Below are 222,794 nucleotides of genomic sequence, written 5' to 3' on the forward strand. Positions count from 1 at the left end.
TTGACTAAGGGTTCCTGGGTCAAGCTGATCTGCCCAGGGTAAGTCGGGACCTAAGGCGAGGCCGACAGGCGTAGTCGATGGATAACCGGTTGATATTCCGGTACCCGCTGTGAAGCGTCAAACATTGAATCAGGCGATGCTAAGTCCGTGAAGCCGTTCCGGACCCTTCGGGGAAAGGAAAGTGGTGGAGCCGACGGACCAGACTTGTAGTAGGTGAGTGATGGGGTGACGCAGGAAGGTAGTCCAGCCCGGGCGGTGGTTGTCCCGGGGTAAGGGTGTAGGCCGTGTGATAGGTAAATCCGTCACACATTAAGGCTGAGACCTGATGCCGAGCCGATTGTGGTGAAGTGGATGATCCTATGCTGTCGAGAAAAGCCTCTAGCGAGTTTCATGGCGGCCCGTACCCTAAACCGACTCAGGTGGTCAGGTAGAGAATACCGAGGCGTTCGGGTGAACTATGGTTAAGGAACTCGGCAAAATGCCCCCGTAACTTCGGGAGAAGGGGGCCATCACTGGTGAGGAGACTTGCTCTCCGAGCTGGGGGTGGCCGCAGAGACCAGCGAGAAGCGACTGTTTACTAAAAACACAGGTCCGTGCGAAGCCGTAAGGCGATGTATACGGACTGACGCCTGCCCGGTGCTGGAACGTTAAGGGGACCGGTTAGTGCACTTTCGGGTGTGCGAAGCTGAGAACTTAAGCGCCAGTAAACGGCGGTGGTAACTATAACCATCCTAAGGTAGCGAAATTCCTTGTCGGGTAAGTTCCGACCTGCACGAATGGCGTAACGACTTCTCGACTGTCTCAACCATAGGCCCGGTGAAATTGCACTACGAGTAAAGATGCTCGTTTCGCGCAGCAGGACGGAAAGACCCCGGGACCTTTACTACAGTTTGATATTGGTGTTCGGTTCGGCTTGTGTAGGATAGGTGGGAGACTTTGAAGCGGCCACGCCAGTGGTTGTGGAGTCGTCGTTGAAATACCACTCTGGTCGTGCTGGATGTCTAACCTGGGTCCGTGATCCGGATCAGGGACAGTGTCTGATGGGTAGTTTAACTGGGGCGGTTGCCTCCTAAAGAGTAACGGAGGCGCCCAAAGGTTCCCTCAGCCTGGTTGGTAATCAGGTGTTGAGTGTAAGTGCACAAGGGAGCTTGACTGTGAGACCGACGGGTCGAGCAGGGACGAAAGTCGGGACTAGTGATCCGGCGGTGGCTTGTGGAAGCGCCGTCGCTCAACGGATAAAAGGTACCCCGGGGATAACAGGCTGATCTTCCCCAAGAGTCCATATCGACGGGATGGTTTGGCACCTCGATGTCGGCTCGTCGCATCCTGGGGCTGGAGTCGGTCCCAAGGGTTGGGCTGTTCGCCCATTAAAGCGGTACGCGAGCTGGGTTTAGAACGTCGTGAGACAGTTCGGTCCCTATCCGCTGTGCGCGTAGGAATATTGAGAAGGGCTGTCCCTAGTACGAGAGGACCGGGACGGACGAACCTCTGGTGTGCCAGTTGTCCTGCCAAGGGCATGGCTGGTTGGCTACGTTCGGAAAGGATAACCGCTGAAAGCATCTAAGCGGGAAGCCTGCTTCGAGATGAGTATTCCCACCCCCTTGAGGGGTTAAGGCTCCCAGTAGACGACTGGGTTGATAGGCCAGATCTGGAAGCCCGGTAACGGGTGGAGGTGACTGGTACTAATAGGCCGAGGGCTTGTCCTCAGTTGCTCGCGTCCACTGTGTTGGTTCTGAAACCACGAACAACCCCACGTTTGTCACAGAGCGTGGTGCGGTTGACAGTTTCATAGTGTTTCGGTGGTCATAGCGTGAGGGAAACGCCCGGTTACATTCCGAACCCGGAAGCTAAGCCTCACAGCGCCGATGGTACTGCAGGGGGGACCCTGTGGGAGAGTAGGACGCCGCCGAACTATTTTTGAAGAAAACCCCCGTAACGGATGAGAATCCTGTTACGGGGGTTTTCTGCGTTGTGTTCCAAGCGTTGTGCGGCAATTCTTGTTGCACCCCTCTGCACGGCCCCAAGAGTGCTGAGGGTAAGGTCAGGGGGCATCGTCGGCTCATTTCCCCACAGGAGGCCCCCGGGTGGAGGTCCAGGAGACCCGTGTCCAGACGGACCGGGTGCTCACCATCCCGAACATCCTCAGCATGGCGCGTCTCCTTGGCGTACCCCTGTTCCTGTGGCTCATCCTCAGGCCCGAGTTCGGCGGGCCCAAAAGCGACGGCTGGGCCCTTCTGGTCCTGATGCTCAGCGGTGTCAGTGACTATCTAGACGGGAAGCTCGCCCGGCGCTGGAATCAGATCAGCAACCTCGGCCGGCTCCTCGACCCGGCGGCCGACCGGCTCTACATTCTGTCCACGCTCGTCGGACTCACCTGGCGCGAGATTCTGCCGATCTGGTTGACGGCCGTACTGCTTGCCCGAGAGCTGGTTCTCCTGGTGATGGTGGGTATCCTCCGCCGGCACGGCTATCCTCCGCCGCAGGTGAACTTCCTCGGCAAGGCCGCCACGTTCAACCTCATGTATGCGTTCCCCCTGTTGCTCCTCAGTGACGGAAGTGGCTGGATCAACACGCTCGCTGCTATTTTCGGATGGGCGTTCGCAGGATGGGGTACAACGCTCTACTGGTGGGCAGGAATCCTCTACGTAGTACAGGTCCGCCGACTGGTCAGGGCGGACTCCAAGGCCGATTGAGCTCGCCCATGTGGCGGTATTCGAGGCCAGGTCGGCCCGCACTCTGAGATCTGCGGGTCCATCCGGACGGGCGAAGTCGGCTAGACAGTCGTCTCTTCAAGGAGGACGCTTCCGACATGAAGGCCGTCGTAATGGCTGGAGGCGAAGGCACGCGCCTTCGCCCCATGACCTCGAGTATGCCCAAGCCGCTCCTGCCGGTAGTGAACCGGCCGATCATGGAGCATGTGCTGCGGTTGCTCAAGCGGCATGGGCTCACCGAGACCGTCGTCACCGTGCAGTTCCTGGCATCACTCGTCAGGAACTACTTCGGGGACGGCGAAGAGCTCGGAATGGAGCTCACCTATGCCAATGAGGAGAAGCCACTCGGCACAGCCGGCAGTGTGAAGAACGCAGAGGAAGCACTCAAGGACGACGCTTTCGTTGTGATCTCCGGTGACGCTCTGACCGATTTCGACCTCACTGACCTCATCAATTTCCACAAGGAAAAGGGTGCGCTGGTCACGGTCTGCCTGACCCGTGTTCCCAACCCCCTTGAATTCGGCATCACCATCGTCGATGAACAGGGAAAGGTCGAGCGTTTCCTCGAGAAGCCCACCTGGGGCCAGGTTTTCTCCGACACCGTGAACACGGGCATCTATGTCATGGAGCCCGAGGTATTCGACTACGTCGAGGCCGATGTGTCGGTCGACTGGTCCGGTGACGTCTTCCCGCAGCTCATGAAGGAAGGCAAGCCGGTCTACGGCTATATCGCCGAGGGCTACTGGGAGGACGTCGGCACGCACGAGAGCTACGTCAAGGCGCAGGCCGACGTGCTCGAGGGCAAGGTCGACGTAGAGATCGACGGATTCGAGATCTCGCCCGGCGTATGGGTCGCAGAGGGTGCCGAGGTTCATCCGGATGCCGTGCTTCGCGGTCCGCTGTACATCGGCGACTACGCCAAGGTCGAAGCCGACGTCGAGCTGCGCGAGCACACCGTGATCGGCTCGAACGTCGTCGTGAAGAGCGGGGCCTTTCTGCACAAGGCCGTTGTCCACGACAACGTGTACATCGGACAGCACAGCAATCTGCGCGGCTGCGTCATCGGCAAGAACACCGACATCATGCGGGCCGCCCGCGTCGAGGACGGCGCCGTCATCGGCGACGAGTGCCTGGTCGGTGAGGAATCGATTATCCAGGGCAACGTCCGGGTCTATCCGTTCAAGACCATCGAGGCCGGCGCCTTCGTCAACACCTCGGTGATCTGGGAGTCCAGGGGCCAGGCGCATCTCTTCGGCGCCCGTGGCGTCTCCGGCATCATCAACGTGGAGATCACCCCGGAACTCGCCGTAAGGCTCGCGGGAGCGTACGCCACGACGCTCAAGAAGGGCTCGACCGTCACCACGGCCCGTGACCACTCGCGAGGTGCCCGAGCCCTGAAGCGCGCGGTCATCTCCGCGTTGCAGGCCAGCGCCATCGACGTACGCGACCTGGAGAACGTGCCGCTGCCAGTCGCCCGGCAGCAGACCGCGCGGGGCAGCGCCGGCGGGATCATGATCCGTACGACGCCCGGAGTGCCTGACTCCGTCGACATCATGTTCTTCGACGAGCGGGGAGCGGACCTCTCGCAGGCCAGCCAGCGGAAGCTGGACCGGGTGTACGCGCGGCAGGAGTACCGGCGGGCGTTCCCCGGCGAGATCGGCGATCTGCACTTCCCGTCGAGCGTCTTCGACTCGTACACAGGTTCCCTGTTGCGGAATGTCGACACGACGGGGATCGCGGAGGCGGGGCTCAAGGTCGTCGTCGACGCTTCGAACGGCAGTGCCGGTTTGGTGCTGCCCAGCCTGCTCGGGCGGCTCGGTGTCGACTCGCTGACCATCAACCCGGGGCTCGATGAGTCCCGGCCGACCGAGACGCGGGACGCGCGCCGCTCCGGGCTGGTGCGCCTCGGGGAGATCGTGGCGTCCGCGCGGGCCGCGTTCGGCGTCCGGTTCGACCCGGTCGGCGAGCGGCTGTCGCTGGTGGACGAGAAGGGCCGCATCGTCGAGGACGACCGTGCGCTTCTGGTCATGCTGGACCTGGTGGCCGCCGAGCGGCGCAGCGGCCGGGTCGCGCTGCCGGTGACCACGACGCGTATCGCCGAGCAAGTGGCCGCGTACCACGGGACGCAGGTGGAGTGGACGACCACGTCGCCGGACGACCTCACTCGGGTCGGGCGGGACGAGGGGACCATCTTCGGTGGTGACGGTCGCGGCGGGTTCATCATTCCGGAGTTCAGCTCCGTCTTCGACGGCGCGGCCGCGTTTGTCCGGCTGATCGGGCTCGTGGCGCGGACGCAGCTGACCTTGAGCCAGATCGACGCGCGGATCCCGCGGGCGCATGTACTCAAGCGGGACCTCGCGACTCCGTGGGCGGTGAAGGGGCTCGTGATGCGGCGGGTCGTCGAGGAGGCCGGCGACCGGTCCGTCGACACGACCGACGGCGTGCGGGTCGTCGAGGCGGACGGGCGCTGGGTGATGGTGCTGCCCGACCCGGCCGAGGCCGTCACCCATCTGTGGGCCGAGGGGCCCGACGACGCGTCGGCACAGCAGCTGCTCGACGAGTGGGCGGCAGTCGTGGACAGCGCCGGTCGCTGAGCCGCCGAGCGGGCCGGTCGTCCCCTGTCACAGGCGTCGACCGGCCCGCCGGTGGGGCCATTCGGAGGTAGAGGCCACCACGTGCGACGATGTGCGGCATGCCGCAGCAGCCCCCCGATCGGAGCAGTCCCTCACGCCCCGTGAGCCCCAGACGTCCCGACGCCTCCATGTCGCTGCTGACGAACGTGATGGACCACAGCCTCGACGACGGATACGCGGAGGCGGCGGCCCGTAGGAAGGCCGAGGGCAGCGGTGGCATGCCGCGTACCCTGCGGGCCAAGCTCGGGCTCGCGGCGGGGCTCGTCCTCGCGGCGCTCGTGGTGACGGTGGGGGCGGCGCAGGCGCGGGTCGCGGCACCGGTCGTGGCAAAGGAGCGCGAGGAGCTGATCGCCCGTATCGACCGGGAGACGGACGCCGCGGACAAGCTCGAGCGCAAGGTGGACACGCTCCGCAACGACGTGAGCGACCGCCAGCGTGAGGCGCTGAAGAAACACGGCGGCGACAAAGGCGAGTTGGTCGGTCTGCTCTCCGGCGCCACGGCGGTGCACGGGCCGGGAGTGAAGCTGGTCGTCGACGACGCCAAGGAAGCCGACCAGGGCGGCGGAGGGCCGCGCGAGAGCACCGGGTTCTCGGACACGGGGCGGGTGCGCGACCGGGACATGCAGCGGGTGGTCAACGGGCTCTGGCAGTCCGGTGCCGAGGCCGTAGCCATCAACGGACAGCGGCTGACGGCCCTGTCCGCGATCCGCGCGGCGGGTGACGCGATACTGGTCGACAACAGACCGCTCGTGCCGCCGTACACGGTGCTCGCGGTGGGGGACGGCCAGCGGCTGAGTACCCGGTTCCAGAACAGCCCTGACGGCCTGTACCTGCACGCGCTGCAGGAGAACTTCGGGATCCGGACCAGCATTTCCGCTCAGGACGACGTCCGCCTGCCCGCAGCGCCGAGCGTGACCGTACGTACAGCACAGCCGAGAACAGAGAAGGGCACATCGTGATCGCCGTACTGGGCCTCGTCGTGGGAGTCGTGGTCGGACTGTTCGTCCGTCCCGAGGTTCCGGCGGTGGTCGAGCCCTACCTTCCGATCGCCGTGGTGGCGGCCCTCGACGCGGTGTTCGGCGGCCTGCGGGCGATGCTCGACGGGATCTTCGACGACAAGGTCTTCGTCGTGTCGTTCCTGTCGAACGTCGTCGTGGCGGCCCTGATCGTGTTCCTGGGCGACAAGCTGGGGGTGGGCGCGCAGCTGTCCACCGGCGTCGTCGTGGTGCTCGGTATCCGCATCTTCTCCAACGCGGCCGCCATCCGGCGGCACATCTTCCGGGCGTGAGGCCGATGTCCGAGGACGAGAACAAGAACAAGGACAACGAGCAGCACCGCCTGCGCAAGGAACTGCCGGACGAGGTCGCTCCCGAAGCGGCGGACGGCGGGGACGGCAGGGACGACGCGGAAGTGTCGGCCGCGGAGACGAAGAACCCGTCGCTGACCGGACGTCAGCGGCTGGCCAAGGGGCTGTGGCCGCCGCGGGTCTCCCGTGCGCAACTCATCGTCGCCGTCCTGCTGTTCGTGCTCGGCCTGGGGCTGGCCATCCAGGTGCGGTCCAACAGCGACAGCAGCGCGCTGCGCGGCGCACGTCAGGAAGATCTCGTACGCATCCTCGATGAACTGGATGACCGTACTCAGCGTCTGGGAGATGAGAAGCAGCGTCTCGAGGGGCAGCGCACCGAGCTGGAGAACAGCTCGGACCAGGCCGAGGAGGCCCGCAAGCAGACGGTCGAGAGGGAACGGCAACTCGGCATTCTGGCGGGCACCGTGGCGGCGCAGGGCCCCGGGATCACGCTGACGATCACCGACAAGAAGGGCGCGGTGCAGGCGGACATGCTGCTCGATGCGATCCAGGAGCTACGCGCGGCGGGCGCCGAGGCGATCCAGGTGAACGACGTCCGGGTCGTGGCCGACACGTATTTGACGGATGCGAGCGGCGGGAAGGTGAGTGTGGACGGTCACAAGATCGGCGAGCCTTTCGTCTTCAAGGTCATCGGCAAGCCGCAGGACCTGGAGCCGGCGCTCAATATCCCTGGTGGGGTGGTTCAGACTCTGGAGAAGGAGCAGGCCACCGTTACCGTGACACAGGCGCAGAAGATCGTCGTGGACGCCTTGCGACCGGCGAAGCGGCCTGACTACGCTCAGTCGTCGTCCCAGTGAGGTGGGGGCGAATGGGGGCGGTCCGGCCAGGGCATGAGGTTGCGGGGGGTCGGCGCACCGTAAGCGGGGTGCGTGGTGGAAACTGTTTGGCGGATACGGACGTTGTGAGGATGTCTGTGTCGCCGATGTATGGCGGTGTGTGCAATCAGGGTTCGTCCTGCCCCACGGGCGGGTCTGTTTCGGTCAAGGGGAATCGCCCGTGAAGTTGTTTGCGAAGTTGTTCGGCAAGAGCGCACGTGAGGACAGCGGCAATGCCAATGCCACTGCCCGCCATCGTGCACCGCGCACCCAGGACGCGGAGGTGCAGGGGGCGGAGCGCCCGCTGTTCCGTGATCAGGTCGGTCCTCAGGGCGGTGACATTTCGGGCGGACAGGGCGCGTCGTCTGTTGACCCTGCCGCGTCCGGCCGCATAGGTTTCGGAGAACCGTCAACCTCAAGTGCGGGTGGAGGGTTTACCCCCGATCCGTATGCGTCCCATGCCCCCGCGGGGCAGCCGCGGCAGGAGGATCCGTCCATGTCGGCACTGGTGTGTACGAGGTGCGGGAACCGTAACGCCGAGGCGAGCCGGTTCTGCTCCAACTGCGGTGCGCCCCTGCGCGCCGGAGCCGAGCGTCCGTCCGAGACGACCTCGACGATTTCCATTTCGGGCCTTGAGGCCTACGACGCCGAAGTCACCGGTCAGACGCTGTCGCCGGCGCTCTCCCCGGAGGCGCAGGCCGCCGTCGACGCCCTGCCGCTCGGCTCGGCGCTCCTGGTGGTGCGACGCGGTCCGAACTCGGGCAGCCGCTTCCTCCTCGACGGCGAACTGACCACGGCGGGGCGGCACCCGCAGAGCGACATCTTCCTTGACGACGTGACTGTTTCGCGCCGTCACGTGGAGTTCCGTCGCGGGGCCGACGGCGCCTTCACCGTCAGTGACGTGGGCAGCCTCAACGGCACGTACGTCAATCGGGAGCGGATCGACGCGGTCACGCTGTCGAACGGCGACGAGGTGCAGATCGGCAAGTACCGGCTGGTCTTCTACGCGAGCCAGCGGGGCATCTGACCTGTCAGGAAGGTCCATGCTTCAAACACCGAAGGGCGGTGCCGGTCACGGCATCGCCCTCACGGACAGTCGGCTGATGAGCATCGGCACCGTGCTGAACGTGCTACGCGACGAGTTCCCCGAAGTCACCATCTCCAAGATCAGGTTCCTGGAGTCGGAGGGGCTGATCGAGCCGCAGCGAACCCCCTCGGGGTATCGCAAGTTCAGCCCGGACGACGTCGAGCGACTTGCCCATGTACTGCGCATGCAGCGGGACCACTACCTGCCTCTGAAGGTCATCAAGGAACAGCTCGACGCCCTGGAGCGGGGAGAAGCGATCACGCTGCCCTCTACGGGGCGGCCGGGCGACAGCGAGGACGGCCGGGCCCCAGAGGGCGGCGAAGGGCCGACAGCGGCCCGTGTGGGCCGTGACGAGCTCCTTGCCGCCGCCGGCATCGAGTCCCCCGAGCTCGACGAGTGGGAGTCGTACGGCCTCATCGCGCCGCTGCCCGAGGGCGGATACGACGCGGAAGCGGTCACGGTCGCCGAGCTGGTCATGGAACTGGGCCGTTTCGGGATCGAGCCGCGGCATCTGCGGGCGATGAAGGCCGCTGCCGACCGGGAGGCCGGTCTGGTCGAACAGGTCGTCGCGCCACTGCGACGGCATCGCAATCCCCAGACCAGGGCTCACGCCCAGGCCCGCGCGAAGGAGCTGGCGGGGCTGACCGTGAAGCTTCACGGGGCGCTCGTGCAGACCGCGCTCGGCGTGCGTCTGCCCTGATCCGAGGGGTGCTCGCGCGGTGTGCGTCCGGCGATCGAAGAGTGCCCGACTACCCAAACCTGCCGGGCACGTCCTAGGGTTGCTGTGTGAACGAGCTCGACGTCGTAGGTGTCCGGGTCGAAATGCCCTCCAACCAACCGATCGTGCTCCTGCGTGAAGTGGGAGGCGACCGCTACCTCCCCATCTGGATCGGACCGGGGGAGGCGACGGCCATCGCCTTCGCACAGCAGGGCATGGCCCCCGCACGCCCGCTGACGCACGACCTTTTCAAGGACGTGCTGGAGGCGGTCGGGCAGGAGCTCACGGAAGTACGCATCACGGACCTGCGCGAAGGCGTCTTCTACGCGGAACTGGTGTTCTCGAGCGGTGTCGAGGTCAGTGCCCGCCCGTCGGACGCCATAGCGCTCGCGCTGCGCACCGGTACGCCGATCTACGGCAGTGACGGTGTGCTCGATGACGCCGGGATCGCGATCCCGGACGAGCAGGAGGACGAGGTGGAGAAGTTCCGCGAATTCCTCGACCAGATCTCGCCCGAGGATTTCGGGACCAACAGTCAGTGACGCGAGCGGCCGCCGGAAGGCGGCCGCTGCCGCGCCGGGGGCCCGGCCGGACCATTCGGCTAGCCTTTCCCCGCGGTGAGGTACGGGAAACCACTCGTAGGGTGATTATCACTCGGCGTGCCGAGTGTGGCGATCGTTGACGCACCCCTGGTGACTGCCTACCGTCGAGAAGGCAGGTCAAAGAGGAGGTCGGCGTGAGAAGCAGCGGCGACGGTACGGCTGGGGGCGTCGGACACAGTCCGGCGGAGAGCGGCCCGTACTCGCTTCACGGCCACGCGGCCGGTCATATTCCGCGTCGGCCGACGGTGTTGCCGGTGGTCGCTCAGGGGGATGACGACGCGACGCCCGAGCAGGTCGGATACCGGGGACCCACCGCGTGTGCGGCGGCCGGTATCACCTATCGACAGCTGGACTACTGGGCGAGGACCGGTCTGGTCGAGCCGAGTGTGCGCCCCGCCCACGGGTCGGGGACCCAGCGGCTCTACAGCTTCAGGGACGTCGTCGTCCTGAAGATCGTGAAGAGATTCCTGGACACCGGTGTCTCACTGCAGAACATCCGCACCGCGGTGCAGCACCTGCGGGAGCGCGGCTTCGGCGATCTGGAGCGGCTGACCCTCATGAGCGACGGCGCCACCGTCTACGAGTGCAGCTCGCCGACGGAGGTCCACGATCTGCTCCAGGGCGGTCAGGGCATCTTCGGTATCGCGGTCGGCGTGGTGTGGCGGGACGTCGAGAGCGCCCTGTCGCAGCTGCACGGGGAGCGCATCGACACCGGTGAGACGCTCCACGGGAACAACCCCGCTGACGAGCTCGCGAGACGGCGCAACCGCGCGGTGTGAGCTGGGTCGATGCGTCCGGCGGGGCATTGTCAGTGCCGTAGGGCAGCATCGGACATGTGAGAACCGCGCCCACGATCCTGCATCTCGACATGGATGCCTTCTACGCCTCGGCGGAGCAGGCATCGAAGCCGAGCCTGCGCGGGAAAGCCGTGGTCGTGGGAGGGATCGGGCCTCGTGGGGTGGTGGCCACCGCCTCGTACGAGGCCCGGGTGTTCGGGGTGCACTCGGCGATGCCGATCGGCCAGGCGCGCAGGCTCGCTCCCAATGCCGCGTATCTCGTACCGCGCTTCCAGCTGTACCGCGAGGTCAGCGAGCAGGTGATGGGGCTGCTCCGGGAGCTGTCGCCGTTGGTGGAGCCGCTGAGCCTCGACGAGGCGTTCGTCGATCTGGAGGCCGGTGAGGCGGCCTGGGACGCCGCGTCGGCGCGGCTGGTCGGTGAGCGGCTGCGGGAGGACATCAGGGCCGTGACCGGCCTGACCGGCTCTGTCGGGATCGCGGCGTCGAAGATGCTGGCGAAGATCGCCTCCGAGGAGGCCAAGCCGGACGGTCTGTTCCTGATCGTGCCCGGCACCGAGCGCGCCATGCTCGGGCCCATGTCCGTGCGCACGCTGCCCGGCGTGGGGCCGGCGACCGGGGACCATCTGAGACGCGCCGGGATCACCACGGTCGAGGAGATCGCGGAGGCGGGCGAGGACGAGCTCGTACGGCTGCTGGGGAAGTCGCACGGGGCGTCGCTGTACGCCATGGCTCTCGCGCACGACGACCGGCCCGTGGTGGCCGAGCGGGACGCCAAGTCGGTGTCGGTCGAGGACACGTACGACGTGGACATCCACGACCGGGTGCGGGTGCGGACCGAGGTACAGCGGCTTGCGGAGCGGTGCGTGCAGCGGTTGCGGGGGGCGGAGCGGTCGGGACGGACCGTGGTCCTCAAGGTGCGGCGCTACGACTTCTCCACGCTGACGAGATCCGAGACCCTGCGCGGGCCCACCGACGACCCCGCGGTGGTGCGGGAGGCGGCGGCGCGGCTCCTGGAGTCCGTGGACACGACGGGCGGGGTGCGGCTGCTGGGCGTGGGAGTGACGGGTCTGGCCGACTACACGCAGGAGGATCTGTTCGCGCAGGCGCGGGCGCAGGCCGAGGCCGAGGCGCACGCGGCCGGGGGTGAGGGGGAGACGGAAGGGGTGGATGGTGCGGGGGATGAGGGCCGGGTGGCTGCCGAAGAGGTCGTCGAGGCCGCGGACCGGCGCTGGGTGGCCGGGCACGACGTGCGACACGAGGAGTTCGGGCACGGGTGGGTGCAGGGGAGCGGGCTCGGGCGGGTGACGGTGCGCTTCGAGACGCCGTACTCGGAGCCTGGGCGGGTGCGTACGTTCCGGACCGACGACCCCGCGCTCGTCCCCGCGGAGCCGCTGCCGCTGGTGGCGGAGGGCGACGTGAGGCGGGTTGAGGCAAGGGAGCAGGGTGCCGGGTCAGGTGTCGTCTGAGGTGCCGGCGATCTTGCCGAAGTTGCGGTCCTGAGGGGGCTCGGGGTCGTCCGGGCCCGTGATGTCGAGCCCGTAGTGGTGGTAGAGCTGGAGCTCCTGTTCGGGGGAGAGGTGACGGCCGACCCCGAAGTCGGGGGCGTCCTTGATCAAGGAGCGTTCGAAGGGGATGCGCAGGGTGCCCTCCACCAGCTCGCTCGGCTCCAGGGGGACGAAGGCGTCCCGGCTGAACAGGCCTGTGCGTATGGCCGCCCACTCCGGGACCCCGGTCGCGTCGTCGAGGTAGACCTCGTCGACAGTCCCGATTTTGGCTCCGTTGCGGTCGAACGCCTTGCGGCCGATCAGGTTTCGCGGATCGACATCGGTCTGCACGGGGCCCTCCAGCTGATCGCAACTCATCCGTAAGCACTACCAAAGTGCACATTGGTGACGGCGGCCACTCGAAGCCGGGGGCATTGTTGCCGCTGGTAGGCTGGCCATGGCTGCTGACCCCGTGCGGGAGAGTCCTCCGGATGACACCGGAGGCGCCGAAGGAGCAACTCCTCCCCGGAATCTCTCAGGCCCCTGTACCGCACGGACGAGGTCACTCTGGAAAGCAGGGCGGGCGTTCAGGCCTCCGCTCTCACCGACGGTGAAAGTCGGCATGCCCTTCGTGATGTGGGCACGCCGGTGAAGCTCTCAGGTTGAGATGACAGAGGGGGAGGCCGTCCGGGCACCCGCGCCGTGGTGCCCCTCGCAGGTCGTAGTGACCAGGAGGCCTCCGCAATGACCGCCAACCGTATTCCGCTTTCCCAGCTGGAGCAGGGAATCCCCTTCGAGCAGCGCCATATCGGTCCGGATGAAGCCGCGCAGGCCAAGATGCTCGCGCAGGTCGGGTACGGCTCGCTCGACGAGCTGACGGCGGCCGCGGTCCCGGACGTGATCAAGAGCGCTGAGGCGCTCGATCTTCCCGGGGCCCGCACCGAGGCCGAGGTGCTTGCCGAACTCCGCTCCCTCGCGGACCGCAACCAGGTCCTCGACTCGATGGTCGGACTCGGCTACTACGGCACGTTCACGCCGCCCGTCATCCTGCGCAACGTCATGGAGAACCCGGCCTGGTACACGGCGTACACGCCCTACCAGCCGGAGATCTCGCAGGGCCGGCTCGAGGCACTGCTCAACTTCCAGACGATGGTCGCCGAGCTGACCGGCCTGCCGACCTCGGGCGCCTCGCTGCTCGACGAGGGCACGGCCGCGGCCGAGGCCATGGCGCTGTCGCGGCGCATCGGCAAGGTCAAGAACGGCGCCTTCGTGGTCGACGCGGACGCGCTGCCGCAGACCATCGCCGTGATCCAGACGCGCGCGGAGCCGACCGGTGTCGAGGTCGTCGTCGCCGACCTCTCCGAGGGCATCCCGGCCGAGGTCGCCGAGCGCGGCGTCGTCGGCGTCCTGATCCAGTACCCCGGCGCCTCCGGAGCTGTCCGCGACATCAAGCCGGTCATAGAGCAGGCTCACGAGCTGGGTGCCGTCGTCACGGTCGCTGCCGATCTGCTCGCCCTCACGCTGCTGACCTCGCCCGGCGAGCTCGGCGCCGACATCGCCGTCGGTACCACGCAGCGCTTCGGCGTCCCGATGGGCTTCGGCGGGCCGCACGCCGGCTACATGGCGGTCCGCGAGAAGTTCGCGCGCAGCCTGCCCGGCCGCCTCGTGGGCGTCTCCGTCGACGCCGACGGCAACAAGGCGTACCGCCTCGCGCTGCAGACCCGTGAGCAGCACATCCGGCGCGAGAAGGCCACCAGCAACATCTGTACCGCTCAGGTGCTGCTCGCCGTCATGGCCGGCATGTACGCCGTGTACCACGGACCCGACGGACTCAAGGGCATCGCGCGGCGCACCCACCGGTACGCGACGCTGCTCGCCGAGGGCCTCAAGGCCGGCGGTGTCGAGGTCGTGCACGGCGCGTACTTCGACACCCTGACCGTGAAGGCCGCCGGGCGTGCCGCCGACATCGTCAGCGCCGCGCGCGAGGGTGGCGTCAACCTCCACCTGGTGGACGCCGACCACGTGTCGATCTCGTGTGACGAGACCACGACGCGTACCCAACTGGGCGCCGTCTGGACCGCGTTCGGTGTCGAGGCCGATGTCGACGCGCTCGACGCGGCCGCCGAGGACACGCTGCCCGCGGGCCTCCTGCGCGGGGACAGCTACCTGACGCACCCCGTGTTCCACGCGCACCGCTCCGAGACCTCGATGCTGCGCTACCTGCGCAAGCTGGCCGACCGGGACTACGCGCTCGACCGCGGCATGATCCCGCTGGGCTCCTGCACGATGAAGCTCAACGCGACGACGGAGATGGAGCCGGTCACCTGGCCCGAGTTCGGCCAGCTGCACCCCTTCGCGCCTGCCGAGCAGGCGCAGGGCTACCTCACGCTCATCCGTGAGCTGGAGGAGCGCCTCGCGGAGGTCACCGGCTACGACAAGGTGTCGCTCCAGCCGAACGCCGGTTCGCAGGGCGAGCTGGCCGGTCTCCTCGCCGTCCGCGGCTACCACCGCGCCAACGGCGACGACCAGCGCACCATCTGCCTCATCCCGTCGTCCGCGCACGGCACCAACGCCGCGAGCGCCGTGATGGCCGGCATGAAGGTCGTCGTCGTGAAGACGGCCGACGACGGCGAGATCGACATCGCCGACCTGCGCGCCAAGATCGAGCAGTACGCCGACGAGCTCGCCGTCCTGATGATCACCTACCCGTCGACGCACGGTGTGTTCGAGGAGCACGTTGCCGACATCTGCGCGCAGGTGCACGACGCCGGCGGCCAGGTCTACGTCGACGGCGCCAACCTGAACGCCCTGGTGGGCCTCGCCAAGCCGGGCCACTTCGGGGGCGACGTCTCGCATCTCAACCTGCACAAGACGTTCTGCATCCCGCACGGCGGCGGCGGTCCGGGCGTCGGCCCGGTCGGCGTCCGCGCGCACCTCGCGCCGTACCTGCCCAACCACCCGATGCAGCCCGCCGCCGGACCCGCGACCGGCGTCGGCCCGATCTCCGCGGCGCCGTGGGGCTCCGCGGGCATCCTGCCGATCTCGTGGGCGTATGTGCGTCTCATGGGCGGCGAGGGCCTCAAGCGGGCCACGCAGGTCGCGGTGCTGAGCGCCAACTACATCGCCAAGCGTCTCGAGCCGCACTTCCCGGTGCTGTACACGGGCCCCGGCGGCCTCGTCGCGCACGAGTGCATCATCGATCTGCGCCCGATCTCGAAGGCGACCGGCGTCAGCGTCGACGACATCGCCAAGCGGCTCATCGACTACGGGTTCCACGCGCCGACCATGTCGTTCCCGGTTGCCGGGACGCTGATGATCGAGCCGACCGAGAGCGAGGACCTGGCCGAGCTCGACCGGTTCTGCGAGGCGATGATCGCCATTCGCGGAGAGATCGAGAAGGTCGGTTCGGGCCGGTGGCCCGCCGAGGACAACCCGCTGCGCAACGCGCCGCACACCGCGGCCGCGCTCGGCGGCGAGTGGGAGCACGCGTACAGCCGCGAGGTGGCGGTCTTCCCCGCCGGTGTCGTGGCCGCCGACAAGTACTGGCCGCCGGTCCGCCGCATCGACCAGGCGTACGGCGACCGGAATCTCGTCTGCTCGTGCCCGCCCATGGACGCGTACGAGGACTGATACTCGCGCTGACATGCGTCAGGGCCGGTTCCGGGGTTTCCCGGGGCCGGCCCTTTCGTACGGGGGACGCCGTGGGCGTCCGGATCCGCTCAGGCCGCGGTCACGACGTGCACGGGGCGGTGCGGAGCGATGATCTGGCCGTTGGGCAGCAACTCACCGGTGTCCTCGAAGAGCAGGACGCCGTTGCAGAGCAGACTCCAGCCCTGTTCGGGGTGGTGGGCCACAGGGAGCGCGGCCTCCCGGTCGGCGGAGTCTGCGGACGGGCACGGTGGCTGGTGCTGGCACATGGATGGGATCTTTCCCTGTGAAGTGATGTCGGTGATGGGTGTGATGTCGCTGTCTGTCCTGCGGCTCGAATCGTTGTTCATGGCCGCCCCCCGTTTGTCGGTCGGTCCGGAACCCAGTGTTGCCCCACGGGCGTCAATCCGCAGGTATTTCGTCGCAGCGGTCCTCACTGGATGAGGACGCGTCACCCGTGCGGACGGTTCACCCCAACTGCACTGTCCCTTCGGGTGGTTCGGGGTGGCCTGACCGGGCTAGTCCGGAAGGGCGGGCCAGGGCACGGCTGCGCCCCGCGACCGGTCGGCATCGGTAGCGGGGCGCGGGCGCGTGAGGCGGCCCGGTCGCGTCAGGCGGGTGAGCCCAGAAGTGGCGCGGGGGTCAGTCGATGGGTGAGGACGGGCAGCAGTTCGGCGACCCGGTGTGGGCGGTGGGCGGCGATGCCGGGCGGCGCGGGCGCGAGCGGGACCAGGAGGTCACTGGCCGCGGGATGCCCCGTGGAGGCGTCGGCGTTGCAGTCCCCGTGCAGCCACAGGGTGAGCATGTACAGCTCCGGGACCGAGAGCAGACGCGGCTGGTAGGCCGCGGGCAGGGACTCGGCCTGGCGTAGCGCGCGTTCGGTGGCCGCGACGTACGGGCCCTCGAAGAAGTGCGAGAACGCCCAGCCGTCTGCGGTCAGCATCGTGTCGGCGGCGGCCACCGCGCGCTCCCCGCAGCGGATCAGAAACCGCCAGCCGGCGAGTCGGGTCGGCGAGGGGCCCGCGCTGCCCGTGACCCGGTCCAGTACGTGGACGGGCAACGGTAGTTCGGGGCTCGCCGGCCCTTGGGCGGAGCGCAGGGAGGGGGTGCGGGCCTCGCGGACTGCGGTGGGGGAACCGAGGGCCGTGAGGACGGTGCGCAGGGCGGGCGCGGGAGCCGGAGGGACATGCAGCGGCATGGTGGGTCGCCTCTCATTCGACAGGCACGGTGGATCGAGGGCGTGGCGGGACGAGCGGACGGCGCTGTCTGCTGACCGGGCCAGAGGGGGCGGGGGCAGGTACCGCGAGCGCCAACTCTCTGCCTCGTTCGCGGAGTTTATACGACGCGTGTTCACGCGGTGTTTCGGCTAGCCGTCTCGAAAATGCTCGGCAAGGCGTTATTCGGTCGGCGAGATGAGGGGAATCTCCCGATTTCCAGCGGAGCCGGGTCCGTGACCTCGTAATCTTCACGGCGAGCGGACGGCCGATTCTCGTCGGTGTTTATCACCAGGCTAGATGGAACCAGCGCTTCGACATGCTGCATGCCTCGTGAATGTGCCCCGTGACAACTGCTGCGAGCCTACTCGCCCGCGACGGAGAGCGGGGCGTTATCGATCACATTGCCTGGGCATCATCCACCGTGACACAGCGGCCGGGTGGCCGGGTCGACCATGCGAGGAGGGACGCTTCCATGGGGGAGAAGGTCGTGGCGGGCGCGTTCGACCTGTCCGATCGACGGCACTACCGCAGGAAGCTGCAGCAGTGTCTGGTGGGGCTCGAGAGGCTCCTGGAGGAGCAGCGGTTCGATCGCCCGAAGAATCTGATGGGCCTGGAGATCGAGTTGAATCTCGCAGGGGCCGACGGCATGCCGAAAATGATGAATGCGCAAGTTCTCGAGCGCATCGCGAGCCGTGATTTCCAGACCGAACTCGGAATGTTCAATCTGGAAGTGAACATTGCCCCCCATCGATTGGAAGGCCGGGTTCTCGACCGGCTCGCCGAGGAGCTCAGAACCGGCCTCGCCTATGCCCACCGGAAAGCGAACGAGGTGGACGCCGGGATCGTGATGATCGGCATTCTCCCGACGCTCGCGCCCGATGATCTCGTCTCCGCGAACCTGTCCGACGTGGACCGTTACAGCCTTCTCAACGACCAGATGGTGGCCGCGCGCGGCGAGGACTTCGTGGTCGACATCGACGGGGTGGAGCACCTGCGCTGCAGCTCGGGGTCCATAGTGACCGAAGCGGCGTGCACCTCCGTGCAGTTGCACCTCCAGGTCACGCCCGCCCGCTTCGCCGACGTGTGGAACGCCGCGCAGGCGGTCGCTGCCGTACAGGTCGCGGTCGGCGCCAACTCGCCGTTCCTGTTCGGACATGAGCTGTGGCGCGAATCGCGGCCGCCCCTGTTCCAGCAGTCGACCGACACCCGTCCGCCCGAGCTCCAGGCCCAAGGGGTGCGACCGCGCACCTGGTTCGGCGAGCGCTGGATCAGCAGCGCGTACGACCTCTTCGAGGAGAACCTGCGCTACTTCCCGCCTCTGCTGCCCCTGTGCGACGACGAGGAGCCGCTGCGCGTCATCGACGACGGCGGAGTCCCGGCACTCGGCGAACTCGTCCTGCACAACGGCACCGTCTACCGCTGGAACCGGCCCGTGTACGGGATAGCCGACGGCAAGCCGCACCTGCGCGTGGAGAACCGCGTCCTGCCCGCGGGCCCCACCGTCACCGACGTCATCGCGAACGTCGCGTTCTACTACGGCGTCGTACGCGCCCTCGCCGAGGACGCCCGCCCCGTCTGGACCCGTCTGCCCTTCGACGCGGCGGCCCGCAACTTCGACGAGGCGTGCCGGTACGGGATCGAGGCGAGCCTGGACTGGCCGCGCCGGGGCCGTTTCGGCGGGGTCGAGAAGGTGCCCGTCGTGACGCTCGTACGGGACGAGCTGCTGCCGCTGGCCGCCGCCGGGCTCGACGCCTGGGGGGTCGAGGCGGCCGACCGTGACTTCTACCTCGGGGTGATCGAGGAGCGCTGCCGGCGGCGGGTCAACGGGGCGTCGTGGCAGGCGGCCACGTTCCACCGCGCGCTGGAGAGCGGCCTGGAGCGCGACGCGGCGCTCGCGGCGACCACCCGGCGCTACTGCGAGCTGATGCACGCCGGGGACCCGGTGCACACGTGGCTGGTGGGGCTCCCGGCACCGGCGGTGCAACTGGGCTGATGGGCATGTCGGTTGAGCCCGGTCAGCCCTTGGCGCCCGCCTCCACGATCGCCTTGAGGATCACCGCGTGGATCTGGGCCGGGTCGCTGACCTGGTGACCGGAGCCGCCGGTGGCCCCGGCGATCTGCTCGACCTCGTCCTTGTCGGCGTCCGGGCCGACCGCGATGGCGATGAGCGGCACCGGGTGCTGAGGGTCGGCGAGACTCTGGAGCCGCGAGACGAGATGGCTGCGCGAGATGGAGCCGAGGTCCTGGTTCGCGCCGTCGGTCACGACCACGAGGGCGTTGAACTTGCCGCTCCGGTAGGACGACGTCGCCTCCTCGTAGGCCGCGAGCGTCGTGTCGTAAAGACCCGTGGCGCCGCCCGGAACAGGCTGGAGACCGCTGAACGCCTCGGACAGCCTGTCGCGCTGGGTGCCGCCGCCCTTGCGGTCGCCGAGGCGCTCGGTGGGGACGAGCTTGCGGTAGTCGCGGTTCCCGTCGAGGAGCGTGGCGAACTCCCACAGGCCGATCTCGTCCTCGGGCGTGAACGTGGCGAGCGCCTGGAGCATCGACGCCTTCGTGACCTCCATACGGGACTGGTTGCGGCCCGGCACGTAGTTCGCCATGGAGGCGGAGGCGTCCACGACCACGGTGATCCGGGCACTCTGCACCGTGATCGTCCACACGCCGAGGGTTTCCTGGAGCTCCTTGTCCGTCGGCGGCTCGGAGTCCGACGTCGCGTACGGCTGCGGGCTGCGGCCGCCCGCCCCGGCGACCACGGCGTCCGAGGGCTCCTCGTCGTCCGTCCGGAAGCCGTGCCTGTCCAGGATCCGGATGCCGGCGTCCTCGCCGAGCAGGGTCATGAAGCGGATGGCGGCCCGCCGCTCGTCCGTCGACTTGTCGCCTTCATCGACCAGGGCGAACGGGAAGTCGAGCTGCGGCGAGCCGTCCTTCGGGTAGAAGAGGTCGAGCCCGTCCTTGTCGCCGGCGGTCGCGTTGTACCGGAAGGAGGACTGCTCGGAGAGGAACAGCGCCTGGTTGCGGCGCGGATTGCCCTGCTCGGTGCCGGAGGAGTCGCGCGCCAGGGTGTCGGTCAGCCGGCCGTCGCTGTCGGTGGTGCGCTGCGAGAGCGCCTTGGCCATGGCGGCGGCCTGGGTGTCGCCCTCCGACCCGGACTTCTTGGTGGAGGCGCCCAGCTGGGTCAGGGCGAGGAGACCGGTCGCGCTGCGCGCGGGGTCGGCGGTCCCGAGCCGCAGCTTGTCGCCCTCCATGGCCGCGCCGGTCAACTGCGCCCAGGTGTAATGCTTCGCGGGCCAGCCCATGCTCTTCGCGGCCGACGGCACCATGCTGATGCCGATGGGGGAGGAGGCTATGTTGCCCATCGCCGTGACCGGGGTGGCGTTCCCGCCGAGGCCGGCGCGCTGGATCCACAGACTCGAATCCGGCACCCACGCCTCGTAGTCTCCTGCGCCCTTCCCGCCCTTCCGCAGGGAATCGGCGATCTTGTACGAGTCGCCCGCCTGCACGCGGGTGTCGAGGCACTGCCCGTCGGAGGTCAGATGCTTCTTGCGGGCGAGGTCCGCGGCGTCGCGCAGCGCGGGGGCGACATCGGGCGAGGCAGCGATGTCGAGGTGGACCGTCTTGCCGTCGCAGGCCCCGCCGAAGGAGAGCAGGCCGCTCCTGGCCGCGAGAGCCGTGCCCCCGGCGACCACCAGGACCAGCGCCGTCGCGATGGCCACGGTCCGGCCGCGCGTGCGAGGGCGGGGGCCGACCGCGTCCGTCCCATACTCGTCGGGCAAGCTGTGACGTCCCATGCGGTGGTGCCCTTCCTTCGGTCTGGCCCGACGGAAGGGGAGAGGTACACCAAAGAACGGCCTTCGTCCCCCCGGCCTGTCGCGCGCGATCTTCGTACCTGTATTCGAGACCCTAGCGGGGCTAGGTGGGGGATGAGGCGGGATTACTCAACTGGAGGCAGGTGTGCAGGCGGAGGCGGGTGCGGTGGCCGATTCTTTTCCGAACGAGCGGCTTTCGCGACGGATTCTTCGGAACGAGACACTGCTCGTCCTGGCGCTCTCGCTCGGTGCGAGCGGAGTGTCCGCGCTGATCAGCTTTGTCGGATCGGTCACCAAACCGGGGGGCCTGAAGGACCAGGCGGCGACCCTGAACGCCTCGGCGGCTCCCGGGCGGCCGTGGCTTGATCTGGCGTGGCAGTTGTTCGGGATCGCGAGCGCGCTCGTGCCGGTCGCGCTCGTCGCGCATCTGCTGCTGCGCGAGGGCGCCGGGATGCGGACGATCGGCTTCGACCGTACGAGACCGTTCTTCGACGCGACCCGTGGCGCGGTGATCGCGGCGGTCATCGGCAGCACGGGTATCGCCTTCTACCTGGCGGCCCGTGGCCTCGGCTTCAACCTCACGGTGGTGCCGGAGGCGCTGCCCGACGTGTGGTGGAAGTATCCGGTCCTGGTCCTCTCGGCGATCCAGAACTCCGTCCTGGAGGAGGTGATCGTCGTCGGCTATCTGCTGCGCAGGCTGGGGCAGTTGGGCTGGACGCCCGGCACGGCGATCGTGGCCAGCTCGGTGCTGCGCGGCTCGTACCACCTCTACCAGGGCATCGGCGGCTTCTTCGGGAACCTCGCGATGGGCCTGGTCTTCGCGTATCTGTACCGGCGGTGGGGGCGGGTCGGGCCGCTGGTGGTGGCGCACTCGCTGCTCGACATCGGCGCGTTCGTCGGATACGCGCTGCTCGCGGGGAAGGTCGGGTGGCTGCCCACGGCGTGAGGCCGGGGCGGGTGCCGGATGCAGGGGGCGTACGAGATCTTCGTACGCCCCCTGCGGCGTGCCAGGGCCTTTCCTTCGGATCGGGGGAGAGGCCCTAGGCGAGCAGGTCTCCCTCGATGACCGTGACGGCGCTGCCGGTCAGCAGGGTGCGGGCGCCGCGCAGTTCGGTGCGGACGAAGCCCGTGCGGGCGGAGGCCTGGAGGCCGGTGAGTTCGGCGCGGCCGAGGCGCGGGGACCAGAACGGCGCGAGGGCCGTGTGGGCGCTGCCGGTGACCGGGTCCTCGTCGATGCCGACGCGGGGGAAGAAGCAGCGGGAGACGAAGTCGTAGGCGCCGTCGGGGTTCGCGGCGCGGGCGGTGGCGATGACGCCGCGCTCGGAACAGGCGGCGAGGGCCTTGAGGTCGGGTGCGAGGGCATGCACCGTCCTCTCGTCGGCGAGCTCGACGAGCAGGTCTCCCACCTGGCGGCCCGTGTCGTGGACGGAGAGCGGCTCGGCGCCCAGGGCGGCCGCGACCCCTTCGGGGCTTTCGATACGAGTCAGGGGCGCGGTCGGGAAGTCGAGCGAGATCGTGCCGTCCTCGTGCGGGGTCGCGACGAGCACGCCGCTGCGAGTGGCGAAGCGGACCGGGCCGTCGGCCGCGCCGGTGCTGTGCAGCACGTGCGCGGTGGCCAGGGTGGCGTGGCCGCACATGTCGACCTCGGTGGAGGGGGTGAACCAGCGCAGCGCCCAGCTGGCGGTGCCGCCGGCGGGCAGCGGGTGGGCGAAGGCCGTCTCGGCGTGGTTGACCTCAGTGGCGATGTCCTGGAGTCGGGCGTCGTCGGGGAAGTCGTCGAGGAGCAGTACGCCGGCCGGATTGCCGGCGAAGGGGCGGTCGGTGAAGGCGTCCACGATTCGAATGCGCATGGGCTGACGCTACGGGGACGGCGAACGTGCAGGCCAAGGCCAATTCGGGAGAGCTGGACCGGCACAGGGTTGTCAGCCGAACAGTTCCGATATATCGTTGACGCATCGCGACCGATCAACGATGGAAGGAATGATTGCGATGCGTTCCCATGGCTACGAGCATGAACACGGACACGGACATGGACAGTGCGGGCCCGGCCATCCCGGTCGGGGCGGCTTCGAAGGGCGGCGCGCCGCCTTCGGCCCCTTCGGGCCGGGCTTCGGCCCGGGACCCTGGGGCGGCGGCGGGCGCGGCGGCCGGGGCGGACCTCGTGGAAGGGCACGGCGCGGCGACGTACGCGCGTCGATCCTGGCCCTCCTGAAGGACCGTCCGATGCACGGCTACGAGATGATCCAGGAGATCGCCGAGCGCAGCGGCGGGGCGTGGAAGCCCAGCCCGGGTTCGGTGTACCCGACCCTTCAGCTGCTCGAGGACGAGGGCCTGATCGCCAGCGAGAGCGAGGGCGGCAAGAAGCTGTTCGCGCTCACCGAGTCGGGCCGTTCCGCGGCCGACGAGGGGCCCGACGCCCCGTGGGAAGAGGCCGGGCGCGGGGTCGACTGGGACAGCCTGAACGAGATCCGGCAGGCCGGCTTCGGTCTGATGGAGGCGTTCGGGCAGGTCTGGAAGACCGGCAGCAAGGAGCAGCGCGAGAAGGCGCTGACCGTCATCAATGACGCCCGCAAGAAGCTGTACCTGATCCTCGCCGACGAGGACTGAGATCCGCCGGGGGGATTCCCCGTACCGACAGATGAAGGCGCCCCGCACCGAGCGTGCGGGGCGCCTTTCACGTGTTCGCGCGCGCGTCGGGCCGGCTCAGGCGACGAGACCGGCCAGTTTGCGCAGTGACTCGTTGAGCGCGGCCGTCGCCGAGTCCTTGAGCTTGCCCGCCATCAGGGACACTGCGGCGCCGGTGAACTCGCCGTCGATGCGGACCGTCGTGCCGTCGCCGTCCGCGGTCAGGGTGTAGCGCGTGCCGACGGTGACGCCCATCGGACCCTTGCCCTTGATGGCGAGGGTGCGGGTGGTCTCCAGGTCCTCGACGGTCCAGGTCACCTCCGCCGGGAAGCCCATGAGCTTCATGTTCTCCTCGAAGGTGCCGCCCACTTCGAGCGCCGTCGGGGCGCCCTTCGGGAAGCTCGTGTGCGTGGCGTTCCACTCCCCGTACGCGGTGAAGTCGGTGAGCTGGGCCCAGACCTTCTCCGCGGGTGCCCCTATCCGTGCTTCCGCGCTGACTTCGGCCATGCGACCACCCCTTCTCGACGAGAGCTGCGGCGGGCGCAGCCGTGGTGTCGCGGAAAGTAGCCGCAGGACCGCGAACATTCAATACTGATGAACTGTCAGAAGTGGGGAGAGGGTGGGCCGTCGTCAGCCGATCCTTTCGATGACCGCGGCGTCGAAGAGGTCCGATGCGCGCGGGAACGGTCCCTCGTCGTGGCAGTGCCAGGCGTCCCAGAACAGGTCGGCGAGCAGTGCGTCGTCGGGTGCGTACACCCGATACACGTACTGTCTGCCGTCGATCGCTGGCAGGGCCACGAGCCAGCACCTGCTCTTCATACTTGTGAAGGACGAGTTCCGGTATGTCTGCGGTTGCGTGAGTGGCGCTGTGCAAGGCGGCGCGCGCCCCGCCGGGTAAAAAAGGCGCGATCTCATCCGTAAGGAGGAGAACCCGCTCATGCGTGCCCACCTTGTGTCGGACGTGGAAATGCTTCCCGCCGGGGATGCCCGGCCGGACAGGGGCTGATGAGGTGGGAGATGTGCAAAGCCCTACCCCGTCCGAGGCCGCGGCAAGCGGCCACAGCCGTGCAGATGTTGACGCCAGGCTCAGTCCCGAGCTCGCCTCGGTGGTGGCCGGCGCTCGCCGCAGAGCCGTCCGCGACGGGGACCGTCAGATCGACACCGCGCACCTCCTGCACTCGCTCCTCGAGACCGACCCGCAGGTGCGCGAGGCCTTCGACGGCGGCCCGCAGCTGGCCCGCCTCCTCGGCTATCTCGTGCAGCGGAGCATCGGCTACGGCCTCCAGTGGCAGGGCACCGTCGAGGACTCGGGGGCCGTGCCCGTCGTGACGGGGCTCGGCTGGTCGCCCGCCGCGGCCGCCGCGATGGAGGCCGCGCTCGACCGCGCCGAGCGCCGCGGCGACCCGCGTGCGCGCGGCGTCGACCTCCTCACCTCGCTCGCTGCGGACCGGGAGTGCCGCGCGGTCGAGGTGCTCGGGCGGGCCGGGGTCGATGCGGAGAGCCTGCGGCGGCATGTCGAGGCCGAGTGCTGAGGCGGGCGGTTTGGGGCTGAGGCCTGGCTTTGTGTTGAGGCTTGGTTCTGTTCGGGGGTGCGGCTCTTGAGGCCGTGCCCTCCAGTTCGTCCTGCCCGGCGCGTCCGGCACGTGAGACAGGGGTCATTGGGGATGACGGTCATGACGCCGGCTGTCATGATGTGCCGGTGCATGCGTCTCAGGGACTTCAGGTGAACCGCGGGCGAGGTGTCGGACTGGGGCTCGCCCTTGTCTCGGCGCTCGCCTTCGGCGGTTCGGGTGTGGCGGCCAAGCCGCTGATCGAGGCGGGTCTCGACCCGCTCCACGTGGTGTGGCTGCGCGTCGCCGGCGCCGCGCTCGTCATGCTGCCCGTCGCCTGGCGACACCGCTCCCTGGTCGTCCGGCGGCCCGCGCTGCTCGCCGGTTTCGGCCTGCTCGCCGTCGCCGGTGTACAGGCCTGCTACTTCGCCGCGATCTCTCGTATCCCCGTCGGCGTCGCGCTCCTCATCGAGTACCTCGCCCCCGCGCTGGTTCTGGGCTGGGTGCGTTTCGTGCAGCGCAGGCCCGTGACGCGCGCCGCCGCGCTCGGCGTGGTCCTCGCCGTAGGCGGTCTCGCCTGCGTCGTCGAGGTGTGGGCGGGCCTGAGCGTCGACCTGATCGGCCTGCTGCTCGCCCTCGCCGCCGCCTGCTGCCAGGTCGGCTACTTCGTCCTGTCCGACCAGGGCAGCGACGCGGGCGACCGGGCGCCGGATCCGCTCGGCGTGATCGCGTACGGGCTGCTCGTCGGCGCCCTCGTCCTGACCGCCGTGGCGCGCCCCTGGGGTATGGACTGGTCCGTGCTCGGCGGCAGCGCCTCGATGAACGGCACCTCCGTGCCCGCGTGGCTGCTGCTCTGCTGGATCGTCCTGATCGCCACGGTCATCGCCTACGTCACCGGAGTCCTCTCCGTGCGCCGGCTCTCGCCCCAGGTGGCCGGCGTCGTGGCCTGCCTGGAAGCGGTCATCGCGACCGTGCTGGCCTGGGTGCTCCTGGGTGAGCACCTGTCGGCACCGCAGATCGTCGGCGGCGCGGTCGTCCTGGTCGGGGCGTTCATCGCGCAGTCCTCGGCCCCGGCGAAGCCCGAGGTGGTGGCCGTGGCCGGTGGGGCCGCCCCGAACGAGGCGTCCCCGCAGTCGCCGGACAAGACGTTGTCCGGTCGCGGCAGCGCGAAGTAGGGTGTTGATCATGCATTCACGCGCACTCGTGCTTCCGCCCCCGGCCGCGTAACGCGGGCGGTGGCCGTCCGGAGCATTGCGCTCCGGCGACCCATCTGACGAAGATCCGGCTCGGGACGACCCGAGCGGCTCACGGCTGCCCGCAGACGACAGTCCGTGTCCCTGCCCCGCCCCCATTCATGGGGCGCGGAGGCCATTCTTCGTGGAGAACCACGTGTCGCACACTGTCGCGGCTGACTCAGCCGACACCTCGTCCCGTACGTCGCCCGCCGGGGCAGCACCGCTGTTGCCCGTCGGGCGCGGACTCCTCTACCTCGTTGTCGCCGGCGTCGCCTGGGGCACCGCCGGCGCGGCCGCCTCGCTGGTCTTCCGGGCCAGCGACCTCGGCCCCGCCGCCCTGTCGTTCTGGCGCTGCGTGGGCGGCCTCGCACTGCTGCTCGTGGCGCGGGCCCTGCGACCGCGCAGGACCCGGCCCGTGGCGGAACCGCGCCTGCGCAGGGCGGTGCGGATCGCCGTCACCGGGATCGCCCTGAGCGTCTTCCAGACCGCGTACTTCGCGGGGGTCCAGGCGACCGGACTCGCCGTCGCCACCGTGGTCACCCTGGGCGCGGGACCCGTACTCATCGCCCTCGGCGCGCGCCTGATCATGGGCGAACGCCTCGGCGGCGGCGGGCTGCTGGCCGTCCTGGGCGCGCTCGCGGGCCTTACTGTCCTCGTGCTCGGCGGCGGGGGCGCGGCCGTGCGTCCCGCCGGGGTCGCCTGGGCCCTGGTCTCCGCGGCCGGATACGCCGTGATGACCCTCGTGACGCGGTGGTTCGGGCGGGACGGCCGGTCGGGCGATCAACTCGACACGTCCGTCCTGACGTTCGCCGTCGCCGCGGTGAGCCTCCTGCCGCTCGGTGCGCTGGAGGGGCTGGTGCCGCACACCTCCCAGCCGCTCCAGGTCCTGGGGATGCTGGTCTACATCGCGTCAGTACCCACTGCGCTCGCCTACGCCCTGTACTTCTCGGGCGCCGCGGTCGTCAGGTCCGCGACCGTCTCGGTGATCATGCTGCTAGAACCGGTGAGCGCCGCCGTCATCGCGGTCGCGCTGCTCGGTGAGCGGCTGACCGCGCCGACGGTGGCGGGCACGGTCCTGATGCTGGCCGCGGTGACGGGGCTCGCCGTGGCCGAGGCGCGGGCGAGGTAGCCGGACCCGGGCGCCCCGGTGCGCGTGCCGACGCCCACCGGGGAAGGCTCGCCCTGACCGCCGTAGGAGTGTCCTACAGACCCGCCAGGTAGTCCGGCACGGCGATTCCCGGGGCGAGGTCGTCGGCCGGGATCGGTGCGCCGTGGCCCTTGGTGAGCGGGACGACGCCGGTCCAGTACGGCAGGCCGAGGTCCTCCTCGTCGTCGTTGGGGCCGCCGGCGCGGACCCGCGCGGAGACCTCCGCGAGGTCGAGGCGCAGGACGGACGTCGCCGCGAGTTCCTTGTCGTTCCCGGGGCGCGAGTCCTGGGCGCGGCCCGGCACCACGTGGTCGACGATCGCGTCGAGCGCCGTGCGCTTCTCGTCGCGGTCGGTCACCTGGTGGGCGAGGCCGTGCACCACCACGGAGCGGTAGTTGAGGGAGTGGTGGAAGGCGGAGCGCGCGAGTACCAGACCGTCGACGTGGGTGACCGTCAGGCAGACCTGCAGACCGGGGTCGGCCGCACCCGCCATGCGCTGGACGCGCGCGCCCGTCGAACCGTGCACGTAGAGCGTCTCGCCGACGCGGCCGTACAGGGTCGGCAGCACGACGGGGGAGCCGTCGCGGACGAACCCGAGATGGCAGATGTACGCCTCGTCGAGTATCGAGTGGACCAGCTCACGGTCGTAGTACGTCCGCTCGCGCATGCGGGCCGGGACGGTGCGGTCGGTCGCCGGGTAGGGGGCGGAGGCGTCCCCGGAAGCGACGGTGCCGGGCTCGGATGCCACGCTCATTGCAAACTCCATTGCACTAGTGCATAATATGCTTTGTGCTAGGAGAGTATCCGATCGAAGGACGGCGCGCAGCAGAGATTGCGGCCAGCGTGGAGCGCGCGGTGGGCAAGGGTGACCTGCAGCCGGATCAACTTCTGCCGCCCATGAGGGAGTTGGCCCAGCATCTCGGGGTCAATCCCAATACGGTCGCGGCCGCCTATCGCACGCTCCGCGAGCGCGGAGTGATCGAGACCGCGGGGCGCCGCGGCAGCCGCGTACGGTCCAAGCCGGCCACGACGGCCCGCGAGCTGATCCGCGTCGACGTACCGGCCGGGGTGCGCGACGTCTCGAACGGCAATCCCGACACGGGCCTGCTGCCCCCGCTCGCCGAGGCGTTCGCCTGGGCGGCCGCGCAGGGCGACAAGGCGCCCGTCCTCTACGGGGACGGGCCCCTCGAGCCGGAGTTGGCCCGCCACGCGCGCGTGGCCTTCGACGAGGACGGGGTCCCCGAGGGGCCTGTCGCCGTCGCCTCGGGCTCCCTCGACGCCATCGAGCGGGTGCTTGCCGCACACCTGAAGCCCGGCGACGCCGTCGCCGTCGAGGATCCGGGCTGGGGCAGCATGCTCGACCTGGTCCCGGCGCTCGGGCTGCGCGTGGTGCCCGTCGGCGTGGACGACGACGGGCCGCTGCCCGACGCGGTGGAGCGGGCCCTGGGCGCGGGTGCGCGGGCCCTGGTGATCACCGACCGGGCCCAGAACCCCACCGGCGCCGCCGTCACGGCCCCACGCGCGCGTGCCCTGCGCAAGGTCCTGGCGGCCCACAAGGACGTACTGCTCATCGAGGACGACCACGGACACGGGATCGTCGACCTGCCGCTGCATCCGCTCGCCGGTGTGACGCGGCACTGGGCGTTCGTCCGTTCCGCAGCCAAGGCGTACGGGCCCGACCTGCGCATCGCCGTGCTGACGGGTGACGCCGTCACGGTCGACCGGGTCCAAGGGCGCCAGCGCCTCGGTCCCGGCTGGGTGAGCCGCATCCTGCAGCGGGCCGTCGCGCGGCTGTGGACCGAGGGGGCGGTGGACACCGGAACCGTCGCCGCGTCCTACGGGCGCCGGCGCGACGCGCTCATCGCGGCCCTCGCCGAGCGCGGGGTCGAGGCGCACGGGCGCAGCGGCCTGAACGTGTGGGTACCCGTGCCGGACGAGACGGGAGCGGTCGCGCGGCTGCTGCACGCCGGGTGGGCCGTCGCGCCCGGGGCGCGCTTCCGGATGGGGGCGGCGCCCGGGGTGCGGATCACGGTGTCGACGCTCGGCGCGGACGACATCGGCCCGGTGGCCGACGCCGTCGCGTCCGCCACCGGGCCGGCCCCCGCGCGCCGTTACGGCTGAGCGCTGCGCCGAGGGGTTCGCGCCCTGGACTGTGTGAGTGCCGCGCCCGCCAGCACGATCACCGCGCCGATCGGGGTGGACCAGGTCAGGGACTCGCCGAGCAGGGCGACCCCCGCGGCCGTCGCGATCACCGGGATGAAATACGTGACCATCTGCGCCGTGGTCGGACCGACCTCCGCCACCAGGCCGTACTGGATGAGGAACGCGAGGCCGGTGCCGAGTGCGCCCAGGGCGACGATCGCGAGCAGGGGCACGACCGGGAGGTGGGCCGGGAGCGTGGTGAACAGCGGGGTGACGACGGCCAGTTGGACCGTGGCCATCAGGAGCTGCGCTCCCGAGAGCGACAGGTTCGAGTGGCCGGTCCCGGCCAGCGTACGGCGCAGATAGATCCAGCCGACCGGGTAGCTCAGCGAGGCGAGCAGCGCCATCGCCGTGCCGGCCAGGTCCAGGCCGTGGAAGCCCTGCCACACGCCGAGGACCGTGAGCACCCCGAGGAAGCCGATGCCGAGCCCCGCGACCCGGCGGCGCGTCGGCCGGTCCTCGGAGAGCGCCACCAGAGACAGGGCCATGCCCCACAGCGGTGACGTCGCGTTGCAGATACCGGCCAGCGTCGACGGGATCGTCTGCTCGGAGAACGCGAACAGCGAGAACGGCAGGGAGTTGAGCAGCAGCGCCGCCACCGCGATGTGCCCCCACGTCCGCAGGCCCCTCGGCAGCCGCTCACGCTTCACGGCCATGGCCACGGCGAGCACCGCCGTACCGAACGCCAGCCGCCCCAGCGTCACCTGGAACGGCGCGTAGCCCTCGGTGCCGACCTTGATGAGGAGAAAGCTGAAGCCCCAGATCAGCGACAGGACACCGAAGCGGACGCGCCAGTCGAGAGCGCGGCGGGGGCGGGCGGAGGCAGGGGACCCGGTAGGGATCTCGGAAGGCGAGGAGGCAGGGTTGTCGGCAGAGATCTCGGAAGGCGCGGGGGCCGGAGTCGCAGGGGGCGACGAGGAGGCGACGGTGCTCATGGGCATAACGATGCCGCCCCACAACCTCTTAGCACAAGCGAGACTTGTTCCCTGGTATCGCTTAGCATCACTTACATGTTGAACCTGGAGCGCCTGCGCACCCTCGACGCACTCGCCCGCCACGGGTCCGTCAGCGGCGCCGCGGCAGGGCTGCACGTCACGACGTCCGCCGTCTCGCAGCAGATGGCCAAGCTGGAGCGCGAGGTCGGGCAGCAGCTCCTCGCCAAGAACGGCAGGGGAGTGCGGCTCACCGACGCCGGGCGGCTGCTCGCCGAGCACGCCGGGCGGATCCTGTCCCAGGTCGAGCTCGCGCAGTCCGACCTGGAGGCGCACCGCGGGCAGGTCGTGGGGGAGCTGCGGATCTCCGCGTTCCCGACCGCCGCCCGCGGTCTCTTCCCGCGCGCCCTCGCGGCTCTGCGCGCGGAGCACCCGGGCCTGCGGCTGCGCTCGCAGGAGCTGGAGCCCGAGCTGGGGGTTGCCGGGGTCGTGCGCGGCGACCTCGACCTGGCAGTCGTGCTCGACTGGTACAACAAGCCGATGCCGCTCCCCGACGGTCTCGTCAAGGCGGCGATCCTCGACGACCCCGCCGATGTCGCGATGCCGGCGGACCACCCCCTCGCAGGCCGCCGCGAGGTGGGTCTGGAGGACTTCGCCGACGACGAGTGGATCACGTGGGGCGAGGGCGAGTTCTGCCACGAGTGGCTGCTCTTCACGCTGCGCGCCAAGGGCGTCGAGCCCCGCATCGGCCATCGCGCCGCCGAGACCCACACCCAGCTCGGCCTCGTCGCCGCCGGGCTCGGTGTGTGCGTGGCGCCGCTCCTCGGGCGCGATCCGGTGCCGGACGGGGTGGTGACCGTGCCGGTGCGCCGGCGCGTACGCCGGCACGTCTACGTCGTGTGGCGGGCCGACGCGGACCGGCGGCCGTCGATCAGGGCGGCGGTGAGGGCGCTCCGGAGCGTGGGGGCGAGTCTGGGCGGGGACGTCGCCCCAGGGGGTGGCTCCCAAGAGATGGCTCCCCAGGAGACGGCCCCCCAAGCGTGAGCTAGAGCGACGCCAGCTTCCTGAAGTCCCACGACGCGATCTTGTCGGGCGTGAGCCGGGCCCAGGCGTGCCGGCCGTCGTGCGCCATCTCGTCCATCGCGAAGTTCTTGCGGGCGAACAGCCGCTCGGGGACGTCCAGTTCGGGCACGGCCTCGCCGGTGCGCGGGCTCTCCCCGACGAACTCCACCATGCCCGACAGCTCGGCGCCGCGCAGCTCCCCGTACTCCTCGCCCGCGTCGATCACGACGGCGATGCGGGGGTCCTTGAGCAGGTCGGCCCAGCGGCGGCTGCGCGTGATCGAGTACAGCCACAGGCAGGCGCCGTCCCAGACGAACCACAGGGTGCTGACGTGCGGGGAGCCGTCGGGCGAGACGGTGGCGACGCGGCACGTGCGCTGGGACCCCAGGAACTCGTCCAGCTCGGCCGGCGTCATCATGATCTTGCGGCCCCGACGCTGTGTGACGGCCATGCGTACTCCCCTTCGAGGGCTTCTTGCTGACGATGTGTCAGATCAGAAGCATGCGGTGTCTTCCCCCGTGGCGCAATGGTGGCTAATCTCTCGCCGCTCAGGACGCCTGCGACAGGGGGACCCCGTGCCGTCGTACGAAGAGCTCGCCGAACTGCTCGATCCGGCCACCGCGGTACTGCTGACCGTGGAGTGCCAGCAGGGGGTCGTCGGCCCTGACAGCGCCCTGCCCGAACTCGCCGAGGAGGCCAGGTCGTCCGGGGCGCTCGGCAATGTGGCGCGACTTGTCGCAGGTGCGCACGAGAGCGGCGTACAGGTGCTGCACGCCGTGGCGGAGCGGCGGCCCGACGGACGCGGCGCCAACCACAACGGACGCCTGTTCCGCGCCGCCGCGCGCCTGCCCGTGCAGCAGATCTCCGGCACCGTTGCGGTCAGGATCGCGCCGCCCGTCGAGGTGGCGGACGAGGACATCGTCGTACGCCGGCTGCACGGCCTCTCGCCCATCGCGGGCACCGACGTGGACGCCCTGCTGCGCAACCTCGGCTGCCGGACGCTGATCGTCACCGGCGTCTCGGCGAACGTCGCCATACCGAACGCCGTCTTCGACGCGGTGAACCGCGGCTACACCGTCGCCGTGCCCGCCGACGCGATCGCGGGGGTGCCGTCCGACTACACCCCCGCGATGATCCGCAACACGCTCGCCCTCGTTGCCACCGTGACGTCCACACAGGACGTGCTCACCTGCTGGAAGCGCCCGCGCCGAGGCCGCTGACCCGCGTCGCTACGCGAGCGTGATCGAGTCGCCCGAGACGGTGATCTCCTTGGCGGCCAGCGGCTGCGCGGCGGGCGGGTGCTTCACGCTGCCGTCCTCGATGGAGAACTTGCTGCCGTGGCACGGGCAGTTGATGGTGCCGCCCTCGATCGCGGTGACCGGGCACTGCTTGTGGGTGCAGATGTTCGTGAAGGCCTTGAACTCGCCCTTCTTCGGCTGCGTGACCACCACGCCCGCGTCACCGAAGATCTTTCCGCCGCCGACCGGGATGTCGGCGGTCTTGGCGAGTTCCTTCCCTGCCCCGTCCTTGGCCGCGCCGTCGTTGGCCGCGTTCCCCGCCGGCTCGGAGGACGACGAATCGTCCGAGCTCCCGCACGCGGTGAGCGCGGCGGCGATACCGGCGGCTCCCACGGCCGCGACGACGGTACGGCGGGTCGGGGCGGATACGGACTCGTGCGAAGCGGTCATTACTGGTGTTTCCCTTCGGTTCGAGGGGGGTGGCCCTCACTCGTACGGGCCGCGGGACCGGAATGTTCAACACCGGACGGACTTTCGTACGGCGATGATGCGTCGCCTAACCTGGGGCAATGCTCACCGAAGTCACGGCGACCCGCTATGTCACCCCCATGAGGGAAGGCGGATCACTTCCCGGGCTCGTCGAGGCCGACGATCTCGCCCCGTACGTCATGAAGTTCACCGGCGCGGGACAGGGCCGCAAAACGCTTGTCGCGGAGGTGATCTGCGGAGGGCTCGCGCGGCGGCTCGGATTCCGGGTGCCGGGGCTCGTGCGGATCGGACTCGACCCCGTGATCGGCCTCGGCGAGCCCGACCAGGAGGTGCAGGGCCTCCTCAAGTCGAGCGGTGGCGTGAACCTCGGCATGCGGTACCTCTCCGGTGCGCTCGGCTTCGACCCCCTCGCCTACGAGGTGGATCCCGTGGAGGCGGGGCGCGTCGTCTGGTTCGACGCCCTGATCAACAACGTCGACCGGTCCTGGCGCAACCCCAACATGCTGGTCTGGCACGGCGACCTGTGGCTCATCGACCACGGCGCGAGCATGATCTGGCACCACAACTGGCGCGGCGCGGAGGCCGCGGCGGCCCGCCCGTACGACGCCTCCGACCACGCCCTCGCCCCCTTCGCGCCCGATGTCGCGGCGGCCGCGGCGGAGCTCGCGCCGCGGCTCACCGAGGAACTGCTCGCCGAGGTCACCGCCGACGTCCCCGACGCCTGGCTCGCCGACGAGCCTGGCTTCGACGACCCCGACGCGGTGCGGCGCGCGTACGCCGCCGTGCTGCTGCCCCGCGCGGCCACCGTCCACGAACGCATCGGCCTGCCCGAGCGGGATCCCGACCGCGTCCCGCGCACCTCGGGCTGGCTGACCGGCACGGCGAGTGTGAAGGGCGGCACCCGGTGACCGCGACCAGCCGAGACGTCTTCGAATACGCGCTGCTGCGCGTCGTCCCGCGCGTCGAGCGCGGCGAGCAGATCAACGCCGGCGTGGTCGTCTACTGCCGCGCCAAGTCCTACGTCCGCGCGCTCACGCACCTCGACGAGGCGAAGCTGCGCGCCCTCGACCCCGAGGCGGACGTGACCGGCGTCCGCGCGTCGCTCGCCGCCGTCGAACGGCACTGCCGAGGCGGCGGCGACGCGGGCCAGGCGGCGGACGACGACGCGGGCCGGCGCTTCCGGTGGCTGGTCGCGCCGCGCTCCACGGTCGTGCAGCCCGGACCCGTGCACACCGGTCTCACCGAGGACCCCGAGGCAGAGGTCGACAGGCTTCTCGACCTCCTGGTGAGGTGACCTCGCGGTGGCCCCTTCGCGGTGAGTGATCAGTCGCACCCGGTGGGTACGTTGACACCGGGTGCCAGGACTTCTAGCGTCACGTCCACAGGGTACTAAGCGGTCGCTCACCGAGTTGGGACGTGAGGGCCGCACTCTAGGGCGAGGAGACCGAAGAGCATGTCCACCACTGAGCAGCGCGTCGCGATCGTCACCGGTGCCGCACGCGGCATCGGCGCCGCTACCGCCGTACGTCTGGCCGCCGAGGGTCGCGCCGTAGCCGTGATCGACCTCGACGAGGCCGCCTGCAAGGACACCGTCGAGAAGATCACCAACGCCGGTGGCAAGGCCCTCGCGGTCGGCTGCGACGTCGCCGACGAGGCGCAGGTCGAGGCCGCCGTCGCGCGCATCGCCGAGGAGCTCGGCGCGCCGACGATCCTCGTCAACAACGCGGGTGTGCTCCGCGACAACCTGCTGTTCAAGATGAGCGCCCTGGACTGGGACACCGTCATGAACGTGCACTTGCGCGGCGCGTTCCTGATGTCGAAGGCCGTCCAGAAGCACATGGTGGACGCCAAGTTCGGCCGCATCGTCAACCTGTCCTCGTCGTCGGCGCTCGGCAACCGCGGCCAGGTCAACTACTCGGCGGCCAAGGCCGGCCTCCAGGGCTTCACCAAGACCCTCGCCAAGGAGCTCGGCAAGTTCGGCGTCACCGCGAACGCCGTCGCCCCCGGCTTCATCGTCACCGAGATGACGGCCGCCACCGCCGCCCGTGTCGGCATGGGCTTCGAGGAGTTCCAGGCCGCCGCCGCCACGCAGATCCCGGTCCAGCGCGTGGGCAAGCCCGACGACATCGCCAACGCCATCGCCTTCTTCACCGGCGAGGCGGCCGGATTCGTCTCCGGCCAGGTCATGTACGTCGCCGGCGGACCGCTCAACTAGGGCCGGGGGAAACGGACATGACTTCATCCCAGCTCCCTGAGCTCTCCGGCAAGGTCGCCCTCGTCACCGGCGGGAGCCGCGGCATCGGCTACGGCGTCGCCGAGGCGCTCGTCGCCCGCGGTGACCGCGTGTGCATCACCGGACGCGGCGAGGACGCCCTCAAGGAGGCCGTCGAGAAGCTCGGCGCCGACCGGGCCATGTACGTCGCCGGCAAGGCCCACGACGAGGCGCACCAGGCCGCCGCCGTCGAGCGCACCATGGAGGCCTTCGGCCGCGTCGACTTCCTGGTCAACAACGCCGGTACGAACCCGGTGTTCGGCCCCATCGCCGAGCTCGACCTGAACGTGGCGCGCAAGGTCTTCGAGACCAACGTCGTCTCCGCGCTCGGCTTCGCCCAGCAGACGTGGAAGGCGTGGCAGGGCGAGAACGGCGGGGCGATCGTCAACATCGCCTCCGTCGCGGGCCTCGCCCCGTCTCCGTTCATCGGCGCGTACGGCATCAGCAAGGCGGCGATGATCAACCTGACCGTCCAGCTCGCGCACGAGTTCGCGCCCAAGGTGCGGGTCAACGCGATCGCCCCGGCGGTGGTCAAGACGAAGTTCGCGCAGGCCCTCTACGAGGGGCGCGAGGAGGAGGCCGCGGCCGCCTACCCGCTGGCCCGGCTCGGCGTGCCGGAGGACATCGGCGGCGCCGCCGCGTTCCTGACCTCGCAGCAGTCCGACTGGATCACCGGCCAGACCCTCGTGGTCGACGGCGGAATCTTCCTCAATGCGGGCGTCAGCTGACAAAGCCTCCGCGAGGCCGTTTCGGACCAAGCTCGCTTAACTGAAGTTCCCCGCGTACGTCGCGTACGTACGCATCAAGTGCCCTGCCGGAGTGCCCCATTGGCCCGGCGGGGCACTGCGGTATGGTCTCCCGACCTGTGGCATGGCCGATCGAGGAGCGCGCGCGTGTTCAACCGGATCCAGGGCCCCCGTCAGCTGGCGGCGATAACGTGCATATCGCTCCTTGCCGGATGTGGACTGATGTCCTCCGGAGAGTCGGACGACACCGACCCCATCGTCGTGGGGACCACCAGCGCGCCGAGCACCCTCGACCCGGCCGCGTCCTGGGACGGTTCCTGGGAGCTGTTCAGGAACGTCTACCAGACCCTCGTCAGCTTCCCCTCCGGTGCCTCCGAGCCCAAGCCCGACGCCGCCGAGCGCTGCGAGTTCACCGACCCCTCCAACAGCGTCTACCACTGCAAGCTGCGCGAGGGCATGCAGTTCTCGAACGGCGACAAGCTCGACGCGGCGGCCGTCAAGTACTCCTTCGACCGCATCAGAAGGATCAACGTCAAGGGCGGCCCCGAGGGGCTCCTCGGCAGCCTGAAATCGGTCGATGTCAAGGGCGACCGTGACATCACGTTCACATTGAACAAGCCCGACGCGACCTTCCCCTTCGTGCTCGCGACACCGGCGATGTCCATCGTCGACCCCGCCGAGTACCCGGCCGACGCGGTCCGCGACGACGGCAAGATCGCCGGCTCGGGGCCGTACGCACTCGACGCGTACACCGACGGCGAGAAGGCGGAGCTCGTCAAGAACGACCACTACGACGGGTTCGCCGAGCGCAAGAACAGCGCCGTCACCATCCGCTACTTCAAGGACTCCGCCTCGATGGTCGGCGCCCTGCGCGCCAAGAAGATCGACGCCACGTACCGCGGGCTCGCCGCGTCGGACGTCGTGGGGCTCCAGGGCAAGCAGACCAAGGACGGCATCCAGCTCGTCGAGGGCGCGGGCATGGAGATCAGCTACCTGGTGTTCAACCCCAAGGACCCCTGGGCGCGCAAGTCCGCCGTCCGCAAGGCCGTCGCCCAGGTCGTCGACCGCGGCGCGATCGCCCACAAGATCTACCAGGACACCGTCGAACCGCTCTACTCGATGGTCCCGAGGGGCCTGACCGGGCACACCACCGGCTTCTTCGACGACTTCGGCGACCCGAACGCGGCCAAGGCCAAGAACATCCTCACCCGGGCGGGCATCACGGACCGGGTCCCGCTCACCCTCTGGTACACCACCGACCGCTACGGGTCCGCGACCGGCGCCGAGTTCACCGAGCTCAAGCGGCAACTGGACGCGTCCGGACTGTTCGACGTCACCATCAAGGGACGCCCCTGGAAGACGTTCGAGGCCGGATACCGCAAGGGCGAGTACCCCGCCTTCGGTCGCGGCTGGTTCCCCGACTTCCCGGACGCGGACAACTTCATCGCGCCCTTCGTCGGCGAGCAGAACGCGCTGGGAACGCCCTACGCGTCCAAGGAGATCACCGACGACCTGCTGCCGCAGTCGCGTCGCGAGAGCGACCGCGCCGCCGTGGTGGGCCAGTTCAAGCGCGCTCAGCAGATACTCGTCGACGACGCCCGGCTGCTGCCGCTGTGGCAGGGCAAGCAGTACATCGCGGCCAGCGAGGAGATCTCGGGCGGCGAGCGGGCCCTCGACCCGTCGACGATCATGATGATGTGGGAGCTGCAGCGCAAGACCAGCTGGTAGGCGGGCCGCCGGGGCCCGTTGTCAGTGGCCGCGGGTAGGTTCTGGGGTGTGCAGCGGCCGTGCCTCGTACGGCCGTGAAGTGACCGTACCCCGGAGGTTGTTGACGTGACCGACACCGCGATGCTGCCCGAGTCCTGGCGCGGCGTCCTCGGCGAGGAGCTGCAGAAGCCCTACTTCAAGGAGCTCACCGAGTTCGTCGAGGAGGAGCGCGCGAAGGGTCCCGTCTACCCGCCGCGCGAGGAGGTCTTCGCGGCGCTCGACGCGACCCCGTACGACCGGGTCAAGGTCCTTGTCCTCGGCCAGGACCCGTACCACGGGGAGGGGCAGGGGCACGGTCTGTGCTTCTCCGTGCGGCCCGGCGTGAAGACGCCGCCCTCCCTGCGGAACATCTACAAGGAGATGAAGGAGGAGCTCGGCCACCCGGTCCCGGACAACGGGTATCTGATGCCGTGGGCCGAGCAGGGCGTCCTCCTGCTGAACGCGGTGCTCACGGTGCGGGCCGGCGAGGCCAACTCGCACAAGGGCAAGGGCTGGGAGAAGTTCACCGACGCGGTGATCCGCGCGGTGGCCGACCGGCCCGACCCTGCCGTGTTCGTCCTGTGGGGGAACTACGCGCAGAAGAAGCTCCCCCTCATCGACGAGGAGCGCCACGTCGTGGTGAAGGGCGCGCACCCCTCGCCGCTCTCCGCGAAGAAGTTCTTCGGCTCGCATCCCTTCACGCAGATCGACAAGGCGGTGGCCGCGCAGGGTCACACGCCGATCGACTGGCGGATTCCGGACCTGGGCTGACGTCCACGGGTGCGTGTCCCTCCGGGTGCCGTGACCGCCCGGCCCCCGGAGGGACCCCCGCCCGCGCCTGACGGGGATTGTCAGCGGCTGGCGATAGCGTCGGAATCGTTATCGGCTTGGACGATCGGCATACGAGCGTGGAGGACCTGTGGCTGAGCAGCGGGAGCAGGCGGCGGACGACGCCATGATGGCCCGGATCGGGCAGGTGATCATCCTCCATCACGCCGGTGACCGCGAGGAGGCCAGGGACCGGTACCTCGGCCTGTGGGCGGAGATCGGGGAGGACGGCGACCCCCTCCACCGCTGCACGCTCGCGCACTACATGGCGGACGCCCAGGACGACCCGGACCACGAGCTGGCGTGGGACCTGCGGGCCCTGTCCGCCGCCGAGGGCCTGACCGAGGCGCGGCTCGCCCGCCACGAGCAGTCGCTCGCGGTCCGCGCGCTCTACCCTTCGCTGCACCTCAACCTGGCGGCGGACTATGTGAAGCTCGGCCGCCCCGACGCGGCCCGCAGCCATCTGACACAGGCGCGCGCCGTGGTGGGCGCGCTCGGGGACGACGGTTACGGGGACGGTGTGCGGGCGGCCATCGCCCGCCTGGAACAGCGGGTCGCGGCGATGCCGCCCGGCGCGGACGAGGGTCCGGGTCGGGGTTCCGCGGGGGGCGAGCCGCTGGGGCCGCCCAGACGGAGCTCGTAGACGGTCACCCCCTCGCCGGGCCCCTCTGCCTGATGCACGGCCCGCCCCGCCCGCCGTCGCGCCTCATCCCCGTACCACCCCCGCCCGCCTCACCTCCCGTACGTCTCCCGGCAGATGCGGGCCTCGGGGCTGTCCGGGTTCCACTTGCCGTACTGATTGCCCAGGGCGCACACATCGCCCGGGACGCCCGGCGCCGCGGGGGCCGCCGTGTGCGGGTGGCGCGGCGCAGGTGCCGCGGGGCGCGCCGCGTGGTCGGGGCCCGACCGACGGGGTGCCTCCTGGCGTGGCGGCTGGGGCGGGCGCGGCGCACGGGTCGGCCCGGGGGAGGGCGAGTGGGCCGGTGGCGTACGGCCCATCCGGTCCAGCGCCTCCCGCGCCGGCGCCTGCACGACCTGGGGCTCCGCCCGGCCGTCGGGGCGGGGCGCAGCCGGAGCGGCCGGTGCGCTGGGGGACACGGCCGGAGGCTCCGGCTGCCGTACGCTCACGCAACCGGACACCGCTGCGGCCGTGGCCGCCACCGTGAGCAGAAGCGCTGCTGAGGTCGTCGATCGATGCACCTGCGCAACTCTGGCGGCTACGGACTCTCGTGGCGCGCCCGTCGGCCGATGATGCCCCGCACGGGTGACGCGCAGGTCAGGACGGGGACGCGGCGAGCATCCCGCGCAGCAGCTCCCCGAATCCCTCCCGAAGGTCCGCCAGGTCCGGGACCGACGCGTGGAATGCCCCGGCCACGCACGAGAACATGATCCCCTCGGACCAGGCCACCAGCGACAGTGTGTGCCGCTCCGGATCCCGGGACCCCGCGGCGCGCAGCAGCGCGGTGAGCGGTTCGTGGAACTGCCGTCCCGTCGCGTCGAAGAATGCCCTCAGCTCGGGCCGTCGCGTCGCCTCAAGTGCCAACTCGTAACGGCAGATCAGCAGTTGAGGGTGGTTCATCAGATAGCGGTGCAGCGCGAGCGCCATGCCGTCGACGAGCGAGTGGATCCCGCCGGCCGGATCGGACAGCTCGTCCACGGCGAGCACCCGCGACTCGCGCACGGCGAGGCGCCGCACCGTCGCCTCCAGGAGGGCGAGCCGGGTCCGTGCGTAGTTCGACGTCGACCCCTGCGGCAGGCCCGCCGCCTCGTCGACCGCTCGGTGCGTCAGGCCCCGCATCCCGCGCTCGGCGAGCAGATCGAGTGCGGCGTCGGCGATGACTTCGGCGCGAGGTGCGCCGGCGGCGCTCGTGGGGCTGGTGCGTGCGGACATGGTCCCAACCTACCGCTGGAACTACAGATGTAGTACCGTCGAGAACGGGCTCACTACAGGTGTAGTGAGCCCGATGGGACGAGCCGGCGTTGTGAGACGTAAGGAGCGCGAAGCCATGACTGCCGAATCGATGGAATCAACGGTTCCCACCGAACTGGCCGACTCGACGGGCAAGGCACCGGCGCGAGCAAGAGCGCATGGCGCCGCCGGCCGCGGGCGGCGGCCCCGCGCGGTCGTCGTGGGCGGCGGCATCGGCGGCCTCACCGCCGCCGTCGCGCTCGGCCTGCGCGGATGGCACGTCACCGTCCTGGAGCGGGCCGCCGAACTGAAGCCCGTCGGGTCGGGGATCTCCCTCGCCCCCAACTCGCAGCGGGCCCTCGACGTCATCGGCCTCGGCGAGGAGATCCGGTGCCTGGCCGCGTGGGAGGGCGAGGGCGGCCTGCGCACCCCGAGCGGGCGCTGGCTCTCGCGCTCCGACGCGAAGGCCGCCGCCGAGCGCTTCGGCGGCTCCCTCGTGCTCCTGCACCGCGCGACCCTGATCGACAAGCTGGCGTCCCGTCTCCCCGACGGAGTCGTACGCACCGCGTCCGCCGCGGCGCTCGCCGACCCCGGCGTCGAGGACGACCCGGCCCGCCCCGCCCGCGTGACCACTCCGGAAGGCGAATTCGAGGCCGAACTCGTCGTCGGTGCCGACGGCATCAGGTCCGTTGTGCGCAGCGCCCTGTTCCCCGCCCACCCGGGCGCGGTCTACGCCGGGTTCACCACCTGGCGCCTCCTCGTCCCGCCCCTCGGCAGGCCCTTCGCTCAGCACGAGACCTGGGGACGCGGCCGGATCTGGGGCACGCACCCCTTCGCGGACGGCACGGTCTACGCCTACGGTGCAGCCGTCGCCCCCGCCGGCCACCACGCCCCCGACGGCGAGAAGGCCGAGCTGCTGCGCCGCTTCGGCGACTGGCACGACCCGATCCCGGCGATCATCGACGCGGCCGCGCCCGACGAGATCCTGCGCCACGACGTCCACCACATCACCGAACCCCTGCCGGCCTTCCACCGCGGCCGGGTCGCGCTCCTCGGCGACGCGGCCCACGCCATGCCCCCGACCCTCGGCCAGGGCGGCAACCAGGCCATCGAGGACGCCGTCGTGCTCGCCCACCACGCCGACCCCGAGCACCCCGACTCCCTCGGCCTCGCCGCGTACACCGCCGCACGCAGGCCCCGTACGACCGCCATCGCCCGCAAGGCCGTCGGCCTGGGCCGGGTGAACATGCTCAGCAACCGGCCCGCGACGGCGCTGCGCAACATCCTCATCGCCGCTCTCGACAAGACCGGACCCGCCGTCATGCTGCGCGGATTCGACGAGATCGCGGACTGGCGGCCCCCGCAGCGGCCGTATGCTGCCCAGACACAGAGGGCCTAGTCGGACACAGGCGGCCCGGGGCGAGGGAGAAGACGGACGTGAAGGTCGGCTGCATCGGACTCGGAGACATCGCGCAGAAGGCGTATCTGCCGGTGCTCACCACCTTGCCGGGGGTTGAGCTGCATCTGCAGACCCGCACACCCGCGACGCTCCGACTGGTCGGGGACACGCACCACATCCCCGCCGAGCGTCGGCACACCGACCTGGACGCGCTGCTCGCGCAGGGGCTCGACGCGGCGTTCGTGCACGCGCCGACCGCCGTCCACCCCGAGATCGTGACGCGGCTGCTCGAAGCGGGGGTCGCCACCTATGTCGACAAGCCGCTGGCCTACGAACTCGCCGACTCGCAGGGCCTCGTGCGGCTGGCCGAGGAGCGCGGCGTCAGTCTCACCGTCGGCTTCAACCGCCGTCACGCGCCCGGTTACACGCAGTGCGCCGAACACCCCCGCGAGCTGATCCTGATGCAGAAGAACCGGATCGGGCTGCCCGAGGACCCGCGCACGCTCGTCCTCGACGACTTCATCCACGTCGTCGACACCCTGCGCTACCTCGTGCCCGGGCCCATCGACGACGTGTCGGTGCGCGCCCGGGTCGAGGACGGCCTGCTGCACCACGTGGTGCTCCAGCTCGGCGGGGACGGGTTCACGGCGATCGGCGTCATGAACCGGCTCAGCGGCTCGACCGAGGAGATCCTCGAGGTCTCCGGGCAGGACACCAAGCGCCAGGTCGTCAACCTCGCCGAAGTCATCGACCACAAGGGCCAGCCGACCGTGCGCCGCCGTGGCGACTGGGTATCGGTGGCCCGCCAGCGCGGCATCGAGCAGGTGGTCCTCGGCTTCCTCGACGGTGTGCGCGCGGGCAAGGTCCTCAGTGCCAAGGACGCGCTGGAGACGCATGTGCTGTGCGAGCAGGTCGTACGTGAGGTGCAGCGGTTCGCCGCCTGAACTGGCGGACGGCCTCCGACGCGCCCAGCAGGGCGAGCACGGTGACGGCCGCGTGCACCGGCCAGTCCCCGAACCGCACGTACAGCGTCGTGCCGTGCGCCGTCGGCACCTCGTAGACGCGGGCCGCGCTCGCCGACGTGCCGAGCCACGGACCGACGCGTGAACCGTCGGGGCCGTACACGGCCGACACCCCGGTCAGGGTCGCGTGCACCATCGGACGGCCCGTCTCGGCGGCCCGTACGGCCGCGAGCGACGCGTGCTGCTCGGGGGCCCAGCTGTGCTGGAACGTGGACGTGGAGGACTGCGCGAGCAGCACCTGCGCCCCGTCGCGCGTGAGCCGCCGTGTCATGTCGGGGAACGCCGACTCGAAGCACACGAGAGGGCCGATCCGCAGGTCGCTGTCCCGCGCGGACCGCGTGTCCATCACGACCTGCCGGGTCCCGCTCACCCGGTCCTCGCCCGCGGCCTTGCCGACCGACGTGGCCCAGCCGAGCAGGGCGCGCGCCGGGATGTACTCGCCGAAGGGGACGAGCCGCATCTTGTCGTAGCGCTGCCCCGTGAGGCCGTCCGGGCCCACCAGGACCGAGCTCTTGAAGATGCCGGGGGCGCCGCCGGGGGAGACGCGGCGCGCGTCCACGTTCACCAGGATGTCCGCGCCCACCTCGCGCGAGAGCGCCGCGATCCGGCGCGCCAGGTCCGGCCGCTGCGAGAAGTCGAAGCCGACGCTGCTCTCGCCCCAGACCACCAGGTCGACACCCCGCCCGGCCAGGCCGCGGGTCAGCTCCTCCTCCCGGTCGAAGCGCTTCTCGCCGCTGTCGGCGCCGCCTATGGGGCCCGGCTGGACGACGGCGACCCTGACCGGGCCGTCCGGCTCGGGCCGCGGGGCCCAGGCCCAGGAGACCGTCGTCACCGTGGCCGTCACCAGAAGCCCCGCCACCGCGGGCGTACGGGCGCTGCGCGCCACGAGGAGGACGGTGATCGCAGTGTTCACCGTTACGACGAGCAGGCTGACCAGCCACACCCCGCCCACCGACGCGACGCGCAGGGCGGGCTGCACCTGCCACTGGCTCGACCCGATGAGCCCCCACGGGCCGCCCAACCCCTGCCAGGACCTGACCAGTTCGACCATCAGCCACGCCGAAGGCACCGCGACCAGGGCGGCGGCCGCCTGCCCACGCGTGGGCGTGCCGCCGAGCAGCCGCCGCAGCAGCCTGCCCCAGGGCGCCCACAGCGCACCGAGCAGCGCCGCGATCACGACGGTGAACACATGCAGACTCGGCAGCAGCCAGTGGTGCACCGACAGCATGAACCCGAGTCCGCCGAGCCAGCCGTCGAGGGCCGCGCGGCGCGGCGTGGGGGCCGAGCGGGCCAGCAGCATCCACGGCACCAGCGCGACGTACGCCAGCCACCACAGCGACGGAGCCGGGAACGCGAGGGCGGGCAGCGCGCCCGCCGAAACGGCGGCGACACCACGCCACCAGGGGGACGCCGCGAGGCGGGGAGCGATGCCCTGCCACGACGCGGCGGGCGCCGTCCACGACGCCGGAACCGCCGACACCGGCCACGCCTGCGTCGTACTTGACGAGCGCGACCGACCATCCCCGCCCGACCCGTCCATGCGTCGCCTCCCTCGTCGTCCGACGCCCGGTACGTGCCTTCAGTGTGCGCGCCGGGGACGATCTTTGACAGTGGGCATCGGGGGCGGTCGCGTCAGCGCGTGGTGGCCGCCGCGGTGCCCTCCGTGCGGCGCCACTTCTCGTGCACCGTCACCCCACCCAGCCGCCAGCCGGAGCGCGTCCGCACGAGGGCGAAGGCGTAGCGGCCGCCGCACACGAAGTCGGGCGCGCCGGAGGGAGTGTCGGAGGGAGCCTTCGAGGGCGCATCGGCGGCGGTACCTGCGCCGTCACCGGCGAACCGCATCGGGTTGATGTAGTCGGCCTGCACGTCGGCCGTGTCGCCGGTGTCGTTGTCGAGGCGCCCGAAGCGCAGGCGCCGGTTGACGATCAGGTGCTGGCGCATCGGGAACAGCTCCATCGTCCGCGTCAGCCACTCGGTGATCTCGGCCGCGGTGCCCTCGATGCCGCCGGCCCGCCGGTAGTCGGCGCGCCCGTCCGGACTGAAGAGTCCGCGGTACGCCGTCCAGTCCCCGTCGTCCACGGACACCGCGTAGTCGGTGATCAGCTCCTCGATGGCGAGTCGGTCCATCACGGTGGCGAGTTCTACGCGCTGTGTCATTGAGTCAGTCTTGAGCACCGGAACCGCAGATCCAAGGGGCGCGACGGGGGAGACCGCGACAGTGATCATTGGTACCTTCTCGCCATGTCCTCAGAGAGCGCCTCACAGACCGCCGCCGACGACCTCGCGCACTCCGTGCGGCTCGCGCTGGACACCTTCGGCGGGGCGCCGGCCGCCGACTGGAGCGTCAGGGCCGGCTCGCTGGAGTGGGACTGCTGGGAGACGGCCGAGCATCTGGCCGACGACCTGTTCGCGTACGCGGCCCAACTCGGTCCGTCGAAGCCGCCGTTGGACACCGAGGTGCCGTTCGTCTGGACGCGCCGCAGTCCGGGCGGCCCCGCGAACGTCATCTTCGCGAACCGCGACGCAGGCCCCGCGGGACTGCTCCAGGTGATCGACGCGAGCGGCGCCCTGCTGGTCGCGATGGTGCGGACGGCCGCGCCCGAGACCCGCGCCCACCATGTGTTCGGCCTCTCGGACCCCGTGGGCTTCGGCGCGATGGGCGTCGTGGAGACCCTCGTCCACACGCAGGACATCGCCGAGGGCCTCGGCCTCGACTGGGCCCCGCCGGCCGGCCTATGTGCCAGGGCACTCGCCCGGCTGTTCCCCGACGCGCCGCAGGGCGACGACCCCTGGCGTACGTTGCTGTGGGCGACGGGGCGTGGTGAGCTGCCCGGCGTGGAGCGGCTCACGTCCTGGCGCTGGAACGCCGAAGTCCGTTGACAGGCAGATCGACAAGGCCGACCGGACTCAGTATTGACGGGGTGTCAGGCCGCGGCCTGGACGACCTCTGTACGGACCGCGATCGCCCACTCGGTGACGAGCCGTGCGTACTGAGCGCGCTGCTCGGTGGAGAGCCGGCCACCCGCGCGCAACCACAACCCGCGGATCTGCTCGTTGACTTCCTCGGCAGACCGCGCGGAACCCGAACACTCAAGCGGCATGCGGTAAGGCTAGGGTGCGTGCCGCCCACTGGGAACCCTAAGCGACGGAACATATTCGCCAAGTGATCGTAAACATCGATCAGTTGGCTGGCAGTCCCTGGCAAGGGCCGTCGGGGAGGGGCCGATCGTGCTCGGACCGGTCGGCGAAAAACCAGGTGGCAGCGTCGCGTCCCGTCACTACAGTTGCGGCATGCCCAGGTGCGAAGGAGCGGGTTACTTCCACTGTTAATGGGGTGGTCGCGGGTTCGAGTCCCGTCGTCGGCTTCGGGCCGGCGTAGCTCAGTCGGCAGAGCACCTTGTACCTGCACCGATCTTGATCTCTGGGCAGCACACGTCACGCACCTCCCGGTGCGCGGGCCCGCGGCTACTTCTTCTCATGAACGCACGCCGCGGGCCGACTTGATCTCGGGAGGCACCCAGCAGGGCCGCGCCCCGATTCGGCGTGCCCGCACGCGGTGCTTCCCCTCCGCAGAGAGGGGCCGCCTCATGGCACGCTTCAACACCCGCGGCACCCGCCCGGTGGGCCGGTCGCCGATCGCCACCGTGACGGGCGAGAGGGCGCGCACGCACGAGGGCGCGACCGGATACCTGCGCGACGCGCGCAGCGAACTTTTCCTGCTCTCCGTCTCGAACCTCGTCGCCACGAGCGCCTTCTACGAGTCCGCGGACGACCGCGACGACCGGTACAGCACCCTCGTACGGCAGCTCGCCGTCGAGGACCCGGAGTGGACCGCGGGCCTGCTCGGCTGGCTGCGCGGCGAGGGGAACATGCGGACCGCCGCGCTCGTCGGCGCCGCCGAGTTCGTCAAGGCCCGCATCGACGCGGGCGAGCCCGGCCACTCCCGTCAGGTCGTCGACAGCGTCCTCCAGCGCGCCGACGAGCCGGGCGAGCTGCTCGGCTACTGGACCTCGCGGTACGGGCGGCGCCTGCCGAAGCCGGTGAAGCGCGGCATCGCCGACGCCGTCCAGCGGCTCTACAACGAGCGCTCGCTCCTCAAGTACGACACCGACTCCAAGGGTTACCGGTTCGGTGACGTCCTCAATCTCGCGCACCCGGCGCCCGCCGCCGACAAGCCGTGGCAGGGCGACCTTTTCCAGCACGCCCTCGACCGCCGGCACGGCAACGCCGAGGAGATCCCGGAGCGGCTGCGTACCCTGCGCGCCCGCGAGCGGCTGATGCGCGTACCGGTGGAGGAGCGCCACGCGCTGCTCACCACGGACGCCGGCCGGCTCGCCGAGGCGGCCATGACCTGGGAGTCCCTGGCGGGGTGGCTGCAGCGGCCGATGGACGCGGCGGCGTGGGAGGCGGTCATCCCGTCCATGGGGCTGATGGCTCTCGCGCGGAACCTGCGCAACTTCGACGAGGCCGGTGTCTCGGACGAGGTCGCGGAGCGGGTGGCGGCGCGGTTCGCCGACCCGGAGGAGGTGCGCCGCTCGCGCATGTTCCCGTTCCGCTTCTGGGCCGCGTACAAGCACGCCCCGTCGCTGCGCTGGGGGCACGCTCTGGAGCGGGCGCTCGCGCACTCGCTGGCCGGTGTGCCCGCGCTGCCCGGCCGTTCGCTGATCCTGGTGGACCGGTCGCCGTCGATGTTTCCCGGCTGCGCATGGTCGACGCCGCACCGCTCGGACATCCCGCTCGCCGAGCAGGCGGCGGTGTTCGGAGCCGCGCTCGCGATGCGCGCGGAGCTGCCGACGCTCGTCGAGTTCGGGATGGAGAGCCGGCGTCTGGACTTCCGGAGGGGCGGCAGTGTGCTGCGGCTCGTCGAGAGGTTCGGGCAGATCTCAGGCACCGACATCCCGACCGCGGTGAAGAAGCACTTCTCCGGGCACGACCGTGTCGTCGTCGTCACCGACGAGCAGACCCGGCCCGGCTGGTTCCCGTCGAACGCCGAGGGCTTCGGCGGCATGGCCGAGACCGAGATCGACGCGCTCGTGCCGAGGGACGTGCCGGTCCACATGTGGAACATGGCCGGGTACAAGGTGGGCGCGACCCCTTCGGGCGGCGCGAACCGGCACGCGTTCGGCGGCCTCACGGACCAGGCGTTCCGCCTGATCCCGCTCGTCGAGCGGGGCGGCGACGCGCGCTGGCCGTGGGAGGCGCGGCCGAGGTAGGGAAGTGGCCCGGGGGTTGGCCCGTCCGGTGGAAGCCGGGCCGGTCAGCCCGCCGACTCCCCGGCGTGCGGGCTCAGGACACCCGCCGTCACCAGCGCGATCAGCACGATGCCGAGCAGGATCCGGTAGTAGACGAACGGCATGAAGCTCTTGGTCGAGATGAACTTCATGAACCAGGCGATGACCACGTACCCGACGCCGAAGGCGATGATCGTCGCGAAGACGGTCGGGCCCCAGGAGACGGACCCGTCGGCGCCGGCGTCCTTCAGCTCGAAGACCCCGGAGGCCAGGACCGCGGGGATCGCGAGGAGGAACGAGTAACGGGCCGCGGCCTCACGGGTGTACCCCATGAGGAGACCGCCGCTGATGGTCGCGCCGGAGCGCGAGACTCCGGGGATCAGGGCCATGGCCTGGCAGACGCCGTAGATCAGACCGTCCTTGACGCTCAGGTCCTTGAGGCCCTTGCGCTCCCGCACCGCTCGGTGCTTGCCGCCGACCTCGTCGCGCGCGGCGAGACGGTCCGCGATGCCGAGGACGATGCCCATCACGATGAGGGTCGTCGCGGTCAGCCGCAGATCGCGGAACGGGCCCTCGATCTGGTCCTTGAACGCGACACCGAGCACGCCGATCGGAATCGATCCCACGATCACGAGCCAGCCCATCTGCGCGTCGTGGTCGCTGCGCAGCGCCTTGTTCGTGAGGGAGCGGAACCACGCGGAGATGATCCGCGCGATGTCCTTGCGGAAGTAGATCACCACCGCCGTCTCCGTACCGAGCTGGGTGATCGCCGTGAACGCGGCTCCCGGGTCGTGCCAGCCCGCGAAGGCCGCGGTCAGCCGCAGATGCGCGCTCGACGAGATGGGCAGGAACTCGGTCAGCCCCTGGACGAGTCCGAGGATGAATGATTCGAACCAAGACATGAAGTTACGCGATCCAAGTGCTGACGTGAGCTGACCGCAGACGCGCAGGCCAGAGGCGGACACGGAGAAAGGAAGGACGGACGGGCGAGGCCGTACTGGTCAAGGGGTACGGAAATGGAAGGGCGCCCGCCGTGGGGCAGCGTAGCGCCCTTGTATGAAGAGACGACGACAGGGCCTCTCCACTCGGGGCGGCAGCTACGCCGCGGCCGGTCCCGCCTTGGTCCAGCCCGGGGCCTGCGGATGTGCGCTCAGGTCCTCGTGGCGGACGGCGTCGCCGCACGCGGCGCAGGTCACTACGGCGACCAGTTCGTTGCCGCAGGCGTGCTCGATCACCATCGGGCGGTCGCCGTCGTCGCGCAGATGGCGGTCGCCCCACGCCATGAGGGTCATGAGGGCCGGCTCCAGTTCGAGCCCCGCGGCGGTGGGCCGGTACTCGAAGCGCTGCGGGCGCTCCTGGTAGGCGACCTTCTTCAGGATTCCCGCGTCGACGAGACGGCGCAGACGCGTCGCGAGGATGTCGCGCGGCGCCCCGATGTTGCGCACCAGCTGGTCGAAGCGTCCGTTGCCGAGGCACACCTCGCGCAGGACCAGGAGCGAGTACTTCTCGCCGACCACGGCCAGCGTGTCGGCGATCGAGCAGGGGCGCGGGTCCTTGGCGGCGGGCATGCGCACCAGTGTAATCGAGGGTTTGCTTTTCCAACCTACGGGGTTATGGTGAGTTCAGTTTTCCTACTCACTGGTAATCGGCGCCGGGCGCCGACCCGTCGGCCAAGGAGGCCCGCACCATGCGTGACGCAGTCATCGTCGAAGCCGTACGCACCCCCGTCGGCAAGGGCAAGCCGAACGGGACGCTCGCACATGTCCACCCCGTCGAACTCCTCGCCCACACCCTGCGCACCCTCGTCGGGCGCGCCGGGATCGATCCCGCGCAGATCGACGACGTCATCGGCGGCACCGTCGACCAGGTCGCCGAGCAGGCCATGAACACCACCCGGTACGCCGTCCTGTCGGCGGGCTTCCCGGAGTCCGTGCCCGCCACGACCGTCGACCGCCAGTGCGGCTCGTCCCAGCAGGCCGTGCACTTCGCCGCGCAGGGCGTCATCTCCGGCGCCTACGACATGGTCATCGCCGGTGGCGTGGAGTCCATGAGCCGCGTACCGATGGGGTCGAACGTGACCGAGGGTGCCGACCCGTTCGGTCCCGGCGTCGCCGAGCGCTACCCGGAAGGTCTGGTCCCGCAGGGCATCAGCGCCGAGCTGATCGCCGCCAAGTGGTCACTGTCCCGCGAGACGATGGACGCCTACGCCGTCGAGTCGCACCGCAAGGCCGCCCAGGCCTGGGCGAACGGGCTCTTCGACGCCGAGGTCGCGCCCCTCGAAGGCATCACCCGCGACGAGTCCGTGCGCCCCGGCACCACCGCCGAGATCCTCGCCGGGCTCAAGCCCGCCTACTACGACCCGCACCTCGGCGAGCGCTTCCCGCAGATCGACTGGTCGGTGACCGCGGGCAACGCGAGCCCCATCAACGACGGGGCCTCCGCCGTCCTCATCACCACGAGCGAGAACGCAGCCCGGCTCGGCCTGCGCCCGCTCGCGCGTCTCCACAGCTTCGCCGTCACCGGCTCGGACCCGCTCCTGATGCTCACCGGCGTCATCCCCGCCACCGAGAAGGTGCTGCGCAAGGCGGGTCTCGAGCTGGGCGACATCGACCTGTTCGAGGTCAACGAAGCGTTCGCGGCCGTCGTCCTCGCCTGGCTCCAGGAGACCGGCGCCGACCCGGCGAAGCTGAACGTGCACGGCGGCGCCATCGCGCTCGGCCACCCGCTCGGCGCGAGCGGCACCCGTCTGATGACCACCCTGGTCCACGCGATGCGCGCCCGCGGCGCACGCTACGCACTCCAGACCATGTGCGAGGCGGGCGGGCTCGCCAACGCGACCGTCCTGGAAGCGCTCTGAATCTCTCCAGGGGCGCGTCAGCAGGGGAGCCGGTGGGCTTCCAGGGGTGTGTCAGCCGCGGAGGCGGTCGCGCTTGCACCACGCGACCACCGCACCCGCGAGGCCGGTCAGCGCGATGAAACCCATCGCGATCAGGAACGCGGGCGACGTCGGCGTCGAGGCCCTGGCCCCGGCGACGACGTAGGCCGCCGTGTTCGGGACCGAGCCGATCGCCGTGGCGAGAAGGAAGGGCGCCCAGCGCATGCGCGAGATCGCGGCGCAGTAGTTGGCCGCCCAGAACGGCACCCCCGGAAACGTCCGTGCCGCCAGCATCGACCGGAAGCCGTGCCGGCTGAGCTGCCCGTCGGCCGCCTTCAGCCAGCGGCCGCGAACGAGGGGCCGCAGCGCCTCCTGGCCGAGCACCCGGCCGAGCCCGAACGCCACCCCGGCGCCGAGCACCGTCCCACCGAGCGCCGCCAGAGTGCCGAGCTGCGAACCGAACAGCGCGCCCGCCGCGAGGTTGAGCAGCGGCCGGGGAACGAAGGCCACCGTGCACAGGCCGTACGCGACACCGAACAGGACGACCGCGGCGGCGCCGCTCATCCGGGGCGGCCAGCCGTCCGCGAGCAGTCTCTGCGGCTGGAAGAGCAACACCATCGCCCCGCCCGCGGCGAGCAGCACCACCAGGAGCGACAGCCGAGACCATGGAGACAGCAGAACTCTCGTGCAGCGCAGGACAAGGCCCGCCGGCCGGGCGGCGGCGAGTCCCTCGGGACGTGTCGCAACGGTGTCGGGCATCCGGGGAGACTAACCGACCGATATGTATGTGCGCCGTAGGGTTGTGTCGCATGACCGTCACAGTCCCGCGCAGCGCGCCGGCCGACACTCTGCTGGAGCGGCTCACCTCCGTGTACCCCACGGCGGCCGACCCCGAGCGGGCCGGGCAGATGCGCGCGTACATGAAGGACGTGGCCCCGTTTCTCGGTCTCACCACCCCCGTCCGCCGTGCGCTCTCACGCACCGTCCTGGCCGGGACCCCGCGCCCGAACGAGGCCGACTGCACCGCGCTCGCGCTGCGCTGCTGGGAGCTGCCCGAGCGCGAGTACGCGTACTTCGCGGTCGACTACCTGCGCCGCTACGTGGGCCGCTGTTCGTCCGGCTTCCTGCCCGTCGCCCGGCACCTGGTGTCAACGGTCCCGTGGTGGGACACCGTCGACCTGCTCGCCGCGCACGTCGTCGGCGCGCTCGTCGCGGCCGACCCGCGCCTTGAGAAGGACATGGACGCGTGGATCGAGGACGACGACCTGTGGATCGCCCGCACCGCGCTCCTGCACCAGCTCCGCCGCAAGGAGACGACCGACACGGAGCGCCTCTTCGGCTACTGCCTGCGCCAGGCCCCGCACCCCGACTTCTTCATCCGCAAGGCCATCGGCTGGTGCCTGCGTGAGTACGCGAAGACCGACCCCGATGCCGTACGTTCCTTCGTCGCCGCCCATCGGGACCGGCTCGCGCCTCTGTCCGTGCGTGAGGCCCTGAAGAACATCGGCCCCTGAACTCCCTTACGCCCCACGGGAGACAGGGCCGAGCGGCCCGCCGGAAAACCATTCGACCTGCGCCGTTCGGTAGGCAATGATCGGCGTCATGTTCCGGCACGCCTTCCCCGCAGCCACGTCCGCAGTCGCGGACGCTGCGAAGGCTGCCGTCTTCCTGGCCGCCGCAGCAGACGGCGCCCGAAGCTGACCCTCTCCGGACATTCCGGCGGACCCCGCAGGGGGAGGGTCGGTAGGACTCCGGGGTCCCCGCCTCATCAAGGAGGCCATCACACCCTGTTCCGTCGAGGAACACGTTCCGGGAGGAACCACCCAGTCATGCCCAAGACGGCATACGTGCGCACCAAGCCGCACCTCAACATCGGCACCATGGGCCACGTCGACCACGGCAAGACGACCCTCACCGCCGCCATCACCAAGGTCCTCGCCGAGCGCGGCGCCGGCACGTTCGTGCCCTTCGACCGCATCGACCGCGCCCCGGAGGAGGCCGCCCGCGGCATCACCATCAACATCGCGCACGTCGAGTACGAGACCGACACCCGCCACTACGCGCACGTCGACATGCCCGGCCACGCCGACTACGTCAAGAACATGGTCACCGGGGCCGCGCAGCTCGACGGGGCGATCCTCGTCGTCTCCGCGCTCGACGGGGTCATGCCGCAGACCGCCGAGCACGTCCTGCTCGCCCGCCAGGTCGGCGTCGACCACATCGTCGTCGCGCTGAACAAGGCGGACGCGGGGGACGAGGAGCTCACCGACCTCGTCGAGCTGGAGGTCCGCGAGCTGCTCTCCGCGCACGGGTACGGCGGCGACTCGGTCCCCGTGGTGCGGGTCTCCGGGCTCAAGGCCCTTGAGGGTGAGCCCCGTTGGACCGGGGCGATCGACGCGCTGCTCGACGCCGTGGACACGTATGTGCCCATGCCCGAGCGGTACGTGGACGCGCCGTTCCTGTTGTCGGTGGAGAACGTGCTCACCATCACCGGGCGCGGCACGGTCGTCACCGGGGCCGTCGAGCGCGGCAGGGTGCGTGTCGGCGACCGTGTCGAGATCTTCGGCGCGGACACCGACGCGGCGGCGACCGTGGTCACCGGCCTGGAGACCTTCGGCAAGCCCATGGAGGAGGCGCAGGCAGGGGACAACGTGGCGCTGCTGCTGCGCGGCGTGCCCCGCGACGGGGTCCGCCGCGGTGACGTCGTCGCGGCCCCCGCCAGCGTCAGCCCGAGCCGCCGCTTCACGGCCCAGGTGTACGTACTCTCGGCGGCCGAGGGCGGCCGGACGACACCGGTCGCCACCGGCTACCGGCCGCAGTTCTACCTGCGGACCGCGGACGTCGTCGGAGACGTCGACCTCGGCGAGACCGCCGTCGCCCGGCCCGGGGACACCGTCATGATGACGGTCGAGCTCGGCCGCGACATGCCCCTCGAGGCGGGGCTCGGCTTCGCGATCCGCGAGGGCGGGCGCACCGTCGGCGCGGGCACCGTCAGCTCCGTCGGCTGAACCGCACCGCCCGCCTCCCGCACCCCGCGGGAGGCGGGCGGTCGCACGTCGTCCACACTGGACGCCGGCGCCGGCAAGGAGGTCTCACGTGGCGGGCAGGGCACTCGTACTCGGGGGCGGCGGCCTCTCCGGCATCGGCTGGATCTGTGGAATCCTCCACGGCCTCGCCGAAGCAGGTGCTGATCTGTGGGACGCCGACACCGTGATCGGCACCTCCGCGGGCTCCGTCGTCGGCGCCCAGCTCACCTCCGGCAGACTCACCCCCGCCGAGCTGTACGAGCGCCAACTCGCCGCGCCCGTAGGGGAGATCCCCGGACATCTGAGTCCGGCCGCCACCCTCCGCCACGCCCGCGCCGCGCTCACCTCCCGTACCCCCGAGGACTTCGGCCGCAAGGCGGGGCACATCGCGCTGGCCGCCGACACCCCGGACGAGGCGACGCGCCGCGCGGTCATCGCGGGGCGGCTCGTCTCGCACAGCTGGCCCGAGCGGCCGTTCCTGGTGACGGCGGTACGGGCGACGACCGGCGAGTTCCGTGTCCTGGACCGGGGCAGCGGCGTCGGCCTGGTCGACGCCGTCGCGGCCAGCTGCGCCGTGCCGGGCGTCTGGCCGCCGGTCACGTTCGAGGACAGCCGCTGGATCGACGGCGGCGTCCGCTCCCCGGCCAACGCGCACCTCGCCGAAGGTCACGACCGCGTCGTGATCATCGCCCCGGTCGCAGCGGGCGGCGGCACCCTCGAATCGGCCCGCGCCCAGGCGGAACGCCTCACCGCGGGCGGGGCGAGGGTCACCCTCATCACCCCGAACCGCACCACCAGAAAGGCGATGGGCCACAACAGCCTCGACCCGACCCACCGTGCTCCCTCGGCCCGAGCCGGCCGGGATCAGGCGACGACGCATGTGGCGGGGGTGGCGGAGGTGTGGGGCTGAGGAAGGCGGTGGCGAATGTTGTGCGGCGTCCGATGCCCCGGCCGCCCGGCACAATGGACAGCGTGGATGAGCCGATACCCGTGACCAGGACCGTCGATCATGGCACCGCCAAGCTGATGCCCGACGTGGACCGGCGTCGGGCCTGGCTGCTCACGGTCGGCGGGGCGCCGCAGTCATACGTCGATCTGGACGCGCCGGAACACCTCGAATTCGAGTACGCGCGCCGGCTCGGCCATGTCCTCGACTGTGCGGACGAGCCCGGAAAGCCCCTCGACGTGCTGCATCTCGGGGGTGGCGCGCTGACCCTGCCGCGCTATGCGGCGGCGACGCGGCCCGGCTCACGTCAGGACGTGGTCGAGGCGGACCGCGGGCTGCTCGCCCTGGTCGCCGAGCATCTGCCCGTCCCCGACGGCGCCGGGATCACCGTCCACGGGGCCGACGCCCGCACCTGGCTGGAGTCGGCCGACGCCGACAGCGCCGACGTGCTCGTGGCGGACGTCTTCGGCGGCTCCCGCGTCCCGGCCCACCTGACCACCGTGGCGTACGCAGAGGCCGCCGAGCGGGTCCTGCGTCCCACGGGCGTCTACGCGGCGAACCTCGCCGACGGCACCCCCTTCGCCTTCCTCCGCTCCCAACTCGCCACGTTCTCAGCGGTGTTCGAGCATCTCGCGCTGATAGCGGAGCCCGCCGTGCTGCGCGGCAGGCGCTTCGGGAACACCGTCCTCGTGGCCTCCCACGAGGAACTCGACATCGCGGCGCTCGCCCGGCGCGCCGCGGCCGACGCGTTCCCGGCCCGCGTCGAGCACGGCCCTCAGCTGCGCCGCTTCACCGGCAGCGCGAAGCCCGTACGGGACGAGGACGCGGTGCCCTCACCCGAGCCGCCCGGCGGCTCCTTCGGGATCGGCTGAGACGGGCTCCGGCGTCGCGGGCTGCTGGTCGGCATCGGAGCGGCGCGTCAGCTGCCGTACCTCCGGCACGAACAGGACCGCGCCTGTCGCCACGACCACGAGCGCCGCACAGCCCCACAGCGCCGGGGACAGGCCGAAGGCGGCCTCCGCCGGACCCGCGAGCGCCGTGGCGACCGGCACCATCGCGACGGAGCCGAACCAGTCGTACGCGGAGACCCGGGACAGCTTGTCCTCCGGGATCTCCTGGTGCAGCGCCGTCATCCAGGAGACGCTGAACACCTCGATCGTCACACCGCTCACGAACATCACGCAGACGAGCACGGCGAGCGGCACAGGCACCGCGAGCGCCGCCGAGGGCAGCGCCAGCGGGAACACACACAGGGTCCCGGCGAGCAGCAGCCGCCGCGGCTTCCACCGCATCATCAGGAACGCCCCGGCGACGGTTCCGACGCCGAACGCGCCGAGGGCGAGTCCCCAGGGGCCCGGTCCGCCGAGGGAGTCGCGCGCGACGAGCGGGCCGAAGACCGCGTCGGCGGCGCCGACCACCGCGACCACGACGGAGAACTGCGCGACGACGCTCCACAGCCACGGCCGGCCGATGAACTCCTGCCAGCCGTCGCGCATATCGGCGAGGAGGCCCCCGCCGGGCTCGCGCGGCGCGATATGGCTGACGTCGAGGAACGAGCGCAGCGCCCCCGCGACGGCGAACGCCACCGCGTCCACGGCGAGCACCCAGCCGGGCCCGATGGCCGCGACCATCGCGCCGCCGAGCGCCGCGCCGCCCACGGCCGCGCCGGACATGGCCATCCGGAAGAGGGCGAAGGCGCGGCTGGCCTGGTCCCGGTCGACCGACGACATCAGCATGCCTTCGGCGGCGGGGTTGAAGAAGGCCTGCCCGGTGCCGCCCAGCGCGCTGAGCAGCATCATCTGCCAGAGCTCGGGCTTTCCGGTCAGGACGAGCAGCGCGAAGGCGCCCTGGGAGAGGAAGTTGAGCGCGTTGGCCGCGACCATCACGTGGTGTCGCGGCAGCCGGTCGGCGACGGCTCCGCCGACGAGCAGGAACAGGACGAGCGTCAGGGTGCGTGACGCGGCGACGAGGCCGACGTCCCCTCCGTCGCCCCCCGTCTCGAGCACCGCGAACGCGGACGCGATCAGCGCGCCGTTGCTGCCGAGGGTCGTCACGAACGCCGCCACCGCCAGCAGGCTGTAGTTGCGGCCCGCCCACGCGGGTCGGCGGGGTCTGAGCGGGGAGGCGGCGGGAGAGTTCACTGAGGGACTATCGCCGCAGCGGGTCCGACTTGCCAAACGAGATTCTTTCGGCCTCGCCGAATGTGATTGTTACTGGCGCGTCACCCCGATAGATTGATCATGAATTTCGTGGCATGTTCATGATAAATCTGACCCGGGAACCTAGTGGTTCTCGAGGAAAGGGATGAAATGCGGAAGTACTTCTCGTCTCTGCTGGCCGCGGCCGCGCTCGCCGGCGCCGCCGCACTCCCCGTCGTGACGGCGACGCCCGCTTCGGCGGCCGCGACCACGTGTGCGCCGGCCAGCCACGACTACACGGTCGCCGAGGAGAAGGTGCCGGTCCACTCCTCGATCTCCGCGAACGCGGCCGTGATCGGCTACGTGTACAAGAACAACTCGGTGCACGCCTACTGGGCCTGCACCAACAGCTCCGGCAACCCGTGGGTGTGTATCGGCAGTTGCAAGGTGACCGAGGACGCGATCTCCGGCCGGTGGGTCTACCGGAACTACCTGCGCTGATCGCATCGCGCCGCTGACAGCGTCCGGCCTGCCCTTCACCGGGCGGTCCGGACGCCGTGCTGTGTGCGGCTCAGTCCACGCTGGGGTCGCCCTGGAGGCGGACGGTGCTGAGGATCTTCTGCACCGTGGCGTCCGGGACCTCGTCCTTCACGCCCGTGGCGCCGTAGAACGTCCAGGAGACGAAGTCGCCCTGGGAGTTCTTGAAGGCGAACACGGTGGCCTTGCCGTCCGTGTCGCACTTGCCGGTCTTCGGTACGCCGGACGATGTAGTGGTCGCCACGCTGCCCTTGACGCCGGAAGCGGTCGTGAAGTCCTTCGGCTTACCGATCTTCAGGAGCTTCTTCGACGAGTCCTTCTGGTCGGTGTAGCCGCCGAACACCCACCACGCCGAGTCGTTGCGCGCGACGTCCTGGGTGTTCTTGGCGCCGTTCTGCCCCTTGGTGCCCGCCCCGGCGAGGGCGCTGCTGTCCTCAGTGCCGTCCTTGTCGTCGTCGGACGTGCACCACTTCTCCTTGAGGAACGCCGGTGCGGACATCGTGATGAGGGGCTTGGCGCCCTCGTCCTTCGCGTCGTCGAAGCCGGTGATCAGGCCGTCCGACTTGACGACCCAGTCGGCCGGTACGTCGAACGCGGTCCCGTACTTGGGGTTCACGACGACCTGCCAGCCCTCGATGGTGGCCTTCGGCGCGTTCGACGGGTCGCGCGGGTTCGCGGTTTCGCTCGCGTCGGCGCTGGGGTCCTTGGAGGCCGACTTCGTGGGGGACTTGGACGGCTTGGGGTCCGCCTTGTCCTCCTTGTCACCACCGAGAACGAGGAACCCGGTCACGCCCGCGGCGACCACGACGGCCGCGGCCGCGACGATCGCGGTGATCTTCGTCTTGTTGCCGCCGCCGTTGCCGCTCGGCGGCTGGGGAGCGCCGAGCGGGACGGTGGGAGCGCCCCACTGCCCGGGAGGCTGCTGCCCGGGCTGCTGCTGGTACGGATTGGGCTGCTGCTGGTAGCCCGGCTGCTGATAGGGGTTGGGCTGCTGCTGGTACCCCGGCTGCTGGTACGGATTCTGGTCCTGCGGGTTCTGCTCGCCCCCGGGCGGCTGCTGTCCTGGCCACATGGCGCACAACAATAGAGGTCCTGGCAGCCGCCGGCACCGTCGCCCTGTACCGGACGTGCAACGGTTCGCCGGCGGCCTCGTCACCGCGCCGCGTGTCAGGAGTCGCTGACGTCCACGAGCCGCACGGTGCTGAGGATCTTCCTGACCGTGGCGTCGGGTACTTCGCCCTTGACGCCCGTGGGCCCGAAGAACGACCAGGACGCGAAGTCGCCGTCGGCGTCCTTGAAGGCGAACACGGCGGCCTTGCCGTCGGAGGAGCACTTGCCGTGCTTCTTCTGCTTGACGCCCGTCGAAGAGGCGGTCACCAGGCTGCCGTTGAGGCCGGACGCGGTGGTGTACGACTCCGCCGGCTTCGTGGTGATGCTCTTCTTGTCGGGCTGCGAGTACGCGCCGTAGACCCACATCGTGGCGTCCTTGCTGGCGGCTTCCTCAGTGCTCTTGGCGCCGTTGTTGCCTCGCGACCCGGTCGCGCCGAGCGAGGACTCCTCCTCGTTGCCGTCCTTGTCGTCGTCGGAGACGCACCACTTCTCTTCGAGGAAGGCCGGGTTGCTCATGGCGATGAGCGGCTTCTCGCGCGGGTCGCCGTCCTTGGATACCCAGTTGACCCAGCCGTTCGACTTCACCAGCCAGGTGGAGGGAACGTCGAACGCCAGGCCGTGGTCGGTGTTCACCACGGTCTTCCAGCCACGCACGGTGGGCTCGACACCGCCGCCCGCGCGCGGGTTGCCGGTCGCGCTCGGCGCGGCCGCCGAGGACTTCGTGGGGCCCGGTCCGGCGTTGTCGTCCTTCTTGTCCTTGTCGCCGCCGAGGACGAGGACCCCGGTGACCACGGACGCGACGACGACCGCGGCGGCGGCCACCACGGCGATGAGAGCCGTCCGTCTGCGCTTCGGGGGTTCGGGTGACGGCTGGGGTGAACCGGCGGGCATCGTGGGCGCGTTCCAGACCTGCTGTCCGGGCGGCTGCGGATACGGGTTGGGCTGCTGGTACGGATTCGGTTGGCGGCCCTGCGGGTTCTGCTCGCCCCCGGGACCCTGCTCTCCTGGCCACATGGCGAGCAACCATAGAGCCACCGCCGGACCGAGGATGGCCAAGGTCGCTACTCGCGGGTAACATCACGCCGCATGAGCGCAGAACAGATGTCGATCGGCGAGATGCTCGCCGCCACCGTGCCGATGGCCAGGACCCTGAACATCGAATTCCTCGAGACCACCCCGGAGAAGGCCGTGGTGGCCCTGCCGGACCAGAACGAGTACCACAACCACGTCGGCGGCCCGCACGCCGGAGCGATGTTCACGCTCGGCGAGTCCGCGAGCGGCGCGATCGTCCTTGCCGCCTTCGGGGACCAGCTGTCGCGGGCGGTGCCGCTCGCCGTGCGCGCCGACATCGCGTACAAGAAGCTCGCCATGGGCCCCGTCACGGCGACGGCCACGCTCGGCCGCCCGGCCGCCGACGTGGTCGCCGAGCTCGACGCGGGGGAGCGCCCCGAGTTCCCGGTGACGGTCGCGATCCAGCGCGCCGACGGTGCGATCACGGGTGAGATGACAGTCGTCTGGACGCTGCGCCCCAACAGCTGAGCCGGACATCTCCGTTTCCCTTGACCGGGTAGGCTGCCCGGCGTGCGCACGCGGGGGAGTGCACGCCGGGCACACGCCCACCGACACGGGAGGAATCGGCGTTGCACGTCCAGGAGTGGCTCGACACGGTACCGGCGGTCGCCATCTATGCCCTGGTGGCCGGGGTCATCGGCCTCGAGAGCCTGGGCATCCCGCTGCCGGGAGAGATCGTCCTGGTCTCGGCGGCGCTGCTGTCCTCCCAGCACGGTGACGTCAACCCGATCATCCTGGGCGCCTGCGCCAGCGCGGGAGCCGTCATCGGCGACTCCATCGGATACGCCATCGGCCGCAAGGGCGGACGCCCCCTGCTGGCCTGGCTCGGCAAGAAGTTCCCGCGGCACTTCGGCGAGGCCCATGTCGCGACCGCCGAGCGCTCCTTCGAGAAGTGGGGCATGTGGGCGGTCTTCTTCGGCCGCTTCGTCGCCCTGCTGCGCATCTTCGCGGGCCCGCTCGCGGGTGTGCTGCACATGCCGTACTGGAAGTTCCTCATCGCGAACTTCCTCGGCGGTGTCATCTGGGCCGGCGGCACGACCGCCGTCATCTACTACATCGGCGTGGTCGCCGAGGACTGGCTCAAGCGGTTCTCGTACTACGGGCTCGGCGCGGCCGTGCTGATCGGCGTGGCCTCCATGCTGATCGTCAGGCGCAAGGCGAAGAAGACGGCGGCCGAGGCAGAGCCGGTCCCGGCCGCCGACTGACCAGGCCGGTCAGCTGTCCTCGTGCGCCGCGCGGTGGGCCTTCGCCAGCTCCACGTAGAGCGTGCCGTTCAGGGTGATGCCGGCCCGCTCCTCTTCGGTCAGCGGGCGCTTCACCTTGGCGGGGACGCCGGCTACGAGTGAGCCCGGCGGGACCTGCATTCCCTGCGGGACGAGGGCCTGGGCGGCGACCAGGGAACCGGCGCCGATCACCGCGCCGTTGAGGACCGTGGCGCCCATGCCGACGAGGCAGTCGTCCTCGACGGTGCAGCCGTGCAGGACCGCGTTGTGCCCGACGGAGACCCGCTCGCCGACCGTCACCGGGAAGCCGGGGTCGACATGCACCGTGCAGTTGTCCTGGATGTTGCTGTCGGCGCCGAGCACGATCGGGCCGCAGTCCGCGCGCAGCACCGCGCCGTACCAGACACTCGCCCCGGCGTGCAGGGTGACCTCGCCGATCACGACCGAGGTCGGCGCGGCGAACGCCTCCTCATCAAGCTCCGGATCCTTGCCGCCGATCCCGGTGATGAGTGCCTGCTGGCCCATCGCTCTGTCTCCTCTTCGGTCTTCCGTACAGCCTGTGCCGCGCCAGAGCGAACCGTACGGGACGGCCCCGAGCGGGTGCCGCGTGGGGCGAAGATCACAGGCCAGGGCTCTGCGCGGTGGCGTACGTCTGAGTAACGTGAGGCTGTGCCGAAGAACTGGAACGCGTTCTCATCCCGCGACTTCACCGGACGCCTCGCCCATCGCGCGGTGCAGGCGGGCTGGCGCCTGGCGCAGCGCGCGGGCGCGGTGACCGCGGCGCATCCCGGCCGCTACCGATTCGGGTCCCTCGGCCACGGCACCAAGCTGGCCTTCCCGCAGGGCACGGTCTTCGGCGAGCCCTGGATCCACCTCGGCGCGCACTGCATCATCGCTGAACAGGTCACCCTCACCGCGGGCCTGATGCCCGACCTCGACCTCGGCTCCGAGCCGATCCTGCGCCTGGGTGACGGCGTCGTCCTCGGCCGCGGCAGCCATGTCATCGCCGACACGACGGTGACGATCGGCAGCGACTGCTACTTCGGGCCGTACGTCTACGTGACCTCGACCAACCACTCGTACGACGACCCGCACCAGCCCATCGGCAAGCAGTGGCCGCGCATGGAGCCGGTGGAGATCGGGCCCGGCTGCTGGATCGGCACCGGCGCGGTGATCCTGCCCGGCGCGCGGATCGGCCGGAACGTCGTGGTCGCCGCCGGTGCCGTCGTGCGTGGCGAGGTGCCGGACCACGCGGTCGTGGCCGGGGCGCCCGCCCGGGTCGTCCGGAGCTGGGACGAGGAGAACGGGTGGCAGCCGCCGCTGCGCACGCCCGCCCCCGCCCCGATCCCCGAAGGCGTCACCCCCGAACAACTCCTCGCGCTCGCCGACCTGGAAGAGCTCGAAGAGGGCGTACAGCAGCCGGGCGCGAGCGCCTAGGGCCTTTCGTTCGGATCAGGCCCTAACCCGTCGCCAGCAGCACCGTGCCCACCAGTGCGAGGCCCGCCCCCGCGGCCTGTACCCCGCGCAGCCGCTCGCCGAGGAAACCGCGCGCGGCCAGCGCCGTCACCACGGGGTAGAGCGAGGCGAGCACGGCGGCCACGGTGACCGGGCCCTGCTGCGCGGCCATCGCGTACGTGCCGTTGGCCGCCACGTCGGCGAGGCCCACGAACGCCAGCGCCGGGAGCGCCGACCGGACGACCTTCATCCCGCCGTCCTCGGGAAGCGCCCGGCCGCCGCGCCGCACGGACACGTACAGGGCCGTGCCGCCCGCCGCCACATTCGTCACCCGCTGCACGAAGAGCGCCAGGAAGAGTCCCGTCACGGTGGTCGAGGCCTCCGCGATCAGGGCCATCACCGCGCCGAAGCCGAACGCCGCGAGCAGCGTGAGCAGGACGGCCTGGCGCTGTACGGGCGCGCCCCTGAACTGCGGACCGCCGGCCAGGATCACCCCTGCGACGGCCACGCCGATGCCCGCGAACTGGAGCAGCCCGGGACGCTCGCCGAGCACCAGGCCGACGGCCACGGGGACGGTGACGCCGAGCGAGCCGAGCGGCGAGACGACACCCATCGGGCCGAGGGCGAGGGCCTTGTAGAAGGCGAGCATGGCGACCGGGCCGACGAGACCGGCCGCGACCGCGAACCACAGCTGCGGACCCGCTTCGCTCCAGGCGCCGGTCGCGGCCACGATCGCGCCGAGCACCGTGACGGCGATGCCCTGCGAGACCACCACGACCGTGAGCGCCGGCGTTCGCCGGGTGAGGAGCCCTCCGCCGAAGTCGGCCAGGCCCCACATGAGGCTGGTGGCCAGGGCGAAGAGTGCTGTCATGGTCTGCCTCGCAGTACAGTGTGGTGAACATCGGTGAATGCTTTGTTGCACCACAGGTTAGTTCAATGAATTGAACTCTGTCATCCAGAATATTGGACGGAATGTGTCGGACCTCGATCTGCTGACCCAGTCCCTCGGCCGCAACGTCAAGCGCTGGCGCACCGAGCGGGGCTTCACCCTCGACGGTCTCGCCACCCGCGCCGGAGTCAGCCGCGGCATGCTCATCCAGATCGAGCAGGCCCGCACCAACCCCAGCATCGGCACCGTCGTCAAGATCGGTGACGCGCTCGGCATCAGCATCACCACCCTGCTCGACTACGAGCAGGGCCCGAAGGTCCGCATCGTCCCGCCCGAGCAGGCCGTACGCCTGTGGAGCACGGAAGGCGGCAGCTACAACCGCCTGCTCGCCGGGACCGAGGCCCCCGGCCCCCTGGAGATGTGGGACTGGCGCCTGGAGCCGGGCGACGGCAGCGGCTCCGACCCCCACCCCGCGGGCACGGTCGAGCTGCTCCATGTGACGGCCGGCGAGCTGACCCTGGTCGTGGACGGCGCCGAGTACCGCGTGCCCGCCGGATCCAGCGTCTCGTTCGAGGCCGACTCCTCGCACACGTACCGCAACGACGGCACCGAGGCGATGGAGATGACCATGGCCGTATCGGTGCCGCCCGTACGCTGAGACGCCCGACTCACCCGCCCCGGACGGCTGTTAGCGTGCCGACATGCGCGCACCCATCGGAAATTTCGACCGCGTCCGCCCCGCTCCCGAAGCGCTCGACCTGCTCACGGACCCGGTGGCCGACGCCGTACGCAACTGGCACGGCACGGTCCCGGCGGAGCAGCTGATCCATGTCGACACGGAGCCCGAGTGGGCGGACACGGCCACGTTCGTCGAGCACTACGGCCCCGAGCTGCTCCAGGACTCCGCGAACTGCGTCGTCGTCGCGGGCAAGCGCGGCGGTGAGACGACGCTCGCCGCCTGCCTGGTCCTCTCCGGCACCCGGGTCGACGTCAATGGCGTCGTACGGCGTCAACTGGGCGCCCGTAAGGCATCGTTCGCCCCGATGGAGACGGCCACCGGGGCCACCGGCATGGAGTACGGCGGCATCACCCCGATCGGGCTGCCCGCCGACTGGCCGCTCCTCGTGGACGCGGCGGTCGTCGACCGACCGCACGTCCTGATCGGCAGCGGGACGCGCCGCGGCAAGCTCATCGTGCCCGGCAAGGCGTTCCTCGACCTGCCCGGCGCGGTCGTCCTCGAAGGGCTCGGCGTGAACTGATCCGCCCGCCGGTGAACGAACCCGGAGGCCGCCGCGTCTGAGGAGCGGCTCCGCGCAGCGGCGCGGGGCAGGGCTGGAGAAGCGGGTGGGGCGAGGAATGAGAATCCGGACGGCGGCCGTGCTGGTGGCGGCGTTGGTGTCGCTGGTGTCCGTGGCGGCCTGCGACACGGGCACGCCGGTCCCCGAGGGCCTGGTGGTGACCGGATCCTCGCCGGCCGCCCCCTACCGCGGTCCGCTCAAGGCGAAGGCGCCCGACATCGACGGTGACGAGGACAACGTCCAGGGCGGGGGCGCCTCCGTCCTCGCCCTCGAATGCGCGGGCAAGCCGTACCAGGGCGGCAGCGGGGACGACGGCTGGGGCACGTCGGACGGCGCGGACTCGCCGGACCAGGCCCTGAGCGCGCTCGTGGCCGACGAGTTCTCCCGGTCCCTGCCGCGCCGCGGCTATCGCGTCGAGCGGGAGGCGGGCCGTCGCGTCCTGTACTCGTACGACGTCGGCGGCCGCACCCGCGTGGCCGTGATCGTCGCCAAGGACCTGCCGCGCAGGCCGGGTTGGGGTCTGGAGACGTATGCCCAGTGCGATCCGTCCGAGTTCGCCCGTCGGGACCGCGCGCACCTCGACATCCGGGTGTGGGCGGACCGCAAGGGGCGACCGGCCCCCGCGTCCGAGATCTTCAGCACGGCCGGCCCCGAGCACTGCGACTGGCAGTCGGCGGAGTTCCTCCACCTCGGAGACCGCCAGTACCTGCGGGACCCCGAACACTCGCTGCCCCGCGAGCTCCTGCACTCCTCGTACGGGCCGAAGACGCGGCTGCCCGAGGGGGCCATGGACACCGGATACCGCGACGGCCGGCGCCAACTGTGGCTCTCCGCCGACAAGTTGGACGCGTATGTGCGCACCGGGAGCGTTGTGGAGCGGTGGCCCGGGGCGATCGAGCCGATCGCGTGCAGGTGAGGACGGGGACGCTCAGGCCGGAGCGCCTCAGCCCAGGCGCGGGATCTCGATCGCCGGGCACGTGTCCATGACCATCGCGAGACCCGCCTCGCGCGTGCGGTCGTACGCCGCCTCGTCGATCACCCCGAGCTGGAACCAGACCGCTTCCGCGCCGATCGCGCGGGCCTCGTCGGCCACCTGGCCCGCGAGGTGGGAGTTGACGAAGACGTCGACCACGTCGACCTTGAACGGGATCTCGTCGAGGGACGCGTAGCCCTGCTCGCCGTGCACCGTTCCGGCCTTCGGGTGGACCGGGACGACGCGCTTGCCGAAGCGCTGGAGGACCTCGGCGACGCCGTACGCGGCGCGCGCCCTGTTCGAGGAGAGGCCCACGACCGCCCAGGTGTCACCGAGCTCCGTGAGGATCCTGCGGACCGTCTCCTGATCGCCGTACATGCGCTGCCTCCTGGGGTCGACGGGCGTTCTCCGGAGTCAACAGGGCGGTGCCCTGCGGGATTCCCCCCGGACAAGGTCAGAGGAACGTGGCCGCGTGCAGGATGCGGATCATGGTCACCGCCGAATTCGCCGACGACATCGCCGACGCGGCTGTGCCTGCGGCCGCCGCCCAGGCCGCGAGACCGATCCCCGTGCCGACCGGTGGCCAGCTGTGCGCCGTAGGGGCCGGGCGCAGGAGGGCCGCGACACGGCGGGGAACCGGGCCAGGCGCCGCGAGGCCCGCAAGGGTGGGGGCCGGCGCGGCGCGCGGGACGAGAGCGGCCTTGCCGATCGCGCGGGCCACCACGCGGCGGTCGTGCACGGAGCGCGCCGCGTCCTCGTCGGCCCACCGTTCCGTCGAGTACGCCACCGCCGTGCGCAGCGGCAGAAGGAACGGATTGGCCCGCGCCGCCAGGTGCGCCACCAGCAGATGGCGATGGTGCCGGGCCGCCAGATGGGCCCGCTCGTGCGCGAACAGCGCCCTGCGCTCAGGTCCGGTGAGGACGGCGAGCAGCCCGGTCGTGACGACCACCCGATCGCGGTCGCCGCCGGGCAGCGCGTACGCGTACGGCTCCGTGTCCGGCACGACCGCGACGCCCGGCGCGCGAAGGCCGGCGAGCGCCCGCCTGGCCCGGCGCCGCACCAAGTGGTGCCGGACGACGACCCGCGTACAGACCACGAGCACGGCGGCGAGGGCGGGGATCGCGGCCCTGCCCGCCACCTCGTCGTACGGCACGGCCGCCCGCACCTCGGGGTCCGACCAGCCGTCGGGGAGCGGATTCCCGGGCAGTTGGGCCGTGCCGACGACCATGAGGAGCGCCAGGCACAGCGTGCTGCACGAGGCCATGACTCCCGTGACGGCCGTCAGGAGACGGGTCGCGGTGCGCGGGTGGAGATGCTGCTCGGCCAGGCGCGCCACGGGCCACGCCGTCAGTGGCAGCACCAGCGGCAGGAAGACGAAGACGCCCATCGCCCGGCTCAGCCTTCGCCTTCGCCGGGGCCGGGGGCTGCGTCCGGCCGTTCCGCCTGTTCGAGGAGGTCCCGCAGGAGTTGTTCGTCGCCCGGCGGCAGCGCGGTGACGAAGCGCGCGAGGACCGCCTCGCGGTTCGTCTCGCCGTCGAGCACCTTGCGCATCCGCAGGGCGGCGAGCCCCGCCCCGTCGGCGGCCGGTGTCCACAGGAAGGAGCGGCCGTCGCGGACGCGGGTCACCGCGCTCTTCGCGAGGAGGCGCGTCAGGATCGTCACCACGGTCGTGTAGGCGAGGTCGCCGCCGATCCGCTCCTGGACCCACGCCGCCGGCACGGGGCCCGGCGCTTCGCACAGCGCCGTGAGGACCTGGGCCTCCAGCTCGCCCTGGCCCCGGCGCCGCGGCCGCCGGCCGTCGTGTCCGTCCCGCGTCATGTCCCCTCGCCCTCCGTCCCGGCCGTCCCCCGCATGCGGGCGCCACATCCTATTCCGGAGTGCCGCGCGCGCAGGTCAGCCCACGTGGACGCGGGGCCGCAGGGCGGGGTCGGGCTCGGCGCGGCGCAGCACCTCGCGGGTGACCGGCGCGACCTCGCCGTCGCCGAACACCAGGAAGCGCAGCAGATGGCTGACGGGGTGCCCCTCGGTCCAGTTGAAGTACGCGTGCGGCATCTCGCCCGTGCGGGTCCGCAGGCTCATCAGCACGGCCGCGATGGTGTTCGGCACGCCCGCGCCCTGGACGCGCAGGCGGCGTACGCCGTGCTTCTCGTCCCCATGGACCTCCACCGGCGCGGTGAAGTCCGACGAGTCGTGGACGAAGACCTCGAGGAACAGGACGGGCCGCCCGTCCGGGATGTGGGTCTGCTCGCGCTGGCTGTACTCCTTGGCGCGGTACTCGGCCTTCGAGTGCTCGTCGGGCTCGTTCGCGATGATCCGGAGCGGGCCGTGCCCCGCGGCCTCGTCGATGATCCGCGCCGCCGTCGCGTCGAACGTGACGTCGCCCGCCCGCAGTTCGAACGCGCGGTGCACGCGCGACGCGAACGAGGTGAGGAGGATGCCGACGATGAAGAGGAGGGCGATCTTGATGCCGTCGGGCCGCTCGATGACGTTCGTGACGAGCGTGTACCCGAATACGGCGGTGATCGCCCCGAAGCCGATGGTCGCGGCCCGGCGCCCGCGCGAGCGCACCGCGACCGTCGAGGCGAACGACGCCGACAGCATCAGGACGAGGACACCGGTCGCGTACGCGCCGCTCTGGTCGTCGACGTTCGCGTTGAACCAGAGCGTGATGAAGACCGCGATCGCCATGAAGAGGAGCACCAGCGGGCGGACGGCGCGCGTCCACTCCGGGGCCATGCCGTAGCGCGGCAGATAGCGCGGCACGAGGTTGAGGAGCCCCGCGAGTGCGGAGGCGCCGGCGAACCACAGGATGGCGATCGTGGAGACGTCGTACACCGTGCCGAAGCCCTCGCCCAGGTACTGGTGCGCGAGGAACGCGAGGGCGCGGCCGTTGGCCGGGCCGCCGCTCTCGAACGCGGACTGGGGGATGAGGATCGTCGTCGCGAGACTGGAGAGCAGCAGGAAACCGCTCATGATCAGCGCGGCCGTGGTGAGCAGCTTGCGGGTGTCCCGCACCCGTCCCGCGGGCCGCTCGTAGGTGTCCGTGGCATCGCCGCGTACCTGCGGCATCACGGCGACGCCCGTCTCGAAGCCGGACATGCCGAGCGCCAGCTTCGGGAAGACGAGGAGCGCCACGCCGATCATCGCGACGGGCGAGGAGTGCGCGGCGGTCATGGCGTCCCACCAGTTGCCGATCTTCACCGGCTCGGTCAGGACGTGCCAGGCGGCGGTCATGAGTACGACCACGTTCAGCATGAGATAGAGGGCGACGAGCACGACCGCCACCCGTATCGCCTCACGGAATCCCTTGAGGAACACCGCGCCGAGGCCCGCCACCAGGAACAGCGTGATCCAGGTGTTCGCGCCGTCGAGCGAGGCGGGCGCGAAGGGGTTCTCGACGACGTGCGCCGCGGCGTCCGCCGCCGACAGCGTGATCGTGATCATGAAGTCCGTGGCGGCGAACCCGAGCAGCACCAGGACGAACAGCTTCCCCGCCCACCACGGAAGGAGCCGTTCCAGCATCGCGATGGAACCCTCGCCGTGCGGGGACTCCTTGGCGACGCGGCGGTAGACCGGCAGCGCGCCGCCGAGCGTGAGCGCGATCAGGACCAGGGTGGCCAGCGGGGAGAGCAGTCCCGCGGCGAGGGCGGCGATGCCCGGCTGGTAGCCGAGGGTCGAGAAGTAGTCCACGCCCGTCAGGCACATCACCCGCCACCAGGTGTGGCCCTTGTGCTCGGCCGGCGGCGTGCCGTGCGGTCCCGGATGCCGGGCCGTCGTCTCGCTCAGACCCTCGAGGAGCCAGGACCGCCATCGCGGGGACGGCGGCCGGACGGCCGTGCTTTCGGCGCGTTCGGCCTGCGTGCCGGTCATGGGCGGAACTGCTTTCTGTCGTGCCGGTACGGACCCTGGGCGTGCATCCCGCAGGAAGCCGCAGGACAGAACGTCCCGCGACCGCTGCGACGACGAGCGAGTATTCACCACCGCGTGACCCGGGCGACGGGCGGGGGCGAACGAACCCCGGCACGCGGCATACGCTGGCCGGATGCAGGACGAGTACCGCACCGTGGCCCGTGAGGGCGTGCACGAGACCGAGATCAACCGTTCCCGGTTCCTGTGCGCGCTCGCGCCCGCGGCCACCGAACGCGAGGCCCAGGACTTCGTCGCGCGCATCCGCAAGGAGCACCCCACCGCGTCCCACAACTGCTACGCGTACGTCATCGGCGCCGACGCCTCCGTGCAGAAGGCGAGCGACGACGGCGAACCGGGCGGCACGGCGGGTGTCCCCATGCTCCAGATGCTCACGCGCCGCGAGATGCGGTACGTCGTCGCCGTCGTGACCCGCTACTACGGAGGCGTGAAGCTCGGCGCGGGCGGCCTCATCCGCGCCTACGGAGGAGCGGTCGGCGAGGCGCTCGACGCGCTGGGCACTCTCACCCGCCGCCGCTTCCGGCTCGCCACCGTCACCGTCGACCACCAGCGCGCCGGCAAGGTGCAGAACGATCTGCGGTCCACGGGACGTGAGGTGCGTGACGTCCATTACGGGGAGGCGGTCACGATCGAGATCGGTCTGCCGGACGCCGACGTGGACACGTTCCGCGCATGGCTGGCCGATGTCACCGCCGGCACCGCGGAGTTCGAGCTGGGGGGAGAGGCGTACGGGGACGCGTGACCGGCACCGGCGGGCGGGACGCGTGCGGGGCGGAGCAGGTGCCGATACGCGAGTAGCCGCCCGTGATGTCCGACCCGCCCGTTAGTCTCGGGGATCATGAGGCTGCTGCACACTTCCGACTGGCATCTCGGCCGGGCGTTCCACCGGGTGAACATGCTCGGCGCCCAGGCCGAGTTCATCGGTCACCTCGTCGCGACCGTCCGTGAGCGGGACGTCGACGCGGTGGTCGTGTCGGGCGACGTGTACGACCGCGCGGTGCCGCCTCTCGCCGCGGTCGAGCTGTTCGACGACGCCCTGCACCGCCTCGCCGAGCAGGGCATCCCCACGGTGATGATCTCCGGGAACCATGACTCGGCGCGCCGCCTCGGCGTCGGCGCCGGGCTCATCGGCCGCGCCGGCATCCACCTGCGCACCGACCCCGGCGCCTGCGCGACCCCTGTCCTGATCCCCGACGCCTCGGGTGACGTGGCCTTGTACGGACTGCCCTATCTCGAACCGGCGCTGGTGAAGGACGAGTTCGCGGTGTCGAAGCCGGGCCACGAGGCCGTCCTGGCCGCCGCCATGGACCGGGTGCGGGCCGATCTCGCCGAGCGCCCGGCAGGAACCCGGTCCGTCGTTCTCGCGCACGCCTTCGTCACCGGCGGCGAGGCCAGCGACAGCGAGCGCGACATCACTGTCGGCGGAGTCGCCGCCGTCCCCTCCGGTGTCTTCGACGGCGTCGACTATGTGGCGCTCGGCCATCTGCACGGCAGCCAGGTCATCTCCGAGCGCGTGCGCTACTCCGGCTCGCCGCTCCCGTACTCCTTCTCCGAGGCCGACCACCGCAAGAGCATGTGGCTCGTCGACCTGGACGCGGACGGCTTCGCGTCCGCCGAGCGCGTCGACTGCCCGGTCCCCAGGCCGCTCGCCCGGATCCGCGGGGACCTCGCGGACCTGCTCACGCGCCCGGACCTCGCCACGCACGAGGAGGCATGGGTCGAGGCCACCCTCACCGACCCGGTCAGGCCCGACGACCCCATGGCCCGCCTCACCGAGCGGTTCCCGCACACCCTCAGCCTCACCTTCGACCCGCAGCGCGCCCCCGAGGACCCCGACGTCTCGTACGCGCAGCGGCTCAAGGGGCGCGACGACCAGCAGATCGCGGAGGACTTCGTTTCCCACGTGCGCGGCGCCGGACCCGACGAGCGCGAGCGCGCCGTCCTGCGCGAGGCGCTCGACGCCGTACGCATCGACGACACCCGGCGCGAGGTCGCCCGATGAGGCTCCACCGACTGCGGATCACCGCCTTCGGACCCTTCGGCGCAAGCCAGGAAGTCGACTTCGACGACCTGTCGTCGGCGGGCCTCTTCCTGCTCCACGGCCCGACGGGCGCCGGGAAGACCTCCGTCCTCGACGCCGTCTGCTACGCCCTGTACGGCTCGGTGCCCGGCGCCCGGCAGGGCGGCGGCCAGGGCACGTCCCTGCGCAGCGACCACGCCGCGCCCGGTACGCGCACCGAGGTCGCCCTCGACCTCACCGTCGCGGGCCGCCGCCTGGAGCTGACCCGGCAGCCCCCGTGGGAGCGTCCCAAGAAGCGTGGCACGGGCACCACCACGGACAAGGCCCAGAGCTGGCTGCGCGAGTACGACGCCACGGCGGGCACCTGGAAGGACCTCAGCCGCTCCCACCAGGAGATCGGCGAGGAGATCAGCCAGCTCCTCGGCATGAGCAAGGAACAGTTCTGCCAGGTCGTCCTGCTGCCGCAGGGGGACTTCGCGCGGTTCCTGCGGGCCGACGCCGAAGCCCGCGGCAAGCTCCTCGGCCGGCTCTTCGACACCCGGCGCTTCGCCGCGGCCGAGCAGCGGCTCGCCGAGCGGCGCCGCGCCGCCGAGAGCGAAGTGCGCGCGGCGGACGCCGAGTTGCTCGCCGACGCCCACCGTATGCAGCAGGCCGCAGGGAACATAGTCGAACTGCCCGCCACCGACGCCGCGCCCGGCGACCCCGGGCTCGCCGACTCCGTCCTCACCTGGGCCGCCGTCGCCCGCTCCACCACCCGCGAGCGGCTCACCGTCGCGCACCTCGCGCTGACCGCCGCCGACGCGGCCCGCACCGAGGCGCAGCGCGACCTGGCCGGCGTACAGGAAGTGCAGCGGCTGCAGCGGCGGTTCGAGGAGGCGCGGGAGCGGGCCGCTCGGCTCGACGAGCGTGCCGACGAACACCGGCGGGTCCAGGAGCGCATGGCGTGGGGCCGCAAGGCCGAGGCCGTCGCCCCCGCACTCGCGCTGCGCGAGGCCGCGGAAACCGAACACCGCAGGGCCACGAGCGAGGACACACGCGCGCGTGCCGCGCTGCCCGAGTCGTACGACGGCGCCGGCGCGGCGGGCCTCGCGACCGCCGCGCGGAAGGCGGCCGAGGAGCTGGGCGGCCTGGAGTCCGCCCGGCGCGCCGAGCTGCGCCTGACGGAACTCGCCGGGCAGCGCCACGGACTCGACCGCGAGGAGCGCGCCGACGACGAACTGCTCCAGGACGCGGCGAGCTGGCTCGACGGCTGGGACAGCGCCCGGGCCGCGCTCCAGGAAGCCGTCGAGTCCGCGCAGGACGCCGCGACGCGCGCCGAACACCTGGTGGGTCAACTGGAGCCCGCGCAGCAGAAGCTGGAGTCCGCCCGGCGCCGCGACCGGCTCACCGGCGAGGCCGCCGACGCCCGGACCCGCACCCTGCGCGCCCGCGAGGAAGCCGCGGCCGCCCATGAGCACTGGCTCGGCCTCAAGGAACAGCGGCTGAACGGGATCGCGGCCGAGCTGGCCGCGCAGCTCGTCCCCGGCGAGAGCTGCGCGGTGTGCGGGTCCACCGACCACCCCGACCCCATGCGCAAGACCGCGGAGCACGTGGGCCGCGACGCCGAGGAGTCCGCCCTCGCCGCGTACCGCCGCGCGGACGACGCGCGCACCGCGCAGGAGAGCCGGCTCGCCGCAGTGCGCGAGTCGCTCGCCGCCGCGACGGCCGCCGCCGGAGAGGCATCCGCCCTGGAACTCGCCGATGCGGCCGACGAGTTGCGCGCGCGACACGCCGAGGCGCGCGGCCTCGCCTCCGGGCTGCACGCCGCGCGTGAGGCCCTCGGTCAGGCGGAGGGCGAGCACGACCGCAGACTCGCCGCGCAGCAGGAAGCCGCACGTCGCGCCGTCGCCCGCGCCACCCTGCGCGAGAGTGTCGACCGCGAACAGGGCGTCCTGGAGCGTGAGTTGGCCCAGGCGCGCGGGTCGGAGGCCAGTGTGGGTGCGCGCGCCGTGCAGCTGGAACGCCTCGCCGCGCAGCTCACGGCCGCCGCGGACGCCGCCCGGGGCGCCGACGAGGCCGCCAAACGGCTCAAGGACGCGGACGCGCGACTCGCCGACGCGGCCTTCCGCGCCGGGTTCGACACGCCGGAGGCCGCCGGCGCCGCCCTCCTGGACGACGCCCAGCATCGGGAGCTGCAACACCGGCTCGACGCCCGCCAGTCCGAGGAGGCCGCGGTGCGCGCCGTACTCGCCGAGGACGACACCGCGGCGGCGGCCCGGCAGGCGCCCGCCGATGTGGCCGCGGCGCTGTATGCCGCCGAGGCGGCCGACCGACGGGTGCGCGAGGCGGCCTCCGCGCGCGACGACGCGGCCCGCCGCTGCACCGAGATCGACCGGCTCTCGGCCCGCTGCGCCACGGCGGTGCGACGGCTCGCACCGCTGCGCGCCGCGTACGACCGCGTGGCGCGCATGGCAGGCCTCGCGGCTGGGACGTCCGCGGACAACGAGCGCAAGATGCGCCTGGAGTCCTATGTGCTCGCGGCCCGGCTCGAACAGGTCGCGGCCGCCGCGACCGCGCGGCTGGCCCGCATGTCGTCGGGCCGCTACACGCTCGTGCACTCCGACGGCCGTTCGGGGCGCGGCCGTTCGGGCCTCGGCCTGCATGTCGTCGACGCATGGACGGGGCGCGAACGGGACACCGCGACACTCTCCGGCGGCGAGACGTTCTTCGCGTCGCTCGCCCTCGCCCTCGGCCTCGCGGACGTCGTCACGGACGAGGCGGGCGGCGTCCGCCTCGACACACTCTTCATCGACGAGGGCTTCGGCAGCCTCGACGACCAGACCCTGGACGAGGTGCTCGACGTCCTGGACTCCCTGCGCGAGCGGGACCGCAGCGTCGGCATCGTCAGCCACGTCGCCGACCTGCGGCGCCGGGTGCACGCGCAGCTGGAGATCGTGAAGGGGCGGTCGGGTTCGGTCGTACGGCAGCGGACCTGAGCCACTTTCGGCGGCGGGTCAGTGGCCGAGCGGCCGCCGGGGCAGTGGGGACGAGTAGACCACGCTGGTCGTCACCGAGCCGAGCGCGCCGATCCTGCCGGAGACCTCCTCCAGGTGCTTCATCGAGCGGGCCGCGACCTTGATGACGAAGCAGTCGTCGCCGGTGACGTGGTGCGCCTCCAGGATCTCCGGCGTCACCTCGACGAGGTCGTGGAACGGCTTGTAGTGCCCGTTCGGATAGCGCAGCCGTACGAACGCCAGGATGGGCAGGCCGATCCGCTCGGGGACGACCACCGCCGCGTACCCCGCGATCACCCCGGCCTCCTCGAGGCGCTTCACCCGCTCGGTGACGGCGCTCGCGGACATGGAGACGGCCCGGGCGAGCTCGGCGTAGCTCGCCCGGCCCTCGCGCTGGAGGACGTCGAGGATGCGCCAGTCGGTGGCGTCGGGGGTGTACGGGGATTCACCGGTCATGCGGCAGGAATAGCAGGGACATCCCCGGCAGATCAAGGGTGATGCCGGGGATCGTCACTTCAGGAAGATCGTCAGGGACCATAGATTTCTGGTCGAGGGCGGCACGGTCGTGCGGCCCGCAGCGATCCGCCCGGGAGGCCGACATCATGACCGCGACCACCACCGTCACCCCCAACTCCGTGCTCCGTGTGCCCCCGGCGTCCCCCGCCGCAGCCGCCGCACACTTCGGCGCGAGCCTCGCCTTCCACGCCGATGTGTCCGACGTCGCCTCGGCGCTCGCCGCGGACGGGGACCCGGGCTTCGTCGTCATCGACACCCGCTCCACCGCCTCGTGGGACCAGGGGCACGTACCCGGCGCGGTCCACCTGCCCACCGCGCTCATCGCCGAGCAGGCCGAACAGCTCCTCGACAGGTCCGTGCCCGTCGTCACGTACTGCTGGGGCCCGGGCTGCAACGGCGCCACGCGCGCCGCTCTCGCCCTCGCCGAACTCGGCTTCCAGGTCAAGGAGATGCTCGGCGGCTTCGAGTACTGGGCGCGGGAGGGCTTCGCCTACGAGACGTGGGAGGGGCCCGCGCAGCGCGACGCCGACCCGCTGACGGCGCCGGTGGACTCGGACGACTGCGGCTGCTGAGCGAGCGCCGGGACGGATGTGCGGGCGGCAGCCGCCAAGTGCCGCCGCCCGCAGTCGGGTTACAGCTGGGACAGCTCGTCCACCAGGTCGTCCAGGCCGAGCGATCCCTGCGAGAGAGCCGCCATGTGCCAGGCCTTCGCGTCGAACGCGTCCCCGTGCCTCGCCTGCGCGCCCGCGCGGCCGAGCAGCCACGCGCGCTCGCCCAGCTTGTAGCCGATCGCCTGCCCGGGGATGGACAGATAGCGGGTCAGCTCGCTCTCCACGAAGTCCGCGGGCCGGCTGCTGTGCGCGCCGAAGAACTCCTGCGCGAGGGCGGGCGTCCATCGCTCGCCCGGGTGGAACGGCGAGTCCGCCGGGATCTCCAGCTCCAGATGCATGCCGATGTCGACGATGACGCGGGTCGCGCGCATCATCTGCGCGTCCAGATATCCGAGCCGCCGCTCGGCGTCCGTGAGGAAGCCCAGCTCGTCCATCAGACGCTCCGCGTACAGCGCCCACCCCTCGGCGTTGGCGCTCACCATGCCGACGCTCGCCTGGTAGCGGGAGAGGCTGTCCGCGACGTGCGTCCACTGCGCGATCTGGAGATGGTGACCGGGTACGCCCTCGTGGTACCAGGTGGAGACCAGGTCGTAGACGGGGAACCGGGTCTGGCCCATCGTCGGCAGCCAGGTGCGCCCCGGCCGCGTGAAGTCCTCCGACGGCGCCGTGTAGTAGGGCGCCGCGGCGCTGCCCGCCGGGGCGATCATGGACTCCACCTTCCGTACCCGCTCCGCGAGTTCGAAGTGCGTGCCGTCGAGGGCCTCGATCGCCTCGTCCATCACGCCCTGGAGCCAGCGCTGCACCTCCTCCACGCCCTCGATGTGCGTGCCGTGCTCGTCGAGGTGCGCGAGCGCCACCCACGGCGTCGCGGCACCGGGCAGGATCTTCTCCGCCTCGGTCCTCATCTCGCCGAGCAGGCGGTGGTACTCCGCCCAGCCGTACGCGTACGCCTCGTCGAGGTCGAGGTCCGTGCCGTTGTAGTAGCGCGACCAGCGGGCGTACCGCTCGCGGCCCACCGTGTCGGGCGAGCCCTCGATCGCGGGCGCGTACACGTCGCGCATCCAGTCGCGCAGCTCGACCACCGCGGCCGTCGCGGCGCTGCCGGCCTCGTCGAGCTCGGCGCGCAGCGCGTCGGGCCCGTCCGCGGTGAAGTCCTCGAACCAGCCGCGCCCTTCGCCCGCCCACTCGGTGAGCTGCCCGATGAACGTGGCGGTCGGCCGCGGTCCGCCGTGGAGCTTCTTCTCCAGGCCCAGCGACAGCGTCTCGCGGTACCCGGCGAGCGCCCCGGGCACGGCGCGCAGCCGCTCCGCGACGGCCGCCCAGTCCGCGTCCGTCGCGGTCGGCGTGAGGGTGAACACCTCCCGCATGTTGTGGACGGGCCCGCCCAGATTGGTGACGGCCCGCAGGTTCTCCTCGGCGTCGTGCACGGCGATCTCGGCCGTGAGCCGCTCCCGCAGGAGCCGGCCGCAGCGGCGCTCGGCCGCGCTGTCGGCCCCGGGCCTGCGCTCGGCCTCGTCGAGCCGCGCGAGGGTGGCCCGCGCGAGATCGGCGAGGGCCTCCTGGCCGGCCGGTGAGAGGTCGGGCAGCTTGCTGTGGCTCTCGGGCACGCCGAGGTAGGTGCCGGTGACGGGGTCGAGGGCGATGAGATCGTCGACGTAGGTGTCGGCGACTTCGCGCGGGAGCGGTCCGGTGACGGCTGCTGCTGTGGCTGACGAATCTGACATGCCGCCATCGTCGTACGGGGTGGGCGGCCGCGTCATCAAGATTCACCGACGGCGTCGGCGGAGGGGGGCAGCAGCGGGCCGCACTCCCACTGCTGGAAGATCAGCCGCGTCTCGACGCGCGCCACCTCGCGGTGCGCCGTGAACTCGTCGAGTACCAGCCGCTGGAGGTCGGCGGTGTCGCGCACGGCGACATGCACCAAGTAGTCGTCGGGACCCGTCAGATGGAAGACGGACCGCGCTTCCGGCAGCGCCCGGATCCGTTCCACGAACGGGCCGACCAGCTCGCGCCGGTGCGGTCGCACCTGCACCGAGAGCAGCGCCTGGAGCCCGCGGCCCAGCTTCGCCGGGTCGAGGCGCAGCTGATGCCCGAGGATCACGCCGGACCGGCGCAGCCGCGTCACGCGGTCGAGGCAGGTGGACGGCGCGACGCCGACCTGCTCGGCGAGGTCCCGGTAGGTGACGCGGGCATCGTTCTGGAGGAGGCGCAGTATGTGCAGATCGACCGGATCAAGTACGACGGAATCAGCCATTGGCCGAACGTAGCACGGGGTTTGTCCGACGAACCCCGGCCGTTGTTCAGGCTGTCGCCCATGGACAACGACCTGTATGCAGGGATGCGCCCGGGCCCCGCCCACGGGCGGGCCCTGGCCACCGAAGCCGTGCACGCCGGCCGCGACGACCTCGCGGGTCTCGGTCTGCACGCCCCGCCCATCGACCTGTCCACCACGTACCCGTCGTACGACAGCCGCGGCGAGGCCGCCCGCATCGACGCGTTCGCGGCGGACGGCGTCGTCGACGAGGGCCCGCCGGTGTACGCACGGCTCGGCAATCCGACCGTAGGCCGCTTCGAGACCGCGCTCGCCCGGCTCGAAGGCACCGAGAGCGCGGTCGCCTTCGCGAGCGGCATGGCGGCCCTGACCGCGGTGCTGCTCGTACGCAGCGGCGCCGGGCTGCGCCATGTCGTCGCCGTCCGGCCGCTGTACGGATGCAGCGACCACCTGCTCACCGCGGGGGCGCTCGGCACCGAGGTGACCTGGGTGGACCCGGCGGGCATCGCGGACGCGATCCGGCCCGACACCGGGCTCGTGATGGTGGAGTCACCCGCCAATCCGACGCTCGCCGAGCTCGATCTGCGGGCCGTGGCCCACTCGTGCGGAACGGTGCCGCTCCTTGCCGACAACACCTTCGCCACGCCGGTCCTCCAGCGGCCCGTCGAGCACGGCGCGCGGCTGGTGCTGCACAGCGCGACCAAGTTCCTCGGCGGGCACGGGGACGTCATGGGCGGCGTCGTGGCCTGCGACGAGGCGTTCGCCCGGCAGCTGCGCCAGGTGCGGTTCGCGACGGGCGGCGTGCTGCATCCGCTCGCCGGATATCTGCTCCTGCGCGGCCTCGCGACGCTGCCGGTGCGCGTCCGGGCGGCGTCGGCGACGGCGGCCGAACTGGCGGCGCGCCTGTCCGGTGACCCGCGGATCGCGCGTGTGCACTATCCGCGGATCGGCGGCGCGATGGTCGCCTTCGAGACCGTGGGCGACCCGCACGAGGTGATCCGCACGGTCCGCCTGGTCACGCCCGCCGTCAGCCTCGGCAGCGTCGACTCGCTCATCCAGCACCCGGCGTCCATCAGCCACCGCATCGTCGACGCAGGCGACCGCAGGTCGGCGGGCGTGAGCGACCGGCTGCTGCGGCTTTCGGTGGGTCTTGAGGACGTCGAGGACCTGTGGGCGGACCTGGATCAGGCACTGGGGGAGCCGGGCGCTGTCACGGGGCGTGCGGCCGAGGCGTGCCTACGGGTGCCGGAGTGACGTAGAGGAGCTTGCCCGGACCGGAGAGAAGCAGGAGGGGACCGGTCCGGGCCGGACAGACGCAGGAGCGGACCGGTCCGGGCCGGCTCGCGCGGAGCCGGTCCCGGCCGGTCCGGACCTCAGCGCCGGTCCGGACCTCAGTGCCGGTCGGCCGGCTCGTACGCCGCGCGGGGCCCCTCGTACGGCAGCCGCGACCTGACCGCAGTCGTCTCCAAGCGCGCCGTGATCACCAGCGTGCCCTCCTCGATCTGGTAGTCGAGGGGCAGTCCGAGGCCGCGCATCGCCGCGACCATCCCGGTGTTGGACGCCTGCGTGACCGCGTACACGCTCTCGCAGCCCGCCTCGACCGCCATCGCCACGAGGCGGCCGAGCAGCTCGGTGCCGATGCCGCGGCGCTGCCAGTCGTCCTCGACGAGCAGCGCGATCTCCGTCTCGTCGCCGTCCCACAGCAGATGCCCGAGGGCGACGATGCGGCCCGACGCGGTCTGCGCGGCGAGCGTGCGGCCGAAGCGGGGGCTGAGCAGGTGGTTGAGGTAGCGGTCCGCGTCGCCGACGGGCCCGTGGTAGCGCTTGCTCAGCGTCGCGCGGGAGCACCGCTCCTGCATCTCCTTGGCCGCCTCCACGTCGTCCGAGTCGGCCCGGCGCACGGTGATCGCCTTGCCCTCGGGGAGCGTCAGGACGTCCTGGCTGCGTGGGATGCGCGGGCCGAGCCGCGCATCGAGCTCGACCAGGGCGCGGGCGCGCGCGAACTCGGTGGGCGTGAACGGCAGATAGGGCCGCTCCACGGTGATCACGCCGCCTTCGGGGGCCCGGAGCCGGATCACGGTCCCTTCGAGCGCCCCCTCCACGGGCGCGCTCTCGGTCCTTCGGCCGCCCATCGTCGTGGCCGGGAGCGACCTGATGGTGCACCGGCCGAGCAACTGGCGTAGGGCGAGAGGGAGTTCAGCTGCGTCCAGGGCCGTGCGCGTGGCGAGACCGAGGATGCGGGTGGGCGCGTCCACGAGGTCGTGGGCGTCGGCCCGCTCGATCCAGGTGCCGGAGCCGCCGGCCAGGGACACGTTCCGGGTGAGTTCGGCGGCGGGCAGGTCCTGCGGCGCGCGCAGCAGGAACTCGTCCACGGTGCCCTCACCCAGGGGGTGCGTCTGGAGGCTCAGGATGTCGACCCGCAGCGGGGCGAGCGCCGTGCACAGCGCCGCGAGCGACCCCGGCTCGTCACGGACCGTCGTCCGCATGCGCCACAGCGCGGTGGCCGTGGCCTCGTTCGTCGCCTGCGGGGCGGCGCCCGCGGGGACCTCTGTGTCGGGCTGTTCCGACTGCCCGGCGTGCTCCGTGGGGAGCCGCCGGGCGTCGGTATCGCCTGTCGGGGGTGCGTGGTTGTGGCGGCGTGCCCACCATGTGTGGAATCCGGCCGTGGCGAGGAGCGCGACCGCCGAGATGGCGAGCAGCGCGGGGCCGTCGGGGCCGTGACCGACGAGGTTCGCCACGGCGTCCGCGACGGCCACGGCCGTGAACAGGGCGGCGAGCTCGACGACGTCGCGCCGCCAGTGGTGGACAGGGCGGCCGTTTTTGGCCCGCCTCACATCAGACATGTCTGGACTCATGCAGCCACTGTGAAGGAACCGTGTTGCGTGATCACGAACGCTTTGTGACCGATGGGTAAAGACTGCTTATGTCCTCTTTGGCTGCCTTGGTCCCCTACTGGCCGACCCGCCCCGGCTGGAGCACCTTGGAGAACAGCACGTCGCCGCCCTGCTGCCGCAGCCGTACCGTCAGCTCGCCGCTGCCGCCGTCGATGTCGACCTCGCCGAAGTACTGAGGGGTCTCCATCGGGGACGTGTTGGCCCGGTCCGGCGCCTTGACGAAGCTCTGCTCGGGGCCGAAGGTGCCGTCCAGCTTCACCGCCTGGAAACCGCCCGCCGCCAGCGGGCCGGAGACGAACTCCCAGAACGGCTCGAAGTCCTGGAACGCGGCGCGCGACGGGTCGTAGTGCTGCGCCGACGTGTAGTGCACGTCCGCCGTGAGCCACAGCGTGCCCGTGATCCGGTCGTGCTTGATGTGGCGCAGCAGCTCGGCGATCTGCAGCTCGCGGCCGAGCGGCGCTCCCGGATCGCCCTGCGCGACGGCCTCGTAGTTCACCTTGCCGTCGGCCACGACCAGGCCGAGCGGCATGTCGGAGGCGATCACCTTCCAGACGGCCCGTGACCGGGACAGCTCACGCTTCAGCCAGGCCAGCTGCCGCGCGCCGAGGATCCCGGTCGCGTCGTCGGGCTGCCGGCCCGGGGAGTTGGCGTTGCGGTACGAGCGCATGTCGAGCACGAACACATCGAGCAGGGGCCCCTGCCGCAGGACCCGGTACACGCGCCCCTCGTCGTCGCCCGGCGCCAGGGTGGAGACAGGGAAGTACTCGCTGAACGCCCGCAGGGACCGCGCGGCGAGGACGTTCGTGTCCTTCTCCGTGTAGCGGGCGTCGTCCAGGATCTGGCCCGGGTACCAGTTGTTGTGGACCTCGTGGTCGTCCCACTGGACGATCGACGGCACCTGCGCGTTGAAGCGTCGCACGTTCTCGTCGAGGAGGTTGTAGCGGAACGCGCCGCGGAACTCGGCCAGCGTCTCGGCGACCTTGGACTTCTCCTCCGTCGTGACGTTCCGCCACACCCGGCCGTCGGGCAGCGTGACGCTGGGCAGGATCGGGCCGTCGGCGTAGATGTTGTCGCCGCTGCACAGGAAGAAGTCCGGGTTGAGGGCGCGCATGTCCTCGTACACGCGATAACCGCCGATGTCCGGGTTGATGCCCCAGCCCTGGCCCGCGATGTCGCCCGACCACAGGAAGCGCACCCCGTCGCGGCGGCCCACGGGGGTGGTGCGGAAGGTGCCGGTGACGGGTTCGCCCGTGCGGCGGGGGTCGTCGGGGTCGGCGAGCACCACGCGGTAGTGGATCTGCTCGCCCGGCGGCAGGCCGCGCAGGCGGGTGGTGCCCGTGAAGTCCGTGCCCGCGCCGATCAGCGGCCCGTGCCACCTGGTGGACCGGCGGAACGACTCCGTCGCGGAGGTCTCCACGATCATGCGGGCGGGCCGGTCGGAGCGCGTCCAGATCAGCCCCGAGTGCGCGCCGACGTCCCCTGCCTGAACACCCCACGCCGCCTTCGGGCGACCCGACAGCGCGAAGGCCGGGGCTGCGGCCGAGCCCACGGCGGGCAGCGCCAGGGCGGCCGAAGCGGCGAGCGAGCCGCGCAGCACCCCGCGGCGGCCGGGCAGAGAACTCGGCGGACGGTGTGACATGAATACGCCTCCAGAAACGGGTTCCGACAGTGCGGTGCCACCACTGCGGGGGCGCCGCGGCGAAGCCACACCTACGGGCTCACCACGGCGCACACGCGAACCCCAAGTGAACAACTGCCCCTGGGGATCGGGGAACCCGGCGCGCTGCGTCGCCTCACATGCCCACGCCGCTGCTCACGCGCGCGTGGCCCTCTCATGAGCCGCGCGCGCCAGGAGACGTACGCCTTCCGCGATCCGGGCCGGCGGCAGATGCGCGTACCCGAGGACCAGCCGCACTCCGCCGTCGCCGCTGTCCGAGGTGCCGTAGTGGCTCAGCGGGCGGACGGTGACCCCGGCCGCCGAGGCCCGTTCGAGGAGCGCCTTCTGCGACCCGTAGCGCTCGGGGAGACAGGCGATGACGTGCAGCCCGGCGGCGATCCCCGTCACCTGAGTGCCCGGCAGATGTTCGTGGAGCGCGGCCACCAGGGTGTCGCGCCGCTCTCGATAGGTGCGCTGGCAGCGCCTCAACTGGCGGTCGTAGTCGCCGCGCTCGATGAAACGGGCCAGGAGAGCCTGGTCGAGGGCGGGGTTGCCGAGGTCCATGTAGCGCTTGCGCTCGACGACCTCGTCGGTCAGACCCGCGGGCACGACCATCCAGCCGAGCCGCAGCCCCGGGGCGAGCGACTTGCTCACCGAGCCCGTGTACGCGACATGCTCCGGGTCGAGCCCCTGGAGCGCTCCTACGGGTGCGCGGTCGTAACGGAAGTCGCCGTCGTAGTCGTCCTCGATGACGAGGCCGTCCACCGACCGTGCCCAGTCGAGGAGTTGAGTGCGGCGCGCCGGTGAGCAGGCGATGCCGGAGGGGAACTGGTGGGACGGCGTGGTCACCACGGAGCGCACCCCCGCGTCCCGCAGCGGCCCGATGGCCGGCCCCTCGCCGTCCAGGGGCAGCGGGGTCGTGCCGACGCCGGCCGAGGCGAACAGTGAACCGAGATCGGGGCTCCCCGGGTCCTCGACGCCCACCGAGCGCTCCCCGCGCGCGTGCAGCACGAATCCGAGCAGCGTCACCGCCTGGGCCACCCCGGAGCAGACGATGATCCGCTCCGGATCGGCGACCACGCCCCGCCGCCGCGCGAGGAGTTCCGCCAGCGCGGTACGCAGCCGGGGGATGCCCCGCGGATCCGGGTAGCCCAGCATGTGGTGCGGCAGTTCGGCCAGCACCCCGCGCTGCGCCGCCGCCCACGCGGCCCTCGGGAACAGCGACAGATCGGGGCTGCCCGCCACGAAGTCGGCGCGCGTGCCCGGCGGACGGGGCGCCAGGTCCCTCACTCCGGCCGCCGCCGCGGCGCGCACCGCCCCGCCCACCCAGGTCCCCGCGCCGCGCCCGCTGCGCAGATACCCCTCGGCGGTCAACTGCTCGTACGCCTCGGTGATCAGCCCGCGCGAGACGCCCAGATCCGCCGCGAGATCGCGGCTCGACGGCATCCGTGTCCCGGGCGCGAGCCGCCCCGACCTGACGGCGTCCCGCAGTGCGGCCTGGAGACCGCGGCCACGCGCGCGTGCGGGCGCCGATGCGGCGGGAAGCAGTAACTCCCAGGCAGCGGACGATGGTTGGCCGCCACCGTCCGCCGTACGCGGATTGGTCCCCGATGACGTCATGAACGTGGACCTTAATCCGGGCCGCCGCCTTCCCTAGCGTCAGGGCCATGAACGCGCACTCGATCCGAGGGGCCCTGCCGGCCGCCCTCGCCTGCGTCCTCGTCGGCGCCTCCTTCACCGCCAACAGCGTCCTCGGGGACTACCCCTACGCAGGCGGCCAGTTCGTCCGGTACGCCCTCGCCTGCCTGCTTCTGCTGCCGCTCCTCGGCCGGGGCGGCACGGCGCCGCTGCGCCACCTCACCGGCCGCCGATGGGGGCGTCTCGCCCTGCTTGCGGCCGTCGGGATGGTCGGCTTCAACCTCGCGGTGCTCGCCGCCGAGCGCAGCGCCGAACCGGCCGTCCCCGGAGTCTTCGTCGGATGCGCCCCGGTCGTCGTGGCAGTGCTCGTACCCGTGCTCGCGGGCCGTCGGCCCCAACGGGCCGTCCTCTACGGGGCGTTGCTGGTCGCCGTCGGCGCGTTCACCGTCCAGGGCTGGGGGCGCACGGACACGGCCGGCCTCCTGTTCTCCGTAGGAGCCCTCATCGGGGAGGTCGGTTTCGCCGTCCTCGCGGTGCCGGTGCTGCGGCCCCTCGGCCCGAAGCTGCTGTCCTGCACGGTCTGCGGCGTCGCCGCCCTGGAGTCGGCCCTCGTCGGCGCGGTGCTCGACGGCACGCACATGCTCCGCGTACCCGATGCCACCGAGGCGACGGCCCTGCTGTGGCAGGCCGCCGTCGTCACGGTGATCGGCTTCGTGTGCTGGTACATCGGCATGCAGCGCATCGGCGCCGAGCGCGCCACCCTGTTCTCCGGGCTCATCCCTGTGGCGGCGGCGTGCACCGCGCCGGTCGTCGGCACCGGGACGTACGGCGTCGCGCAGGCCGTCGGCAGCGCCCTCGTCGGCTCCGGAGTGGCGCTGGGCTCCGGCGTGTTCGGCGCGCGGTCAGCGGCTGGTGTCCAGGATGACGCGGGAGACGAGCGCCGGGTCGTCGCTCATGGGGACGTGACCGCAGCCGGGCAGCCGCACGAGGCGGGCTCCGGGAACGGCGTGCTTGGCCCTGATGCCCTGGCGGCGCAGGAGCAGCCGGTCGCGGGTGCCCCAGGCGACGGTCACCGGGATGTCCGGCACGTCGTCCGTGAACTGCACGTCCAGGCCCGCGGCGAGGGTCTGCGCGAACCCGGGGGCGTGGCGCAGGGCCAGGGTCTCCGCGACGACCGCATCGGGTGAACGGCGGCCGGGGCGGGCGTAGATGGTGCTCGTCAGGGCCGCCCGGCCCGCGGCCGACCGGGACAGCCGCTCGATCGCGGGAACGGGCAGCGTCCGCGCCCCCTGCCGCATCGCGCGCAGCGTGCCGAACGCGTAGCGGCGCTCGGCCTGCGACCAGAACCCGCCGGGCGACAGCGCGGTGACCGACCGCACGAGCTTCTCGCGGCCGAGCTCCAGGGCCAGCAGACCGCCCAGGGAATTGCCCGCCACGTGCGGCCGCTCGATGCCGAGGGCCGCGCAGAGCGAGCCGAGCGTCGCCGCCACCGTCGGCAGGTCGTAGGGGACGCCGTCGGGCAGCGCGGGAGAGGCGCCGAAGCCCGGCAGGTCGATGGCGATCACGTCGCGTTCGGCGGCCAGGACCGGGATCACGGGGGCCCAGGCCTGCCAGTGGTGGCCGATCCCGTGCAGGAGAAGCAGGGGCTCCCCGGTGCCCACGCGTTCGTACGCGACGGTCACCTCGCGGGGGCCATCGGGGGTTTCGATGCTGAAGGACACCTCTGTGGCCATGTCGCTCCCTGTCCCCGACGCCGGCGCGACGGTTCCTTAGACTGCTTGTCAGCAACAATTACCGCTCAGTAGCTCCCAGTTCAAGGGGGACGGGGGAGCGAAGCCCGACGCGGAGCCGTTTGTGGTCACCGACGCACCGATTCCACCTGGACACGTGCCGCCGCGTCCGTTGGGATGGAGGGGTGGCAACCGACACCGTGATTGAGGTCTTCGAAGAACACCGGCCGGTCCTGATGGGGGTCGCCTATCGCATGCTGGGCCGCGTGGCCGACGCCGAGGACGTCGTCCAGGACGCCTGGCTGCGCTGGGCGCAGGCCGACCGCGACGAGGTGCGCGAACCACGCGCCTATCTCGTCCGCGTCGCCACCCGCCTGGCCATCGACCGGCTGCGGCAGGCGCAGACCCGGCGCGAGGCGTACGTGGGTCCCTGGCTGCCGGAGCCGCTGGTCACCGACTTCGGGCCGACCGCGCCCGACACCGCGGAGGCGGCCGTACTCGCCGAGTCGGTGTCGCTCGCCGTCCTCGTCGTCCTGGAGTCCCTCTCGCCTCTGGAGCGCGCCGTGTTCGTGCTCCGCGAGGCGTTCGGGTTCCCGTTCGCCGAGATCGCCACCACGCTCGAGCGCAGCGAGTCCGCCGTGCGCCAGCTCGCGGGACGTGCCCGCAAGCACGTGGACGAGCGCCGGCCGCGCTTCGACGTCGACCCCGTCGAGCAGCGCGACCTCACCGAGCGCTTCCTCGCTGCCGCGACGGGCGGGGACCTGGAGGGCCTGATGGCGCTCCTCGCGCCCGACGCCCGCCTCGTCGGCGACAGCGGCGGCAAGTCCAAGGCGCCGCTGCGCGTCATCGAGTCCGCCGACAAGGTGGGCCGCTTCCTGCTCGGCGTCGCCAAGGGCGGCGGCACCGGATTCACCTTCCGGATCGTCGAGCTCAACGGAGGTCCGGCCGTGCTCGTCCTCGTCGACGGCAAGCCGGACAGTGTCTTCCAGGTGGATGTCGCCGACGGCCAGGTGCAGTGCGTCTACATCGCGCGCAACCCGGACAAGCTCGTGTCGCTCGCCTGACGTCCCCTCCGCGCCGTCCGCCGTCACCGAGAGCCCCCGCCGACCGGGTGGGGGCTCTCGTCGTTTCGCGAACGTGGCGTGAACGCTCTGCGGACCGCCATGAACGCTCTGTGGCAGAGCACCCGCGGGCCACGGAGCGGACCAAGGATTGGTCTTGACCAAGTCGGAGGGCGGGCCTACCCTCGCAGAGATAGTGCAGGAACCTTTAATAAACAAGGGCGCTAAACGCAGCAGGGACACGGCGATTGCGGAGGACAGGGTGGGGACCACGCAGTTGGAAACGGCGCCGGAGCCGAAGTACTGGCACCTCAAGACCGTGCTGACCGAGGCACTCGACTCCGAGTTCGCCGTGGGAGAGATCCTGCCGAACGAGCGGGACCTCGCGGCCCGCTTCGGAGTCGCCCGTGCCACGCTCAGGCAGGCGCTCGAACAGCTCGAACTCGAAGGCAGGCTCCAGCGCCGCCGTGGCGTGGGCACCACCGTCGCGCCGCCCCGTGTGGGCGTGGCGGTCGACTCGTCCGACGACCAGGAGTGGCCCGGCGACGCCGACGGCGATGCCTGGCAGGCTGTCGACAGCGAGCTCGCGGTGCCGCCGGCGGCCGTGGCCCGCATCCTCGGCACCGCGCCCGACGAGCGCGTCCACCGGGTGCGCCGTACGCGCGTGTCGCACGGCCAGCCCGTCGCTGCCGAGCTGCTGTACGTACCGTCGTCGTCCGTGCCCGAACTCTCCGCCATAGACGCCCCGTCGGGGCCCTCACGCGCGCGTTCCGTGCTGCGTGAGCTGCGGCGGCTCGGGCTCGAAGGCCAGGACCGCGCCGTCGAGCTGGGCTCGGCCCGTGCCGACGACGCGAAGGAGCTCGACCGGCTGCCGGGTGCGCCCGTTCTCGTCGTCACGACCCGGTTCTTCAGCGAGGGCGAGACGGCCGCGGTCTCCGTGGCCACCTACCGCGCCGACACCTGCCGCCTCACCTTCGGCGACTCGGGCGGTGTCGAGATCCACCACGGCCCGGACCGACGCGCCTCCTGACTCGCGCACGCTGCAATCCGGGCGCCGCACTCCGCGCACGCCGAGCGCGCCGCAATCCGTATAGGCCCACCGTGATCTTTCACGGTGGGCCCTCGGTGTCTGGTGCGTTTCCGGCTAGCGGCGCGCCGTGACCGTTCCCTCGACGGCGAACAGCTGTTCCTCGACATGATCCAGCGCGAGCCGCAACGCCCCGGTCGCGACCGCCGCCTCGCCCAGAACGGACAGGGCCACGCGCGGCGGCCGCAGGCAGTAGCGGGCCAACTCCCGGCGCAGCGGCTCCAGTACGCCGTCCAGGCCGGCCGCCCAGCCGCCCACGACGACCAGTTCCGGATCGAGGGCGAGCACCAGCGCCGCCACGTCGTGCACCAGCCGCTGGAGGAACCGGTCGACGGCCGCGCCCGCCCGCTCGTCGCCCTGGCGCGCGAGAGCGAAGACCTGCGCCACGGCCTGCTCGTCGAGCGGGTGCAGAGGCTCGTCCGTCGTCGAGAGCAACGTCTCGGGACGCACCTCGCGCCCCAGGAGATGCAGCGCCCCGATCTCCCCGGCCGCGCCGCCGTACCCGCGGTGCAGCCGGCCACCGATCAGTGCGCCCGCGCCCGGGCTGAGCCCCGCCAGCACGAACACGATGTCGTCGGACTCGGTCGCCGCGCCCTTCCAGTGCTCGGCCACCGCCGCCGCGTTCGCGTCGTTCTCCACGAGGACCGGGCACTTGAAGGAGCGCCGCAGCCGTTCGCCCAGCTGAAGCCCCGTCCACTCCGGCAGGGCGGTGCCGAGGCGCACGGTGCCGTCGGCCTCCACGATGCCGGGGCTGCCCACGCCGACCGCCCGCAGCGAGTTACGGGCGACGCCCGCGCGGCGCAGCAGGTCCGCGACCGCGGTCCGCAGCCGCTCGATGCGCTCGTCGGCCGGAGCGGTCTCGTCGACGTCCTTCGCGGCCGTGCCGAGCACCTTGCCGTCCAGGTCCGACAGGACCGCGGCCACGCGGTGCGGGCCGATCTCCAGACCGAGCAGATGCCCCGCCTCGGCCCGGAAGCGGAACCGGCGCGCGGGCCGCCCCTGGCGCCGCGTCCCGCTGTCGTCGACGGCCGTCTCCACGACGAGCCCCGCCGCGATGAGCCCCTCGACGACGCCCTCGACCGTGGGCCGGGACAGCCCGGTGACCCGGGTGATCTCGGTGAGCGTCGCAAGATCCGTGGCGCGCAGGGCATGCAGCACCACCGCGGAGTTGATCCGCCGTAGCAGAGAGGGGTCCCCGCCGGTCAGCCGCCCCAACGTCCGTCCTCCCAGCTCGCGCGCGTGTTGGGCGGATCGTACTCGCCGCGGCGGACACCGGCGAGCGCGGGTGCACTTCTGTGTCCCGGGACGCTCAGCCGGGCGGGATGAAGGGGCGCTCAGCCGGGCGAGACGAAACCGGATTCGTAGGCGGCGATGACGGCCTGCGTCCGGTCCCGCGCCCCGAGCTTGGCGAGGACGGCGCTCACATGCGACTTGACCGTCTCCGTGCCCACGACGAGGTGGCCGGCGATCTCGGAGTTGGACAGGCCCCGAGTCATGAGGCGCAGTACGTCCGCCTCCCGCTCCGTGAGCGCCGCGCGGTCCATCGCTTCCCGCGCCGACGTGTTGCCGTACTCGGCCGCGAGGCGCCGCACGGCCGCGGGAAACAGCAGCGAATCGCCCTCGGCCACGAGTCGGACCGCGTTCACGATCTCGGCCGGCCGCGAACGCTTCAACAGGAACCCGTCGGCGCCCGCCCGCAGCGCCCCGTACACGTACTCGTCGTTCTCGAACGTCGTGATCACGAGGATCTTGGGCGGTTCGGACACACTGCGCAGCACTGCGCGCGTGGCCTCGATGCCGTCCAGGAGAGGCATGCGCACATCCATGGCGACCACGTCCGGACGCAGCTGCCGGACGAGCGGGATCACGGCGGCGCCGTCGGCCGCCTCGCCCACGACCTCGATGTCCGGCTGCGCCGAAAGCACGGCGCGCAACCCCGCGCGGACCAGCGGTTCATCGTCGACAAGGAGCACGGTGAGCGGCATCCGGACAGCCTAGGGGAGCGGTCGGGGCATACGTGGGGACGGGTTCAGCCGAGCGGTAGCTCGACGTGCACCCGCCACTGCCCCTCGTCGGGACCCGTCCGCGCCCGTCCGCCGAGAAGCGCCGCCCTCTCGCGGATCCCCCGCAAACCGCTGCCGGTCCCGCTGCTCTGGCCGTTCACCGGCGCGCCCACGGGAAGCGGATTGCGTACGTCGAGCCACAGGCGGGCGTCGTCGACCGTGACGGCGACCCGGATCGGAACGGCCCCCGAGTGGCGCAGGACGTTCGTCAGCGCCTCCTGAAGGATGCGGTAGCCCTCTCTGGAGACGGGACCGGGCACCGTGTCCAGCGCGCCGAGTACCTCCGCGTCGACCTCGGCTCCCGAGGCGCGCGCCGAGTCCAGAAGACGGTCCGCCTCCGTGAGCGTGGGACGGCGGCTCGCGGGCTGCTCCGACTCGCGCAGCACCAACAGGACCCGCTCCAGGTCCTCCAGGGCCGTCCTGCCCGTCTCCTCGATGGCGTCCAGGGCGCGGTCGGTGAACGCCGGATCGGCGGCGGCTCGCGCCGCGCCGGCCTGCACGACGGCGACGGTCAGCGCGTGCCCGATGGAGTCGTGGAGTTCGCGGGCGATGCGATTGCGTTCGAGCAGCTGCTCGGTGCGCTCCTCCAGGGCGGCCAGGCGCTCCGCCGCGGACGGCCCGAGCAGACCGAGGGCGGCCGAGGCCATCAGGCGCCCTGCGAGCGCGACCACTCCCACAAGCACCAGCGGCGGCACCGGCACGAGCAGCGCATACGCCCAGCCGTGCCCCGGTACGGGGATGAGGGACTCTGCCTCGGCGGGGCCGCCCGACGTGGCGTCGACCAGTTCCAGGGCGAGAGCCATGAACTGGCCGGTCACGAACGCGACCGCGCAGCCGGCCCACAGACGCAGCACCAACCACACCGCGGTCCTGCCCCGGTCGCGCCACGACGCCGACGGCGCCACGGACACCCCCGCCTCCCGTGGACCCGAACCGTCCTCCACGCGCGCGTGCGCACCGGGAAACAGCATCAGGCGGGCCTGGAGACCCTCGGCCCTGCGCACCACGGGGATCACGGCGGCCGCCATGAGGAGCGGCACCGGAATCAACAGCATCAGGGCCCACTGCCCGTACCCCGGCCGGGTGAGCCCCGGGTACACCGACCCGCACACCAGGGCGATGATCGCGCCGACGAGCAGATGCAGCCAGCGGGTGTACGTGACCGCGCGGGTCAGCGGCGCGAGGAGGCGGGACATGCCGCCATCGTGCCAGCGGTGCGGGCGCGAACGGCTCCCCCTCATGGGGGAGACGCTCTCCACGCCCGGGGGAGGACCCGGCGGGGGCGCGGCCGCAAGGCTGGAGCCATGACCAGCATCGACGTCCAAGAGCTCACCAAGGAGTACGGCACGACCCGCGCGGTGGACCGCCTGACGTTCAGCGTCGGGCCCGGCCGGGTCACCGGATTCCTCGGCCCGAACGGCGCCGGGAAGTCCACCACCATGCGCCTCGTCCTCGGCCTCGACCGGCCGACCTCGGGCACCGCCACCGTCGGCGGCCGCCCCTACAGGGCGCTCGACGAACCCCTGCGCGAGGTCGGCGCCCTCCTCGACGCACAGGCCGCACACGGCTCACGTACCGCCCGCGATCACCTCCGCGTCCTCGCCGCCGCCAACCGCATCCCGGTGCGCCGGGTCGACGAGGTCATGGAGCTCGCCGGGATCGCGGCCGTCGCCGGGCGCCGGATCAAGACGTTCTCGCTGGGCATGCGCCAGCGCCTCGGCATCGCAGCCGCACTCCTGGGCGACCCGCAGGTCGTGATGCTCGACGAACCGTCCAACGGCCTGGACCCCGAAGGCATCATCTGGATCCGCGAACTGATGCGTGGCCTCGCCCGCGAGGGCCGCACAGTCCTCGTCTCCAGCCACCTCATGAACGAGACCGCCACGTTCGCCGACCACCTCGTCGTCCTCGGGCGGGGCAGGCTGCTCGCCGACACCCCGATGCAGGACTTCATCGACGCGCACAGCGAGCGGCGCGCCCGTGTCCGCACCACCGACCCCGCGAGCCTGCACACCGCACTGCGCCGCAAGGGACTCGAAGCCGTGGCCACCGGCGACGGCCGCTGGACCGTCGCAGGGGCGCGCGCAGAGGAGATCGGCGCGCTCGCCGCCACCGACGGCATCCCCGTCCTCGAACTCGCCGACGAATCAGCCTCCTTGGAGCAGGCCTACCTCGCCCTCACCGCGGACGCCGCCGAGTTCGCGTCCGCCACAACCCCCCTCCAGGAGGCCTGACGATGTCGACCACCGCCGTACTGCGTTCCGAATGGATCAAGGTGAGGTCGGTGCGCGCCAGCGCCGGCTCACTCCTCGCGGTCTTCGTCGTGACCGTAGCCATCAACGTCCTGGCCACCGCGGCGGTCGGCCGGGCGGAGGCGGACAACGAGGGAGCCGACCTCCTCTTCGGGGCCTTCCACGCACTCAACTTCGGCCAGATCGCGGCCATCGCCTTCGGCACGACCGCCGTGTCCTCGGAGTATCTCAACGGCGCCCTGCGCGTCTCCCTCGCCGCGGTCCCCAACAGGAATCTGCTCTACGCGGCGAAGATGACGGTCGTCGGTGCCCTCGCCGTTGTCGCGGGCCAGCTCACCTCGTTCGTCACGTTCCTCTCCGGGCAGGCGTTCATGGGGTCCTACGCCCTCGGGCTCGGCGATCCGGGCGCGCTGCGCGCCTGCGTCGGAGGCGGCCTCTATCTTGCGCTGATGGCCCTGTTCGCGGCCGGTCTCACCGTCGTCCTGCGCAGCGCGGTCGCGGTCCTGAGCCTGCTCATCCCCTTCATCCTGATCGTGTCCTTCGTCGTGGGCGACATGGCCGCCTCCGTCGCCGATTTCCTGCCGGACCACGCCGGACAACAGGTCCTGCACCAGGACCCGGCCGGCACGCTCGGGCCGTGGACGGGGCTCGCCGTCACCGCCGCGTGGGCGGCGGCCGCGCTCCTCGCCGGCTGGTGGGCGCTGCGCCGCAGGGACGCGTAACGGCAGGGACTCGTAACCGCCGGACGCCCCGCCAAATGTCAGTGGTGGCCGCTTTACTGGGCGTCATGAGCACCGCACAGCATCTCGCGACGATCGACCTGCTGCGCTCCCGTGAGTTCCCCGCGGAGCACGGCAGATCGGACGCGGGCTCCGGCGGACCGGGTTACCACATCGCGGAGTTGGCGACGTGCGACGAACTCCGGGAGCCGGCTCCCGAGGGCGCCGCTCAGGACCAGTGGGTCGCCGACCGGGACGGGCTCTCGTCGGTGCTCACCGAGCGCTGGGGGGAGCCGCAGTGGTTCAGCCTGTGGAGCGTCAGCCTGCGCGCGGTCGAGGGCGGGGAGCACATACCGGAGCCCTGGGCCGCGCTCAGCGCGTATGTTCCGGACGTCCAGTTGTGGCAGGCCGACGGGCGGTGGATCGTGCTGGGCATCCCGCTCGGCGCGGAGGACCTGCCCTTCCGGCTCGTCGCCGCCGTCACGGACGTGGACCCGCCCTGACGACGCGCCTGGTCCCCGTATGCGGGAACTCCCGTGCCACCATGGGATCTTGGCAGCGGATCATGGCACGACCGAGGCGAGGGAGAGCACGTGAGCGAGCAGAGCGGGCACGAGCCGGGGGAGCGGACCGCGAGCCACATCGCGCACAACGCCCGCGTGTGGAACTACTGGCTCGGCGGCAAGGACCACTACGAGGTGGACCAGCGGGTCGGCGACCAGGTCACCTCCATGTACCCCAGCATCGGCGAAGTGGCGCGCGCCGACCGGGCCTTCCTCGGCCGCGCCGTGACCTACCTCGCCGGCCGGGCAGGCATCCGCCAGTACCTCGACATCGGCACGGGCCTGCCCACCGCCGAGAACACTCACGAGGTCGCCCAGCGCATCGCCCCCGACTCCCGCGTCGTCTACGTCGACAACGACCCGATCGTGCTCACGCACGCCCGCGCGCTCCTCACCAGCACGGACGAGGGCGCCACCAGCTATGTGGACGCGGACGCGCATGACCCCGCGGCCATCCTCCGCGCCGCCTCCGGCACCCTCGACCTGGGCCGGCCGGTCGCGGTCATGATGCTCGGCATCCTGAACTTCATCCTCGACACCGCCGAGGCCACGTCCATCGTGCGCCACCTCGTGGACGCGGTCCCCTCCGGCAGTTATCTCGTGGTCACGCACCCCACGCTGGAACTGGGCGGGGAGGGGAACGAGGAGGCGATGCGCTTCTGGAACGAGAACGCGACACCGCCGATCACCGCCCGCGGCCGGGCCGAGGTCGAGGGCTTCCTCGACGGACTCGACATCCTGGAGCCAGGCCTCGTCTCCTGCGCGCGCTGGCGGACGGACGGCGCCGACGAGGGGCCGATCGTCGCCCAGTTCGGCGTCCTGGCCCGCAAGCCCTGACGCACGCCACCGCGCAACCCGTCACGCGCCGCGTCAGCCGGGGAGCCCCGCGCCGTCGTCCCCCGAGGCGGCGGCGCGCAGCCGCCCGTACTCCTCGGCCATCGTCGCCGCCGTCCAATGCGCGTTCAGACCACTGGGGTTGGGCAGCGCCCACACCCGGGTTCCGCCGATCGTCCGCTCCTGCGGTCCGATCTTCGCCTTCGGCTCCCCGAAGGCGGACCGGTACGCCGTCACGCCCACGACCGCGAGCCAGCGCGGCCGCAGCCGCTCCACCTTGGCGGTGAGCAGACGGCCGCCGTCGCGGTACTCCTGCCCGCTCAGCTCGTCCGCCCGCGCCGTGGCCCGCGCGACGACGTTCGTGATCCCGAGCCCGTACGACAGGAGTTCCTCCTGCTCGGCGGGGGCCAGCTGCCGGGGCGTGAACCCGGACAGGTGGAGCACCGGCCAGAAGCGGTTGCCCGGACGCGCGAAGTGGTGGCCCGTCGCGGCCGTCATCAGGCCCGGGTTGATCCCGCAGAAAAGCACGGAGAGGCCGCTCGCGACCACATCGGGGACGATGCGGTCGCGAGCGGCCTCCAGGTCCGCGGGGGTCAGCCGGGTCAGAGGATCGCTCCGGGCGCGTAGCCGGCGGCCTCCGGGTGCTGCTTGGCGATCTCCTCGATGCGCGCGACGACGGTCGCGACCTGGTCGCTCGCCGCGCCCGTGAACGACAGCTTGTCGGCCATCAGCTCGTCGAGCCCGGCGCGGTCCAGCGGGATCCGCGAGTCCGCGGCGAGCTTGTCGAGCAGCTCGTTGCGCTCGGCGCCCTGCTCGCGCATGGCCAGCGCCGACGCGACGGCGTTCTCCTTGATGGCCTCGTGGGCCTCCTCGCGGCCGACGCCCGCCCGCACCGACGCCATCAGGACCTTCGTCGTGGCGAGGAACGGCAGGTAGCGGTCCAGCTCGCGGGCGACGACGGCCGGGAACGCGCCGAACTCGTCGAGCACCGTCAGGAACGTCTCCAGGAGACCGTCGAGCGCGAAGAACGCGTCCGGCAGCGCGACGCGGCGCACCACGGAACAGGACACGTCGCCCTCGTTCCACTGGTCGCCCGCCAGCTCACCGGTCATCGACGCGTAGCCGCGCAGGATGACCATGAGGCCGTTGACGCGCTCGCAGGAGCGGGTGTTCATCTTGTGCGGCATCGCGGACGAGCCGACCTGGCCCGGCTTGAAGCCCTCGGTGACGAGCTCGTGCCCGGCCATCAGACGGATCGTCTTGGCGGTCGAGGACGGCGCGGCCGCGAGCTGCACGAGCGCGGTGACGACCTCGTAGTCGAGGGAGCGCGGGTAGACCTGGCCGACCGAGGTGAACGCCTGCGAGAAGCCCAGGTGGCCCGCGATGCGCTGCTCCAGCTCGTCGAGCTTCGCCGCGTCGCCGCCGAGCAGGTCCAGCATGTCCTGCGCGGTGCCGACGGGGCCCTTGATGCCGCGCAGCGGGTAGCGGGAGAGCAGCTCCTCGACCCGGGCGTACGCGACGAGCAGCTCGTCGGCGGCGGTCGCGAAGCGCTTGCCGAGGGTCGTGGCCTGCGCCGCGACGTTGTGCGAGCGGCCGGCGATCACCAGCTCGCCGTACTCACCGGCCAGCTTGCCGAGGCGCGCGAGGACGGCGACGGCGCGGTCGCGGACCAGTTCGAGGGAGAGCCGGATCTGGAGCTGCTCGACGTTCTCCGTCAGGTCGCGGGACGTCATGCCCTTGTGGACCTGCTCGTGGCCGGCGAGGGCGTTGAACTCCTCGATGCGGGCCTTCACGTCGTGGCGCGTGACCTTCTCGCGCTCGGCGATGGAGGCCAGGTCGACCTGGTCGAGGACGCGCTCGTAGTCGGCGAGAGCGGCGTCCGGCACCTCGATCCCGAGGTCCTTCTGCGCGCGCAGCACGGCGAGCCAGAGCTGACGCTCCAGCTTCACCTTCTGCTCGGGGGACCAGAGAGTGGCGAGCTCGGCGGAGGCGTAGCGTCCGGCGAGAACATTCGGGATACGGGGCTTTGCAGGCGCAGCAGTCACGTGCACGGAGTTTACCGGGCGTCCATACAAGCTCCGAACCATCCATGTGGTGTAGGAACGTACAGGTCAGAGACTTCTTGGCCGTTCTCGTCACGTCACGTTGGTGAGACGGGCGTGAGACGCGTGTGAGACGGGCGGGTGAGCGGTCAGCTCAGGAGCAGGTGCTGCGCTCATCTCGGTGGGTGCGGCATTCCGATGCTTTCGAGTACGCGGAGTAGTGACGTCGTTATGGGATGCGGAGTGCCCCGGCAGGACTCCCGCGACGCCGTCGTACTGGCGGCCGGAGCTGACCCGACGCCCCTTCGAGAGCTGCGGCCGGGATCAGTGTCGGCGCCATCGCCCCACGCCGAGCTGCCCGGCTCCGCATCCGCTTCCCCCCAGCTCACCGTCCGCGCGCTGCGCGGCAACCTCGACACCAGGATCAAACCGCTGGACCAGGGCGACGAAGGACTCGATGCCCTGGCCCTTCCCCGCGGCGTCCTCATGCCTGCCACCGGCGCCGGATTCGTGATCGTCGAACATCGCGCCGACGACCCGATCGCCTGCTCAAGCCAATCGACGACCCAGCCGCCCAGCGCCTGCTGCGCGTCGAGAGGGGCGTCCTTGCCGCGTACGACGAGGCCGGTTCCCAAGTGCAGGTCACAGCAGCGGTGTTCGGCCCGGCACGCGGGCCCGCTGTGAACGTGAGGGCTAGAGCGTGTTGTGAAAGTGCTGGTCCACAGCGTCTCGTTGAGGACTGTGACCAGCACGGTCGCTTCTGTGGCAGCAGCTGGCTGGTCAGCGCACCAGCAGGTCGATTACGCCCGTCAGATCCTCCTCGCCGCTGTCCTCGGCCAGGCGGCGGCACATTGACTCGAAGTAGGGGCTGGGCAGTTGCGGGCTGACACCCTGCACCCCGGCGGTGCTCAGGAAGGTCGGCGTGCCAGCCACCTGCATGGCGAGGTTGGAGACGGTGCCCTTGGCGTAGTCGCCGCTCCGCAGATGATCGGCGGTCTGGTGAACTGCCGGGGCCATCGCGACGAGCCAGTCGGCAGCAGCGGGGCGAGCGACGCGGGGTCGATGTCCTCCTTGCGGATCAGGGCGAAGGGGTGCGCGGCCCCGGCGAACATCCCGTACATGGCGCTGAGCAGGGCTACGTCGTGCAGGGCCGCGAAGCCCGCGTCCTCGTTGTCGGTGCCGCGGAATCGTGCATGTCGGAACGGTACGACGCTCAGCCGTGGCGGCGAGGCCGCCTACCTGGCCAGGCCCGCGTCATCCGGCCAGCCGTAGGCGGTGCGCGGCGGCGGATCGGGTACGGCGCCCACCGCCGCCAGGTCCCGGTCGGCGGCGTGCATCAGCTGACCGGCCAGGTCGCGCATCGCCCGGCTCGCCGCGAGCTCGTCCCCTATCGCGGGGATTTCCACGTCCTGGGGATTGCAGCGCGCCTTGCCGCGTCCGACCATCTGCGTCTTCCCGTTGGCGAGCACTGCCCGGGCTCTGGTAATGCCGTCCTCCTCGGTCAGGTAGACGCCGACCTTCCACTCTTCGGCGTGTGTCATGACGTGCCTCCTCAGGCTCCGGTCTCTCTGATTCCAGCAGTTTCCAGAATCCCTCCGTGCGGGCTCATTCGGCGATTTCATCACGTTCTGTTATGGATATACCCATTTCTCGCGGGTAGGGGTCGAGCATGGCCATGCTCGTCGGAACCTCGGGGTGGCAGTACGAGGACTGGCGCGGCGCTCTCTACCCGCCCGGCCTGCCGCAGCGGTTGTGGCTGGAGGAGTACGCCCGGCGATTCGCGACCGTCGAGAACAACAACGCCTTCTACCGGCTTCCGACGAAGGAGATCTTCGGGTCTTGGCGGGAGCGGACGCCTGAGGGGTTCGTCATGGCGGTCAAGGCCAGCCGCTATCTGACCCATATGAAGCGGCTGCGCGACCCCGAGGAGCCGGTGCACCGTCTGCTGGACCGTGCCGAGGGCCTTGGTGACCGCCTGGGGCCCGTACTGCTGCAATTGCCGCCCCACCTCCGGGAGGACGTCGGGGCGCTGGATGCCTGCCTGGGCTGCTTTTCAAGCACGGTTCGGGTAGCTGTTGAACTGCGGCACACCTCGTGGTGGGACGCGGGGCGGGAGCTTCGGGCGGTACTCGAGCGGCACGGCAGCGCGCTGTGCTGGGCGGACCGGGGATCACGGCCGGTGACGCCGCTGTGGCGTACCGCGTCCTGGGGGTACGTGCGCTTCCACGGCGGCATCGCCCAGCCGCCGCCCCGCTATGGCCGGCAGGCGTTGAAGTCCTGGGCCGGACGCATCGCCGACGCCTGGTCGGACCAGGACGACGTGTACGTGTACTTCAACAACGACCTGGGCGGTGCGGCCGTCGTCGACGCTATGAGGTTCGCCCGGGCCGCGGCCACGCTGGGCCGGACGGTGAGCCGGACGCCGTCGTCCCTCACGGGCTTATGCCGACCGGGCGCCGTTTTGGACGGGTGACCCGTCGACGCCGAGGGTGAGGATGCCGTCCGGGTCGTACGCGATGCGCGAGCCGAAGCCGCGACTGATCCGGCCCAGGCGGTCCTGAAGCCACTGGCAGTCCTTCGCCGACGCCCTCCGAAGCCGCATCCGCCGGGTCTGGAAGGGCGTGATGCGTAGTTCGCGGAGTCTGCCGGTGCACGGCTCCAGCGAGGGGGAGTAGAGCAGCCGCAGGTCGTAGCGGTAGTTCTCGTAGCCGGAGATGCCCTAACGTCGGCCAGGCCAACTACTCCTCCGCCAAGATGGGCATCATCGGCCTGACCAAGTCCCTCGCCAAGGAGTGGGGCCGCTACAACGTCAACGTGAACGCGGTCGCGTACGGCCTGATCCGCACCCGCCTCACCGAGGCGCCGGCCGGCGGCGAGGCCAGCATCGACATCCAGGGCCGCAAGCTGCCCGTGGGCGTCAACCCGGACCTGCTCGCCCAGCTGGAGCGGGGCATCCCGCTCGGCCGCGCGGGCACCCCCGAGGAGGCGGCCGGCGCCGTCTTCATGTTCTGCCTGCCCGAGGCCAACTACGTGAGCGGTGAGGTCATCACCTGCGGAGGCGGTTGGTAGCGGACGGGCCAGTGGGTGACAGGGCTGCCGTTTCCCCCGGCGGCGCCCTGTCACCGGACCACATATCACCGGAAGACCCGTCGAAAGACTCGTGCACCGCCATCACGCCCGCCTCACACTGCCGACGCCCTGTTCCGGCCGGCCGCGTTCGACGAGGCGCTCGCCGAGGGAGGATCGAGGCCACGCTCGGGCCGCATGCCGAGTGAGCTGCCCTATCGCCTCTGACCTGCACTGGTACGTGCGCCGGTAGAACAGCCAACGGATCCCGTCGGCGAATCGTGCGGGCCGGCGCCAGGGCCCCAAGCGTCGGAAGCGACGAGGGCGGGGCGGGCGGCGCGCGCCGCCCGCCGTCCCGGCGGGTCAGGAGCGCGGAGCCTCGTACGGCAGCAGTTCAGGCCGCTTCGCCGGGCGCCCGTCGCCGGAGGAGCGGCCCGTCAGGCGGCGGCCGATCCAGGGGACCAGGTGCTGCTTGGCGAAGCGGGCGTCGGCGACGCGGCGTGCGCCCCAGCCCGGCGGCACGGTCGGCGCGAGCACGGCCTGCCAGTCGTCCTCGGGCTCGTGGCCGAGCGCCTGCCAGACGGCCTCGGCGACCCGGCGGTGCCCTTCGGGTGTCAGGTGCAGCCGGTCCACGTCCCACATGCGGGGGTCACCGAGGACGGGCGGCCCGTACAGGTCGACGACCACCGCGCCGTGCCGCGCCGCGAGGTCGTCGATGCAGGCGAACAGCTCCTCCATGCGGGGCCGGAAGCGCTCCATCACGGGCCCGTTGCGGCCGGGGCTGCGCATCAGGACGAGCCGCTCGCAGGCCGGCGCCAGCTTCTCGACGGCCTCTTCGAGGAGCCCGCGTACCCGGCCCATGTCGACCTTGGGGCGCAGGGTGTCGTTGAGCCCGCCCACCAGCGTGATGACGTCGGCGCCCATCGCGGCCGCGACGTCCACCTGCTCGTCGACGATCTGGCCGATGAGCTTGCCGCGCACGGCGAGGTTCGCGTAGCGGAAGCCGGGGGTGCGGGCCGCCATCCGGCCGGCCAGTACGTCGGCCCAGCCTCGGTAGGAGCCGTCGGGCAGCAGGTCGGACATGCCCTCGGTGAACGAGTCACCGACCGTGACGAGGCTGCTGTAACTGATGTGGTTGGCATTTTTCTGCATGGCGGAAGCGATGGTAACCCGGGCCATGGGACGGCCGACGAGGCGCCGTGTGCCCGACGTCGGGCACACGGCGTCGAGATCACGCGGGCTGGCCGAACAGCTCCCGCAGGACGTCCTCCATCGTCACCAGACCCGCGAGCCGCCCGTCCGAGCCGAGGACCGCCGCCACATGCGTACGGCTGCTGCGCATCGCCGAAAGGACGTCGTCGAGCGGCGTCGTCTCGCGGACGCGCGCGATCGACCGCATGTCCGGAATCCGGAACGGCAGATCACGCGGCGACGCGTCCAGGGCGTCCTTCACATGCAGATAGGCGACGATGCGGCGGTTGTCGTCGACCACGGGGAAGCGCGAGAACCCTGACTGGGCCGACAGCTGCTCGAGCTGCTCGGGCGTGACGCCCACATGCGCGTAGACCACCCGCTCCAGCGGCAGGACGACGTCCCTGACCGGGCGGCGGCCCAGTTCGAGCGCGTCGCGCAGGCGCTCCTGGGCGCGGTCGTCGATCAGTCCCGCGTCGCCCGAGTCCTTGACGAGACGGGCCAGCTCGTCGTCCGAGAACGTCGCGGACACCTCGTCCTTGACGTCGACACGCAACAGCTTGAGCAGCCCGTTCGCGAAGGCGTTGACCGTGAAGATCACCGGACGCAGCGCCTTCGCGAGGGTCACGAGCGGCGGGCCGAGCAGCAGCGCGCTGCGCACCGGTTCGGCGAGCGCGACATTCTTCGGGATCATCTCGCCGAGCAGCATGTGCAGATACGTGGCCACCGTCAGCGCGATCACGAACGAGATCGGGTGGACCAGGCCGTGCGGCACGCCGACCGCGTCGAACAGCGGCTCGAGAAGATGGGCGATGGCGGGTTCGGCGACGATGCCGAGCACCAGGGTGCACAGCGTGATGCCGAGCTGCGCCGCGGCCAGCAGCGCCGACACGTGCTGAAGGCCCCACATGACGCTCTTCGCCCGCCGGTCGCCCTCGTCGGCGCGCGGTTCGATCTGGCTGCGGCGTACGGAGATCAGGGCGAACTCGGCGCCCACGAAGAAGGCGTTGACGACCAGCGTCGCCAGACCGATCAGGAGCTGGATCGCGGTCATCGGTCCCCCTCCGGGGCGTCGTCGGACTGCCCGGTCATGGGCGCGTGCAGCAGGACGCGGGCCGCGCGGTGACCCGCGGCGTCCACGACGTCGAGCCGCCATCCGGCCACCTCGACGCTGTCGCCGACGGCCGGGATCCGGCCGAGCTCGGTCGCGACCAGGCCGGCGAGCGTCTCGTAGGGGCCGTGGGGGACGCGCAGTCCGACCCGCTGGAGCTGGTCGGTGCGGGCGGCGCCGTCGGCCGAGTAGAGGCCGCGGCCCTCGTCGTCGTTGCCGGCCGGCGCGAGGTCCGGCGTTTCGTGCGGATCGTGCTCGTCCCGCACCTCGCCGACGACCTCCTCGACGATGTCCTCGACGGTCGCGACGCCCGCGGTGCCGCCGTACTCGTCGATGACGACGGCCATCGTGCGCTTCCCGGAGAGCCGGTCGAGGAGCCGGTCGACGGTCAGGGTCTCGGGTACGAGGAGCGGCTCGCGCATGAGATCGGACACGGAACGGCGGCCGCGGAGTTCGGCGGGCACGGCCAGGACGTCCTTGATGTGTGCGACGCCGACGACCGAGTCGAGATTGCCGCGGTAGACGGGGAACCGGGACAGGCCCGTGGCCCGCGTCGCGTTCGCCACGTCCTCGCAGGTGGCCTGCGCGTCGAGCGCCACGACCTGGACGCGCGGCGTCATCACGTTCTCGGCGGTCAGGTCCGCGAGGTTCAGGGTCCGCATGAACAGCTCGGCGGTGTCCGCCTCGAGGGCGCCCTCCTTGGCGGAGTGGCGGGCCAGGGCCACCAGTTCCTGCGGTCCGCGCGCGGAGGCCAGCTCCTCTGCGGGCTCGATGCCGAAGCGGCGCACAGCCCGGTTCGCGGTGTTGTTCAGGTGCGTGATGAAGGGGCGGAACGCGGCGCTGAACAAGCGCTGCGGCGTCGCGACGCGCTTGGCGACGGCCAGCGGCGACGAGATCGCCCAGTTCTTCGGGACGAGCTCGCCGACGACCATCAGAAAGACCGTGGACAGTGCCGTGCCGATGACCAGGGCCAGGGAGGAGGCGGCGGAGCGGGAGAGCCCCAGACTCTCCAGGGGGCCCGCGATCAGCTTGGCGACGGACGGCTGGGCGAGCATGCCGACGACCAGATTGGTCACGGTGATGCCGAGCTGGGCGCCGGAGAGCTGGAAGGTGAGGTTCCGTACGGCCTTGAGGGCGCCGGCGGCGCCGCGCTCGCCGCGCTCGACCGCGCGCTCGAGGCCGGAACGCTCGACCGTGGTGAGGGAGAACTCGGCCGCGACGAACGCACCGCAGGCCAGCGAGAGCAGCACCGCCACGGCGAGCAGAAGCACTTCGGTCATCGGGTCACCTCCGTCCCATGATCGGGCAGGGCGGTGGGTATCGCGCGATGTCGCAGGCGCCGGGTACTGGGAGGCTCGCCCATGGGCGGACGCTCACACCTTTCAGGAGAAGAAGCAGAACAACAAACAGGACAAGTGGAGCAACCATGGTAAAGGATCGGCAAAGCCGGTGCGGCCGGGACGCCGTCGGCCCGGCCGCACCGGCTGGGTGTCCGTCCGGAAGATGTCAGCCCGGACCGTGTCTGTCCGGACCGTGTCTGTTCGGAAGGCGCCCGTCCGGCAGGTGTCCGTCCGGAGTGTCAGCCCGGTATGGATCAGTCCGTGAGGTGCTTGACCCAGCGGGTCCACTGCGGCTCCGGCGCGTAACCCCCGGCACGCCACGCGTGCTGCGCGCGCTCGTTGCGGTCCAGGACCATCGCGTCGCCCCGCCGCCCACCGAGCCGTACGAACCTTTCCTCCGCGGCCGCCAGCAGCGCCGACCCCACGCCCTGCCGCCGCGCGTCCGGCTGCACCGCGAGGCGGTACAGATGGCAGCGCCACCCGTCGAAGCCGGCGATGACGGTCCCCACCAGCTCCCCGTCACGCTCGGCGAGCAGCAGGGACTCGGGGTCGCGGGCGACGAGCCGCTCCACGCCCGCGCGGTCGTCACTGATGCTCGTGCCCTCGGCGGCCACCTTCCAGAAGGCGAGCGCGGCATCGAGGTCGTCGGGCGTCGCGGCCCGTATCCGAAGATCACTCATGGGTCCGATCCCACCACCGAGCGGCCGGGCCCGTGCGCCATTTCAGGATGCGGACCGCCTCACCCCTTTCGCAGCTCCTCGATGACCGGACCGAACGCCTCCATGTACGGCTCCAGGACCGTGAGGTACGTGAACCCGTAGCGGTCGCGCTGCGCGCGCACCTGGTCGGCGATCTCGCGGACCGTGCCGACGAGCAGCAACGGAAGCTCCAGCGCCTCGTCCTGTGTGAACTGCGGGATGTGTTCGAGGACCGGTCGGATCGCGGCCCGCCGGTCGTCGGTCACCGTGACCATCTGGATCAGCAGATTGAGCTCGGCGGGCTCCGCGCGACCCGCCGCGAAACGGTGGTAGGCGGCGACGCGCTCGTCCAGTTCCCCGGGGGCGAGGTGCTGGAGCTTCCCGCTCGGGTCGCCGGGGACGGAGCGCGCCCCGGTGAACGCCGCGATTTCCGCGTGCTCGGCCGTCAGCTTAAGGAGCCGGTCGCCGTTGCCGCCGATCAGCAGCGGCGGGCGGGGGCGCTGCGCCGGCCGCGGCTGATGCTCGTCCGACCCGAGCAGCCGGTCCAGCTCCTCGACGACGCGCCGCAGCCGGTCCACGCGCTCACCGGGCGAACCCCACGGCAGCCCGGCGGCTTCGTGCTCCGCCTGTACGTAGCCTGCGCCCAGGCCGAGTTCGAGCCTGCCGCCGGTGAGCGCGTCCGTGGTCGCCACCTCCCGGGCGAGGAGCACCGGGTTCCAGAAGCCGGCGTTGAGGACGAACGTGCCCACACGCGGGCGCTCGGTCGCCTCGGCGGCAGCGACCAGGGAGGGGAACGGCGAGGGCACGCCCAGATGGTCGGCGACGAGGATCACGTCGTAGTCGAGTTCCTCGGCTCTGCGGCAGCGCTTGCGCCACTCGTCGCCGGTCGCGGGGGTGACCATGTTGACGCCGAACCGGAACGCGCGACTCATGAACTCTCCTCACCCTCGGGCGAGTTGAACCAGCGGGAGTCGAACTCGGGCGAGATGACGACGGACGAGCTGAACGGCCGGGAGACCGCATGGCGAGTACATCATTCGTGCGCGATGGCCGCCAGCACGTTCATGCGCGAGGCGCGCAGCGCGGGAAGGAGCGCCGCCGCGAGTCCCACGACGACCGAGCCGACCACGACCGCGACGATCGTCCCCCACGGGATGGCGAGCGCCTCCATGCCCTGGAGCGCCAGGACCTCGTGGATCGCGAGGCCCCACACGACGCCGAGCGTGAGCCCGAGCACCGCGCCGAACACGGCGATCACCACGGACTCCAGGCGGATCATCCTCCGCAGCTGACGCCGGGAGAGCCCGATGGCGCGGAGCAGACCGATCTCCCGTGTCCGCTCCACGACCGACAGGGCGAGGGTGTTGACGACGCCCAGGACGGCGATCACGATCGCGAGCCCGACCAGCGCGTACACCAGGTACAGCAGCACCGCGATCTGGTCGTGCACGAGCTTCTTGTAGTCGGCCAGGTCGCGCACCTGTACCTGTGGGTACGGATCGAGGGCCTTCTCCAGACGGGCGCGCAGCACGTCCGCGCCCGTGCCGGGGGAGGCGTTCACGTACACCGCCGAGTCCTGGCCGTCGGGCAGGAACTTCTCCAGCGTCCCCATCCCCATGAACAGGCCGCCGGACATGCCGAATCCGTCCCCGCTGCCCTGGTCGGTGAGGGCCGCGACGGTGAGCCGGTCCGTGCGCCCGCCGGGCAGATCCACCGGCACCACCGTGCCCACGCGCGCGTGGTGCTCCTTGGCGAACTCCGCGTCCATCGCGACCTTCCCGGGCGCGAGCGCCGCCGCCGAGTCGCCCTGGGAGTACGTGACGTGCGCGACATCGTCGAGCTGTGCCTCGTAGCCGGCTGCGGTCGTCTTCACGCGTTTGCCGTCCGGCAGGCGCACCGCGAGCGGCACGAACCGCTGGCGCACCACGAGCCCCGCACCTTCCGTGGCGCGGATTCGGTCGGTCACTTCTTTGGGGAAGGGCATGAAGTTGGAATTCTGGACTGTGAAGTCGGCGCCGAGGGTCTTGTCGATCTGCTCGTCGAACGACTTGCTCATCGACGCGCTCGCCACGGACATGCTCGCCACCAGGGCGAGCCCCACCATCAGTGCGGCAGCCGTGGCCCCGGTGCGCCGCGGGTTGCGCAGCGCGTTGCGCTGGCTCAGCCGTCCCACCGAGCCGAACACGGCGGGGAAGGCGCCGCCCAGGACGCGGATCACGGGACGTACGAGCAAAGGGCCCGCGATCACGGTGGCCAGCAGCGTCAGGACGATGCCGACGACGAGGAGCAGCGAGGCGCTCGCCGTCTTCGTGGCCGCGGCGCACCCCACGAGAGCAGCCGCCCCCGCCACGCCGACTGCGGTCCCCGCCACGGCGCGCACCCGCAGCGGCCGCCCCGCACCCGCGATCTCGGCGTCCGCGAGCGCCGCCATGGGGGAGACCCGGGACGCCCGCCGCGACGGCAGATACGCGGCCACGAACGTGACCCCGACCCCGACCGCGAAGGCCGCGACGGGTGTCCCCCAGCCGATCACCATCTCGGTCGACTTCAGGTTCATCCCGAACGCGCTCATGAGTTTGATGAGGCCGAGCGCCAGCCCGATGCCCGCCGCCAGGCCGAGCACCGAGCCCACCAGGCCGAGCAGCACCGCCTCCGTCAGGACGGAGCGCCGCACCTGCCGCCGGTCGGCCCCGAGTGCACGGAGCAGTCCCAGCTCGCGGGTGCGCTGCGCGATCAGCATCGAGAACGTGTTCACGATCAGGAAGATCCCGACCAGGACAGCGATCCCGGCGAAGCCGAGCATCACGTACTTGATCACGTCGAGGAACGAGCCGAGGTCCGCCGCGTCCGACGTGGCCTGTTCGCCGGCGGTCTTCAAGTCGTAGCCGGAACCGAGCTGTTGGGCGATGCGTTGCTTCAGGGCGGCGTCGCTCACCCCGGGGGCCGCGTCCACGGAGATGCTCGTCGCGCGGTCCGTACTGCCGAGCAGCTTCGCCTGCGCCGCCGCCGTGTCGAGGAAGACGAGCGCGGCGCCGGGGTTGGTGGTGCGGAAGGTCGCGATGCCCACGATCCGCACGGTGAAGGAGCCCGGCTGTGCGAGGACGGTGAGCGAGTCGCCGATGCGGATGTGCTTCTTGTCGGCGGTGTCGGCGTCGAGCAGCGCCTCGCCACTGCCGCGCGGGGCGTGCCCCGAGGTCAGGCGGACCGGACTGCGGTCCGTCACATACCAGTTGGTGGCGATGGTGGGGGCGCCGCTGGTCGGGCCGACCGATTTGTTCTTGTCGTCCACGACGGTGATGTTCTCGGCGGCGGCGTCGATCCTTGCCGCGGCGACGCCGTCGATGGACCTGATCTGCCGGGCGAGGCGGGCCGGGACGGTCTCGACCGCCCCGGTCGGCACCGACTCGCCGAGGGAGTCCTGCTTCGGATTCACCTGGACGTCGGCGGACGTGGACGCGAACAGCCGGTCGAAGGTGCGGGTCACCGTGTCCGAGAAGACCAGGCTGCCCGCCACGAACGCCACCGAGAGGACGATGGCAAGCCCCGACAGGACCAGTCGGCCCTTGTGCGCGAGGAAACTCCTGAGCGTCGCCTTAAGCACAACGGCCTCTCTATGGCTGGGAGTTGTGGGGGTTTCCCCCGGTGAACAGTCGCATGCGCTCCAGGACCGCCTCCGCCGTGGGCTGTGGCATCTCGTCCACGAGGCGGCCGTCACCGAGGAAGAGCACCAGGTCGGAGTGGCCCGCCGCGCCGGGGTCGTGCGTCACCATCACGACGGTCTGCCCGAGGTCGTCCACCGCCTCGCGCAGGAACCCGAGGACCTCCAGGCCCGCGCGCGAGTCCAGATTCCCCGTCGGCTCGTCCGCGAAGATCAGTTCCGGCCGCGACGCGAGGGCTCTGGCGCAGGCCACTCGCTGCTGCTGCCCTCCGGAGAGCTGCGCGGGACGGTGCTTGAGCCGGTCGCCGAGGCCCAGCGTGTCGATGACCTGCTTCAGCCACTCCGCGTCCGGGGTGCGGCCCGCGATGTCCATCGGCAGCGTGATGTTCTCCGCCGCGTTCAGCGTCGGAATGAGGTTGAACGACTGGAACATGAAGCCGATCCGGTCGCGCCGCAGCTGCGTCAGCTCCTTGTCGCGCAGGCCCGTGATCTCGGTGCCCCCGAGCCACACCTGACCCGCGGAGACCGAGTCGAGCCCGGCCAGGCAGTGCATCAGCGTGGACTTGCCCGACCCCGAGGGGCCCATGACTGCGGTGAACCGGCCGCGCGCGATGTCCACGTCGACCGAGTCGAGCGCGAGGACCGCGGTCTCCCCGGACCCGTACGCCTTGGTCAGGCCGCGGGCGCGCGCGGCGACGTCGCCCGCCTCCGCCAGGCCGTAGGGCTGTTCTGCTGCCGCTGTGGACAAGGCCGCCTCCTGGATCCCGCCGTCGTCCTGGCCGTCACGACTCCCGTGTCGCGTACGAGGGTAGTGGGGTGCGTCACACCTGCGGTATCCCTCCGAGGTCGGGCTCCCGATACGCGTGTAAGGGGCACCTTCGCCGTCTCCTTGCCGGTGCTAGCACGTCGGCGCTAGCGTGAAGTCATGGCGAAGACTCAGCTGAACGTACGGGTGGACGAGGACACCGCCCGAGCCGCGCGTGAGCGTGCGCTCGCACGCGGCGTGAGCGTGAACAGGTACATCGAGGAGCTGGTCAGACAGGACGCGGGCGAGCTCGGCCGGACGTTCGTCGAGGCAGCCGCCGACTTCATGAAGCAGTACGAATCCGTGTTCGCCGAGGAATTCGGCGCGGAGCGCGAAGGCCGACGCTGAGCCCTTGAGCGAATCGAAGAACGTGCGTATCGACCTGGCCTGGCTTCTCATGATCGCCGAACAGAAGACCCCCGGAGACCCTCAGGTGACCGACTGGGGCGCGCTCGTCGCCGCCGTCAGCCGGCACGAGGCGGAGATCTTCGGGACCGCCGTCTACGACAGCCCGCACGCGCGGGCCGCGTCACTGCTCCAGCTGCTCCTCCACGTCCCGGCCCTCGAACGCTCGAACGCCATGTTCGCGTCGGCCGTCGCGTACGCCTATCTCGTCGCCAGCGGCCTCAAGGTCGCCACGTCGCCCGACCAGGTCAGGGAACTGGCCCGCCTGGTCAAGGACGGCGGGGCGACCGTGCACGACATCGCGGAGGAACTCCGCAGATGGACCCTGTGAGCCGCTAGGGCTACCCGGCGACGCTCGCGGCGAAGGCCGTCGTGTCCCACGTTCCGTCCAGCTCCGGTGCCAGCCAACTCGGCGCGGATGTACGGAAGTCGGGGTGTGTGCCTGCCCCTTCGGGGATCGCGCCGAGGAGCTTCGTCCCCGAGACCTCAGGGAAGTCCGCGAGATTGCAGCGGGCCGCGAGGTCGGGGTGCTCCGGCCAGCTGCCGACGACGACGCCGAGCGGCGTCAGGTCACGGGCGCGCAGTGCCTCCGTCGTCAGGGCCGTCGAGTTGAGCGTGCCGAGCCCCGCCGCCGCGACGACGAGAACCGGCGCTCCGAGCTGCCTGGCCGCGTCGGCGAGGGTGCCCCCGTCCGCGTCGAAGCGCACGAGCAGGCCGCCCGCGCCCTCGACCAGGACGAGGTCGTGCTCCGCGGCCAGCTTCGCCGCCGCGTCGGCCACCTCGTGCGGGCGCACCGGGGGGAGGCCGGCGCGCAGCGCGGCCGTCGCAGGCGCCAACGGCTCGGGGTACCGCGCCAGTTCGACGGCCGTCACCCCGCCGCCCACCAGGCGCTTCACCTCGTCCGCGTCCCCGCACTCGCCGGGACCGACCCCGGTCTGAGCCGGCTTCAGGACGGCCACCGACCGCCCCGCGGCCAGCGCGGCGGCCGCCACGGCCGCCGTCGTGACCGTCTTGCCGATCTCGGTTCCGGTCCCCGTGACCACCAGTACCGTCATGCTGTTCAGCCCTCCCGCGCCGCCGCGCACACCGCGCGGCCGATCCGTGCCAGATCCTCGTCCCCCGTGATGTACGGGGGCATCGTGTACACGAGGTCGCGGAACGGCCGCAGCCACACGCCCTCGCGCACCGCCGCCCGAGTGGCGGCCGCCATGTCGATCTCGTGGTCCAGCTGTACGACGCCGATCGCGCCGAGCACGCGCACGTCGCGCACCCCGGGCAGCTCCGAGGCCGCGGCGAGCGACTCCCGCAGACCCGACTCGATCCGCTTGACCTCCGTGGCCCAGTCCTGCCCGAGCAGGAGGTCGATCGAGGCACAGGCCACCGCGGCGGCGAGGGGGTTCCCCATGAACGTGGGCCCGTGCGCGAGCACCGGCACCTCGCCGCGCGAGATCCCGTCCGCCACGCGCGCTGTGCACAGCGTCGCCGCCAGTGTCATATAGCCGCCGGTCAGGGCCTTGCCGACACACATCACATCGGGCGTCACCGAAGCGTGCTCCGCGGCGAACAGCGCCCCGGTCCGCCCGAACCCGGTGGCGATCTCGTCGAACACGAGGAGCACGTCGTGCGCGTCGCAGGCCTCGCGCAGGACCCGCAGATACGCGGGGGAGTGGAACCGCATCCCGCCCGCGCCCTGCACCACGGGTTCCACGATCACGGCGGCCAGCTCATGGGCGTGACGCCCGATCAGCTCGTGCAGATGATCCGCGTAGGCCTCCTCGTACGCGGCCGGCGGGGCGTCGGCGAACACGTGCTGCGGCAGCGCGCCCGACCACAGCTCGTGCATACCGCCCTCGGGGTCGCAGACCGCCATCGGCTGCCAGGTGTCGCCGTGGTAGCCACCACGCCAGGTCAGCAGGCGGCGCTTCTCCGGCTTCCCGAGGGAACGCCAGTGCTGGAGGCACATCTTGATCGCGACTTCGACGGACACGGAGCCCGAGTCGGCGAGGAACACATGCTCCAGACCTTCGGGCGACATGTCGACAAGGCGTTTCGCGAGGCCGACGGCGGGCTCGTGCGTGAGCCCGCCGAACATGACGTGGCTCATCCTGCCGAGCTGGTCGCGCACCGCCTCGTTGAGCACAGGGTGGTTGTAGCCGTGGACAGCCGACCACCAGGACGACATCCCGTCGACCAGCTCGGCACCTTCACCGACCCCACCGCCCCCGCCGGCGAGCCGGAGTCGCACCCCGGCCGCCGACTCGACGACGAGCGGCTCCTGCCGCCCCGGCATCGGACCGTACGGATGCCAGACGTGCCGCCGGTCGAGGTCGAGCAGCTCCGCCACGGGCAGCCCCGACACCGGCAGTCCCGGCCCCTCAGGCATTGGGCGCGAGATCCGTACCGGCACCCCGGCGGCGTACGGCGACGAGGTCCGTACGCGCCTCGGGGACCTCGGCGACCAGGGACTCCGCAGCGTCTTCGTGCGAGCCGCAGCCCCCTTCCTCATGGGAGCCGCAGCCCCCGCCGGAACCGCAGGCCGAACCCGCGCCGGAACCGCAGGCCGCCGCAGCCTCGGAACCGCACGGCCCGCCCCGGTGCTCGGGCAGCGTCACCTGATCGGTGCCCTCGACCTCGAACCCGGCGTCCGTGATCATGTCCAGGTCCGCCTTGCCCGCCTGGCCCTCACTCGTCAAGTAGTCGCCGAGGAAGATGGAGTTGGCGAGGTGGAGCGCCAGCGGCTGCATCGAGCGCAGGTGCACCTCGCGCCCGCCCGCGATCCGCACCTCGACGTCGGGGCAGACGAAGCGGACCATCGCGAGGATCCGCAGGCAGCGCTGCGGCGTCAGGTTCCACTCCTTGGCGAGGGGCGTGCCCTCGAAGGGGATGAGGAAGTTGACCGGCACCGAGTCCGGGTCGAGTTCGCGCAGGGAGTAGACGACGTCGACCAGGTCCTCGTCGCTCTCGCCCATGCCCGCGATGAGACCGGAGCAGGCGGACAGACCGGCCGCGTGGGCCTTCTGCACCGTGTCGACGCGGTCCGCATAGGTGTGCGTCGTCGTGATGTCGCCGTACGTGCCCTCGGAGGTGTTGAGGTTGTGGTTGTACGCGTCGGCCCCCGCGCCGCGCAGCCGCTCGGCCTGGCCCTCGGACAGCAGACCGAGGCAGGCGCACACCTCGACGCCCTCGTTCTGCTCCTTGATCGCGCCGATGGTCTCCGACACGCGGTCGACGTCCCGGTCCGTCGGGCCGCGCCCGGACGCCACCAGACAGACCCGCTTCGCGCCGCCCGCGACACCGGCGGCCGCGGCCTTCGACGCCTCGTCGGGCTTCAGCCACGTGTACTTGAGGATCTCCGCCTTGGACCCGAGCCGCTGCGAGCAGTACGAGCAGTCCTCGGGGCACAGGCCCGACTTGAGGTTGACCAGATAGTTGAGTTTCACCCGCCGGCCGAACCACTGGCGCCGCACCTTGCCGGCCGCGGCCACCACATCGAGCAGTTCGTCGTCGGAAGTCGCCAGAACGGCGAGCGCTTCTTCGCGGCTCGGCAGCTCGCGCCGCAGCCCCTTGTCCACCAGCGTGTTCAGCAGGTCCATGGCCCGATCCTGACCTACGTCCCCTGCTCAGGCCAAGGAGGCTTCGGACAACTCTGCCGGTTCGGCGTGTGGGTATTGCCACATCCTGGGTGGCTGGATGTCCCGCTAGTGTCTGTGCACTGCCTACAAAGACGCAGCGGGCACGGGACAGCACACCCCGCTCGAGAACCGGCCGCGACACGGCCGTCGGAGGGACTCACATGGCGGGATCGCCGTTCGGCTGGATCGACGAGCAGGAGCGCGTGCGCCGCGGCGCCGGACTGGTCCGCACGCTGCGTCCCCGCCCCGCTGAGAACCCGCTCCTCGATCTCGCGAGCAACGACTACCTCGGCCTCACCCGCCACCCCGAGATCACCGGGGGAGCGGCGGACGCGGCGCTGCGCTGGGGTGGCGGCGCCACCGGCTCCCGGCTCGTCACGGGCACCACGGAACTGCACACCGAACTCGAGCGCGAACTGGCCGCGTTCTGCGGCTTCGAGGCGGCACTCGTCCTGTCGTCCGGCTACGCGGCCAACCTCGCCGCCGTGACCGCGCTCGCCCCGCACGGCTCCCTGATCGTCTCGGACGCGAGCAATCACGCCTCCCTCATCGACGGCTGTCGGCTCGCCCGCGGCGCCACGCAGGTCGTCCCGCACGCCGACCCGGGCGCCGTCCGTAAGGCCCTCGACACGCATCAGGGGCAGGCGGTCGTCGTCTCCGACTCCGTCTTCTCGGTGGACGGCGACGCCGCTCCACTGGCTGAACTGGCAGGAGTGGCAAGGGAGTTCGGGGCCGGCCTGATCGTCGACGACGCACACGGACTCGGCGTGCTCGGTGACGGCGGCAGGGGCGCGCCGCAGGCGGCGGGGCTCTCGGGCGCCGACGACACCGTCGTCACCGTCACCCTCTCCAAGTCGTTCGGCAGCCAGGGCGGCGCCGTCCTCGGTCCCGCCCGGGTGATCGACCATCTAGTCAACACCGCACGGACGTTCATCTTCGACACGGGCCTCGCGCCCGCGGCGGCCGGCGCCGCACTCGCGGCCCTGCGCCTGCTGCGCCGCGAGCCCGAGCGCGCCGACCGGGCGCGCGCCGTGGCCTCCTCGCTGCACGAACTCCTCACTGCCGAGGGGCTCCAGGCCGTTCGACCGGACGCCGCCGTCGTCTCCGTGCGCGCGCCGTCCCCCGAAGAGGCCGTGCGCTGGGCGGCCGACTGCCGCGAAGCCGGCCTCGCCGTCGGCTGCTTCCGGCCGCCGTCCGTGCCGGACGGCATTTCACGGCTGCGGCTGACCGCCCGCGCCGACCTGACCGACGATCAAATCGCCGAGGCCGTACGGGTGATCAGCCGCAACGCTCCCGACTCGGCGTTCACCGCAAGGAGCTGAGGAACCCCTCCCAGGCGGAGGGCGAGAACAGCAGGGCGGGTCCGGCCGTGCGCTTGGAATCGCGCACCGCGAGGAGTCCGGCCGAAGGGCCGTGGTGCAGCGGAGCCGTCTCGACGCAGTTGTTCATTCCGGTGCTTCGGCTGCTTCGCCGCCATGACGCGTCGTGCAGAGAGGTGCTGGGAACCGCGGCGGATGGTACGTACCGAGGCAGAGCTGACATGGTGCCTCCTTACGTGCGTTCACTGTCCGGTGGGGGGTGCGCTCCGGCGATCCCGGTGATGAAATCCAGTGAGTCCCCGGGCGAAAGGGCGTGGATCCGAAGGGCGTCGAAGGCGTCCGTGTACGCCTTGAGGTCTTCTTTCCGCTCGAGGTAGAGGCTACTCGTCAAATGGTCGAGAACTACTACGTCCAGATCAGAAGTGTTCGGAAATGAGAACACAACGAAAGGGCCGGTTAGTCCGACATGCTCCCCCGCGGTGAACGGCAATACCTGTAGCCGCACATGGGGAAGCTTCGCCACGGCGGCGAGATGACGCAGCTGCTCCGCCATCACCCGGGGACCGCCCACCGGCCGCCGCAGCACCGCCTCGTCGAGTACCGCGCTGAGCCGCAGCGGCGACGCCGAACGCAGCACGTCCTGTCGGGCGATCCGCACCTCGACCAGGGCGTCGACCTGCCCGTCCGGCAGCCCGTCGAGCGCGGCCCTGGTTACCGCACGCGCGTAGTCGGGCGTCTGGAGAAGGCCCGGCACGACGGACGTCTCGACCGTCCTGACCCGGCACGCCTGCGACTCCAGGCTGATGAAGTCCCGGTAGGCGGGCGGCAGAAGGCCCCGGTAGGCGTGCCACCAGTGCTGGCCGCCGTCGTCCCCCGACCCGGCCAGCGCGACCAGTAGGTCCCGTATGCCGGGGTCCGTGACCTCGAACGCGTCGAGCAGGAGGCGTACGTCCGACGCTTTCACGCCGCTGCGGCCGGTCTCGATACGGCTCACTTTCGACTGGTGCCAGCCGACGAGCCGGGCCGTCTCGCCACTGGTGAACCCCGCGCGGGCGCGCAGCGCGCGCAGCTCCGCGCCGAGCCTGCGGCGGCGCACCGCCGGACCGTGTTTCATTCTGTCTCCTCGGACCTGCGGCCCGGCTCCTTCCGGCCCGGCGGATCGTGTTCCGAGCCGACGGTAGAGGAAGCCGGCGGCGTACGCCCAAATGCGGTCCACCAACGCAGAGTTCACCGCTTCGAGCGACAGATATATGCATATCTCGGGGGATCGGCTCCACTGGAGGAGCGGGAGTGGCAGTCTGGCGCGAAGCACCAGTCCGGGGGTCGCCTCGAGTCATCCGCCATGTGTCGGATTCAGGCCCCGGCGAAAAAAGGGACGACGTCGCCATGGCAGATCACCAGGAAGCATCCGTCACTCTGCCGAGCGATCCTGCCTCGGTCTCGTCGGCCCGCACATATGTCGGTGACGTACTCGCCGAATGGGGCATGCCGCGGGACGCGGAAACAGCCGACACGGTCCGGCTCATCGTCTCCGAACTCGCCACGAACGCCGTGATGCACACCCGCGGGCAGTCGCCGGTCTTCACCGTCGACGTGCAGCTGGAGCGCGACGAACACCTGCGCATCGGCGTCACGGACAGCCACCCGTGCTACCCGAAGCGGCTCCCGGCCGCCGTCCAGCAGGACAACGGGCGCGGCATGGTGATCATCCGCTGTCTGACCTCCGAGTGCGGCGGAAGCCTGTCGGTCAGGCCCACCCCCGAGGGCGGCAAGACCGTGTGGATCGCCCTGCCGTGGACGGTCCCCGTCCAGTCGGTGTGAAGGCCGGCTGCGGTGGCGCGGCTACGGGGACGGGGTGCCCGTCTTCTCCTGCGCCCGCGTGAGTGAGCGCCGCACCAGACGCGGCAGCACGCCCCACAGGCCCGCACAGACCGCGAACGTGCCCGCCCCGGCCGCGATGCCCGCCGCCCGCCCCGCGGTGACGTCCACGACGAGCAGCACGGACCCGGCCAGGGCGAGCATCAGAACGCCCAGGCCGACCGCGGCGAGCCGCGAGGACATCTGCACGATCTGCGGTTTGGCACCCCGCCCGAAGAGCGCGCGGTGCAGCGCCGCGGGCGCCGTGAACAGCGCGGCGGCGAGCACCGCGAGCAGCAGCGTCGCGATGTACGTCGCGCGCTGCACGCCGTCCAGTGCCGGGAACCTTGGAGTGAACGCCAGCGTCAGCAGGAACGCGAAGAGGATCTGCACGCCCGTCTGGGTGACTCTCAGCTCCTGGAGCAGCTCGCCGAAGTTCCGGTCCGCGCGCTCCAGCGGCGTCTCGTGCCGGTCCCGCCCCACGCTCCTGGGACCTGAGTTGCGTGGGGCATCCTCGTCGCCGGCCGGTCGGTCCTCGTCCATACGACCACGAGTACCCCATCGCGCGGTTCCGAGACGGCCGGGGAGGGCGCGTGCACCCGGTAACGCCTGACGGGCCGCCAGGGCCCCAGGAGCCCGTCAGGTGGCGCTACCGCACGCGCCCGTACCAGACGCTCTTCGTCCAGATCCGCTGGAGCCGCACCACGTCACCGGTCTTCGGCGAGTGCCAGATCCTTCCCTTCCCGGCGTAGATGCCGACGTGGTAGACGCCGCGGCCCGAATGGAAGAAGACCAGGTCACCGCGTTTGCGATGGGACGCGGAGACATGGCGGGTCTTGTTGTACTGCTGGGCGGCGGTACGGGGCAGCTTCTTGCCCACTCGCTTGAACGAGTAGACCGTCAGGCCCGAGCAGTCGAACCTGTGCGGTCCTGAGGCGCCCCACTGGTAGGGGCTTCCCTTCCTTGATGCCGCGATCTGGAGAGCCTTCGTCGCAGGTGGCGAGGCCTCCGCTTCGGGCGTGGCTCCTGGGACCAGCAGGCTGCCGCCCGCTACGGCGAGCGTGAGGGCCGAGGCGGTGCCGGCCCGGGTCAGCAGCGACGGGACACGATTGAGCGCAGTCATGCGCAACCCTTCGTCAGCCGCCTGTGAAGGATGACCTGTCGGATTCGGGCTGGCGAAGTTGCCCGGCCGCGAAGTGCGGCTTCACCCCAAGGGCCGGCCCGGAAAACAGCTCCGGCGGCCCGTCGTGCCTGGGTCCTCCACTCCTGCCGATCCACTTCTGTCGACCTGGCATCCGTACGGCGGCAGGACTCGGCGTCCGCACGGACCGCCCCGCCGCGGCGGCGGGGGCTTGTCGTCGGAAGGGATCTTCACGCACAAACACCGCGAACGCAGAGCGGAATCGGCGTTGTGTGAGTGTCCTCACGAGTGATCCAATCGGGTGGACAGCACACTTCTCCACCCCGGTGCGGGGGTCCCAACGAGCCCCGCACCAGCAGCGGAAGGCGGAATTCCCGACTTCGCGTAGGCGTTCCGCGCAACTTTTCCGGTTCGCATGTGCGAGTACCGGCTACGCCGTATGTGGGTACCTCTTCTGGTCCGTTTCGACCCCGGCCCGGACGGTTCGGATCGATCGCTTCGGTCTTGAACGGACCGTCAATTGACCGACTCCGGCGGCACTGTGACCCGTTGTGTCCTCCTTTCTCCGTCCAGGAGCCGCAAAGCCCGAGCCAGCGTCGTCGCGTGGAGCTCGGCCTCGCCCCGCTGATGCATGAGCGTCAGGGCGTCCCTGAGCGCCGTCGCCCCGCCGACGAGTGCTTGCGCGGCCCGGAGTCCGCCATACGTGTGGTCGCTCCTGGCCGGGTTGATCCTTCCGAGCAGGTCGACCACTTCCAGATAGCGGTCGAGGAGTTCGCACTCGGCGCGCGTCAGCGCGGGCAGCGGGGGCAGCTCGGGCGGCAGCATCGCCGGGTCACCTGGCGCCGTGGCCCGAGCCGGACGGCTTGCGGTTCTCGATGACCCGGTCCACGAGCCCGTACTCCACGGCGTCCTGGGCCTGAAGGATCTTGTCCCGCTCGATGTCGGCGGCGATGCGCTCTCGGCTCTGCCCGGTGTGCCGCGCGAGCAGTTCCTCCAGCTGGGCGCGCATGCGCACCAGTTCACGGGCCTGGATCTCCAGGTCGGTCGGCTGGCCCTGCGCGGGCTCGGTCAGCCCCGGCTGTTGGATCACCACGCGCGCGCCGGGCAGCATGGCCCGCTTCCCCGGCGTCCCGGCGGCCAGGAGTACGGCGGCGGCGGAGGCGGCCTGCCCGAGGCACACGGTCTCGACCTCGCAGCTGACGAACTTGATCGTGTCGTAGATCGCCGTCATGGCGCTGAACGAGCCGCCGGGGGAGTTGATGTACAGCGAGATGTCCCGGTCCGGCGCGGCGTACTCGAGGTGGATGAACTGCGCCATCACATCGTTCGCGGAGGTGTCGTCGATCGGTGTCCCCAGGAAGACGATCCGCTCCTCCAAAAGCTTGGAGTACGGATCGAGCGGTCCCTGTCCGGCCGAGGTGCGCTCGGTGAACTCGGGCAGGACGTAGCGGGCGGAAGGTCGGTTCATGGCACATGCCTCCGTGAGCGCGGAACTCTGTCGCTGCTTCTGTAAAAAATGTACAGGACGTACGGATGGCTGAGTAGGACCAAGGCTCCGAGAAACGCGAAGAAGGGGGCCGGCCCGCGCCCGATGCACGTGGCCGACCCCCTCTCCGTGCTTCTGGGGCGTGGCTACCGGTCGCCGTCGTCCGTCCTGGACAGGCGCAGCGCGAGGTGTTGCAGGAGGTCGGCGCTCTTGATGTCGGTCCTGCCCGAGTCATGCACCTCGGCGAGCTCGGAGAAGAGGAAAGCGAACGCGCCCACCAGGGAGATCGTCACCGGCATCAGCGCCGCGATGGTCGCCTCCGCGGCCTCCTCCACGCTCGATTCCGCCGGGATCTCGATGGAGGGGAACGCCTCTGTCACCAGGCGCCCGAGCTGGGCGTCCTCGGTCTCGATGTCGGGCTCGGCATCCTTGCTGAGCCTGCGCACCATTTCCTGGGTCTCGGTCAGGACGCCGATTGCGCGCAGGATGATCTCGCTCTGTTCCATGCGCGGAGCCTAGGCGGACGGTGCCCCGCCGCGGGCGCTGTTCCGGGCGGGGCTTCGTCGGATCCGCGCAAGCAGCCATGCAGCACGAACAGTTGACACGTCGACGTTACGCGCGGCCACTGACAACGGCGGCGCCCCGAACCGTCCCGCCCGAACCGCCGCCCCACCTGCGGGTTGCCGTGCCGTCACGGACCGTGTCCGCGCAGGGGGTCCGGTCTAAGCTGGAGGACATGGCCTACGAGATTCCGGTGACGCAAGCCCGCGCTGAGCTCGCCGATCTGATCAACCGCGTCGTGTACGGCGGTGAACGCGTCGTCGTGACCCGGCACGGCAAGCCGCTCGTCGCGCTGGTCTCCGCCGCCGATCTCGAGCGCCTCGAGGCCCTGGGGGAATCGGGGGACGAGCAGGTGATCAGCTCCGTCTCCGGCATCGGCTCGACCTCGTCCGCCGGCGGCGACCGCCACCGCTTCGGCATCGCCGCGGAGCACCGGGGACCGGAGGTCAGGTAAGTCGGCGGATCCGGCAGCTCCGGCAGATCTAGCCGGTCCGCCACGTCCAGTACGTCTCCGCCGGCCTCAAGAGGCGCCCGGATCAAGTGACTTGGGTGACTGTCCCGGGCAGGGAAAGGCCGTGCGCCCCCGTCCGCTACAGCGGGGACACACGGCTGTCATGAGGGCGCGCGGCGTCAGCCGACCGCCACCGCCTCCCGCGCCGCGGGCTCCCCGGCCCCTTCGCCGGCGCCCCGCTTCTTGCGCAGCCCGCCCAGCAGTACGCAGGCGAGCCCGAGCCCTGCCCAGGCCGCCAGCGTGATCGCGGGCGTCATGGCCCGCGCCCCGTCGAAGTACGAGACCGAGCGCAGCAGCGTTCCCCCCGCGCCCGGCGGCAGGAGCTGGCCGATGCGGCCGACCGGTTCGGGCAGTAGCTGCGGCGCCGACGACACCCCCGAGAACGGGTTGCCGAGCAGCACCATCAGGAGTGAGCCCACCCCGATCCCCGCCGGGCCGAACAGCGCGGAAAGTCCGGCCACGGTGCCGCCCACGGCCAGCGCCGACAGGCCCAACACCCCGGCTTCCGCCCACCAGTTGCCCGTAAGCACCCCGAGCCAGCTGTGCGTGAGCGCCGCCGCCACGACGCCTACGAGCGAGGACGCCACCACGAGCGCACCCGCCGCCCGCCACCCGCGCAGCCCGAGCAGCGTCACCACGGCGCCGCCGGCCACACCCGCGATCGCCAGCGGCAGCACGCTCGAACTCAGCACCGCCCCACGCGGATCCCCGGCCGGCGCGGCGACCACGTCGACCGTCGGCACCCGCGTGCCCTTCGGCGCCTCGGCGGTCACGGCCTGCTGGAGCAGCTGCGCGACGACGGGGCTCGCCGCCGTCGCGGTGAGGAGCTTCGGGCCCTGGGGCGTCGCCGCCACCGCTCCGTAGACGGTCCGGTCCGTGATCGCCGCGCGCGCCGCCGCCTCGTCGGCGTACCGGTGAATCTCGAACGCGCCTTTGTGGGACCGCAGTTGCTGCTCGACGGGTGCTGTGGCGGCCGCCGGTCCCGCGACGCCGAGCGGGAGGTCGCGGGGCGCGGTTCTGGCCCCGGGCCAGGCGAACGCCCACAGCGCGAGTGCGACGAGCATCGGCACGAGCAGGGCGACCGCGGCCATCCTGCGCGCCGGAGACGGCGGGGCCGGGGTGGCGGTCGGGCTGGACATGGCTTCCTCCGGGAAGAGCGGGAGCTTATAGCGAAGGATCGTTCGTTTTACTGACGGCCACTGTCCCGGCGTGGCCGTCCCTTGTCAAGAATGAATGTTCGTTTTACTTTGTGACCATGGCTCGTGTATCCCAGGAACATCTGGACGCCCGTCGTCGGCAGATCCTCGACGGTGCGACCCTCTGCTTCGCGCTCAACGGCTTCCACGCCACGTCCATGCAGGACGTGCTGAAGTCGGTCAATCTCTCCGCGGGCGCGGTGTACCGCTACTTCAGCGGCAAGGAGGAGCTGATCGGGGCCATCGTCACCGAGGTGCTCGACGAGATACGGGGTGTCTTCGAGTCGGCCGGCGCCGAGAGTCCGCCCGCGCCGCCGGACGTGCTGGTGGGGAGGGTTCTGGGCAGGATCCTCGGGATGCGGCCGGGGCTCACGCACGAGGGTGTGTCCGTCTTCCCGCGGCTGATGGTCCAGGTGTGGACGGAGACCCTGCGCAACGACGAGCTCTCCCGGGTGATGCGCGAGGCGTACGTCGGCGTGCGCGCGGCCTGGGTGAAGATTGTCGAGGGGTATCAGGCCGCTGGGATGATGCGCGCCGACATCCCCGCCGACGACGTCGCCCGGGTCATGATCGCCACGGCGCAGGGATTCGCCGCGCAGCAGGCCCTGTTCGGGGAAGTTCACGTCCCTGTCGAAACTTTGCAGAACGGCCTGCGGGCCCTGATGAGTATGGGCGCGGCCAGCTGACGGTCATGGGCGGGTCAAAGGGTGGTTAACCTCGTTGAAACTCCCCCCGATTAGCCTGCACCGCACGTCACCAGGGGCTTTTGTAACCGGGATGCACAAGATCGTGTGCATTGCTTGTATGTTACATCTATACCCGCCGCGGTGGCCGCGGCAGCCGGATCCCGCACGGTCCGGAGTGAAGGACTGTGAGGTGAGCTGTGCAACTGACCCCGCACGAGCAGGAACGACTGCTCATTCATGTGGCAGCCGACGTGGCCGAGAAGCGTCGGAGCCGGGGTCTGAAACTCAATCATCCCGAGGCGATCGCTCTTGTCACGTCGCACATTCTCGAAGGTGCACGTGACGGCCGGACCGTAGCCGAACTCATGTCGTCCGGCCGCAAGGTGCTCACGCGCGACGACGTGATGGAGGGCATCCCCGAGATGATCCACGACGTGCAGGTCGAGGCGACCTTCCCCGACGGCACCAAGCTCGTCACCGTCCACGATCCCATCGTCTGACGGGGGGAGCGCTTCCATGATTCCCGGAGAGATCCTCTTCGCGGACGAGCCCGTCGTGTTCAACGAGGGCCGCGAGGTCACCCGTCTGACCGTGCTCAACGCCGCCGACCGGCCCGTCCAGGTCGGCTCCCACTACCACTTCGCCGAGGCCAATCCCGGTCTGGAGTTCGACCGTGCCGCAGCGCACGGTCTGCGACTCAACGTCGCCGCAGGGACCGCCGTGCGCTTCGAGCCCGGAATCCCTGTCGACGTCGAACTCGTGCCTCTGGCCGGCCGGCGCATCGTGCCGGGTCTGCGGGGCCAGACCGGAGGTGCCCTCGATGGCTGAACTCTCCCGCGCCGCCTATGCCGACCTGTTCGGCCCCACCACCGGCGACCGCATCCGCCTCGCGGACACCGACCTGCTGATCGAGATCGAGGAGGACCGCTCCGGCGGCCCCGGCCTCTCCGGTGACGAGTCCGTGTTCGGCGGCGGCAAGGTGATCCGCGAGTCCATGGGCCAGTCACGCGCTACGCGCGCAGACGGCGCCCCCGACACCGTCATCACCGGCGCCGTGATCGTCGACCACTGGGGCATCGTCAAGGCCGACATCGGCATCCGGGACGGCCGGATCGCCGCGATCGGCAAGTCCGGCAACCCCGACACGATGGACGGCGTCCACCCCGACCTCGTCATCGGCCCCGAGACCGAGATCCTCGCCGGCAACGGCAAGATCGTCACCGCGGGCGCCATCGACACCCACATCCACTTCATCTCGCCGACCATCGTCGACGAGGCGCTCGCCTCCGGTGTCACCACGCTGATCGGCGGCGGCACCGGCCCGGCGGAGGGCTCCAAGGCGACCACGATCACCCCTGGTTCGTGGCACCTTGCCCGCATGTTCGAGGCGATGGAGTCGAGCCCGGTCAACATCGGCTTCCTCGGCAAGGGCAACACCACGTCCGCCGAGTCCATGTACGCCCAACTGCGCGGCGGCGCCGTCAGCTTCAAGATCCACGAGGACTGGGGCGCGACTCCCGCCGTCATCGACGCCTGCCTGAACGTCTGTGAGGACACCGGCGCGCAGCTCGCCGTCCACACGGACACCCTGAACGAGGCGGGCTTCGTGGACGCCACCTTCGACGCCGTGGCCGGCCGCACCCTGCACGCTTTCCACGTCGAGGGCGCCGGCGGCGGGCACGCGCCCGACATGATCACGGCCGTCTCGCTGCCCAACATGCTGCCGAGCTCGACCAACCCGACGCGGCCGCACACCGTCAACACCGTCGAGGAACACCTCGACATGCTGATGGTCTGCCACCACCTCAACCCGGCCGTCCCCGAGGACCTGGCCTTCGCCGAGTCCCGGATCCGGCCCACCACCATCGCGGCCGAGGACATCCTCCACGACATCGGCGCCATCTCGATCATGTCCTCGGACTCCCAGGCGATGGGCCGCATCGGCGAGGTCGTCCTGCGGACCTGGCAGACCGCGCACGTCATGAAGCGCCGCCGCGGCCTCCTGCCCGGCGACACCCGCGCCGACAACCTGCGCGCCCGTCGCTATGTCGCCAAGTACACGATCAACGCGGCCGTCGCACAGGGCATCGACCACGAGATCGGCTCCGTCGAGTCCGGCAAGCTCGCCGACCTGGTGCTCTGGGACCCCCGGTTCTTCGGCGTCAAGCCGCAGCTCGTCATCAAGGGCGGCCAGATCGCGTACGCTCAAATGGGTGACGCCAACGCGTCCATCCCCACGCCGCAGCCCGTCCTGCCCCGCCCCATGTTCGGTGCCCACGGCAGGGCCCCCGCCTCGAACTCGTTCTTCTACGTGACGCAGACCGCCCTCGACGACGGGCTGCCCGAACGCCTCGGCCTGGACAGGAAGTTCGTGCCGATCCGCTCGACGCGGGGACGCACGAAGGCGGACATGCGGGAGAACGACGCGCTGCCGCGGGTCGAGGTCGCCCCCGACAGCTTCGCCGTCACCATCGACGGCGAACTCGTCGAACCCGCACCCGCCGCCGAACTGCCGCTCGCCCAGCGGTACTTCCTGTTCTGACGGGCCGAGAAGAAGAGATATGACACGAGCCGCACTCCTCGTCCTGGCCGACGGCCGCTTCCCCGCCGGTGGGCATGCCCACTCCGGCGGGGCGGAGGCCGCCGTCAAGGCGGGACGCATCACGGGCGCGGCGAGCCTGGAGGACTTCTGCCGGGGCCGTCTGCACACCACGGGACTGGTGTCGGCGTCCCTGGCGGCGGCCGCCGCGCTCGGCCTCGATCCGGTCACCCTGGATGAGGCCGCCGACGCCCGTACACCGTCACCCGCCCTGCGCACCGCGGCGCGCAGGCTCGGCAGGCAGCTCATGCGCGCCGCGCGCGCGGCCTGGCCGCATCCCGAACTCGACACGCTCGCCCGTCGGTTCCCCAAGGGGGCCCATCAGCCGGTGGTCCTCGGCCTCACCGCCCGGGCCGCGGGCCTCGGAGCCGCCGACGCCGCCTACTGCTCCGCGTACGAGAGCGTCAGCGGGCCCGCCACCGCGACGGTCCGGCTGCTCAGCCTCGACCCCTTCGACGCGACGGCGGGGCTCGCGCGCCTCGCGGACGACATCGACCGTGTCGCGACGGCGGCCGCCGAGGCTGCGGCACGAGCCGTCACCGAAGGGGCGGATTCCTTGCCCGCGGCGTCCGCGCCGCTGCTGGAGGTGGGGGCCGAGGCCCACGCGGCCTGGGCTGTGCGCCTGTTCGCGTCCTAGGACGCGACGCGGCGGACACGCCTCAGGGCGCCCTGCCTCCCCACTGAACGATCGGAGTAACACCATGCACCTCGACCACTCACATGACGGCCCCGCCGCGGTCAGCGCCGACGCCCGCCGTCCCGACGGCACCCGCCGCGCCGTTCGTATCGGCCTCGGCGGCCCCGTCGGATCCGGCAAGACCGCCACCGTCGCGGCGCTCTGCCGCGCGCTGCGCGACGAGCTGTCCCTCGCCGTCGTGACGAACGACATCTACACGCGCGAGGACGCCGAGTTCCTGCTCCGCGAGGCCGTGCTGCCGCCCGAGCGCATCACCGCCGTGGAGACGGGCGCCTGCCCGCACACCGCCATCCGCGACGACATCTCCGCCAACCTGGAGGCCGTGGAGGACCTGGAGGACGAGATCGGGCCGCTCGACCTGATCCTCGTCGAGTCCGGCGGCGACAACCTCACGGCCACGTTCTCGCGCGGCCTCGTCGACGCGCAGATCTTCGTCATCGACGTCGCCGGCGGCGACGACATCCCGCGCAAGGGCGGCCCGGGCGTCACCACCGCCGACCTGCTCGTCATCAACAAGACGGACCTCGCCCCGTACGTCGGCTCCGACCTCGCCAGGATGTCCGCCGACGCCAAGGCGCAGCGCGCCGAACTCCCTGTCGTCCTCCAGTCCCTGCGCTCCGACGACGGTGTGCGCGAGGTCGCCGACTGGGTGCGCGGACAGTTCGCCGAGTGGACGGCATGACCGCAGGCGTACGCTCCACGGCCCGCATCACGGCGAGTGACGACGGCCGGGGCGGCACCAGTCTGCCCGTCCTCGACGCAGAGGGCTCCCTGGCCCTGCGCCGCATCCGCTCGACCGGTCCTGACGCGCGCGTCATGCTCGTCGGCGCCATGAGCGGGCCGCTCGGCGGCGACCACATGAGTGTCGAGGCGCATGTGACGGCAGGTGCCCGCCTGCGCATCGGGTCCGTCGCCGCGACGATCGCCCTGCCCGGCCAGGCCAAGGGCGAGGCGCGCTACGACGTCCGCCTCAGGGTCGACGACGGGGCCGAACTGCACTGGCTGCCCGAGCAGTTGATCTCCGCGTGCGAGAGTGACCTGCGGGTCACCACGCGGGCCGAACTCGCTCCGGGCGCCCGGCTCGTGCTGCGTGAGGAACAGGTGCTCGGCCGCACCGCCGAGGAGCCCGGCCGGCTCACCAGCCGGCTCACCGTCCACCGCGCGGGCCGCCCCCTGCTCGACCAGGAGCTGTCCTGCGGCCCCGGCGCGCCTGGCGGCTGGGACGGCCCCGCCGTACTCGCGGGACATCGGGCGCTCGGCCAACTCGTGGTCGTAAGGCCCGAGTTCGAGAAAGACAGGCCGTCGCCCGCGCTGCTCGGCGAGAATGCCGCGCTGACGCCGCTCGCGGGGCCCGCCGTCCTGGTCACGGCCCTCGCGTCCGACGCGCTGCGGCTGCGCGGAACGCTCGACGAGGCCCTGCGCCGCCTGTCCTGAGCGACGGCCCAAGGGGCCCGGCCGGTCCGAACCAAACGACCGTACGGGCCCATTCCGCTCACCGGGACGAGTTATACCGTTTATCGGATTGGTAAAGAACGTCAACTGTCCCTGTTGTCAGGGGCGGTGCAGGCGCAAGGATCCCCGTACTGATCGAGAACCCGATCGAAGTAATGATCGAATCGATGTACGGAGGACTCAGTTGAGACGGACTCGACTTACCAGTCGAAGCAGCCGGACGGCGGTGATCGGCTCCGCCGGAACCCTGGTGGCGGCGACCCTGATTGCGGGAGCCATGGCGGCGCCCGTCGCCAGCGCGGACTCCCGGAGCGGCCAGGACCGTGAAGCCCGTGGTGCGGCCGTCGCGGCGGCCCGTGCCGCCAAGGCCGGCATCGACTGGAAGGACTGCCCCGCCGACTGGGGCATAGCCAAGCCCATCCAGTGCGGCTGGGTGACGGTGCCGCTCGACTACGCGAAGCCGTACGGCAAGCAGATCAAGCTCGCCGTCGACCGCATAGGCTCCACCGGCACCAAGGACGAGCGCCAGGGCGCCCTCGTCTACAACCCGGGCGGCCCCGGCGGCTCCGGCATGCGCTTCCCGACGCGGGTGACCACCAAGAACCCGCTCTGGACGAAGACTTCGAAGGCGTACGACTTCGTGGGCTTCGACCCGCGCGGCGTCGGCCACTCCGCGCCGATCTCCTGCATCGACCCGCAGGAGTTCGTGAAGGCCCCCAAGGCCGACCCGGTCCCCGACTCCGATGCCGACAAGCTCGGCCAGCGCAAGCTCGCCAAGGAGTACGCGGACGGCTGCGCCGAGCGCAGCGGCGACATGCTGCCGCAGATGACCACGCCGAACACCGCGCGCGACCTCGACGTCATCCGCGCCGCCCTCGGCGAGAAGAAGCTCAACTACCTGGGCGTCTCCTACGGCACGTACCTGGGCGCCGTCTACGGCACGCTCTTCCCGGGCCACGTCCGCCGCATGGTCGTCGACAGCGTCGTCGACCCGTCGCGCGACAACATCTGGTACGAGGCCAACCTCGGCCAGGACGTCGCCTTCCAGGGCCGCTGGAACGACTGGACCTCGTGGGTGGCCAAGAACGACGCCTCCTTCCACCTCGGAGACACGCAGGCCAAGGTCGAGGCCCAGTGGCTGAAGCTGCGCGCCGCCGCCAAGAAGAACCCCATCGGTGGCGTCGTCGGCCCCGCCGAGCTGATCGCCTTCTTCCAGAGCGCCCCGTACTACGACTCGTCGTGGGTGCCGGTCGCGCAGGTGTGGAGCAAGTACGTCGCCGGCGACACCCAGGCGCTCGTCGACGCCGCGGCCCCCGACATGTCGGACACCGCGGGCAACGCCGCGTCGGAGAACGGCAACGCGGTCTACACCGCCGTCGAGTGCGCCGACGCCAAGTGGCCCACCAGCTGGAAGAAGTGGGACCGCGACAACACGCGTCTGAACAAGGACTACCCGTTCATGACGTGGGCGAACGCGTGGATGAACCTGCCGTGCGCCACCTGGCCCACCAAGCAGCAGACCCCCGTGAACGTGAAGACCGGCAAGGGCCTGCCCGCCGTTCTGATCGTCCAGTCCACCCGTGACGCGGCCACCCCCTACAAGGGTGCCGTCGAGCTGCACCAGCGCTTCAAGGGCTCGCGCCTGATCACCGAGAAGGACGCGGGCTCCCACGGTGTCACCGGCCTGACCAACCCGTGCATCAACGACCGGGTCGACACCTACCTGCTCACCGGCAAGACGGACAGCAAGGATGTGACGTGCGCCCCGCACGCCACGCCCAAGCCGTAACCACCGTCACGCGGTGAACATGTGATGGCCCGGCCTCCCCAAAGAGGCCGGGCCATCGTCGTGCCGTCGCTGCCGGGCGCTCGATCCGGCCCGGGCTCAGCTCAGCGGCATCCGCGGGAACTTGCGGGCCTTGTCCTTGGCCGCTTCGGCCTCGGCCTTGACGTCGGCCGCGTACTTGTCGACGTACTCCTGGCCGGACAGGCCGAGGATCGCGTAGATGATCTCGTCGGTGACCGCGCGGAGGATCGCCTTCTCGCCGTCCATGCCGGCGTAGCGCGAGAAGTCCAGGGGCTCGCCGAAGCGGATCGTCACGCGGTGGAGGTTCGGGATGACCTGGCCGGGCGGCTGCGCCTCGAACGTGCCGATCATCGCGCAGGGGATCACCGGGACCTGCCCCTTGAGTGCCATCGCTGCCACGCCGACCTTGCCCTTGTAGAGCCGCCCGTCGTGCGAGCGCGTGCCCTCCGGGTAGATGCCGAGCAGCTCGCCCTTGCTCAGCACGCCGAGGCCCTCGCGGATCGCTGCCTGGCCCGCCGCTTTGCCGGAGCGGTCCACGGGGATCTGTCCGGCGCTGCGGAAGAACGCGGCGGTCAGCCGGCCCCTGATGCCGGGCCCCGTGAAGTACTCCGCCTTCGCCAGGAACGTGATGCGCCGCTTCAGGATGGCCGGCATCAGGAAGTGGTCCGAGAACGACAGGTGATTGCCCGCGACGATCGCCGCGCCCGACTCCGGCACATGGTCGAGCCCCTCGATCCGGGGCCGGAACACCAGCCGCAGCAGTGGGCCCAGAATCACGTACTTGAGCAGTCGGTAGAACATGCTGGGCCGCCTTCCCCGTGGATCCAGATGCGTGCGCACAGTAACCAATCGTCGGCCCGCGCGCGAGAGCCCGTTCGGACCTCGCCGGGTCTCCGACCGGGGGACCGCACGGCGCGTCCGCTTGGCGGCCGCCCGGCACAGGGAGTCCCCTGGCCTCCGTTCGTCCCGCACCTTCACCGGAGGTCCCGTGATGCGTCCGCTCGTTCTCGCCGCCGCAGCCCTCACCGCCCTCGCCGCGGCCGGCCCCGCCCGCGCCACCGCCACCGACCCGCCGGCGCCCCAGGGGGTCTTCCTCACCGTCTCCGGGAATCAGGGTTCATGGATGCGCGGTGAGCTGCTGCGCTGCGAGCCGGGGGCGTCCGGGCACCATCCCCACGCGTCAGAGGCGTGCGCCGCACTCGACGGGGCGCAGGGGAATCTGGACGCGCTGCACCCGGCCCCGGAGATGTGCACCCAGGTCTACGCCCCGGTCACCGTGAGCGCGAGCGGCACATACCGCGGCAAGAAGATCACCTGGGAGAAGACCTTCGCCAACGCCTGCACGATGAACGCGTCGACCGGGTCCGTCTTCCGCTTCTGACGCGCGGGACCCGCTCTCGCGGCACCGGGCCATGCGTCAGGTGCTGCGCGACGCGGCCATCCCGAGGGTGAGCAGACCGAGCACGACCCAGCCGAACCACAGCCACCCGTTGCTCCCGAGCGCCACCGTGTAGGCCGTCACCGCGACGAGGGCGCCGACGGTGAGCACCCCCATCGTCTTCATCGATCCGGGCATGGCCCGCCTCCTCCCGGTAACCCGGACGGCGCAGCGCCCGGACCACGGCTGAACACCATGGTCACCCCTCAGGGGCGCCGGGCGCTACCGGCCGCGCGTGTTCAGTGAGGCGAGATACGCGTTGTACGCGACAAGCTCCTGGTCACCGTCGCGGTCCGCGGCCCGGTCCTTGCGGCGCGCCTGCCGGTCCTCGGACTTCTTCCACTGGAAGAGCAGCGCGAGCAGCACGAGCACCGAGGGCACCTCGCTGAACGCCCAGGCGATACCGCCCGCTGCCGTCTGGTCCGCCAGCGCGTCGATCCCGAGCGAGGCCGGCGGGTGCTCGTACGTGCCGATCATCGGCCCGGACGCCATCATCAGCGCGATGCCGAAGAACGCGTGGAAGGGCATGCCCGCGAAGAGCTCCAGCATCCGCATCACATAGCCGGGGCGGTGCGGGCCCGGGTCCACGCCCATGATCGGCCAGAAGAAGACCAGGCCGACGGCGAGGAAGTGCACCATCATGCCGATGTGCCCGACCTTCGAACCCATGAGAGTGTCGAAGATCGGCGTGAAGTAGAGCGCGTACAGGCTCGCGATGAACAGCGGGATCGTGAACGCGGGATGCGTGACGATCCGCATGTACCGGCTGTGCAGCAGCATCAGGAGCAGCTCGCGCGGCCCCTTCGAGCCGCGCCGCGCCACCGGCATCGCCCGCAGGGCGAGCGTGATCGGCGCGCCCATCAGGAGCAGGATCGGCGAGAGCATGCTGATCACCATGTGCTGCACCATGTGCACGGAGAACATGACCATGCCGTAGTCGTTCAGCTTGGTGCACATCACCAGCATCACGGTCAGCACGCCGATGACGAACGACAGCGTGCGGCCCACCTGCCAGCTGTCACCGCGCCGCGCGAGCCGCACGACACCCCAGCCGTACAGGCCGAGCGCCACCAGGCACCCGATCAGGAAGAAGGGGTCCGCCGACCATGCGAGGCCTCGCCCCAGCGTGAACGGCGGCAGATCCATGTTCATGCCGTGCCCGCTGTGATCCATCCGCCGGCTCCTGATTGGTACTGGTTATGGGCTGTCTGTCCGCACCAGAGTAGAACTGCCCCCGGTCGCGGTCGCGACCGGGGGCAGACTCTTCAGGAGCGAACTACAGAACGCACTCCGCCTCGGCGTACCGCTCCTGCGGAACCGTCTTCAGCGTCTCGACGGCCTCGGCGAGCGACACCATCACGATGTCCGTGCCGCGCAGCGCCGTCATCATGCCGAACTCGCCGCGGTGCACGGCCTCGACGGCGTGCCAGCCGAAGCGCGTGGCGAGCACACGGTCGTACGCGGTGGGGGTGCCGCCGCGCTGCACGTGACCGAGGATCACCGGGCGGGCCTCCTTGCCGAGGCGCTGCTCCAGCTCGCCGGAGAGCCGCGTCGCGATGCCCGCGAAGCGCTCGTGGCCGTACATGTCCTTGACGCCCTCGTCGAACTCCATGGAGCCGGGGGCGGGCTTGGCGCCCTCGGCGGCCACGACGATGGCGAACTTCTTGCCCGCGGAGAACCGCTCGCCGACCTTCGCGGCCAGCTCCTCGATGTCGAAGGGGCGCTCCGGCACGACGATGGCGTGGGCGCCCGCGGCCATGCCCGAGTGCAGCGCGATCCAGCCGGTGTGACGGCCCATGACCTCGACGATCAGGACGCGCTGGTGGGACTCGGCGGTCGTCTTGAGACGGTCGAGCGCCTCGGTCGCGACGCCGACGGCCGTGTCGAAGCCGAAGGTGACGTCCGTGACGGCGATGTCGTTGTCGATCGTCTTCGGCACGCCGACGATCGGGAGGCCGCTGTCGGACAGGAGGCGGGCCGCCTTCAGCGTGCCCTCTCCGCCGATCGGGATGATCGCGTCAAGACCCAGATCCGCGACATGGCCCTTGGCCCGCTCCACGCCGTCGCGCAGATGCGCGGGCTGGACCCGCGACGAGCCGAGGATCGTGCCGCCGCGGGCGAGGATGCCGCCCACCGCGTCCAGGTCGAGCTTGCGGTAGTCGCACTCCAGCAGGCCCTTCCAGCCGTCGTGGAAGCCGATGACCTCGTCGCCGTGGTCGACGACGGCACGGTGCACGACCGAACGAATCACGGCGTTCAGGCCGGGGCAGTCTCCGCCGGAGGTGAGGACACCAATACGCATAGCCCGAGAACCTTTGCAAAGTGGGCCGATGACCGGACCACTTTGTCCGGCTGGATCCCCGCCACCCTACCGGCGGGAGGGGGCGGGGCCGCACCTGACGTCCGCCTGCTGGACTGACCCGCTCACTTGTGCGGGACAGTGATCAGGCGGGCTGCTGAGCCGACGCGATCCGCTCGTTGCGCAGCGCCTCGTACCAGCGGTCGTCGACCGGCGGCAGCGCGTTGACATCGAGGGCCAGCTTCAGGAGCAGGTCCGCGATCAGCGGGTTGCGGGCGAGGACGGGGCCGTGCATGTACGTGCCGAACACGGTGTCGTTGAACGCGCCCTCCGTGCCGTCACCCGTGCCGTTGCCCTTGCCGATCTGCACGCGCGCGAAGGGCCGCGCCGACGGGCCGAGGTGCGTGATGCCCTGGTGGTTCTCGAAGCCCGTCAGCGGGGGGAGCCCCAACTGCGGGTCGATGTCGCCCAGTACGTCGCCGACGCACCGCTCGCCCTCACCGCGCGTGGACACCACGTCGAGCAGGCCGAGGCCCTGCTCGCGCTCGCCCAGGTCGTTGATGAACTCGTGGCCGAGGATCTGGTAACCGGCGCAGACCGAGAAGACGATCGCGCCGTTGGCCACGGCGCGCTGGAGACCGCCGTCACGCCGAAGCCGCTCCGCGGCGAGACGCTGCGGCCGGTCCTCACCCCCGCCGATCAGATAGATGTCGCCGGAGGTGGGCACCGGCTGGTCGCTGCGCACGTCGAGCCGGTGCACGTCGAGGCGGCGCTGGCGGGCGCGGCGCTCCACGACGAGGGCGTTGCCCTGGTCGCCGTACGTGCTCAGGAGGTCGGGGTAGACCCAGACCAGACGAAGGCCGTTGTCGCTCATGCTCATGAATCCTCTGCGGGGTCTCAGTTGCCGACGCGGCGGCGGACGTCCTGGAACGCGGTGTAGTTGGCGATCAGTTCGATCCGCCCTGGCGGGGCGGACTGCACCGCCTCGTCGACGCTCTCGCAGACCCGGAAGTCCAGGCCGGCGACCTCGAGCCGCACGGCGAGGTCGAGCCTGCGGTCGCCGATCACGAAGATCGGGTGACCGGCCAGACGTGTGTAGTCGACGTCCCACAGCCAGGAGGTGTCGGTGCCGTCGGCGCCGCGCGCGTTGACCGAAAGGATCACCGGGGTCGGCGGCGGGTCGATCAGGGAAAACGTTTCGAGCCAGCCCGCCGGGTTCTTCGCGAGCAGCAGACGCAGGTCGCGGCCGAGGAACTGCACGACGTCGTAGCGTCCCGCGACCGCCTGCACCTGGTACATGCGCTCGAGGGCCACCTGGGGCGGCACGCCGAAGCACGCGGCGACGGCGGCCGACGAGGTCGCGTTCGCCTTGTTGGCGCGGCCGGGGAGCTGGAGGTGGATCGGCCAGGCCGAGCCGTGCGGGTCGAGGACGTAGTCGCCCTGGAGCGCCCAGCTGGGCGTCGGACGGCGGAAGCCGCACTCGCCGCAGTACCAGTCGTCGCCGGGGCGCTGCATCACGCCGCCGCACGACGGGCAGGACCACGCGTCGTCCTTCCACTCCTGGCCGGCGGCGACCCACACCACGTTCGGCGAGGAGGACGCGGCCCAGACGACCAGCGGGTCGTCCGCGTTCGCGATCACGATCGCCTTCGAACCGGCCAGGCCCTCACGCCACTTCTCGGCGAGCATGCGGGTCTCGGCGGCGCGGTCGAGCTGGTCGCGCGAGAGGTTGAGCAGCGCGATCGCCTTGGGGGCGGTGTCGCGGGCGACACCCGCCAGATACTTCTCGTCGACCTCGATCACGCCGAACTTCGCGTCCGAGCCGCCGGCGAGTGCCGAGGTGATGCCCGCGGGCATGTTCGCGCCGAGCGCGTTCGACACGACGGGGCCGGCGGCGCGCAGGGCCTCCGCGATCAGCCGCGTGGTGGTGGTCTTGCCGTTCGTCGCCGAGACGAGCACCACATCCAGATGCTGCGCAAGCCGCCCGAGCAGCTCGGGGTCGAGCCTGAGCGCGACCTTGCCGCCGATCACCGATCCGCTGCCGCGGCCCGCCGCGCGGGACACCGCCGCGGCCGCCTTGCCCGCCGTGACGGCCAGCTTGGCCCGCGGAGTCAGCGGCTCCGAGTTGCCTGACATCGTTCTGGATCCTCCTTGCGTACGGCGCCGCGCCTGCCCCCGGCATCGCTTGGTGGAGTCAGCCTATCGAGATCCACCTTTGAGCCCGAACCGCGGCACCACCCCGGATCCGGGGCTCGCCCTGACCGTACCCTTACGGCCATGCGACACGGCTCGATCCCGGGCGCCTCCGGGCGCGTACGACCCCTGACCCTGCTCGGTGATCCCGTGCTGCACACGCCCTGCGAGGAGGTGACAGATTTCGGGCCCTCGCTCGGCCGCCTAGTGGAGGACCTGTTCGCGACGATGTACGCCGCCCAGGGCGTGGGCCTCGCGGCGAATCAGATCGGCGAGTCCGCGCGGGTATTCGTGTACGACTGCCCCGACGACGAGGACGTCCGTCACCTCGGGCACATCGTGAACCCGCGCCTCGTCGACGCGGACGGGGTGGTCGTGCGCGGCCCGGAGGGCTGTCTGTCGCTGCCGGGCCTGGAGGCGGGCACGCCCCGCTTCGACCATGCCCGCGTCGAGGGTGTGGACCTGCGGGGCGAACCTCTGGTCGTGCACGGCACGGGCTGGTTCGCCCGCTGCCTCCAGCACGAGTGCGACCACCTTGACGGGCGGGTCTACACGGACCACGTCACGGGGTGGCGCCGCCGCAGGGTGCTGCGCCAGGCGGCGCGGGCCCCCTGGGCGACCGGCGCAGCGTCCTGAGGCTCCTTGGGTCAGAAGCCCGGCCCGCCCACCTTGTCGCCCGCCGCGGCGAGCCTGCCCCACAGCAGGTCGGCGAGGCTGCGCACCAACTCGCTTCGCGAGCAGGGCCTTTCGCCGAGCCACCAGTCACCCGCGGCGTGCATCATGCCGACGATTCCGTGGCCCCAGACGCGCGCGAGCTGCTGGCTGCCGGGGCCGAGATCGATGCGTTCCTCGATGACCTCGGCGAGCTCCTCGCCCATGCGGCGCAGCAGGGGAGCGGAGTGCATGCCGACGTAGAAGCCCTGCTCGCCCGGTGCTGCACTCTCGGACACGCTCTCCGAGGGGTGCATGAGGAAGCGGTACACCTGAGGCCGTGCCTCGATCGCCGCGAGATAGGTGTCGAGCGTCGACTCGACCCGCTCACGGCGTTCGGCCGGGGCGTCGAGCGCGGCCCGCAGCGAGGCGAGGAGCGCGTCGGTGTGGCGCTTGGCGAGCGCGGCGTAGAGGCCGCCCTTGTCGCCGAAGTGCCGGTAGAGGATCGGCTTGGTGATGCCCGCCTCGGCCGCGATGGCGTTCATGGACGCACCGGGCCCGTCGCGGAGCACCACGCGGTCCGCGGCCTCCAGCAGCTCTCGCCGCCGGCGCTCGGCAGACGTCTGCTGTTCCGTCCGCTGTGTGGTCTCCATGAGGTTTCTCCCCGCCCGTGCGATGGCCTGACGCACGCGAAACGTAACACTCGACGGCCTCGGGGCATCGAACGGGCTGCCGGGAGTTGACAGGGGCTACTGGCGAGTAACAGACTGCCGTTACCGCAAGTAACGTGTGAAGTGTACGCAGTGCTGGAGGGGACATGGCCGAGTTCACGATGGATCTGAACGACGAGCAGAAGGAAGTCAGGGGCTGGCTCCACGGGTTCGCCGCCGATGTGATCCGTCCCGCGGCCGCCGAGTGGGACGAGCGTGAAGAGACGCCGTGGCCGGTGATCCAGGAAGCCGCCAAGATCGGAATCTACTCCCTGGACTTCTACGCGCAGCAGTTCTTCGACCCGACGGGTCTCGGCATCCCGATGGCCATGGAGGAGCTGTTCTGGGGTGACGCGGGCATAGCCCTGTCGATCGTCGGGACCGGGCTCGCCGCGGTCGGCGTCCTCGCCAACGGCACCGAAGAGCAGATCGGCACCTGGATCCCCCAGATGTACGGCGACGCCAACGATGTCAAGGTCGCCGCCTTCTGCTCGTCCGAGCCGGACGCCGGATCCGACGTCGCCTCCATGCGCACCCGCGCCGTCTACGACGCGGCCAAGGACGAATGGGTCCTCAACGGCACCAAGACCTGGGCGACCAACGGCGGCATCGCCAACGTCCATGTCGTCGTCGCCGTCGTCGACCCCGAGCTCGGCTCCAAGGGCCACGCCTCCTTCATCGTCCCGCCGAACACGCCTGGCCTGTCCCAGGGCCAGAAGTTCAAGAAGCACGGCATCCGCGCCTCGCACACCGCCGAGGTCGTCCTCGAGGACGTACGCGTCCCGGGCTCCTGCCTGCTCGGCGGCAAGGACAAGCTCGACGAGCGCATGGCGCGCGCCCGTGAGCGCGCCAAGGCCGGTGGCGGCGAGCGCGTGAAGAACGCCGCCATGGCCACGTTCGAGGCGTCCCGCCCCGCCGTCGGCGCGATGGCGGTGGGCACGGCCCGCGCCGCCTACGAGGAGGCCCTGGAGTACGCCAAGACGCGTACACAGTTCGGCCGCCCGATCATCGACAACCAGGGCGTCGCCTTCCAGCTCGCCGACATGCGCACGCAGATCGACGCGGCGCGACTCCTGGTGTGGCGCGCCTCCTGGATGGCGACCACGGGCAAGAAGTTCGAGTCGGCCGAGGGCTCCATGTCGAAGCTCTTCGCGAGCGAGACCGCCAAGAAGGTCACCGGCCAGGCCATCCAGATCCTCGGCGGCAACGGCTTCACCCGCGAGTACCCCGTCGAGCGCATGCACCGCGACGCCGCGATCTACACGATCTTCGAGGGCACCAGTGAGATCCAGCGCCTGGTGATCGCCCGCACGCTCTCGGGCATGCCGGTCCGCTAGCCGAGTCGGCCGGTGCCCCTCGCGCGGCGCGGGGCACCGGCTTCAGTGGCCGTGTCGCAGTGGTTCAGATCCGGGCGGCGACCTTGCGGGCGATGCGGACGATGTCGCCGGAGGGCCGCGCGGAGTACGCCGGGTGGTCGCGGACCCAGCCGTCCTCCAGGGCGTACCAGTCGACCTGTCGAGGGGCGGTGCCGTCGGCGAGGGCGGCCGCGAGCCCGTCGAAGTAGGTCCGCCAGCGCAGCGTGTAGAGGCCGCCGATGAGCCCGGCCCACTCGCGGTTCGCGTAGTCGTGCAGCCCGCCGTCGTCGGCACCCGAACGCGGACCCCATACCGTCACCAGGGACACGGCGTCGTACTCGAGACGGTCCCGCTCCTCCTCGTCGGCGCCCCAGGCGCGAGCGTCGGCGATCCAGCGCCCGAGCAGATGGCGCGGCTGCGTGGCGACGGTCTCCTCCAGCAGCCCGAGCCAGGTGAACCACTCACTCGTCAACTCCTCGAACGCCGCGCGGTCCTTGGTGTCGTACGCGGTCTTGATCCGCGGCAGCAGGATGCGGCTGCGGTGCGAGACCGTCTGCCGGGTGACGTCCATCAGGTCGTAGGCGTACGCGGAGCTGCGCCGCAGGCCCGGTGCCACCGCGAGCAGTTCGGGCAGGGCCCGTGCGAACTCCTCGGGGTCGTAACGAAGCGCGCCCGGCGACCAGGAGGCGCCGCTGGACACGTCCAGGCCGGGCCGGGCGCCGAACAGGCCGTCGTGGCCCTCGCTCCAGCTGTCCGCGCGCGTGGTGCCGTACGCGGTGCGGCGCAGGACGTCCCAGGCGGCCACCGCGTGCGCGTCGTGGCCGCCGTAGCGCTGCGCCGGCCACTGCTCGAACCAGCTCTTCAGCTCGACGGGTCCGTCCGTCCACGGCAGGTCGCTGAAGAGGGCGAACGCGGCCGGATTGTTGTCAGCGCCCTCGGGCATGAGCGCGATGCCGTCCAGGGCGCTGTTCTCCCTGGTGCGCCAACTCTCGTACAGGGAAGCCCAGTCGGGGGTGTTGGCGCCCATCGTCGTGTGGCCGCCGAAGTTCCAGATCGAGCCGAACGCGTACGGCGTGCCCGCCCAGTCCTTGTCGCGGTCGGTCACCGAGGGGAAGCGGTCGGAGAGGCCGTCGACGATGAACATCTTCGAGCGGTCGACGGCGTCGAGGATGTCGCGGCGCGGGTTGGTCTGCCAGCCGAGGATGTTCCAGATCGCGCCGGGGTGGGCGGTGCGAAGCGCCTTCTCGACCGCCTTCGCGGCCTCGCCGACCGGCACGTCACCCGGCTTGCCGCCCTCGTGCAGCAGGTCGAGCTTGTACATGGTGGTGTCGCCGAGCAGTTCGCTCTGCACGCGGTAGAACCTCTCGGCGATCCTGGCGAAGTGCGGGTCGCGGGGGTCGAGCCAGTCGGGGCGCGTGAAGCCGACCCAATCGCCCTGGGGGACGATGTGCGCGCCCGGGTTCCGGTCGGCGAAGCCGGGCGGGACGGTGCCGAAGTAGCCGGGGAACACCGGGGTCATGCCGAGCTCGCGGATCCGGCCGACGATTCTGCGGGCGAGCGCCGCGCGCCGGTCGAGGAGATGCCGCGACACGGGGCCGCCGAAGCCGGACATGTTCTGGAGCAGCCACCACGGCTGATGGGCCGGGCCCGCGATCCACCCGCGCATCTCGGCGTCGTCGTAACCGAATTCCTGGAATGTGCGGTGGTAGACGGTGTCGGCGCCGAGGTACACGAGGACCTCGTTGAAGCCGTGCAGTGCGAGGACGTCGAGCTCGCGCTCCCAGTAGTCCCAGCCGTGATACGGGCCTGTGTAGCCGTCGTTGGTGTCGTTGAAGGCGAACCGGTGGGCGACGTTCGCGGCGCGCGTCAGGGGCGTGGCGAGACCGGGCAGTCGCGCCGGCAGGGACTCGGTCTGCTCGCCGCTCCACGAGAAGTGCGCGTGGGCGTGGTGACGGAGGTAGTGGTGGAAGCCGGTCAACTGCACGGCGGGCGTGGTGCCTTCGACGAGTATGCGGCCGCTGGACCCCGACACCCTGAACGCGTCGCCGGTGCCGGCGGTGTGGGGGGCGGTGCGGAAGGTGACCTGGTCGTGGTGGCGCGGCAGCAGCCGGGCCAGGGCGTCGACGGCCGGGGTACGGGAGGCCGTACGGCTCTCGGCGGAGGCACAGGAGGCGGACGCGGTGAGCGCGGCGGCGGAACCGAGGGCGGTGAGCACGGTACGGCGACCGATGTTCATGAACACTCCAAGCGCGTGAGTGGACTGGACCACTTGCGCCGGGGATCTTACGGAGGGCGGGGGTGGGTTCGATAGGGAGCGGGGGCAAGCGCTTGCGGGTGCTGTGTGCCCACCCCGGCCGGAGGTCACTCGTCCGTGGCGGCGGCCGAGAGCGCGGTGGCCGGGTCGTGCGGCGCGGGCCCCACGGGGGGCCGGCGGCCGGGCCGGCAGGCGTTCGCCGGACGGGATGGCCGGCGGGGGTGGGCGCAGGTGAGCGCCCACCTCGACCTGCCGTCACTTGTCTGTACGGATGGCCGGCCGGGGCAGGTGCACCTGTGCGCCCGCCCCAGCCGGCCGTCACTCGTCCCCGGCGGCAGCCGACAGTGCCGCGGCCGGGTCGTGGGCCGCAGGCCCCGCCGGGAGCCATCGGTCGTGGTTCTTGCGGTACGGCCACCAGCGGCCGTCGCGGCCCAGGCGCGCCTGCGCACCCGTGCCGGTGGCCGTCCACCGGTTGCGGATTGCCCGCAACGGCGGGCGCTCCCCGGCGTCCCAGGCCGCTTCGACGGCGGTACGCGCGCGTGCCGCGGTCTCCGCGTCCGGCGTCCACTCGTCCTCCAGAATGGACAGGGCGGCAGTGCCTCCGTGTTCCCACGCCAGCACCGCCGCCGCCAGGCCCCCGCGATCCCGGCCCGAACCAGCCGCGAGCCGGGCCCCGATCCACGCCTCGGGCGCGCCCGCAGCCAGCCGGACAGCATCCTGATCGATCGTCAATTCATCGTCCGGAGCGCGAAGTTCGTGACCCGGAGTCAGCGCATCCGTCAGCATCCGGTGCGCCTCGGCCGCCGCCTGCGCCCCGAGGAACTCCAGCGCCGCCACATCCGTCCCGGCGGGCGGCTCCGTCTCCGTGTCCAGCGACGGCACGACCGCCGCCTCGGGCGGCACCGGGGGAGCGGCGGGCAGCGGCGGCAGTATGCTCCCGGCTGCGAAGGCCTCAGTGGCGTCGACGCCGTCCACATCCACCGGCCCCTCGTCGGTCTCCTCGTCCGCGGACCCGGCCGAGGCGGACGCGACGCTGCGCACCTGGAGTTCGTCGAGCAGCACCCGCTCGCCGCGCCCGCGCATCAGCAGCAGTACGAACGGATCCTGGTCGAGGAGACGGGCCAGCTGGTAGCAGAGCGCCGCCGTGTGGGCACAGTGGTCCCACGCGTCACACCCGCAGCGCGGCTCCAAGTCGCCGATACCGGGCAGCAGTTCCACGCCGGCCGCCGCCGCGTCCTCGACCAGGTGCGGTGGCATCTCACGGTCGAGCAGCGCCGCGATGTGCCCGGCCCGCTCGACCGCCATCCCGAGGAACCGGTCCCACTCCTCCTCGCTCAGCCGTTGCAGCAGCACGTCGGCGCGGTACACGGCGCCACCCCGGTCCTTGACGAGCGCGGTGACCCGCCCCGGCCGCACCGAGACGGCCCCCACAGACCCGCCACGCGCCAGTGCGCGCCCCGCCTTCAGCTGCTGAAGGTCGAGTGCCGTGTCCTCCAGTGCCTTGAGCCAGGTCTGCCCCCACCACGACTGCGCGAAGCCGCGCCCCTGGACGGCCGCCAGCGCCGCGAAGACACGCTCCTCATCCGATGCGTCGGCCCCGTCACTGCCGCCGTCGGTGTCGGCGTCGAACAGGTCGTCCTCGTACTCGTGACGGTCCGTCATCGTGCGCCCCCTCGCAGCTCGACCAGATCGGCCAGTTCGGAATCGGTCAGTTCGGTCAGGGCGGCCTCGCCGGAGCCGAGCACCGCGTCGGCCAACTCCCGCTTGCGTACCAGCATGTCTGCGATCCGGTCCTCGATCGTCCCCTCCGCGATCAGCCGGTGGACCTGCACCGGCCTGTTCTGCCCGATCCGGTACGCGCGGTCCGTCGCCTGCGCCTCGACCGCGGGGTTCCACCAGCGGTCGTAGTGCACGACGTGTTCGGCGCGGGTGAGGTTGAGACCCGTACCCGCGGCCTTGAGGGAGAGCAGGAAGACCGGCACCTCGCCCTCCTGGAAGCGCCCCACCATCGCCTCGCGCGCGGTGATGGGCGTGCCGCCGTGGAGGAACTGCGAGGCCACGCCGCGAGCAGCCAGATGCTGCTCGATCAGGCGGCCCATCTGCACGTACTGGGTGAAGACCAGCACGCTCGCGTCCTCCGAGAGGATCGTGTCGAGCAGTTCGTCGAGCAGTTCCAGCTTGCCGGAGCGCCCGGGGACGCGCGGCGCGTCCTCCTTGAGGAACTGGGCCGGGTGGTTGCAGATCTGCTTGAGCTCGGTGAGGAGTTTGACGATCAGCCCGCGCCGGGCGATGCCGTCCGCTCCGGAGATCTCGGCGAGCGTCTCGCGCACCACGGCCTCGTAGAGCCCGGTCTGTTCGGTGGTGAGCGACACGGCGCGGTCGGTCTCGGTCTTCGGCGGAAGCTCGGGCGCGATGCCGGGGTCCGACTTGCGGCGTCTGAGCAGGAAGGGGCGCACGAGTTGGGAGAGGCGCTGGGCGGCGCCGGGGTCCTTGCCCTCCTCGACCGCGCGGGCGTAACGCGTGCGGAACGTGCCGAGCTTTCCGAGCAGCCCCGGGGTCGTCCAGTCGAGGATCGCCCACAGCTCGGACAGGTTGTTCTCCACGGGGGTGCCGGTGAGCGCCACGCGCGCGCGTGCACCGATGGTCCGCAGCTCCTTCGCGGTCGCCGAGTGCGGGTTCTTGACGTGCTGCGCCTCGTCGGTGACGACCATGCCCCAGTCGACGCCCGCGAGCTGCGCGGCGTCGAGCCGCATCGTGCCGTACGTGGTGAGCACGAATTCACCGGGATCGAGGTCCTCCAGGCTGCGGCGCCCGCCGTGGAAGCGGCGTACCGGGGTGCCGGGCGCGAACCTCTCGATCTCGCGCTGCCAGTTGCCCATGAGGGACGTGGGGCAGACGACGAGGGTCGGGGCGGCGGTCTCCGGGGCGGTCTGCCGGTGCAGGTGGAGGGCGATCAGCGTGATCGTCTTGCCGAGGCCCATGTCGTCGGCGAGGCAGGCGCCGAGGCCGAGGGAGGTCATCCGGGCCAGCCAGTTCAGGCCGCGCAGCTGGTAGTCGCGCAGATCGGCGGCCAGCGCGGCCGGCTGTCCGACCGGCGCCATGCCCTCCGGGTCGGCGAGCCGCTCCCGCAACTCCGCCAGCCAGCCCGTCGGGTGGACGTCGACGCGGCGGCCGTCGACCTCCGTGGAGCCCGTCAGGACCGCGCCGAGCGCGTCGATCGGCGTGACCTTGCGGTCCTGGTGCTCGCGGGCGCGCCGGGCCTGCTCGGGGTCGATGAGGACCCACTGGTCGCGCAGCCGCACGACGGGCCGGGTGGCTTCGGCGAGCCGGTCGAGCTCCTCCCGGCTCAGCTCCTGGTCGCCCAGCGCGAAGCGCCAGTTGAACGCGAGGAGGGCGTCCGCGGAGAGGAAGGACGGGGTGGTCGTCCGGAATCGGTCAGGGTTCTCCCCTCCGGGTGACCCCTCGCCCGGAGGGCCGATGACCGCGCGTGCGCTCAGCCGGCGCGCCAGCTGCCGGGGCCAGTGCACGTCGACACCCGCCGCCGCGAGGGCCCGCGCGCCGGTGCCCAGGAGGTCGGTGATCTCCTCGTCCGCCAGGTCGAGGGCGTCCGGGACGGCCGCCGAGAGCAGCGGCGCGAGGGGCGTCCAGGCGCGGGCGGCGCGCCGCAGTGCGAGCAGGGTGTCCATGCGGGCCCGCGGCCCGAAGGCCTTGGCCGAAGCGCCTGACGCCGCCCAGACCTCGGTGGCGTCGGCGACCAGCGCGGGGTCGCTGACGCTGTGCATCTGGAGCACGGCACGGAAGGCGACGCGCTCCTCGTGCTCGGCTCCCGGTACGGCCCGGTCGAGGCCCGGCACCTCGACGCGCAGCGAGATCCGCACGCCCGCGTCGTGTCCCGCGGCGACATCGGCGGCCCACGCGCGGTGTTCGGGCACCTGCTGCGGCTCGGTCGCGGCGAAGGCAGGCGCGCCCGCCGCGAGGCTCGCCGCGGGGGAGCGGGGCAGAGTGTCGGCGACGGCGTCGAGGAAGGCGCGCAGCAGCGCCTCGGGCGCGGGGAGGCGGAGGGGCTCCGGTCCGTCCAGGGGTGTCGCGTGGGCCTCGGGCGGCATCGCGGCGGCCAGTTCCCTGACCCGCTCCAGGTCCTCGGCCCGCAACGGGCCCGCGCGCCAGGCGTCGTGGTCGGTCTCGGTGAGCCCGGGCAGCAGCAGGCCGCGCGCCGCGAACTGGAGGGCGAGCACGGAGGCGGCGCCCCAGAAGACGGCGGTCTGGTGCGCCTGCGCGGTGGCACGCGCACGCGTGAGGACCGGCAGCGCGGCGCGTACGGGCAGCAGGACGGCGGGTACGGACGCGTGCTCGGCACCGGCGTCTTGGGGCAGGGCGAGGCTCAGCTCCTCGGGAGTGCCAGCCTCCGTGTGCGGGGGCCGGCCGCCGTCGGGGCGCCAGAAGGCGACTCTTCCTTCGCGTGCCGGGTCGCCGGGCACGAAGACCGCGCAGCAGCGGACCAGTTCGGAGATCTCGGGGAGTGTTGCCACGGGTTGCCTGTGGGCAGCGATGACGTATACCTCAAATTTGACTACTGGGCGGAATCGCCGAGGGTACCGCAAGACTCCGCCCGGCGTGCCGCGTCACAAGGTGACGCCGGTCACTCCTGCCCGAAAGGGGTGGAGCTAGCCCCCCTCCGGGGGCGGTGCTAACCCCGCGCACAGTCGGGTGGTGGCGTCATGGTGTCCAAGGCCGCTGATTTCTAGGTTTGTTGAGGTCAGGCCGTCTCGTGAGCAGGGCGTCCGGACAGTACGTCCACCCCCACACCTCTCGCCACACCCCGCCACGCCCATCGCCGTGCCCATCACAGGCCTATCGCCATGCCCAGAGACCGGAGACCTCGCCATGACCCTGGCCGTCGAACCCGTAGTGGACCATTCCTCAGGTACGAACGGGACGCAGCCGCAAGGAAGCGAGTTCACGCCGCTGCTGCGCACCGTCAAGAGCCAGGACCTCCTGGAGCGGCGCACGGGCTGGTACGTGCGCAACATCGCGCTGAACGCCCTGTCCCTCGCCGCGGTCGGCACGGGCATGGCCCTCATCGGCGGTTCCTGGTGGGTCCTCGCCCTCGCTCCCGTCCTCGCCGTGCTCTGCGCGCGCACCGCCTTCGTGGGGCACGACGCCGGCCACGCGCAGATCACCGGCAACCGCGCCGTGAGCCGGCTCATCGGGCTCATCCACGGCAATCTCCTGCTCGGCATGAGCTACAGCTGGTGGAACGACAAGCACAACCGGCACCACGCCAACCCCAACCACATCGACAAGGACCCCGACGTGGCCGCCGACGTCCTCGTCTTCACGAGCGAGCAGGCCGCGACGCGCTCCGGCTTCCGCCGCTGGCTCACCCGCAACCAGGCCTGGCTGTTCTTCCCGCTGACCCTCCTGGAGGGCCTCGCCCTGAAGCTGTCCGGCTTCCAGGACCTGCGCCGCCAGTCCCCGCGCGAACGCGCCGTGGAAGGACTCCTCCTCGTCGCCCACGTCGTCGGCTACGTGGCCCTGCTCCTGACCACCATGCCGCTCGGCCACGCCCTCGCCTTCGCGGTGATCCACCAGGCACTCTTCGGCCTGCACCTCGGTATGGCCTTCGCGCCGAACCACAAGGGCATGGAGATGCCCGACCCGGACGGCGAGCGCTGGGGCCACCTGCGCCGGCAGGTGCTCACCTCCCGCAACATCAAGGGCGGCGCACTGACCGACTGGTTCCTCGGCGGCCTCAACTACCAGATCGAGCACCACCTCTTCCCGAGCATGCCCCGCCCCCACTTGCGCCTGGCCCAGCCCCTCGTCAAGGCCCACTGCCGCGACCTGGGCATCCCCTTCACGGAGACCGGTCTCGTCGACTCCTACCGGCAGGCCCTGCGCCACATGTACGAGGTCGGGGAGCCGCTGCGCATGGAGTGACCCACCTTCCCGGCGGGTCCTGCGCAGCACTGAGCCCCGGGTTCCTTGCCCGGGTCTCAGGGCGTGGGTCCTGCCTGGGGCCGCGCGGGCCGCGCGGGCTACGTGGGGCTGCACCGGGCTCAGGGGTGCGTCAGGGTGGAGGCTCAGGGGTGTCTCAGGGTCGTGAACAGGAACCGCCCGGGCCGCGAGTCCGTTTCAGAGAGTAGAGGCGGGGGCCCGCCTCTCATGGCGAGGGCGGTTTGCAGCCCCCGAAGGAGGCGACGGACATGTCGAGGAACGCGAAGATCGCCGCAGGAGGTGTGGCGGCCGGACTGATCCTGTTGATCTGGCTGCCCTGGTGGGCGTCACTCCTGATCGTGCTCGGGGTGCCCACGGCGGCCTATCTGGCGCTTGACCCCTCCCAGCGGCGCAGGCTCCGCCGCGCCTCACGCAGGGAGATCGGCCGCTGACAAGCGGTGCTACGGGCGGGTGGCCGCTGCCGGCGCCGCTGCCGTCGCCGAGCAGCTGTTGACGACGTCGCCGCTCGCCGGCCTGGCGATCGTGTGGTCGGCGGGCGGCCGTGCGCCGTCCTCCACCCACGCGGTGAGCAGGTCGAACGCGGACCGGTAGCAGGGCAGTACGGGCCGCAGTCGGTCGGGATAGGTGTCGTAGAGACCATCGGTGTGCGTGCCGTCCTGCACGGTGTACGAGCGGTGCAGGCGGCCACGCCCCCGGTCGTCGACCATCCGCCCGTACACATCGGCGTCGGCCGCGATCGGAAGCAGGGTGTCCAGGTCGCCCTGGAGCGTGATCAGCGGCTTGCCGATCCGCCCGCTCAGCGCGACCCGCGCGACGGCCCGGTGTACGGAGGCGGGGCGTGCCGCGTAGTCGTAGGAGACGTCGGACGCGCACGGCGCGAGCAGCTCGTCCGTCGTCGAACCCGCCGACGGGCCGGGGCACTTGGAGTCGTACGAAGGGTCGAACTCGGCGCGGTAGATCTTCTGCGTGATCCCCCAGTAGGCCTTCTGGTGGTAGGCCCACAGGAATTCGGACCCGCGCGCGAAGCCCACGCGATACAGATCGTCGTCGTCGGCCTTCCCGAGCCCGTAGGCGACGGCGGTCGGCAGTGAGGTGAGCGGGTTCGGGCCGTCCGTGGTCCAGAGGGTGCCCTCCCAGTCGACGCCTCCGTCGTACAGCTCGGGATGGTTCTCCAGCTGCCAGCGTGTCAGATAGCCGGCGTTGGAGATCCCGGTCATGTACGTCCTGTGCGGGGCCCGCCCGTAGCGCTGGGCCACGGCCTTCTTCGCCGCTCTGGTGAGTTGAGTGGTCCGGTTGTTCCACTCGGCGATCGCGTCGCCGGGGCGCCTTCCGTCGCGGTAGAAGTCGGGCCCGGTGTTGCCCTTGTCGGTCGCCGCGTAGGCGTAACCCTGGGCCAGGACCCGGTCGGAGATCGCCGCGTCCGTCGAGTACTGCTTACGGTTTCCGGGTGAGCCGGTCACCACGAGGCCGCCGTTCCAGTGGTCGGGCAGCCTGATCACGAATTGGGCGTCGTGTTGCCAGCCGTGCGTCGTATTGGTCTTGGAGTCGTCCGGGAAGTACCCGTCGATCTGCGAACCCGGGATGCCGGCCGGGTTGCGGGTCCCCTTCGCGGTGAGCCCCGCCTGGTCGGCGGTGTCGGTGTACGGGGTTCCGGCCAAGCCCACTGTCGTCAAGTCGCTCAGGCAGGCGTTCTGTTGAAAGGCGGCACCCGGGACGTGCACCCGCTCCTGGTGTGCGCAGTGGGCCCCGCCCCCGCCGCTCAATGTGGCGGCTCCCGCGGGAACCGGCCCCGAGGCGGCCAGCGCCAGCAGGGCGGTGGCGAAGAGGGGGACTGTTCCGGGCACGCGCATGGGAGCCTCCGCGACGACGAGGGACCGGCAAGGGTGACGAGCGGGGCCATCGTGCGGGCGGGACGGGTCACCGGGCCATGGGCCGGCGCCACATGGGGGAGGGGGGCGGTATGTGGGGCTGGTGGTGGGGCGGCGTGCGCGCGGCGGGACGGCGGCCCGCCGCGGGAGGAGTCAGGAGGGGCGTACGGCCATCTTGTCGAGCGCTTCCAGGAGGCCGGGCAGCTCGGGGCCCCGCCCCACGGGCAGCACTTCACCGGGCTCGTCGTCCAGGAGCACGAACGCGATGTCGTCGGTCCGGGCGACCATCGACCAGCCGGGGCCGTCGGCCCGGAGCGTCCTGGCATCCCCGGACGCGAACGCCGACCGGACACGGCCCAGGGGCGGAGGGCTGTCCACGTAGGCGCGCACCTCGGCGAGGACCCGCCGGATGCCGGCGTGCGGGGCACGGGTGCTCTGCGCCTCGGGGTCGTTTGCCGCGGGAGCAGCGGCGGTGGCGTCGCCGGAATCAGGGGGCGACGTGCTGTCGGCGTCCGGGCGGTCAGAGCCCGTGCCGCCTGCACCCTCCAGGGCCTCCGCACCAGCCGCGCCCTCGGAGCCCTCTGTGCCACCCGTGACGTCCGCGCCGCCCGGGCCGTCCGCCAAGAACGCACTGTCGTCGATCTGGTCCCGCCAGGACGCCCACTGGAGGGCGATCTCGTCGGCGCCGAGCCGACGTTGGGCGGGGCCCCACGTCTCCGTGTTCGGCGGCGTGAGGGGCGGACCGTCCATGATCTCGGGGTCGTGCTCCGGGTCGTGCGGCGCGGGGACGTCCGGCGCGGACACGGACAGAGCGAGCGGCCACCCCGGCAGAGCCGAGACCACCGTGCGGTCGTCGGGCGACAACTCGTACTCCATGCCGCAGTCCCAGGATGCGATGGCGACGGCGACGAGGGACACGTCGTCGATGACGACGGTCCAGCGCGCCCCCGCCCCGTCCTGCCCGAGTACGAGCCCGTACCCGTCGGCGAGGGGTGCGAGCCCGAGTGCGGCGCATGCCTCCGGGTAGTCGTCCCCGAGCACGCTGGGGAACTTCGCAGGGGTCAGCAACACCGCCGTCAGTACGTACAGCGCGTCGTCCCCGGCGGCGACCGCGTCGTCCGTCCCGGCCATGCCAGCCTCCCCTGAGCTTCGTCCGTCGGCGCACCCTAACCAGTCGCGGTGGAGATCGTCGAGGGCGTTGAGCTGGAAATTCTCCCGGGGGACCCGGTGTGGCGACCCATGGGCGGACCATGCCAAGATCCCGTGCGCACTTCGTGTGCCTTCCGTGGAGAGCTGACGGGGGTCGTGGGTCAGGTGTCGGCGGGCAGGCCGAGCAGCGTCCGCGCCACGACCTGGGGTGACTCGTCGCGTTCCCGCGCGAGCGCGATGACCGCGCGGCACGCGAGTTCGTTGATGCCGAACGTCAGGGCCTCCGGAGACACCCATGTCGCGGCCTCGGCAAGCCTGTCCTCGTCGTCCTCGACGGACGCCGAGACATAGGTGGCCGCCGCCTCGAAGAGGTTGTGCGGCCGCTTGCGCGGCCGTTCGGCGACGCTCGTGCCGGCCGGTGTCCGTGTGACCAAGGCCTTGCGGAGTCTGTCGAACATGTACGCCACCTTCCCCCTGCTGTCGTGTGCGACGGTGCGTCACATCACCAACGTAGAGCTGGAGTTCGAGCGCCAGAAGGGCTCAGAAGGGTTTCGTCTACGGTGTTCGCAAGTCCGCGAGGGTGGAGCGCAGCCAGGCGAGTTCTGCCCGGCTGGTCGCGCGGGCGATGGTGAGGATGCCGCGACGGAACGGGTCGTCCAACTCCTCCGCGCGCAGCGGCCGTTCACCGTCGTAGAAGAAGCTGGCCGGTTCCTCGAGGAACGCCAGCCTGCGCGCGAGCACCGTCGCCTGCGCCGACGGGTCGTCGAGGTGTCTCAGGAACGCGAGGACCGTGAACCAGCGGTTCTCGTCGGTGATGTCGGCCCGCCCGGGCTCCGCCAGCCTGCCGCGGAGTTCCTCCCGGCCCGCGGCGGTCAGGCTGAGGACGTGGCGCTGGGCCGCGACCGACCCTGGCTGTGTCTCGCGGGTGAGTAGGCCCGCCTTCTCCAGGCGCTTGATCGCCGGGTAGAGCGTGCTCTCGGCGACGGGCCGCACGTGGCCGGTCAGTGCCGTGATCCGTTTGCGCAGCTCGTAACCGTGCAGAGGGGCGTCGTAGAGGAAGCCGAGGATGGCGAGTTCCAGCATGCCCTCATTGTGCCGCACTCCCTCCGGGTTCGGTGTACATCGGTCTGGCAATACATCGGTGCCGATGTATGCTCTGCGGAGTGCCCCGTAAGGGCGGGGCTGTGCGGTTGCTGGGGAGAGGGAGTGGGGGCGCATGATGAAGCAGGCCCGGTTCGACTCGCAGGAGAGCCACATCCGCTGGGTCGAGGCCGATGGGGACGGGGCGTCGCGGGTGTACGTCCATGGGTTGGGGTCCGCCTCGACCGTCTACCACGCGCACATAGCCGGCAGGCCCGAACTCGCGGGCCGTCGTTCGCTGTTCGTCGACCTGCCGGGGCACGGCATCAGTGACCGGCCCGCCGACTTCGGGTACTCGCTGGACGATCACGCCGACGCCCTGGCGGCCGCTCTCGACGCATCCGGCGCGTCCGGCGCCGAGCTCGTCGCGCACAGCATGGGCGGCGCCGTGGCGATCGTCCTCGCCCACCGGCGCCCCGACCTCGTGTCGCGGCTCGTGCTCACCGAGGCCAACCTCGATCCGTATCCTCCCCGCGTGGAGGGCAGCAGCGGAATCGCCTCTTACGGGGAGGATGAGTACGTCACGGGCGGCGGCCACGCGCGCGTGCTCGCCAAGATAGGCCCCCTGTGGGCCGCCACCATGCGCCTCGCGGACCCCCTCGCCCTGCACCGCACCGCTGTCGGGCTCGCCCGCGGCACCCGCCCCATCATGCGGCGGATGCTCATGGACCTGGACATCGACCGCCTGTATCTGCAGGGCGCGCGCAGCGGTGAACTCGCGGACCGCGCGGGCCTCGAGGCCGCGGGCGTGCGCGTGCGCACCGTGCCCGACGCCGGGCACAACGTCATGTTCGACAACGCGGAGGCCTTCGCGGCGGCGGTCGCGGGCGACCACGCCATCGCGTAGCCCGGCATGGGGGACGGGGGCAACGCCCCTACGGCGTCAGGCCCGGCGCTCCGCCAACGCGAGGAAACGGTCGTCCTCATCCACGTACGACGTCATCTGCCAGCCCGAACCGGCAAGCAGTGAGCGGAGGTTCGGTTCGGCGCGCAGGTCGTCCGGGGTGAGTTCGCGGCCCTGCCGGGCGGCCAGTGCCGCCCGCCCGATGGGGTGGAACAGTGCGAGGAGTCCGCCCGGGCGCACCACCCTCGCCAACTCGAGCAGATTTTCCTGGGGTTGGGGCAGGTGCGCGACAAGGCCGGAGCCGAAGACGGCGTCGAGCGACTCGGACCGTACCGGCAGGCGCGTCACGTCGGCGAGCATCAGGGAGCCGGCGCGATCTCGTCCCGCCCGCACGGCGGCCTCCAGCATCGCGGGCGTCAGGTCGACGCCGAGTACGGCTCCCGAAGGCCCCACGGCGTCCCTGAGCGCCGGCAGGGCGCGCCCTGTGCCGCATCCCGCGTCGAGGACCCGGTCGCCCGCGCGGAGCCCCAGTTCGGCGACGGCCGCCTCGAAGCGCGGACCGTCGTCGGGGAACCGTGTGTCCCAGTGGGCCGCGCGGGCCGAGAAGAACTCCTGTACGTGCGTATGGTCGTCGCTCATGACTCCATGATCTCTCGCGTGGGGGCGGGGGCGCAGGCGCGTGTGGGTGATCGAAAACTCCGCATGCGACCGATGAGAACCGATGCGAACCGAAACCGCCGCATGCGCGGACGGTGCACATGTTCGAGCCTGACGCGATCGTTCAGGTGCGTCTCTCTGTCATATTCCAGCACCTTTCGAAATGCGCCCCTGTTGCGCGCCTCCGAGAGGTCTAGCGTCCCGGAGCCATGGGACACCTGGACCACGCCACCTTCGGCTGGCTTACCCCCGTGCTGTCATACGTGATGGCCTCCATCGGCGCCGCGCTCGGTCTGCGCTGCACCGTCCGCGCCCTTGGCGCCACCGGCCGTTCGCGGCGCAACTGGCTGATCACGGCGGCGTCCGCGATCGGCACCGGCATCTGGACGATGCACTTCGTGGCGATGCTCGGCTTCGGCGTCACCGGTACGGAGATCCGCTACAACGTGCCGCTCACCGTCGTCAGCCTGGTCGTCGCCGTGGCCGTCGTGGGCGTCGGCGTCTTCGCCGTCGGCTACGGCCGCGACCGCAACCGGGCCCTCGCCCTCGGCGGGCTCACCACGGGGCTCGGCGTCGCGAGCATGCACTACCTGGGCATGGCGGCGCTGCGCCTGCACGGCCAGGTGCGCTACGACCCGCTGCTCGTGGGGCTCTCCGTCGCCATTGCCGTCGTCGCCGCGACGGCAGCCCTCTGGGCGGGGCTCAACATCAAGTCGCCCGCCGCTGTCGCGGTCGCCTCCCTCGTCATGGGAGGCGCGGTGACCAGCATGCACTACACCGGAATGATGGCGGTGAGCGTGAAGGTCGCGTCCTCCGCAGCGGCCCTGCCCGGGGCCACGGCCATGCAGTTCATCTTCCCCCTCGCCGTCGGCCTCGGGTCCTACCTGTTCCTGACCTCCGCGTTCGTCGCGCTGTCCCCCACCACGGGGGAGCGCGAGGCCTCCGCGTCGGCCCAGCGGCCCGTCGAGAGCGTCGCCCGCTGACAGCGGACCGGAGCCGTCACCCTTCGCACCACGAGCGCACCACGAGCGAGGAGGCCATGCGTACACCCCGTAGGACCCCCATCAACGGCGCGCCGCCCAAGCCCGCGCCCCCGGCGCGCGGACGGCGCGCGCACGCCGGACCGCCCGCGGAAGAGCACCACACAGCGGACGGCCCGTCCGCTCCTGTCGTGCCTCCCACGCGCGCGGGCGGCCGAGGGCTGCGGCCCCGTACCGTCCGCGCCAAGATCGTGTGCCTTCTGATGGTGCCCGTCGTCTCCCTGCTGGCTCTGTGGGCGTACGCGACAGTCACCACCGCCCAGGACGTCGCCCGTATGCGGCAGTTGCAGCGAGTCGACTCGACGGTTCGCGGCCCGGTCGCCGACGCGGTCGCCGCGCTCCAGGCCGAACGCACCGCGGCCGTCGCGTACTCCGCCAAGCCCGCGGCCGACCGCGGTGACGCCCTCAGGACGCGCACCTCGGCGACCGACAAGGCCGTGGCGAAGCTCCGCCTCGGCGACGGCAACACCGTCGCGGACGGCGCCGATCTGCCCGCCCTGGTCGGTGAGCGCCTCTCGGTGTTCGTCTCCGGCGCCGACAAGCTGCGCTCCGTGCGCAGCGCGGTGCTCGGCCGGCGGACCGGCTGGGAGGGGACGTACGAGCAGTACACGAAGACGATCGACTCGGCGTTCGCCGTCAACGGAGCGGTGACCGGGATCCAGGACGACCGGCTCGGCTCCGACGCGCGCGTGCTGCTCGAGTTCTCTCGGTCCGGCGAGATGCTCGCCCGCGAGGACTCCCTGCTCACCGCCGCACGGCTCGCGGGCTCGCTGGACGGCGCACGGCTGCGGCTGTTCACGGGAGCGGTCGATACGCGGAGGACCCTCGCCGAAGCGGCCGTCGCCGATCTCCCGGCACCGCAACGGACCGCCTGGCGCAACCTCGTGGAGGGGAGGGCGTACGGCGACGTACGCGCCGTCGAGGACAAAGCGATCGCCGCTCGCCCCGGTCGCGCGGCGCTCGACGCGGCGCCCGCACTCACCTGGGACAGTGCGCACACGACCGTGCAGAACCGCTTCCGCTCGATCGAGGCGGACGCGGCGCGCACGGCCGCGGTCCGGGCGGATCCGTTCACCCGCGGACTGCTCACGCCCGCGGGCGCCGCCGTCCTCTTCGGCCTGCTGGCCGTCGCCGCCTCGCTCGTGATCTCCGTACGCATCGGCCGAGGCCTGGTCATCGAACTGATCAGCCTGCGCAACACCGCGCTGGAGATCGCCCGGCGCAAACTCCCGCACGCCATGCGGAAACTGCGCGCCGGCGAGGAGATCGACGTCCGTGCGGAAGCGCCGGAAGGCCCTCCCGCCGAGGACGAGACCGGACAGGTCGCCGAGGCACTCGGCACCGTGCACAGGGCGGCCCTGCGCGCCGCCGCCGAACGCGCGGAACTCGCCAGCGGGATCTCCGGTGTCTTCGTCAACCTCGCCCGCCGCAGCCAGGTCCTCGTCCACCGCCAGCTCGGCCTCCTCGACACCATGGAGCGCAGGGCCGAGGACCCGAACGAACTCAGCGACCTCTTCCGCCTCGACCACCTCACGACCCGCATGCGGCGCCACGCGGAAAGCCTGATCATCCTCTCCGGAGCCGCCCCGGGCCGCGCCTGGCGCACTCCCGTCTCGCTGACCAATGTGGTCCGCGCGGCCGTCTCCGAAGTCGAGGACTACGCGCGCGTGGAGGTACGGCAACTGCCCGCCGCCTCCGTACAGGGCGCCGCGGTCGCCGACCTCACCCACCTCCTGGCCGAACTCGTCGAGAACGCCGCCCAGTTCTCCCCACCGCACACCAAGGTGCGGGTCAGCGGCGAACCCGTCGGAAACGGCTACGCCCTGGAGATCGAGGACCGCGGCCTAGGCATGGGCAAGGAGACCCTCGCAGAGGCCAACAACCGCATCGCCCATTCCGAAGCGCTCGACCTGTTCGACAGTGACCGGCTCGGGCTCTTCGTGGTCAGCCGGCTCGCTCACCGCCACGGCATCAAGGTGCACCTGCGCACCTCGCCCTATGGCGGCACCACCACCGTCGTCCTGCTGCCCACACCCCTGCTGCACGCCGGAACCCCGGAACGGGCGGACACCACCCAGGAACACGCGATGGAGCACCACTACGCGCGCGTGCCCGACCCGGAAGCACTTCACATGAACGGCAACTCCGTGCCCGCCCAGGGGCCACGCCCCGCCATCGCCGCCGCCGTACACGCTGTGCCGGACACCGACACGGCTCACGACACCCCAACGCCCCCGGGCGTCACCGCCCTGCGCCTGCACAGGCAGCCCGCGAACAACGCAGACAACACCGACGACGAATCACCGGACGGACTGCCCAAGCGGGTGCGGCAGGCGAGCCTCGCGCCCCAGCTGCGCGAGCGGCCCGAGGAGCAGAACGGCGCCGCACAGCGACCGGAATCCGACGCACGGACGCCCGAAGAGGCGCGGCAGCGCATGGCGGCGTTCCGTGACGGCTGGGTCCGGGGCGGCGGCCGCCCACCAGGAGCCGGCTCAGGACCCGTGCCCCGCAGCGACAGCACCGAAGGAGATCCCACATGATCCAGGACCCGACCATGGACGCCGCGCCCCGGTCCGGAGAACTCGACTGGCTCCTCGACGACCTGGTGCAGCGCGTGGCCGAGCTGAGGCACGCGGTCGTCCTGTCCAACGACGGACTCGCAGTCGGCGCGTCGAGCGCTCTCGGCCGCGAGGACGCCGAACACCTGGCCGCCGTCGCCTCCGGCTTCCACAGTCTCGCCAAGGGGGCGGGCCGGCACTTCGGAGCGGGCGGCGTCCGCCAGACCATGGTCGAGATGGACGACGGATTTCTCTTCGTCGCGGCCGCTGGCGACGGTTCCTGCCTCGCCGTCCTCAGCACGGCCGACGCCGACATCGGCCTCGTCGCGTACGAGATGGCCCGCATGGTCAAGCGGGTCGGCGAACACCTCTACACCCCACCGCGGTTCGCCGCGCACCCGCCCGCCGCCGGATGACCGGACGGCCACGACGATGAACGATCACGGGCACAGGGACGACCAGGGACGGGGCAGCCCCGACCGGTCGGGCAGCCAGTGGTACGACAACGAGGCCGGGCCCCTGGTCCGCCCGTACGCGATGACCGGCGGGCGCACGTCGTCCGGGCCCAGAGGGGTGCGCTTCGACCTGATCGCACTCGTCAAGCTCGACGACGCCGCGCCCGGCAAGGACGACGACACGGCGCTCGGCCCCGAGCACAGGGCGCTCATCGAGCTGTGCCGCACCGAGACGCAGTCGGTCGCCGAACTCGCCGCGGGCACCGACCTCCCCGTAGGGGTGGTCAGGGTGCTCCTGGGCGACCTGCTCGACATGGGCTGCGTCAAGGTCAGCCGGCCCGTGCCGCCCGCACAGCTACCCGACGAAAAGATCTTGAGGGAAGTCATCGATGGCCTCCGAGCACTCTGAAGAGACGAACGCCGACCACGCCGACCACGCCGACAACTCCGCCCTGGCTCTGAAGATCCTGGTCGCGGGCGGATTCGGGGTGGGCAAGACCACCCTGGTCGGCGCCGTCAGCGAGATCCGGCCCCTGCGCACCGAGGAACTGCTCAGCGAACTCGGCCAGAACGTGGACGACACCGGAGCGGTGGAGCGCAAGACCACGACGACCGTCGCCATGGACTTCGGCCGCATCACCATCCGGTCCGGCCTCTCGCTCTATCTGTTCGGCACGCCCGGGCAGGACCGTTTCTGGTTCCTCTGGGACGAGCTGTCACAGGGCGCGCTGGGCGCCGTCGTCCTGGCGGACACCCGACGGCTCGAGGACAGCTTCCCCGCCGTGGACTACTTCGAGCACCGGCGCATCCCGTTCGTCGTGGCGGTCAACTGCTTCACGAACGCGCGTGCTTACGGTGCCCGCGAGGTGTCTCGCGCCCTCGACCTCGACCGCGGGACACCCGTCGTGCTGTGCGACGCCCGCGACCGCGACTCGGGAAAGGAGGTGCTGATCCGGCTCGTCGAGTACGCCGGGCGGATGCACACCGCCCGGCTTCTCGACTCCGTGAGCTGACGTGCGACGTCGTCAGTCGGTGAGCCCCGCCAGGGCCACGACCTTCTCGATCCGTACGCGCACCAGGAGCTCGCCGGGCACGCCGTTGCGCTCGCCGAACTCCTGGGCGCGGTCCTCGCCCATGTAACGCCCGCCGATCCGTGCGGCCGAGTCCCGCACCTGCCCCAGGTCCTCCACGAGTTCGGCGCGGCCCTCGATCACCGCGAAGGAGAACGGCGGCCGATCGTCGTCCACGCACAGGGCCACTCGGTTGTCCCGAGCGAGGTTGCGCCCCTTCACGGTGTCCTTGCCGGTGTTGAACAGGACGTTCTCGCCGTCGAGTACGAACCAGACGGGCGCGATGTGCGGGCTGCCGTCGGGCCGCACGGTGGACAGCTTGGCGGTACGGGTGCCCTCGGAGACGAACGCCCGCCATTCCTCATCGGTCATCTTGTGTGCCATGGGGTCATCCTGCTTGCCGAGACGCCGACCGTGGGGAAGGCTGGCGAAACAGATCCTCCGGGTAGGGGAGCGATCGGGAATGGGGGAGACGGGATCATGGCGGACAACGAAGGGCTCGGCTGGCTGCTGGACGACCTGACGGAGCGTGTCGAACATGTGCGCCACGCTCTCGTTCTGTCCAACGACGGTCTGGTCACCGGGGCGAGCAGCGAGCTCAGGCGGGAGGACGCCGAGCATCTGGCTGCCGTGTCGTCCGGTCTGCACAGCCTGGCCAAGGGATCTGGGCGGCACTTCGGTGCGGGCGGGGTCCGGCAGACGATGATCGAGTTCGACGACGCCGTGCTTTTCGTGACGGCGGCCGGCGACGGCAGCTGCCTGTGCGTCCTCAGCTCGGCCGAGGCCGACATCGGCCAGGTCGCGTACGAGATGACGCTGCTCGTCAATCGGGTAGGCGAGCACCTCGGCGTGGGAGCCCGTCGAGCAGAAGGTTCTTGACCTGCGCAAACGCCGAGCCGTTCGGAGTTATCCACAGGATCAGCGGCGCGGGCGGGTTTCGGGCTACGGTTTTTCCCGGGAGCGATCACGACTCACGGGGGAGATCAGACATGGGTGGCAACACCATCACGACACCGGCCACGCGGGTACCCGCCGCCTCGCTCGCACAGAGCAGGGCGGCTCGCGAACTGGGGCTGAAGCGAGGCGAGTTCGAGCTGGCGGTACGACTCGGGCGCGTCCGCACCGTACCGGCCGACGCCGGCGGGCGCCGCCGCGTGGCCCGCGAGGAGATCGAGCGGGTGCGTGACACCGCGGGCTTCCCGGATTCGCTGCGGGAGCAGGTCCGGGCCGTGGGGACCACGGAAGGCGCGGGCCTCATGGACATCACCACGGCCAGGTTCACCCGGCTCGCCCGCGCGGGGATGCTGACGCCGGTCCGCTTCTACCTGAACCGGTACCGAGCCGTGGTCTGGCTCTATCTCGCCGAGGAGCTGAGGGAGTTCGCGGCGGCCGAGGTCAACGCACCGCTGATGACGGGACGCGCACCCGACCGTATCCGCGCCCGCCTCGACGCGGGGATCGACCTGCGGCCCCGCAACTGGCGGTCGCGGCACGCGGGCCACCTGCTCGGGCAGAGCGACGACGCATGGGAGCGCGCCGCAGCGGTCGCGTCCCTCCTCGACCCGGTGACGGTCCTGGAACTCGTCAAGTGCCCTTACGAGCGCGGATATCTGAGCAAACTGCGGCCCGAGTCGACCGGACACGGGGCGCCCGACTCGCTGTCGGCACGCATCGCCGAGCGGATCATGACGGCGGACGATCCGCACGAGATCAGCTGGCTCAGGGCGAGCCTGCTCCTCAGCCTGGCGGAGGCGCGCGGCCTGCGACCCGCGCCGCGACCGAGTGCGGACTTCCCCGCGGTGGTCCCTCCGGCGCCGGATGTGGTGCTGGCGGAACCGTCAAAGGCTACGGGCGAGCAGAGTCCGCCCGACACCGAGCCACTCCGCCCGTCGCGCGGATTGCTCGGCTGGCTCCGCCGCAGAGGAGCCTGAACCGGTCCCGTGGCGGCGGCAGTTCGCAAGCGTGGGCCTATTCGACGGCGTCGAGATCCTTGGCGTAGTGCTCGATGGCCGGCCGGTACGCGATCAGGTCCGGGTCGCCGCTCGTCTCCGCGAGGACGGTCAGCAGCAGCCGCATCCCGTCGTGCGCGCGTCCCACGTTGTACAGGGACATGGCCAGGAACGTCTTGAGGGCCTTGTCCTCGGGGAAATCGGTGGTGCCGCTGCTCAGTGTGGCGACCGCCTCGGGGTAGCGGCCAAGAGCGCGGTACGTGCTGCCCAGACCGAGCAGCGCGCCACGCCGGTCGTCCGGGCTCAGGCCCGAGCCGGCGAGTGCCCGTGCGTAGTAGGGGACGGCGTCGGCCTCGAGTCCGAGCGTGTCGTGGACCCAGGCTGTCTGGTACGCGATCTCGGCGTCGTCGGGGAACCGGGTGGACAGCGCGACGAGCCGCTCGCGGGCCTCTTCGCGCAGGCCGTCCTCGCGCAGCCGCACGGCCCGCGCGAGCGACGCGTCCCGGTCGTCGGCTCCGGTCACTCCCCGAGCTTCCGGAAGAGGCCCTCTTGCACCACGGACACGAGGAGATGTCCGTCGGCGTCGTAGATCCGGCCGCGGGCCAGACCACGGCCGCCCGTCGCGATCGGGGATTCCTGGTCGTACAGGAACCACTCGTCGGCGCGGAAGGGACGGTGGAACCACATGGCGTGGTCGAGCGAAGCCATGTCGAAACCGCGCTGCCCCCACAGCGGCTCCACGGGGATGCGCACGGCATCGAGGAGGGTCATGTCGCTCGCGTACGTGAGCGCGCAGGTGTGCACGAGCGGGTCGTCGCCGAGGGGCCCGACCGCGCGCATCCACACCGCGCTGCGCGGCTCGGCGCTCTCGATGTCCTCCGGGGACCAGCGCAGCCGGTCCACATACCGGATGTCGAAGGGCTGGCGACGCGCCATGAGCTCCAACGCGTCGGGCAGCGTGCCCAGATGAGCACTCACCTCGTCGGCGATCGTCGGCAGGGACTCCGGATCGGGAACCTCGCGCGCCGGCGGCAGCTGGTGCTCGAAGCTCCCGTCCTCGGGCTTGTGGAAGGAGGCGGTCAGATTGAAGATCGTGCGGCCCTGCTGCACGGCGGTGACGCGGCGCGTCGTGAACGACCGGCCGTCGCGGACCCGTTCGACCTGGTACACGATGGGCACACCGGGGCGGCCCGGACGCAGGAAGTACGCGTGCAGCGAGTGCACGGGCCGGTCGCCCTCAGTGGTGCGGCCCGCGGCGACGAGCGCCTGGCCGGCCACCTGGCCGCCGAAGACCCGCTGCAGGGACTCCTGCGGGCTGCGGCCCCGGAAGATGTTGACCTCGATCTGCTCCAGGTCGAGCAGGTCGACGAGCCGCTCAGCTGGGTTCGTCATGCGTTGTTCTCTCATCTCTGCACCGCGCTCCGGGCGCTGCGTCCGGGGTGCGCGACCGGGTCAGGACCTACAGCTGGCCGACATCCGTGACGCGGACGACCGCACGGCCCTCCGCGTCGGACGCCTCGAGGTCGACCTCGGCGCTGATGCCCCAGTCGTGATCGCCATTCGGATCGGCGAACGTCTGGCGCACCCGCCACAGGCCGTGGGCGGCGTTCTCCTCGATCTGCAGCAGTTTCGGCCCGCGGGCGTCGGGACCGGTGCCGAGATCTTCGTACTCGTCCCAGTACTTGTCCATGGCCTCGCCCCAGGCGTCCGCGTCCCAGCCCGCGTCGGCGTCCAGCTCGCCCAGTTCGTCGACGTTGTCGAGGGCGGCCAGCTCGACCCGGCGGAACATGGCGTTGCGGACGAGCACACGGAACGCGCGCGCGTTCGCCGTGACCGGCTTGACCTGGTCGGCCTTCTCCTGGGCCTCCTCGGCCGTCATGACCTCGGGGTTGGCGAGCTGCTCCCACTCGTCGAGGAGGCTGGAGTCGACCTGGCGGACCATCTCGCCCAGCCAGGCGATCAGGTCTTCGAGGTCCTCGGACTTGAGGTCGTCGGGGACCGTGTGCTCAAGGGTCTTGTACGCGCCGGCGAGGTACCGCAGGACGATGCCCTCGGTGCGGGCGAGCTCGTAGAAGGACACGAACTCCGTGAAGGTCATGGCCCGTTCGTACATGTCGCGGATCACGGACTTCGGCGACAGCGGGTGGTCACCCACCCACGGGTGGCTCCTGCGGTACACGTCGTACGCGTGGAAGAGCAGCTCCTCCAGGGGCTTCGGGTACGTGATGTCCTGGAGCCGCTCCATGCGGTCCTCGTACTCGACGCCGTCGGACTTCATCGCCGCAACAGCCTCACCGCGCGCCTTGTTCTGCTGGGCGGCGAGGATCTGGCGCGGGTCGTCGAGCGTCGACTCCACGACGGACACCATGTCGAGCGCGTACGACGGCGAGTCCGGGTCGAGCAGGTCGAACGAGGCGAGGGCGAACGTCGACAGCGGCTGGTTGAGCGCGAAGTCCTGCTGGAGATCGACCGTCAGCCGGACGATCCGGCCCGTGGAGTCGGGCTCGTCGAGCTTCTCGACGATGCCGCCGTCGAGGAGCGAGCGGTAGATGGCGATCGCGCGGCGGATGTGCCGCAGCTGCTGCTTGCGTGGCTCGTGGTTGTCCTCGAGGAGGTGGCGCATGGCGGCGAAGGCGTTGCCGGGGCGGGCAATGACCGCGAGCAGCATCATGTGCGTCACCCGGAAGCGGGACGTCAGCGGCTCCGGAGCCGAGCCGATCAGTTTCTCGAAGGTGTTCTCAGTCCAGCCGACGAAGCCCTCGGGGGCCTTCTTGCGGACCACCTTGCGGCGCTTCTTCGGGTCGTCTCCCGCCTTCGTGAGCGCCTTCTCGTTCTCGATGACGTGCTCGGGCGCCTGCGCCACGACGAGGCCCGCCGTGTCGAAGCCGGCCCGCCCGGCCCGGCCCGCGATCTGGTGGAACTCCCGCGCGCGCAGGGTCCGCACCCGCGTTCCGTCGTACTTCGTCAGAGCGGTGAACAGGACGGTACGGATGGGCACGTTGACCCCCACGCCCAGCGTGTCCGTGCCGCAGATGACCTTCAAGAGGCCCGCCTGCGCGAGCTTCTCCACCAGGCGCCGGTACTTGGGCAGCATGCCCGCGTGGTGCACGCCGATCCCGTGCCGCACGTAGCGCGACAGATTGCGGCCGAACTTGGTGGTGAAGCGGAAGTTGCCGATCAGGTCGGCGATCTTCTCCTTCTCCTCGCGCGTGCACATGTTGATGCTCATGAGTGCCTGCGCCCGCTCGACGGCCTGCGCCTGTGTGAAGTGCACGATGTAGACCGGGGCCTGCCGGGTGTCGAGCAGCTCGGTCAGCGTCTCCGTGAGCGGCGTGAGCCGGTACTCGTAGGAAAGGGGAACCGGACGCGTCGCGGAGCTGACCACGGACGTGGGGCGGCCGGTCCGCCGCGTCAGGTCCTTCTCGAACATGGCGACGTCGCCGAGCGTCGCCGACATCAGGATGAACTGCGCCTGGGGGAGTTCGAGCAGGGGAATCTGCCAGGCCCAGCCGCGGTCGCCCTCCGCGTAGAAGTGGAACTCGTCCATCACGACCTGGCCGATATCGGCCCGCGCCCCGTCGCGCAGCGCGATGGACGCGAGGATCTCGGCGGTGCAGCAGATCACGGGGGCGTCGGCGTTGACCGACGCATCACCCGTGAGCATGCCGACGTTCTCCGTGCCGAAGAGCTTGCACAGCTCGAAGAACTTCTCGGAGACCAGCGCCTTGATCGGTGCCGTGTAGAAGGTGACCTCGTCCCGTGCGAGGGCCGCGAAGTGGGCACCGGCGGCGATCATGCTCTTGCCGGATCCCGTGGGCGTCGAGACGATCACGTTCGCCCCCGACACCACCTCGATCAGCGCCTCCTCCTGGTGGGGATAGAGGGTGATCCCGCGCTCCACAGCCCACGACTCGAAAGCCTCGTAGAGGGCGTCGGGGTCGGCGGTCTGCGGCAGCTGATCGATAAGGGTCACGCCCCCATCTTGCCTGCCTTCCGACCCGATCCGGCAATCGGTTGCCTGCACGAAGATCACGAAAGGTACGCTGTGGCGCCGACGGAGCGTCAGGACGTGGTGGCCCGGGTGGGGACAACTGGGCACCGACACAAGTGGAATGGGGCGGAACGCAGCCATGATGGGACCGGCACACTCGCTGTCAGGAGCAGCGGCCTGGCTGGGGGTGGGCGCGGCCGCGGCCGCGACCGGACACCCCATGCCCTGGCCCGTCGTGCTCGTCGGGGCACTGATCTGCGCGGGCGCGGCCCTCGCCCCCGACCTGGACCACAAGGCGGCCACCATCTCGCGGGCCTTCGGCCCGGTGTCGCGCGGCCTGTGCGAGATCGTCGACAAGCTGTCGTACGCGGTCTACAAGGCGACCCGTATGAAGGGCGACCCGCGCCGTTCCGGCGGACACCGCACCCTCACGCACACCTGGCTGTGGGCGGTCCTCATCGGCGCCGGCGCCTCCGCCGCGGCGATATTCGGCGGGCGCTGGGCGGTCCTCGCCCTCCTCTTCGTCCACATGGTGCTGGCCATCGAGGGCCTGCTGTGGCGGGCGGCACGCGGCTCCAGCAGCGATGTCCTGGTGTGGCTGCTCGCCGGGACCAGCGCCTGGATCCTCGCCGGAGTCCTCGACAAGCCGGGCAACGGGTCGGACTGGCTGTTCACGCAGCCCGGCCAGGAGTACCTGTGGCTGGGCCTGCCCATCGTCCTGGGCGCCCTCGTGCACGACATCGGGGACGCGCTCACGGTCTCCGGCTGCCCGGTCCTGTGGCCCATCCCCATCGGCCGCAAGCGCTGGTACCCGATCGGCCCGCCCAAGATGATGCGCTTCCGAGCGGGCAGCTGGGTCGAGCTCAAGGTGCTGATGCCGGTGTTCATGCTGCTCGGCGGAGTGGGGTGCGCGGCCGCGCTCAACGTCATCTGAGCCGTCGCGCGCCCGTAGAGGGTGTCCGACGGGTCATGGCCGCAGTCGCGCCTGATCCGCCGGACACCCCTTGCTCCCTTGCCCCGCATGCGGTCACCCGTGCCAGGACCGCCACAGTGCCGCGTACGCGCCGTCGGCCGCGACCAGCTGGTCATGGCTGCCGAGCTCCCTGATCCGCCCCTCCTCGACCACGGCGATCACATCCGCGTCGTGCGCGGTGTGCAGCCGGTGGGCGATGGCGACGACCGTGCGGCCGTCCAGGACCCTGCCGAGCGAACGCTCCAGGTTCCTGGCCGCCCGGGGATCGAGCAGCGAGGTCGCCTCGTCCAGGACCAGGGTGTGCGGATCGGCGAGGACCAGGCGGGCCAGGGCGATCTGCTGGGCCTGTGCCGGGGTCAGGGCCACCGCGCCCGAGCCGACCTCGGTGTCGAGGCCCCCGTCGAGCGCCCGCGCCCAGCCGTCCGCGTCGACCGCGCCAAGGGCCGCCCACAGCTCGCCGTCCTCGGCCCCGGTGCGGGCCAGCCGCAGATTGTCGCGCAGGGAGCCGACGAATACGTGGTGCTCCTGGTTGACCAGCGCCACGTGCGAGCGCACGCGCTCGGCGGGCATCCGGGAGAGCTCGGCGCCCCCCAACGTGACCTGGCCGGCCCGCGGCGCGTAGATCCCGGCGAGGAGCCGGCCGAGCGTGGACTTGCCCGCTCCGGACGGCCCGACCAGGGCGAGCCGCGTCCCCGGCCGCACGTCGAGCGACACCTCGCGCAGCACGTCGACGCCCGCCCGGTACCCGAAGTGAACGTCGTCGGCCTGCACGTGCCGTCCGTCCGGCGCCACCGTGGCGTCGCCTGCGTCAGGCTCGATGTCCCGGACCCCCACGAGCCGGGCCAGCGACACCTGGGCGACCTGGAGCTCGTCGTACCAGCGCAGGATCAGGCCCAGCGGGTCGACCAGCATCTGGGCGATCAGCGCGCCCGTGGTCAGCTGCCCGACGCCGATCCAGCCCTGAAGTACGAAGACTCCGCCGATCAGGAGCACCGCGCACAGGACTGTCACGTGCGTGGCGTTGATGACCGGGAAGAACACCGACCGCAGATAGAGCGTGTAGCGCTCCCACGCCGTCCACTCCTTGACCCGCTGGTCGGACATCCCCACGCGGCGGGCGCCGAGCCGGTGCGCCTCGATGGTGCGCCCGGCGTCGACGGTCTCCGCGAGGGCCGCGGCCACCGCGGCGTAGCCGGCGGCCTCCGAGCGGTATGCGGACGGGGCCCGCTTGAAGTACCAGCGGCAGCCGACGACGAGCAGCGGTACCGCGACGAGGACCGCCGGTGCCAGTGGCGGAGCGGTCACGGCGAGACCGCCGAGGAGCAGCCCCACCCACACGACGCCGATGGACAGCTGGGGAACGGCCTCGCGCATCGCGTTGGCCAGCCGGTCGATGTCGGTGGTGATGCGCGAGAGGAGGTCACCGGTGCCGGCCCGTTCGAGCACGCCGGGCGGCAGACCCACCGCGCGCACGAGGAAGTCCTCACGCAGGTCCGCCAGCATCCGCTCGCCGAGCATCGCGCCCCGCAGCCGCACCTGCCGTACGAACACGGCCTGGACGACGAGCGCGACGACGAACACGGTGATGGTGCTGCCCAGATGCTCCACGCGCAGCCGGTCCGTGCCGTCCGAGACGTCCTGGACCAGGGCGCCGAGCAGGTAGGGGCCGACCATCGACGCCACGACGGCGATCGTGTTCACGCCGATGAGCAGCAGAAACGCTCGCCGGTGCCGCTGGTACAGCTCGCGGACGTAGGACCGTACGGTCGCCGGGGCACCGACGGGCAGCGTGTTCGCCGTGGTCGGGGCCGCCGGGTCGTAGGCCGGTGGCGCCAGGCCGATCATGCCGTCTCCTCGATCTCGGTGAGTTCTGCGATGCCGGGGTCGCCGATGCCGGGTTCGCCGCGCAGAGGGGTGCCGCCGTTCTGGGACAGGGCCGCCGACGCCGCCTCTTCGTCGGTCTCGCGGGTCACGACGGCCCGGTACCGGGGCTCGGTGAGCACCAGCTCCCGGTGCTCACCGACCGCCGCGACCGTGCCCTCGTGGACCAGGACGACCCGATCGGCACGATCGAGCAGCAGCGGGGACGAGGTGAGCACCACGGTCGTACGCCCACTGCGCAGCGCCCGCAGGCCGTCGGCGATCCTGGCCTCGGTGTGGGAGTCGACGGCGGACGTCGGCTCGTCGAGGACCAGTGCCTCCGGGTCGGTGACCAGGGACCGCGCAAGAGCGAGCCGCTGCCGCTGGCCTCCGGAGAGGGAACGGCCGCGCTCGGTGATCCGCGCGTTCATCGGGTCGTCGTCCAGCGACGCCTGCGAGAGCGCGTCCAGTACGTCGGCGCACTGCGCCGCGGCCAGAGCCGCCTCGGGGCGTACGGATCCCGAGGAGGGGACATCGAGCAGTTCGGCGAGCGTGCCGGACAGCAGCACGGGGTCCTTGTCCTGGACGAGGACGGCGGTGCGGGCCGTGTCCAGGGGCAGCTCGTCGAGCGGCACCCCGCCGAGCAGCACGGAGGGCAGGGAGCCCGGATCCGAACTCGGATCCGAACCGGTCCCGCTGTCCGCGTCCGTGGGGTGTCCCCCAAGCCGGTCCGCGAGCCGGCCCGCGAGATCCGGGTCGCCGCACACCACTGCGGTGAACAGGCCCTCGGGGGCCAGCAGCCCCGTCACCGGGTCGTACAGGTCTCCGGCCGGTGCCTCGGCGGTGCGGAGTCCGCCCGGCTCCGTGACCCGTTCGATGGAGAGGACGCGTGCCGCGCGCTGGGCCGAGGGGCGCGAGAAGGAGTACGCCATGGCGATCTCCTCGAAGTGCCGCAGCGGGTAGTTGAGGATCATCACGGCGCTGTACACGGTGACGAGTTCACCGACGGTGATCCGGCCCTGGCGGGCCAGCTCGATGCCGTACCAGACGACCGCGATCAGCAGCAGGCCCGGCAGCAGTACCTGGACCGCGGAGATCAGGGACCACATGCGGGCGCTGCGGACGGCGGCCGTGCGGACCTCCTGCGAAGCGCGGCGGTAGCGGTCGAGGAACAACTCCTCGCCGCCGATGCCGCGCAGGACCCGCAGCCCCGCGACGGTGTCCGAAGCGAGTTCCGTGGCGCGGCCCGCCTTCTCGCGCTGCTGGTCGGCACGGCGGGTGGCGCGGGGGAGGAGCGGCAGGACGGCGAGCGCGAGGACCGGCATGCCGATCGCGACGACGATGCCGAGCGCCGGTTGGTAGAGGACGAGCCCGACGCAGACCACGACGACGGTGAGCGCGGCGGCGGCGAAGCGCGAGAGCGCCTCGACGAACCAGCCGATCTTCTCGACGTCGCCCGTGGAGACGGCGACGACCTCACCGGCGGCGACCCGCCGGGTCAGCGCGGCGCCCAGTGCCGCGGTCCTGCGGGCGAGGAGCTGCTGCACCCGGGCCGCCGCGGTGATCCAGTTGGTGACCGCCGTCCGGTGCAGCATCGTGTCGCCGAGGGCGAGCGAGGCGCCGAGGAGCAGGATCAGCCCGCCCGCGAGAGCGAGCCGAGAGCCGGAGCCGTCGACCACGGCCTGCACGGCGAAGCCGACACCGTAGGGAAGGGAGGCGACGGACAGGAAGTGCAGGAGTCCCCAGGAGAGGGACTTGAGCTGGCCGCCGAGCTGGTTCCGGCCGAGCCAGAGCAGGAAACGGGGGCCGGAGCGGGCATCAGGCAGGCCCGGGTCGGGATACGGAAGATCGTGGATCTGCATGACGTCCCAGGGCTCGGAAGGGGAGAGCGAAGTCGGGGGTACGGACGGAACAAACCGTGCAAGGTTCGCGGGATTCAGGCACTGGAGGCAAACGGTTTTCCGCCGTGGGGCAAAGTTTCGGCCCGCGTTCGACGCCCGGGGCAGGGCCGGTCGGGGTCACCTGGTGCGTGGTGCGACCATGGACCGTATGCGTAACGCGGGTGCGGTTCGAACGGCGGTCGCTGCGGCGGCCTGCAGCGTCCTTCTCATGACCCTGTCCGCTTGCGGTGGTTCGAGCGGGGGCGACGGGACCGGGCGCAAGGCCGGGCCGGGCTCGGCCGGCACTCGGCAGGAGGACCGCCCCGCCGTCGACCTCACACGCATTCCCGACGTCGGTGACCAGCTCCAGTCAAAGATCCCGCAGAATGCGGGACAGGTCATCGCGGTCTACGGCGACGGCAAGAACTCCGGTGACTCGACCGTCGTGCTCTACACGAAGTCCGGTTCCACCTGGGACAAGACGCACAGCTGGCCCGCGCACAACGGCAAGAAGGGCTGGACCGCCGACCACCGCGAGGGCGACAAGCGCAGCCCCATAGGGGTGTTCACCCTCACCGACGCGGGCGGGGTGCTCGCCGACCCGGGCGCGAAGCTGCCGTACACGCAGGCCGCGTCGTTCCAGGCCCCGCACTACTGGGCCAAGTCGCACTGGCACGACTTCGACTACGTCATCGCCATCGACTACAACCGAGTGAAGGGCACCGCGCCGAACGACCCGACCCGGCCCGAGGGGCAGACCAAGGGCGGCAGCATCTGGCTCCACATGGACCACGGCAGCGGCACGTCGGCGTGCGTGAGCCTGTCGAAGTCCGGCATGGAGTACCTGTTGCGCACAATCGACCCGAAGCAGCACCCGGTCGTGGTGATGGGCGACAAGGCGTCACTGAAGAGCTGACGCGACACCAGGCACCGGCGCCGGCCTGACCTGGCATGGGGGAGGGGGCTGTTGCGGGCGTCGCGTCCGCCCCGTACAACACCCCTCATGAGAAGACGCGTCATGTCCATGCTGGCCGCGGTGACCCTCGCGGCCGCTGCCCTCGCCGGACAGGCCCCCGCGGCATCCGCCGAAGCCCGTCCCGTCGAGGCCTCCGCCGAAGCCCGCCCCGCCGAGGCCTCCGCCGACAGCCGTCCCACCGCACTCCAACCAGCCGACACGCCAACGGAGTTCGGCTCCGACTGGCACGACCCGATCACCGCCACACCGCCCGTGGCCAAGCCCGCCACCAAGTCCTGCCGCGTGGCTCTCGCGGAGACCGAGTTCCGTGACTTCACGCCCTACGAGGGCAGTTACACCCCGCCCAAGGGCTGCGGCGACCGGTGGAGCAAGGTCGTCCTGCGCCTCGAAGGCAAGGTCAAGGGGCGGCAGTTCGACCGTCTCGGCTATCTGCACATCGGTGGCGTGGAAGTCCTGCGCACCTCCACCCCCGAGCCCTCGCCCGACGGCATCGCCTGGAATGTGGAAAAGGACGTCACCCGCTACAGCGACACCCTGCGGGCCGACCAGCCGGTCGAGATGCTGATAGGCAACGTTGTCGACGACACGTACACCGGCGTCATCGAGGTCAAGGCCACCCTCACCTTCTACGCCGCCGAGCCGCACGTGAAGCGGCAGCCCGCCACGGACACCCCCGACCGCGTGCTCACGCTCGACCAGGGCAGACTCACCACCCCGCGCAACAGCGAGCGCATCGTCGCCGAGGTGTACGCCACCGGATCGGGCGGTGGCTGCGAGGAGTTCTGGTACCTGGCGGTGCCGAACGAGGTCCCGTACTCGTGCAAGGCGGACGGCGGCCCGTACCGCGAGGTGCAGATCTCCGTCGACGGCCAACTGGCGGGTATCGCCTCGCCGTTCCCGAACGTCTGGACGGGCGGCTGGTCCAACCCCTTCCTGTGGTACGTGATTCCGGCTCCCGGAGCCTTCGACGTCCGGCCCCTCCAGTACGACCTGACGCCGTTCGCCGGGCTCCTGGACGACGGCCGTCCGCACCAGGTCGACGTCTCCGTCGTGGGTGTCCCGAAGGGCCAGAGCGGCTGGAGCGTCCCGGTCAACGTGCTCGTCTGGCAGGACGGCGGGAGTGCGCGCGTCACCGGCGCGCTGACCGGCCACAAGGAGAGCGAGCCGGACAGCTCGACGACGTACACGCCCGGCACGGACGAGTACCGCCTCGACGCGAAGGGCGGGCACAGGCTGACGGTGTCCGGCTACGTGAACACCTCGCACGGCCGCGTCGCCACCACCGTCACCCGGGACCTCACCAGCACGTCCACGCACCGCTGGACCGAGGGCGAGAACAACGACGCGCTGAAGGGGACTTGGACCGATCGCCAGACCGTCGTCTCCGGCCACCACACCCTTCGCACCAACCGGGCCTACACGATGGACGGCGCCACCACGCTCGACGCGGACAACCGGCTGCGGACCGTGATCGACCTCGGTGACCGGGCCGCGACGGGACGGGCCACGGGCTCGGGCCGCACGGCGTGGACGGTCCTCGACGACACCTACGCGGGTGACGCCTCGTACACGGCGAACGTTCCGCGTGACCAACGGCACGCTGTGGGCATCAGCCGTGAGCGATACCGTCTGACCAGCCCCGATGGCTGCTACGACCGCGAGCTGGCCACGGCGCAGGGTGCGCTGACGGTGGACCGCAGACGCTGCTGAGGGGCGCGGGCGCAGGCACGCCCTCCGGCCTTGGAGCAATATCCAAGATTTACGCCGATGTGACATCGGGGTCTTCTACGGAAGCCGCTACTCCGACATAGTGACGCTTCGCGGAACAGAAATTGGAATCCAACTTCCGCATAGCAGAATCCGCACAAGTCACTGACGTTGCTCCGGAGGAATGCCCCGTGCCGCAGTCCGTACCGTCCCTGCCGCGACGCGCCGCACGCGTACTACGTACCTCGTTGTTCGCGCAGGTCGCCTGCGCACTTGTGATCGGAGTCGTCGTCGGACGGCTGTGGCCCCACGCGGGCACAGCCGTCCAACCGCTCGGCGACGGCTTCGTACGTCTCATCAAGGCGATGATCGCGCCCCTTGTCTTCTGCGTGGTCGTCGCCGGAATCACCAAGGCCGGAGACCTCAAGGCCTTCGGCCGCATCGGGCTCAAGGCCCTCCTGTGGTTCGAGGTGGCGACGACCGTCGCCCTCGTCGTCGGCCTGCTCGCCGGAAACCTCGCCGGCCCCGGCGTCGGCATGAACGTCGACCCGTCCAAGCTGGACGCGTCCGCCGTCGAGGACAAGACCGGCGGTGGCTCGCTCCCGTCGACCGGCGACTTCATCCTGCACTCGCTCCCCGACAGCGCGGTCGGCGCCTTCGCCGAGAACTCGCTGCTCCAGGTGCTCGTCCTCGCCTGCCTCGTGGGCGCCGCGCTGCTGCACCTCGGCAACACCAAGGTCCCCGCGATCCTGCCCGCCATCGAACAGGGCCAGGAAGTGGTCTTCGCCGTCGTCGGCTTCATCATGAAGCTGGCCCCGCTCGCCGTCTTCGGCGCGACGGCACACCTCGTGGGCGAGTACGGCCTCGGCGCCCTGTCGACGTACGGCAAGCTCATCGGCGTCTGTTACGCCGTCGCCGTGATCTTCCTCGTGCTCCTCGGCCTCGCCATGAAGGCGGTCACCGGACTGAGCCTGTGGAAGTTCGTCCGTTACACGCGCGAGGAACTGCTCCTCGCGCTCGGCACCGCCTCCAGCGAGACGGTCATGCCCCGCATGATGCAGAAGCTGCGCCACGCCGGCTGCCGCGACGACGCCGTGGGCCTGGTCCTGCCGACGGGGTACTCGTTCAACCTCGACGGAGCGTCGATCTACCTCTCCATCGGTACGTTGTTCATCGCGCAGGCCGTCGGCGTCGACCTCTCGCTCGGCCAGCAGATCACCGTCGTGATCGTCCTGATGCTCACCAGCAAGGGCATGGCGGGGGTGCCCGGTTCGGCCTTCCTCGCGCTGTCGGCCACCGCGTCCGCACTCGGGGTCATCCCGGCGGGCGCCGTCGCCCTGCTGCTCGGCGTCGACCGCATCATGGACGCCATGCGCGTCTCCACGAACCTGCTCGGCAACTGCGTGGCCGTCTTCGTGGTCTCCCGCTGGGAGGGCGCGCTCGACACGGCCAGGGCCAAGAAGGTACTGGGCGGGGAGATCGCGTTCGTACCGGAGGAGGACCGGGCCGAGCCGGTCAAGTCGCCGGAGCTTGCGAAGCCCCAGGACCCCAAGTCCGCTGCGGAGACCCTGGGTTGAGCCCGAGCGGGGGCCCGGCGGCAAACGCGACGCCGTCGGGCCCCCGCGCCGTCAGGCTTCCTCGGGCTTCTCGGAATCCACCCCCGGCCGCGCCTTCTTCCACATCCCGCGCGTGAAGTCGGGGATCGCCTGAGGCGCCCCCTTCGCCTTGATGGACAAGTGGCTCAGCGGCACCGGCGACGTCCACGTCGCCGCGTCGTACACATCGAAGTCCGGTACCAGGCCCACCCGCAGACACTGCATCAGACGGAACACCATGATGTAGTCCATGCCGCCGTGGCCGCCCGGCGGGTTGGCGTGCTCCTTCCACAGCCAGTGGTCGAAGTCGGTGTACTTGGAGAAGTCACCCCAGGAGTCGTTCGTGTGGTCCGGCTCTATATAGATCCGCTCCGGGTAGTCCTCGAACACGCCCTTCGTGCCGCCGAGGCTGTTGATCCGCGAGTACGGGTGGGGCGTGGACACATCGTGTTCGAGCCGGATGACGCGCCCCTTCGCCGTCTGGACCAGACTGATGGTGCGGTCCGACTCGATGTACGTCTCCTTCCAGCTCGGGTCGCCCTTCGGCATATGGGCCTCGCGGTACTGGGCGAGGCCGAGCGAGGGCGTGCCGAAGCTGGAGATGTGCGTGACGCGGTCACCGCGGTTGATGTCCATGTAGTTGGCGACCGGGCCGAAGCCGTGGTTGGGGTACAGATCGCCGCGCAGCCGCGTGTGCCACAGCCGCCGCCACGGGCCCTCGTAGTAGTCGGGGTCGAACATCAGGCCGCGCAGGTCATGGTTGTAGGCGCCCGCTCCGTGCAGCAGGTCGCCGAACTTGCCGGCGTGCGCCATCCGCAGGACCCGCATCTCGTTCCTGCCGTAGCAGCAGTTCTCCAGCTGCATGCAGTGCCTGCGGGTGCGCTCGGAGAGATCGACCAACTCCCAGAGCTGGTCGAGCTGGAGGGCGATCGGACACTCCACACCGACGTGCTTGCCGTTCAGCATCGCCGTCTTGGCCATCTCGAAGTGCCAGTCCCAGGGCGTCGCCGCGTACACGAAGTCGATGTCGCCCCGCTTGCACAGGTTCTCGAAGTCGTGATCGCCCTTGGTGTACGTCGCCGGGGCCGGCTGGCCCGCGGCCGTCACCTTGGCCGCCGCTCTCGCGGTCTTGTCCTTCACCGGGTCGCAGAGCGCGACCACTTGGACGCCAGGGATCGCCAGGAACAGATCGATCATGCTGCCGCCGCGGTTGCCGAGCCCGATGATGCCGACCCGCACGGTGGAACGCCCCTCGAAGGGCACGCCGACCATCGTCTCGCCCTTCCGGGCCGGAGCCTCGGCGGCCGTCGTCCCGGCCTGCCCGGCACCGCTGTGCCCGGCCTCGGCTGGCCCGCCGGCGGCCTGCGCCGTGCCACCGGTGAACGCGCCGAGCCCGAGCCCCGCCCCGGCGATGCCGGCCGTCCGCAGGACGGACCTGCGGGACTGCCCGGCGGCGTCGTGTTCGGGCTGCTCGTGGCTCGCGTCGGGTGCCGGTGTCGCGTTGTCGTCGTGCATCGGACCTCCATCGATGGGTGGGTGCGCTGCAAGCGCTTGCCACCCTGGAGGGGGACCACACCGGGGCGCAAGGGACAGAAGTGGTCAGGGAGTTGGACTTTCTTTACGGACTCTTTGGGACTCATGGGTAGCGGGGGAGTTGCCCGCTCCGGCGCCTCCCGCGTGCGCAGGGTTCACCTGGTTCTGTCGAGGAGGCCCTGGCGTTCGCGCCAGGGAGGAATCGGCTCCTGTGTTCGCGACGCGGAGCGTCGCCGTATCTCGTCGGTTTCGTAAGGGCGCGGAGCGCCCGCGATCGGTTCTGCCCGGCGGCGCCGGGAAAAGCGAACACCCGTCCAGGGCGTCACCGGATCGCGGACAAGAATACGAAAGCCGGTTGTGTGTGCGGGAGTTGGTTCTAGCGTCAGGTGTCATGAAGCTGGTGGTGCAGGTCAAGCTGCTGCCGACGCCCGAGCAGGCGGCGGCTCTGGAAGCGACCTTGCGCGCCTGTAACCGGGCCGCCACCCACGTCGCGTCCGTCGCGTTCGACAAGGGTGTGAAGGACCGCAACGGGCTGCAGAAACTCCTCTACGCGGATATCAAGGCGACCTTCGGACTGTCGGCGCAGCCCGCGGTGCGGGTGGTGAAGAAGGTCGTCGACGCCTACGCCACGCTGGCTGCTCAGGCCAGGGCCGGGCTCCTGGGCAAGGCCACCTCGACGCGCTACCGCAGGGCGATGAGCAGTCCGGTCAGCTTCCGGCCCGAGGCGGCGCAGCCGTTCGACGACCGTTGCCTGTCCTGGCAGAGCGATGCGCGCACCGTCTCGATCTGGACTGTCGACGGCCGGATGAAGGCCCTCCGCTACACCGGCTCCGCCGACCAACTGAAAGTCCTGCACGAGCACCGTAAGGGCGAGTCCGATCTTGTGCAGCGCGGCGGGAAGTGGTTCCTGATCGCCACCTGCGACCTGCCTGAACCTGACGTGATGGAGCCGGTGGACTTCATCGGTGTCGATCGCGGCATCGTCAATCTCGCCACCACCTCCGACGGCACCAACTACCAGGGTCGCGGCTTGCGGCGCTACCGGAATTGGTGTGCCCGCAAGCGGGCCGAGCTGCAGAAGAAGCAGACGCGCTCGGCCACCCGCCGCCTGGCGCGGCGATCGAAGAAGGAGCAGCGGCATGCCACCCACCTGAACCACCGCATCAGCAAGGAGATCGTGTCGGTTGCGCAACGCACCGGTCGCGGCATCGCCGTCGAGGAACTCGACGGGATCCGGGACCGGGTACGGCTTCGACGCGACCAGCGCGGCACGCTCTCCTCCTGGCCCTTCCACCAGCTCAGCCGGCACCGCGCCTACAAAGCCCAACAGGCCGGGGTGGCTTTCCTCGAGGTGGATCCGGCCTATACCTCGCAGCGCTGCCCGCGCTGCGGCCACACCGAGAAGGCTAACCGGCCTACTCGGGACCACTTTTGTTGTCGTCGGTGCGGTCTCGCTGGACCCGACGACGTCGTCGCCGGGGTCAACGTGCGTGATCGCGCACGCTCGGCGTGGGCATTTGTCACCATGCCCGTCCCCGCCACTCCCGCATAGCCGGAGCCGAAGGGGAGATGCGACCCGTGACCGTCTCGTCGTCGGGGACAGTCGGGAGCGCGACAAGGTGTAGATGATTCAGAGCGAACAAGCTCAGTCGTTTACGGCCGAGAAGGTGACTGCCGCCTCATGAAGCGGATCCTGACTGCCGCTTTCGCCGCCCCGCGGCTCACCCCGGCTCCCCATCCATGGGCCGCCGCCGCGCAGCTCACCGCGGTCCCCACTCATGGGCGGGTCCAGGTCCACGAGCGTGGCCTGAAACCTGGTATCCACGCCCCTCCGGGCGGACGGCGGGAAGTTGGCTCGACAGGTCCTAGGGACGCGTCGCGTGCTCCAGCTCCACGATCACGGAGTAGTAGCTGCGGCCCGTCGCGTGATCCATGCCGACCTCGCACATCCGGTTCGCCGACAGATGAGCGTCGAAGCCACGGGCGGTCACCTCGGCGGCCTCCTTGCGGGTGGCCGACTCGGTGAGCTCCTTGTGGAGCATGCCTCGGTCGCCCGCGAACGCGCAGCACCCGGCGTCGTCCGGGACGACGACCTCGTCGGCACAGGCCTCGGCGACGGCCCGCAACTGCGCCACATCGCCCAGGTGTTCCATGGAACACGTCGGATGAAGGACCGCCGAACCGACCGTCCGGTGCACCGTCAGGTGCGGCAGCAGCTCGTCCGCCGCCCACACGATCGAGTCGACGATCCTGAGCTCCTTGTGCAACTCCCTGTTGTCGTCCGTCAGATAGGGGACGACCTCATGGGCGATGCCGAGCGTGCACGACGAGGCGTCGACGACGAGCGGCAGTCTGCCGCCGGCGGTCCAGCCCCAGGCCGCCTCGACGATCCGGTTCGCCATGACGGTGTTGCCCTCGTCGTACCCCTTCGAGTGCCAGATCGTGGCGCAGCACGTCCCCGCGACATCGTCCGGAATCCAGACCGGCCGTCCCGCGCGCGCGGACACGGCGACCATGGCCTGCGCGAGGGACACCTCTCCGGGGCTGCCGAAGATGCGGTTCACACAGGCCGGGTAGTAGACCGCGGCAGCCCCCACGCGCGCGGTGCGGGGCAGCTTGCGGGCAGCGGCGGCGGGGATCTCCGGCAGCCACTCCGGTACGAGGTCGGGGCGGACGGCCTTGCGGGCGGCCTGGGTCACGGAGGTCAGGAGCCGGTCACCGATCTTGCCCGCGGCCGCCACGGCGAGCCGCGCCGACGCCTCGACGGCCCTGAAGTTCTTCGCCGTGAACGCGGCCACCTTCTCCTCGCGCGGGCTGTGCCGCGCGTGCCGGAACTCCTTCATGAAGGCGCCCGTGTCGATGCCGACCGGACACGCCAGCTTGCACGTCGAGTCGCCCGCGCACGTGTCCACAGCGTCGTACCCGTAAGCCTCGACAAGCCCGTCCTCGACCGGCGAACCGGACGGCTGGCGCATCATCTCGCGGCGCAGGACGATCCGTTGGCGTGGCGTGGTTGTCAGATCCTCACTGGGACACGTCGGCTCGCAGAAGCCGCACTCGATGCACGGGTCGGCGATCAGCTCCACCTTGGGGATCGTCTTGAGGCCGCGCAGATGGGCCTTGGGGTCGCGGTCGAGGACGATACGGGGCGCGAGGACACCGTCCGGGTCGATGACCTGTTTGGTGCGCCACATCAACTCCGTGGCCTTCGCGCCCCATTCGAGCTCCAGGAACGGCGCGATGTTGCGCCCCGTGGCGTGCTCGGCCTTGAGCGAACCGTCGAAGCGCTCGACGGTGAGGCGGCAGAACTCGTCCATGAACGCCGCGTACCGCTCGACGTCCTCGGGCCTGCCCGCGTCGAAGGCGAGCAGGAAGTGCAGATTGCCGTGCGCCGCATGACCGGCGACGGCGGCGTCGAAGCCGTGCCGCCTCTGGAGTTCGAGGAGCGCCTCGCACGCCTCGGCCAGGCGCGACGGCGGCACCGCGAAGTCCTCGGTGATCAGCGTCGTCCCGGAGGGGCGCGATCCGCCGACCGCCGTCACGAACGCCTTGCGGGCCTTCCAGTAGCCACCGATCGTCTTCGCGTCCCGCGTGAACGCGTTGGTCACCGAGGCCACGGGCGCCACCAGTTCGAGCCCCTCAAGCACCTCGGCGGCCGCCGCCTCGTAACGCTCCTGGGCGGCCTCGTCCGGCGCGCGGAACTCCACCAGGAGCGCCGTCGTCGACTTGGGCAGGCTCGCCCAGTCGGCGGGCACCCCCTCCACACGCACCGAGGCCCGCAGCGTATTGCCGTCCATCACCTCGACGGCGATCGCGCCCGCCGCGTTGAACAGCGGGACCGCCGCTGCCGCCGCGGGCAGCGAGGGGAAGAACAGCAGCGCCGTGGAGACCTTCCGGTCGAGGGGCAGCGTGTCGAATACGACCTCGGAGATGAAGCCGAACGTCCCCTCGGACCCCACCATGAGGCCGCGCAGGATCTCCACGGGTGTCGCGCCGTCCAGGAAGGCATCCAGGCGGTAGCCGTTGGTGTTCTTGATCTCGTACTTGGCGCGGATGCGGGCGACCAGCTCCGCGTCGGCCTCGATCTCGCCCTTGATCTCCAACAGGCCCACGCAGAGAGCCGGTTCGGCGTGCTCGAGGAACGCTTCGGCATCGGGGTCGGCCGTGTCCACCACGGTGCCCGAGGGCAGCACGAAGGTGAGCGAGGCGACCGTCCGGTAGGAGTTCCTTGTGGTGCCCGCCGTCATGCCCGAGGCGTTGTTCGCGACGACCCCGCCGATGGTGCAGGCAATGGCGCTTGCCGGGTCGGGGCCGAGCACTCGCCCGTGCCGCGCGAGCGTGATGTTGGCGCGCACGACTGTCGTACCGGGGCCGATCCTGGCCCGCTCACCGTCGCCGATGACCTCGATGCCCGCCCAGTGCTTGCGGACGTCCACGAGGATGTCCTCGCCCTGCGCCTGCCCGTTGAGCGACGTGCCCGCCGCGCGGAAGACCACCTCGCGGCCCCTGCCGTGCGCGTACGACAGGACGGCCGACACGTCGTCGATGTCCTCGGCGACCACCACGACCTGCGGCACGAAACGGTAGGGACTCGCGTCCGACGCGTACCGCACGAGGTCCGAGATGTGCGTGAGGACCTTGTCCGCCCCCAGGAGCCCGGACAGTTCGGAGCGGAGCGGCTCCGGGGTCCCGCCGGCCTGAGCGTCCGGTACCCGGTCGGGCGCCGGGCCTCCCGCGTGCGGTCCCGGGCGCAGCGCTTCCGGCTTCGGCTCCAGCAGGGGCATGCCTCTCCAACCTCTCTTCGGCCGCTGTCGGCCCGGGGCTAACAGCGGTGGTCGTACGGCGTCTCGAACAGCGCGTTCATCAGGACGCCCAGCTGGGCGCGCTGGTCGGGGCTCAATGGAGCCAGGATGTCCTCTGCGGCGGTCCTGCGCGCGCTGCGCAGCTCACGCAGCGCCTTGCGGCCCTGTTCGGTGAGCTCGATGCGGATCACCCTGCGGTTCGTGGGATCGGGCACCCGGCGCACCAGCTCGGCCGTCTCCAGACCGTCGACCAGGGTCGTCACGGCGCGGGGCACGACTTCGAGACGCTCGGCCAGGTCGGCCATGCGCGGCGGGGTGTCGTAGTGCACGAGGGTGCGCAGAAGCCGGGACTGGGCGGGCGTGATCCCGACCGGCTCCAGATAGCGCTTCTGGATCCGCTGCAGCCGCCGGGTCAGCCGGAGCAGCTGCTCCGCGAGAAGGCCGTCGGCGTCCGGGGTACTCATGTGCGGAACAATATCAGGACCTTGTTCATTGTGAGTATAGGTAACAATGAGCTATGCTCCCTGAGACCTTGAATCACGACTCGTAGGAGGCTCATGCGTCACGACGAACCCGGCTGGACGCCGTCGCCCTCCGACACCACGTCGCCGGAGCCGCGGCAGATGCGCCGCATCCTGGCCCTCTTCCGTCCCTATCGCGCCCGACTCGCGCTGGTCGGCCTGCTCGTCGGCGCCGCCTCGCTCGTCTCGGTCGCCACGCCCTTCCTGCTCAAGGAGATCCTCGACACCGCGATCCCGCAGGGCCGCACCGGGCTGCTGAGCCTGCTCGCCCTGGGCATGATCCTCAGCGCCGTCGTGACCAGCGTCTTCGGCGTCCTGCAGACCCTGATCTCCACGACCGTCGGCCAGCGCGTCATGCACGACCTGCGCACCGCCGTGTACGGCCGGCTCCAGCGCATGTCGCTCGCCTTCTTCACCAGGACCCGCACGGGTGAGGTCCAGTCCCGCATCGCCAACGACATCGGCGGCATGCAGGCGACGGTCACCTCCACCGCCACGTCCCTGGTCTCCAACCTCACCAGTGTGGTCGCCACCATCGTGGCGATGGTCGCGCTCGACTGGCGGCTCACGGCCGTCTCGCTGGTCCTGCTGCCCGTCTTCGTGTGGATCAGCCGCCGCGTCGGCCGCGAGCGCAAGAAGATCGCCACGGAGCGCCAGAAGCAGATGGCCGCGATGGCGGCCACGGTCACCGAGTCCCTCTCCGTGAGCGGCATCCTCCTCGGCCGCACGATGGGCCGCGCAGACTCGCTCACCCGCTCGTTCGCCGACGAGTCCGACCAGCTCGTCGGGCTCGAGGTCCGGTCGAACATGGCGGGGCGCTGGCGCATGGCTGTCATCACGGTCGTCATGGCCGCCATGCCCGCCGTCATCTACTGGGTCGCGGGCGTCGCGCTCCAGCTCGGCGGCCCCTCCGTCTCGATCGGCACCCTGGTCGCCTTCGTCTCGCTCCAGCAGGGCCTGTTCCGGCCGACCGTGAGCCTGCTCGCCACCGGCGTCCAGATTCAGACGTCGCTGGCGCTCTTCCAGCGCATTTTCGAGTACCTCGACCTGCCGATCGACATCACCGAGCCCGAGCAGCCCGTCCGCCTCGACACGATCAAGGGTGAAGTCCGCTTCGAGGACGTCGAGTTCCGTTACGACGCCGCCGACGGCAAGAGCGCGGCCATACTCGACGGGATCGACGTCACCGTTCCCGCGGGCGGCAGCCTGGCCGTCGTCGGCCCCACCGGCTCCGGCAAGTCCACGCTCAGCTACCTGGTGCCGCGTCTGTACGACGTCACGGGCGGGCGCGTCACCCTCGACGGGGTGGATGTGCGCGACCTGGACTTCGACACCCTCGCCCGTGCCGTCGGCGTCGTCTCCCAGGAGACGTACCTCTTCCACGCCTCGGTCGCGGAGAACCTCCGGTTCGCCAAGCCCGACGCCACCGAGGAGGAGCTGCACGCTGCGGCCAGGGCGGCCCAGATCCACGAGCACATCGCCTCCCTGCCCGACGGGTACGACACCGTCGTCGGCGAGCGTGGCCACCGGTTCTCCGGCGGCGAGAAGCAGCGCCTCGCCATCGCCCGCACGATCCTGCGCGACCCGCCGATCCTCATCCTCGACGAGGCGACGAGCGCCCTGGACACCCGCACCGAGTTCGCCGTGCAGGAAGCCATCGACGCCCTGTCGGCCAACCGTACGACCGTGACCATCGCCCACCGGCTGTCCACGATCCGGGGCGCCGACCAGATCGTCGTCCTCGACGGCGGGCAGGTGGCCGAGCGCGGCACCCATGAGGAGCTTCTGGAACGGGACGGCCGCTATGCCGCCCTGGTCCGCAGAGACTCCCAACTGGAGCCCGCGAGCCCAGCCTGATCCGAACGAAAGACCCTGGGCCGTGACCGGGCATGCGGGTGACGCCCAAGTGGAGCCACCGACGCTACGATATGCCCCGGTTTGCCATCCTCTGCGGGTTAGCGTTCGGCCATGCTGAACGAGACTCCGCAAAGGAGCACGATGCGACTGACACGCCGGGGCCGCGGCTCCCTGATTGCTGGTGGGGCCCTCGTGGCGGCGGCCGCCGCGGTGGTGGTGCCGCTCCTGCTCCCGCACCACGGGGGCGGTGACAAGCGGCCGCAGGCACTGACCGTCCCCGAAGGCTGGCGTGCGGGCCAGGTCTACGAGGCCCTGGACAAGGCCCTCGGTGTCCCGGCAGGCACGAGCAAAAAGGCCGTCCCCAAGGCCGGCCTCAAGCTCCCGGGGGACGCGGAGGGCAACCCGGAGGGCTACCTCTTCCCGGCGACGTATCCACTCAACGACAAGTCGACTCCGGCGAGCCTGCTGTCCTACATGGTCAACACCGCCAACAGGAAGTTGAACGGCAGCCAGGTGACGGCGGGAGCCGACCGGGACGCGGTGAACCCCTATCAGACCCTCACCATCGCGAGCATCGTCGAGGCCGAGGCGGCCACCAAGGAAGACATGGGGAAGGTGGCCCGCGTCATCTACAACCGGCTCGACCGCGGTATGCCGCTCCAGATGGACTCGACCATCAACTACGGGCTCAACCGCTCCACGCTCGACACCACCACCAAGGACACCCGGGCCGAGAACCCGTACAACACCTATGTCCGGATGGGGCTGCCGCCCACCCCCATCGCCAACCCCGGGGCCGAGGCCATGAAGGCCGCGATCAGCCCGCCGCAGGGGGACTGGGTGTACTTCGTGACGGTCAAGCCCGGCGACACCCGCTTCACGGCGGACTTCAACGAACAGCAGAAGAACGTCGCGGAGTTCAACAAGCTGCGCACGAGCGGCAAGCCGTCGTCCGCCTGAGCGGGTCGCGACTGACCGGGCCGCGCCTGATCGCACGCAGCTTGATCGGCCCGCGCCGGAGCGTCGCGTTCGGGAGCGTCAGGCGGCCACCGGCGCCCCGGCCAGCAGGCGCTTGATGTCCCGTACGGCCGCGCGCCCCGCCCGGTTGGCGCCGATCGTGCTGGCCGAAGGCCCGTAGCCCACCAGATGGATCCGCGGATCGGCGACCACCCGGGTGTCCTCGGCCTGGATGCCGCCGCCGGGCCCGCGCAGCTTCAGCGGTGCCAGATGCTCGATCGCGGGCCGGAAGCCCGTGGCCCACAGGATGACGTCCGCGTCGACCCGCCGGCCGTCGTCCCACTCGACGCCGGACGGCGTGATCCGGTCGAACATCGGCAGCCGGTCGAGCACACCATCGGCGCGGGCCTTGCGGATCGCGTCGTTCAGCGGCAGCCCCGTCACCGACACCACGCTCTGCGGGGGCAGCCCCGCCCGGACCCGCTCGTCTACCAGGGCGACCGCCGCGCGGCCGAAGTTCTCGTCGAAGGGACCCTCGTTGAAGACGGGCGGCCGGCGCGTCACCCAGGTCGTCGCGGCCGCGTAGGGCGCGATCTCCATCAGATGCTGCGTCCCGGAGGCCCCGCCGCCCACCACGACCACCCGCTGTCCGCGAAACGCCTCCGGACCCGGGTAGATCGCGGTGTGGAGCTGACGTCCGCGGAACGTCTCCTGCCCCGGGTAGCGCGGCCAGAACGGCCGGTCCCAGGTGCCCGTCGCATTGATCAGCGCACGCGTCGACCACGTCCCGGCGGACGTCTCGACGAGCAGCCTCCCTCCCCCAAGGACTCCGACAGGCTCCGTCCAGGGGGGACCCCCACCGCCTTCACGCACGGCGCGCACATCGACGGGACGCCGCACCCGCAGGTCGAACGTCTCCTCGTACGAGGCGAAGTACGCCGCGATCACCTCTGACGACGGCCTGGCCGGGTCCGCGCCGGTCAGTTCCATGCCCGGCAGCGAGTGCATGCCGTGCACCCTGCCGTACGTCAGTGAAGGCCAGCGGAACTGCCAGGCTCCGCCGGGGCGCGGGGAGTGGTCGAGCACGACGAAGTCCCGCTCCGGCTCGAAGCCGGCCCGGCGCAGGTGGTAGGCGCTGGACAGTCCTGCCTGCCCAGCGCCTATGACGACCACGTCGACCTCGCGTACGTCCGCTGTGTCCCGCACCCCGATATCGTTCACGCTTCTACTAACTGCACCGGGGTCCTGGATCTTCCCGCAGCGAGCGCGCGACGGTTCAGCGGCCCCCGGCCACCAGAAGCGGCGCGCCACCGACGGCCGGCCTGGTGAGCGGCGACGCCGGTGTCCGCGGCAGCAGACCGCGCGCCGCCAGGTCCGGGATCACACCCTCCCCGAACCAGTACGCCTCCTCCAGATGGGGATAGCCCGACAGGACGAAGTGCTCGACGCCCAGCGCGTGGTACTCCTCGATCCGGTCCGCGACGTCGGAGTGGCTGCCGACGAGCGCCGTGCCCGCGCCGCCCCGCACCAGACCGACGCCCGCCCACAGATTGGGCGAGATCTCCAGGTCGTCGCGCGAGCCCCCGTGGAGCGCGAGCATCCGCTGCTGCCCGACCGACTCGCTGCGGCCGAGCGCCTCCTGGGCGGCCGCCACGGTCTCCGGCGACAGGTCGTCGAGCAGCCGGTTCGCCGTTGCCCACGCCTCCGCCGACGAGTCGCGCGAAATCGTGTGCAGCCGGATCCCGAACCGGACCGTGCGACCCTCCTTCTCGGCCAGCCCTCGGATCCAGTCGATCTTCTGCTTCACCTGCTCGGGCGGCTCGCCCCAGGTCAGATAGACATCGGTGTGCCGCGCGGCGACCGGACCCGCCGCGGCCGAAGAACCGCCGAAGAAGATCTCCGGCAGCGGGTCGGGCGGCAGCGCGGTGAGACCGCCCTCCACCTGGTAATGCTCACCGCCGAAGTCGAACGGCTGCCCGCTCCACACACCGCGCACGACCGAGAGGAACTCGTCGGTCCGCGCATAGCGCCGGTCGTGGTCCAGGTGATCGCCGAAGCGCCGCTGCTCGGTCGAGTCACCACCCGTCACCACGTTCAGGAGCAGCCGCCCGCGTGTGATCCGCTGGTACGTGGCCGCCATCTGGGCGGCGAGTACCGGCGAGATCACCCCGGGCCGGAACGCCACGAGGAACTTGAGCCGCTCCGTGTGCTGGGCGAGGGCCACCGTCGTCAGCCAGGCGTCCTCGCACCACGTGCCCGTCGGCGTCAGAACCGCTTCGAACCCCAACTGCTCGGCGGCCTTGGCTATTTGGGCCAGGTAGTCGATGTCGGGCGCGCGCACGCCGCTGACCGGAGCGATCCGCGAGCGCTTCACGCCCCCGTCGGTGTAGGCGTGTCGGTCCACGAGCGTGCGGCCGTCGCCGCCCGTCGGCAGGAACCAGTGAAGGTGGACGCTCATCGTCAGGACTCCTTGCCGAAGGTACGGGGTGCGGTCGTCGACGCCGGCAGACCACCGTTGAACCGGGTGTCCACGAACGACGCGAAGTCGACCTTGCGGGGGATCAGCTTCAGCCTCGCGAAGGTGTCGGCGATCTGCTGCTCCGAGGCGATGGCGGGCTTGTCCACGGCGACGGTGACCCGGGTGCCGTTGGTGCGCTTCACCGCGTCCAGAGCGACGTCGTAGGGCAGCCCGGTGTCCTTCGCCCAGACCTTCGCCCACGCCTCGGGATGCTTGAAGACCCAGTCCTGGGCGCGCTTGAGCCGCTTGAGGTAGTCGCCGATCGCAGCGGCCTTCTTGCTGTCCTTGAGCGAGGACGGCGCCGCGACCTGGAACGCGAGCCCATTGGTGAGCCCGTCCCCATCGGTGAGCACACGCCCCTGCTTCCCCCGCAGAACCTGGGAGGTATACGGGTCCCAGACGGCCCAGGCGTCCACCTTGCCCCCGGTGAACGCGGCCAGCGCGTCGGCCGGCTGGAGGTACTTGACCTGCACGTCCTTCAGGGAAAGACCGGCCTTCTTCAGGGACGCGACCAACTGGTAGTGCGCGGACGAGCCCTGCGCCACGGCGATGGACCGGCCCTTGAGATCCTCGGGCTTCTTCAGCTTCGAGTCGGTCGGGACGAGGATGGTGTCGCCCTTCGCGGTCCCGTGGCTGGCCGCCACGATGGTGATCTTCGAGTTGGCGCCGGCCGCGAAGACGGGCGGGGTGTTGCCGACCCCTCCGATATCGACCGCCCTGGCGTTGACGGCCTCAAGGAGCGGTGGCCCGGACGTGAAGGTCGACCAGCGGATCTTGTAGTCGAGGTCGTCGAGCTCTCCGGCGGCCCGGAGTACGGCTTCCGAACCGCCCTTCTGGTCACCGACGTTGAGCGTGAGGCTCCCCTTGCCGTCAGTCCCGCCGCCGCCCGAGGCGCCGGTGGACGTATCGGCGGCGGAGGTACCGGAGCAGGCGGCGAGCAGCAGGGCCAGGGGGAGCAGCAGAGCGGGGGCGAGGCGTCGTCGCATGGGGAGTCCGTTCGGTGGGTTCATGGCAGGTCGTCCTGGCGGGTTGGTCATGGCTGGTCGGTCTCGGCGGGTGGGCTTCGGCCCGTCGGCGCAGGCCGGAATGGCCGTAGGGCGGTGTGCCGGTACGGGTGGTGTGTGTAGGGGTGGGAGAACCTGACGAAACGTCAGGCAGCGGCAGGGGAGGAAGTCTCCGGCGCGTCGACCCCCAGTCGGTGGAGCAGCTCGGTGCGCAGTTCGCCGAAGCGCGGGTCGGATATCCCGCGCGGACGCTCCAGATCGATCTCGGTCTCGTACGCGATGACGCCTTCGTCCATCACGAGCACACGGTCGGCGAGCAGGACGGCCTCCTCGACGTCGTGCGTGACCAGGAGGACGGCGCAGCCGCGTCGCTGCCACAGCTCGTCGACGAGGTGCTGCGCCTTGATGCGGGTGAGCGCGTCGAGTGCGCCGAACGGCTCGTCGAGCAGCAGCAGATCGGGCTCGCGCACCAGAGCGCGGGCCAGCGACGCACGCTGGGCCTCGCCGCCGGACAGGGTCTTGGGCCACGCGTTGGTGCGATGGTCGAGGCCGACCTCCTCCAACGCCCGCTCGGCGAGGGCCCGTTCGGGCTTGCCCGGCAACCCGAGCAGTACGTTGCGCCACACCCGCTTCCACGGCATGAGGCGCGGCGCCTGGAACGCGACGGCCTTGCGGCGCGGCACGAGCACGGTGCCCTCGATGTCGCGGTCGAGCCCGGCGAGGATGCGCAGCAGGGTCGACTTGCCGCAGCCGCTGCGGCCGAGGAGCGCCACGAACTCGCCCGGATTCACGTCGAGATCGAGGCGGTCGATGACGGCACGCCCGTCGAAGGAGCGGGTGAGCCCCTCCACGCGTACGGCCGAACGGGTCTCTGTGGACGGGGACTTGGTGGTGGTCACCGGCCGGTGAACGTCGGTCGCCATTGCAGCAGCAGCCTTTCGAGGGTACGGACGACGAAGTCGGCGAGCAGGCCGAGGAACGCGTAGACGATCAGGCAGACGACGATGACGTCGGTCCGCAGGAAGTCGCGGGCCTGCACCATCAGGAAGCCGATGCCGGCGTCCGCGTTGATCTGCTCGGCGAAGACGAGGGCCAGCCAGGAGATGCCGAGCGAGTACCGCAGCCCGGTCATGGCGCCGGGTAGCGCGCCCGGCAGGACCACATGGCGTACGAGACCCCAGCGGGAGAGTCCGAGCGACTCCCCGGCCTCGATCAACTGCGCGTCCACGCCGCGGATTCCGGCGTACACGTTCAGATACAGCGGGAACGAGACGCCCAGCGTGATGATGGCGATCTTCGGCGCCTCGCCGATCCCGAACCAGATGATGAACAGCGGGATCAGCCCTACGAACGGCACGGTCCGCAGCATCTGCACGCTGGCGTCCACGAGGTCCTCGCCGACCCGGAACAGGCCTGAGACGAGGGCGAGTCCGGTACCGACGACCACGCCGAACAGCAGGCCGATCGCGACGCGCTGGAGCGAGACCCCCATGGCGTTGGGCAGCGACCCGTCGGAGACGAGGTCGCCGGCGACCCTGGCGATGGTGCCGGGCGAGGCGAGGACATCGGCAGTCAACACACCTGTACTGCTGAGGAGTTGCCACAGGATGAGCAGCAGGACGGGCCCGGAGGTGCGACGCAGCCAGCGCGGGACCCGAGTGCGTCGGGTGGAGGAGGGGACGAGACGGACGAGCTCGGGACTGCCGACGGAATCGGCATGGGATGGGGCATGGGATTGGGCATGGGATGGGGCATCGGAATCGGCGGGGACGGCATCCGGGGCAGCCGACTTGGCGACGACGTCCGGGTCCGGCGGGGCATGGCTGATGCTCATGGGTGCTCCACGCAGAAGGCAGGGGAGGGCAGCGGTGAAGGTGAAAGGGGTACGCGTATGCGTCAGCGCCCCCGCGTGAGTTCACGCGGGGTCGAGGCAGGGGCGTACGGGGCTACGCGACGTAGCCGGAGATGCGGGGAAAGGGCGTCAGCAGCCGCGGCGACACGCGGCGGAGGCCACCCGCAGCAGGTCGATGTGACCGCGCGTGGTGAGCAGAACTGAACGCAACATGCCGCAGAAAGTAGCCACCTTGTCGACGCAAGGTCAATGGCGTCTCGATGGATGGACGCGCTGTATCAGGTGGCGGGCCCGGATCGGGCGCGGACGGCGCCCGATGAGTGAGGATGGACGCATGTCCGACGCCTTCACCACGCGCATCCTGAACGTATCCACCGGCTCCGCGGAGCGGGTCGTCGACCTGACCCACGACTGCGAGACCTTCCTGAGCGAGGTCGCCGCGGGCCGCGACGGCCTGCTCAACATCTTCGTGCCCCACGCGACGGCCGGCGTGGCCGTCATCGAGACGGGCGCGGGCAGCGACGACGACCTCCTCACCACCCTCCACTCCCTGCTCCCCGCGGACGACCGCTGGCAACACCGCCACGGCTCCCCGGGCCACGGCCGCGACCACGTCCTCCCGGCCCTGGTCCCACCCCACGCCACCCTCCCGGTGATCGCCGGCACCCTGGAAATGGGCACGTGGCAGTCGGTGTGCCTGGTGGACACAAACACGAGTAACACCGACCGTCAGGTCCGGCTGAGCTTCCTCGGTTAAGGGGCCGCCGGCTGGAACTGTAGAGGGGGAGCCCGGCCGCGCCAACCGAGTGGTTGGCGTTGTCGCCCGTCGGTCACAGCCGCTGAGCTTTGCATCGACCGCGGGGTACCTGCGCAGCGTGACAGTAGGTTCTTCGTCTGCTGGTGGTACAGCACATGCATCGGTGTTGAGCTGGGGTAAGACTCTCGGTCGGGGACTGGTCCGTGGATGGTCCGGACCTTGGTAGCTGCTGGCCCGGGCGGCAGGGGCGGTCGGGAGTGGGAAGTCGTGGGGGCGATCGGGAGAGTGGAGGACGCTCTCGCGGGTGGCCCGTCCTATCGACTACGGCCGGTGGTCGTCGCAGAGCCATCCGGCGGGATGGAAGCGTGCCGGCGCCCCGCATGGCTGTAACGCAGCCCCGCAATGGTCCCGGTGGGCGATCGGTGAAGCCTCCGTCACTGCAGGCATTGCCCTCGGGACGTACTTTGGTGAGCGGGGTGCCGGGATTTAGGGGAGCGGCGCGGTCTCGTGGTCTGGCGCGGCCGGTGGCCGGACACGGCACGCTCGGTCGCCGTCCTCCATAGGACGCCGTACCGGACGTTGCCTCGGCATCAGCTACCACCGAACCGCCCGCGCGTCGAGTCGTAGAATCCGGCGGTGAACGCCAACGTCGTCCGGCCGTTGTGCGTGTTCGCGGGGGCCCCTATGTCTTTGGTCAAGCTGGTCTGGTGTGGGTTCGAGGCATCTGGAACGATGCGTCCGTGCCTGCTGATGATCGGGTTGGTGAGGGTGTCCCCGCGGGGCTCGCGGTGTTCCTCCTGCGGGAGGCGGTCGACGGCCGCCCGGTGAAGATCGCTCCTTCTGTCTGTGAGGGGTGCGGCGGTCGTGTGTTCTTCGTGCTGGTCAACGCGTCCGGCGCGGAACGGGAGTGTTCGGGCTGCGACCGCCGTGCGTTCATCGCGGACAGCGAGGAGTACTGGAACGAGGAGTCCTGGGAGGACGACGAGCCCGGTGCGGCCGGCTGCCCGTGCGGGAGCGAGGAGTTCGAGGCCGCGGTGGCGTTCTCGCTCGGCAACGACGGCTCGGTCCGCTGGGTGACCGTGGGCCTGCGGTGCATCAGGGATGGGTTCTGCGGGGTCTATGCCGACTGGAAGATCGACTACGGACCAACGGATCACCTGCTGGCCATGGTCTAGGTTTGCGGAGCGACGGCCCGAATGGGCTGCGGTTCACAGAAGGTTCCGTCGCGGAGCATGGCGAAGAGGACGTCGGCTCGGCGTCTGGCGAGGCAGAGCAGGGCCTGGGTGTGGTGCTTGCCCTTGGCGATCTTCTTGTCGTGGTAGGTCCGGGGATGCGGGGTCGGCCAGGGCAGCGAACGCAGAGAGGAAGAAGGCTCGTTTGAGCTGCTTGTTCCCGGTGCGACATCTGTGGGCACCCCAGGATTCACCTTTCGTCACCATGCTCTACGCAGGCCTCGACAACCCCACCTCGCACAACAGCCAACTCCGGGCAGTCTCCCACCACTGTGCGATGGGAGACCGGCGTTGTAACCGCGGTTTGAACTGCCGTGCTTTCCTAGCTCCCTGGATTCAGAGCAGTCCGCGCTCCATCAAATCGTGCGCCTCGTCCCAGTCGATGAACCGGCACACACCGGTCGACAGGTCCACTGCGATGGGAAGGTTACCTCCCAGCTGCATGTCTTCGACGCCGTGGTCCAAATACTCGACGTGATCGTAGGGGGCGATCAACTGGCCTCTGTCGACCAAGCAGTACTCCGAGATGATGCGCACGTTGGACGATTGCCCCCAGTCCCGACTCTGCTCGGCCAGGAACTGCGCAGCCCTGCCCTCTGCCTCATCTCGTTCGAGCATGTCAGTTGGTCCTCATGAGGTAATAGTGGCGGTAAGACGACACTGCCGGTCGCGCCTCCATGAGTCTCGTTGGCGCTCCAATCCCGAGAGAGCGTCGGGCCACGGCGTTGGTCCGGTACGCAACGGAGTCCGGATAGCCTGGAGTTGTGTCTTAACGGAGTTTTGCGGACACGAACATCGATAATACGAACCGTCAGGTGCGCCTGACCTTCCTCGGCTGATGCTTGCGGCGGGGCTGTGGCGTCGAGTGCCGGTGCGCCGAATGCCCCTTGGCCCGTGCGTGCGCAGCCCGTCAGTGCCGTGTTCCTCGGCGAGGCCGGGCGGCGGTAGCTGAACGCGCCCCCTCTTCGTCCCTCATGAGGTCCCGTTGCGGGCTTGCGGAGCGGTTCGACGCCCGGATGCCTCCCGAGCGTCAGTTATGTGACGGGCTCGTCCAGGGGTTCTTGCTGGTTTTTCTGGTCGAGAGCGGCGGCCCAGCCGGCAGGGAGTTCGAGGCTCCACCGTGGGCGAAGGCGTCGAGGCGGCAGCGCTCGCGTGGGAGAGCCGCCCCAGCTCCGCCTCGGCGACCACACCTGGCACGATCACGCCAACCGCAGCTCAGCGAACCATCACCAGGTCGACCTGACGGCAGGCGCACCACACACGCGTGTTTCGTGCAGCCGGACGCGTGGATCGTGCAGGAGTTCGCGTGGACGTCCTTCGCATACTCGGAGCCTCAAGGGACCGACGCGACCCGGATGACACGCGGAGGCAGTTTTCAATGCAAACGTTCGTCTATACATCCCACCCCTCGCGGGTGGTCTTCGGCGCCGGCACGGTCGGCCGCCTCGGTGAGGAGGTCGAGCGGCTCGGGTGCTCCCGGGTGCTGCTGCTGTCCAGCGGGCCGCTCGCGGCGGCCTCCGTACAGGTGCGCGAGGCGCTCGGCGGACTGCTGGCGGCGGAGTTCGACGGCGCCGCCATGCACACGCCGGTGGAAGTGACCGAGCAGGCTCTCGACGTGCTCAGGGAGTCGGCCGTGGACGGCATCGTCGCCGTCGGCGGCGGCTCGACCACGGGCCTGTCGAAGGCACTGGCCCTGCGCACGGGCCTGCCGCAGGTGATCCTGCCGACCACCTACGCCGGCTCCGAGGTGACCCCCGTGCTCGGCGAGACCCGGGACGGTCGCAAGGTCACCCAGTCGTCTCCGGAGATCCTGCCCGAGACCGTCGTCTACGACGTCGACTTCACTCTCACGCTGCCGCTGTCCATTACGGTCACGAGCGGCGTCAACGCGCTCGCCCACGCCGTCGAGGCGCTGTACTCCGCCGAGGCCAACCCGGTCACCGACCAGCAGGCCCTCGACGCGATCTCACGCATCGCCCGCGCGCTGCCCCGCCTCGCCGCCGACCCGTCCGACCTGGAGGCGCGCGCCGACCTGCTGCACGCGGCCTGGCTCGCCGGAACCTGCCTCGCCACGGTGGGTATGGGCTTGCACCACAAGCTGTGCCACACCCTCGGCGGCAGCTTCGACCTGCCGCACGCCGAGACGCACACCGTCGTCCTGCCGCACGCGATGGCCTACAACGCGCCCGCGGTGCCCGACGTGATGCGCCGCATCGCCGACGCCCTGGGTGTGCCCGACGCCCCCAGCGGCGTGTACGACCTGGTCGCCTCCCTGGGCGGTCCCACCTCGCTGCGCGACCTCGGCATGCCGGAGTCCGGCCTCGCCCGCGCCGTCGAGCTGGCCACCTCGACGCCCTACCCGAACCCGCGCGAGCTGACTGCCGAGGGCATCGCGGAACTTCTGGCCGGCGCCTGGCACGGACGCCGCCCCGTGGGTCCCCCCTCCACGGAGGCCCGGCTGGCCCGTCTCACCGAACAGGTCGTGGCGAGCTTCGGCGAGGCCCCGGACCCGCGCGTCCGCACCCTGCTGAGCGACCTGGTCCGGCACCTGCACACCTTCGTCGCCACCAACGACGTCACCGAGGACGAGTGGCAGTACGCCATCGACTTCCTCACCCGCACCGGCGAGATCTGCGGCCCGACCCGTCAGGAGTTCGTGCTGCTGTCGGACACCCTCGGCGTCTCCAGCGCCGTGGACCTCCTCACCAACTCCCGTACACCCAGCGCCACTCCGTCGGCCGTGCTCGGTCCCTTCTATGTGGACGGCCCACCCGAGACCGAGCACGGCGGCGACATCGCCGCGGGGCTGCCCGGCATCCCGCTCTGGGCGGACGTGCGGGTCACGGACACCGACGGTGAGCCGATCAAGGGTGCGGTGGTGGACGTGTGGCAGTCCAACACGGACGGCTTCTACGACGTCCAACTCCCGGATCTGGAAGGGCCGGTGCTGAGGGGCCGGCTGCGCACCGACGCCGAGGGGCGGGTCACGTTCTGGTCCATCCTGCCCTCGGAGTACCCGATCCCGGGGGACGGGCCGGTCGGGCAGATGCTCGACGCGGTCGGGCGGCACCCCTACCGGGCGCCCCACCTGCACTTCATGTTCGACGCGCCGGGCCACGGCCGGCTCATCACGCAGCTGTTCGTGTCGGGCGGTGCCTACATGGACAGCGACACCGTCTTCGGCGTCAAGGACGAACTCATCGTCGACTTCACGCCGGGGACCGGCCCCACCCCCGACGGCCGCCACGTCGACGGCGAGTGGCGCCGGCTCGAATACACCTTCCGTCTCGCCCCCCTGGCCGGATGACCGAGGAGCACCCACCCATGACCACGACCGATGCGCACGACACGTACGACACCGATGTCCTCGTCGTCGGCAGCGGCCCCGCCGGTGGTTCCACCGCGCTGCTGCTGGCCACCTACGGCATCCGCACCCTGCTGGTGACGAAGTACGGCTGGCTGGCCAACACGCCGCGGGCGCACATCACCAACCAGCGCACCATGGAGGTCCTGCGCGACCTCGGGGTGGAGTCCGAGGCGCTGGCCCTCGGCAGCCCGTCCCACCTCATGGGCGACACGGTGCTGTGCACCTCGCTGACCGGGCACGAGATCGGCCGCATCCGCAGCTGGGGCACGGGGCCCGCGACGGCGAGCGAGTACGTGTCGAAGAGCCCCTGCGAGATGATCGACCTGCCGCAGACCTATCTGGAGCCGATCCTGGTGAACAACGCGGCGGCCCGCGGCGCCAAGGTGCGCTACGACACCGAGTTCCTCAGCTTCACCCAGGACGAGAACGGCGTCACCGCGCTGCTGCGCGACCGGGTCCGAGGCGACGAGTTCACCATACGGGCCCGCTACCTGATCGGCGCGGACGGCGGGCGCAGCACGATTGCCGAGCAGCTCGGCCTCCCCTTCGACGGACGCATGGCCAAGGCCGGCAGCATGAACATCGTCTTCAAGGCCGACCTCGCCCAGTACTGCGCCCACCGGCCGAGCGTCCTGTACTGGGTGATGCAGCCCGGGGCGGAGATGGGCGGCATCGGCATGGGCCTGGTGCGCATGGTGCGTCCGTGGAACGAGTGGCTGCTGGTGTGGGGGTACGACATCGAGCAGCCGCCGCCGGAGGTGGACGAGGAGTCGGCGCGGCAGATCGTACGCGACCTCATCGGCGACCCCGACCTGCCGGTGGAGATCATGTCGACCTCGTTGTGGACCGTCAACCACAGCTACGCCTCGGTGTTTTCGTCGGGAAGGGTCTTCTGCGCGGGTGACGCGGTGCACCGGCACCCGCCGTCCAACGGGCTCGGCTCCAACACCTCCGTCCAGGACGCGTACAACCTCGCCTGGAAGCTCGCGATGGTGGTCCGTGGCGAGGCTGGCCCCGAGCTGCTCGACACCTACTCCGCCGAACGAGCCCCCGTCGGGCGGCAGGTCGTCGAGCGGGCCAACCTCAGCCGTGACCAGTTCGGCCCGATCTTCGACGTGCTCGGCATCGGCGGTGGCGGCGATGACGAGGCCATCGCCGACGGGCTCGCGGCAATCGGTGCGCCGACCCCCGAGGGCGCCAAGAAGCGGCGCCTGCTCGAAGAGGCGATCCAGCTCAAGAACTACGAGTTCAACGCGCACGGCGTCGAGATGAACCAGCGCTACGAATCCTCCGCAGTGCTGCCGGACGACAGTCCCGCCGAAGTCTGGGAGCAGGACCGGGAGTTGGTGCACCAGCCGACGACCCGGCCCGGCGCGAAACTGCCGCACGCGTGGCTCGTCGACGAGCACGGCGAGCGCCGGTCCACGCTGGACGTCGTCGGGCGCGGCACCTTTACCGTGCTGACCGGCCTGTCGGGCGGCGTCTGGGACATCGCCGCGACCGCGTGCCAGGAAGAACTCGGCGTATCGCTGCGCGTGGTGTGCGTCGGCGACGACAACTTCCGTGACGCGTACGGCGAATGGAGCCGCGTCAGCGAGATCGCCGAGGACGGCGTGCTGCTGGTGCGCCCGGACGGCTACGTCGCCTGGCGCCGCGCCACCGCCCCCGAGACCGCGCGGTCGGCTGAGGACGAACTGCTCGGCGCGCTGCGCCGGGTGCTGGCCCGGTAGGAGAGAAAACGGCATGGACAAGGTGATGGCCACGGCCCAGGAGGCCCTGGCGGATGTGACGGACGGACGGTCGTTCGCCGTCGGCGGCTTCGGGCTGAGCGGCGTCCCCGAGGTGCTCATCGGCGCTCTGTACGAGAGCGGGGCGAGTGATCTGGCGGTCGTGTCGAACAACTGCGGCGTCGACGGCCGTGGCCTCGGCATCCTGCTGGCCGCGGGCCGTATCGCCCGGGTCACGGGCTCGTACATCGGCGAGAACAAGGAGTTCGCCCGCCAGTACCTCGCGGGCGAACTGGAGGTCGAACTGACGCCGCAGGGCACGCTCGCCGAGCGCCTGCGGGCGGGCGGCGCGGGGATCCCTGCCTTCTACACCACGGCCGGCGTCGGCACCCAGGTCGCCGACGGCGGTCTGCCGTGGCGCTACGCCGCGGACGGCTCGGTCGCCGTGGCCTCGCCGCCCAAGGAGGTGCGGACCTTCGACGGTGTGGACCACATCCTGGAGCACGCCGTCACCACGGACTACGCGCTGGTCAGGGCGGCGCGTGGCGACCGCCACGGCAACCTGTTCTTCCGGCGCGCGGCCCGCAACTTCAACCCGCTGGCCGCCATGGCCGGACGCGTCACCGTCGCCGAGGTGGAGGAGCTGGTCGAGCCGGGCGTCCTCGGCCCCGACGAGATCCATCTGCCGGGGGTGTTCGTGCAGCGGGTCGTGGCACTGACTCCCGAGCAGGCGGCCGACAAGGGAATCGAGAAGAGGACGGTGCGCGAGCGATGAGCTGGAGCAGGGACGAGATGGCGGCGCGCGCCGCGAGCGAGCTGAGGGACGGCGACTACGTCAACCTGGGCATTGGTCTGCCCACCCGCGTGGCCGACTTCCTCCCACCGGGCGTCGACGTCGTCCTGCACTCGGAGAACGGGTTGCTCGGCGTCGGGCCGTACCCGTCGTCCAACGAGGTCGACGCCGACCTGATCAACGCGGGCAAGGAGACCGTGACCGTACTCCCGGGAGCGTCCTTCTTCGACTCCTCGCTGTCCTTCGGCATGATCCGCGGCGGCCACATCGATACCGCCATCCTGGGCGCGCTCCAGGTCTCTGTCCGCGGCGACCTCGCCAACTGGGCGGTCCCCGGAAGGATGATCAAGGGGATGGGCGGTGCGATGGACCTCGTCCACGGCGCCGGCCGGGTCGTCGTGCTCATGGAGCATCTGACGAAGGACGGCACCTCCAAGATCGTCCAGGAGTGCACGCTGCCGCTCACGGGCCGCGGCTGCGTGGACCGGATCATCACCGACCTGTGCGTCCTCGACGTCACGCCCCAGGGGCTCGAACTCGTGGAAACCGCACCGAGCGTGACGGTCGATCAGATCGCCGCCGTGACACCCCTGACCCTCCATCGATAGACCTGTTGGGAGCAACCGATGATCGAGCGACCGCGTGACGTGTACGTCGTCGACGCCGTCCGTACCCCCTTCGGCCGCTACGGCGGTGCCCTCGCTGGCGTACGCCCGGACGACCTCGTCGCCGGTGTGCTGCGCGCCCTCGTCGACCGCAGTCCCGGCCTGGACCCGTCGCGCATCGACGACGTGCTGCTTGGCAACGCCAACGGCGCGGGCGAGGACAACCGCGACGTGGCCCGCATGGCCGTCCTGCTCGCAGGGCTCCCGGTCAGCGTGCCCGGCGCCACGGTCAACCGGCTCTGCGGATCCGGCATGGAAGCCGTCATCCAGGCAGCCCGGGCCATCGCCCTCGGCGACGCGTCCATCGCCGTAGCGGGCGGTGTCGAGTCCATGAGCCGCGCGCCCTGGGTGCTGCCGAAGCCGGAGCGAGCCTTCCCGGCGAATGACCAGCAGCTGCACTCGACGACTCTCGGCTGGCGCATGGTGAACCCGCGGATGCCGGCAGAGTGGACGATCCCGCTCGGCGAGAGCGCGGAGCTGGTGGGTGCCAAGTACGCCGTCAGCCGGGAGGCACAGGACGCGTTCGCCCTGGACAGCCACCGCAACGCCGCCCTCGCCTGGAGCGAGGGCCTGTACGCGGGAGAGGTCGTCCCCGTCGAGGGAGTGGAGCTGACCCGGGATGAGGGCATCCGCGACAACACCTCCCTGGAGGCACTCGCCAAGCTCAAGCCGGCCTTCGTCGCGGACGGCACGATCACGGCCGGCAACGCCTCGCCGCTGAACGACGGGGCGGCCGCGCTGCTGCTCGCCGACGAGGACGGTCTCGCGGCGATCGGGCGCGAGCCTCTGGCCCGGGTACGGGCGGCGGCGGTGACGGGCATCGAGCCGCAGTACTTCGGGCTCGGCCCGGTCGACGCCATCCGCAAGGTGCTCGACAAGGCTGCGGTCGCTCCCGGCGATCTGCACACGATCGAGCTGAACGAGGCCTACGCGGCCCAGGCCCTGGGCTGCCTGGCCGCACTGCCGGAACTCGACCCGGAGGTGGTCAACCCGCGTGGCGGCGCCATCGCGATCGGCCACCCGCTGGGCGCGTCGGGCGCCCGCATCACCGGAGCGGTCGCGCACCAGCTGGCCACCGCGGGCAGCGGCACGGGCCTGGCGGCGCTGTGCATCGGGGTGGGCCAGGGGTTGGCGCTGGTACTGGAACGCTGAGGTGCGGGCCGGGGGGTCGGCTCGGGTGCCGGGATGCTGAGGTGTGGGCCCGGCACCGGCTCCCGTACCGGAGCGCTGACGTGCGGGCAGGGCTGACCCTGGTACCGGGATGCTGAGGTGGCGGCCCCGCCACCGACCTCAGCCGGACCGGCGCAGCGCGGCAGGGGTGGTGCCCATCCGGGTGCGCATCACCCGGGTCAGGTGCTCCTGGTGGGAGAACCCGCAGGCCGCAGCCACCTCCGCGATCGGGGCGGAGCCGGTGCGCAGCAGTCGGGACGCGCACTCCAGACGCAGCTTGAGCAGGAACTGGTGCGGCGACTGGCCCGTGCTCGCCCGGAACCTCCGGGTGAACTGGCTCGGGCTGAGTGAGGCCGCGGTGGCGAGGTCCGTGATCGGCAGCGATTCGGCGAGCCGCTGTTCTATGAGCTCGCGGACGGCGGCGAGCTGCCGGTCGGACAGCCCGGACCTGTTGGGCGGGGGTGTGGTGGTGCCGACGCCGTGACGGCGTACGAGCTGCGCGGCGAGCATTCCGGTCAGCTGGTCGGTGTAGGTGCGGGCCGACGGCTCCCAGGAGCGGACGGCGCCCTCCAGCGCGAGCATGAGCTGCTCGGCGAGTGGATCGCCGGCCCCGAAGTCCTCTGACAGCTCCACGGGCCGCCCGCCGTTCGCGTCGCGCAGAGCGTCGTCCGCGAGGTAGGCGTGGACCGTCTCCAGCCGCCCGCCCAGCTCGACGGCGAGACTCCGGCCGGCCGGCTGCAGGAAGAGCCCACCGGCCGGGATCGTCCGTGACCGCCGGGCTGCCCCCTGCCCCCGCCGTACGGTGACGGGGCCGCCCAGGTGCAGGATCAGCAGATGGGTGGGGGCAGGGTCGAACGCCGCGCGATAGGGCTGTTCCTCCTGTACGGAGAGATACAGCCGGTCCCATCCGAGCCCTGAGCTGCTGTGCCGTGTCCGCACGCCGGGCTGTTGCAGCATGCCGACCGTGTCGGCCAGTCCGAGTTCTGTCATGGTGTGGCCTCCTCACGACCCCATGTAGTTGAAGGGTAAACCAGAGGGAGGGGTGTCGAGAAGGGCCAGGGTCCGCGGCGCGCGGGTGAAGTCCACGACCGCCGGGAAGGCCGCCGTTTGTGACCGGCATCGAAGGGGCAACTCTGGCCGGAGCCCGAACATGCCCTGGCCGCGGCGCACGGCCGCGGTGGCTGTATGAGCCCCGAAGCGCGGGCAGCGATGATGGACGAGCCGGACGACCGCTTCGACGTGGTGGTACTCGGCGCCGGCCCCGGTGGCTACGTCGCCGCGATCCGCGCCGCCCAGCTGGGCAAGCGCGTCGTCGTCGAACGGAAGTACTGGGGCGGCATCTGCCTTAACGTGGGCTGCATCCCCGCCAAGGCCCTGCTGCGCAACGCCGAGCTGGCGCACATCTTCCCCCGTGAGGCGAAGACTTTCGGTATCCGCGTCGACGGACAGGTCTCGTCCGACTACGGCGAGGCGTACGGGCGCAGCCGCAAGGTCGCCGACAGCAGGGTCAAGGGTGTGCACTACCTGATGAAGAAGAACAAGATCACGGAGATCGACGGCCGTGGCACGTTCCTCGACCCGCACACCCTCCAGGTCGCCGGCTTCGACGGCGACGCGCGCACCATCGGATTCGACCCGTGCGTCATCGCCACCGGCGCGACACCCAAGCTGTTGCCCGGCACCCGCCGTACCTCCCCGCGTGGCCACCTTCGGGGAACAGATCCTCGCCGAGGAGCTGCCACAGTCGATCATCATCGCGGGTGCCGGCGCGATCGGCGTCGAGTTCGCCTACATCCTGCACAACTACGGGGTGAAGGTCACCATCGTAGAGTTCCTGGACTGCGTCGCGCCGCTGGAGGACGAGCAAGTCTCCGCCGAGCTGGCCAGGCAGTACCGCAGGCTGGGCATCGAGGTGCTGACCTCCACTCGCGTCGATGCCATCGACGAATCGGAACCCCGGGTCCGTGTCACGGTCACTGGCAAGGACGGTGCCCAGCAGGTCCTGGAGGCCGACAAGGTCCTCCAGGCGATCGGCTTCGCTCCCAACGTGACCGGCTACGGCCTGGAGAACACCGGTGTGCGGGTCACCGAGCGCGGCGCGATCGATGTCGACGGCCGTTGCCGTACGAACGTTCCGCCCCTCTACGCCATCGGCGCCGTCACCGCGAAACTCATGCTCGCGCACGCGGCCGAGGCGATGGGCGTGATCGCCGCCGAGACGCTCGCGGACGCGGAGACCATGGAGCTCGACCGCGCGATGATCCCGCGGGCCACCTTCCGTCAGTCGCAGATCGCGAGCTTCGGCTACACCGAGGAGCAGGCCCGCGAACTGGGCTGCGACGTCAAGGTGGCGAAGTTCCCGTTCACCGCGAACGCCAAGGTGAACGGCCTGGGCGATGCCACCTCGGCATCCCGTATGCGGCGCCCGGCCGCACCCCGCAGCCGGGCGGTCAGCCTGGCACCGGCCGGGATCTGCGGGATCTGCTCCGTGAAGGACCGGCGAGGGCATCCGGCCTCGCGGCACCACCAGCGGCGCTCGTGCCAGCGGAACTCCAATCCGCTCTCGCCGTACGGGAGATCGCGCGGCCGGGTCACCGCCGAGCCCTTCACCCGGGTGGCGAAAACCCCGCAGGCCGGGCAGCCCCTGGCTGTCTCGTCGGCCGTGACCAGGTGAACTCGGCGCCTTCCGTCGACCAGCCGCTCAACTCGCGCGACGGACACCCCGCCGAGGTCGAGCAGCAACGTCGTATCGTTGAACAAGCCCGTGGCTCCAGCATGATCGTTCTGCGTAGAGAACAGAGATGATCACTCAGGCCCACGGGCATCCCTCATCCGGGGCCGTGCCGAATGCCTCATGACAATCGGCTGGGTGTGGTTCGCTGCTGGGGTGACTCAGGACTTGGAGATCGTCGCATTCGAATCCGCCGAGGCATTCCAGGCATGGCTCGGCGAGAACCACGCCGTCTCGCCCGGCATCTGGCTCAAGCTTCGCAAGAAGGGCGCGGGAATCGTCGCGCTGGACTACGCCCAGGCGCTCGACGTGGCACTCTGCTACGGCTGGATCGACGGCCAGAAGGCCAAGTTCGACGACCAGTGGTGGCTCCAGCGGTTCACCCCGCGCACGCCGCGCAGCAAGTGGTCCAAGGTCAACCGGGACAAGGTGGCCGCCCTGATCGAGCAGGGCCGGATGCACCCGCCGGGACAGGCCGAAGTCGACCGCGCCAAGGCAGACGGCCGCTGGGATGCGGCCTACGACGGCGCGAAGACCGCCACGGTGCCGGACGACCTCACGGCAGCCCTGACCGCCGACCTGGCTGCAGCGGAGTTCTTCAAGACACTGGACCGGCAGAACCGCTACGCGATCCTGTACCGGATCCAGGACGCCAAGAAGGCCGAGACCCGGGCGCGCCGGATCGAAAAGTACGTAGCGATGCTGGCGAAGGGCGAGAAGCTGCACCCGTAGTCACGGAGAGGGACCGTGGCCGTGTACTGCCCTGGACTCCCGGCGCGCCTGCGGCCCGGGCAGCAGCCACCAACTGCCGTCGCTGAGCGTAACGAAACGTCAGAGGCCCTGAGCAGGCGCACCGCTCAAGATCGAAGACCCAGGTCACCCGCGGGGCCGGAAGACCGGCCGCTGCCCTCGCGATGGTATTCAAGCTCGTGGAGTCTGCCCAGGCCCGATGGCGGGCGAGCACCGGATCGCACCTTGTGCCCCTGGTCCGTGCGGGTGCCAGGTTCGAGAATGGCATCGTCGAACGTACTGAAACGCGGGCTGCGTGAGGCCGTGGGGCTGGGGAGGCAGAAGAGCCGTGGCGATCTGTTTCATGCTCGTGGTGAACTTTGGCGACGACGCTGAGGCGGCACAGGCTGCCGCCCGCATCGCCCCCAAGCCATGGGTGCTTCACGCGGGCGCCCACCGCATCCCTCTCCACCGGCCGATGCTGGCGAAGGTGGGCTCGTACATCGAGCTCTCGATCCTGCCCGTGGCCGTCAGCTGGGGTTGTGGTCTGGACGGCAGCCTCCCCAGATTCCAGCTCACCGCAGCAGAGCTGACCGAACTGGGACACCAACTCTACGAACTGCTCGCGCAGTTCCACGGATATGTCGCCGCGAAGGTCGGCTGGGATCGGGAATCACTCCTGGACCCTGCTGAGCTCAGGGGGGAGTGGTCTGACGAACTGAACGACGGCAGCATCCACGGGCTCGTGCTCTGCGAAAAGCTGCATGCCGAACTCGACCCGAGCACCGACTACGAGGTGTTCCAGCCCGGATACCGGTGGATTCCGTATCGCGGGGAGGGACCGAGCAGCCTGACGGCCGGCTAACGAAACAAGCCCCACCCAGGCCAGCTCATCCACGCATATTGACAATTACTCGTCAGGACTCGGCAGATCGGCTCGACCCCGAACACCTGGCGGTGTGCGTCGATGAACGCTACGAGCGCTTCGACGGCCGGTCGAGCTCGGCCGGGAAGAAGGCCGAGGCCGCCTTGAGGATCTCGTTGGCCCGCCGCAGTTCAGCGTTCTCGGCCTTGAGCCGCTTGATCTCTGCAGCCTCCTCCGATGTGACGCCAGGCCGCCGGCCGGCGTCGGTCTGCGGACCCACGTCCGCACCGTCTCGGCGGCACTGATGCCCAGCTTTGCGGCAACCGCCTTCATCGCGGCTCACTCCGTTTCGCGGCGCACCCCATTGGCCGGCGCCTGCTCAAGTAAGGGTTACGACAACAGTCGTAGGAGCGTGATCAGTACCACGAAGGCTCCGAGAACCACTGCGGCGATCTGCCAGAGACGCCGTGGAGAGGGCAGGATGACCACTCTGGGTGAACGGGTCGTAGGAATGACGTAGTAGAACACGGTGCGGGTGCTGCGGTGCCACTGCGCGGGCCAGTTTCAGGTATTTGAACGTGGCCTGCCGCGCGATCTCACCTTTGCCCGGTGTCAGGTAGGGCTGTACGGCTCGGCGGAACTCGCTCGTCGCGTCAACGGGCACGGGCTGGTCGTCGTTCAGGCGCATCGTGTGCCAGTGGCCGCTTTCGTGAGCTGCCTTCCGGACCCGGTCCGGCACGCCTGCTTCGGGCTTCCTTACCGTGTCACTTGCCTCGCGATGAACCGTTTCGGTCGACGTGGGGTGGAGAGCGATCTCCCTGATGATGAAATGGGCTTGGGTGCAACCGCATGCGGAGAGGAGCAGTGGCGCGCTGCGGGGCCGCGGGATGTTGCGGCGCTCCCGCACAACTACCATCAAGGTTGCCTTAACGGAGTTTGGTGGACACGAACAGGGACAACGCGGACCGGCAGGTGCGGTTGAGCTTCTTGGGGTGAGCCAGGGCGGATCAAGATCGTTCTGGGGGTGGCCGTCGATTCTCCTTGCACTGCCTGCGATTGCGCGTCCCGCTCGCCAGCACATGCCTGGGCGCCACAGCCGGGCTGAAGCTGCCGTTGCGATATTGCGGTAGCTCGATATTGCCCACACCTACCGCCGTCGGCACCCGCTTGCGCGAGGTGCCATTGCGTGGCTTCCCTTTTGTGGCCCATTCAGGGGCCGCCTCGGCCCCGGCGGCAGGCCGTCCGAGAGGGCCTTTTTCAGCCAGGGGAGCTGACGACACATCAAATAGGTCAGCCGTCCCGGACTCTTGACTCGTTGTCAGGGCCGCGCCATTCTCGACGGGACCTACGCGCGAGTAAGTTAGTGCGTGCCCATCCCGGACAGCGAAGGTAGCCCGGATGACACTCCTCCGCAGACGCGGCCTGTTTGCCGTCGTCGTCACCCTCCTGCTGGCTCTCGGCGTGGGCTCCCCTCCGGCCGCAGGCGCCGACACTCCCTGGTGGGAGCCCACGGCGCGGCCCGCCGCCGACTCTCAGATCAACGTCACCGGCGAACCCTTCCGCGGCACGGACAGTCAGGGGAGGGTCCGCGGTTTCATCGACGCGCACAATCACCTGATGTCCAACGAGGGCTTCGGCGGCCGCATCATCTGCGGCAAGCCGTTCTCCGAAGAGGGCATCGCCGACGCACTCAAGGACTGCCCCGAGCACTATCCCGACGGCTCGCTCGCCCTCTTCGAGAACGTCACCGGCGGTGCGGACGGCCACCACGACCCGGTGGGCTGGCCGACGTTCAAGGACTGGCCGGCCCACAACTCCCTGAGCCACCAGCAGAATTACTACGCGTGGCTGGAGCGCGCCTGGCGCGGGGGCCAGCGGGTACTGGTCAACGACCTGGTCACCAACGGCCTGTTGTGCTCGATCTACGTCAGGGACCGCGGCTGCAACGAGATGGACGCCATCCGCCTCGAGGCCCGCAAGTCCTACGAGATGCAGGACTACATCGACAAGATCTACGGCGGAAAGGGCAAGGGCTTCTTCCGTATCGTCACCGACTCCGCCCAGGCCCGCCAGGTCGTCGCGGAGGGCAAGCTCGCCGTGGTGCTCGGCGTCGAGACCTCGGAGCCCTTCGGCTGCAAGCAGATCCTCGACGTCCCGCAGTGCAGCCAGGCCGACATCGACAGCGGTCTGGACGAGCTGTACAAGCTGGGTGTGCGCAGCATGTTCCTCTGCCACAAGTTCGACAACGCCCTGTGCGGGGTGCGGATGGACTCCGGCACCATCGGAACAGCCGTGGACATCGGCCAGTTCCTCTCCACCGGCACCTTCTGGAATACGGAGAAGTGCAGCGGTCCGCAGCACGACAACCCCGCCGGCAATGCGGCCGCACCGGCCGAGGTGACCAAGCTGCTCCCCGCAGGCACCAAGGTGCCCACCTACGACAGCGACGCGCAGTGCAACAGCCGCGGTCTGACCCGCCTCGGTGAGTACGCGGTCAAGGGGTTGATGAAGCGCAACATGATGGTCGAGGTCGACCACATGAGCGTAAAGGCGGCCGGCCGCACCCTGGACCTGCTGGAGTCGGCGGACTACCCAGGCGTGCTCTCCAGCCACAGCTGGATGGACGACGGCTGGCTGGAGCGCGTCTACCGTCTCGGCGGCTTCAAGGCCTCGTACATGTCCAGCGCCGACAGCTTCGCCAAGGAGTCCGCCGGGACCAGGGCGCTGCGCCAGAAGTACGGCGTCGGACTCGGCTACGGCACCGACATGAACGGCGTCGGCGGCTGGCCGGGACCGGTCGGACCCGACGCCCCCAACGCGGTCAAGTACCCCTTCCGCAGCGCCGACGGCGGTTCCGTCATCGACCGGCAGCAAACCGGCGAACGCACCTGGGACTTCAACACCGACGGTGCGGCCCATGTCGGCATGGTGCCTGACTGGATCGAGCAGATGCGGCTCAGTGGTGGCAAGGACACGGTGCAGGATCTGCTCGGCGGCGCGGAGTCCTACCTCCGCACCTGGAAGGCGACCGAACTCCACAAGCCCGCGCCCAACCTCGCCGTCGACGCTCCGGCGAGCGCCAGCGACACGGAGTGGAACCCGTTCACCAGTTACGCCGCAGGGCGGGCCGTCGACGGCGACACCGGCACGAGGTGGGCGAGCGGCTGGTCGGACGACCAGTGGCTGCGGCTCGATCTGGGCAGCTCCCGTACGGTCGGCAAGGTCTCCCTCGACTGGGAACGGGCCTCTGCGCGGGCCTACCGGGTCGAGGTCTCGGACGACGGGACCACGTGGCGGACCGTGTGGTCCACGGACAGCGGGGACGGGGGCCTCGACAATGCGGTGTTCAGCCCGGTGCAGGCGCGGTACGTCCGTATTCATGGCGTGACACGCGCCACCAAGTACGGCTACTCGATCAACGAGGCAGCGGTGTACAGCCGCTGAGCTACTCCCGCACCAACGTCAGGATCTGGTCCGCGACGACGTCCAGCACGTCGCCCGCCTTCTCTTCGTCGCCCAGCACGAGGAAGTTGAGGGTGAGCCCGTCGGTCAGCGCGGCCAGATACCTGGCGGCCGCGGGCTCGGGCACGGACAGCTCCACGCCCAGGACCGAGGGGAGTTGACGGATCACCTTGGTGTGGGCCGCGAGATAGCGCTCGTACTGTCGCCGGGCGAGATGCTCATAGCCGGGCTCCCGCAGGGCGTACTGGGTGAGTTCGTACGTCAGCATGTGCTCGCCTGGGTTGGCCAGCACGTGGTCCCAGTACGCCTGGAGCCCGGCGCGGATCGTCTCGCGCAGGCTGGGCCTGCGGGTGAGCGTGGTGAGGACGTCCGACTCGGAGTGCTCGGAGATGGTGTCCATCACCGCTTCGAGCAACTCCTGCTTGGAGTCGAAGCAGTAGTGGAAAACACTCAGTGAGACGCCCGCCTCCGCTACCACGGACCGCGTGGTGGTCTTCGCGACGCCGTCGCGGGCCATGACCCGGATGGCAGCCTCGACCAGTTGCCTGCGTCGCTGCGCCGACGGCATCCGCCCCATGGCGCCTCCTCCCCTGACCTGCGCAAGCATACGCCGCGGGGGTGCGGCGCAGCGGGCCGCTGTGACGGCTCCGCGTTGTCCTCGCCCCACTGACCGTGCGGGCCCGTCGGGACGTCCCCCTGCCGGGACTGTGCGACTGGCTCACCCCGTCCCGCAACGCGGTGCTGTGGACCGTTCTTGTTGTCCGGGGGGCGCCCCGGGAGTATCGGCGGCGGTGCGCCTCAGTGTTCGCGGGCCGGCGGAGGACCGTGGTGAGTTCGTGCCGGAGCAAGTCCGTCCGCTCGAGATGCATCCCGCGACTCGCCCGTCGCAGCCCGTCAGCAGCTCGAAAAATGTCTGGATTGGTACATTTTGGCAGCCCCAATTGGGCGGCCCATCAAGGGCATTCGAGCCGGGAGACTGCTGGACATGAGCAAACCGACGCGCCGCGATCTACTCAAGGGAACCGGGGCGCTCGGCGCCGCCGCCATCGTCGACGGAGCGCTCGGGGCGTCGGCGCAGGCGCGTCCGCGCGTCCAAGCGAGGCCGGAGCAGGCCACTACGGTCGAGGGTGAGCATGGCGTGCTCGACGATACGGTCATCTGCGCCGGGGTGCCCGGGCCGCCCACCGTTGCCGGGGTGCCGGGTCCCGATCGAGAGCGGCCCCCGGTGGATCGGCGCCACGGCGGGCAGCCGTCGTGGCACTCACCTCACCAGTCGTGCACGGACCCGTCCCGCAGTCGATTGACCGGCAGGTACTTGCGCTCGTACGGGAACTTCGCGGCCGCCTGTTCGTCGAACTCGACGCCGATGCCGGGGCGGTCGCCGGGGTGCATCAGGCCGTCCTCGAACGTCCAGGACGTCCGGAACACCTCCTCGTAGCCCGGGAGATGGGCCATGTACTCCTGCATGCCGAAGTTCGGGATCGACAGGTCGACGTGGAGCGCGGCCGCGAGCGACGCGGGGGAGAGGTCGCCCGCGCCGTGCGAGCCGGAGCGGACCCCGTACAGCTCGGCGAGCGAGAAGATCTTGCGCAGATGCGTGATGCCACCGGCGTGCGAGACGGAGGTGCGGATGTAGTCGATGAGGCGGTTGGTGATCAGGTGCTGGCAGTCCCAGATCGAGTTGAAGATCTCGCCCACCGCGAGCGGTGTCGTGGTGTGCTGCCGGATGAGGCGGAAGGCCTCCTGGTCCTCGGCCGGGGTGGGGTCCTCGATCCAGAACAGGCGGTAGGGCTCGAGGGACTTGCCCAGGCGGGCCGCCTCGATGGGGCTGAGCCGGTGGTGCACGTCGTGCAGCAGGTGGAAGTCGTAGCCGAACCGCTCGCGGACGGCGGACATGTAGGTCGGCACGAAGTCCAGGTAGGCGCCGGTGTCCCAGACCTCCTCGGTGGGCAGCGCCCCGTCGGCCGGCTCGTAGGTGTCGCCGTCGCCCTTGCGCATGCCGTACACCCGCTCCAGACCGGGCACCGCCGCCTGCGCGCGCACCGCGCGGAAGCCCTTGTCGAGGAACCGCTGTACGTCGTCGAGGAGTTCGGGGACCGTGTTGCCGCTGGCGTGGCCGTAGACGGTGACGCCGTCGCGGGCCGCGCCGCCGAGCAGCTGGTACACGGGCAGGCCCGCGACCTTGCCCTTGATGTCCCACAGAGCGACGTCGACGGCGGCGACGGCCGTCATGGTGACCGGGCCGCGCCGCCAGTAGGCGCCCTTGTACAGGTACTGCCACACCTGCTCGATGCGGGCCGGGTCCTTGCCGATCAGGGTGGGGCAGACGTGGTCGCGCAGGTAGGAGGCGACGGACAGCTCGCGGCCGTTGAGGGTGGCGTCGCCGATGCCGGTGACACCGTCCGAGGTGGTGATCTTCAGGGTGACGTAGTTGCGGCCGGGGCAGGTGACGAAGACCTCGGCCGAGGTGATGGTGGCCATAGGGTGCCGTTCTTCTCGATGGGGGAGCGCGGGGCAGGGGGAGGCGCCGGCCGGCGCACGGGTCCGGTGGCCGGCACCTGGATCAGGTGCGCGCGGAACGCAGCGCGGCCTCGATGCCGTGCACGGCAAGCGTGTGCGCGAACTCGCCGACCGCATCGCCGAGTTCGGGGTGCTGGGCGACCTCCGGTGGTAGCAGGTCGCCTTCGCGGAGCAGCAGGCGGGCCGCGTCGGCGGGACCGCTCGCACGGGCCGCGAGCTCGGTCAGGCGCGACCGGGCACCGTCGTGGACCGTGCCGAGCGCACGCTCGTCGTATGCGTCGTCGGCCGTGATGACGCGCACGTACGCGGCGAGGCCGAGAGCGAGGACACGGGGGACGCGCCCCGCCGCCAGCGACTCGGCGAGCACCCCCGCCCAGCGGACCGGGATCTTCAGGGAACCGTCGGAGCCGACCTGCGCGGTGCGGTGGCCGAGCGCCGGATTGGCGAACCGGTCGAGGAGTTCGGTGACGTAGGCCTTGCCCGGCATTCCCTCGGGCTCCGGGACCGTCGGCAGGATCTCCTCGCGCATCGCGGACTCCACGGCACCGCCCAGGAGTTCGTCCGTCACCGCCTGGTCGATGCAGCGGTGTCCGCGCAGCAGGCCGAGGTAGGCGAGGAGCGAGTGGGCGCCGTTGAGGAGCCGCAGTTTCATCAGTTCGTACGGGGCGACATCGTCCGTGAACAGTGCGCCCGCGTGCTCCCACGCAGGGCGTCCGGCACGGAAGTCGTCCTCCATGACCCACAGCCGGTACGGCTCGGCGGGCACCGGCACCGAGTCGCGGACGCCGAAGGCGCGGGCGACCAGGTCACGGTGCTCGTCGGTGGTGGCGGGCGCGATCCGGTCGACCATGGTGTTCGGCGTGGTGAGCGAACTCGCGACGTAGGTCTGCAGCTCGGGGCGTTCCGCGGCGGGCAGCGCGGCGACGAACTCGTCGATGAGGGCGCGCAGTCGGTGCCCGTTGTCCATGAGGTTGTCGCAGCTGAGCACGGTGACCGGCGCCCCGTCGGAGCGGGCCCGGTGCTGGAGCCCGCGCACGATCAGGCCGAGCGTGGTGCGGGGCGTGCCGCCCGCGAGGTCGGCGCGGACCAGCGGGTCGTCGAGGTCGAGGCGGCCGTCGGCGCCGAAGGTGTACCCCTTCTCGGTCACCGTGAGGGAGACGATGCGGGTGGTGGGGCTGCCGATCGCGGCGACGACCTCCGCGCCTTGTCCGTCGGCGACGAGGCCCGGATGGTGCACCCCGGGCACGGTCGCGGCGACGCCCGCGTCGCGGCGCAGGGTGAGGACCGTGTAGAGCTGGTCCTGTTCCGCCATGCCGGTCAGTACAGGGCGCGGACCTCGGGCCGCGCTCGTCGAGACACCGGTGATGCCCCAGGGGCCGGGGCTGTGGCGCAGGGCGTCGGCCGTGTGGACAGCCTGGTGGGCGCGGTGGAAGTTGCCCATGCCGAGGTGGACGATGCCAGGTTCGGGGGTGGGCGGAGGCAGCTTCAGGCCGGCCACGGGGAGCGCGGTACGGGACAGGCGGGGCCGGGTGCGGAAGGTCACCGTCAGACCTCCCGCGCCGGCTCGACCAGGACCTTCATCTGCGTCGGGTCGGTCAGCGCGACCTCGAGCGCCTCGGCCGCCCGCTCCAACGGGAACGCGGAGGTGACGAGTTCAGCCAGACGGACACGCCCCGCGAGCGCGACGGCCGCCGCGAAGTCCCCTGCCCCGTATCGGAACGACGTCACAAGGGACAGTTCCTGACGCTGCATCCACGCGAGCGGCAGCTCGGTCAGCGGCCTGCTCGGATTGCCGACGACCACAGCGGTGCCGCCGGGGCGCAGTGCGCGGATCCCCGACACCAGGGCGGGCCCCACACCGGAGCAGTCGAACACGGCGTCGTAGCCGTCCGGCGAGGTGAGTGCGTGGGACCGCTCAGGATCGGGCGCGAGGCCGGCGGCGTCCACCGTGTGCAGGCCTAGCCGCGCCGCGAACTCCCGCCGCTCGACTGCCACATCGGACACCGTCACGGACCCGGCGCCGACGGCCGCCGCGACCTGCGCGACCAGCACACCGATCGGCCCCGCCCCCGTGACCAGCACACGGTGACCGGGGGCGAGCGCGGCGCGGCGCACCGCGTGCACGGCGACGGCGAGCGGCTCGATCAGCGCGCCGATCCGTACGTCCGTCGACGCGGGCAGCGGATGCACGAAGTCCCGCGGCACGCACACGTACTCGGCGAGCGCGCCGTCGGTCGGCGGCGAGCCGAAACAGGTGCCCTCCGGGCAGAGGTTGTAGCGCCCGGCCCGGCACAGCGCGCAGGTGCCGCACGGGTGCGCGGGCTCGATCGCCACGGCCGTGCCGTGGGGCAGGTCGTCGACGCCGTCGCCGTGGCCGACGACCACGCCGGCCGGCTCGTGGCCGAGGACGGTCGGCTGCCGCAGGACGTTCGGGCCGTTCTCGCCGTGGGCGTAGTAGTGCAGGTCGGACCCGCACAGTCCGACGGCACGGACGGCGACCAGGACCTGGCCCGGACCGGGCTCGGGCACCGGGCGGTCTTCGACGCGCACGTCCTTGGGACCGTGCAGCACGGCGGCGCGATGCATGGACTCGACGGGCTCGACCGACTGGGCCGACTCGACCGACTTGGCCATGGGGCGTCCCTTCTTTCGTACGGGGATGGAGCGGACCGGGGGTGGGCCAGGGTCTTTCGTCTGGATCAGGCCGGACCCCGCGAGCCCGGCGTGATCCAGACGAGAGGCCCTAGCGCACCGGCAGTGGTTCGACGCGCTTGATGACGAACGCGTAGGTGAGGGCGCCGACGACGGACAGGGCGCCGGACACCAGGAGCGGCACCAGGTACGAGCCCCCGGAGGACGCCAGCAGGAATCCGGTGACGATCGGGCCGAGTATCCCCGCCACGTTCGAGGCGAAGTTCTGGATACCGGCGAGCGAGGCGACATGCCCGGCGGTCGGCGCCACGTCGGCGGGCAGCGACGCGACGGACGCGGTGGAGAAGGTCAGCGAGGCGTAGCTGAGGGAGAGCAGCGCGAGGGCGCCGGACGCGGTCGGCACGACGACGGTGAGCGCGATCACGGACGAGCACAGCGTGCCGGAGACCAGACAGGTCTTGCGGACCTTGGTGGTGGACCAGCCCTTGCGGAGCAGCCGGTCGGCGGTGAAGCCGCCGAGCAGCGATCCGAAGATGGCGACCAGACCCGGGACCGTGCCGAAGAAGCCGAGCTTGAGGAGGTCGAAGCCGCGCTCGTCGACGAGGTAGCTGGGGAACCAGGTGATGAAGAAGTAGATGACGTAGTTGAGGCAGAAGAAGCCGAGCATCATGCCCCAGACCGTCCGGTAGCGGAACAGGTCCCGCCAGCGCACCTTGGGCGCGTCCGCCTCCTGCGCGGGCGTCTCGTCGGTGTGAGCGCCGCCCGCCTCGATGTAGGCCCGCTCCTCGGCGGTCAGCTTCGGGTGGTCGGCGGGCTCGTGGTAGAGCCGCCACCAGCCGATGATCCACAGGAAGCCGAGCAGGCCGCAGGCGATGAACGCGACCCGCCAGTGGAACACGGAGACCAGCATCGTCACCAGCGGCAGGGCGATGGCGGTGCCGACGCGCGCGCCGTTGTCCCAGACGCTGTTGGCGAGGGTTCGTTCATGACGGGGGAACCAGCGGGAGACGGCCTTCGCGGGTGCGGGATATCCGGCGGCCTCACCGGCGCCGAGCAGCATCCGGGCGCCGACGAGCGAGCCGACGCCGCGGACCAGGCCCATCCCGACGGTGGCCACCGACCACCAGATGGCGCCGATCGCGAAGACCCGCTTCACGCCGTACTTGTCCAGGAGCGCCCCGGCGGGCAGTTGGCACAGCGCGTACGTGATGAAGAAGGCACTGAGGATGAAGCCCTGCGTCTCGGGACCGATGTGCAGGTCGTCCGACATGGACGGCAGCGCGACGCTGAGCGTGGAGCGGTCCAGGTAGTTGACCGCGAGGCCGCCGAAGCACAGGACGGCTATGCCCCAGCGGACGTTGTTCCCCCGGCCGCGCGGGCGGGCGGGGAGTGAGGTGCCGGGCGGGGCAGCCGGCGCCTCACTCTCGGTGACGGAGCGGGTGGTCATCGTTGACCTCCGGTCGAGGGGGACGTGCGGATGTGACGGTAGGCGGTTCGCGAGACCGGGCACAGAAGTGTCCACAGCGGGGACGGGGACACGGGTGTGGCCAGGGGGTCCGTTGACCTCCGCGTCATTTTCTACCCTGGCCGCCGCTTACATACAAGCCTTGTATGTAAGTATCCTCGCAGCTGAGGTGAGAAAGTGAGCGTCATGGCAGCTCAGCGGCGGGAAACGAGACAGACGCGACGGACCGAGGCGGAGGCACCGCGTCCGCGCGAGTCGGTCCGGGCCCGGGTGCACGCCCTGCTGCGGGCGCGGATCACCTCCCTCGCGCTCCTGCCGGGCGCGCCCCTGTCGGAGAACGAGCTGGCCGGGGAGCTGGACGTCAGCCGCACCCCGGTACGCGAGGCGCTGATCCTGCTGGGCGAGGAGTCGCTGGTCGACGTCTTCCCCAAGTTCGGTACGTTCGTCTCGCGGATCAGCGTCGACGCCGTCCTGGAAGCCCAGTTCATGCGGGAGGCGCTCGAACTGGCTGCGCTGCGCGAGGCGGTGAAGAAGTCCGGCGCGCAGGACATCACGGCACTGCGCGCCATCCTCGACGCACAGCGGGCCGCGCTGAAGGCGGGGGACGCGGACGCGTTCTTCGAGCAGGACGAGGCCTTCCACCGCCGCCTGATGGAGGCGAGCGGCCACCGCACGCTGTGGCGCACGGTGGCGACCGCCAAGGCGCACCTCGACCGGGCCCGCCGGCTGAGTCTGCCGCTGCCGCACCGGATCGAGACGCTGGTCGACGAGCACACCACGGTGGTCGACGCGCTGGAACGGCGGGACGGGGCGCGCGCCGAGGACGCGCTGCGCGGACACCTTCAGGGCGTCTTCGACGACATCGGAACGATCCGGGCGAGCCACCCGGAGCTGTTCGCGGATCCGCATGAGCAGCCGGGCGCCCCGCCCCGCCCGCGAGTCCACCCCGGGCTGCGCACCTGACGTCGCTCACGCCGGGGGCGGCTCGTCCGCGTCGACCTGGTGTTTCAGAACGGGGACGGAAGACCGGCGGCCCGGTCGTGGGCGGCGCGTCAGTCGTCCTCGTCGTCCGCCGGCGGGTATGCCTCGTCGATGACCCAGTGTTCCCCGCCCTCGGTGGAGATCGCGCAGAGCCGGGACCCGTCCGGTGAGCGGGTGAGGAACTCGATGCCGCCGGAGGGATCCGCGAGCCGGGAGAGGTCGGTGCCGGCGGTGAGGTAGACGCGGAGCCAGCCCTGGCTCATGCCGGCGGCCGTGAGGAAGGTGCCGTCGGGCGTGACAATGCCCCGCCGGCGGGCCGTCGACAGCCACAGGTCCTGTGCCCGGCGCAGGGCGTCGTCGTCCCGCTTCGGCACCCGCGCCCACGGCACGGTGTCGATGTGCGCCGTCACCCGGAAGGCTTCGGTGACCGTCGGGCTCGTCCCGTCGTCAAGGAAGCCCCCGACATCCAGCCCGGCTTGACGGAAGCGATCCGTGATGTCCTCGTTGTTCACTGTGGTCCCTGTCGGTCAGTTGTTCTTGTGGAAGAAGTGGTGGTCTCCGCCCGGTTTGTCCAACGCGCGATAGCGTTCCATCGTGCTGTAGCCCTCTCGCGTGTTGTCCCAGCCGAAGTTGACGAGGTCTCGGCTCCGGTCCGCCTCGGTGAAGCCCTTGGGTGCCCCGGCGTGGAAGTGGGGTCCGGCCGGATCGTGAGTGTGCTCGACGACCACTCTGGAGCCGTCCGGAGTCTCGAACTGCCGGAAGTTGCCCCAGTGGGTGGGGTCCTTCGAGTAGACGTGCCCGGGCATGTGCTTGAGGGTCTTGTCCCCCATGACCACCCATTCCGCGTCCGGGGTGGCCCCGTAGGGGACGCCGGCCACCTCGAAGGCGGCCCTCTCGGCGTCCTCCCGGCGCTCGAAGGGGTTGGAATGCTCGCCCTTGGGCGGACACTCCGGCGCGAGCCCGAGCGGGTCCGACCAGGTATGCGGGTTGTCCACGTAAGAGGAGGGGTTGGGTGCCGGAGTCAGGCCGAGCGGATCGGGTGAGACATAGCGTGCCGTCTCGGGGTCGTAATGGCGGAAGTAGTTGTAGTGCAGCCCGGATTCCGGGTCGAAGTACTGCCCGGGGAAACGGAGCGGCGTATACGTGCTGCTGTCACTCGCCCAGGCCGTCGTGCCCCACACGGTGCTGCGCCGGCGCCACGCGATGTCCCCGGACTCGTCTATGAGCTCCGTGGGAGTGCCGACCAGGTCGGTGACCATGGCGAAGAACCGCGAGTCGACCTCCTGCGGGGTCATCGGGCGCTCCTCGCCCGGTGACCCGGGTGCCAGCACCCGCTCGGTCTGGGTGATGGGCCGTTGCCCGGCGTGGTCCCAGGTGAGGGCGACCGGTCGGGGCAGCTCCGGGGACACCGTCACCTGCTCGCAAAGGTTCGTGCCGTCCCAGGTGAACACGGTGCGCTCGATGACGGTCTCGCCGTCGGGTGCCAGACAGGTCTTCGCGCTGCGTCGCCCCAGCGCGTCGTACGTGTACTGCCACCGCCTGCCGTCAGGGGTGACCGTGGAGACGAGTCGGTCCTCGGGGTCCCACTCGTAGCGCCAGACCTCTGTCGAGCCCGAGAGGCGGCGCTTGCGGCGCACGGTGACACGGCCCAGCGCGTCGTGCTCGTAGTGAACACGTCCAGCCCGGGTGAGGCGGGTTCCGGAGTACGAGCGCGCGCCGGTGGCCGCATGGCCGGGATGCTCGTTCGGCCAGGAGGCAGCGGTCAGATTACCCGCGAGATCGTAGGCGTACGACTCCGACCAGCCGTTGCCCTCGACGCCGGTCACGCGGCCGATCACGTCCAGCTCGAACCGCTGGGTGCCGGACACGAGATCCTCGACGCCCAGCAGGTGGCCGTCCGCGCGGTAGGTGTACGCGCGGCGCTGGACGCATCGGCCCTCGCCCGGCGCGGTGACAGACTGCGAGGTGAGGCGGCCCAGCTCGTCGAAGGAGTTGGCCAGTGCGAGGGAGGTCCCGACGCGGCGACCGATCTCGTGGCCGGCGGCGTCGTACGCGAAGCCCACATCACGCCCCGCGGTCGTCAGCTGCACGCTGCGCCCTGCCACGTCGTAGGTCCAGGCGGACTCGGCGCCGCTGGGCGTGGTCCTCCCGGTCCGCCTCCCCAACTCGTCGTAGGAATAGCTCAGTACGCGACCGTCGACCGTCTCGGAACGCACGCGCCCGAAGCGGTCCCGCAGGATGGCGATCGAGCTGTCCGGCCCGTCGGACCGGGCGAGCCGGCCGGTGAGATCGTAGGCGAAGGTGGTGGCTCCCGCGGAGGTCTCCTTCCGCACGACCCTGCCGAGCTCGTCGTAGACGTAACGCACCGTTTGGCCAAGGGTGTTGGTCCGGGCCGTCATGCGCCCGGCGGCGTCGTGCTCGTAGTGGACGCTACGTCCGTCGAAGTCGGTCTGCCGGACCAGCCGCCCGGCGCTGTCGTACTCGTAACTCCAAGTGAGGCCCTGCGGGTTGGTGACCTCGGTGAGGCGCAGTTCCGAGTCGTGCGTGAACGTGTACTGCGCTTCGTCCGGCGTCGTGCGTGTGGCCGTCAGGTCGAAGTGCGTGTGGGTGCTTCGCGTCACGTTGCCGACGGCGTCGGTGTGGGCGGTGCAGTTGCCCTCCCCGTCGTACGACCACGTCTCGGTGCTGCCGTCCGGAGCGGTACGGCTAATGAGCCGGCCCTCGGTGTTCCATTCCAGGCGGGTCGTCGCCCCGAGCGGGTCCCTGACGGCGACAGGCCGACCGAAGGCATCACGTTCGTACGTGGTGGTCGCACCGAGCGGATCCGTGACCTCGACCGGAAGGCCCGCACGATCACAGCGAATTGCTGTGGTGGCGCCGAGCGGGTCGACCACGGAGGTGAGGCGGCCCGCCGCGTCGTAGGTGAAGTGCGTCGTCGCACCGGCAGGGGTCGTGGCAGTCAGGCGGTTGCCGCGTTCGTCATAGGTCTGGCGCCACGTCGTGCCGTCGGGATTGGTCACCTTTACCGGCAGGCCGAGCTGGTTGTACTCGGCGTGGGCCTCGCGCCCGTCGGCGCGCACCACGTGGATGAGGTTGCCCGCTTCGTCGTACCGGAAGGCGGTGACGTTTCCGAGCGGATCGGTGCGGGACAAGAGCCGGTCGAAGCGGTCACGTCGGTAGTGGGTGGTGGCTCCGAGCGGGTCCGTCTCGGCGATCACACGGTGCGAGGCATCGACGAGGAATCGCCGGGTGTGGCCCTCGCCGGTCGTCGTCGTGGTGACGCGGTGCCCTGTGCGCGGGTCAGGCTCTGCATAGGCCAGGCGAAGAGCCATATGGCCTTCCGCTCCGCCTTCGGCCACGCAGCGGTCCCGGTCGTCGTACTCGTAGGTGTACGAGCGGTCGTTGGTGTCGGTCCAGGAGGTGATGCGGCCGCGCTCGTCGTAGCTGAAGCGCAGCGGGAGCCCGGAGGAGTTGAAGACCTCGGTGAGATGGCCCTCGTCCGAGTAGCCGTACCTCTTGATCTCCAGGTTCCCGCGGCCGCCGGCAGCGTCGGCCAGCGCCAGAGCACGGACCCGTCCGCCGGAAACGGCGCACACCAGATGGTGGCCTCCGCTGGAGGTGATGGTCAGCGGCGTGCCCTCGGAGTCGTACTCAAAGGTGATCCAATTGCCGTTGCGGTCATCGATCTGCTCGATCACCGCCGATCGCTCGCCCCGGTCGGCGAAGTGCCAGACGCGCCCGGTGCCCGGATCGCTGACCGTGTAACCGTTGTCGACACGGTTCAGTGGGCGACGGGGGCCGTGCGAGGGCAGTACGGGCACCCCGGGAGCGGGATGGGGATACACGAGAAGGAGACCGTCCTCGGTGACGAAGACCACCCCTTGCGCGTCGATCTCCAGGCGCTGGTCCAGCGTCGACGACCAGGAAGGCCCGAACCAACGGCCGAGCTCGTACCCGGACTCGGCGCGACGCGTGAAGGCGAGCGGTAGCGCTCCCGGCAGTTCGACGTCGGTCTGGGGCAGATACATGAGCCCCGTGGCGAGGTCGACCGGGTCGGTGCCATTGCACTTCTTCTGCCCGTCGGGCTCGGCGTGGCGCTCGGCATCGCGCGTGGCGCGCCGTACGCCTGTCTCCGCACCTTCTTCCATTCCCTTCTTGAGCCCCAGGCGCAGGCCACCGCGGGCGAGTCCGGCGCCCTTGGTGCCGATGAGCTCGGGAAGGAGGCGCCCCACGAACTCGGAGGGGTCCTTCTTGAAGCCGTCGACGGCGGCGGTGACGATGCGTTCGGGGTGCGCGGCGGTGGAGACGAGGCCGGAGAGCGTCATGGAGACGTTCTGCATGTACGCGGCCGGGTGCGTGAGGTTGTAGGGGTCGGTGGGGTTCAGGCCGCGGGCGAAGTTGAGCAGTCCCGCAGTGCCTTTGAGGGCGCCGCCGACGACGTGGGTGAGTTCCGTGTTGTAGGCCTGGTAGCCGTCTACCAGGTCGTTGCCGAGGCGGTCGAGCGGCGGCGGCTCGGCGGGAGCGTGTGCGAGGGCCGCCTTGACCTTGCCCTGGGCGTCGGAGGCCGCGGTGTTGCGCTGCTTGCGCGCCTCGGCGAGCGTCTCGTGGGCCTTGTCGATGTCGGCCTTGCCGGGGTCCTGGAACGGCTCGGGCTTCGCGCCGGGGTCCTCGTTCGCCTTGATCTTGGCGTTGTAGGCGTCGACTTTCTTGTTGTAGGCGTCAACCGCGTCCTTGGACGCCTGCTGCCCCTTCTTGTACAGCTCTACGGCTTCCATGGCCTTGCCCTGCGCCCACTTGACCGTGTCCGCGTACGCGTCCAGCGCGCCGGCCGCCTTGTCGCACGCGTCGGACGCCTGGGCCCACTTGGTCGGGTGCACGCCGAACTTCTTGCGGAACGCGTCACCGCCCTCGCCCGCCCACCCGGACGAGTCGACCTTCTTCATCCCCTGTGAGACATGGTCGAACGCGGTGTGGAAGTCCTTGAGATGCTTCGAGGACTCGCGGATCTTGTCCGGGTTGCCGTGGACGAGCTCGTTGGCCTCCTCGGTCTGTCCGAGCTGCTGCTCGCCGGGCGTGGCACCCAGATCCGAGGCGACGTCGTCGCCCCAGTCCTCCACCGCGTCCGCGGCACCGTGCAGACCGACGTAGTCCAGCCCGTCGCCGACCTTGTTCGTCGCGTAGTCGACGCCCTCGCCGACCTTCTTCTTGCCCTCGTCGATGAGGTCCTCGCCGGCCGAAAGCCCTTTGTTGATACCGCCCTTGACGCCGTCGACGATGTCGCCGAGCCCCATCAGCCCTCGCCCCCGCCCTGCTGCTGTCCGGCGGCCTTCGCCCGCTCCTCGGGCGACGGGCCGAAGGTGTCGTCGAGCATCTGGTCGTAGTCGTCGTCGGAGACCCCGAGGGCGTTGTGCAGGTTCTCCGGGTTGAGGCCCGCGGGGCCCAGCGTGTGCGACGTCATGACGTCTCGGCCCGCGTCCTTCCAGCCCTGGCCGCTGTTGGCGAGCGCCTGGTCGAAGGACTCCTTGCTGTAGTCCACGCCGCCGTACGCGCCCGACGTGGCGATGTCCTTCCAGCCCTTCTGGGTGACCTCTTCCTCGGTGGCGTACGGGTTGCCGATCGCGGAGTTCGCGACGACCTTGAACGATCCCTCGACATACTGCTCGGTCTCGTAATAGGTGCCGGCGGACAGGCCGGTCTTCACCGCGAATCCGTTGCCCTCGTTCACCAGCGAGCGCACGCCCCACTCCCAGCGCTCGCAGAACGACTTGAACTCCCCGGTCAGCCCTTCGTGCCCCAACTCCAGGCCGGACAGGGCGATGTCCCCGAAGCCGCGCCCGGCCCCGGCCTCACCCACCATGCCGAGCTCCTTCAGCTCGGCCAGGGCCTCGGTCAGGCCCTTGGCGATCAGATCCAGGCCGCCGGTCTTGAGGTCCTGGCCGCCGCCCGCACCGCCACCGCCACCGCCGCCTCCGTCGCCGGTCATGAGCTGCCCCTCTCGCCCTCGTCACGGTCGACCGCCGCCTCGTCCGGCACGATGCCCCGAACCGGCGGAAACACCATGCCGTCCGGCCCGTCCGCACAGTCAAGTGCTACCCCACACGGCACTCCGGCCGCGGGTACTGCCACGTCCAGCAGCTTCGCGCCCAGAATCGTCCGGTAAGTCCACTCGCGCGCGAACTCGCCCCGGGCCTGGGCATACCGGGCCAGTGCCTGCTCGTCGGAGAAGGCGAGGATGAAGCGGATGCCGTTGAAGTCCGCGGTCAGCAGCCCCGGTTCGCCGTCCGGGCCGCCCTCGTCGCCGAGCGGGACCAGCACCGCCGTCCGCCGGAACTCGCCCAGCAACGCGGCGAACGCCCGCCTGCGTGCCTCCGCTTCGGGATCGTCGGCCACCGGATCCGCGACGACGGGCTCTGCGCTCCGGGCGATCTGTTTCGGATCCGGCTGCGGATCCGGCTGCGGATCCGGCTGTGGGGGCGAAGGCGGGGGTGAGGGCGTCACCGGCGCTTCGGCGGCAGGCGCGCCGCTCATCTCCGCGTAGTCGGCGAGTCGTGACCTTGGTGTCTGCGGCGGTTCGTCCACCGCGCCCCCGTACTCAGACATACCGTGCATCATCACAAGCGCACGTCGCCTGCCGCAATGCGCCTGCGTCACACCCCTGTCACAGCATCCTCCGACCGGCTCGAGCGGGCACGGTCGCTGAGCGGTCCGAGCGCGTGACGCCGAGTCAGCAGGGCGACGGATTGTTCGAGCGGAGTCCCGCTGACACGAACAAGGATAAACCGGGGCGCGAGGCCGGTTTGTCCTTGTTCGTGTGAGGGTGCCGTGGAGGACGGCCGCAGGAGTGGAGGCAGGCCCTAGCTCAGGGTCTTGAGCGCTGCTGCCGCGTCGTACGGCTTCAGCTCGTCGAAGCGGCCCTCCAGGACCTTCGCCGCCCACTCCGGGTCCTGGAGCAGGGCGCGGCCGACGGCGACCATGTCGAACTCGTCGCGCTCCAGGCGGTCGAGGAGGTCGTCGATGCCCTTGACCGCGGAGCCCTCGCCCATGAAGGCGCGGATGAAGTCGCCGTCGAGGCCGACGGAGCCGACCGTGATGGTGGGCTTGCCGGTGAGCTTCTTGGTCCAGCCCGCCAGGTTCAGGTCCGAGCCGTCGAACTCCGGGTTCCAGTAGCGGCGGGTGGAGGCGTGGAAGGCGTCGACGCCGGCCGCGGCGAGCGGGCTGAGGATCGCCTCGAGCTCCTCAGGGGTCTCGGCGAGCCGCGCCTCGTAGGCCTCCTGCTTCCACTGCGAGTAGCGGAAGATCACCGGGAATCCGGGGGAGACGTTCTCGCGGATCGCGGCGACGATCTCGGCGGCGAACTTCGTGCGGGCCACGGCGTCGCCGCCGTAGCCGTCGGTACGGCGGTTGGTCCCGGCCCAGAGGAACTGGTCGAGCAGGTATCCGTGGGCGCCGTGCACCTCGACGCCGTCGAAGCCGATGCGCTCCGCGTCCTTGGCGGCCTGCGCGAACGCGCCGATGACGTCGTCCAGGTCACCCTGTGTCATCGCCTTGCCCGTGCCCTCGGTGCCGTCGATGCGAAGGCCCGAGGGGCCGACGGCCGGGGCCTCGGCGAAGGGCGGCTTGCCCTGCTGGCGCACCATGCCGATGTGCCAGAGCTGCGGCACGATCGTGCCGCCCGCCGCGTGCACGTCCTCGGCGACCTTCGCCCAGCCGGCCAGCTGCTCCTCGCCGTGGAAGCGCGGCACCCGGTCGCTCTCGCCGGCCGAGTCGTGGCCGACGTAGGTCCCCTCGGTGACGATCAGGCCCACGCCCGCGGCGGCGCGGCGGGAGTAGTAGGACCGAACGTCCTCACCCGGGATGCCGTTCGGCGAGAACATGCGCGTCATGGGCGCCATCGCGATGCGGTTCGGGACTTTCAGACCGTTCAGTGCGACAGGGCGGGACAGGATCTCGGCAGCGCGGGAAACAGGCGACGCGGCGTCAGTCACAGAGGGCTCCTCATAGGTACCAGTCGGTATGTGCACAAGCATGCAATCCGCGTGTGCCAACCGTTCCGGCCTCCATGGCATTCCGGAGGTCAGCCTCGTCCTCATGTGATCCGGGCCACGGCTTTGGGGTCCACGGGTGGCCGACGGCACCGGAAGTCTGCCGCAGCACGCCGGCCGGCGGTGCGATTGTCCCTCTGGGGAGGACATGCCCGAGGGTCCCGGTCAACGAGACGCTGGGACATGTAGACGAGACGGAAGGCTATTCAGCGGCTCGTTCGATCTCCCTATGGTTCAGGACATCGAGCAGGGTGCCGGGCCGGATCCGGGGTCGGTGTCCTCAACTCCAGCTGAAACAGGGAGAGTTACCGTGCGTGCAGTGATTCAGAAGTCCTTCGGTGGTCCCGAGGTTCTCGAGGTCGTCGAGACGCAGCGGCCGAAGCCGCTCTCCGGTGAGGTCCTCGTCAAGGTGCACGCCAGCGCGGTCAACCCGGTGGACGTGGCCGCCAGGTCCGGCGCCTTCCCGCTGCTCGGCGAGCCCCCGTTCGGCGTCGGCTGGGACATCTCCGGGGTCGTCGAGGAGGCCGCCCCCGGCAGCCGGTTCGCCGTGGGCGACGAGGTCTACGGGATGCCGTTCTTCCCCCGCGCCGCCACCGGTTACGCCGAGTACGTCGCGGCCCCGTCCCGCCAGCTGGCCCGTAAGCCCGCGTCGGTCGACCACGTGCACGCCGCCGCGATCCCCCTCGCCGCGCTCACCGCGTGGCAGGGCCTCGTGCAGGCCGCCGGCGTGAAGGAGGGCGACCGGGTCCTGATCCAGCGGGCGGCAGGCGGTGTCGGCCACTTCGCCGTGCAGATCGCCAAGGCGCGGGGCGCCCATGTGACCGCCACGGCCAGTGCGGCCCGGCACGACTTCCTCCGCGGCCTCGGCGCCGACGAGCTCATCGACTACCGGACCGCCGAATTCACCGACGTCGTCAAGGACGCCGACATCGTCCTCGACTCGCTGGCCCAGGGTGATCGGTCCCTCGGCGCGCTGCGTCCCGGCGGCGTGCTCATCAGCATCCTGGAGCACGGTGACCCGGAGCTCGCCGCGCGGGTGGAGGCGGCCGGGCGGCGTTTCGCCGGCATCTCGGTCGAGCCGGACTACGCCGCGCTCGAGGCGATCGCCGAACTCGTCGACGCGGGCGCGATCCGTCCGCACGTCGAGGAGACGTTCCCGCTGGCGGAGGCGGGCAAGGCGCACGAGCTGGTCGCCTCGGGGCATGTACAGGGCAAGATTGTCCTGACGGTCTGACCGGGACGGGCCGCACCAGGGAGGGCGAGGCCGGATGGACATCCTCACCGAGGCGCTGGCCTCGATGCGCACGGGACACCCGGCGTCCGTCCGCACCAACGGCCGCGCCCCCTGGGGCCTGCGGCTGCCCCCGGTCGCCGGCGCGGGATTCCACGTGGTGCTGTACGGGACCTGCTGGCTGGTCCCGCTGGAGGACGCGGCCCCGCATCTGAAGCCGATCCCGCTGAGCCCGGGCGATGTCGTCTTCCTGCGCGACGGGCGGGGCCACATCCTCGCCGACCACCCCTCCAGCCGGGCCGAGGAGCCCAGGGCCGAGCACTTCCGGGAGGGGTCGCCGATCGGCTCGGTGACGCTCGGCGGGGACGGCCCCGAGACCAGCCTGCTGTGCGGCAACTACCACCTGGACCAGGGCCGCCCGCACCCGCTGGTGCGCCAGCTGCCCGAGGTGGTCCACCTGCCGACGCGGCACGGCCGCCACCCGGAACTGAGCGTCGCGGTCCAGCTCCTCGGCTCCGAGCTGGAGAATCCGCGGATCGGCTCGGACGGCATCGTGCCCACCCTGATCGACTCGCTGCTCCTCTACATCCTGCGCGCCTGGCTGGACGATCAGCCGGCCTCGGCGGCGCAGGGCTGGGCCGCGGCGCTCGGGGACTCGGCTGTCGCGCCCGCGCTTGCGGCGATTCACGACGACCCGTCGATCCAGTGGACCGTCGAGGGGCTGGCCGAGCGGGCGGGTCTGTCCCGCGCCGCGTTCGCCAGGCGGTTCGCCGCGCTGGTGGGGGAGCCGCCCATGGCGTATCTGACCCGCTGGCGCATGACGACGGCGGCCCGGCTGCTGCGGGAGTCCGACGCGCCCCTGACGGCGGTCGCCGCGCGCACCGGATACGGCTCTGAGTTCGCCTTCGCCAAGGCGTTCAAGCGGGAGTACGGGCTCGCCCCGGGCGGTTACCGGCGGCAGGCGAGGGTGGCGTAGGCGGGGCCTGGTTTTCGGATATCAGTTCGGTTGGGGGTGCGTTTTCGGGTTGACGGGACCATTCTGGAGGTATGCCCGAAGGTGCGCCCGTGACCGTGCACCCGCCCCTGCCTGACGGCGGCCGGCGGGTGACGATTCGCGGCAAGGACGCGGGGACCGCCTACAACCTGCTCGACGTCCTGGAATTCCTGCGTGCCGCGGGCCTTCCCGAGACGGACACGACCGTCGATGACCCGGAACTGATCGACTGGCACGGTGCGGGGCCCGAAAACTGGGGCCCGGACGGGCCGGAGAAGGCTTCGTGACTGCTCACCCGTCCGGCGTCTGAGCGAGCCGGTCAGGGTGTTCACGTAAGCGCCGGTCAGGACTCTCGCGCGAGCCGGTCGAGCAGGTCGTGCCATCCCGCCTCCACGCGGTCCAGCGGCATGCCCCGCTCGACGGTCAGATGGTGGACGAGCGCGGTGTCCGCGGCGGCCAGCAGCGTGTGCGCGAGGAGATCGGTGTCACCCTCCACGCCCGCCTGGCGCAGCAGCAGCATGACGTGCGTGTGGCGCAGCCGGTTCGCCGGGACCGCGTAGTTGCGCAGGGGGTCGGTGCGCGCGGCGAGGATCAGCTTGTGGTGGTCCCGCTCGTGGCGGATGAGGGCGGGTCCGAAGGCGTGCAGGCGCTCCAGGGCGGGCGCGTCCGGGCCCAGTGGCGGCGGGCCCGACAGGAACGCGGCCTGAAGCTGCTGCTCCCGGTGGTCCAGGAGGGCGATGAGCAGCCCGGTGCGGTCGCCGAAGCGGCGGAAGACCGTCCCCTTGCCGACCCCGGCCGCCTTCGCCACCGCCTCCATGGTCAGGTTCGCCGCCCCGCACCCGGACAGCAGGCGCGACGCGGCCTCCAGTAGGCGTGTGCGGTTGCGCGCCGCGTCCGCGCGCAGCGCAGGCTGCTCGCCCGCCGGTGTCAGGGCGAGGTCGGTCGGGCCGCCCTGGGTGCCGGACGTCGTGACGAGAGGGGGGATGGGGCCGGTCATGGCTTCAGAGTAGCGCCGGGAACGGACAAGTGGACCGCGGTCCGGATAGGTGGTACAACTTTAAACGGACTTCGGTCCGGTTGGACCGTGCATGAGACCCGTACGCCCTTATCTGGAGTTATGCCATGTCTGTTCGCATCCTCGCCCTCGTCGGCAGCCTCCGCGCCGGTTCCCACAACCGTCAGCTCGCCGAGGCCGCCGCCAAGCACGCGCCCGCCGGCGTCGACATCCAGCTCTTCGACGGCCTCGCCGACGTGCCCTTCTACAACGAGGACATCGACGTCGAGGGAAGCGTCCCCGCCGGTGCCGCGCGCCTGCGCGAGGCGGCCGGTCAGACCGACGCCTTCCTCCTCTTCTCGCCCGAGTACAACGGCACCATGCCGGCCGTCCTGAAGAACGCCATCGACTGGCTGTCCCGCCCCTACGGCGCCGGCGCGATCTCCGGCAAGCCCGTCGCCGTCGTCGGCACCGCGTTCGGCCAGTACGGCGGCGTGTGGGCGCAGGACGACGTGCGCAAGGCCGCGGGCATCGCCGGTGCCGCGGTCCTGGAGGACGTGAAGCTGTCCATCCCCGGCTCCGTCACGCGCTTCGCCGAGACCCACCCCGCCGACGACTCCGAGGTCGTGACCGCGCTGACCGAGGTCG

Annotated in this window: 208 protein-coding genes, 2 rRNA genes, 9 pseudogenes and 2 riboswitches (2 of these 221 running past the window's edge); of the genes and pseudogenes, 111 read left to right on the forward strand and 108 right to left on the reverse strand. The window is 70.9% G+C overall.

Annotation, left to right across the window (positions count from 1 at the left end; translation table 11 throughout):
• From OG574_RS37380 to OG574_RS37435, 12 genes are all read left to right on the forward strand, one after another.
• Positions 1–1,706: ribosomal RNA gene (locus OG574_RS37380) — 23S ribosomal RNA — on the forward strand (it extends 1,417 nt beyond the left edge of the window).
• A gap of 89 nt (positions 1,707–1,795) precedes the next feature.
• Positions 1,796–1,912, forward strand: a 5S ribosomal RNA gene (gene rrf / locus OG574_RS37385).
• A 172-nt stretch (positions 1,913–2,084) separates the two neighbouring features.
• Positions 2,085–2,693, forward strand: a complete 609-nt coding sequence (locus tag OG574_RS37390; protein WP_100597647.1) for a CDP-alcohol phosphatidyltransferase family protein — start codon at positions 2,085–2,087, stop codon at positions 2,691–2,693.
• A 116-nt stretch (positions 2,694–2,809) separates the two neighbouring features.
• Positions 2,810–5,305 carry a mannose-1-phosphate guanyltransferase gene (locus tag OG574_RS37395; protein ID WP_100597646.1) on the forward strand — a complete coding sequence of 832 codons (2,496 nt, stop codon included), beginning with the start codon at positions 2,810–2,812 and terminating at the stop codon, positions 5,303–5,305.
• 89 nt (positions 5,306–5,394) lie between these two features.
• On the forward strand, positions 5,395–6,303 hold the full coding sequence (locus OG574_RS37400; RefSeq protein WP_326776805.1) for a DUF881 domain-containing protein: 909 nt from the start codon (positions 5,395–5,397) through the stop codon (positions 6,301–6,303).
• A complete protein-coding gene (locus OG574_RS37405; protein WP_100597644.1) occupies positions 6,300–6,632 on the forward strand; it encodes a small basic family protein in 333 nt (110 codons plus the stop codon). Before OG574_RS37400 ends, OG574_RS37405 begins: the two co-directional genes overlap by 4 nt.
• 5 nt (positions 6,633–6,637) lie before the next feature.
• Positions 6,638–7,507 (forward strand): DUF881 domain-containing protein, encoded by an 870-nt coding sequence (locus OG574_RS37410; RefSeq protein ID WP_326776806.1) that lies wholly within the window; start codon positions 6,638–6,640, stop codon positions 7,505–7,507.
• An 82-nt stretch (positions 7,508–7,589) separates the two neighbouring features.
• Positions 7,590–8,552 (forward strand): FHA domain-containing protein, encoded by a 963-nt coding sequence (locus OG574_RS37415; RefSeq protein ID WP_326778746.1) that lies wholly within the window; start codon positions 7,590–7,592, stop codon positions 8,550–8,552.
• A 16-nt stretch (positions 8,553–8,568) separates the two neighbouring features.
• Positions 8,569–9,312: a transcriptional regulator FtsR gene (gene ftsR / locus OG574_RS37420; RefSeq protein ID WP_326776807.1), complete on the forward strand. Its 744-nt coding sequence runs from the start codon at positions 8,569–8,571 to the stop codon at positions 9,310–9,312.
• 86 nt (positions 9,313–9,398) lie between these two features.
• On the forward strand, positions 9,399–9,872 hold the full coding sequence (locus OG574_RS37425; RefSeq protein WP_100597640.1) for a bifunctional nuclease family protein: 474 nt from the start codon (positions 9,399–9,401) through the stop codon (positions 9,870–9,872).
• A gap of 194 nt (positions 9,873–10,066) precedes the next feature.
• Entirely contained in the window at positions 10,067–10,711 is a 645-nt protein-coding gene (locus tag OG574_RS37430) for a MerR family transcriptional regulator (protein ID WP_326776808.1), read from the forward strand.
• Between the two features lie 56 nt (positions 10,712–10,767).
• A complete protein-coding gene (locus OG574_RS37435) occupies positions 10,768–12,195 on the forward strand; it encodes a DNA polymerase IV (RefSeq protein WP_326776809.1) in 1,428 nt (475 codons plus the stop codon).
• On the opposite strand, the gene OG574_RS37440 is transcribed toward OG574_RS37435, so the two are convergent.
• Positions 12,181–12,564: a PRC-barrel domain-containing protein gene (locus tag OG574_RS37440; RefSeq protein ID WP_326776810.1), complete on the reverse strand. Its 384-nt coding sequence runs from the start codon at positions 12,562–12,564 to the stop codon at positions 12,181–12,183. The genes OG574_RS37435 and OG574_RS37440 overlap by 15 nt on opposite strands.
• A gap of 114 nt (positions 12,565–12,678) precedes the next feature.
• Positions 12,679–12,774, forward strand: a riboswitch (glycine riboswitch).
• A 183-nt stretch (positions 12,775–12,957) separates the two neighbouring features.
• Here OG574_RS37440 and gcvP point away from each other — a divergent pair.
• Positions 12,958–15,843, forward strand: coding sequence for an aminomethyl-transferring glycine dehydrogenase (gene gcvP / locus OG574_RS37445; RefSeq protein WP_326776811.1), 2,886 nt, complete (start codon positions 12,958–12,960; stop codon positions 15,841–15,843).
• Between the two features lie 89 nt (positions 15,844–15,932).
• Here gcvP and OG574_RS37450 read toward each other — a convergent pair whose 3' ends face one another.
• Both OG574_RS37450 and OG574_RS37455 read right to left on the reverse strand, forming a co-directional pair.
• Positions 15,933–16,130: a DUF5999 family protein gene (locus OG574_RS37450; protein ID WP_165914281.1), complete on the reverse strand. Its 198-nt coding sequence runs from the start codon at positions 16,128–16,130 to the stop codon at positions 15,933–15,935.
• A gap of 341 nt (positions 16,131–16,471) precedes the next feature.
• A complete protein-coding gene (locus OG574_RS37455) occupies positions 16,472–17,059 on the reverse strand; it encodes a hypothetical protein (protein WP_100597634.1) in 588 nt (195 codons plus the stop codon).
• Between the two features lie 491 nt (positions 17,060–17,550).
• On the opposite strand from OG574_RS37455, the gene OG574_RS37460 reads away from it, so the two are divergent.
• Entirely contained in the window at positions 17,551–19,071 is a 1,521-nt protein-coding gene (locus OG574_RS37460; RefSeq protein ID WP_326776812.1) for a glutamate-cysteine ligase family protein, read from the forward strand.
• A gap of 22 nt (positions 19,072–19,093) precedes the next feature.
• Here the strand turns inward: OG574_RS37460 and OG574_RS37465 are convergent, their stop codons facing one another.
• The gene (locus OG574_RS37465) at positions 19,094–20,866 is read right to left on the reverse strand and encodes a substrate-binding and VWA domain-containing protein (protein ID WP_326776813.1); all 1,773 of its coding nucleotides are present in this window, start codon (positions 20,864–20,866) and stop codon (positions 19,094–19,096) included.
• A gap of 163 nt (positions 20,867–21,029) precedes the next feature.
• Between OG574_RS37465 and OG574_RS37470 the strand changes: the two genes are divergently transcribed.
• Positions 21,030–21,830 (forward strand): CPBP family intramembrane glutamic endopeptidase, encoded by an 801-nt coding sequence (locus OG574_RS37470; RefSeq protein WP_326776814.1) that lies wholly within the window; start codon positions 21,030–21,032, stop codon positions 21,828–21,830.
• A gap of 94 nt (positions 21,831–21,924) precedes the next feature.
• Here OG574_RS37470 and OG574_RS37475 read toward each other — a convergent pair whose 3' ends face one another.
• Positions 21,925–22,734, reverse strand: coding sequence for a PhzF family phenazine biosynthesis protein (locus OG574_RS37475; protein WP_326776815.1), 810 nt, complete (start codon positions 22,732–22,734; stop codon positions 21,925–21,927).
• Between the two features lie 139 nt (positions 22,735–22,873).
• On the opposite strand from OG574_RS37475, the gene OG574_RS37480 reads away from it, so the two are divergent.
• Complete coding sequence (locus tag OG574_RS37480; RefSeq protein WP_326776816.1) at positions 22,874–23,491, forward strand: PadR family transcriptional regulator; 618 nt, start codon at positions 22,874–22,876, stop codon at positions 23,489–23,491.
• Between the two features lie 96 nt (positions 23,492–23,587).
• Here the strand turns inward: OG574_RS37480 and OG574_RS37485 are convergent, their stop codons facing one another.
• Together OG574_RS37485 and OG574_RS37490 are read right to left on the reverse strand one after the other, a co-directional pair.
• Complete coding sequence (locus tag OG574_RS37485; RefSeq protein WP_326776817.1) at positions 23,588–24,016, reverse strand: type II toxin-antitoxin system Rv0910 family toxin; 429 nt, start codon at positions 24,014–24,016, stop codon at positions 23,588–23,590.
• Between the two features lie 123 nt (positions 24,017–24,139).
• Complete coding sequence (locus tag OG574_RS37490; RefSeq protein WP_326776818.1) at positions 24,140–24,307, reverse strand: hypothetical protein; 168 nt, start codon at positions 24,305–24,307, stop codon at positions 24,140–24,142.
• A 221-nt stretch (positions 24,308–24,528) separates the two neighbouring features.
• Between OG574_RS37490 and OG574_RS37495 the strand changes: the two genes are divergently transcribed.
• The 3 genes from OG574_RS37495 (at position 24,529) to OG574_RS37505 (ending at position 27,423) form a co-directional block, all read left to right on the forward strand.
• Positions 24,529–25,041, forward strand: a complete 513-nt coding sequence (locus tag OG574_RS37495) for a Clp protease N-terminal domain-containing protein (protein ID WP_398377399.1) — start codon at positions 24,529–24,531, stop codon at positions 25,039–25,041.
• A 161-nt stretch (positions 25,042–25,202) separates the two neighbouring features.
• Entirely contained in the window at positions 25,203–26,234 is a 1,032-nt protein-coding gene (locus OG574_RS37500) for an EamA family transporter (protein ID WP_326776820.1), read from the forward strand.
• Between the two features lie 283 nt (positions 26,235–26,517).
• Positions 26,518–27,423, forward strand: coding sequence for a DMT family transporter (locus tag OG574_RS37505; protein WP_326778747.1), 906 nt, complete (start codon positions 26,518–26,520; stop codon positions 27,421–27,423).
• A 73-nt stretch (positions 27,424–27,496) separates the two neighbouring features.
• On the opposite strand, the gene OG574_RS37510 is transcribed toward OG574_RS37505, so the two are convergent.
• A complete protein-coding gene (locus OG574_RS37510; RefSeq protein WP_326776821.1) occupies positions 27,497–28,195 on the reverse strand; it encodes a pyridoxamine 5'-phosphate oxidase family protein in 699 nt (232 codons plus the stop codon).
• Between the two features lie 35 nt (positions 28,196–28,230).
• On the opposite strand from OG574_RS37510, the gene OG574_RS37515 reads away from it, so the two are divergent.
• Positions 28,231–29,562, forward strand: coding sequence for an aminotransferase class I/II-fold pyridoxal phosphate-dependent enzyme (locus tag OG574_RS37515; protein ID WP_326776822.1), 1,332 nt, complete (start codon positions 28,231–28,233; stop codon positions 29,560–29,562).
• On the opposite strand, the gene OG574_RS37520 is transcribed toward OG574_RS37515, so the two are convergent.
• Positions 29,553–30,578 carry a DMT family transporter gene (locus tag OG574_RS37520; RefSeq protein ID WP_326776823.1) on the reverse strand — a complete coding sequence of 342 codons (1,026 nt, stop codon included), beginning with the start codon at positions 30,576–30,578 and terminating at the stop codon, positions 29,553–29,555. The two genes, OG574_RS37515 and OG574_RS37520, sit on opposite strands and share 10 nt — an antisense overlap.
• Before the next feature lie 75 nt (positions 30,579–30,653).
• Here OG574_RS37520 and OG574_RS37525 point away from each other — a divergent pair, with 75 nt between their 5' ends.
• Positions 30,654–31,619 carry a LysR family transcriptional regulator gene (locus tag OG574_RS37525; protein WP_326776824.1) on the forward strand — a complete coding sequence of 322 codons (966 nt, stop codon included), beginning with the start codon at positions 30,654–30,656 and terminating at the stop codon, positions 31,617–31,619.
• A 1-nt stretch (position 31,620) separates the two neighbouring features.
• Here OG574_RS37525 and OG574_RS37530 read toward each other — a convergent pair whose 3' ends face one another.
• Positions 31,621–32,088: a pyridoxamine 5'-phosphate oxidase family protein gene (locus OG574_RS37530; RefSeq protein ID WP_326776825.1), complete on the reverse strand. Its 468-nt coding sequence runs from the start codon at positions 32,086–32,088 to the stop codon at positions 31,621–31,623.
• A 124-nt stretch (positions 32,089–32,212) separates the two neighbouring features.
• Between OG574_RS37530 and OG574_RS37535 the strand changes: the two genes are divergently transcribed.
• Positions 32,213–32,857: a cysteine hydrolase gene (locus tag OG574_RS37535; protein ID WP_326776826.1), complete on the forward strand. Its 645-nt coding sequence runs from the start codon at positions 32,213–32,215 to the stop codon at positions 32,855–32,857.
• 9 nt (positions 32,858–32,866) lie between these two features.
• Here the strand turns inward: OG574_RS37535 and OG574_RS37540 are convergent, their stop codons facing one another.
• Complete coding sequence (locus OG574_RS37540) at positions 32,867–33,325, reverse strand: Rieske (2Fe-2S) protein (protein WP_326776827.1); 459 nt, start codon at positions 33,323–33,325, stop codon at positions 32,867–32,869.
• A 119-nt stretch (positions 33,326–33,444) separates the two neighbouring features.
• Here OG574_RS37540 and OG574_RS37545 point away from each other — a divergent pair, with 119 nt between their 5' ends.
• The 7 genes from OG574_RS37545 to OG574_RS37575 all read left to right on the forward strand — a co-directional run bounded on the left by OG574_RS37545 (position 33,445) and on the right by OG574_RS37575 (position 39,599).
• A complete protein-coding gene (locus OG574_RS37545) occupies positions 33,445–34,272 on the forward strand; it encodes a HipA family kinase (RefSeq protein ID WP_326776828.1) in 828 nt (275 codons plus the stop codon).
• Positions 34,269–34,658 carry a DUF3037 domain-containing protein gene (locus OG574_RS37550; protein WP_326776829.1) on the forward strand — a complete coding sequence of 130 codons (390 nt, stop codon included), beginning with the start codon at positions 34,269–34,271 and terminating at the stop codon, positions 34,656–34,658. The genes OG574_RS37545 and OG574_RS37550 overlap by 4 nt, the downstream gene beginning before the upstream one ends.
• A 159-nt stretch (positions 34,659–34,817) precedes the next feature.
• A complete protein-coding gene (gene fabG / locus OG574_RS37555; RefSeq protein ID WP_100597616.1) occupies positions 34,818–35,579 on the forward strand; it encodes a 3-oxoacyl-ACP reductase FabG in 762 nt (253 codons plus the stop codon).
• A gap of 17 nt (positions 35,580–35,596) precedes the next feature.
• Positions 35,597–36,364: an SDR family oxidoreductase gene (locus tag OG574_RS37560; protein WP_100597615.1), complete on the forward strand. Its 768-nt coding sequence runs from the start codon at positions 35,597–35,599 to the stop codon at positions 36,362–36,364.
• 165 nt (positions 36,365–36,529) lie between these two features.
• Positions 36,530–38,110: an ABC transporter substrate-binding protein gene (locus OG574_RS37565; protein ID WP_326776830.1), complete on the forward strand. Its 1,581-nt coding sequence runs from the start codon at positions 36,530–36,532 to the stop codon at positions 38,108–38,110.
• Between the two features lie 105 nt (positions 38,111–38,215).
• Positions 38,216–38,899, forward strand: a complete 684-nt coding sequence (gene ung / locus OG574_RS37570) for a uracil-DNA glycosylase (protein WP_266566828.1) — start codon at positions 38,216–38,218, stop codon at positions 38,897–38,899.
• Between the two features lie 148 nt (positions 38,900–39,047).
• A complete protein-coding gene (locus OG574_RS37575) occupies positions 39,048–39,599 on the forward strand; it encodes a hypothetical protein (protein ID WP_326776831.1) in 552 nt (183 codons plus the stop codon).
• A gap of 89 nt (positions 39,600–39,688) precedes the next feature.
• On the opposite strand, the gene OG574_RS37580 is transcribed toward OG574_RS37575, so the two are convergent.
• Positions 39,689–40,054 carry a hypothetical protein gene (locus OG574_RS37580; protein ID WP_326776832.1) on the reverse strand — a complete coding sequence of 122 codons (366 nt, stop codon included), beginning with the start codon at positions 40,052–40,054 and terminating at the stop codon, positions 39,689–39,691.
• Positions 40,055–40,232: 178 nt separating this feature from the next.
• On the reverse strand, positions 40,233–40,847 hold the full coding sequence (locus OG574_RS37585) for a TetR/AcrR family transcriptional regulator (RefSeq protein WP_326776833.1): 615 nt from the start codon (positions 40,845–40,847) through the stop codon (positions 40,233–40,235).
• Positions 40,848–41,001: 154 nt separating this feature from the next.
• Between OG574_RS37585 and OG574_RS37590 the strand changes: the two genes are divergently transcribed.
• Together OG574_RS37590 and OG574_RS37595 are read left to right on the forward strand one after the other, a co-directional pair.
• Entirely contained in the window at positions 41,002–42,264 is a 1,263-nt protein-coding gene (locus OG574_RS37590) for an FAD-dependent monooxygenase (RefSeq protein ID WP_442816943.1), read from the forward strand.
• 38 nt (positions 42,265–42,302) lie between these two features.
• Positions 42,303–43,208, forward strand: a complete 906-nt coding sequence (locus OG574_RS37595) for a Gfo/Idh/MocA family protein (protein ID WP_326776835.1) — start codon at positions 42,303–42,305, stop codon at positions 43,206–43,208.
• On the opposite strand, the gene lnt is transcribed toward OG574_RS37595, so the two are convergent.
• On the reverse strand, positions 43,132–44,766 hold the full coding sequence (gene lnt, locus OG574_RS37600) for an apolipoprotein N-acyltransferase (protein ID WP_442816868.1): 1,635 nt from the start codon (positions 44,764–44,766) through the stop codon (positions 43,132–43,134). The two genes, OG574_RS37595 and lnt, sit on opposite strands and share 77 nt — an antisense overlap.
• A gap of 152 nt (positions 44,767–44,918) precedes the next feature.
• Positions 44,919–45,443 (reverse strand): nuclear transport factor 2 family protein, encoded by a 525-nt coding sequence (locus tag OG574_RS37605; protein WP_326776836.1) that lies wholly within the window; start codon positions 45,441–45,443, stop codon positions 44,919–44,921.
• 84 nt (positions 45,444–45,527) lie between these two features.
• Between OG574_RS37605 and OG574_RS37610 the strand changes: the two genes are divergently transcribed.
• Complete coding sequence (locus tag OG574_RS37610) at positions 45,528–46,166, forward strand: maleylpyruvate isomerase N-terminal domain-containing protein (RefSeq protein WP_326776837.1); 639 nt, start codon at positions 45,528–45,530, stop codon at positions 46,164–46,166.
• Between the two features lie 44 nt (positions 46,167–46,210).
• Here OG574_RS37610 and OG574_RS37615 read toward each other — a convergent pair whose 3' ends face one another.
• Positions 46,211–46,387: a hypothetical protein gene (locus tag OG574_RS37615; protein ID WP_165914285.1), complete on the reverse strand. Its 177-nt coding sequence runs from the start codon at positions 46,385–46,387 to the stop codon at positions 46,211–46,213.
• Positions 46,388–46,873: 486 nt separating this feature from the next.
• Between OG574_RS37615 and OG574_RS37620 the strand changes: the two genes are divergently transcribed.
• Entirely contained in the window at positions 46,874–48,499 is a 1,626-nt protein-coding gene (locus OG574_RS37620; RefSeq protein WP_326776838.1) for a TROVE domain-containing protein, read from the forward strand.
• A 44-nt stretch (positions 48,500–48,543) separates the two neighbouring features.
• Here OG574_RS37620 and OG574_RS37625 read toward each other — a convergent pair whose 3' ends face one another.
• Together OG574_RS37625 and OG574_RS37630 are read right to left on the reverse strand one after the other, a co-directional pair.
• The gene (locus OG574_RS37625; protein ID WP_326776839.1) at positions 48,544–49,419 is read right to left on the reverse strand and encodes an undecaprenyl-diphosphate phosphatase; all 876 of its coding nucleotides are present in this window, start codon (positions 49,417–49,419) and stop codon (positions 48,544–48,546) included.
• 195 nt (positions 49,420–49,614) lie between these two features.
• Entirely contained in the window at positions 49,615–50,085 is a 471-nt protein-coding gene (locus tag OG574_RS37630; protein ID WP_326776840.1) for a winged helix-turn-helix transcriptional regulator, read from the reverse strand.
• 119 nt (positions 50,086–50,204) lie between these two features.
• Here OG574_RS37630 and OG574_RS37635 point away from each other — a divergent pair, with 119 nt between their 5' ends.
• Positions 50,205–51,374, forward strand: coding sequence for a thiolase family protein (locus OG574_RS37635; protein ID WP_326776841.1), 1,170 nt, complete (start codon positions 50,205–50,207; stop codon positions 51,372–51,374).
• A gap of 51 nt (positions 51,375–51,425) precedes the next feature.
• Here OG574_RS37635 and OG574_RS37640 read toward each other — a convergent pair whose 3' ends face one another.
• On the reverse strand, positions 51,426–52,151 hold the full coding sequence (locus OG574_RS37640) for a TVP38/TMEM64 family protein (protein ID WP_326776842.1): 726 nt from the start codon (positions 52,149–52,151) through the stop codon (positions 51,426–51,428).
• A 50-nt stretch (positions 52,152–52,201) separates the two neighbouring features.
• Here OG574_RS37640 and OG574_RS37645 point away from each other — a divergent pair, with 50 nt between their 5' ends.
• The 4 genes from OG574_RS37645 to OG574_RS37660 all read left to right on the forward strand — a co-directional run bounded on the left by OG574_RS37645 (position 52,202) and on the right by OG574_RS37660 (position 56,236).
• A complete protein-coding gene (locus tag OG574_RS37645) occupies positions 52,202–52,906 on the forward strand; it encodes a DNA alkylation repair protein (protein ID WP_326776843.1) in 705 nt (234 codons plus the stop codon).
• Between the two features lie 315 nt (positions 52,907–53,221).
• Positions 53,222–54,400, forward strand: coding sequence for an elongation factor Tu (gene tuf / locus OG574_RS37650; protein WP_326776844.1), 1,179 nt, complete (start codon positions 53,222–53,224; stop codon positions 54,398–54,400).
• 88 nt (positions 54,401–54,488) lie between these two features.
• Positions 54,489–55,328, forward strand: a complete 840-nt coding sequence (locus tag OG574_RS37655; RefSeq protein ID WP_326776845.1) for a patatin-like phospholipase family protein — start codon at positions 54,489–54,491, stop codon at positions 55,326–55,328.
• 62 nt (positions 55,329–55,390) lie between these two features.
• Complete coding sequence (locus tag OG574_RS37660) at positions 55,391–56,236, forward strand: spermidine synthase (protein WP_326776846.1); 846 nt, start codon at positions 55,391–55,393, stop codon at positions 56,234–56,236.
• Here the strand turns inward: OG574_RS37660 and OG574_RS37665 are convergent.
• Positions 56,198–57,505: an MFS transporter gene (locus OG574_RS37665; RefSeq protein WP_326776847.1), complete on the reverse strand. Its 1,308-nt coding sequence runs from the start codon at positions 57,503–57,505 to the stop codon at positions 56,198–56,200. The genes OG574_RS37660 and OG574_RS37665 overlap by 39 nt on opposite strands.
• A 168-nt stretch (positions 57,506–57,673) precedes the next feature.
• Between OG574_RS37665 and OG574_RS37670 the strand changes: the two genes are divergently transcribed.
• Positions 57,674–58,003 carry a hypothetical protein gene (locus tag OG574_RS37670; RefSeq protein ID WP_100597595.1) on the forward strand — a complete coding sequence of 110 codons (330 nt, stop codon included), beginning with the start codon at positions 57,674–57,676 and terminating at the stop codon, positions 58,001–58,003.
• A gap of 70 nt (positions 58,004–58,073) precedes the next feature.
• Here OG574_RS37670 and OG574_RS37675 read toward each other — a convergent pair whose 3' ends face one another.
• Both OG574_RS37675 and OG574_RS37680 read right to left on the reverse strand, forming a co-directional pair.
• On the reverse strand, positions 58,074–59,111 hold the full coding sequence (locus OG574_RS37675) for a hypothetical protein (RefSeq protein ID WP_326776848.1): 1,038 nt from the start codon (positions 59,109–59,111) through the stop codon (positions 58,074–58,076).
• Between the two features lie 95 nt (positions 59,112–59,206).
• On the reverse strand, positions 59,207–60,163 hold the full coding sequence (locus OG574_RS37680) for a hypothetical protein (protein WP_326776849.1): 957 nt from the start codon (positions 60,161–60,163) through the stop codon (positions 59,207–59,209).
• Positions 60,164–60,250: 87 nt separating this feature from the next.
• Between OG574_RS37680 and OG574_RS37685 the strand changes: the two genes are divergently transcribed.
• Both OG574_RS37685 and OG574_RS37690 read left to right on the forward strand, forming a co-directional pair.
• Positions 60,251–60,688, forward strand: a complete 438-nt coding sequence (locus tag OG574_RS37685; protein ID WP_326778749.1) for a DUF4442 domain-containing protein — start codon at positions 60,251–60,253, stop codon at positions 60,686–60,688.
• A 101-nt stretch (positions 60,689–60,789) separates the two neighbouring features.
• Positions 60,790–61,425, forward strand: a complete 636-nt coding sequence (locus tag OG574_RS37690; protein WP_326776850.1) for a DedA family protein — start codon at positions 60,790–60,792, stop codon at positions 61,423–61,425.
• Between the two features lie 9 nt (positions 61,426–61,434).
• Here OG574_RS37690 and OG574_RS37695 read toward each other — a convergent pair whose 3' ends face one another.
• The gene (locus OG574_RS37695; protein ID WP_100597590.1) at positions 61,435–61,968 is read right to left on the reverse strand and encodes a gamma carbonic anhydrase family protein; all 534 of its coding nucleotides are present in this window, start codon (positions 61,966–61,968) and stop codon (positions 61,435–61,437) included.
• 144 nt (positions 61,969–62,112) lie between these two features.
• Here OG574_RS37695 and OG574_RS37700 point away from each other — a divergent pair, with 144 nt between their 5' ends.
• The gene (locus OG574_RS37700) at positions 62,113–62,880 is read left to right on the forward strand and encodes an acyltransferase (RefSeq protein WP_326776851.1); all 768 of its coding nucleotides are present in this window, start codon (positions 62,113–62,115) and stop codon (positions 62,878–62,880) included.
• Between the two features lie 22 nt (positions 62,881–62,902).
• Here OG574_RS37700 and OG574_RS37705 read toward each other — a convergent pair whose 3' ends face one another.
• Positions 62,903–63,769: a DMT family transporter gene (locus tag OG574_RS37705; RefSeq protein ID WP_326776852.1), complete on the reverse strand. Its 867-nt coding sequence runs from the start codon at positions 63,767–63,769 to the stop codon at positions 62,903–62,905.
• A 103-nt stretch (positions 63,770–63,872) separates the two neighbouring features.
• On the opposite strand from OG574_RS37705, the gene OG574_RS37710 reads away from it, so the two are divergent.
• The 3 genes from OG574_RS37710 to OG574_RS37720 all read left to right on the forward strand — a co-directional run bounded on the left by OG574_RS37710 (position 63,873) and on the right by OG574_RS37720 (position 66,001).
• On the forward strand, positions 63,873–64,445 hold the full coding sequence (locus tag OG574_RS37710; RefSeq protein WP_100597587.1) for a helix-turn-helix domain-containing protein: 573 nt from the start codon (positions 63,873–63,875) through the stop codon (positions 64,443–64,445).
• A 43-nt stretch (positions 64,446–64,488) separates the two neighbouring features.
• A complete protein-coding gene (locus OG574_RS37715; protein ID WP_326776853.1) occupies positions 64,489–65,046 on the forward strand; it encodes a YbaK/EbsC family protein in 558 nt (185 codons plus the stop codon).
• Between the two features lie 97 nt (positions 65,047–65,143).
• Positions 65,144–66,001, forward strand: a complete 858-nt coding sequence (locus tag OG574_RS37720) for a hypothetical protein (protein WP_326776854.1) — start codon at positions 65,144–65,146, stop codon at positions 65,999–66,001.
• 27 nt (positions 66,002–66,028) lie between these two features.
• Here the strand turns inward: OG574_RS37720 and OG574_RS37725 are convergent, their stop codons facing one another.
• The 4 genes from OG574_RS37725 to OG574_RS37740 form a co-directional block, all read right to left on the reverse strand.
• The gene (locus OG574_RS37725) at positions 66,029–66,436 is read right to left on the reverse strand and encodes a CoA-binding protein (RefSeq protein WP_100597584.1); all 408 of its coding nucleotides are present in this window, start codon (positions 66,434–66,436) and stop codon (positions 66,029–66,031) included.
• Positions 66,437–66,512: 76 nt separating this feature from the next.
• Positions 66,513–67,445 (reverse strand): M56 family metallopeptidase, encoded by a 933-nt coding sequence (locus OG574_RS37730; protein WP_326776855.1) that lies wholly within the window; start codon positions 67,443–67,445, stop codon positions 66,513–66,515.
• 8 nt (positions 67,446–67,453) lie between these two features.
• Complete coding sequence (locus OG574_RS37735) at positions 67,454–67,876, reverse strand: BlaI/MecI/CopY family transcriptional regulator (RefSeq protein WP_326776856.1); 423 nt, start codon at positions 67,874–67,876, stop codon at positions 67,454–67,456.
• 75 nt (positions 67,877–67,951) lie between these two features.
• Complete coding sequence (locus tag OG574_RS37740) at positions 67,952–69,928, reverse strand: amino acid transporter (RefSeq protein WP_326776857.1); 1,977 nt, start codon at positions 69,926–69,928, stop codon at positions 67,952–67,954.
• A 172-nt stretch (positions 69,929–70,100) separates the two neighbouring features.
• Here OG574_RS37740 and OG574_RS37745 point away from each other — a divergent pair, with 172 nt between their 5' ends.
• The 3 genes from OG574_RS37745 (at position 70,101) to OG574_RS37755 (ending at position 74,980) form a co-directional block, all read left to right on the forward strand.
• Positions 70,101–70,727: a YigZ family protein gene (locus OG574_RS37745; RefSeq protein ID WP_326776858.1), complete on the forward strand. Its 627-nt coding sequence runs from the start codon at positions 70,101–70,103 to the stop codon at positions 70,725–70,727.
• Between the two features lie 96 nt (positions 70,728–70,823).
• The gene (locus OG574_RS37750) at positions 70,824–71,987 is read left to right on the forward strand and encodes an exonuclease SbcCD subunit D (protein WP_326776859.1); all 1,164 of its coding nucleotides are present in this window, start codon (positions 70,824–70,826) and stop codon (positions 71,985–71,987) included.
• The gene (locus OG574_RS37755) at positions 71,984–74,980 is read left to right on the forward strand and encodes an SMC family ATPase (RefSeq protein ID WP_326776860.1); all 2,997 of its coding nucleotides are present in this window, start codon (positions 71,984–71,986) and stop codon (positions 74,978–74,980) included. Before OG574_RS37750 ends, OG574_RS37755 begins: the two co-directional genes overlap by 4 nt.
• An 18-nt stretch (positions 74,981–74,998) precedes the next feature.
• On the opposite strand, the gene OG574_RS37760 is transcribed toward OG574_RS37755, so the two are convergent.
• Both OG574_RS37760 and OG574_RS37765 read right to left on the reverse strand, forming a co-directional pair.
• A complete protein-coding gene (locus tag OG574_RS37760; protein ID WP_116500112.1) occupies positions 74,999–75,454 on the reverse strand; it encodes an Lrp/AsnC family transcriptional regulator in 456 nt (151 codons plus the stop codon).
• Positions 75,444–75,623, reverse strand: a complete 180-nt coding sequence (locus OG574_RS37765) for a hypothetical protein (protein WP_326776861.1) — start codon at positions 75,621–75,623, stop codon at positions 75,444–75,446. Before OG574_RS37765 ends, OG574_RS37760 begins: the two co-directional genes overlap by 11 nt.
• Between OG574_RS37765 and OG574_RS37770 the strand changes: the two genes are divergently transcribed.
• Positions 75,601–76,086, forward strand: a complete 486-nt coding sequence (locus OG574_RS37770) for a rhodanese-like domain-containing protein (protein ID WP_326776862.1) — start codon at positions 75,601–75,603, stop codon at positions 76,084–76,086. The genes OG574_RS37765 and OG574_RS37770 overlap by 23 nt on opposite strands.
• A gap of 59 nt (positions 76,087–76,145) precedes the next feature.
• On the opposite strand, the gene OG574_RS37775 is transcribed toward OG574_RS37770, so the two are convergent.
• Together OG574_RS37775 and OG574_RS37780 are read right to left on the reverse strand one after the other, a co-directional pair.
• Complete coding sequence (locus OG574_RS37775) at positions 76,146–77,849, reverse strand: DUF885 domain-containing protein (RefSeq protein ID WP_326776863.1); 1,704 nt, start codon at positions 77,847–77,849, stop codon at positions 76,146–76,148.
• 35 nt (positions 77,850–77,884) lie between these two features.
• On the reverse strand, positions 77,885–78,379 hold the full coding sequence (locus tag OG574_RS37780; protein ID WP_100597576.1) for an Lrp/AsnC family transcriptional regulator: 495 nt from the start codon (positions 78,377–78,379) through the stop codon (positions 77,885–77,887).
• A 60-nt stretch (positions 78,380–78,439) separates the two neighbouring features.
• On the opposite strand from OG574_RS37780, the gene OG574_RS37785 reads away from it, so the two are divergent.
• Positions 78,440–79,651, forward strand: a complete 1,212-nt coding sequence (locus tag OG574_RS37785) for a trans-sulfuration enzyme family protein (RefSeq protein ID WP_326776864.1) — start codon at positions 78,440–78,442, stop codon at positions 79,649–79,651.
• 137 nt (positions 79,652–79,788) lie between these two features.
• Here the strand turns inward: OG574_RS37785 and OG574_RS37790 are convergent, their stop codons facing one another.
• The 3 genes from OG574_RS37790 to pdxR form a co-directional block, all read right to left on the reverse strand.
• Positions 79,789–81,240 carry a GNAT family N-acetyltransferase gene (locus OG574_RS37790; protein ID WP_326776865.1) on the reverse strand — a complete coding sequence of 484 codons (1,452 nt, stop codon included), beginning with the start codon at positions 81,238–81,240 and terminating at the stop codon, positions 79,789–79,791.
• Between the two features lie 106 nt (positions 81,241–81,346).
• Positions 81,347–82,930: an alkaline phosphatase D family protein gene (locus OG574_RS37795; protein ID WP_326776866.1), complete on the reverse strand. Its 1,584-nt coding sequence runs from the start codon at positions 82,928–82,930 to the stop codon at positions 81,347–81,349.
• A gap of 174 nt (positions 82,931–83,104) precedes the next feature.
• The gene (gene pdxR / locus OG574_RS37800; RefSeq protein ID WP_326776867.1) at positions 83,105–84,568 is read right to left on the reverse strand and encodes a MocR-like pyridoxine biosynthesis transcription factor PdxR; all 1,464 of its coding nucleotides are present in this window, start codon (positions 84,566–84,568) and stop codon (positions 83,105–83,107) included.
• A 47-nt stretch (positions 84,569–84,615) separates the two neighbouring features.
• Here pdxR and OG574_RS52800 point away from each other — a divergent pair.
• A pseudogene (locus tag OG574_RS52800) lies at positions 84,616–85,020 on the forward strand (EamA family transporter); the annotation flags it as partial.
• 468 nt (positions 85,021–85,488) lie between these two features.
• Here OG574_RS52800 and OG574_RS37810 read toward each other — a convergent pair.
• Complete coding sequence (locus OG574_RS37810; RefSeq protein WP_100597571.1) at positions 85,489–86,319, reverse strand: alpha/beta fold hydrolase; 831 nt, start codon at positions 86,317–86,319, stop codon at positions 85,489–85,491.
• Positions 86,320–86,501: 182 nt separating this feature from the next.
• Between OG574_RS37810 and OG574_RS37815 the strand changes: the two genes are divergently transcribed.
• Together OG574_RS37815 and OG574_RS37820 are read left to right on the forward strand one after the other, a co-directional pair.
• A complete protein-coding gene (locus OG574_RS37815; RefSeq protein ID WP_326776868.1) occupies positions 86,502–87,380 on the forward strand; it encodes an RNA polymerase sigma-70 factor in 879 nt (292 codons plus the stop codon).
• Positions 87,381–87,639: 259 nt separating this feature from the next.
• Positions 87,640–88,407 (forward strand): GntR family transcriptional regulator, encoded by a 768-nt coding sequence (locus OG574_RS37820; RefSeq protein WP_326776869.1) that lies wholly within the window; start codon positions 87,640–87,642, stop codon positions 88,405–88,407.
• A gap of 114 nt (positions 88,408–88,521) precedes the next feature.
• Here the strand turns inward: OG574_RS37820 and OG574_RS37825 are convergent, their stop codons facing one another.
• From OG574_RS37825 to OG574_RS37835, 3 genes are all read right to left on the reverse strand, one after another.
• Complete coding sequence (locus OG574_RS37825; RefSeq protein WP_100597568.1) at positions 88,522–89,679, reverse strand: ROK family transcriptional regulator; 1,158 nt, start codon at positions 89,677–89,679, stop codon at positions 88,522–88,524.
• A gap of 119 nt (positions 89,680–89,798) precedes the next feature.
• Entirely contained in the window at positions 89,799–90,449 is a 651-nt protein-coding gene (locus OG574_RS37830) for a response regulator transcription factor (RefSeq protein ID WP_326776870.1), read from the reverse strand.
• A 44-nt stretch (positions 90,450–90,493) separates the two neighbouring features.
• A complete protein-coding gene (locus OG574_RS37835; protein ID WP_326776871.1) occupies positions 90,494–91,723 on the reverse strand; it encodes a sensor histidine kinase in 1,230 nt (409 codons plus the stop codon).
• A 108-nt stretch (positions 91,724–91,831) separates the two neighbouring features.
• Here OG574_RS37835 and OG574_RS37840 point away from each other — a divergent pair, with 108 nt between their 5' ends.
• The 4 genes from OG574_RS37840 to OG574_RS37855 all read left to right on the forward strand — a co-directional run bounded on the left by OG574_RS37840 (position 91,832) and on the right by OG574_RS37855 (position 94,898).
• Positions 91,832–92,761, forward strand: coding sequence for an ABC transporter ATP-binding protein (locus tag OG574_RS37840; protein WP_326776872.1), 930 nt, complete (start codon positions 91,832–91,834; stop codon positions 92,759–92,761).
• Positions 92,762–92,763: 2 nt separating this feature from the next.
• Complete coding sequence (locus OG574_RS37845) at positions 92,764–93,501, forward strand: ABC transporter permease (protein ID WP_326776873.1); 738 nt, start codon at positions 92,764–92,766, stop codon at positions 93,499–93,501.
• A 65-nt stretch (positions 93,502–93,566) separates the two neighbouring features.
• Positions 93,567–94,001, forward strand: coding sequence for a hypothetical protein (locus tag OG574_RS37850; RefSeq protein WP_326776874.1), 435 nt, complete (start codon positions 93,567–93,569; stop codon positions 93,999–94,001).
• Between the two features lie 90 nt (positions 94,002–94,091).
• Positions 94,092–94,898 (forward strand): SAM-dependent methyltransferase, encoded by an 807-nt coding sequence (locus tag OG574_RS37855; protein WP_326776875.1) that lies wholly within the window; start codon positions 94,092–94,094, stop codon positions 94,896–94,898.
• Between the two features lie 33 nt (positions 94,899–94,931).
• Here the strand turns inward: OG574_RS37855 and mug are convergent, their stop codons facing one another.
• Together mug and purB are read right to left on the reverse strand one after the other, a co-directional pair.
• Positions 94,932–95,501 (reverse strand): G/U mismatch-specific DNA glycosylase, encoded by a 570-nt coding sequence (gene mug / locus OG574_RS37860; protein WP_326778750.1) that lies wholly within the window; start codon positions 95,499–95,501, stop codon positions 94,932–94,934.
• Entirely contained in the window at positions 95,498–96,940 is a 1,443-nt protein-coding gene (purB, locus tag OG574_RS37865; protein ID WP_326776876.1) for an adenylosuccinate lyase, read from the reverse strand. The genes mug and purB overlap by 4 nt, the downstream gene beginning before the upstream one ends.
• Before the next feature lie 228 nt (positions 96,941–97,168).
• Here purB and OG574_RS52805 point away from each other — a divergent pair, with 228 nt between their 5' ends.
• On the forward strand, positions 97,169–97,621 hold the full coding sequence (locus OG574_RS52805) for a hypothetical protein (protein WP_442816869.1): 453 nt from the start codon (positions 97,169–97,171) through the stop codon (positions 97,619–97,621).
• 96 nt (positions 97,622–97,717) lie between these two features.
• Here OG574_RS52805 and OG574_RS37875 read toward each other — a convergent pair.
• A pseudogene (locus OG574_RS37875) lies at positions 97,718–98,106 on the reverse strand (NAD(P)-dependent oxidoreductase); the annotation flags it as partial.
• Between the two features lie 66 nt (positions 98,107–98,172).
• The gene (locus tag OG574_RS37880) at positions 98,173–98,478 is read right to left on the reverse strand and encodes a DUF1876 domain-containing protein (RefSeq protein WP_326776878.1); all 306 of its coding nucleotides are present in this window, start codon (positions 98,476–98,478) and stop codon (positions 98,173–98,175) included.
• A 128-nt stretch (positions 98,479–98,606) separates the two neighbouring features.
• On the opposite strand from OG574_RS37880, the gene OG574_RS37885 reads away from it, so the two are divergent.
• Together OG574_RS37885 and OG574_RS37890 are read left to right on the forward strand one after the other, a co-directional pair.
• On the forward strand, positions 98,607–99,410 hold the full coding sequence (locus OG574_RS37885) for a DUF72 domain-containing protein (RefSeq protein WP_326776879.1): 804 nt from the start codon (positions 98,607–98,609) through the stop codon (positions 99,408–99,410).
• A gap of 236 nt (positions 99,411–99,646) precedes the next feature.
• Positions 99,647–100,006, forward strand: a pseudogene (locus tag OG574_RS37890) (SDR family oxidoreductase); the annotation flags it as partial.
• A gap of 360 nt (positions 100,007–100,366) precedes the next feature.
• Here OG574_RS37890 and OG574_RS37895 read toward each other — a convergent pair.
• The 7 genes from OG574_RS37895 to OG574_RS37925 all read right to left on the reverse strand — a co-directional run bounded on the left by OG574_RS37895 (position 100,367) and on the right by OG574_RS37925 (position 108,749).
• A complete protein-coding gene (locus OG574_RS37895) occupies positions 100,367–101,155 on the reverse strand; it encodes an SGNH/GDSL hydrolase family protein (protein WP_326776880.1) in 789 nt (262 codons plus the stop codon).
• Between the two features lie 79 nt (positions 101,156–101,234).
• Positions 101,235–102,248, reverse strand: coding sequence for a hemolysin family protein (locus OG574_RS37900; RefSeq protein WP_326776881.1), 1,014 nt, complete (start codon positions 102,246–102,248; stop codon positions 101,235–101,237).
• A complete protein-coding gene (locus OG574_RS37905) occupies positions 102,245–103,585 on the reverse strand; it encodes a hemolysin family protein (RefSeq protein WP_326776882.1) in 1,341 nt (446 codons plus the stop codon). The genes OG574_RS37900 and OG574_RS37905 overlap by 4 nt, the downstream gene beginning before the upstream one ends.
• Positions 103,586–103,899: 314 nt before the next feature.
• On the reverse strand, positions 103,900–104,325 hold the full coding sequence (locus OG574_RS37910; RefSeq protein ID WP_326776883.1) for a GNAT family N-acetyltransferase: 426 nt from the start codon (positions 104,323–104,325) through the stop codon (positions 103,900–103,902).
• A 59-nt stretch (positions 104,326–104,384) separates the two neighbouring features.
• Positions 104,385–105,275, reverse strand: a complete 891-nt coding sequence (locus OG574_RS37915; RefSeq protein ID WP_326776884.1) for an LLM class F420-dependent oxidoreductase — start codon at positions 105,273–105,275, stop codon at positions 104,385–104,387.
• 101 nt (positions 105,276–105,376) lie between these two features.
• A complete protein-coding gene (locus OG574_RS37920) occupies positions 105,377–107,944 on the reverse strand; it encodes an ABC transporter permease (protein ID WP_326776885.1) in 2,568 nt (855 codons plus the stop codon).
• 10 nt (positions 107,945–107,954) lie between these two features.
• Positions 107,955–108,749, reverse strand: coding sequence for an ABC transporter ATP-binding protein (locus OG574_RS37925; protein WP_100597556.1), 795 nt, complete (start codon positions 108,747–108,749; stop codon positions 107,955–107,957).
• A 177-nt stretch (positions 108,750–108,926) separates the two neighbouring features.
• On the opposite strand from OG574_RS37925, the gene OG574_RS37930 reads away from it, so the two are divergent.
• Together OG574_RS37930 and OG574_RS37935 are read left to right on the forward strand one after the other, a co-directional pair.
• Positions 108,927–109,154, forward strand: a complete 228-nt coding sequence (locus OG574_RS37930) for a toxin-antitoxin system HicB family antitoxin (RefSeq protein ID WP_100597555.1) — start codon at positions 108,927–108,929, stop codon at positions 109,152–109,154.
• Between the two features lie 49 nt (positions 109,155–109,203).
• Complete coding sequence (locus OG574_RS37935; RefSeq protein ID WP_100597651.1) at positions 109,204–109,542, forward strand: fic family toxin-antitoxin system, toxin component; 339 nt, start codon at positions 109,204–109,206, stop codon at positions 109,540–109,542.
• Between the two features lie 10 nt (positions 109,543–109,552).
• Here the strand turns inward: OG574_RS37935 and bioD are convergent, their stop codons facing one another.
• From bioD to bioB, 3 genes are read right to left on the reverse strand one after another with little or no spacing between them, the layout of a single operon-like run.
• Complete coding sequence (gene bioD / locus OG574_RS37940; protein WP_326776886.1) at positions 109,553–110,266, reverse strand: dethiobiotin synthase; 714 nt, start codon at positions 110,264–110,266, stop codon at positions 109,553–109,555.
• Between the two features lie 5 nt (positions 110,267–110,271).
• Positions 110,272–111,594 (reverse strand): adenosylmethionine--8-amino-7-oxononanoate transaminase, encoded by a 1,323-nt coding sequence (locus OG574_RS37945; protein ID WP_326776887.1) that lies wholly within the window; start codon positions 111,592–111,594, stop codon positions 110,272–110,274.
• The gene (gene bioB / locus OG574_RS37950) at positions 111,587–112,804 is read right to left on the reverse strand and encodes a biotin synthase BioB (RefSeq protein WP_326776888.1); all 1,218 of its coding nucleotides are present in this window, start codon (positions 112,802–112,804) and stop codon (positions 111,587–111,589) included. The genes OG574_RS37945 and bioB overlap by 8 nt, the downstream gene beginning before the upstream one ends.
• A 200-nt stretch (positions 112,805–113,004) precedes the next feature.
• On the opposite strand from bioB, the gene OG574_RS37955 reads away from it, so the two are divergent.
• Complete coding sequence (locus OG574_RS37955; protein WP_326776889.1) at positions 113,005–114,165, forward strand: 8-amino-7-oxononanoate synthase; 1,161 nt, start codon at positions 113,005–113,007, stop codon at positions 114,163–114,165.
• Here OG574_RS37955 and OG574_RS37960 read toward each other — a convergent pair.
• Together OG574_RS37960 and OG574_RS37965 are read right to left on the reverse strand one after the other, a co-directional pair.
• The gene (locus tag OG574_RS37960; RefSeq protein WP_326776890.1) at positions 114,149–114,385 is read right to left on the reverse strand and encodes a DUF397 domain-containing protein; all 237 of its coding nucleotides are present in this window, start codon (positions 114,383–114,385) and stop codon (positions 114,149–114,151) included. The two genes, OG574_RS37955 and OG574_RS37960, sit on opposite strands and share 17 nt — an antisense overlap.
• A gap of 9 nt (positions 114,386–114,394) precedes the next feature.
• Complete coding sequence (locus tag OG574_RS37965; protein WP_326776891.1) at positions 114,395–115,276, reverse strand: helix-turn-helix domain-containing protein; 882 nt, start codon at positions 115,274–115,276, stop codon at positions 114,395–114,397.
• A 272-nt stretch (positions 115,277–115,548) separates the two neighbouring features.
• On the opposite strand from OG574_RS37965, the gene OG574_RS37970 reads away from it, so the two are divergent.
• A complete protein-coding gene (locus OG574_RS37970; RefSeq protein WP_326776892.1) occupies positions 115,549–115,983 on the forward strand; it encodes an ATP-binding protein in 435 nt (144 codons plus the stop codon).
• A 21-nt stretch (positions 115,984–116,004) separates the two neighbouring features.
• On the opposite strand, the gene OG574_RS37975 is transcribed toward OG574_RS37970, so the two are convergent.
• The 5 genes from OG574_RS37975 to OG574_RS37995 all read right to left on the reverse strand — a co-directional run bounded on the left by OG574_RS37975 (position 116,005) and on the right by OG574_RS37995 (position 119,152).
• Positions 116,005–116,562: a DUF6328 family protein gene (locus OG574_RS37975; RefSeq protein WP_326776893.1), complete on the reverse strand. Its 558-nt coding sequence runs from the start codon at positions 116,560–116,562 to the stop codon at positions 116,005–116,007.
• 106 nt (positions 116,563–116,668) lie between these two features.
• Entirely contained in the window at positions 116,669–117,142 is a 474-nt protein-coding gene (locus OG574_RS37980; RefSeq protein ID WP_326776894.1) for a C40 family peptidase, read from the reverse strand.
• Positions 117,143–117,145: 3 nt separating this feature from the next.
• Positions 117,146–117,323, reverse strand: a riboswitch (cyclic di-AMP (ydaO/yuaA leader).
• A gap of 353 nt (positions 117,324–117,676) precedes the next feature.
• Positions 117,677–117,985, reverse strand: a complete 309-nt coding sequence (locus tag OG574_RS37985; RefSeq protein ID WP_326776895.1) for a hypothetical protein — start codon at positions 117,983–117,985, stop codon at positions 117,677–117,679.
• Between the two features lie 7 nt (positions 117,986–117,992).
• A complete protein-coding gene (locus OG574_RS37990; protein WP_326776896.1) occupies positions 117,993–118,628 on the reverse strand; it encodes an ATP-dependent Clp protease proteolytic subunit in 636 nt (211 codons plus the stop codon).
• Positions 118,629–118,792: 164 nt separating this feature from the next.
• The gene (locus tag OG574_RS37995) at positions 118,793–119,152 is read right to left on the reverse strand and encodes a hypothetical protein (RefSeq protein WP_326776897.1); all 360 of its coding nucleotides are present in this window, start codon (positions 119,150–119,152) and stop codon (positions 118,793–118,795) included.
• Positions 119,153–119,382: 230 nt separating this feature from the next.
• On the opposite strand from OG574_RS37995, the gene OG574_RS38000 reads away from it, so the two are divergent.
• Positions 119,383–119,661 carry a type II toxin-antitoxin system Phd/YefM family antitoxin gene (locus OG574_RS38000; protein ID WP_326776898.1) on the forward strand — a complete coding sequence of 93 codons (279 nt, stop codon included), beginning with the start codon at positions 119,383–119,385 and terminating at the stop codon, positions 119,659–119,661.
• 176 nt (positions 119,662–119,837) lie between these two features.
• Here the strand turns inward: OG574_RS38000 and OG574_RS38005 are convergent, their stop codons facing one another.
• Positions 119,838–120,857 (reverse strand): ABC transporter permease, encoded by a 1,020-nt coding sequence (locus tag OG574_RS38005; RefSeq protein WP_326776899.1) that lies wholly within the window; start codon positions 120,855–120,857, stop codon positions 119,838–119,840.
• Positions 120,858–120,973: 116 nt separating this feature from the next.
• Here OG574_RS38005 and OG574_RS38010 point away from each other — a divergent pair, with 116 nt between their 5' ends.
• The 8 genes from OG574_RS38010 to OG574_RS38045 all read left to right on the forward strand — a co-directional run bounded on the left by OG574_RS38010 (position 120,974) and on the right by OG574_RS38045 (position 128,137).
• Positions 120,974–121,600, forward strand: a complete 627-nt coding sequence (locus OG574_RS38010) for a TetR/AcrR family transcriptional regulator (RefSeq protein WP_100597541.1) — start codon at positions 120,974–120,976, stop codon at positions 121,598–121,600.
• A 197-nt stretch (positions 121,601–121,797) separates the two neighbouring features.
• Positions 121,798–122,100 (forward strand): urease subunit gamma, encoded by a 303-nt coding sequence (locus OG574_RS38015; RefSeq protein ID WP_326776900.1) that lies wholly within the window; start codon positions 121,798–121,800, stop codon positions 122,098–122,100.
• Between the two features lie 16 nt (positions 122,101–122,116).
• Entirely contained in the window at positions 122,117–122,428 is a 312-nt protein-coding gene (locus OG574_RS38020; protein WP_100597539.1) for an urease subunit beta, read from the forward strand.
• Complete coding sequence (locus OG574_RS38025) at positions 122,421–124,142, forward strand: urease subunit alpha (protein WP_326776901.1); 1,722 nt, start codon at positions 122,421–122,423, stop codon at positions 124,140–124,142. The genes OG574_RS38020 and OG574_RS38025 overlap by 8 nt, the downstream gene beginning before the upstream one ends.
• Positions 124,143–124,161: 19 nt before the next feature.
• Positions 124,162–124,836 carry an urease accessory protein UreF gene (locus OG574_RS38030; protein ID WP_326776902.1) on the forward strand — a complete coding sequence of 225 codons (675 nt, stop codon included), beginning with the start codon at positions 124,162–124,164 and terminating at the stop codon, positions 124,834–124,836.
• Between the two features lie 64 nt (positions 124,837–124,900).
• Positions 124,901–125,578, forward strand: coding sequence for an urease accessory protein UreG (ureG, locus tag OG574_RS38035; RefSeq protein ID WP_326776903.1), 678 nt, complete (start codon positions 124,901–124,903; stop codon positions 125,576–125,578).
• The gene (locus OG574_RS38040) at positions 125,575–126,330 is read left to right on the forward strand and encodes an urease accessory protein UreD (RefSeq protein ID WP_326776904.1); all 756 of its coding nucleotides are present in this window, start codon (positions 125,575–125,577) and stop codon (positions 126,328–126,330) included. Before ureG ends, OG574_RS38040 begins: the two co-directional genes overlap by 4 nt.
• Before the next feature lie 295 nt (positions 126,331–126,625).
• Positions 126,626–128,137: an alpha/beta hydrolase gene (locus OG574_RS38045; RefSeq protein WP_326778751.1), complete on the forward strand. Its 1,512-nt coding sequence runs from the start codon at positions 126,626–126,628 to the stop codon at positions 128,135–128,137.
• 96 nt (positions 128,138–128,233) lie between these two features.
• On the opposite strand, the gene OG574_RS38050 is transcribed toward OG574_RS38045, so the two are convergent.
• Complete coding sequence (locus OG574_RS38050; RefSeq protein ID WP_326776905.1) at positions 128,234–128,956, reverse strand: lysophospholipid acyltransferase family protein; 723 nt, start codon at positions 128,954–128,956, stop codon at positions 128,234–128,236.
• 190 nt (positions 128,957–129,146) lie between these two features.
• Between OG574_RS38050 and OG574_RS38055 the strand changes: the two genes are divergently transcribed.
• Positions 129,147–129,536 carry an SSI family serine proteinase inhibitor gene (locus tag OG574_RS38055; RefSeq protein ID WP_326776906.1) on the forward strand — a complete coding sequence of 130 codons (390 nt, stop codon included), beginning with the start codon at positions 129,147–129,149 and terminating at the stop codon, positions 129,534–129,536.
• Positions 129,537–129,572: 36 nt separating this feature from the next.
• On the opposite strand, the gene OG574_RS38060 is transcribed toward OG574_RS38055, so the two are convergent.
• The 5 genes from OG574_RS38060 to OG574_RS38080 form a co-directional block, all read right to left on the reverse strand.
• On the reverse strand, positions 129,573–129,731 hold the full coding sequence (locus OG574_RS38060) for a hypothetical protein (protein WP_100597532.1): 159 nt from the start codon (positions 129,729–129,731) through the stop codon (positions 129,573–129,575).
• An 84-nt stretch (positions 129,732–129,815) separates the two neighbouring features.
• Positions 129,816–130,766, reverse strand: a complete 951-nt coding sequence (locus OG574_RS38065) for a cytochrome c oxidase assembly protein (protein WP_326776907.1) — start codon at positions 130,764–130,766, stop codon at positions 129,816–129,818.
• A 103-nt stretch (positions 130,767–130,869) separates the two neighbouring features.
• A complete protein-coding gene (locus OG574_RS38070; protein WP_100597530.1) occupies positions 130,870–131,895 on the reverse strand; it encodes a 6-phosphofructokinase in 1,026 nt (341 codons plus the stop codon).
• Positions 131,896–132,037: 142 nt separating this feature from the next.
• The gene (locus tag OG574_RS38075) at positions 132,038–132,766 is read right to left on the reverse strand and encodes a type 1 glutamine amidotransferase (RefSeq protein WP_100597529.1); all 729 of its coding nucleotides are present in this window, start codon (positions 132,764–132,766) and stop codon (positions 132,038–132,040) included.
• 23 nt (positions 132,767–132,789) lie between these two features.
• Entirely contained in the window at positions 132,790–134,028 is a 1,239-nt protein-coding gene (locus tag OG574_RS38080) for a Mur ligase family protein (protein ID WP_100597528.1), read from the reverse strand.
• 141 nt (positions 134,029–134,169) lie between these two features.
• Between OG574_RS38080 and def the strand changes: the two genes are divergently transcribed.
• Entirely contained in the window at positions 134,170–134,721 is a 552-nt protein-coding gene (def, locus tag OG574_RS38085) for a peptide deformylase (protein ID WP_100597527.1), read from the forward strand.
• An 11-nt stretch (positions 134,722–134,732) separates the two neighbouring features.
• On the opposite strand, the gene OG574_RS38090 is transcribed toward def, so the two are convergent.
• The gene (locus tag OG574_RS38090) at positions 134,733–135,389 is read right to left on the reverse strand and encodes a TetR family transcriptional regulator (protein WP_100597526.1); all 657 of its coding nucleotides are present in this window, start codon (positions 135,387–135,389) and stop codon (positions 134,733–134,735) included.
• Between the two features lie 164 nt (positions 135,390–135,553).
• On the opposite strand from OG574_RS38090, the gene OG574_RS38095 reads away from it, so the two are divergent.
• Positions 135,554–136,783 (forward strand): acyl-CoA dehydrogenase family protein, encoded by a 1,230-nt coding sequence (locus tag OG574_RS38095; RefSeq protein ID WP_326776908.1) that lies wholly within the window; start codon positions 135,554–135,556, stop codon positions 136,781–136,783.
• A gap of 64 nt (positions 136,784–136,847) precedes the next feature.
• Here the strand turns inward: OG574_RS38095 and OG574_RS38100 are convergent, their stop codons facing one another.
• From OG574_RS38100 to OG574_RS38110, 3 genes are all read right to left on the reverse strand, one after another.
• On the reverse strand, positions 136,848–139,037 hold the full coding sequence (locus tag OG574_RS38100; protein WP_326776909.1) for an alpha-N-acetylglucosaminidase: 2,190 nt from the start codon (positions 139,035–139,037) through the stop codon (positions 136,848–136,850).
• Positions 139,038–139,373: 336 nt separating this feature from the next.
• On the reverse strand, positions 139,374–140,717 hold the full coding sequence (locus tag OG574_RS38105) for an SWIM zinc finger family protein (RefSeq protein WP_326776910.1): 1,344 nt from the start codon (positions 140,715–140,717) through the stop codon (positions 139,374–139,376).
• Positions 140,714–143,584, reverse strand: a complete 2,871-nt coding sequence (locus tag OG574_RS38110) for a DEAD/DEAH box helicase (protein WP_326776911.1) — start codon at positions 143,582–143,584, stop codon at positions 140,714–140,716. The genes OG574_RS38105 and OG574_RS38110 overlap by 4 nt, the downstream gene beginning before the upstream one ends.
• A 355-nt stretch (positions 143,585–143,939) precedes the next feature.
• Between OG574_RS38110 and OG574_RS38115 the strand changes: the two genes are divergently transcribed.
• Positions 143,940–144,995 carry a fatty acid desaturase family protein gene (locus OG574_RS38115; RefSeq protein WP_326776912.1) on the forward strand — a complete coding sequence of 352 codons (1,056 nt, stop codon included), beginning with the start codon at positions 143,940–143,942 and terminating at the stop codon, positions 144,993–144,995.
• A 266-nt stretch (positions 144,996–145,261) separates the two neighbouring features.
• Complete coding sequence (locus OG574_RS38120) at positions 145,262–145,444, forward strand: hypothetical protein (RefSeq protein ID WP_100598451.1); 183 nt, start codon at positions 145,262–145,264, stop codon at positions 145,442–145,444.
• A 9-nt stretch (positions 145,445–145,453) separates the two neighbouring features.
• Here OG574_RS38120 and OG574_RS38125 read toward each other — a convergent pair whose 3' ends face one another.
• From OG574_RS38125 to OG574_RS38140, 4 genes are all read right to left on the reverse strand, one after another.
• Positions 145,454–146,863: a tannase/feruloyl esterase family alpha/beta hydrolase gene (locus tag OG574_RS38125; protein ID WP_326776913.1), complete on the reverse strand. Its 1,410-nt coding sequence runs from the start codon at positions 146,861–146,863 to the stop codon at positions 145,454–145,456.
• A gap of 171 nt (positions 146,864–147,034) precedes the next feature.
• Positions 147,035–148,012 carry a hypothetical protein gene (locus OG574_RS38130; protein WP_326776914.1) on the reverse strand — a complete coding sequence of 326 codons (978 nt, stop codon included), beginning with the start codon at positions 148,010–148,012 and terminating at the stop codon, positions 147,035–147,037.
• Between the two features lie 179 nt (positions 148,013–148,191).
• On the reverse strand, positions 148,192–148,488 hold the full coding sequence (locus tag OG574_RS38135; protein ID WP_326776915.1) for a hypothetical protein: 297 nt from the start codon (positions 148,486–148,488) through the stop codon (positions 148,192–148,194).
• Positions 148,489–148,585: 97 nt separating this feature from the next.
• Entirely contained in the window at positions 148,586–149,113 is a 528-nt protein-coding gene (locus tag OG574_RS38140) for a PadR family transcriptional regulator (protein ID WP_326776916.1), read from the reverse strand.
• A 136-nt stretch (positions 149,114–149,249) separates the two neighbouring features.
• Between OG574_RS38140 and OG574_RS38145 the strand changes: the two genes are divergently transcribed.
• Positions 149,250–150,017: an alpha/beta fold hydrolase gene (locus OG574_RS38145; RefSeq protein WP_326778752.1), complete on the forward strand. Its 768-nt coding sequence runs from the start codon at positions 149,250–149,252 to the stop codon at positions 150,015–150,017.
• Positions 150,018–150,053: 36 nt separating this feature from the next.
• On the opposite strand, the gene OG574_RS38150 is transcribed toward OG574_RS38145, so the two are convergent.
• Positions 150,054–150,653, reverse strand: coding sequence for a class I SAM-dependent methyltransferase (locus OG574_RS38150; RefSeq protein WP_326776917.1), 600 nt, complete (start codon positions 150,651–150,653; stop codon positions 150,054–150,056).
• 227 nt (positions 150,654–150,880) lie between these two features.
• Here OG574_RS38150 and OG574_RS38155 point away from each other — a divergent pair, with 227 nt between their 5' ends.
• Genes OG574_RS38155 through OG574_RS38175 form a run of 5 tightly spaced genes read left to right on the forward strand, consistent with a single transcriptional unit; the run spans position 150,881 to position 155,737 of the window.
• A complete protein-coding gene (locus OG574_RS38155) occupies positions 150,881–151,654 on the forward strand; it encodes an MHYT domain-containing protein (protein ID WP_326776918.1) in 774 nt (257 codons plus the stop codon).
• Positions 151,655–151,710: 56 nt separating this feature from the next.
• Positions 151,711–154,251 carry a sensor histidine kinase gene (locus tag OG574_RS38160; RefSeq protein ID WP_326776919.1) on the forward strand — a complete coding sequence of 847 codons (2,541 nt, stop codon included), beginning with the start codon at positions 151,711–151,713 and terminating at the stop codon, positions 154,249–154,251.
• Complete coding sequence (locus tag OG574_RS38165; RefSeq protein WP_100598443.1) at positions 154,248–154,685, forward strand: roadblock/LC7 domain-containing protein; 438 nt, start codon at positions 154,248–154,250, stop codon at positions 154,683–154,685. The genes OG574_RS38160 and OG574_RS38165 overlap by 4 nt, the downstream gene beginning before the upstream one ends.
• 16 nt (positions 154,686–154,701) lie before the next feature.
• Positions 154,702–155,133 carry a DUF742 domain-containing protein gene (locus OG574_RS38170; protein WP_326776920.1) on the forward strand — a complete coding sequence of 144 codons (432 nt, stop codon included), beginning with the start codon at positions 154,702–154,704 and terminating at the stop codon, positions 155,131–155,133.
• Positions 155,114–155,737, forward strand: coding sequence for a GTP-binding protein (locus OG574_RS38175; RefSeq protein ID WP_326776921.1), 624 nt, complete (start codon positions 155,114–155,116; stop codon positions 155,735–155,737). The genes OG574_RS38170 and OG574_RS38175 overlap by 20 nt, the downstream gene beginning before the upstream one ends.
• A 12-nt stretch (positions 155,738–155,749) precedes the next feature.
• Here OG574_RS38175 and OG574_RS38180 read toward each other — a convergent pair whose 3' ends face one another.
• Positions 155,750–156,178, reverse strand: coding sequence for a PPOX class F420-dependent oxidoreductase (locus OG574_RS38180; protein ID WP_100598440.1), 429 nt, complete (start codon positions 156,176–156,178; stop codon positions 155,750–155,752).
• 96 nt (positions 156,179–156,274) lie between these two features.
• On the opposite strand from OG574_RS38180, the gene OG574_RS38185 reads away from it, so the two are divergent.
• Both OG574_RS38185 and OG574_RS38190 read left to right on the forward strand, forming a co-directional pair.
• Entirely contained in the window at positions 156,275–156,673 is a 399-nt protein-coding gene (locus OG574_RS38185; RefSeq protein WP_326776922.1) for a roadblock/LC7 domain-containing protein, read from the forward strand.
• Positions 156,674–156,783: 110 nt separating this feature from the next.
• Positions 156,784–157,725, forward strand: coding sequence for a DUF6397 family protein (locus tag OG574_RS38190; protein ID WP_326776923.1), 942 nt, complete (start codon positions 156,784–156,786; stop codon positions 157,723–157,725).
• A 37-nt stretch (positions 157,726–157,762) separates the two neighbouring features.
• Here OG574_RS38190 and OG574_RS38195 read toward each other — a convergent pair whose 3' ends face one another.
• The 3 genes from OG574_RS38195 to OG574_RS38205 all read right to left on the reverse strand — a co-directional run bounded on the left by OG574_RS38195 (position 157,763) and on the right by OG574_RS38205 (position 161,716).
• Positions 157,763–158,266, reverse strand: a complete 504-nt coding sequence (locus tag OG574_RS38195) for a tetratricopeptide repeat protein (protein WP_326776924.1) — start codon at positions 158,264–158,266, stop codon at positions 157,763–157,765.
• Positions 158,263–159,135 (reverse strand): acyl-CoA thioesterase, encoded by an 873-nt coding sequence (locus OG574_RS38200; RefSeq protein WP_100598436.1) that lies wholly within the window; start codon positions 159,133–159,135, stop codon positions 158,263–158,265. Before OG574_RS38200 ends, OG574_RS38195 begins: the two co-directional genes overlap by 4 nt.
• A 67-nt stretch (positions 159,136–159,202) precedes the next feature.
• Positions 159,203–161,716: a DEAD/DEAH box helicase gene (locus tag OG574_RS38205; protein WP_326776925.1), complete on the reverse strand. Its 2,514-nt coding sequence runs from the start codon at positions 161,714–161,716 to the stop codon at positions 159,203–159,205.
• Positions 161,717–161,873: 157 nt separating this feature from the next.
• Here OG574_RS38205 and OG574_RS38210 point away from each other — a divergent pair, with 157 nt between their 5' ends.
• Entirely contained in the window at positions 161,874–162,668 is a 795-nt protein-coding gene (locus OG574_RS38210) for a metal-dependent hydrolase (protein ID WP_326776926.1), read from the forward strand.
• Between the two features lie 93 nt (positions 162,669–162,761).
• Here the strand turns inward: OG574_RS38210 and OG574_RS38215 are convergent, their stop codons facing one another.
• Positions 162,762–164,552, reverse strand: a complete 1,791-nt coding sequence (locus OG574_RS38215) for an ABC transporter ATP-binding protein (RefSeq protein WP_326776927.1) — start codon at positions 164,550–164,552, stop codon at positions 162,762–162,764.
• Complete coding sequence (locus tag OG574_RS38220; RefSeq protein ID WP_326776928.1) at positions 164,549–166,429, reverse strand: ABC transporter ATP-binding protein; 1,881 nt, start codon at positions 166,427–166,429, stop codon at positions 164,549–164,551. Before OG574_RS38220 ends, OG574_RS38215 begins: the two co-directional genes overlap by 4 nt.
• 187 nt (positions 166,430–166,616) lie before the next feature.
• Here OG574_RS38220 and OG574_RS38225 point away from each other — a divergent pair, with 187 nt between their 5' ends.
• The 3 genes and pseudogenes from OG574_RS38225 (at position 166,617) to OG574_RS38235 (ending at position 170,707) form a co-directional block, all read left to right on the forward strand.
• The gene (locus OG574_RS38225) at positions 166,617–167,363 is read left to right on the forward strand and encodes a L,D-transpeptidase family protein (protein ID WP_326778753.1); all 747 of its coding nucleotides are present in this window, start codon (positions 166,617–166,619) and stop codon (positions 167,361–167,363) included.
• A 261-nt stretch (positions 167,364–167,624) separates the two neighbouring features.
• Positions 167,625–169,133 (forward strand): annotated as a pseudogene (locus tag OG574_RS38230) (peptide-N4-asparagine amidase); the annotation flags it as partial.
• Between the two features lie 188 nt (positions 169,134–169,321).
• Positions 169,322–170,707 carry a cation:dicarboxylate symporter family transporter gene (locus OG574_RS38235; protein ID WP_326776929.1) on the forward strand — a complete coding sequence of 462 codons (1,386 nt, stop codon included), beginning with the start codon at positions 169,322–169,324 and terminating at the stop codon, positions 170,705–170,707.
• A 51-nt stretch (positions 170,708–170,758) separates the two neighbouring features.
• Here the strand turns inward: OG574_RS38235 and OG574_RS38240 are convergent, their stop codons facing one another.
• A complete protein-coding gene (locus tag OG574_RS38240) occupies positions 170,759–172,240 on the reverse strand; it encodes a Gfo/Idh/MocA family protein (protein ID WP_326776930.1) in 1,482 nt (493 codons plus the stop codon).
• Between the two features lie 409 nt (positions 172,241–172,649).
• Here OG574_RS38240 and OG574_RS38245 point away from each other — a divergent pair, with 409 nt between their 5' ends.
• On the forward strand, positions 172,650–173,810 hold the full coding sequence (locus OG574_RS38245) for an RNA-guided endonuclease InsQ/TnpB family protein (RefSeq protein WP_326776931.1): 1,161 nt from the start codon (positions 172,650–172,652) through the stop codon (positions 173,808–173,810).
• Between the two features lie 313 nt (positions 173,811–174,123).
• Here OG574_RS38245 and OG574_RS38250 read toward each other — a convergent pair whose 3' ends face one another.
• A complete protein-coding gene (locus OG574_RS38250; RefSeq protein ID WP_326776932.1) occupies positions 174,124–177,042 on the reverse strand; it encodes an FAD-binding and (Fe-S)-binding domain-containing protein in 2,919 nt (972 codons plus the stop codon).
• 38 nt (positions 177,043–177,080) lie between these two features.
• On the reverse strand, positions 177,081–177,524 hold the full coding sequence (locus tag OG574_RS38255; protein ID WP_100598426.1) for a MarR family winged helix-turn-helix transcriptional regulator: 444 nt from the start codon (positions 177,522–177,524) through the stop codon (positions 177,081–177,083).
• 93 nt (positions 177,525–177,617) lie between these two features.
• Here OG574_RS38255 and OG574_RS38260 point away from each other — a divergent pair, with 93 nt between their 5' ends.
• A complete protein-coding gene (locus OG574_RS38260; protein ID WP_326776933.1) occupies positions 177,618–179,438 on the forward strand; it encodes an ABC transporter ATP-binding protein in 1,821 nt (606 codons plus the stop codon).
• 111 nt (positions 179,439–179,549) lie between these two features.
• The gene (mltG, locus tag OG574_RS38265; RefSeq protein WP_326776934.1) at positions 179,550–180,398 is read left to right on the forward strand and encodes an endolytic transglycosylase MltG; all 849 of its coding nucleotides are present in this window, start codon (positions 179,550–179,552) and stop codon (positions 180,396–180,398) included.
• 78 nt (positions 180,399–180,476) lie between these two features.
• Here the strand turns inward: mltG and OG574_RS38270 are convergent, their stop codons facing one another.
• From OG574_RS38270 to OG574_RS52810, 6 genes are all read right to left on the reverse strand, one after another.
• Positions 180,477–181,616: an NAD(P)-binding domain-containing protein gene (locus tag OG574_RS38270; protein ID WP_326776935.1), complete on the reverse strand. Its 1,140-nt coding sequence runs from the start codon at positions 181,614–181,616 to the stop codon at positions 180,477–180,479.
• 55 nt (positions 181,617–181,671) lie between these two features.
• On the reverse strand, positions 181,672–182,853 hold the full coding sequence (locus tag OG574_RS38275) for an LLM class flavin-dependent oxidoreductase (protein WP_326776936.1): 1,182 nt from the start codon (positions 182,851–182,853) through the stop codon (positions 181,672–181,674).
• Positions 182,854–182,855: 2 nt separating this feature from the next.
• The gene (locus OG574_RS38280) at positions 182,856–183,899 is read right to left on the reverse strand and encodes an ABC transporter substrate-binding protein (protein ID WP_326778754.1); all 1,044 of its coding nucleotides are present in this window, start codon (positions 183,897–183,899) and stop codon (positions 182,856–182,858) included.
• A gap of 164 nt (positions 183,900–184,063) precedes the next feature.
• Positions 184,064–184,840 carry an ABC transporter ATP-binding protein gene (locus OG574_RS38285; protein WP_326776937.1) on the reverse strand — a complete coding sequence of 259 codons (777 nt, stop codon included), beginning with the start codon at positions 184,838–184,840 and terminating at the stop codon, positions 184,064–184,066.
• Entirely contained in the window at positions 184,813–185,751 is a 939-nt protein-coding gene (locus OG574_RS38290) for an ABC transporter permease (RefSeq protein ID WP_326776938.1), read from the reverse strand. The genes OG574_RS38285 and OG574_RS38290 overlap by 28 nt, the downstream gene beginning before the upstream one ends.
• Positions 185,752–185,898: 147 nt before the next feature.
• Positions 185,899–185,982 (reverse strand): putative leader peptide, encoded by an 84-nt coding sequence (locus OG574_RS52810; RefSeq protein WP_350495123.1) that lies wholly within the window; start codon positions 185,980–185,982, stop codon positions 185,899–185,901.
• 121 nt (positions 185,983–186,103) lie between these two features.
• Here OG574_RS52810 and OG574_RS38295 point away from each other — a divergent pair, with 121 nt between their 5' ends.
• Both OG574_RS38295 and OG574_RS38300 read left to right on the forward strand, forming a co-directional pair.
• Positions 186,104–186,526 carry a YjbQ family protein gene (locus OG574_RS38295; protein ID WP_326776939.1) on the forward strand — a complete coding sequence of 141 codons (423 nt, stop codon included), beginning with the start codon at positions 186,104–186,106 and terminating at the stop codon, positions 186,524–186,526.
• 740 nt (positions 186,527–187,266) lie between these two features.
• Positions 187,267–187,701 carry a hypothetical protein gene (locus OG574_RS38300; protein ID WP_326776940.1) on the forward strand — a complete coding sequence of 145 codons (435 nt, stop codon included), beginning with the start codon at positions 187,267–187,269 and terminating at the stop codon, positions 187,699–187,701.
• Here OG574_RS38300 and OG574_RS38305 read toward each other — a convergent pair.
• Together OG574_RS38305 and OG574_RS38310 are read right to left on the reverse strand one after the other, a co-directional pair.
• A pseudogene (locus tag OG574_RS38305) lies at positions 187,698–187,941 on the reverse strand (IS110 family transposase); the annotation flags it as partial. The gene OG574_RS38300 and the pseudogene OG574_RS38305 sit on opposite strands and share 4 nt — an antisense overlap.
• A 153-nt stretch (positions 187,942–188,094) precedes the next feature.
• The gene (locus OG574_RS38310; RefSeq protein WP_326776941.1) at positions 188,095–188,376 is read right to left on the reverse strand and encodes a hypothetical protein; all 282 of its coding nucleotides are present in this window, start codon (positions 188,374–188,376) and stop codon (positions 188,095–188,097) included.
• 760 nt (positions 188,377–189,136) lie between these two features.
• Between OG574_RS38310 and OG574_RS38315 the strand changes: the two genes are divergently transcribed.
• Genes OG574_RS38315 through OG574_RS38335 form a run of 5 tightly spaced genes read left to right on the forward strand, consistent with a single transcriptional unit; the run spans position 189,137 to position 195,462 of the window.
• On the forward strand, positions 189,137–191,065 hold the full coding sequence (locus OG574_RS38315; protein ID WP_326776942.1) for a maleylacetate reductase and hydroxyquinol 1,2-dioxygenase domain-containing protein: 1,929 nt from the start codon (positions 189,137–189,139) through the stop codon (positions 191,063–191,065).
• Positions 191,066–191,082: 17 nt separating this feature from the next.
• On the forward strand, positions 191,083–192,855 hold the full coding sequence (locus OG574_RS38320) for an FAD-dependent oxidoreductase (protein WP_326776943.1): 1,773 nt from the start codon (positions 191,083–191,085) through the stop codon (positions 192,853–192,855).
• Positions 192,856–192,868: 13 nt separating this feature from the next.
• A complete protein-coding gene (locus OG574_RS38325; RefSeq protein ID WP_326776944.1) occupies positions 192,869–193,627 on the forward strand; it encodes a CoA transferase subunit A in 759 nt (252 codons plus the stop codon).
• Positions 193,624–194,253 (forward strand): CoA transferase subunit B, encoded by a 630-nt coding sequence (locus OG574_RS38330; protein ID WP_326776945.1) that lies wholly within the window; start codon positions 193,624–193,626, stop codon positions 194,251–194,253. Before OG574_RS38325 ends, OG574_RS38330 begins: the two co-directional genes overlap by 4 nt.
• Before the next feature lie 18 nt (positions 194,254–194,271).
• Positions 194,272–195,462, forward strand: a complete 1,191-nt coding sequence (locus OG574_RS38335) for a thiolase family protein (protein ID WP_326776946.1) — start codon at positions 194,272–194,274, stop codon at positions 195,460–195,462.
• Between the two features lie 138 nt (positions 195,463–195,600).
• On the opposite strand, the gene OG574_RS38340 is transcribed toward OG574_RS38335, so the two are convergent.
• Positions 195,601–196,470, reverse strand: a complete 870-nt coding sequence (locus tag OG574_RS38340) for an AraC family transcriptional regulator (protein ID WP_326776947.1) — start codon at positions 196,468–196,470, stop codon at positions 195,601–195,603.
• A 222-nt stretch (positions 196,471–196,692) separates the two neighbouring features.
• Here OG574_RS38340 and lpdA point away from each other — a divergent pair.
• Positions 196,693–197,884: pseudogene (gene lpdA / locus OG574_RS38345) on the forward strand (dihydrolipoyl dehydrogenase); the annotation flags it as partial.
• On the opposite strand, the gene OG574_RS52815 reads toward lpdA, so the two are convergent.
• Positions 197,785–198,201 (reverse strand): transposase family protein, encoded by a 417-nt coding sequence (locus OG574_RS52815; protein ID WP_442816944.1) that lies wholly within the window; start codon positions 198,199–198,201, stop codon positions 197,785–197,787. The pseudogene lpdA and the gene OG574_RS52815 overlap by 100 nt on opposite strands.
• A 133-nt stretch (positions 198,202–198,334) precedes the next feature.
• Here OG574_RS52815 and OG574_RS38350 point away from each other — a divergent pair, with 133 nt between their 5' ends.
• The 3 genes and pseudogenes from OG574_RS38350 to OG574_RS38360 all read left to right on the forward strand — a co-directional run bounded on the left by OG574_RS38350 (position 198,335) and on the right by OG574_RS38360 (position 199,805).
• Positions 198,335–198,943: a YdeI/OmpD-associated family protein gene (locus tag OG574_RS38350; RefSeq protein ID WP_326776948.1), complete on the forward strand. Its 609-nt coding sequence runs from the start codon at positions 198,335–198,337 to the stop codon at positions 198,941–198,943.
• 134 nt (positions 198,944–199,077) lie between these two features.
• Positions 199,078–199,260, forward strand: a pseudogene (locus tag OG574_RS38355) (IS256 family transposase); the annotation flags it as partial.
• Between the two features lie 29 nt (positions 199,261–199,289).
• Positions 199,290–199,805 carry a hypothetical protein gene (locus tag OG574_RS38360; RefSeq protein WP_326776949.1) on the forward strand — a complete coding sequence of 172 codons (516 nt, stop codon included), beginning with the start codon at positions 199,290–199,292 and terminating at the stop codon, positions 199,803–199,805.
• A gap of 53 nt (positions 199,806–199,858) precedes the next feature.
• Here the strand turns inward: OG574_RS38360 and OG574_RS38365 are convergent.
• Together OG574_RS38365 and OG574_RS52820 are read right to left on the reverse strand one after the other, a co-directional pair.
• Positions 199,859–200,144, reverse strand: a pseudogene (locus OG574_RS38365) (IS3-like element ISMyma3 family transposase); the annotation flags it as partial.
• Between the two features lie 668 nt (positions 200,145–200,812).
• Positions 200,813–201,316 (reverse strand): transposase, encoded by a 504-nt coding sequence (locus tag OG574_RS52820; protein ID WP_442816870.1) that lies wholly within the window; start codon positions 201,314–201,316, stop codon positions 200,813–200,815.
• Between OG574_RS52820 and OG574_RS38370 the strand changes: the two genes are divergently transcribed.
• The gene (locus OG574_RS38370; protein WP_326776950.1) at positions 201,204–203,249 is read left to right on the forward strand and encodes a galactose-binding domain-containing protein; all 2,046 of its coding nucleotides are present in this window, start codon (positions 201,204–201,206) and stop codon (positions 203,247–203,249) included. The genes OG574_RS52820 and OG574_RS38370 overlap by 113 nt on opposite strands.
• Before the next feature lies 1 nt (position 203,250).
• Here the strand turns inward: OG574_RS38370 and OG574_RS38375 are convergent, their stop codons facing one another.
• Positions 203,251–203,844, reverse strand: a complete 594-nt coding sequence (locus tag OG574_RS38375) for a TetR/AcrR family transcriptional regulator (RefSeq protein WP_100598416.1) — start codon at positions 203,842–203,844, stop codon at positions 203,251–203,253.
• A gap of 408 nt (positions 203,845–204,252) precedes the next feature.
• Between OG574_RS38375 and OG574_RS52825 the strand changes: the two are divergent.
• Positions 204,253–204,312: pseudogene (locus OG574_RS52825) on the forward strand (twin-arginine translocation signal domain-containing protein); the annotation flags it as partial.
• 221 nt (positions 204,313–204,533) lie between these two features.
• Here the strand turns inward: OG574_RS52825 and manD are convergent.
• From manD to OG574_RS38395, 4 genes are all read right to left on the reverse strand, one after another.
• Positions 204,534–205,748 (reverse strand): D-mannonate dehydratase ManD, encoded by a 1,215-nt coding sequence (gene manD, locus OG574_RS38380; protein ID WP_326776952.1) that lies wholly within the window; start codon positions 205,746–205,748, stop codon positions 204,534–204,536.
• 82 nt (positions 205,749–205,830) lie between these two features.
• Positions 205,831–207,330 carry a mannitol dehydrogenase family protein gene (locus OG574_RS38385; RefSeq protein ID WP_326776953.1) on the reverse strand — a complete coding sequence of 500 codons (1,500 nt, stop codon included), beginning with the start codon at positions 207,328–207,330 and terminating at the stop codon, positions 205,831–205,833.
• Between the two features lie 2 nt (positions 207,331–207,332).
• A complete protein-coding gene (locus OG574_RS38390; protein ID WP_326776954.1) occupies positions 207,333–208,421 on the reverse strand; it encodes an alcohol dehydrogenase catalytic domain-containing protein in 1,089 nt (362 codons plus the stop codon).
• Positions 208,422–208,530: 109 nt separating this feature from the next.
• Complete coding sequence (locus tag OG574_RS38395; RefSeq protein WP_326776955.1) at positions 208,531–209,886, reverse strand: MFS transporter; 1,356 nt, start codon at positions 209,884–209,886, stop codon at positions 208,531–208,533.
• Positions 209,887–210,090: 204 nt separating this feature from the next.
• Between OG574_RS38395 and OG574_RS38400 the strand changes: the two genes are divergently transcribed.
• Positions 210,091–210,867 carry a GntR family transcriptional regulator gene (locus tag OG574_RS38400; RefSeq protein ID WP_326776956.1) on the forward strand — a complete coding sequence of 259 codons (777 nt, stop codon included), beginning with the start codon at positions 210,091–210,093 and terminating at the stop codon, positions 210,865–210,867.
• An 89-nt stretch (positions 210,868–210,956) separates the two neighbouring features.
• On the opposite strand, the gene OG574_RS38405 is transcribed toward OG574_RS38400, so the two are convergent.
• The 5 genes from OG574_RS38405 to OG574_RS38425 all read right to left on the reverse strand — a co-directional run bounded on the left by OG574_RS38405 (position 210,957) and on the right by OG574_RS38425 (position 218,912).
• The gene (locus OG574_RS38405; protein WP_326776957.1) at positions 210,957–211,397 is read right to left on the reverse strand and encodes a hypothetical protein; all 441 of its coding nucleotides are present in this window, start codon (positions 211,395–211,397) and stop codon (positions 210,957–210,959) included.
• A 15-nt stretch (positions 211,398–211,412) separates the two neighbouring features.
• Entirely contained in the window at positions 211,413–216,176 is a 4,764-nt protein-coding gene (locus tag OG574_RS38410) for a putative T7SS-secreted protein (protein WP_326776958.1), read from the reverse strand.
• Entirely contained in the window at positions 216,176–216,868 is a 693-nt protein-coding gene (locus OG574_RS38415) for a hypothetical protein (protein WP_326776959.1), read from the reverse strand. The genes OG574_RS38410 and OG574_RS38415 overlap by 1 nt, the downstream gene beginning before the upstream one ends.
• Positions 216,865–217,485, reverse strand: coding sequence for a hypothetical protein (locus OG574_RS38420; protein WP_326776960.1), 621 nt, complete (start codon positions 217,483–217,485; stop codon positions 216,865–216,867). The genes OG574_RS38415 and OG574_RS38420 overlap by 4 nt, the downstream gene beginning before the upstream one ends.
• Before the next feature lie 254 nt (positions 217,486–217,739).
• Positions 217,740–218,912, reverse strand: coding sequence for an NADH:flavin oxidoreductase (locus OG574_RS38425; RefSeq protein ID WP_442816871.1), 1,173 nt, complete (start codon positions 218,910–218,912; stop codon positions 217,740–217,742).
• 325 nt (positions 218,913–219,237) lie between these two features.
• Between OG574_RS38425 and OG574_RS38430 the strand changes: the two genes are divergently transcribed.
• The 3 genes from OG574_RS38430 (at position 219,238) to OG574_RS38440 (ending at position 221,439) form a co-directional block, all read left to right on the forward strand.
• On the forward strand, positions 219,238–220,161 hold the full coding sequence (locus OG574_RS38430; RefSeq protein ID WP_326776962.1) for an NADP-dependent oxidoreductase: 924 nt from the start codon (positions 219,238–219,240) through the stop codon (positions 220,159–220,161).
• A 34-nt stretch (positions 220,162–220,195) separates the two neighbouring features.
• On the forward strand, positions 220,196–221,134 hold the full coding sequence (locus OG574_RS38435; protein ID WP_326776963.1) for an AraC family transcriptional regulator: 939 nt from the start codon (positions 220,196–220,198) through the stop codon (positions 221,132–221,134).
• 89 nt (positions 221,135–221,223) lie between these two features.
• Positions 221,224–221,439, forward strand: a complete 216-nt coding sequence (locus tag OG574_RS38440) for a hypothetical protein (protein ID WP_442816872.1) — start codon at positions 221,224–221,226, stop codon at positions 221,437–221,439.
• Between the two features lie 56 nt (positions 221,440–221,495).
• Here the strand turns inward: OG574_RS38440 and OG574_RS38445 are convergent, their stop codons facing one another.
• Positions 221,496–222,149 (reverse strand): TetR/AcrR family transcriptional regulator, encoded by a 654-nt coding sequence (locus OG574_RS38445; RefSeq protein ID WP_326776965.1) that lies wholly within the window; start codon positions 222,147–222,149, stop codon positions 221,496–221,498.
• A 125-nt stretch (positions 222,150–222,274) separates the two neighbouring features.
• Here OG574_RS38445 and OG574_RS38450 point away from each other — a divergent pair, with 125 nt between their 5' ends.
• A protein-coding gene (locus OG574_RS38450; protein ID WP_326776966.1) for an NAD(P)H-dependent oxidoreductase crosses the window boundary here: on the forward strand, positions 222,275–222,794 show its 5' portion. 41 nt of this gene lie beyond the right edge of the window; 520 of the gene's 561 nt are visible here — the first part of the coding sequence; its start codon is at positions 222,275–222,277; the stop codon falls past the right edge of the window.

Source organism: Streptomyces sp. NBC_01445, from assembly GCF_035918235.1.
In the GTDB taxonomy this organism is placed as follows: Bacteria; Actinomycetota; Actinomycetes; order Streptomycetales; family Streptomycetaceae; genus Streptomyces.

Excerpts from the sequence above, each read along its gene's own strand:
- OG574_RS37395 (WP_100597646.1), top strand. The coding sequence starts at position 2,810 with ATGAAGGCCGTCGTAATGGCTGGAGGCGAAGGCACGCGCCTTCGCCCC.
- OG574_RS37400 (WP_326776805.1), top strand. The coding sequence starts at position 5,395 with ATGTGCGGCATGCCGCAGCAGCCCCCCGATCGGAGCAGTCCCTCACGC.
- OG574_RS37410 (WP_326776806.1), top strand. The coding sequence starts at position 6,638 with ATGTCCGAGGACGAGAACAAGAACAAGGACAACGAGCAGCACCGCCTG.
- ftsR (WP_326776807.1), top strand. The coding sequence starts at position 8,569 with ATGCTTCAAACACCGAAGGGCGGTGCCGGTCACGGCATCGCCCTCACG.
- gcvP (WP_326776811.1), top strand. The coding sequence starts at position 12,958 with ATGACCGCCAACCGTATTCCGCTTTCCCAGCTGGAGCAGGGAATCCCC.
- OG574_RS37450 (WP_165914281.1), bottom strand. The coding sequence starts at position 16,130 with ATGTGCCAGCACCAGCCACCGTGCCCGTCCGCAGACTCCGCCGACCGG.
- OG574_RS37455 (WP_100597634.1), bottom strand. The coding sequence starts at position 17,059 with ATGCCGCTGCATGTCCCTCCGGCTCCCGCGCCCGCCCTGCGCACCGTC.
- OG574_RS37460 (WP_326776812.1), top strand. The coding sequence starts at position 17,551 with ATGGGGGAGAAGGTCGTGGCGGGCGCGTTCGACCTGTCCGATCGACGG.
- OG574_RS37465 (WP_326776813.1), bottom strand. The coding sequence starts at position 20,866 with ATGGGACGTCACAGCTTGCCCGACGAGTATGGGACGGACGCGGTCGGC.
- OG574_RS37475 (WP_326776815.1), bottom strand. The coding sequence starts at position 22,734 with ATGCGCATTCGAATCGTGGACGCCTTCACCGACCGCCCCTTCGCCGGC.
- OG574_RS37480 (WP_326776816.1), top strand. The coding sequence starts at position 22,874 with ATGCGTTCCCATGGCTACGAGCATGAACACGGACACGGACATGGACAG.
- OG574_RS37485 (WP_326776817.1), bottom strand. The coding sequence starts at position 24,016 with ATGGCCGAAGTCAGCGCGGAAGCACGGATAGGGGCACCCGCGGAGAAG.
- OG574_RS37510 (WP_326776821.1), bottom strand. The coding sequence starts at position 28,195 with ATGAGCGTGGCATCCGAGCCCGGCACCGTCGCTTCCGGGGACGCCTCC.
- OG574_RS37520 (WP_326776823.1), bottom strand. The coding sequence starts at position 30,578 with ATGAGCACCGTCGCCTCCTCGTCGCCCCCTGCGACTCCGGCCCCCGCG.
- OG574_RS37525 (WP_326776824.1), top strand. The coding sequence starts at position 30,654 with ATGTTGAACCTGGAGCGCCTGCGCACCCTCGACGCACTCGCCCGCCAC.
- OG574_RS37530 (WP_326776825.1), bottom strand. The coding sequence starts at position 32,088 with ATGGCCGTCACACAGCGTCGGGGCCGCAAGATCATGATGACGCCGGCC.
- OG574_RS37540 (WP_326776827.1), bottom strand. The coding sequence starts at position 33,325 with ATGACCGCTTCGCACGAGTCCGTATCCGCCCCGACCCGCCGTACCGTC.
- OG574_RS37545 (WP_326776828.1), top strand. The coding sequence starts at position 33,445 with ATGCTCACCGAAGTCACGGCGACCCGCTATGTCACCCCCATGAGGGAA.
- fabG (WP_100597616.1), top strand. The coding sequence starts at position 34,818 with ATGTCCACCACTGAGCAGCGCGTCGCGATCGTCACCGGTGCCGCACGC.
- OG574_RS37560 (WP_100597615.1), top strand. The coding sequence starts at position 35,597 with ATGACTTCATCCCAGCTCCCTGAGCTCTCCGGCAAGGTCGCCCTCGTC.
- OG574_RS37585 (WP_326776833.1), bottom strand. The coding sequence starts at position 40,847 with ATGTCCGCACGCACCAGCCCCACGAGCGCCGCCGGCGCACCTCGCGCC.
- OG574_RS37605 (WP_326776836.1), bottom strand. The coding sequence starts at position 45,443 with ATGACACAGCGCGTAGAACTCGCCACCGTGATGGACCGACTCGCCATC.
- OG574_RS37610 (WP_326776837.1), top strand. The coding sequence starts at position 45,528 with ATGTCCTCAGAGAGCGCCTCACAGACCGCCGCCGACGACCTCGCGCAC.
- OG574_RS37615 (WP_165914285.1), bottom strand. The coding sequence starts at position 46,387 with ATGCCGCTTGAGTGTTCGGGTTCCGCGCGGTCTGCCGAGGAAGTCAAC.
- OG574_RS37620 (WP_326776838.1), top strand. The coding sequence starts at position 46,874 with ATGGCACGCTTCAACACCCGCGGCACCCGCCCGGTGGGCCGGTCGCCG.
- OG574_RS37625 (WP_326776839.1), bottom strand. The coding sequence starts at position 49,419 with ATGTCTTGGTTCGAATCATTCATCCTCGGACTCGTCCAGGGGCTGACC.
- OG574_RS37630 (WP_326776840.1), bottom strand. The coding sequence starts at position 50,085 with ATGCCCGCCGCCAAGGACCCGCGCCCCTGCTCGATCGCCGACACGCTG.
- OG574_RS37635 (WP_326776841.1), top strand. The coding sequence starts at position 50,205 with ATGCGTGACGCAGTCATCGTCGAAGCCGTACGCACCCCCGTCGGCAAG.
- OG574_RS37640 (WP_326776842.1), bottom strand. The coding sequence starts at position 52,151 with ATGCCCGACACCGTTGCGACACGTCCCGAGGGACTCGCCGCCGCCCGG.
- OG574_RS37645 (WP_326776843.1), top strand. The coding sequence starts at position 52,202 with ATGACCGTCACAGTCCCGCGCAGCGCGCCGGCCGACACTCTGCTGGAG.
- tuf (WP_326776844.1), top strand. The coding sequence starts at position 53,222 with ATGCCCAAGACGGCATACGTGCGCACCAAGCCGCACCTCAACATCGGC.
- OG574_RS37670 (WP_100597595.1), top strand. The coding sequence starts at position 57,674 with ATGCGGAAGTACTTCTCGTCTCTGCTGGCCGCGGCCGCGCTCGCCGGC.
- OG574_RS37675 (WP_326776848.1), bottom strand. The coding sequence starts at position 59,111 with ATGTGGCCAGGACAGCAGCCGCCCGGGGGCGAGCAGAACCCGCAGGAC.
- OG574_RS37680 (WP_326776849.1), bottom strand. The coding sequence starts at position 60,163 with ATGTGGCCAGGAGAGCAGGGTCCCGGGGGCGAGCAGAACCCGCAGGGC.
- OG574_RS37685 (WP_326778749.1), top strand. The coding sequence starts at position 60,251 with ATGTCGATCGGCGAGATGCTCGCCGCCACCGTGCCGATGGCCAGGACC.
- OG574_RS37695 (WP_100597590.1), bottom strand. The coding sequence starts at position 61,968 with ATGGGCCAGCAGGCACTCATCACCGGGATCGGCGGCAAGGATCCGGAG.
- OG574_RS37705 (WP_326776852.1), bottom strand. The coding sequence starts at position 63,769 with ATGACAGCACTCTTCGCCCTGGCCACCAGCCTCATGTGGGGCCTGGCC.
- OG574_RS37715 (WP_326776853.1), top strand. The coding sequence starts at position 64,489 with ATGCGCGCACCCATCGGAAATTTCGACCGCGTCCGCCCCGCTCCCGAA.
- OG574_RS37720 (WP_326776854.1), top strand. The coding sequence starts at position 65,144 with ATGAGAATCCGGACGGCGGCCGTGCTGGTGGCGGCGTTGGTGTCGCTG.
- OG574_RS37725 (WP_100597584.1), bottom strand. The coding sequence starts at position 66,436 with ATGTACGGCGATCAGGAGACGGTCCGCAGGATCCTCACGGAGCTCGGT.
- OG574_RS37730 (WP_326776855.1), bottom strand. The coding sequence starts at position 67,445 with ATGGGCGTCTTCGTCTTCCTGCCGCTGGTGCTGCCACTGACGGCGTGG.
- OG574_RS37735 (WP_326776856.1), bottom strand. The coding sequence starts at position 67,876 with ATGACGCGGGACGGACACGACGGCCGGCGGCCGCGGCGCCGGGGCCAG.
- OG574_RS37740 (WP_326776857.1), bottom strand. The coding sequence starts at position 69,928 with ATGACCGGCACGCAGGCCGAACGCGCCGAAAGCACGGCCGTCCGGCCG.
- OG574_RS37745 (WP_326776858.1), top strand. The coding sequence starts at position 70,101 with ATGCAGGACGAGTACCGCACCGTGGCCCGTGAGGGCGTGCACGAGACC.
- OG574_RS37750 (WP_326776859.1), top strand. The coding sequence starts at position 70,824 with ATGAGGCTGCTGCACACTTCCGACTGGCATCTCGGCCGGGCGTTCCAC.
- OG574_RS37755 (WP_326776860.1), top strand. The coding sequence starts at position 71,984 with ATGAGGCTCCACCGACTGCGGATCACCGCCTTCGGACCCTTCGGCGCA.
- OG574_RS37760 (WP_116500112.1), bottom strand. The coding sequence starts at position 75,454 with ATGACCGGTGAATCCCCGTACACCCCCGACGCCACCGACTGGCGCATC.
- OG574_RS37770 (WP_326776862.1), top strand. The coding sequence starts at position 75,601 with ATGACCGCGACCACCACCGTCACCCCCAACTCCGTGCTCCGTGTGCCC.
- OG574_RS37775 (WP_326776863.1), bottom strand. The coding sequence starts at position 77,849 with ATGTCAGATTCGTCAGCCACAGCAGCAGCCGTCACCGGACCGCTCCCG.
- OG574_RS37780 (WP_100597576.1), bottom strand. The coding sequence starts at position 78,379 with ATGGCTGATTCCGTCGTACTTGATCCGGTCGATCTGCACATACTGCGC.
- OG574_RS37785 (WP_326776864.1), top strand. The coding sequence starts at position 78,440 with ATGGACAACGACCTGTATGCAGGGATGCGCCCGGGCCCCGCCCACGGG.
- OG574_RS37790 (WP_326776865.1), bottom strand. The coding sequence starts at position 81,240 with ATGTCTGATGTGAGGCGGGCCAAAAACGGCCGCCCTGTCCACCACTGG.
- OG574_RS37795 (WP_326776866.1), bottom strand. The coding sequence starts at position 82,930 with ATGTCACACCGTCCGCCGAGTTCTCTGCCCGGCCGCCGCGGGGTGCTG.
- pdxR (WP_326776867.1), bottom strand. The coding sequence starts at position 84,568 with ATGACGTCATCGGGGACCAATCCGCGTACGGCGGACGGTGGCGGCCAA.
- OG574_RS37810 (WP_100597571.1), bottom strand. The coding sequence starts at position 86,319 with ATGGCCACAGAGGTGTCCTTCAGCATCGAAACCCCCGATGGCCCCCGC.
- OG574_RS37830 (WP_326776870.1), bottom strand. The coding sequence starts at position 90,449 with ATGCCGCTCACCGTGCTCCTTGTCGACGATGAACCGCTGGTCCGCGCG.
- OG574_RS37835 (WP_326776871.1), bottom strand. The coding sequence starts at position 91,723 with ATGTCCCGCCTCCTCGCGCCGCTGACCCGCGCGGTCACGTACACCCGC.
- OG574_RS37840 (WP_326776872.1), top strand. The coding sequence starts at position 91,832 with ATGACCAGCATCGACGTCCAAGAGCTCACCAAGGAGTACGGCACGACC.
- OG574_RS37845 (WP_326776873.1), top strand. The coding sequence starts at position 92,764 with ATGTCGACCACCGCCGTACTGCGTTCCGAATGGATCAAGGTGAGGTCG.
- OG574_RS37850 (WP_326776874.1), top strand. The coding sequence starts at position 93,567 with ATGAGCACCGCACAGCATCTCGCGACGATCGACCTGCTGCGCTCCCGT.
- OG574_RS52805 (WP_442816869.1), top strand. The coding sequence starts at position 97,169 with ATGGGATGCGGAGTGCCCCGGCAGGACTCCCGCGACGCCGTCGTACTG.
- OG574_RS37880 (WP_326776878.1), bottom strand. The coding sequence starts at position 98,478 with ATGACACACGCCGAAGAGTGGAAGGTCGGCGTCTACCTGACCGAGGAG.
- OG574_RS37885 (WP_326776879.1), top strand. The coding sequence starts at position 98,607 with ATGGCCATGCTCGTCGGAACCTCGGGGTGGCAGTACGAGGACTGGCGC.
- OG574_RS37895 (WP_326776880.1), bottom strand. The coding sequence starts at position 101,155 with ATGCAGAAAAATGCCAACCACATCAGTTACAGCAGCCTCGTCACGGTC.
- OG574_RS37900 (WP_326776881.1), bottom strand. The coding sequence starts at position 102,248 with ATGACCGCGATCCAGCTCCTGATCGGTCTGGCGACGCTGGTCGTCAAC.
- OG574_RS37905 (WP_326776882.1), bottom strand. The coding sequence starts at position 103,585 with ATGACCGAAGTGCTTCTGCTCGCCGTGGCGGTGCTGCTCTCGCTGGCC.
- OG574_RS37910 (WP_326776883.1), bottom strand. The coding sequence starts at position 104,325 with ATGAGTGATCTTCGGATACGGGCCGCGACGCCCGACGACCTCGATGCC.
- OG574_RS37915 (WP_326776884.1), bottom strand. The coding sequence starts at position 105,275 with ATGAGTCGCGCGTTCCGGTTCGGCGTCAACATGGTCACCCCCGCGACC.
- OG574_RS37930 (WP_100597555.1), top strand. The coding sequence starts at position 108,927 with ATGGCGAAGACTCAGCTGAACGTACGGGTGGACGAGGACACCGCCCGA.
- OG574_RS37935 (WP_100597651.1), top strand. The coding sequence starts at position 109,204 with ATGATCGCCGAACAGAAGACCCCCGGAGACCCTCAGGTGACCGACTGG.
- bioD (WP_326776886.1), bottom strand. The coding sequence starts at position 110,266 with ATGACGGTACTGGTGGTCACGGGGACCGGAACCGAGATCGGCAAGACG.
- OG574_RS37945 (WP_326776887.1), bottom strand. The coding sequence starts at position 111,594 with ATGCCTGAGGGGCCGGGACTGCCGGTGTCGGGGCTGCCCGTGGCGGAG.
- bioB (WP_326776888.1), bottom strand. The coding sequence starts at position 112,804 with ATGGACCTGCTGAACACGCTGGTGGACAAGGGGCTGCGGCGCGAGCTG.
- OG574_RS37955 (WP_326776889.1), top strand. The coding sequence starts at position 113,005 with ATGGCGGGATCGCCGTTCGGCTGGATCGACGAGCAGGAGCGCGTGCGC.
- OG574_RS37960 (WP_326776890.1), bottom strand. The coding sequence starts at position 114,385 with ATGTCAGCTCTGCCTCGGTACGTACCATCCGCCGCGGTTCCCAGCACC.
- OG574_RS37965 (WP_326776891.1), bottom strand. The coding sequence starts at position 115,276 with ATGAAACACGGTCCGGCGGTGCGCCGCCGCAGGCTCGGCGCGGAGCTG.
- OG574_RS37970 (WP_326776892.1), top strand. The coding sequence starts at position 115,549 with ATGGCAGATCACCAGGAAGCATCCGTCACTCTGCCGAGCGATCCTGCC.
- OG574_RS37975 (WP_326776893.1), bottom strand. The coding sequence starts at position 116,562 with ATGGACGAGGACCGACCGGCCGGCGACGAGGATGCCCCACGCAACTCA.
- OG574_RS37980 (WP_326776894.1), bottom strand. The coding sequence starts at position 117,142 with ATGACTGCGCTCAATCGTGTCCCGTCGCTGCTGACCCGGGCCGGCACC.
- OG574_RS37985 (WP_326776895.1), bottom strand. The coding sequence starts at position 117,985 with ATGCTGCCGCCCGAGCTGCCCCCGCTGCCCGCGCTGACGCGCGCCGAG.
- OG574_RS37990 (WP_326776896.1), bottom strand. The coding sequence starts at position 118,628 with ATGAACCGACCTTCCGCCCGCTACGTCCTGCCCGAGTTCACCGAGCGC.
- OG574_RS37995 (WP_326776897.1), bottom strand. The coding sequence starts at position 119,152 with ATGGAACAGAGCGAGATCATCCTGCGCGCAATCGGCGTCCTGACCGAG.
- OG574_RS38000 (WP_326776898.1), top strand. The coding sequence starts at position 119,383 with ATGGCCTACGAGATTCCGGTGACGCAAGCCCGCGCTGAGCTCGCCGAT.
- OG574_RS38005 (WP_326776899.1), bottom strand. The coding sequence starts at position 120,857 with ATGTCCAGCCCGACCGCCACCCCGGCCCCGCCGTCTCCGGCGCGCAGG.
- OG574_RS38010 (WP_100597541.1), top strand. The coding sequence starts at position 120,974 with ATGGCTCGTGTATCCCAGGAACATCTGGACGCCCGTCGTCGGCAGATC.
- OG574_RS38020 (WP_100597539.1), top strand. The coding sequence starts at position 122,117 with ATGATTCCCGGAGAGATCCTCTTCGCGGACGAGCCCGTCGTGTTCAAC.
- OG574_RS38025 (WP_326776901.1), top strand. The coding sequence starts at position 122,421 with ATGGCTGAACTCTCCCGCGCCGCCTATGCCGACCTGTTCGGCCCCACC.
- OG574_RS38030 (WP_326776902.1), top strand. The coding sequence starts at position 124,162 with ATGACACGAGCCGCACTCCTCGTCCTGGCCGACGGCCGCTTCCCCGCC.
- ureG (WP_326776903.1), top strand. The coding sequence starts at position 124,901 with ATGCACCTCGACCACTCACATGACGGCCCCGCCGCGGTCAGCGCCGAC.
- OG574_RS38040 (WP_326776904.1), top strand. The coding sequence starts at position 125,575 with ATGACCGCAGGCGTACGCTCCACGGCCCGCATCACGGCGAGTGACGAC.
- OG574_RS38045 (WP_326778751.1), top strand. The coding sequence starts at position 126,626 with ATGGCGGCGCCCGTCGCCAGCGCGGACTCCCGGAGCGGCCAGGACCGT.
- OG574_RS38050 (WP_326776905.1), bottom strand. The coding sequence starts at position 128,956 with ATGTTCTACCGACTGCTCAAGTACGTGATTCTGGGCCCACTGCTGCGG.
- OG574_RS38055 (WP_326776906.1), top strand. The coding sequence starts at position 129,147 with ATGCGTCCGCTCGTTCTCGCCGCCGCAGCCCTCACCGCCCTCGCCGCG.
- OG574_RS38060 (WP_100597532.1), bottom strand. The coding sequence starts at position 129,731 with ATGCCCGGATCGATGAAGACGATGGGGGTGCTCACCGTCGGCGCCCTC.
- OG574_RS38065 (WP_326776907.1), bottom strand. The coding sequence starts at position 130,766 with ATGGATCACAGCGGGCACGGCATGAACATGGATCTGCCGCCGTTCACG.
- OG574_RS38070 (WP_100597530.1), bottom strand. The coding sequence starts at position 131,895 with ATGCGTATTGGTGTCCTCACCTCCGGCGGAGACTGCCCCGGCCTGAAC.
- OG574_RS38075 (WP_100597529.1), bottom strand. The coding sequence starts at position 132,766 with ATGAGCGACAACGGCCTTCGTCTGGTCTGGGTCTACCCCGACCTCCTG.
- OG574_RS38080 (WP_100597528.1), bottom strand. The coding sequence starts at position 134,028 with ATGTCAGGCAACTCGGAGCCGCTGACTCCGCGGGCCAAGCTGGCCGTC.
- def (WP_100597527.1), top strand. The coding sequence starts at position 134,170 with ATGCGACACGGCTCGATCCCGGGCGCCTCCGGGCGCGTACGACCCCTG.
- OG574_RS38090 (WP_100597526.1), bottom strand. The coding sequence starts at position 135,389 with ATGGAGACCACACAGCGGACGGAACAGCAGACGTCTGCCGAGCGCCGG.
- OG574_RS38095 (WP_326776908.1), top strand. The coding sequence starts at position 135,554 with ATGGCCGAGTTCACGATGGATCTGAACGACGAGCAGAAGGAAGTCAGG.
- OG574_RS38100 (WP_326776909.1), bottom strand. The coding sequence starts at position 139,037 with ATGAACATCGGTCGCCGTACCGTGCTCACCGCCCTCGGTTCCGCCGCC.
- OG574_RS38105 (WP_326776910.1), bottom strand. The coding sequence starts at position 140,717 with ATGACGGACCGTCACGAGTACGAGGACGACCTGTTCGACGCCGACACC.
- OG574_RS38115 (WP_326776912.1), top strand. The coding sequence starts at position 143,940 with ATGACCCTGGCCGTCGAACCCGTAGTGGACCATTCCTCAGGTACGAAC.
- OG574_RS38120 (WP_100598451.1), top strand. The coding sequence starts at position 145,262 with ATGTCGAGGAACGCGAAGATCGCCGCAGGAGGTGTGGCGGCCGGACTG.
- OG574_RS38125 (WP_326776913.1), bottom strand. The coding sequence starts at position 146,863 with ATGCGCGTGCCCGGAACAGTCCCCCTCTTCGCCACCGCCCTGCTGGCG.
- OG574_RS38130 (WP_326776914.1), bottom strand. The coding sequence starts at position 148,012 with ATGGCCGGGACGGACGACGCGGTCGCCGCCGGGGACGACGCGCTGTAC.
- OG574_RS38135 (WP_326776915.1), bottom strand. The coding sequence starts at position 148,488 with ATGTTCGACAGACTCCGCAAGGCCTTGGTCACACGGACACCGGCCGGC.
- OG574_RS38140 (WP_326776916.1), bottom strand. The coding sequence starts at position 149,113 with ATGCTGGAACTCGCCATCCTCGGCTTCCTCTACGACGCCCCTCTGCAC.
- OG574_RS38145 (WP_326778752.1), top strand. The coding sequence starts at position 149,250 with ATGAAGCAGGCCCGGTTCGACTCGCAGGAGAGCCACATCCGCTGGGTC.
- OG574_RS38150 (WP_326776917.1), bottom strand. The coding sequence starts at position 150,653 with ATGAGCGACGACCATACGCACGTACAGGAGTTCTTCTCGGCCCGCGCG.
- OG574_RS38155 (WP_326776918.1), top strand. The coding sequence starts at position 150,881 with ATGGGACACCTGGACCACGCCACCTTCGGCTGGCTTACCCCCGTGCTG.
- OG574_RS38160 (WP_326776919.1), top strand. The coding sequence starts at position 151,711 with ATGCGTACACCCCGTAGGACCCCCATCAACGGCGCGCCGCCCAAGCCC.
- OG574_RS38165 (WP_100598443.1), top strand. The coding sequence starts at position 154,248 with ATGATCCAGGACCCGACCATGGACGCCGCGCCCCGGTCCGGAGAACTC.
- OG574_RS38170 (WP_326776920.1), top strand. The coding sequence starts at position 154,702 with ATGAACGATCACGGGCACAGGGACGACCAGGGACGGGGCAGCCCCGAC.
- OG574_RS38175 (WP_326776921.1), top strand. The coding sequence starts at position 155,114 with ATGGCCTCCGAGCACTCTGAAGAGACGAACGCCGACCACGCCGACCAC.
- OG574_RS38180 (WP_100598440.1), bottom strand. The coding sequence starts at position 156,178 with ATGGCACACAAGATGACCGATGAGGAATGGCGGGCGTTCGTCTCCGAG.
- OG574_RS38185 (WP_326776922.1), top strand. The coding sequence starts at position 156,275 with ATGGCGGACAACGAAGGGCTCGGCTGGCTGCTGGACGACCTGACGGAG.
- OG574_RS38190 (WP_326776923.1), top strand. The coding sequence starts at position 156,784 with ATGGGTGGCAACACCATCACGACACCGGCCACGCGGGTACCCGCCGCC.
- OG574_RS38200 (WP_100598436.1), bottom strand. The coding sequence starts at position 159,135 with ATGACGAACCCAGCTGAGCGGCTCGTCGACCTGCTCGACCTGGAGCAG.
- OG574_RS38210 (WP_326776926.1), top strand. The coding sequence starts at position 161,874 with ATGATGGGACCGGCACACTCGCTGTCAGGAGCAGCGGCCTGGCTGGGG.
- OG574_RS38215 (WP_326776927.1), bottom strand. The coding sequence starts at position 164,552 with ATGATCGGCCTGGCGCCACCGGCCTACGACCCGGCGGCCCCGACCACG.
- OG574_RS38220 (WP_326776928.1), bottom strand. The coding sequence starts at position 166,429 with ATGCAGATCCACGATCTTCCGTATCCCGACCCGGGCCTGCCTGATGCC.
- OG574_RS38225 (WP_326778753.1), top strand. The coding sequence starts at position 166,617 with ATGCGTAACGCGGGTGCGGTTCGAACGGCGGTCGCTGCGGCGGCCTGC.
- OG574_RS38240 (WP_326776930.1), bottom strand. The coding sequence starts at position 172,240 with ATGCACGACGACAACGCGACACCGGCACCCGACGCGAGCCACGAGCAG.
- OG574_RS38245 (WP_326776931.1), top strand. The coding sequence starts at position 172,650 with ATGAAGCTGGTGGTGCAGGTCAAGCTGCTGCCGACGCCCGAGCAGGCG.
- OG574_RS38250 (WP_326776932.1), bottom strand. The coding sequence starts at position 177,042 with ATGCCCCTGCTGGAGCCGAAGCCGGAAGCGCTGCGCCCGGGACCGCAC.
- OG574_RS38255 (WP_100598426.1), bottom strand. The coding sequence starts at position 177,524 with ATGAGTACCCCGGACGCCGACGGCCTTCTCGCGGAGCAGCTGCTCCGG.
- OG574_RS38260 (WP_326776933.1), top strand. The coding sequence starts at position 177,618 with ATGCGTCACGACGAACCCGGCTGGACGCCGTCGCCCTCCGACACCACG.
- mltG (WP_326776934.1), top strand. The coding sequence starts at position 179,550 with ATGCTGAACGAGACTCCGCAAAGGAGCACGATGCGACTGACACGCCGG.
- OG574_RS38275 (WP_326776936.1), bottom strand. The coding sequence starts at position 182,853 with ATGAGCGTCCACCTTCACTGGTTCCTGCCGACGGGCGGCGACGGCCGC.
- OG574_RS38280 (WP_326778754.1), bottom strand. The coding sequence starts at position 183,899 with ATGCGACGACGCCTCGCCCCCGCTCTGCTGCTCCCCCTGGCCCTGCTG.
- OG574_RS38285 (WP_326776937.1), bottom strand. The coding sequence starts at position 184,840 with ATGGCGACCGACGTTCACCGGCCGGTGACCACCACCAAGTCCCCGTCC.
- OG574_RS38290 (WP_326776938.1), bottom strand. The coding sequence starts at position 185,751 with ATGAGCATCAGCCATGCCCCGCCGGACCCGGACGTCGTCGCCAAGTCG.
- OG574_RS52810 (WP_350495123.1), bottom strand. The coding sequence starts at position 185,982 with ATGTTGCGTTCAGTTCTGCTCACCACGCGCGGTCACATCGACCTGCTG.
- OG574_RS38295 (WP_326776939.1), top strand. The coding sequence starts at position 186,104 with ATGTCCGACGCCTTCACCACGCGCATCCTGAACGTATCCACCGGCTCC.
- OG574_RS38310 (WP_326776941.1), bottom strand. The coding sequence starts at position 188,376 with ATGCTCGAACGAGATGAGGCAGAGGGCAGGGCTGCGCAGTTCCTGGCC.
- OG574_RS38315 (WP_326776942.1), top strand. The coding sequence starts at position 189,137 with ATGCAAACGTTCGTCTATACATCCCACCCCTCGCGGGTGGTCTTCGGC.
- OG574_RS38320 (WP_326776943.1), top strand. The coding sequence starts at position 191,083 with ATGACCACGACCGATGCGCACGACACGTACGACACCGATGTCCTCGTC.
- OG574_RS38325 (WP_326776944.1), top strand. The coding sequence starts at position 192,869 with ATGGACAAGGTGATGGCCACGGCCCAGGAGGCCCTGGCGGATGTGACG.
- OG574_RS38330 (WP_326776945.1), top strand. The coding sequence starts at position 193,624 with ATGAGCTGGAGCAGGGACGAGATGGCGGCGCGCGCCGCGAGCGAGCTG.
- OG574_RS38335 (WP_326776946.1), top strand. The coding sequence starts at position 194,272 with ATGATCGAGCGACCGCGTGACGTGTACGTCGTCGACGCCGTCCGTACC.
- OG574_RS38340 (WP_326776947.1), bottom strand. The coding sequence starts at position 196,470 with ATGACAGAACTCGGACTGGCCGACACGGTCGGCATGCTGCAACAGCCC.
- OG574_RS38350 (WP_326776948.1), top strand. The coding sequence starts at position 198,335 with ATGACAATCGGCTGGGTGTGGTTCGCTGCTGGGGTGACTCAGGACTTG.
- OG574_RS38370 (WP_326776950.1), top strand. The coding sequence starts at position 201,204 with ATGACACTCCTCCGCAGACGCGGCCTGTTTGCCGTCGTCGTCACCCTC.
- OG574_RS38375 (WP_100598416.1), bottom strand. The coding sequence starts at position 203,844 with ATGGGGCGGATGCCGTCGGCGCAGCGACGCAGGCAACTGGTCGAGGCT.
- manD (WP_326776952.1), bottom strand. The coding sequence starts at position 205,748 with ATGGCCACCATCACCTCGGCCGAGGTCTTCGTCACCTGCCCCGGCCGC.
- OG574_RS38390 (WP_326776954.1), bottom strand. The coding sequence starts at position 208,421 with ATGGCCAAGTCGGTCGAGTCGGCCCAGTCGGTCGAGCCCGTCGAGTCC.
- OG574_RS38395 (WP_326776955.1), bottom strand. The coding sequence starts at position 209,886 with ATGACCACCCGCTCCGTCACCGAGAGTGAGGCGCCGGCTGCCCCGCCC.
- OG574_RS38400 (WP_326776956.1), top strand. The coding sequence starts at position 210,091 with ATGGCAGCTCAGCGGCGGGAAACGAGACAGACGCGACGGACCGAGGCG.
- OG574_RS38410 (WP_326776958.1), bottom strand. The coding sequence starts at position 216,176 with ATGGGGCTCGGCGACATCGTCGACGGCGTCAAGGGCGGTATCAACAAA.
- OG574_RS38415 (WP_326776959.1), bottom strand. The coding sequence starts at position 216,868 with ATGACCGGCGACGGAGGCGGCGGTGGCGGTGGCGGTGCGGGCGGCGGC.
- OG574_RS38420 (WP_326776960.1), bottom strand. The coding sequence starts at position 217,485 with ATGTCTGAGTACGGGGGCGCGGTGGACGAACCGCCGCAGACACCAAGG.
- OG574_RS38425 (WP_442816871.1), bottom strand. The coding sequence starts at position 218,912 with ATGCTTGTGCACATACCGACTGGTACCTATGAGGAGCCCTCTGTGACT.
- OG574_RS38435 (WP_326776963.1), top strand. The coding sequence starts at position 220,196 with ATGGACATCCTCACCGAGGCGCTGGCCTCGATGCGCACGGGACACCCG.
- OG574_RS38445 (WP_326776965.1), bottom strand. The coding sequence starts at position 222,149 with ATGACCGGCCCCATCCCCCCTCTCGTCACGACGTCCGGCACCCAGGGC.